Annotated in this window: 216 protein-coding genes, 2 tRNA genes, 1 rRNA gene and 1 pseudogene (1 of these 220 cut by a window edge); 91 read left to right on the forward strand and 129 right to left on the reverse strand. The window is 70.5% G+C overall.

What is annotated here, in order from left to right; all coding sequences use genetic code 11:
- Nucleotides 1–70, reverse strand: a 16S ribosomal RNA gene (locus tag MBA17_RS25250); the annotation flags it as partial.
- A gap of 567 nt (nt 71–637) precedes the next feature.
- Here MBA17_RS25250 and MBA17_RS25255 point away from each other — a divergent pair.
- Nucleotides 638–1,042 (forward strand): hypothetical protein, encoded by a 405-nt coding sequence (locus MBA17_RS25255; protein WP_238499056.1) that lies wholly within the window; start codon nt 638–640, stop codon nt 1,040–1,042.
- A gap of 185 nt (nt 1,043–1,227) precedes the next feature.
- Nucleotides 1,228–1,428, forward strand: coding sequence for a hypothetical protein (locus MBA17_RS25260; RefSeq protein WP_238499057.1), 201 nt, complete (start codon nt 1,228–1,230; stop codon nt 1,426–1,428).
- A 144-nt stretch (nt 1,429–1,572) separates the two neighbouring features.
- On the opposite strand, the gene MBA17_RS25265 is transcribed toward MBA17_RS25260, so the two are convergent.
- The 9 genes from MBA17_RS25265 to MBA17_RS25305 all read right to left on the reverse strand — a co-directional run bounded on the left by MBA17_RS25265 (nt 1,573) and on the right by MBA17_RS25305 (nt 10,121).
- The gene (locus tag MBA17_RS25265; protein ID WP_238499058.1) at nt 1,573–2,733 is read right to left on the reverse strand and encodes an ABC transporter permease; all 1,161 of its coding nucleotides are present in this window, start codon (nt 2,731–2,733) and stop codon (nt 1,573–1,575) included.
- Nucleotides 2,730–3,608 (reverse strand): ABC transporter ATP-binding protein, encoded by an 879-nt coding sequence (locus tag MBA17_RS25270; RefSeq protein ID WP_238499059.1) that lies wholly within the window; start codon nt 3,606–3,608, stop codon nt 2,730–2,732. The genes MBA17_RS25265 and MBA17_RS25270 overlap by 4 nt, the downstream gene beginning before the upstream one ends.
- Nucleotides 3,601–3,906, reverse strand: coding sequence for a winged helix-turn-helix domain-containing protein (locus tag MBA17_RS25275; RefSeq protein ID WP_238499060.1), 306 nt, complete (start codon nt 3,904–3,906; stop codon nt 3,601–3,603). The genes MBA17_RS25270 and MBA17_RS25275 overlap by 8 nt, the downstream gene beginning before the upstream one ends.
- Nucleotides 3,903–4,340: a hypothetical protein gene (locus tag MBA17_RS25280; protein WP_238499061.1), complete on the reverse strand. Its 438-nt coding sequence runs from the start codon at nt 4,338–4,340 to the stop codon at nt 3,903–3,905. The genes MBA17_RS25275 and MBA17_RS25280 overlap by 4 nt, the downstream gene beginning before the upstream one ends.
- Nucleotides 4,341–4,390: 50 nt before the next feature.
- The gene (locus MBA17_RS25285) at nt 4,391–5,107 is read right to left on the reverse strand and encodes a group II truncated hemoglobin (protein WP_238499062.1); all 717 of its coding nucleotides are present in this window, start codon (nt 5,105–5,107) and stop codon (nt 4,391–4,393) included.
- 30 nt (nt 5,108–5,137) lie between these two features.
- The gene (locus MBA17_RS25290) at nt 5,138–5,809 is read right to left on the reverse strand and encodes a response regulator (RefSeq protein WP_238499063.1); all 672 of its coding nucleotides are present in this window, start codon (nt 5,807–5,809) and stop codon (nt 5,138–5,140) included.
- A complete protein-coding gene (locus MBA17_RS25295; protein ID WP_238499064.1) occupies nt 5,806–8,334 on the reverse strand; it encodes a DUF4118 domain-containing protein in 2,529 nt (842 codons plus the stop codon). The genes MBA17_RS25290 and MBA17_RS25295 overlap by 4 nt, the downstream gene beginning before the upstream one ends.
- A gap of 187 nt (nt 8,335–8,521) precedes the next feature.
- Nucleotides 8,522–9,433: a threonine ammonia-lyase gene (locus MBA17_RS25300; RefSeq protein WP_238499065.1), complete on the reverse strand. Its 912-nt coding sequence runs from the start codon at nt 9,431–9,433 to the stop codon at nt 8,522–8,524.
- Between the two features lie 13 nt (nt 9,434–9,446).
- Nucleotides 9,447–10,121, reverse strand: coding sequence for a nitroreductase family protein (locus tag MBA17_RS25305; protein ID WP_238499066.1), 675 nt, complete (start codon nt 10,119–10,121; stop codon nt 9,447–9,449).
- 94 nt (nt 10,122–10,215) lie between these two features.
- On the opposite strand from MBA17_RS25305, the gene MBA17_RS25310 reads away from it, so the two are divergent.
- Nucleotides 10,216–10,698, forward strand: a complete 483-nt coding sequence (locus MBA17_RS25310) for an Lrp/AsnC family transcriptional regulator (RefSeq protein WP_238499067.1) — start codon at nt 10,216–10,218, stop codon at nt 10,696–10,698.
- 233 nt (nt 10,699–10,931) lie between these two features.
- Here MBA17_RS25310 and MBA17_RS25315 read toward each other — a convergent pair.
- From MBA17_RS25315 to MBA17_RS25330, 4 genes are all read right to left on the reverse strand, one after another.
- Nucleotides 10,932–11,008: transfer RNA gene (locus MBA17_RS25315), tRNA-Met, on the reverse strand.
- On the reverse strand, nt 10,999–11,682 hold the full coding sequence (locus MBA17_RS25320; protein ID WP_238499068.1) for an ArsR/SmtB family transcription factor: 684 nt from the start codon (nt 11,680–11,682) through the stop codon (nt 10,999–11,001). The genes MBA17_RS25315 and MBA17_RS25320 overlap by 10 nt, the downstream gene beginning before the upstream one ends.
- Nucleotides 11,683–11,686: 4 nt before the next feature.
- Nucleotides 11,687–12,499 (reverse strand): MBL fold metallo-hydrolase, encoded by an 813-nt coding sequence (locus MBA17_RS25325; RefSeq protein ID WP_238499069.1) that lies wholly within the window; start codon nt 12,497–12,499, stop codon nt 11,687–11,689.
- Nucleotides 12,500–12,536: 37 nt separating this feature from the next.
- Complete coding sequence (locus MBA17_RS25330) at nt 12,537–13,157, reverse strand: pentapeptide repeat-containing protein (RefSeq protein ID WP_238499070.1); 621 nt, start codon at nt 13,155–13,157, stop codon at nt 12,537–12,539.
- Nucleotides 13,158–13,276: 119 nt separating this feature from the next.
- Here MBA17_RS25330 and MBA17_RS25335 point away from each other — a divergent pair, with 119 nt between their 5' ends.
- On the forward strand, nt 13,277–13,996 hold the full coding sequence (locus MBA17_RS25335; RefSeq protein ID WP_238499071.1) for a hypothetical protein: 720 nt from the start codon (nt 13,277–13,279) through the stop codon (nt 13,994–13,996).
- A 92-nt stretch (nt 13,997–14,088) separates the two neighbouring features.
- Here the strand turns inward: MBA17_RS25335 and MBA17_RS25340 are convergent, their stop codons facing one another.
- The 14 genes from MBA17_RS25340 to MBA17_RS25405 form a co-directional block, all read right to left on the reverse strand.
- A complete protein-coding gene (locus MBA17_RS25340; protein ID WP_238499072.1) occupies nt 14,089–14,847 on the reverse strand; it encodes a phosphotransferase in 759 nt (252 codons plus the stop codon).
- A gap of 63 nt (nt 14,848–14,910) precedes the next feature.
- Nucleotides 14,911–15,555 (reverse strand): SRPBCC family protein, encoded by a 645-nt coding sequence (locus MBA17_RS25345; RefSeq protein ID WP_238499073.1) that lies wholly within the window; start codon nt 15,553–15,555, stop codon nt 14,911–14,913.
- Nucleotides 15,552–15,908: an ArsR/SmtB family transcription factor gene (locus MBA17_RS25350; RefSeq protein WP_238499074.1), complete on the reverse strand. Its 357-nt coding sequence runs from the start codon at nt 15,906–15,908 to the stop codon at nt 15,552–15,554. The genes MBA17_RS25345 and MBA17_RS25350 overlap by 4 nt, the downstream gene beginning before the upstream one ends.
- Nucleotides 15,909–16,104: 196 nt before the next feature.
- The gene (locus tag MBA17_RS25355) at nt 16,105–16,740 is read right to left on the reverse strand and encodes a DUF6875 domain-containing protein (RefSeq protein ID WP_238499075.1); all 636 of its coding nucleotides are present in this window, start codon (nt 16,738–16,740) and stop codon (nt 16,105–16,107) included.
- Nucleotides 16,730–17,329, reverse strand: coding sequence for a GNAT family N-acetyltransferase (locus tag MBA17_RS25360; protein ID WP_238499076.1), 600 nt, complete (start codon nt 17,327–17,329; stop codon nt 16,730–16,732). Before MBA17_RS25360 ends, MBA17_RS25355 begins: the two co-directional genes overlap by 11 nt.
- The gene (locus MBA17_RS25365) at nt 17,272–18,684 is read right to left on the reverse strand and encodes a pyridoxal phosphate-dependent decarboxylase family protein (protein ID WP_238499077.1); all 1,413 of its coding nucleotides are present in this window, start codon (nt 18,682–18,684) and stop codon (nt 17,272–17,274) included. The genes MBA17_RS25360 and MBA17_RS25365 overlap by 58 nt, the downstream gene beginning before the upstream one ends.
- Nucleotides 18,685–19,065: 381 nt before the next feature.
- Nucleotides 19,066–19,362 carry a winged helix-turn-helix domain-containing protein gene (locus tag MBA17_RS25370; protein ID WP_238499078.1) on the reverse strand — a complete coding sequence of 99 codons (297 nt, stop codon included), beginning with the start codon at nt 19,360–19,362 and terminating at the stop codon, nt 19,066–19,068.
- Nucleotides 19,359–19,799 (reverse strand): hypothetical protein, encoded by a 441-nt coding sequence (locus MBA17_RS25375; RefSeq protein WP_238499079.1) that lies wholly within the window; start codon nt 19,797–19,799, stop codon nt 19,359–19,361. Before MBA17_RS25375 ends, MBA17_RS25370 begins: the two co-directional genes overlap by 4 nt.
- Before the next feature lie 206 nt (nt 19,800–20,005).
- On the reverse strand, nt 20,006–20,944 hold the full coding sequence (locus MBA17_RS25380) for an alpha/beta hydrolase (RefSeq protein WP_238499080.1): 939 nt from the start codon (nt 20,942–20,944) through the stop codon (nt 20,006–20,008).
- 314 nt (nt 20,945–21,258) lie between these two features.
- Nucleotides 21,259–21,335 (reverse strand) — tRNA-Met (locus tag MBA17_RS25385).
- A gap of 54 nt (nt 21,336–21,389) precedes the next feature.
- Nucleotides 21,390–24,329: a UPF0182 family membrane protein gene (locus tag MBA17_RS25390; protein ID WP_455432862.1), complete on the reverse strand. Its 2,940-nt coding sequence runs from the start codon at nt 24,327–24,329 to the stop codon at nt 21,390–21,392.
- A gap of 181 nt (nt 24,330–24,510) precedes the next feature.
- Nucleotides 24,511–25,557 carry a YlbL family protein gene (locus tag MBA17_RS25395; RefSeq protein WP_238499082.1) on the reverse strand — a complete coding sequence of 349 codons (1,047 nt, stop codon included), beginning with the start codon at nt 25,555–25,557 and terminating at the stop codon, nt 24,511–24,513.
- 29 nt (nt 25,558–25,586) lie between these two features.
- On the reverse strand, nt 25,587–26,012 hold the full coding sequence (locus MBA17_RS25400) for a molybdenum cofactor biosynthesis protein MoaE (RefSeq protein WP_238499083.1): 426 nt from the start codon (nt 26,010–26,012) through the stop codon (nt 25,587–25,589).
- A gap of 9 nt (nt 26,013–26,021) precedes the next feature.
- The gene (locus tag MBA17_RS25405; protein ID WP_238499391.1) at nt 26,022–27,095 is read right to left on the reverse strand and encodes an NAD-dependent epimerase/dehydratase family protein; all 1,074 of its coding nucleotides are present in this window, start codon (nt 27,093–27,095) and stop codon (nt 26,022–26,024) included.
- Nucleotides 27,096–27,225: 130 nt separating this feature from the next.
- Here MBA17_RS25405 and MBA17_RS25410 point away from each other — a divergent pair, with 130 nt between their 5' ends.
- The 3 genes from MBA17_RS25410 to MBA17_RS25420 are packed head-to-tail and all read left to right on the forward strand — an operon-like array spanning nt 27,226 to nt 30,072.
- Entirely contained in the window at nt 27,226–28,464 is a 1,239-nt protein-coding gene (locus MBA17_RS25410) for a zinc-dependent metalloprotease (protein ID WP_238499084.1), read from the forward strand.
- Nucleotides 28,461–29,003 carry an NUDIX hydrolase gene (locus tag MBA17_RS25415; protein ID WP_238499085.1) on the forward strand — a complete coding sequence of 181 codons (543 nt, stop codon included), beginning with the start codon at nt 28,461–28,463 and terminating at the stop codon, nt 29,001–29,003. Before MBA17_RS25410 ends, MBA17_RS25415 begins: the two co-directional genes overlap by 4 nt.
- Nucleotides 29,004–29,061: 58 nt before the next feature.
- Nucleotides 29,062–30,072 carry an endonuclease/exonuclease/phosphatase family protein gene (locus tag MBA17_RS25420; RefSeq protein WP_238499086.1) on the forward strand — a complete coding sequence of 337 codons (1,011 nt, stop codon included), beginning with the start codon at nt 29,062–29,064 and terminating at the stop codon, nt 30,070–30,072.
- Nucleotides 30,073–30,110: 38 nt separating this feature from the next.
- Here the strand turns inward: MBA17_RS25420 and MBA17_RS25425 are convergent, their stop codons facing one another.
- From MBA17_RS25425 to MBA17_RS25435, 3 genes are all read right to left on the reverse strand, one after another.
- Entirely contained in the window at nt 30,111–30,716 is a 606-nt protein-coding gene (locus tag MBA17_RS25425) for a hypothetical protein (protein WP_238499087.1), read from the reverse strand.
- 20 nt (nt 30,717–30,736) lie between these two features.
- Nucleotides 30,737–31,252 carry a M48 metallopeptidase family protein gene (locus tag MBA17_RS25430; RefSeq protein WP_238499088.1) on the reverse strand — a complete coding sequence of 172 codons (516 nt, stop codon included), beginning with the start codon at nt 31,250–31,252 and terminating at the stop codon, nt 30,737–30,739.
- A 142-nt stretch (nt 31,253–31,394) separates the two neighbouring features.
- Complete coding sequence (locus tag MBA17_RS25435; protein WP_238499089.1) at nt 31,395–32,180, reverse strand: enoyl-CoA hydratase/isomerase family protein; 786 nt, start codon at nt 32,178–32,180, stop codon at nt 31,395–31,397.
- 86 nt (nt 32,181–32,266) lie between these two features.
- Between MBA17_RS25435 and MBA17_RS25440 the strand changes: the two genes are divergently transcribed.
- Both MBA17_RS25440 and MBA17_RS25445 read left to right on the forward strand, forming a co-directional pair.
- The gene (locus tag MBA17_RS25440; RefSeq protein WP_238499090.1) at nt 32,267–33,373 is read left to right on the forward strand and encodes a ThiF family adenylyltransferase; all 1,107 of its coding nucleotides are present in this window, start codon (nt 32,267–32,269) and stop codon (nt 33,371–33,373) included.
- A 110-nt stretch (nt 33,374–33,483) separates the two neighbouring features.
- A complete protein-coding gene (locus MBA17_RS25445; protein WP_455432845.1) occupies nt 33,484–34,788 on the forward strand; it encodes an ABC1 kinase family protein in 1,305 nt (434 codons plus the stop codon).
- Nucleotides 34,789–35,442: 654 nt separating this feature from the next.
- Here MBA17_RS25445 and MBA17_RS25450 read toward each other — a convergent pair.
- The 5 genes from MBA17_RS25450 to MBA17_RS25470 form a co-directional block, all read right to left on the reverse strand.
- Nucleotides 35,443–35,637 (reverse strand): hypothetical protein, encoded by a 195-nt coding sequence (locus MBA17_RS25450; RefSeq protein ID WP_238499092.1) that lies wholly within the window; start codon nt 35,635–35,637, stop codon nt 35,443–35,445.
- A 38-nt stretch (nt 35,638–35,675) separates the two neighbouring features.
- The gene (locus MBA17_RS25455; protein ID WP_238499093.1) at nt 35,676–35,945 is read right to left on the reverse strand and encodes a WhiB family transcriptional regulator; all 270 of its coding nucleotides are present in this window, start codon (nt 35,943–35,945) and stop codon (nt 35,676–35,678) included.
- A gap of 129 nt (nt 35,946–36,074) precedes the next feature.
- Nucleotides 36,075–36,365, reverse strand: a complete 291-nt coding sequence (locus MBA17_RS25460; protein WP_238499094.1) for a hypothetical protein — start codon at nt 36,363–36,365, stop codon at nt 36,075–36,077.
- Between the two features lie 116 nt (nt 36,366–36,481).
- Entirely contained in the window at nt 36,482–37,354 is an 873-nt protein-coding gene (gene tesB / locus MBA17_RS25465) for an acyl-CoA thioesterase II (RefSeq protein WP_238499095.1), read from the reverse strand.
- Nucleotides 37,355–37,362: 8 nt separating this feature from the next.
- Nucleotides 37,363–39,417 carry an ATP-dependent DNA helicase UvrD2 gene (locus tag MBA17_RS25470; RefSeq protein WP_238499096.1) on the reverse strand — a complete coding sequence of 685 codons (2,055 nt, stop codon included), beginning with the start codon at nt 39,415–39,417 and terminating at the stop codon, nt 37,363–37,365.
- Between the two features lie 164 nt (nt 39,418–39,581).
- Between MBA17_RS25470 and MBA17_RS25475 the strand changes: the two genes are divergently transcribed.
- Together MBA17_RS25475 and MBA17_RS25480 are read left to right on the forward strand one after the other, a co-directional pair.
- Entirely contained in the window at nt 39,582–40,532 is a 951-nt protein-coding gene (locus MBA17_RS25475) for an alpha/beta hydrolase (protein WP_238499097.1), read from the forward strand.
- 87 nt (nt 40,533–40,619) lie between these two features.
- Nucleotides 40,620–40,859: a mycoredoxin gene (locus tag MBA17_RS25480; protein ID WP_238499098.1), complete on the forward strand. Its 240-nt coding sequence runs from the start codon at nt 40,620–40,622 to the stop codon at nt 40,857–40,859.
- A gap of 6 nt (nt 40,860–40,865) precedes the next feature.
- Here MBA17_RS25480 and nudC read toward each other — a convergent pair whose 3' ends face one another.
- The 5 genes from nudC to MBA17_RS25505 form a co-directional block, all read right to left on the reverse strand.
- A complete protein-coding gene (nudC, locus tag MBA17_RS25485; protein ID WP_238499099.1) occupies nt 40,866–41,840 on the reverse strand; it encodes an NAD(+) diphosphatase in 975 nt (324 codons plus the stop codon).
- Nucleotides 41,841–42,142: 302 nt separating this feature from the next.
- Entirely contained in the window at nt 42,143–42,652 is a 510-nt protein-coding gene (locus tag MBA17_RS25490; protein WP_238499100.1) for a class F sortase, read from the reverse strand.
- Between the two features lie 1,627 nt (nt 42,653–44,279).
- Nucleotides 44,280–44,939, reverse strand: coding sequence for a response regulator transcription factor (locus MBA17_RS25495; protein WP_238499101.1), 660 nt, complete (start codon nt 44,937–44,939; stop codon nt 44,280–44,282).
- Nucleotides 44,940–45,060: 121 nt separating this feature from the next.
- The gene (locus tag MBA17_RS25500) at nt 45,061–46,461 is read right to left on the reverse strand and encodes a sensor histidine kinase (protein WP_238499102.1); all 1,401 of its coding nucleotides are present in this window, start codon (nt 46,459–46,461) and stop codon (nt 45,061–45,063) included.
- Between the two features lie 3 nt (nt 46,462–46,464).
- Entirely contained in the window at nt 46,465–46,830 is a 366-nt protein-coding gene (locus tag MBA17_RS25505; protein ID WP_238499103.1) for a hypothetical protein, read from the reverse strand.
- Between the two features lie 152 nt (nt 46,831–46,982).
- Here MBA17_RS25505 and MBA17_RS25510 point away from each other — a divergent pair, with 152 nt between their 5' ends.
- Nucleotides 46,983–48,188 (forward strand): ATP-grasp domain-containing protein, encoded by a 1,206-nt coding sequence (locus tag MBA17_RS25510; RefSeq protein ID WP_238499104.1) that lies wholly within the window; start codon nt 46,983–46,985, stop codon nt 48,186–48,188.
- 26 nt (nt 48,189–48,214) lie between these two features.
- On the opposite strand, the gene MBA17_RS49670 is transcribed toward MBA17_RS25510, so the two are convergent.
- Complete coding sequence (locus MBA17_RS49670) at nt 48,215–48,337, reverse strand: hypothetical protein (protein WP_274385958.1); 123 nt, start codon at nt 48,335–48,337, stop codon at nt 48,215–48,217.
- Between the two features lie 65 nt (nt 48,338–48,402).
- Between MBA17_RS49670 and MBA17_RS25515 the strand changes: the two genes are divergently transcribed.
- The 3 genes from MBA17_RS25515 (at nt 48,403) to MBA17_RS25525 (ending at nt 52,901) form a co-directional block, all read left to right on the forward strand.
- Nucleotides 48,403–49,956 (forward strand): IucA/IucC family protein, encoded by a 1,554-nt coding sequence (locus MBA17_RS25515; protein ID WP_238499105.1) that lies wholly within the window; start codon nt 48,403–48,405, stop codon nt 49,954–49,956.
- A 309-nt stretch (nt 49,957–50,265) separates the two neighbouring features.
- Nucleotides 50,266–51,816 carry an IucA/IucC family protein gene (locus MBA17_RS25520; protein ID WP_238499106.1) on the forward strand — a complete coding sequence of 517 codons (1,551 nt, stop codon included), beginning with the start codon at nt 50,266–50,268 and terminating at the stop codon, nt 51,814–51,816.
- Nucleotides 51,813–52,901, forward strand: coding sequence for an alanine racemase (locus MBA17_RS25525; protein WP_238499107.1), 1,089 nt, complete (start codon nt 51,813–51,815; stop codon nt 52,899–52,901). Before MBA17_RS25520 ends, MBA17_RS25525 begins: the two co-directional genes overlap by 4 nt.
- Before the next feature lie 40 nt (nt 52,902–52,941).
- On the opposite strand, the gene MBA17_RS25530 is transcribed toward MBA17_RS25525, so the two are convergent.
- The 3 genes from MBA17_RS25530 to MBA17_RS25540 all read right to left on the reverse strand — a co-directional run bounded on the left by MBA17_RS25530 (nt 52,942) and on the right by MBA17_RS25540 (nt 61,903).
- On the reverse strand, nt 52,942–56,229 hold the full coding sequence (locus tag MBA17_RS25530) for an ATP-dependent helicase (protein ID WP_238499108.1): 3,288 nt from the start codon (nt 56,227–56,229) through the stop codon (nt 52,942–52,944).
- Nucleotides 56,223–59,867, reverse strand: a complete 3,645-nt coding sequence (locus tag MBA17_RS25535) for an ATP-dependent helicase (protein ID WP_238499392.1) — start codon at nt 59,865–59,867, stop codon at nt 56,223–56,225. Before MBA17_RS25535 ends, MBA17_RS25530 begins: the two co-directional genes overlap by 7 nt.
- A gap of 602 nt (nt 59,868–60,469) precedes the next feature.
- Nucleotides 60,470–61,903, reverse strand: a complete 1,434-nt coding sequence (locus MBA17_RS25540; protein ID WP_238499109.1) for a beta-N-acetylhexosaminidase — start codon at nt 61,901–61,903, stop codon at nt 60,470–60,472.
- Nucleotides 61,904–62,303: 400 nt separating this feature from the next.
- On the opposite strand from MBA17_RS25540, the gene MBA17_RS25545 reads away from it, so the two are divergent.
- Nucleotides 62,304–62,759, forward strand: coding sequence for a DUF488 domain-containing protein (locus tag MBA17_RS25545; RefSeq protein WP_238499110.1), 456 nt, complete (start codon nt 62,304–62,306; stop codon nt 62,757–62,759).
- Here the strand turns inward: MBA17_RS25545 and MBA17_RS25550 are convergent.
- Nucleotides 62,737–63,600, reverse strand: coding sequence for a hypothetical protein (locus tag MBA17_RS25550; RefSeq protein WP_238499111.1), 864 nt, complete (start codon nt 63,598–63,600; stop codon nt 62,737–62,739). The genes MBA17_RS25545 and MBA17_RS25550 overlap by 23 nt on opposite strands.
- 182 nt (nt 63,601–63,782) lie before the next feature.
- On the opposite strand from MBA17_RS25550, the gene MBA17_RS25555 reads away from it, so the two are divergent.
- Nucleotides 63,783–64,595 carry a maleylpyruvate isomerase family mycothiol-dependent enzyme gene (locus MBA17_RS25555; protein WP_238499393.1) on the forward strand — a complete coding sequence of 271 codons (813 nt, stop codon included), beginning with the start codon at nt 63,783–63,785 and terminating at the stop codon, nt 64,593–64,595.
- A gap of 319 nt (nt 64,596–64,914) precedes the next feature.
- On the opposite strand, the gene MBA17_RS25560 is transcribed toward MBA17_RS25555, so the two are convergent.
- Together MBA17_RS25560 and MBA17_RS25565 are read right to left on the reverse strand one after the other, a co-directional pair.
- Nucleotides 64,915–65,259, reverse strand: coding sequence for a hypothetical protein (locus MBA17_RS25560; protein ID WP_238499112.1), 345 nt, complete (start codon nt 65,257–65,259; stop codon nt 64,915–64,917).
- Nucleotides 65,260–65,343: 84 nt separating this feature from the next.
- A complete protein-coding gene (locus MBA17_RS25565; RefSeq protein WP_238499113.1) occupies nt 65,344–65,682 on the reverse strand; it encodes a DUF6355 family natural product biosynthesis protein in 339 nt (112 codons plus the stop codon).
- A gap of 247 nt (nt 65,683–65,929) precedes the next feature.
- Between MBA17_RS25565 and MBA17_RS25570 the strand changes: the two genes are divergently transcribed.
- Nucleotides 65,930–69,583: an nSTAND1 domain-containing NTPase gene (locus tag MBA17_RS25570; protein WP_238499114.1), complete on the forward strand. Its 3,654-nt coding sequence runs from the start codon at nt 65,930–65,932 to the stop codon at nt 69,581–69,583.
- 216 nt (nt 69,584–69,799) lie between these two features.
- Here the strand turns inward: MBA17_RS25570 and MBA17_RS25575 are convergent, their stop codons facing one another.
- From MBA17_RS25575 to ku, 10 genes are all read right to left on the reverse strand, one after another.
- Complete coding sequence (locus MBA17_RS25575) at nt 69,800–72,739, reverse strand: CDP-glycerol glycerophosphotransferase family protein (protein WP_238499115.1); 2,940 nt, start codon at nt 72,737–72,739, stop codon at nt 69,800–69,802.
- A 75-nt stretch (nt 72,740–72,814) separates the two neighbouring features.
- On the reverse strand, nt 72,815–73,123 hold the full coding sequence (locus MBA17_RS25580) for an MGMT family protein (RefSeq protein ID WP_455432846.1): 309 nt from the start codon (nt 73,121–73,123) through the stop codon (nt 72,815–72,817).
- Nucleotides 73,120–73,488 (reverse strand): hypothetical protein, encoded by a 369-nt coding sequence (locus MBA17_RS25585; RefSeq protein ID WP_238499117.1) that lies wholly within the window; start codon nt 73,486–73,488, stop codon nt 73,120–73,122. The genes MBA17_RS25580 and MBA17_RS25585 overlap by 4 nt, the downstream gene beginning before the upstream one ends.
- A gap of 122 nt (nt 73,489–73,610) precedes the next feature.
- Complete coding sequence (locus tag MBA17_RS25590; protein ID WP_238499118.1) at nt 73,611–74,819, reverse strand: S8 family peptidase; 1,209 nt, start codon at nt 74,817–74,819, stop codon at nt 73,611–73,613.
- Nucleotides 74,813–76,000 (reverse strand): YML083C domain-containing protein, encoded by a 1,188-nt coding sequence (locus MBA17_RS25595; protein WP_238499119.1) that lies wholly within the window; start codon nt 75,998–76,000, stop codon nt 74,813–74,815. Before MBA17_RS25595 ends, MBA17_RS25590 begins: the two co-directional genes overlap by 7 nt.
- A gap of 56 nt (nt 76,001–76,056) precedes the next feature.
- Complete coding sequence (locus MBA17_RS25600) at nt 76,057–77,292, reverse strand: S8 family serine peptidase (RefSeq protein ID WP_238499120.1); 1,236 nt, start codon at nt 77,290–77,292, stop codon at nt 76,057–76,059.
- On the reverse strand, nt 77,286–78,035 hold the full coding sequence (locus MBA17_RS25605) for a hypothetical protein (protein ID WP_238499121.1): 750 nt from the start codon (nt 78,033–78,035) through the stop codon (nt 77,286–77,288). Before MBA17_RS25605 ends, MBA17_RS25600 begins: the two co-directional genes overlap by 7 nt.
- Before the next feature lie 102 nt (nt 78,036–78,137).
- Nucleotides 78,138–79,319, reverse strand: coding sequence for an adenylyltransferase/sulfurtransferase MoeZ (moeZ, locus tag MBA17_RS25610; RefSeq protein WP_238499122.1), 1,182 nt, complete (start codon nt 79,317–79,319; stop codon nt 78,138–78,140).
- A 38-nt stretch (nt 79,320–79,357) separates the two neighbouring features.
- Nucleotides 79,358–80,293, reverse strand: coding sequence for an alpha/beta fold hydrolase (locus tag MBA17_RS25615; protein WP_238499123.1), 936 nt, complete (start codon nt 80,291–80,293; stop codon nt 79,358–79,360).
- Nucleotides 80,294–81,009: 716 nt separating this feature from the next.
- Nucleotides 81,010–81,870, reverse strand: coding sequence for a non-homologous end joining protein Ku (gene ku / locus MBA17_RS25620; protein ID WP_238499124.1), 861 nt, complete (start codon nt 81,868–81,870; stop codon nt 81,010–81,012).
- Between the two features lie 124 nt (nt 81,871–81,994).
- On the opposite strand from ku, the gene ligD (MBA17_RS25625) reads away from it, so the two are divergent.
- From ligD (MBA17_RS25625) to MBA17_RS25645, 5 genes are all read left to right on the forward strand, one after another.
- Complete coding sequence (gene ligD / locus MBA17_RS25625; RefSeq protein WP_274385999.1) at nt 81,995–82,900, forward strand: non-homologous end-joining DNA ligase; 906 nt, start codon at nt 81,995–81,997, stop codon at nt 82,898–82,900.
- Nucleotides 82,897–83,781, forward strand: coding sequence for a non-homologous end-joining DNA ligase (gene ligD / locus MBA17_RS25630; RefSeq protein ID WP_238499126.1), 885 nt, complete (start codon nt 82,897–82,899; stop codon nt 83,779–83,781). The genes ligD (MBA17_RS25625) and ligD (MBA17_RS25630) overlap by 4 nt, the downstream gene beginning before the upstream one ends.
- Before the next feature lie 62 nt (nt 83,782–83,843).
- Nucleotides 83,844–84,071, forward strand: a complete 228-nt coding sequence (locus MBA17_RS25635) for a hypothetical protein (RefSeq protein ID WP_238499127.1) — start codon at nt 83,844–83,846, stop codon at nt 84,069–84,071.
- Nucleotides 84,072–84,131: 60 nt separating this feature from the next.
- A complete protein-coding gene (locus tag MBA17_RS25640) occupies nt 84,132–84,752 on the forward strand; it encodes a TetR/AcrR family transcriptional regulator (RefSeq protein ID WP_238499128.1) in 621 nt (206 codons plus the stop codon).
- A gap of 88 nt (nt 84,753–84,840) precedes the next feature.
- Complete coding sequence (locus tag MBA17_RS25645) at nt 84,841–85,071, forward strand: DUF3107 domain-containing protein (protein WP_238499129.1); 231 nt, start codon at nt 84,841–84,843, stop codon at nt 85,069–85,071.
- Between the two features lie 617 nt (nt 85,072–85,688).
- Here the strand turns inward: MBA17_RS25645 and MBA17_RS25650 are convergent.
- Nucleotides 85,689–86,366, reverse strand: coding sequence for a ferritin-like fold-containing protein (locus MBA17_RS25650; protein WP_238499130.1), 678 nt, complete (start codon nt 86,364–86,366; stop codon nt 85,689–85,691).
- Between the two features lie 372 nt (nt 86,367–86,738).
- Between MBA17_RS25650 and MBA17_RS25655 the strand changes: the two genes are divergently transcribed.
- From MBA17_RS25655 to MBA17_RS25680, 6 genes are all read left to right on the forward strand, one after another.
- Nucleotides 86,739–88,463, forward strand: coding sequence for a DEAD/DEAH box helicase (locus MBA17_RS25655; RefSeq protein ID WP_238499131.1), 1,725 nt, complete (start codon nt 86,739–86,741; stop codon nt 88,461–88,463).
- Between the two features lie 481 nt (nt 88,464–88,944).
- Nucleotides 88,945–89,823 (forward strand): alpha/beta fold hydrolase, encoded by an 879-nt coding sequence (locus MBA17_RS25660; RefSeq protein WP_238499132.1) that lies wholly within the window; start codon nt 88,945–88,947, stop codon nt 89,821–89,823.
- 9 nt (nt 89,824–89,832) lie between these two features.
- Nucleotides 89,833–90,735 (forward strand): oxygenase MpaB family protein, encoded by a 903-nt coding sequence (locus MBA17_RS25665; RefSeq protein WP_238499133.1) that lies wholly within the window; start codon nt 89,833–89,835, stop codon nt 90,733–90,735.
- A 115-nt stretch (nt 90,736–90,850) separates the two neighbouring features.
- Entirely contained in the window at nt 90,851–91,147 is a 297-nt protein-coding gene (locus MBA17_RS25670) for a hypothetical protein (protein ID WP_238499134.1), read from the forward strand.
- A gap of 1 nt (nt 91,148) precedes the next feature.
- On the forward strand, nt 91,149–91,898 hold the full coding sequence (locus MBA17_RS25675; protein ID WP_238499135.1) for an SRPBCC family protein: 750 nt from the start codon (nt 91,149–91,151) through the stop codon (nt 91,896–91,898).
- 139 nt (nt 91,899–92,037) lie between these two features.
- Nucleotides 92,038–93,612, forward strand: coding sequence for an MFS transporter (locus tag MBA17_RS25680; RefSeq protein WP_238499136.1), 1,575 nt, complete (start codon nt 92,038–92,040; stop codon nt 93,610–93,612).
- A gap of 358 nt (nt 93,613–93,970) precedes the next feature.
- On the opposite strand, the gene MBA17_RS25685 is transcribed toward MBA17_RS25680, so the two are convergent.
- Together MBA17_RS25685 and MBA17_RS25690 are read right to left on the reverse strand one after the other, a co-directional pair.
- Nucleotides 93,971–94,795, reverse strand: coding sequence for a permease-like cell division protein FtsX (locus MBA17_RS25685; RefSeq protein WP_238499137.1), 825 nt, complete (start codon nt 94,793–94,795; stop codon nt 93,971–93,973).
- A gap of 803 nt (nt 94,796–95,598) precedes the next feature.
- Complete coding sequence (locus tag MBA17_RS25690; RefSeq protein ID WP_238499138.1) at nt 95,599–96,189, reverse strand: TetR/AcrR family transcriptional regulator; 591 nt, start codon at nt 96,187–96,189, stop codon at nt 95,599–95,601.
- Nucleotides 96,190–96,256: 67 nt separating this feature from the next.
- Here MBA17_RS25690 and MBA17_RS25695 point away from each other — a divergent pair, with 67 nt between their 5' ends.
- The 3 genes from MBA17_RS25695 to MBA17_RS49680 all read left to right on the forward strand — a co-directional run bounded on the left by MBA17_RS25695 (nt 96,257) and on the right by MBA17_RS49680 (nt 97,741).
- Nucleotides 96,257–96,991 carry an SDR family NAD(P)-dependent oxidoreductase gene (locus tag MBA17_RS25695; protein ID WP_238499139.1) on the forward strand — a complete coding sequence of 245 codons (735 nt, stop codon included), beginning with the start codon at nt 96,257–96,259 and terminating at the stop codon, nt 96,989–96,991.
- Between the two features lie 77 nt (nt 96,992–97,068).
- The gene (locus tag MBA17_RS50560; protein ID WP_455432847.1) at nt 97,069–97,176 is read left to right on the forward strand and encodes a hypothetical protein; all 108 of its coding nucleotides are present in this window, start codon (nt 97,069–97,071) and stop codon (nt 97,174–97,176) included.
- A gap of 40 nt (nt 97,177–97,216) precedes the next feature.
- Nucleotides 97,217–97,741 (forward strand): TetR/AcrR family transcriptional regulator, encoded by a 525-nt coding sequence (locus MBA17_RS49680; protein ID WP_455432863.1) that lies wholly within the window; start codon nt 97,217–97,219, stop codon nt 97,739–97,741.
- A gap of 29 nt (nt 97,742–97,770) precedes the next feature.
- Here the strand turns inward: MBA17_RS49680 and MBA17_RS25705 are convergent, their stop codons facing one another.
- From MBA17_RS25705 to MBA17_RS25715, 3 genes are all read right to left on the reverse strand, one after another.
- Nucleotides 97,771–98,718 carry a RecB family exonuclease gene (locus tag MBA17_RS25705; protein ID WP_238499141.1) on the reverse strand — a complete coding sequence of 316 codons (948 nt, stop codon included), beginning with the start codon at nt 98,716–98,718 and terminating at the stop codon, nt 97,771–97,773.
- Nucleotides 98,719–98,789: 71 nt separating this feature from the next.
- Nucleotides 98,790–99,509, reverse strand: a complete 720-nt coding sequence (locus MBA17_RS25710; protein ID WP_238499142.1) for an MBL fold metallo-hydrolase — start codon at nt 99,507–99,509, stop codon at nt 98,790–98,792.
- A 47-nt stretch (nt 99,510–99,556) separates the two neighbouring features.
- Nucleotides 99,557–100,195 (reverse strand): DUF6758 family protein, encoded by a 639-nt coding sequence (locus MBA17_RS25715; RefSeq protein ID WP_238499143.1) that lies wholly within the window; start codon nt 100,193–100,195, stop codon nt 99,557–99,559.
- Between the two features lie 74 nt (nt 100,196–100,269).
- Here MBA17_RS25715 and MBA17_RS25720 point away from each other — a divergent pair, with 74 nt between their 5' ends.
- A complete protein-coding gene (locus MBA17_RS25720) occupies nt 100,270–100,680 on the forward strand; it encodes an NUDIX hydrolase (protein WP_455432848.1) in 411 nt (136 codons plus the stop codon).
- 42 nt (nt 100,681–100,722) lie between these two features.
- Here MBA17_RS25720 and MBA17_RS25725 read toward each other — a convergent pair whose 3' ends face one another.
- Nucleotides 100,723–103,398 (reverse strand): hypothetical protein, encoded by a 2,676-nt coding sequence (locus MBA17_RS25725; protein WP_238499144.1) that lies wholly within the window; start codon nt 103,396–103,398, stop codon nt 100,723–100,725.
- Between the two features lie 1,445 nt (nt 103,399–104,843).
- The gene (locus tag MBA17_RS25730; protein ID WP_238499145.1) at nt 104,844–105,833 is read right to left on the reverse strand and encodes a CPBP family intramembrane glutamic endopeptidase; all 990 of its coding nucleotides are present in this window, start codon (nt 105,831–105,833) and stop codon (nt 104,844–104,846) included.
- 103 nt (nt 105,834–105,936) lie between these two features.
- Between MBA17_RS25730 and MBA17_RS25735 the strand changes: the two genes are divergently transcribed.
- Both MBA17_RS25735 and MBA17_RS25740 read left to right on the forward strand, forming a co-directional pair.
- Entirely contained in the window at nt 105,937–106,617 is a 681-nt protein-coding gene (locus tag MBA17_RS25735; RefSeq protein ID WP_238499146.1) for a hypothetical protein, read from the forward strand.
- Nucleotides 106,614–107,204, forward strand: a complete 591-nt coding sequence (locus tag MBA17_RS25740) for a DUF6529 family protein (RefSeq protein WP_238499147.1) — start codon at nt 106,614–106,616, stop codon at nt 107,202–107,204. Before MBA17_RS25735 ends, MBA17_RS25740 begins: the two co-directional genes overlap by 4 nt.
- Nucleotides 107,205–107,209: 5 nt before the next feature.
- Here MBA17_RS25740 and MBA17_RS25745 read toward each other — a convergent pair whose 3' ends face one another.
- Complete coding sequence (locus tag MBA17_RS25745) at nt 107,210–108,142, reverse strand: HpcH/HpaI aldolase/citrate lyase family protein (protein ID WP_238499148.1); 933 nt, start codon at nt 108,140–108,142, stop codon at nt 107,210–107,212.
- 140 nt (nt 108,143–108,282) lie between these two features.
- Here MBA17_RS25745 and MBA17_RS25750 point away from each other — a divergent pair, with 140 nt between their 5' ends.
- The 3 genes from MBA17_RS25750 (at nt 108,283) to MBA17_RS25760 (ending at nt 109,673) form a co-directional block, all read left to right on the forward strand.
- Nucleotides 108,283–108,849, forward strand: a complete 567-nt coding sequence (locus MBA17_RS25750; protein ID WP_238499149.1) for a biotin transporter BioY — start codon at nt 108,283–108,285, stop codon at nt 108,847–108,849.
- 99 nt (nt 108,850–108,948) lie between these two features.
- Entirely contained in the window at nt 108,949–109,305 is a 357-nt protein-coding gene (locus MBA17_RS25755; protein WP_238499150.1) for a response regulator transcription factor, read from the forward strand.
- Nucleotides 109,302–109,673: a hypothetical protein gene (locus MBA17_RS25760; RefSeq protein ID WP_238499151.1), complete on the forward strand. Its 372-nt coding sequence runs from the start codon at nt 109,302–109,304 to the stop codon at nt 109,671–109,673. The genes MBA17_RS25755 and MBA17_RS25760 overlap by 4 nt, the downstream gene beginning before the upstream one ends.
- A 189-nt stretch (nt 109,674–109,862) precedes the next feature.
- Here MBA17_RS25760 and MBA17_RS25765 read toward each other — a convergent pair whose 3' ends face one another.
- Together MBA17_RS25765 and MBA17_RS25770 are read right to left on the reverse strand one after the other, a co-directional pair.
- Complete coding sequence (locus MBA17_RS25765; protein ID WP_238499152.1) at nt 109,863–110,810, reverse strand: EamA family transporter; 948 nt, start codon at nt 110,808–110,810, stop codon at nt 109,863–109,865.
- A gap of 55 nt (nt 110,811–110,865) precedes the next feature.
- Nucleotides 110,866–111,732, reverse strand: a complete 867-nt coding sequence (locus MBA17_RS25770; protein WP_238499153.1) for an RNA polymerase sigma-70 factor — start codon at nt 111,730–111,732, stop codon at nt 110,866–110,868.
- A 324-nt stretch (nt 111,733–112,056) separates the two neighbouring features.
- On the opposite strand from MBA17_RS25770, the gene MBA17_RS25775 reads away from it, so the two are divergent.
- A complete protein-coding gene (locus tag MBA17_RS25775; protein ID WP_238499154.1) occupies nt 112,057–113,292 on the forward strand; it encodes a magnesium transporter MgtE N-terminal domain-containing protein in 1,236 nt (411 codons plus the stop codon).
- On the forward strand, nt 113,282–113,749 hold the full coding sequence (locus tag MBA17_RS25780) for a DUF1003 domain-containing protein (protein ID WP_238499155.1): 468 nt from the start codon (nt 113,282–113,284) through the stop codon (nt 113,747–113,749). The genes MBA17_RS25775 and MBA17_RS25780 overlap by 11 nt, the downstream gene beginning before the upstream one ends.
- Before the next feature lie 17 nt (nt 113,750–113,766).
- On the opposite strand, the gene MBA17_RS25785 is transcribed toward MBA17_RS25780, so the two are convergent.
- Nucleotides 113,767–114,240, reverse strand: coding sequence for a MarR family winged helix-turn-helix transcriptional regulator (locus MBA17_RS25785; protein WP_238499156.1), 474 nt, complete (start codon nt 114,238–114,240; stop codon nt 113,767–113,769).
- An 82-nt stretch (nt 114,241–114,322) separates the two neighbouring features.
- Between MBA17_RS25785 and MBA17_RS25790 the strand changes: the two genes are divergently transcribed.
- Nucleotides 114,323–115,462 carry an Mrp/NBP35 family ATP-binding protein gene (locus tag MBA17_RS25790; protein ID WP_238499157.1) on the forward strand — a complete coding sequence of 380 codons (1,140 nt, stop codon included), beginning with the start codon at nt 114,323–114,325 and terminating at the stop codon, nt 115,460–115,462.
- Between the two features lie 85 nt (nt 115,463–115,547).
- Here the strand turns inward: MBA17_RS25790 and MBA17_RS25795 are convergent, their stop codons facing one another.
- The 5 genes from MBA17_RS25795 to sigE form a co-directional block, all read right to left on the reverse strand.
- Nucleotides 115,548–115,898 carry a sec-independent translocase gene (locus MBA17_RS25795; RefSeq protein ID WP_238499158.1) on the reverse strand — a complete coding sequence of 117 codons (351 nt, stop codon included), beginning with the start codon at nt 115,896–115,898 and terminating at the stop codon, nt 115,548–115,550.
- Between the two features lie 88 nt (nt 115,899–115,986).
- Nucleotides 115,987–117,537 carry a S1C family serine protease gene (locus tag MBA17_RS25800; protein WP_238499159.1) on the reverse strand — a complete coding sequence of 517 codons (1,551 nt, stop codon included), beginning with the start codon at nt 117,535–117,537 and terminating at the stop codon, nt 115,987–115,989.
- 102 nt (nt 117,538–117,639) lie between these two features.
- On the reverse strand, nt 117,640–118,650 hold the full coding sequence (locus MBA17_RS25805; RefSeq protein WP_238499160.1) for a sigma-E factor regulatory protein RseB domain-containing protein: 1,011 nt from the start codon (nt 118,648–118,650) through the stop codon (nt 117,640–117,642).
- Complete coding sequence (locus MBA17_RS25810; protein WP_238499161.1) at nt 118,647–119,243, reverse strand: anti-sigma factor family protein; 597 nt, start codon at nt 119,241–119,243, stop codon at nt 118,647–118,649. Before MBA17_RS25810 ends, MBA17_RS25805 begins: the two co-directional genes overlap by 4 nt.
- Nucleotides 119,240–119,866, reverse strand: a complete 627-nt coding sequence (gene sigE, locus MBA17_RS25815; RefSeq protein ID WP_238499162.1) for an RNA polymerase sigma factor SigE — start codon at nt 119,864–119,866, stop codon at nt 119,240–119,242. The genes MBA17_RS25810 and sigE overlap by 4 nt, the downstream gene beginning before the upstream one ends.
- 171 nt (nt 119,867–120,037) lie before the next feature.
- On the opposite strand from sigE, the gene MBA17_RS25820 reads away from it, so the two are divergent.
- The gene (locus MBA17_RS25820; protein WP_238499163.1) at nt 120,038–120,688 is read left to right on the forward strand and encodes an O-methyltransferase; all 651 of its coding nucleotides are present in this window, start codon (nt 120,038–120,040) and stop codon (nt 120,686–120,688) included.
- Here the strand turns inward: MBA17_RS25820 and MBA17_RS25825 are convergent.
- Nucleotides 120,678–122,108, reverse strand: a complete 1,431-nt coding sequence (locus tag MBA17_RS25825; protein WP_238499164.1) for a leucyl aminopeptidase — start codon at nt 122,106–122,108, stop codon at nt 120,678–120,680. The genes MBA17_RS25820 and MBA17_RS25825 overlap by 11 nt on opposite strands.
- 108 nt (nt 122,109–122,216) lie before the next feature.
- A complete protein-coding gene (locus MBA17_RS25830) occupies nt 122,217–122,384 on the reverse strand; it encodes a DUF3117 domain-containing protein (protein ID WP_238499165.1) in 168 nt (55 codons plus the stop codon).
- Between the two features lie 180 nt (nt 122,385–122,564).
- Here MBA17_RS25830 and MBA17_RS25835 point away from each other — a divergent pair, with 180 nt between their 5' ends.
- Together MBA17_RS25835 and MBA17_RS25840 are read left to right on the forward strand one after the other, a co-directional pair.
- Complete coding sequence (locus tag MBA17_RS25835; protein ID WP_238499166.1) at nt 122,565–123,374, forward strand: PaaX family transcriptional regulator; 810 nt, start codon at nt 122,565–122,567, stop codon at nt 123,372–123,374.
- A gap of 82 nt (nt 123,375–123,456) precedes the next feature.
- The gene (locus tag MBA17_RS25840) at nt 123,457–124,236 is read left to right on the forward strand and encodes an enoyl-CoA hydratase-related protein (protein WP_455432849.1); all 780 of its coding nucleotides are present in this window, start codon (nt 123,457–123,459) and stop codon (nt 124,234–124,236) included.
- Nucleotides 124,237–124,246: 10 nt separating this feature from the next.
- Here the strand turns inward: MBA17_RS25840 and MBA17_RS25845 are convergent, their stop codons facing one another.
- Nucleotides 124,247–124,798, reverse strand: coding sequence for a DNA-3-methyladenine glycosylase I (locus MBA17_RS25845; RefSeq protein ID WP_238499167.1), 552 nt, complete (start codon nt 124,796–124,798; stop codon nt 124,247–124,249).
- Nucleotides 124,795–125,823, reverse strand: a complete 1,029-nt coding sequence (locus tag MBA17_RS25850; RefSeq protein WP_238499168.1) for a hypothetical protein — start codon at nt 125,821–125,823, stop codon at nt 124,795–124,797. The genes MBA17_RS25845 and MBA17_RS25850 overlap by 4 nt, the downstream gene beginning before the upstream one ends.
- A gap of 56 nt (nt 125,824–125,879) precedes the next feature.
- On the opposite strand from MBA17_RS25850, the gene MBA17_RS25855 reads away from it, so the two are divergent.
- Nucleotides 125,880–126,173, forward strand: coding sequence for a hypothetical protein (locus tag MBA17_RS25855; protein WP_238499169.1), 294 nt, complete (start codon nt 125,880–125,882; stop codon nt 126,171–126,173).
- Between the two features lie 45 nt (nt 126,174–126,218).
- On the opposite strand, the gene MBA17_RS25860 is transcribed toward MBA17_RS25855, so the two are convergent.
- The 4 genes from MBA17_RS25860 to MBA17_RS25875 form a co-directional block, all read right to left on the reverse strand.
- A complete protein-coding gene (locus tag MBA17_RS25860) occupies nt 126,219–126,806 on the reverse strand; it encodes an LOG family protein (RefSeq protein ID WP_238499170.1) in 588 nt (195 codons plus the stop codon).
- A gap of 9 nt (nt 126,807–126,815) precedes the next feature.
- A complete protein-coding gene (locus tag MBA17_RS25865) occupies nt 126,816–127,610 on the reverse strand; it encodes an LOG family protein (RefSeq protein ID WP_238499171.1) in 795 nt (264 codons plus the stop codon).
- A gap of 188 nt (nt 127,611–127,798) precedes the next feature.
- On the reverse strand, nt 127,799–128,854 hold the full coding sequence (dapE, locus tag MBA17_RS25870) for a succinyl-diaminopimelate desuccinylase (protein ID WP_238499172.1): 1,056 nt from the start codon (nt 128,852–128,854) through the stop codon (nt 127,799–127,801).
- A gap of 75 nt (nt 128,855–128,929) precedes the next feature.
- Nucleotides 128,930–129,766, reverse strand: coding sequence for a 2,3,4,5-tetrahydropyridine-2,6-dicarboxylate N-succinyltransferase (locus MBA17_RS25875; RefSeq protein ID WP_238499173.1), 837 nt, complete (start codon nt 129,764–129,766; stop codon nt 128,930–128,932).
- A 92-nt stretch (nt 129,767–129,858) separates the two neighbouring features.
- On the opposite strand from MBA17_RS25875, the gene MBA17_RS25880 reads away from it, so the two are divergent.
- A complete protein-coding gene (locus tag MBA17_RS25880) occupies nt 129,859–130,692 on the forward strand; it encodes a hypothetical protein (protein ID WP_238499174.1) in 834 nt (277 codons plus the stop codon).
- 110 nt (nt 130,693–130,802) lie between these two features.
- Here the strand turns inward: MBA17_RS25880 and MBA17_RS25885 are convergent, their stop codons facing one another.
- Genes MBA17_RS25885 through fdxA form a run of 3 tightly spaced genes read right to left on the reverse strand, consistent with a single transcriptional unit; the run spans nt 130,803 to nt 132,947 of the window.
- Nucleotides 130,803–131,435 (reverse strand): DUF4178 domain-containing protein, encoded by a 633-nt coding sequence (locus MBA17_RS25885; protein WP_238499175.1) that lies wholly within the window; start codon nt 131,433–131,435, stop codon nt 130,803–130,805.
- Nucleotides 131,436–131,482: 47 nt separating this feature from the next.
- Complete coding sequence (dapC, locus tag MBA17_RS25890; protein ID WP_238499176.1) at nt 131,483–132,562, reverse strand: succinyldiaminopimelate transaminase; 1,080 nt, start codon at nt 132,560–132,562, stop codon at nt 131,483–131,485.
- 58 nt (nt 132,563–132,620) lie between these two features.
- Nucleotides 132,621–132,947: a ferredoxin gene (gene fdxA, locus MBA17_RS25895; RefSeq protein ID WP_238499177.1), complete on the reverse strand. Its 327-nt coding sequence runs from the start codon at nt 132,945–132,947 to the stop codon at nt 132,621–132,623.
- Between the two features lie 159 nt (nt 132,948–133,106).
- Here fdxA and MBA17_RS50565 point away from each other — a divergent pair, with 159 nt between their 5' ends.
- The 7 genes from MBA17_RS50565 (at nt 133,107) to cysS (ending at nt 144,699) form a co-directional block, all read left to right on the forward strand.
- A complete protein-coding gene (locus tag MBA17_RS50565; protein WP_238499178.1) occupies nt 133,107–133,304 on the forward strand; it encodes a putative acetyltransferase in 198 nt (65 codons plus the stop codon).
- A 27-nt stretch (nt 133,305–133,331) separates the two neighbouring features.
- A complete protein-coding gene (locus MBA17_RS25905) occupies nt 133,332–134,405 on the forward strand; it encodes an ABC transporter substrate-binding protein (protein ID WP_238499179.1) in 1,074 nt (357 codons plus the stop codon).
- A gap of 415 nt (nt 134,406–134,820) precedes the next feature.
- Nucleotides 134,821–135,564: a class I SAM-dependent methyltransferase gene (locus tag MBA17_RS25910; protein ID WP_455432850.1), complete on the forward strand. Its 744-nt coding sequence runs from the start codon at nt 134,821–134,823 to the stop codon at nt 135,562–135,564.
- Between the two features lie 154 nt (nt 135,565–135,718).
- Nucleotides 135,719–139,111, forward strand: a complete 3,393-nt coding sequence (locus MBA17_RS25915) for a hypothetical protein (protein ID WP_238499181.1) — start codon at nt 135,719–135,721, stop codon at nt 139,109–139,111.
- A gap of 16 nt (nt 139,112–139,127) precedes the next feature.
- Nucleotides 139,128–141,197: a UvrD-helicase domain-containing protein gene (locus MBA17_RS25920; RefSeq protein WP_238499182.1), complete on the forward strand. Its 2,070-nt coding sequence runs from the start codon at nt 139,128–139,130 to the stop codon at nt 141,195–141,197.
- Between the two features lie 50 nt (nt 141,198–141,247).
- Nucleotides 141,248–143,098, forward strand: coding sequence for a sigma factor-like helix-turn-helix DNA-binding protein (locus MBA17_RS25925; RefSeq protein WP_238499183.1), 1,851 nt, complete (start codon nt 141,248–141,250; stop codon nt 143,096–143,098).
- Between the two features lie 203 nt (nt 143,099–143,301).
- Nucleotides 143,302–144,699: a cysteine--tRNA ligase gene (cysS, locus tag MBA17_RS25930; protein WP_238499184.1), complete on the forward strand. Its 1,398-nt coding sequence runs from the start codon at nt 143,302–143,304 to the stop codon at nt 144,697–144,699.
- Nucleotides 144,700–144,762: 63 nt separating this feature from the next.
- Here cysS and MBA17_RS25935 read toward each other — a convergent pair whose 3' ends face one another.
- On the reverse strand, nt 144,763–146,025 hold the full coding sequence (locus MBA17_RS25935) for an epoxide hydrolase family protein (RefSeq protein WP_238499185.1): 1,263 nt from the start codon (nt 146,023–146,025) through the stop codon (nt 144,763–144,765).
- A 63-nt stretch (nt 146,026–146,088) separates the two neighbouring features.
- Here MBA17_RS25935 and MBA17_RS49690 point away from each other — a divergent pair, with 63 nt between their 5' ends.
- The 4 genes from MBA17_RS49690 (at nt 146,089) to MBA17_RS25950 (ending at nt 148,994) form a co-directional block, all read left to right on the forward strand.
- Nucleotides 146,089–146,214, forward strand: coding sequence for a hypothetical protein (locus tag MBA17_RS49690; RefSeq protein WP_274385964.1), 126 nt, complete (start codon nt 146,089–146,091; stop codon nt 146,212–146,214).
- A gap of 202 nt (nt 146,215–146,416) precedes the next feature.
- Entirely contained in the window at nt 146,417–147,364 is a 948-nt protein-coding gene (locus MBA17_RS25940; RefSeq protein WP_238499186.1) for an ATP-binding cassette domain-containing protein, read from the forward strand.
- A complete protein-coding gene (locus MBA17_RS25945) occupies nt 147,361–148,155 on the forward strand; it encodes an ABC transporter permease (protein ID WP_238499187.1) in 795 nt (264 codons plus the stop codon). Before MBA17_RS25940 ends, MBA17_RS25945 begins: the two co-directional genes overlap by 4 nt.
- Before the next feature lie 26 nt (nt 148,156–148,181).
- The gene (locus MBA17_RS25950; RefSeq protein WP_238499188.1) at nt 148,182–148,994 is read left to right on the forward strand and encodes a MerR family transcriptional regulator; all 813 of its coding nucleotides are present in this window, start codon (nt 148,182–148,184) and stop codon (nt 148,992–148,994) included.
- A gap of 81 nt (nt 148,995–149,075) precedes the next feature.
- Here MBA17_RS25950 and MBA17_RS25955 read toward each other — a convergent pair whose 3' ends face one another.
- From MBA17_RS25955 to mshB, 5 genes are all read right to left on the reverse strand, one after another.
- Entirely contained in the window at nt 149,076–150,548 is a 1,473-nt protein-coding gene (locus MBA17_RS25955; RefSeq protein ID WP_238499189.1) for an MFS transporter, read from the reverse strand.
- A 236-nt stretch (nt 150,549–150,784) separates the two neighbouring features.
- Nucleotides 150,785–151,198: a (R)-mandelonitrile lyase gene (locus tag MBA17_RS25960; RefSeq protein WP_238499190.1), complete on the reverse strand. Its 414-nt coding sequence runs from the start codon at nt 151,196–151,198 to the stop codon at nt 150,785–150,787.
- A gap of 548 nt (nt 151,199–151,746) precedes the next feature.
- Complete coding sequence (locus MBA17_RS25965) at nt 151,747–152,163, reverse strand: hypothetical protein (RefSeq protein ID WP_238499191.1); 417 nt, start codon at nt 152,161–152,163, stop codon at nt 151,747–151,749.
- A 27-nt stretch (nt 152,164–152,190) separates the two neighbouring features.
- Complete coding sequence (locus MBA17_RS25970) at nt 152,191–152,613, reverse strand: DUF6113 family protein (RefSeq protein WP_238499192.1); 423 nt, start codon at nt 152,611–152,613, stop codon at nt 152,191–152,193.
- Nucleotides 152,614–152,624: 11 nt separating this feature from the next.
- Complete coding sequence (gene mshB / locus MBA17_RS25975; RefSeq protein ID WP_238499193.1) at nt 152,625–153,524, reverse strand: N-acetyl-1-D-myo-inositol-2-amino-2-deoxy-alpha-D-glucopyranoside deacetylase; 900 nt, start codon at nt 153,522–153,524, stop codon at nt 152,625–152,627.
- A 119-nt stretch (nt 153,525–153,643) separates the two neighbouring features.
- On the opposite strand from mshB, the pseudogene MBA17_RS25980 reads away from it, so the two are divergent.
- The 4 genes and pseudogenes from MBA17_RS25980 to MBA17_RS25995 form a co-directional block, all read left to right on the forward strand.
- Nucleotides 153,644–154,840: pseudogene (locus MBA17_RS25980) on the forward strand (RNA-guided endonuclease InsQ/TnpB family protein); the annotation flags it as partial.
- A 94-nt stretch (nt 154,841–154,934) separates the two neighbouring features.
- Nucleotides 154,935–157,163 carry a S9 family peptidase gene (locus MBA17_RS25985; RefSeq protein WP_238499194.1) on the forward strand — a complete coding sequence of 743 codons (2,229 nt, stop codon included), beginning with the start codon at nt 154,935–154,937 and terminating at the stop codon, nt 157,161–157,163.
- A 297-nt stretch (nt 157,164–157,460) separates the two neighbouring features.
- A complete protein-coding gene (locus tag MBA17_RS25990; protein ID WP_238499195.1) occupies nt 157,461–158,258 on the forward strand; it encodes a thymidylate synthase in 798 nt (265 codons plus the stop codon).
- Nucleotides 158,255–158,758, forward strand: a complete 504-nt coding sequence (locus MBA17_RS25995) for a dihydrofolate reductase (protein ID WP_238499196.1) — start codon at nt 158,255–158,257, stop codon at nt 158,756–158,758. The genes MBA17_RS25990 and MBA17_RS25995 overlap by 4 nt, the downstream gene beginning before the upstream one ends.
- Nucleotides 158,759–158,881: 123 nt before the next feature.
- On the opposite strand, the gene MBA17_RS26000 is transcribed toward MBA17_RS25995, so the two are convergent.
- A complete protein-coding gene (locus tag MBA17_RS26000; RefSeq protein ID WP_238499197.1) occupies nt 158,882–159,223 on the reverse strand; it encodes a VOC family protein in 342 nt (113 codons plus the stop codon).
- A gap of 332 nt (nt 159,224–159,555) precedes the next feature.
- Here MBA17_RS26000 and MBA17_RS26005 point away from each other — a divergent pair, with 332 nt between their 5' ends.
- Nucleotides 159,556–160,104 carry a hypothetical protein gene (locus MBA17_RS26005; RefSeq protein ID WP_238499198.1) on the forward strand — a complete coding sequence of 183 codons (549 nt, stop codon included), beginning with the start codon at nt 159,556–159,558 and terminating at the stop codon, nt 160,102–160,104.
- Between the two features lie 170 nt (nt 160,105–160,274).
- Here MBA17_RS26005 and MBA17_RS26010 read toward each other — a convergent pair whose 3' ends face one another.
- Both MBA17_RS26010 and MBA17_RS26015 read right to left on the reverse strand, forming a co-directional pair.
- Nucleotides 160,275–162,095 carry an ABC transporter ATP-binding protein gene (locus tag MBA17_RS26010; RefSeq protein ID WP_238499199.1) on the reverse strand — a complete coding sequence of 607 codons (1,821 nt, stop codon included), beginning with the start codon at nt 162,093–162,095 and terminating at the stop codon, nt 160,275–160,277.
- Nucleotides 162,095–163,783, reverse strand: a complete 1,689-nt coding sequence (locus MBA17_RS26015; RefSeq protein WP_238499200.1) for an ABC transporter ATP-binding protein — start codon at nt 163,781–163,783, stop codon at nt 162,095–162,097. The genes MBA17_RS26010 and MBA17_RS26015 overlap by 1 nt, the downstream gene beginning before the upstream one ends.
- Nucleotides 163,784–163,881: 98 nt before the next feature.
- On the opposite strand from MBA17_RS26015, the gene MBA17_RS26020 reads away from it, so the two are divergent.
- The 3 genes from MBA17_RS26020 (at nt 163,882) to MBA17_RS26030 (ending at nt 165,054) form a co-directional block, all read left to right on the forward strand.
- The gene (locus MBA17_RS26020) at nt 163,882–164,115 is read left to right on the forward strand and encodes an RNA polymerase subunit sigma-70 (RefSeq protein WP_238499201.1); all 234 of its coding nucleotides are present in this window, start codon (nt 163,882–163,884) and stop codon (nt 164,113–164,115) included.
- A 1-nt stretch (nt 164,116) separates the two neighbouring features.
- Entirely contained in the window at nt 164,117–164,662 is a 546-nt protein-coding gene (locus MBA17_RS26025) for a Clp protease N-terminal domain-containing protein (protein WP_238499202.1), read from the forward strand.
- 104 nt (nt 164,663–164,766) lie between these two features.
- Entirely contained in the window at nt 164,767–165,054 is a 288-nt protein-coding gene (locus MBA17_RS26030) for a hypothetical protein (RefSeq protein WP_238499203.1), read from the forward strand.
- Nucleotides 165,055–165,144: 90 nt separating this feature from the next.
- On the opposite strand, the gene MBA17_RS26035 is transcribed toward MBA17_RS26030, so the two are convergent.
- From MBA17_RS26035 to MBA17_RS26070, 8 genes are all read right to left on the reverse strand, one after another.
- Complete coding sequence (locus MBA17_RS26035) at nt 165,145–165,765, reverse strand: L-threonylcarbamoyladenylate synthase (protein ID WP_238499204.1); 621 nt, start codon at nt 165,763–165,765, stop codon at nt 165,145–165,147.
- A 154-nt stretch (nt 165,766–165,919) separates the two neighbouring features.
- Entirely contained in the window at nt 165,920–166,375 is a 456-nt protein-coding gene (locus MBA17_RS26040; protein ID WP_238499205.1) for a DUF4276 family protein, read from the reverse strand.
- A 71-nt stretch (nt 166,376–166,446) separates the two neighbouring features.
- Nucleotides 166,447–166,593, reverse strand: a complete 147-nt coding sequence (locus MBA17_RS26045; protein ID WP_238499206.1) for a hypothetical protein — start codon at nt 166,591–166,593, stop codon at nt 166,447–166,449.
- Nucleotides 166,590–167,741: an AAA family ATPase gene (locus MBA17_RS26050; protein WP_238499207.1), complete on the reverse strand. Its 1,152-nt coding sequence runs from the start codon at nt 167,739–167,741 to the stop codon at nt 166,590–166,592. The genes MBA17_RS26045 and MBA17_RS26050 overlap by 4 nt, the downstream gene beginning before the upstream one ends.
- A gap of 105 nt (nt 167,742–167,846) precedes the next feature.
- The gene (locus MBA17_RS26055; protein ID WP_238499208.1) at nt 167,847–168,044 is read right to left on the reverse strand and encodes a hypothetical protein; all 198 of its coding nucleotides are present in this window, start codon (nt 168,042–168,044) and stop codon (nt 167,847–167,849) included.
- A 208-nt stretch (nt 168,045–168,252) separates the two neighbouring features.
- Entirely contained in the window at nt 168,253–168,984 is a 732-nt protein-coding gene (locus tag MBA17_RS26060) for a succinate dehydrogenase/fumarate reductase iron-sulfur subunit (protein ID WP_238499209.1), read from the reverse strand.
- A gap of 75 nt (nt 168,985–169,059) precedes the next feature.
- Complete coding sequence (locus MBA17_RS26065; protein WP_238499210.1) at nt 169,060–170,985, reverse strand: fumarate reductase/succinate dehydrogenase flavoprotein subunit; 1,926 nt, start codon at nt 170,983–170,985, stop codon at nt 169,060–169,062.
- On the reverse strand, nt 170,982–171,749 hold the full coding sequence (locus tag MBA17_RS26070; protein ID WP_455432851.1) for a succinate dehydrogenase cytochrome b subunit: 768 nt from the start codon (nt 171,747–171,749) through the stop codon (nt 170,982–170,984). Before MBA17_RS26070 ends, MBA17_RS26065 begins: the two co-directional genes overlap by 4 nt.
- A gap of 187 nt (nt 171,750–171,936) precedes the next feature.
- Between MBA17_RS26070 and MBA17_RS26075 the strand changes: the two genes are divergently transcribed.
- From MBA17_RS26075 to MBA17_RS26105, 7 genes are all read left to right on the forward strand, one after another.
- A complete protein-coding gene (locus MBA17_RS26075; RefSeq protein WP_238499211.1) occupies nt 171,937–172,872 on the forward strand; it encodes a LysR family transcriptional regulator in 936 nt (311 codons plus the stop codon).
- A 52-nt stretch (nt 172,873–172,924) separates the two neighbouring features.
- A complete protein-coding gene (locus tag MBA17_RS26080; RefSeq protein WP_238499212.1) occupies nt 172,925–174,097 on the forward strand; it encodes a PP2C family protein-serine/threonine phosphatase in 1,173 nt (390 codons plus the stop codon).
- Nucleotides 174,094–175,692, forward strand: coding sequence for a sensor histidine kinase (locus tag MBA17_RS26085; RefSeq protein WP_238499213.1), 1,599 nt, complete (start codon nt 174,094–174,096; stop codon nt 175,690–175,692). The genes MBA17_RS26080 and MBA17_RS26085 overlap by 4 nt, the downstream gene beginning before the upstream one ends.
- A complete protein-coding gene (locus MBA17_RS26090; RefSeq protein WP_238499214.1) occupies nt 175,685–176,134 on the forward strand; it encodes a response regulator in 450 nt (149 codons plus the stop codon). The genes MBA17_RS26085 and MBA17_RS26090 overlap by 8 nt, the downstream gene beginning before the upstream one ends.
- A gap of 194 nt (nt 176,135–176,328) precedes the next feature.
- Nucleotides 176,329–177,132, forward strand: a complete 804-nt coding sequence (locus tag MBA17_RS26095) for a hypothetical protein (RefSeq protein ID WP_238499215.1) — start codon at nt 176,329–176,331, stop codon at nt 177,130–177,132.
- Between the two features lie 13 nt (nt 177,133–177,145).
- Complete coding sequence (locus MBA17_RS26100) at nt 177,146–179,044, forward strand: fumarate reductase/succinate dehydrogenase flavoprotein subunit (RefSeq protein WP_238499216.1); 1,899 nt, start codon at nt 177,146–177,148, stop codon at nt 179,042–179,044.
- Nucleotides 179,041–179,805, forward strand: coding sequence for a succinate dehydrogenase/fumarate reductase iron-sulfur subunit (locus MBA17_RS26105; RefSeq protein ID WP_238499217.1), 765 nt, complete (start codon nt 179,041–179,043; stop codon nt 179,803–179,805). Before MBA17_RS26100 ends, MBA17_RS26105 begins: the two co-directional genes overlap by 4 nt.
- A 420-nt stretch (nt 179,806–180,225) precedes the next feature.
- Here the strand turns inward: MBA17_RS26105 and MBA17_RS26110 are convergent, their stop codons facing one another.
- Together MBA17_RS26110 and MBA17_RS26115 are read right to left on the reverse strand one after the other, a co-directional pair.
- Entirely contained in the window at nt 180,226–180,939 is a 714-nt protein-coding gene (locus MBA17_RS26110) for a YqeB family protein (RefSeq protein WP_455432852.1), read from the reverse strand.
- Entirely contained in the window at nt 180,914–182,137 is a 1,224-nt protein-coding gene (locus MBA17_RS26115; protein WP_238499219.1) for an amidohydrolase family protein, read from the reverse strand. Before MBA17_RS26115 ends, MBA17_RS26110 begins: the two co-directional genes overlap by 26 nt.
- A 42-nt stretch (nt 182,138–182,179) precedes the next feature.
- Here MBA17_RS26115 and MBA17_RS26120 point away from each other — a divergent pair, with 42 nt between their 5' ends.
- Complete coding sequence (locus MBA17_RS26120; protein WP_238499220.1) at nt 182,180–182,827, forward strand: TetR/AcrR family transcriptional regulator; 648 nt, start codon at nt 182,180–182,182, stop codon at nt 182,825–182,827.
- Nucleotides 182,828–182,978: 151 nt separating this feature from the next.
- On the opposite strand, the gene MBA17_RS26125 is transcribed toward MBA17_RS26120, so the two are convergent.
- Nucleotides 182,979–183,830, reverse strand: a complete 852-nt coding sequence (locus tag MBA17_RS26125; RefSeq protein ID WP_238499221.1) for an SDR family NAD(P)-dependent oxidoreductase — start codon at nt 183,828–183,830, stop codon at nt 182,979–182,981.
- A 256-nt stretch (nt 183,831–184,086) separates the two neighbouring features.
- On the opposite strand from MBA17_RS26125, the gene MBA17_RS26130 reads away from it, so the two are divergent.
- The 5 genes from MBA17_RS26130 (at nt 184,087) to MBA17_RS26150 (ending at nt 188,379) form a co-directional block, all read left to right on the forward strand.
- Nucleotides 184,087–185,028: an RNA polymerase sigma-70 factor gene (locus MBA17_RS26130; protein WP_238499222.1), complete on the forward strand. Its 942-nt coding sequence runs from the start codon at nt 184,087–184,089 to the stop codon at nt 185,026–185,028.
- A 380-nt stretch (nt 185,029–185,408) separates the two neighbouring features.
- Entirely contained in the window at nt 185,409–186,620 is a 1,212-nt protein-coding gene (locus MBA17_RS26135; RefSeq protein WP_238499223.1) for a cytochrome P450, read from the forward strand.
- 10 nt (nt 186,621–186,630) lie between these two features.
- On the forward strand, nt 186,631–186,825 hold the full coding sequence (locus tag MBA17_RS26140; RefSeq protein WP_238499224.1) for a ferredoxin: 195 nt from the start codon (nt 186,631–186,633) through the stop codon (nt 186,823–186,825).
- Nucleotides 186,826–186,930: 105 nt separating this feature from the next.
- On the forward strand, nt 186,931–187,875 hold the full coding sequence (locus MBA17_RS26145) for an NAD-dependent epimerase/dehydratase family protein (RefSeq protein WP_238499225.1): 945 nt from the start codon (nt 186,931–186,933) through the stop codon (nt 187,873–187,875).
- Between the two features lie 309 nt (nt 187,876–188,184).
- Nucleotides 188,185–188,379: a sigma-70 family RNA polymerase sigma factor family protein gene (locus tag MBA17_RS26150; protein ID WP_238499226.1), complete on the forward strand. Its 195-nt coding sequence runs from the start codon at nt 188,185–188,187 to the stop codon at nt 188,377–188,379.
- Between the two features lie 141 nt (nt 188,380–188,520).
- Here MBA17_RS26150 and MBA17_RS26155 read toward each other — a convergent pair whose 3' ends face one another.
- The 12 genes from MBA17_RS26155 to MBA17_RS26210 all read right to left on the reverse strand — a co-directional run bounded on the left by MBA17_RS26155 (nt 188,521) and on the right by MBA17_RS26210 (nt 206,244).
- Complete coding sequence (locus MBA17_RS26155; RefSeq protein WP_238499227.1) at nt 188,521–189,474, reverse strand: sigma-70 family RNA polymerase sigma factor; 954 nt, start codon at nt 189,472–189,474, stop codon at nt 188,521–188,523.
- Between the two features lie 10 nt (nt 189,475–189,484).
- The gene (locus tag MBA17_RS26160) at nt 189,485–190,693 is read right to left on the reverse strand and encodes an NAD(P)/FAD-dependent oxidoreductase (protein WP_238499228.1); all 1,209 of its coding nucleotides are present in this window, start codon (nt 190,691–190,693) and stop codon (nt 189,485–189,487) included.
- Nucleotides 190,694–190,987: 294 nt separating this feature from the next.
- A complete protein-coding gene (locus MBA17_RS26165; protein WP_238499229.1) occupies nt 190,988–192,301 on the reverse strand; it encodes a chromosomal replication initiator protein DnaA in 1,314 nt (437 codons plus the stop codon).
- Nucleotides 192,302–192,588: 287 nt separating this feature from the next.
- Nucleotides 192,589–194,232, reverse strand: a complete 1,644-nt coding sequence (locus MBA17_RS26170; RefSeq protein ID WP_238499230.1) for a hypothetical protein — start codon at nt 194,230–194,232, stop codon at nt 192,589–192,591.
- A gap of 93 nt (nt 194,233–194,325) precedes the next feature.
- On the reverse strand, nt 194,326–194,715 hold the full coding sequence (locus tag MBA17_RS26175; protein WP_238499231.1) for a (deoxy)nucleoside triphosphate pyrophosphohydrolase: 390 nt from the start codon (nt 194,713–194,715) through the stop codon (nt 194,326–194,328).
- A gap of 6 nt (nt 194,716–194,721) precedes the next feature.
- Complete coding sequence (locus MBA17_RS26180) at nt 194,722–195,732, reverse strand: C40 family peptidase (protein WP_238499232.1); 1,011 nt, start codon at nt 195,730–195,732, stop codon at nt 194,722–194,724.
- A gap of 74 nt (nt 195,733–195,806) precedes the next feature.
- Nucleotides 195,807–196,457, reverse strand: a complete 651-nt coding sequence (locus MBA17_RS26185) for a hypothetical protein (RefSeq protein WP_238499233.1) — start codon at nt 196,455–196,457, stop codon at nt 195,807–195,809.
- Between the two features lie 2 nt (nt 196,458–196,459).
- Nucleotides 196,460–198,817, reverse strand: coding sequence for a type IV secretion system protein (locus MBA17_RS49695; RefSeq protein WP_274385965.1), 2,358 nt, complete (start codon nt 198,815–198,817; stop codon nt 196,460–196,462).
- On the reverse strand, nt 198,814–201,300 hold the full coding sequence (locus MBA17_RS26195; protein WP_238499234.1) for an ATP-binding protein: 2,487 nt from the start codon (nt 201,298–201,300) through the stop codon (nt 198,814–198,816). Before MBA17_RS26195 ends, MBA17_RS49695 begins: the two co-directional genes overlap by 4 nt.
- Before the next feature lie 31 nt (nt 201,301–201,331).
- Entirely contained in the window at nt 201,332–204,787 is a 3,456-nt protein-coding gene (locus tag MBA17_RS26200) for a TcpE family conjugal transfer membrane protein (protein ID WP_238499235.1), read from the reverse strand.
- 101 nt (nt 204,788–204,888) lie between these two features.
- Nucleotides 204,889–205,158 carry a hypothetical protein gene (locus tag MBA17_RS26205; protein WP_238499397.1) on the reverse strand — a complete coding sequence of 90 codons (270 nt, stop codon included), beginning with the start codon at nt 205,156–205,158 and terminating at the stop codon, nt 204,889–204,891.
- A 72-nt stretch (nt 205,159–205,230) separates the two neighbouring features.
- Nucleotides 205,231–206,244, reverse strand: a complete 1,014-nt coding sequence (locus MBA17_RS26210; RefSeq protein WP_238499236.1) for a conjugal transfer protein — start codon at nt 206,242–206,244, stop codon at nt 205,231–205,233.
- A 570-nt stretch (nt 206,245–206,814) separates the two neighbouring features.
- Between MBA17_RS26210 and MBA17_RS26215 the strand changes: the two genes are divergently transcribed.
- A complete protein-coding gene (locus tag MBA17_RS26215; protein ID WP_238499237.1) occupies nt 206,815–207,123 on the forward strand; it encodes a hypothetical protein in 309 nt (102 codons plus the stop codon).
- A 262-nt stretch (nt 207,124–207,385) separates the two neighbouring features.
- Here the strand turns inward: MBA17_RS26215 and ychF are convergent, their stop codons facing one another.
- A complete protein-coding gene (ychF, locus tag MBA17_RS26220) occupies nt 207,386–208,474 on the reverse strand; it encodes a redox-regulated ATPase YchF (protein ID WP_238499238.1) in 1,089 nt (362 codons plus the stop codon).
- A 78-nt stretch (nt 208,475–208,552) separates the two neighbouring features.
- On the opposite strand from ychF, the gene MBA17_RS26225 reads away from it, so the two are divergent.
- The 5 genes from MBA17_RS26225 to MBA17_RS26245 all read left to right on the forward strand — a co-directional run bounded on the left by MBA17_RS26225 (nt 208,553) and on the right by MBA17_RS26245 (nt 212,584).
- Nucleotides 208,553–209,875, forward strand: coding sequence for a DNA recombination protein RmuC (locus tag MBA17_RS26225; RefSeq protein WP_238499239.1), 1,323 nt, complete (start codon nt 208,553–208,555; stop codon nt 209,873–209,875).
- 56 nt (nt 209,876–209,931) lie between these two features.
- Complete coding sequence (locus MBA17_RS26230) at nt 209,932–210,480, forward strand: DUF6542 domain-containing protein (RefSeq protein WP_238499240.1); 549 nt, start codon at nt 209,932–209,934, stop codon at nt 210,478–210,480.
- 249 nt (nt 210,481–210,729) lie between these two features.
- Nucleotides 210,730–211,347, forward strand: a complete 618-nt coding sequence (locus MBA17_RS26235) for a bifunctional 4-hydroxy-2-oxoglutarate aldolase/2-dehydro-3-deoxy-phosphogluconate aldolase (RefSeq protein ID WP_238499241.1) — start codon at nt 210,730–210,732, stop codon at nt 211,345–211,347.
- The gene (locus tag MBA17_RS26240) at nt 211,344–211,649 is read left to right on the forward strand and encodes a ribonuclease E domain-containing protein (RefSeq protein ID WP_238499242.1); all 306 of its coding nucleotides are present in this window, start codon (nt 211,344–211,346) and stop codon (nt 211,647–211,649) included. The genes MBA17_RS26235 and MBA17_RS26240 overlap by 4 nt, the downstream gene beginning before the upstream one ends.
- Nucleotides 211,646–212,584: a sugar kinase gene (locus MBA17_RS26245; protein WP_238499243.1), complete on the forward strand. Its 939-nt coding sequence runs from the start codon at nt 211,646–211,648 to the stop codon at nt 212,582–212,584. The genes MBA17_RS26240 and MBA17_RS26245 overlap by 4 nt, the downstream gene beginning before the upstream one ends.
- On the opposite strand, the gene MBA17_RS26250 is transcribed toward MBA17_RS26245, so the two are convergent.
- Nucleotides 212,585–213,121 carry a hypothetical protein gene (locus MBA17_RS26250; RefSeq protein WP_238499244.1) on the reverse strand — a complete coding sequence of 179 codons (537 nt, stop codon included), beginning with the start codon at nt 213,119–213,121 and terminating at the stop codon, nt 212,585–212,587. It lies immediately after the preceding gene.
- Between the two features lie 208 nt (nt 213,122–213,329).
- Between MBA17_RS26250 and MBA17_RS26255 the strand changes: the two genes are divergently transcribed.
- Nucleotides 213,330–214,376, forward strand: a complete 1,047-nt coding sequence (locus MBA17_RS26255) for a LysR family transcriptional regulator (RefSeq protein WP_238499245.1) — start codon at nt 213,330–213,332, stop codon at nt 214,374–214,376.
- Between the two features lie 2 nt (nt 214,377–214,378).
- Here the strand turns inward: MBA17_RS26255 and MBA17_RS26260 are convergent, their stop codons facing one another.
- The gene (locus tag MBA17_RS26260) at nt 214,379–215,344 is read right to left on the reverse strand and encodes a 4-hydroxy-3-methylbut-2-enyl diphosphate reductase (RefSeq protein WP_238499246.1); all 966 of its coding nucleotides are present in this window, start codon (nt 215,342–215,344) and stop codon (nt 214,379–214,381) included.
- A 99-nt stretch (nt 215,345–215,443) separates the two neighbouring features.
- Between MBA17_RS26260 and MBA17_RS26265 the strand changes: the two genes are divergently transcribed.
- From MBA17_RS26265 to MBA17_RS26275, 3 genes are read left to right on the forward strand one after another with little or no spacing between them, the layout of a single operon-like run.
- Nucleotides 215,444–216,598, forward strand: a complete 1,155-nt coding sequence (locus tag MBA17_RS26265; RefSeq protein ID WP_238499247.1) for a hypothetical protein — start codon at nt 215,444–215,446, stop codon at nt 216,596–216,598.
- A gap of 42 nt (nt 216,599–216,640) precedes the next feature.
- Entirely contained in the window at nt 216,641–217,852 is a 1,212-nt protein-coding gene (gene xseA / locus MBA17_RS26270) for an exodeoxyribonuclease VII large subunit (protein WP_238499248.1), read from the forward strand.
- A 25-nt stretch (nt 217,853–217,877) separates the two neighbouring features.
- Nucleotides 217,878–218,108 carry an exodeoxyribonuclease VII small subunit gene (locus tag MBA17_RS26275; RefSeq protein WP_238499249.1) on the forward strand — a complete coding sequence of 77 codons (231 nt, stop codon included), beginning with the start codon at nt 217,878–217,880 and terminating at the stop codon, nt 218,106–218,108.
- A gap of 121 nt (nt 218,109–218,229) precedes the next feature.
- On the opposite strand, the gene MBA17_RS26280 is transcribed toward MBA17_RS26275, so the two are convergent.
- Together MBA17_RS26280 and MBA17_RS26285 are read right to left on the reverse strand one after the other, a co-directional pair.
- Nucleotides 218,230–218,781, reverse strand: coding sequence for a DUF4245 domain-containing protein (locus MBA17_RS26280; RefSeq protein ID WP_238499250.1), 552 nt, complete (start codon nt 218,779–218,781; stop codon nt 218,230–218,232).
- Between the two features lie 11 nt (nt 218,782–218,792).
- Nucleotides 218,793–219,422 (reverse strand): TetR/AcrR family transcriptional regulator, encoded by a 630-nt coding sequence (locus tag MBA17_RS26285; RefSeq protein WP_238499251.1) that lies wholly within the window; start codon nt 219,420–219,422, stop codon nt 218,793–218,795.
- Between the two features lie 129 nt (nt 219,423–219,551).
- On the opposite strand from MBA17_RS26285, the gene glpX reads away from it, so the two are divergent.
- The gene (glpX, locus tag MBA17_RS26290; RefSeq protein ID WP_238499252.1) at nt 219,552–220,598 is read left to right on the forward strand and encodes a class II fructose-bisphosphatase; all 1,047 of its coding nucleotides are present in this window, start codon (nt 219,552–219,554) and stop codon (nt 220,596–220,598) included.
- Nucleotides 220,599–220,604: 6 nt separating this feature from the next.
- Here the strand turns inward: glpX and MBA17_RS26295 are convergent, their stop codons facing one another.
- The 5 genes from MBA17_RS26295 to pdxR form a co-directional block, all read right to left on the reverse strand.
- A complete protein-coding gene (locus MBA17_RS26295) occupies nt 220,605–221,258 on the reverse strand; it encodes a DUF1707 SHOCT-like domain-containing protein (RefSeq protein WP_238499253.1) in 654 nt (217 codons plus the stop codon).
- Between the two features lie 102 nt (nt 221,259–221,360).
- Nucleotides 221,361–222,257 (reverse strand): Cgl0159 family (beta/alpha)8-fold protein, encoded by an 897-nt coding sequence (locus tag MBA17_RS26300; RefSeq protein WP_238499254.1) that lies wholly within the window; start codon nt 222,255–222,257, stop codon nt 221,361–221,363.
- Entirely contained in the window at nt 222,250–223,116 is an 867-nt protein-coding gene (locus tag MBA17_RS26305) for a TIM barrel protein (RefSeq protein ID WP_238499255.1), read from the reverse strand. Before MBA17_RS26305 ends, MBA17_RS26300 begins: the two co-directional genes overlap by 8 nt.
- Nucleotides 223,113–224,090, reverse strand: a complete 978-nt coding sequence (locus MBA17_RS26310) for a Gfo/Idh/MocA family protein (protein WP_238499256.1) — start codon at nt 224,088–224,090, stop codon at nt 223,113–223,115. The genes MBA17_RS26305 and MBA17_RS26310 overlap by 4 nt, the downstream gene beginning before the upstream one ends.
- A gap of 66 nt (nt 224,091–224,156) precedes the next feature.
- Nucleotides 224,157–225,545 carry a MocR-like pyridoxine biosynthesis transcription factor PdxR gene (gene pdxR / locus MBA17_RS26315; protein WP_238499257.1) on the reverse strand — a complete coding sequence of 463 codons (1,389 nt, stop codon included), beginning with the start codon at nt 225,543–225,545 and terminating at the stop codon, nt 224,157–224,159.
- A gap of 67 nt (nt 225,546–225,612) precedes the next feature.
- Between pdxR and MBA17_RS26320 the strand changes: the two genes are divergently transcribed.
- Both MBA17_RS26320 and MBA17_RS26325 read left to right on the forward strand, forming a co-directional pair.
- Nucleotides 225,613–226,527 carry a DMT family transporter gene (locus MBA17_RS26320; RefSeq protein ID WP_238499258.1) on the forward strand — a complete coding sequence of 305 codons (915 nt, stop codon included), beginning with the start codon at nt 225,613–225,615 and terminating at the stop codon, nt 226,525–226,527.
- Between the two features lie 45 nt (nt 226,528–226,572).
- Nucleotides 226,573–228,216: a fumarate hydratase gene (locus MBA17_RS26325; RefSeq protein ID WP_238499259.1), complete on the forward strand. Its 1,644-nt coding sequence runs from the start codon at nt 226,573–226,575 to the stop codon at nt 228,214–228,216.
- A gap of 170 nt (nt 228,217–228,386) precedes the next feature.
- On the opposite strand, the gene MBA17_RS26330 is transcribed toward MBA17_RS26325, so the two are convergent.
- A protein-coding gene (locus tag MBA17_RS26330) for an AAA family ATPase (RefSeq protein ID WP_238499260.1) crosses the window boundary here: on the reverse strand, nt 228,387–229,411 show its 3' portion. 445 nt of this gene lie beyond the right edge of the window; the window shows 1,025 of its 1,470 coding nt (coding positions 446–1,470); its start codon lies off the right edge, out of view; its stop codon occupies nt 228,387–228,389.

Genomic DNA, 229,411 nt, shown 5'->3' on the forward strand with positions numbered 1-229,411 from the left:
TCCGCTCGACTTGCATGTGTTAAGCACGCCGCCAGCGTTCGTCCTGAGCCAGGATCAAACTCTCCAAAAAATGCTTGGAAACTTCACCTGGCTGACATAAATGTCAACCAAAGGAATCCGTCACAATAAACGTGACGGGGTTGTGCATCATGCACTGGCTTTTGAACACACTGTTGAGTTCTCAAGAAACGGACGCGTACACCCTCAAACCAGTTCCGGAGAACCAGCCCTCAGGGGCGCTCATTTCCTTGTTTCGATGTCCTTATTCTATTTCCACTCGCTGTTTTCAGTCAAATCAGCGGGTGTTCTAGAATTCGAACCGCCCCGTTTCCGGGACAACCCCTCTAACTTACCAGCCCATCTGAGTGGACGCGCACGAGTGCGCGTGTCAGCCGGATGGTCCGGTGGGAGAGAGAGGTGCGGTGCGGCTTGCTGTCACCCAGAGGTGATCACCGCGCTGCGTTAAGAACTCTAGCAGCCCTCCAGGGGTGCCAAGAGCAACACAGGTAACTTCCAAACCATTCCCTCCTCCAGGGACGGCCAAACATGGACAGAAGCAAGCAGACATCAAGCCGCTCGCAATCGCTCCCCGGTACGAAGTAGGCACGAGCTCTCTCCGTCCGTGGAGGTGTCCAACATGGCCCGCTCGGAGTTCGACGACATCCGCGCTCATCTCGCCGCCGCCGAGGCGACACACGCCGGCGACCTGCTTCAGGTCGCCCGGACGCTGCTGGAGGACCTGGAGCATGCGCGCATGAGGGAGGCGACCTTGCGCGCTTACTACCTTCGGCTGCTCACCGCCGCCCGGGCCACGGTCGCCGCCGAGATCACCGGCGCCACCGAGCCGACGACCTTTCTCAAGGACGAGCTCGCCAAGCGAGGGCAGCTCCCCGCCGAGGGGGAGGAGGTCCACCGCATCCTCTCGGACGCGCGGACCGCCGCCGCCCTGGTCGCCGCGCTGGAGCAGAGTCCGATGCGGACCCTCTCCCCCGGTGGCCGTGTCCATCGCTGCGCCGGCGTCAGCCGCTCCACGCCTAACTGATCTCTGCGGACGTATGGACGGGCCGAATGCCTGACCGATCTCCGCGCACGCACACGACCGTCGAATGCCAAGCTGATCCGCGCATGCGGAGCGGGTCGAATGCCGGGCTGTTCTCCACCCATGCGGAACGGTCGAGTGGGTGGGCGTTGACCTGCGCTTGGAACGCGGTCTGTGAGACTTATCGCATGTGGCAGCGGGGGCTGAACTGGGCCGCGGTCGCCCTGGTGGGAGTGTTCGGGGTGTTGTGGATCGGGGTGGTCGTCTTCGCCGCCGTGTCCACACCCATGTGGGTCCGCGCGCTCCAGGTGGGGTTCGGCTGCTTTCTCACCGGCTGGGCGGGGCGCCGCGCCGCCTGGATGCTCCGCCGTACGGCCGGCGACGCCTGACGCCGCCGGCCGCGCACAGACCGCGCCACGCACAGACCGCACCACGCACAGACCGCACCACGCACAGACCGTGCAAGAACAGACCGTGCACGCACAGGGCGGGCAAGAACAGGGCCGTAGCCCGCGGGCAGGATGTGAGTCGGGTCAGCGCATGACGTCGCTCAGCCGTACTCTCGCCCCGGTCCGCAGTACGGCGCGCTGGTAGATGCGGGCGCCGGCGAGGAGCACCAGCACGACGGCGACGATCATCAGGCCCCCGGCCAGGGCGATCTCCCAGAGCTGGACCTCGCCCACGGCCATCCGCACGGGCATGACCATCGAGGAGAACGGCGGGATCAGGGACAGCGTCCTGGCGACCGAACCGCTGGGATCGGTCACGGCGTAGAAGGCCACCAGGTAGGTGGCCATCAGCAGGGTGGTCATGGGGGTCAGCACGCTGCTGACGTCCTCCTGCCGGGAGACGAGCGCGCCGAACGCGGCGGCCATCGCGGAGAAGAAGGCGTACCCGAGCAGGAACCAGATCACCGCGCTGATCGCGATTCCGGTGATGCCTGGCGGAAGGTCGGTGGCCAGGCCGGTGACCAGGGAGGCGCCGAGTCCCGCGACGATGACGACGAGCAGGTTGACCAGGCCGAGCGCGCCCAGCCCGATGATCTTCCCGCCGAGCAGCTGCCATGGGCGGATCGAGGTGAGCAGGAGCTCGACGATCCGGCTGCCCTTCTCCTCGACGACTCCCATCGCCACCGAGGTGACGGAGGAGATGAGGAGGAAGAACAGGACGAGCACGATCAGGGTGGCGATGCCGGCGCGGACGCCCGCGTCACCCGCGACGGTGCTCACGGAGACCTCGGTGAGCGGCGGAACCCGCATGGCCTCGGTGACCTTGCCGGGATCGAGGCCGGCGGCGCGCAGCCGTTCCTCGGTCTGGAGCGCGCGGTGGGCGCTCTGCAGGAACAGGCCGAGCTGCTGGGAGACCTCGCCGTCGGCCAGCAGTTTCGTGCCGTCCAGCACGGCGGCGTCGAGGTCGCCGTCGGCCAGCGCGGCGCGGGCGGCGGCCTCGTCGGGCAGCTTTCGGAAGGCGACCTCGGCCTGCTCGGCCTCGGCCAACGGCTTGACGGCGGTCTCGAAACCGGCCGAACCGGCGCCGACGACCCCGACCGTGTAGGAGTCGTTGCCGCCGAGGAGTTTGGGGATGAAGGCCAGCGCCACCACGAGCAGCGCGCTGACCAGGAGGCCGATCAGGAAGCCCTTGGTCCGCCCGCGCACGGCGATCTCCCGGCGCGCGACCAGCCAGACGTTGCTCATGCCACGGCCTCCCTGAAGATCTCGGTAAGGGTGGGCTGCTGCCAGCCGAAGTGCTCGACCGTTCCGGCCTGTACGGCGGCGCGCAGGATGGCCTGGTCGTCGCCGTCGGGGGCGAGCAGCACGTGCCTGCCGTTCTCGGTGCTGACCTCGCCGGGCAGGCCGTCGGCCCAGCCGGGCGTCGCGTCGCGGACCACGACTTTCAGGAGTCTGCGTCCCTCCCTGGCGCGCACCTCCTCGACGGGTCCGCCGGCGACCATCCGGCCGGCGGAGATGATGCCGACCGAGTCGCACAGCCGGTCGACGAGTTCGAGCTGGTGGCTGGAGAAGATGACGGGGACGCCCGCGGCGCACCGCTCGGCCAGCGCCTCGGCCAGCGCGTCGACCGCGATGGGGTCGAGGCCGGAGAAGGGCTCGTCGAGGATCAGCACCGTCGGCCGGTGGACGAGCGCCACCGCGAGTTGCACGCGCTGCTGGTTGCCCAGGGACAGCGAGTCGACCGTGTCGTCTCGCCGCTCGGTGAGGCCCAGGCGCTCGACCAGCTCGTCCGTGGCGGATTTCGCCGCCGGTCGGCTCATGCCGTGCAACCGCCCGAAGTAGTCGACCTGTTCGGCGACCTTCATCTTCTGGTAGAGGCCGCGTTCCTCGGGCATGTAGCCGAAGCCGCGTCTGGTCTCGTAGGTGAGCGGCTGCCCCTGCCAGCTCAGCTCGCCGGAGTCGGCCTCCAGCACCCCCATCACGATGCGCATGGTCGTGGTCTTGCCTGCTCCGTTGGCGCCCACGAATCCGAACATCTCGCCGGGCCGTACCGTCAGGCTGACGCCGCGGAGTGCCTCGGTGTCGCCGTAGCGTTTGTGCAGCGCCTGTGCCTCAAGCACCGGGTGCCCCCTCTGTTATCTGCCGTAGAACTTCGGTGTAGTCGCGAAAGGCTCTGCGTCCCTCGTCGGTGAGCGTCAGCCAGGTGCGGGCGCGTTTGCCCACGAAACCCTTCTCCACCCGCACGTAGCCGGCGGTTTCCAGGGTGATGATGTGTTTGGAGAGCAGGGAGTCGCTGACCTCGATCGTTTCCTTCAGGAACCGGAAGTCGGCCTTCTCCGCCGTGGCGAGCGCCGCCATGATCGACAGGCGGACGGGCGCGTGGATGATCTCGTCGAGCCCGTGGCGGGGGTGGGTCACCCCGTCACGTCCGCTGCGCGCAGCAGGCGCCAGGCCCCCCAGAGCAGCGGCGCGCTGGCCATGATCGCGACGGCCGCGGCGAGCGCCGCCCAACCCCCGCCCGGATCGCCGGGCAACACGAACATCGAGAAGAGCGTCGCCAACGTCACCGTGCCGAGATAGGCGGCCGCGACCGGCCACTGGAGTCGCATTGCCAGCCTGCTGTAGACGCCCTTGCGGAAGATGTACAGAAAGGAGCCTGCGACGAACGACCCCCAGCCCAGTATGGCGGCCGTCTGCACCGGGCCGGGCCCCAGGAGCATCGCCACCCAGTAGACGGTCGAGAGGAGCCCGGCGACGAGCATCCATCGCCCCACCCACCGGCTCGACCTGCGGACGTCGCCGCTTACCTGACTGATCCGCCGCAGGGCGTCGTCAGCGTTCAACCCGTTCACACTCAACAGGTTAACGAGTACTCAACTACCGTTCAAGTACTTGCAAAGCGCTACCCCAGGTACGGCGGCGCCACGCCCCAGCCCCAGCGGGGAACCGGCGCCTGCTGGAACGGCTTCGCGTCCGGCTGGGAGTTGGCGAAGGCCAACCGGGTGCCCCACTCGATGTAGCCGACGAAGGCGGCGCGGAACTCGGGATCGGCCGGCAGACCGACCTCGTCGGCCGCGTCGAGCAGCAGGGCGATCCAGCGGCGGCGCTGCCGTTCGGTGATCGCCTTGCCCACGTGCTGCCCGAGCATGTGGGCGTATCCGCCGCGTTCCCGGGTGTACCCGTCGGGCCCGCCGAAGACCTCGCCCAGCCACATGGCCACATATCGAGGGTGGGACGGGTCCATATGGGCGAAGATGGGTCCGATGACGTCGTCGTTCTTGACGTGGCCGTAGAAGACCTCGGTCAGCCGTTCCAGCGCCTCGGAGCCGCCCGCCCACTGGTAGATGGTCGGCACCGAGCCGCCCTGACCTCTGACGGGAGTGGGCCGGTGCCGGGATCGCTCCTCGACGAACTCGCCGGCCGGGTCCTCCGGCAGGTCGTCGGCAGTGGTCCAGCGGACGCGCAGGAGGAGGCGGGAGGGGTCGCCGGTGTCGCGGGTGAGCTCGAAGTCGACGCAGCGCGGCGACGCGGCCAGCTCCTTGGCGTGCCGCCGGTAGGCCTCCTCGAACTCCGCCATTCGCTCCGCCGGAACGTGATAGCGCACATAGTCGATGACCATCTGGCTCCCTAGTGTAATTATGTAATCGCACTATAGAGGAATGAAGCGATATCCCATGCCCGGTTCGGTGATGAGCTGGACGGGATGCGCGGGATCCGGCTCCAGCTTGCGCCGCAACTGGGCCATGTACTGCCGCAGGTAGTTGGTCTCCTTGAGATACGCGCTTCCCCACACGTCGGTGAGGAGCTGCCGCTGGCTGACCAGCTTGCCGGGATTGCGCACCAGGATCTGCAGCAGGTGCCACTCGGTGGGCGTCAGCCGTACGCCGCCCGAGACCGTCTTGCCCGCGAGGTCGACCACGTGCTCGCCGACCTGGACCTGGGACGGCTCCACCTCGTGCGGCGAGGTGCGGCGGGTGACGGCGCGGATGCGGGCCAGCAGTTCCTCGATGCCGAAGGGCTTCGTCACGTAGTCGTCGGCGCCCGCGTCGAGCGCCTCGACCTTGTCCTGACTGTCCGCGCGGCCCGACAGGACGAGGATGGGGACGGTGGTCCAGCCGCGCAGGCCGTGGATGACGTCCACCCCGTCGATGTCGGGCAGACCCAGGTCGAGCACGACCAGGTCGGGGTGCCAGTCGGCGGCCTGGCGCAGGGCGGCGCCGCCGTCACCGGCCACCGCCACCTCGTAGTGGCGGGCCACCAGGTTGATCCGAAGCGCCCGGAGGATCTGGGGCTCGTCGTCCACGACCAGGATCCTCGTCATGACGGCTCCGAGACGGGCAGGGTGATGATCATGGTGAGCCCTCCTCCTGGGGTCTCGTCGGGGACGAGCGTGCCGGCCATCGCCTCCACCAGACCGCGCGAGAGGGCCAGGCCGAGTCCGACGCCCGTGTGGGTGGTGCGGTCGCCGAGCCGCTGGAACGGCAGGAACACCTGCTCGTACACCTCCCGGGGGATACCCGGCCCCCGGTCCACCACCCGTACCTCCACCTGCCTGCCGTGCGTGCTGGCGGTGAGCAGGACCCTGCGTCCGGGCGGGGTGTAGCGGACCGCGTTCGACATCAGGTTGACCAGGACCCGTTCGAGCAGCGCCGGGTCGGCGACGACGTCGGGCAGGTCGGCGGGGATGTCGGTCTCGACCAGGCCGTCCACGTGGCCGAGGTCGTCGACGGCCCAGGGCACGACCTCCTCCAGCGAGGTCGGCAGCAGGTCCGCGCCGAGCACCCCCGCCTGCAGGCGGCTCATGTCGAGCAGGTTGGCGACCAGCCGGTCGAGCTTGACCAGCGACTCGTCGGCGGTGGCCAGCAGTTCCTCGACGTCCTCGGGCGACCACTCGATCTCGCTGCCGCGCAGGCTCTCCACCGCCGCCCTGGCCGAGGCGAGCGGGGTTCGCAGGTCGTGCGAGACGGCGGCCAGCAGCGCGGTGCGCATCCTGTCCGCCTCCGCCAGCGGGCGCACCCGGTCAGCCTCCACACGGAGCCGCTCCTGGCGCAGGGCCACCGCCGACTCCGCCGCGAACGCCTCCAGCACCCGCCGGTCCGACGCTTCGAGCAGCCGCCCCCGTACGGCGAGCGCCAGGTCGTCGTCCACCGCGACGTCCGTGTCCGCCGCTCCCGGACTGGTGCAGGGCGGGCCGCCCGCGCTGCCGACGATCCGCCACGCGTCGGGCTCGCCGTGATCGTCGGGGGCCGGCTCGGCCCGGCGTTCCAGCAGCGTGACCGAGACCAGGCCGAAGGTCTCGCGCAACCGCTCCAGCAGCGACGGCAGCGCCGACTCCCCCCGCAGCACGTGCCCAGCCAGCGTGGAGAGCACCTCGGCGTCCGCGGTCGCCCGCGCCGCCTCCCGGGTACGGCGGGCGGCGACGTCGACCACCGCGCTCACCATCATCGCCACCAGGATGTAGACGGACAGCGCCAGCAGGTTCTCCGGCTCGGCGATGGTCAGCGTGCGCACCGGCTGCGTGAAGAACCAGTTGAGCAGCCCGAACCCCCAGAACGCGGCGAACACCGCCGGCCGCATGCCGCCCGTGACGGCCGCGCCGACCACCGCCAGCAGGAAGAGCAGGATCTCCAGGTCCAGCCGGAGCGTGTCGTGGAAGGGCAGCAGCGCCGCCGCGAGCAGCGGCATCCCGGCCAGGGCCAGCACCCACCCGCTGATCCGCCGGGTCCGGGTGAGGGCGGCCCGCGAGGTGCCGAGCCGGGACCCCCTGCTCACCTGTTCGTGGGTGATCATGTGAACGTCGATCGGACCCGACCGGAGGGTGGTCGTCACGCCGACGCCCGGCGCGAAGATCTGCGCGAACCTGCCCCGCCGCGACGCGCCCAGCACGAGCTGGGTCGCGTTCACCCCCGCCGCGAAGTCGAGCAGCGCCCGCGGCACGTCGTCGCCGATCACCTGGTGGTAGCTGCCGCCCAGGTTCTCGACCAGGGCGCGGTGCCGTACCAGGCTCGCGGGGTCGGCGCCGGTGAGCCCGTCGGCCCGGGTGACGTGTACGGCGAGCAGATCGGCGCCCTTCGAGCGGGCGGCGATCCTGGCGGCCCGCCGTACCAGGGTGTCGCCCTCGGGGCCGCCGGTGAGGGCGACGACCACCCGCTCGCGGGCCTCCCAGGTGCGGGCGATGTCGTGGTCGGCGCGGTAGCGGTCGAGCTGCTCGTCGACCTTTCCGGCGAGCCAGAGCAGCGCCAGCTCGCGCAGCGCGGTGAGGTTGCCGACCCGGAAGTAGTTGTGCAGGGCGGCGTCGACCCGCTCCGGCAGGTAGACGTTGCCGTGGGCCATCCGGCGGCGCAGCGCCTCGGGGGCCATGTCGACCAGTTCGACCTGGTCGGCCCGCCGTACGACGCCGTCGGGGATCGTCTCGCGCTGGAGGACGCCGGTGATCTGCTGGACGACGTCGTTGACGGACTCCAGGTGCTGGATGTTGACGGTGGAGACGACGTCGATGCCGGCGTCGAGCAGCTCCTGGACGTCCTGCCAGCGCTTGGCGTTGCGGGAGCCGGGCACGTTGGTGTGCGCCAGCTCGTCGACGAGGGCCACCTCGGGCGCGCGGGCCAGGACGGCGTCGAGGTCCAGTTCGGTGAGCGTGATCTCCCGGTGGGTGTGCGTCCGCCGGGGGACCGTTTCGAGGCCGTCGAGCAGCTCCGCCGTACGGGGACGGTCGTGGGTCTCGACGAAGCCCACCACGACGTCGGTGCCCCGCTCCAGGCGGCGGCGGCCCTCGCTCAGCATCGCGAAGGTCTTGCCGACGCCGGGAGCCGCGCCCAGGTAGACGCGGAGCCGCCCGCGTGGCATCTACGATCACTCCTTGTCACGGGCGATGTCGAGCTCCAGTACGTCGACGCCGGGCTCGCCCATGTGACCAAGGCTACGACCGGTGGCGTTCTCCTCGACCGGCCGCCTGACCTGGTCCACCGGCGGCCGCCCGGATGCGCCTGCCGGTCGACGCCGATCACTGAGCCGGGCCCGGTGTCCGGGGCGCTCAGATGACCTCGCGCAGCAGGGCGGGATCGGCGTTGCCGCCCGAGACGACCGCCACCGTCGTGCCCGCCGGGGTCCGGCCCGAGAGGAAGGCGGCGGCGGCGACGGCTCCGCTCGGCTCCGCGACCAGACGGGCGGACCTGGCCATGCGGCCCATCGCGGCACGGATCTCCTCCTCACCGACCGTGACGATGCCGTCGAGCCGGTCGCGCAGATGGGCGAAGGTCAACTCGGAAAGGCCGCCGCGCAGGCCGTCGGCGACACTGCGGAAGGTCAGCTCGGGCGACCACGACACCAGGTGACCGGAGGCGAGGCTCTCCGCGGCGTCGGCGGCGAGCTCCGGTTCGACGCCGATGACGGTGACCCGGGGATCGAGGGCCTTGATCGCCGAGCTGACCCCCGAGGCCAGCCCGCCGCCGCCGATCGGCACCAGGACGACCTCGACGTCCGGCACGGCGTCCATGATCTCCAGCCCGATCGTCCCCTGCCCGGCGATCACCGCGAGATGGTCGTACGGCGGGATGAGGGTGAGCCCGCGCTCGACCGCCAGCGCCTCGCCCCGGGGGATCCGCTCGGCGGGCGGCACCAGCACCAACTCGGCCCCCCATCGCCGGATCCCCTCGGCCTTGACCTCGGGCATCCCCTCGGCGGCGAACACCACGCACGGCACGCCGTACTCCCTGGCGGCGTAGGCGAGGGCCTGGCCGTGGTTCCCCGAGGAGTAGGTGACCACGCCGGGCGGCCGGAGGGAGACGACGGCGTTGTAGGCGCCCCGGATCTTGAACGAGCCCACCTGCTGCAGGTTCTCCGCCTTCAGCAGGCAGCCTTCCCACGGCACCAGGGGGGTGGTCAGCGTCACCGGCGTGATTCGGTCGGCGGCCGTGCGGATGTCGTCGATCGTCACGAGTTCCATCAGGCCATTCTGCCTACGGAACCGAGATGAGCACGTCAGACAGCGGCTTTCTGGTCAGATCTGGCACTTCCGCGTGATCGGCGGCATATCCGACGGGGAACAGGATGTACGGCCGTTCGTTGCCCGGCCGCTCGCAGATCTCGCTCAGGAAGGCCATCGGGTTCGGCGTGTGGGTGAGCGTGGACAGCCCCATGGTGTGCAGGGCCGTGATGAACAGGCCGCAGGCGATCCCGACGCTCTCGTTGACGTAGTAGTTCTTCCGCCGGGAACCGTCGGGCAGCACGCCGTACTTCTCCGCGAAGCACACCACCAGCCAGGGCGCCACCTCCAGGTAGGACTTGTCGGAGGTCGTCTCCAGCGGGGCCAGCGCCTCCCGCCACTCGGGCGTCAGCCTGCCGCCCTCGTAGTTCTGCCGTTCCTCGGCCTCGGCGGCCTCTCTGATCCGCCGTCGGGTCGCCGGATCGCCGATGACGGCGAATCTCCACGGCTGCTGGTGCGCCCCCGAAGGCGCGGTGCCGGCCGCCATGACCGCCAGTTCGACGCATTCGCGGGGCACCGGATCGTCGCTGAAGAACCGGACGCTTCTTCGCCGGTCGAGCGACTCGAAGAACTCCCGGCCGCGCGCGATCATGTCAGCCTCGGGGTAGCGGGACTGGACGTAGGGGACGAAGGGATACGTGTGCTCCATGAGATCCGTATTGTCGGCAGCGCCATCGATCTCGACAACGGGGGCCCGTCAGTACTGTCAGATAGACAGTCTTCTCACTGATTGGGTGGCAGAAATGCCGGCACGTCGTATCGGCCTGGACGAACTCGACCTCCGGCTGCTCCGGATGGTCCGCGACCGCCCCCGCAGCGGACTGCTGGAGATCGCCCGCCTCCTCGGCGTGGCCCGCGGCACCGTCCAGGCCCGCCTCGACCGGATGACCGCCGACGGCGTGATCATCGACTACGGCCCGAACCTGTCCCCCGCCCGCCTCGGCTACCCGGTGCAGGCGTTCACCACGCTGGAGGTCGAACAGGCCTCCCGCGCGGACATCGCAGCCGCCCTGCACACCGTCCCCGAACTGATCGAGGCCTACATCGTCACCGGGCCCGGCGACGTCTGGTGCCGCGTCGCCGGCCGCGACCACGAGCACATCCAGCAGGTCGTCGACCGGATGCTGACCATCCCCGGCGTACGGCGCAGCACCACCGTGATCACCCTCTCGAACGTGGTCCCGCACCGGGTCCAGCCCCTGGCCGAGGCCCCGCCCACCGGTTGACCGCCGGGCGGGACGGCCAGTCGTCTGCCGGAACCGGCCGCTATTTCCGGCCATTTCCGCTTTTCGCCTGTGTGCCGCGCTTGGCGACCGACATCGCGCCCGCACATCCGAGCGAAAACTCTTAGCCAGCTCGGGATAAAAGCGAGAAAAGCGACCCCTCCGGCATTTCGCCCCGATAACGACCAAAGGCCCGGCCCCGTTTCCGGAGGCCGAGCCTTTGACGTGAAATTCTTTGGTAGCGGGGGCAGGATTTGAACCTGCGACCTCTGGGTTATGAGCCCAACGAGCTACCGAACTGCTCTACCCCGCGTCGTTGTTATGTCTTAAGACTACACCCTCCACAGGGTGCCCCGTACGGTTCCACCGCGTCATGCCGCCGGCGAGTGGCCTGGCACGGTAGCCCCGGTGGCGCAGCAGCTCGACGGCGCGCGGTGAGACCACGCAGTAGGGCCCCTGGCAGTAGGCGATGATCTCGACGTGAACAGGCAGTTTGCCGAGTTCCTCGCGGAGCCGGCTCTCCGGCAGCGACACCGCGCCGGGCAGATGGCCGGCGGCGTACTCGGCGCTCGAACGGACGTCGAGAATCATGGTCTCCGGATCGTCGAGCCGGGCTCGCAGCTCCTCGGCCGTCACCGGCTCCAGGATCGCGGGGTCGCCGAGATGTTCGGCCACCGCGCCGCGAAGGTCGGCCAGCCGCTCCTCCGCGAAGTCCTGCAACCGGCCGAGGAACTCCGACACCTGGCGATCGGCCAGCCGGTAACGGACCCGGGTGCCCTCCTTCGTGGCGGTCACCAGGTGCGCGGCTCGGAGCTGCTGGAGCTGGGCGGAGGTGTTCTTCAACGGCACACCCGAAGCCTCCGCCAGCTCCTCGACGGTGTGCTCCCGCTGGTCGAGCAGGTCGAGCAGACGGAGACGCACAGGACTGGCCAGGACCTTGCCGATCCTGGCCAGCTCGGCGTAGATCGATTCCTCGGCGAAAGGCACCGGGTCACACCTCCCCGCGCAGGTGCTGGATGTATCGCTCTGCGGAGCTGTGCACCACGCTCTCGGCGTCGTGCCGCAGGATGGGGGTCCACCAGCCACCGTAGATGCGGTCGAACCGGTACGGCCGGACGGCGGCGACGACTCCGCGCACGTCGCGCTCGGGGAGGGGCAGCCGGTTGGGCGCGCTCCACACGAACGTGATCCGATCCTCGCCGGGGGTCACGAAGATGGTGTCGCCGCTCAACAGCACCCCCTTGCCCTGCGCCCCCTGTGACCAGTGCACGACCGCGCTGCCGGGGAAGTGGCCGCCGCACTGGATCAGCGTCACGCCGGGAAGCACCTGGAGGGTGCCCGACCAGGTCTTGACGGCCGGGTCGGGGCGGGTGAGCCAGGACGCGTCGGCCTCCGGCAGCAGGATCTCGGCGTCGAAGGCCCGGCTCCACTCGACGATGGACCCGTAGAAGTGCGGGTGACTGGCGCTCACCGCGCGCAGCCCGCCCAGTTCAGCGACCTGCTCGATGGCGCGCTCGTCGACGAAGCCCGACGGATCCCACAGCAGGTTCCCCTCGGGCGTGCGGATCAGCAGGGCACGCTGGCCGATGGCCACCTGCGGGGCCGCCCCGATCCCGATCAGATCCGGCTCGACCTCCCGCACGTCGCTGCGGTGCCCGGCCGCCGCGAGCTCCGCCAGCGTGGTCCACCGTGGGCCGCCGGGCGGCACCCACTGCCGCTCGTCGGCGCAGATGACACAGGACTCGGGTGGCGACTCCGACTCTGGGTAGTGGTTGGCGCACGTCGCGCAGATCCAGGCCGGCATGTTCATCACCTTTTCTATGGATCTTTAGAATAACAGTTCACTCGGAGCGCACGTCAAGACCCATCGCGGTGGCGATCACCACGGCCTGGAGGGGGTCGACGATGGCTCCGCGCAACTCCACAGCGTGGGGGTCGAGCGCGTCGAGGTTGCTCCCGCGCAGGTCACAGCGGGTGAAGTCGACCTTGGTGAGTGAGGCCGCCGACAGGTCGACCCGCTTGAGGGTGGCTTCCTGGAAGCGTGCGCCGGCGAGATCGGCCTCGCGCATCCTGACGTCGACGAAGGACGCGCCGTTCAGGTTGGCCCTCGGCAGCCCGACGAAGGACCAGTCGCCGCCCTCGACCTTCAGCAGGTCGAAGGTGCAGCCGTCGAATCTGCTGCCGACGAGCTTGCAGCCGGTGAAGGCCGCGTCGAAGAAGTCGCACCTGGTGAAGACGCAGTTCTCGAATGCGGCGTCGACGTGCGCGGACACGTTGAACCGGACGTGCCGGAAGACGCACTCATGGAACCGCGCCCCCCGGTTCGTCACCTCCGTCATGTCCACGTTCACGAAGGCGACCCGGTCGTGACTCTGGCCCGACAGGTCGTCGCCGCCCCAGTCCTCGGAGTCGACGGTCGACCGGGGCTCGGGGTCGGGCACGCCGTACTTGCGATCAGCCATTCGTCGCACCTTCGGGTCAGGGGCCGGGAGGACTGCCACGCTAACCGTTCCCCAAGGTCTTACCTTCATACGGTGATGGACCCGTAATCGAATGACTCCCCTGCGTCACAATCGGTCGCGTGTGCAAACCAATACGTCGATCCGTCGCCCCGCTCATCGGACTGTTCGGCCTGCTGGCCTCCGGTTGCGGCGCAGGCGGCGCGGCGGCGGTCGGATCCGGGGAGAAGTCGCAGTCCTCGGGTTCGGCCGCCGCCGCAACGAAGTGGACCCCAGAGAAGGTCAGCGCTCTCTTCCTCGATGCGGCCGGGGCCGGGCTGACGGGAGGCAAGAGCCATACCGTCCCGCAGGGCACCATCGACAAGATCATCTTGTGCGTGCCGTTGAACCCCCTGAAGATGCCGACCGTGCCGGTCGAAAAGACTCATTCCACGACGGGCCAGGAGAGCGGCGTCGCCGGCAAGGGCAGGATCGTGCAGGAGGGCTGGGTGCTTCCGGACGAGGCCAAGGCGACCGAGCTGTCGAGACAGATCGACAGCAAGATGTCCGAATGCCGCTATTCGGGGTCGACCCAGGCCCTGTTCGACAAGGACGTCCGCGTCGACAGCTCCTCGACCACCCATGCCTACCCGCGTGACGAGTTCGGCTGGCAGGGTCACCGCATCGAGCAGACCATGGCGCTCGACCGCAAGCGCAACTCGGTCAGCACCGAGCTGCTCGTCCGGCGGGGACCGGTCATCCTCAGGCTCCACTACATCAACTACACGCCCAAGACCGCCGAGCCCGAGCTGCGCTCACAGAACCTGTCCGTCCTTCGCAAGGTTCTCGCCCACCCGGCGTGAACGAACCCCTCGCCCCGGTCTCCGGACCTCCGCTGGCCGGGGCATGTCTCACCGAAGGCTCGTTCGGCGAACGTCCTGCTGCCCCGAGCCGGTCAGACCCGGAAATCGGCCAGATCGACGAGCGCCTGATCGAGCCTGGCGGCGACGCCCTGCTGGAGGAGCCGGCCGAAGATCGGGTCATCCGCACGCTCCCGGATGCCCTCGGCGTGGGCCTTCACCCGTCCCCGGACCACGTCCAGCAGTTCCGCCGGTCGTCCCGCCCAGCCGTACGCGTCCAGGAGCCTGCGGAACCGGAGCGGCCGGGCGGCGAAGTCCGTGAACCCCTCGGCGACCACCACCGACCGGGCGTGCAGCGGCACCCAGCTGAAGGCCACGAACGCCAGATCCCATTCCGGGGTCACCGGCCCGGCGAAGTCCCAGTCGAAGAACCCGGCCAGCCGGCCGTCCCGGCGCACCGCGTTGTACGGCGCGGCGTCGTTGTGACCGATGATCAGCCCGGGAGCCCATCGGCCACCCTGCCGCCACACCGCCTCCGGCGAGGGGACGAAGTCCGCGACCGCGTCATGGTAGGCGCGCAGCCAGCGGGCCACCTCGTCCAGCGTGCCGGCCGCGTGTACCCAGGCAGGCCACGGCTTGGCGCTGCCCACCGTCTCCCCCTCCAGGTAGGACAGCACCTCGCGTCCCTCCCCGTCGAACCCCAGCGGCCGCGGGGCCCCCGGGAAGCCCTTGGACTCCAGATGGGCGAGAAGGTCGTGCACGGCCGGGGTCCACTCTCCGGTGACGCGGCGGACCGTGTCCCCCACCCGCACCGCTCCATGGGTGTTGCCACCGTCCAGCCGCTCTTCATCCATCAGAGAAGGGTGACATAGACCGATATCCAGCCACGATCCGTTTTTGGCGGATCGTCTGCCGCGTCAGGACTCGGCGGGAGGCGTGGCGGTGTACGCGGCCGTGGTGCGGGCCTCGGCTTCCCGGGCCTCGGCCTCGGGGGAGCCGGCGGCGATGCTCGCGTCGCCCCAGTGCCGGCTGCTGAGCGTCATGAACTGCCTGCCCTCGTCCGAGGCGGCCCAGGCGGCGATCTCCTGCGGGTCCACGGCCTCGGCTCCGGACAGGTGGATGGCCAGGCCCATGAGACCCATGTCCCAGCCGACGCCCACCGCGCCGGGGCCGAACTCGGTCCATCGCTCGTCGTCGACATGGGCGACGTGCTCGAGCTCGAACCGGGTCCCGCCCTCCGGGTCGGCGGACAGGCGGACCTCGATCCAGCTCACCTCGCCGCCGTACTCCCAGGTGGCGGCGAAGCTCTTGGGCGGATCGCAGCGCTCGATCGTCCCCTCGGCGTTGCCCTCGAACCGATAGCGGCCGTGTAGCTGCAGATCGCCCGAGATCGGGAGGAACCAGCGGGGGATGCGCTCGGGATTGGTACAGGCGTCCCAGACGTCGTCGACGGTGGTGTCGTAGGTCTGGCTGATGGTCAGGACACGTGCCTCGCCCGCTTCAAGGACGCGGTTGCCGATCTGCCGTCGAACGGCGTTGATCTGCCCGGATACGTCGATCACGGAGTTCTCCTCTGGTCTGGTTCGTTGAGGCGGCGCGCTCGCTTGCCCCTGGCCAGCTCGGTGCCCAGCGCGTCCAGGTGTGGTGTCCAGAAGCGGCGGAAATGATCGAGCCAGGCGTCGATCTCACGCAACGGGTCGGCGTTCACCATGTAGAGCCGCCTGGTTCCTTCAGGCCGCACGCTGGCGAAGCCGCTGTCGCGCAGCACCTTGAGATGCTGCGAAACGGCCGGCTGGGTAATGCCGAACTCCTGCTGGATGACGGCGCACACCGCCCCGGAGGTCATCTCACCGCCGGCCAGCAGTTCGAGAATCCTGCGTCGCACGGGATCGCCGAGCACATCGAACGCATGCACGACGCGACAGTATCAACCATCGCTTATATAAGCAAAGCCGATCATTGACCCTGTGGGCAGCGCGGCGGCGGGTCGCGGGTCACCCGCGGGAGCCCCAGGACAGCCCGGGACAGGTCGGGACAGCCCCCGGACAGCAGGACGCCGCCGCACGACACCCGCCGCGCGAGGCGACGGAGTACGGCGGCGGCGTCCCAGCTCACATGGCGCCGACCATCCGGTCGATGAGCTGAGAACGGATCCGGCCCGGCACCTGCGGAGCAAACCGTTCGAGATAGGAGTCGAGATGGCCGGTGTGATCCCAGAGGAACGGGAGATCGAAGGGGAGCATCGCGCGAATCGCCAGCAACGGAATCGGGGAGCGTAACGGCCGGAACTTCTCGTTCCAGAGACCGGGCTCGGCACAGGTGGGATGGAACTGCCCGATCATCAGCCCGTCGGCGACATAGGCCTCCTTCATACCCCTCTGCAGATCGTCCAGCTCCGTGGAATCACCGTGGTCGAGTCCGGGGAGCACCACGATGAAGGTCAGCAGTTCCCGGCTGGAGTCGGGCAGTTCGGCGGCCATCTCGTGAAAGCGCACCCGGAACGCGGACAGCACCTCACCGATCCGCCCGATGTCCGCCACATCGTCCTGGACCGCCAGATAGAACAGGTCACGCCGTAACGAGGGGGCGCTGAACGGGCAGACGGGCCCGTTACGGCCCAGATCTGGATGGCTCGTGGTGAGAAACCGGCGGCTCCAGTCCAGGATCTCCCGCAGTTCCGGCAGACGAGGATGGTCGAAGCCCATGGTCACCTCGGCGGCGGACCACAGACGCGGTTCAGAAGTCATTCGGATCCCGCCACATCGGCCGCAGTCGGGGACCACCGGGAATCACGATCTCGGGCCCATGAGGCTCGAACCCGAACTGACGCGACACCGCCTCCCCACCGGGAGAGCTGGCCTCCAGGTAGGCCGGAACGCCGTCACGGTCGCAGCCCGCCAGCACCTCTCGCATCGCCATCGACGCGAGGCCGGTGCGTTGCCGATGCGGGGCCACGGCGGCGAAGCCGAGGTAGAGGTGCCGGGGCGCGGCCGGATGGTGGGCCTCCTGAAGCCGGATGATGGTCATCAGCGCGTCGGCGTACTCCCCAGCCGCCGCGCGCAGCCGTACGGTGAAGTCCGCGCCGGGGTCCTTCGCGCCGGGCGGGGTCGACAGCACGACGATTTCCTGGTCGTCCGTGGTGAGCGCGCCGCCCTGAGCCAGCGCGAGATCGAGGAACACGCGGAAGAAACCGGGAAGGATCTGCCGTCGCCGATGGGGATCGGGGAAGGCCCAGACGGTTAACGCGTCGTCGTAGAACGACTCCGCGAGGAGCGCGGTCAAAGGGCCGGCATCGGCACGGGTCGCCTGTCTGAGGGTGATGACGGAACTGGACAAGGTTTACTCCTTCCGCCGGCAAGCTCCTCAAGACGGTTGTGGAGGGGCTCGAGATAATTGCCGGACTCGGGTTTGATCAGGACACTGCGAAGAATGCGAGCGGATCTGGCGTCTCCCATCAGCCGCGGATGACGCCCGAGGAACGCGCGGTCGTCCACTCGCAACGCGCTGACGTACACGGGGTCGGCACTGGTCATGCCCTCGTTCAGCACTCGGGCGGTCGCGGCGTCGATACCGGTCAACGACGGCTCGGACGGGAAGTAGGTGACGATGTCGAGTTCCGGCGGCTGGAACAGCGTCAGGTGGCGGGAGGTCCGCAGCAACACGGCCCAGCGGCGCGCCGCCTGCAGACCGGGCAGCAGGACGCTGCCGAGCCCGTCCGGCGTCGCCGGAAGCATTCGGAGGGTGAGCCAGAGCGCCGCCGCCGCCGCCCCGGAACGTGAGCACTCCAGGCTGATCTCACCGAGGTGCAGATCGCTGGCGGTGAAGTAGGTGTACGGCGAGTCGTGCAGGTAGTGCCGGGCCACCCCCGGATCGGGGAACAACACCGCGCCGCAGCCGTACGGCTGGAGCCCGTGCTTGTGGGGATCGACCACGACCGAATCGCAGGACGCGATCGCCTTCCACGGGCGCGGATCGAAGAGACCGTGGTCGGCCAGCAGGGTGAAGAATCCGCCGTAGGCGGCGTCGACGTGCAGGCGCACGCCGTACCGTTCCTTCAGCGCCAGGGCTTCGTGGATCGGATCGACCGCGCCCGTCCCCGTCGTGCCCGCGGTGAGCACGACGGTGCCGATGCGCTCGGTGCGGAGCAGGGTCTCCAGCGCGTCGAGGTCCATCCTGCCCTGCAGGTCGACCGGCACGCTGTGCCCCTGCACGCCGAGCACGCGGCACATTCGGGCGTGGGTGAAATGGCTGTCCGCGCTGTAGGCGATTCCCGCGCCCGGATGGCTTTCACGGGCCACGAACAGGGCCTCCAGATTGCCCATCGTCCCGCTGGTCGTGAGATGTCCGAGGTGGTCGGGGAAACCGAACATGCCCGCGAGTTGGGCGATCACCTCCCGTTCCATGTCGGTCGTCGCCGGGCCGCCCTCGCGGGCGTGGTTGTTGGGGTTCACGAGCATCGCGGCGAGATAGCCGACGACCGCCACCGGGTGCGGCGGTTTCACCATCTGCCCCACATAGCGCGGGTGGAAGAACGGATAGTTGTCCTGGAGTCGCCTGGTGAAATCGGCGAAGGCCACGCCGAACCGCTCGTCGTCGACGTGATTGACCGGATGAGAGGTGAACGGGCCGAATCCGTCGCGCCATTCGTCCACCGCCTCGACCGCACGGCCCAGCCAGTACTGGAGATCCATCGCTGTACAGCCCCTTTTCAGCCCGCGCGTTCGAAAGCCGGCTTCATCGGCGTGGCAGAGTCGAGAATGGTGAATCGGCAGGCTTGCCGCTCTTGACGATGGCGGCGTGACGCCTCCTCGATTCTCAGGCCATCGGAGATTCTTCCCGGTGCATGCGCACGACAAGTTCGATCGAAATCCAGACTGCCATTGTCCGGGCATTTTGACACCGAGGAGATAGCCGAAGTCATTCATCCGCCCGCGGGAATGAGCAGGGCCCTGGGCACCGGCTTTCCGGTGATCAGGGCCCTGGTGGCGGCGCTGTTCGGCCTGCTGTTCGGCAGCGTGTGCGAGGGAGGTGGAGGGCGACGCGCCCGACCCCGGCGACCGGAGCCACCTCTGTCACAGACCTCCGGCGATCTCCCTCAGCGCGGCGAGATGCCGCTCCAGCACCGTCCGGCCGGTCTTGGTCAGGGACAGATAGGTGCGCGGACGGTTCCCCACGAAGGTTTTGCGCATCTTCACGTAGTCGGCGTCCACCAGGATCGCGAGCTGCTTCGACAACGCCGAGTCGGTGATCTCGATCGCGTCGCGGAGCACCTTGAACTCCGCCTCGTCGACTCCGGACAGCGCGGCGACTATGGAGAACCGGATCGGCATGTGGATGACATTGTCCAGCGACTTGCGTGGATGGGTCATGGCTTGCTCTTACGGCTGTTCCGCACTTTCAGGTTCAGATAACCCACGAGGAAGAACGGCAACGCACAGAGGAACGCCCCCGGCAGCCACCACCACAGCTCGCCGGGAAAGACGACCCTGCCGACCACCACGACCACCGAATAGGCCGCCCCGCCGAGCGGCGTGATGATCGAGTAAAGAATGCGATTTCCCCGCGGCACCACAGACTGCATGGCCGTGAAAATGATCAGAAACAGCAGCGGCACAAGAAGTATGACGAATGCCGGGCTCGGTCCCGACTGAGTGGCCATCAATCCGTAGGTCATCGTCATGACGAGCATCACGAGGCCGAGCCCGAATATCGCCGCCACATGCCATTGCTTCGTGGCGCCGTCGCGCATCCGCGCGTTCAGTGAGTCGGCGGCATCGAGTGCCTCCTGGGCTGCCAGCTTGTCCATCGCAGCACTTCCCTTCGTTGCCTGCCAGGCTAACAAGTACTTTCCGATGCGGCAAGTACTTGCCTAGCCGTCCTCTGGCCCCGTGACGGGTGGAATGGCTGGCTGAACCCGGGCCTCAGTGTTCGCGGGAGGGACGTAGCACGGCCTTGCCTAGCCGTCCTCCTCTGGTCCCTGTGACGTGCGGACTGGCTGGCTGAACCGGGGGCTCAGTGTTCGCGGGAGGGGCGTAGCACGGCGCGGAGGGCCTCCGTCTGCTGCCGCCAGAATTCGCGGGAGACGCCGGCTTTGTGAAACACGCGGTCGAAAGCGTGGAACGCGCCCGGGACGACGTGCAGGGCACAGGGGACTCCGCTGTCGTTCAACCGCCGGGCGTAGGCGACGTCCTCGTCGTGGAAGAGGTCCAGCGTGCCGACACCGATCCAGGCGGGGGGCAGGCCGTTCAGCTCCTCGCGTCGCGCGGGCGCGGCATAGGGGGAGACGTCGGCGCCGCCGGGTGCTCTGCCCAGGTACGCCGACCACCCGAACCTGTTGTTCCGCGGGCGCCACAAGCGCGTGTTCCGGGTCTCCATATCGGTCCGCAGCACCGTGCGGTCGTCGAGCATGGGGTACAACAACAGCTGGAAGACAGGGGCGACCTCGCCGCGATCGTGCGCGAGCAACGCGAGCGCGGCAGCGAGTCCTCCCCCTGCGCTGGCACCGCCGATCGCGATGAGTTCCCGGGCGATCCCGCGGGATTCGGCGTTCGCGAACAGCCAGCGAAGACCGGCGTACACGTCCTCCGTGGCGGCCGGAGCCGGATGGTCGGGCGCGAGCCTGTAGCCCACCGCGGCGACCGTGATGCCGAGTTCGCGGGCCATGGCGATACTCCGGCTTTCGTCCTGCTGTGGGCTGCCCAGGATGAATCCGCCGCCGTGGATCCAGAACAGGGCCGGCGCTCCCCCTTCCACCGCTTTGGGCCGGTAGAGACGAAGGAGCACGGGTGGTTGACCAGGCGGTCCGGGGACCATCACGTTCTCGATCAGCATGTCGTCGGGGGCGGGCTTCGGCCGTACCTTCGCACGCTGCAACATGCGGGTGACGCGCCGCCCGACGGGCGGCGCCGGCAGGAACCTGGCCAGGCGCAGCTCAGGGTGAAACGCCGACACGACCACTCCTCGCTGTCGCTGGAATTCGGACTTGTATCAGCGCTGGCAGGGCAACCGCAAGCCACGACGGGGCCGGCGGCAGCTGACTATCCGCCGGTCTGGGACAGCGTGAGGTACGCGGTCGTCAGGTCTCCAGGATCTCCTGGCCACGAGCGTACTTCTCGGTCGGCAGAAAGCCGACCTCCTCCAGCACCACCGGCCGCTGAGTCCCGCTCACCGAAATCGGCTGCGGAGTGACACACGGCCTTGCGGTCATAATCTGGACAAACTAAAAGGGCCCTGATCTCCGGTTTCCCGGTGATCAGGGCCCTCCTTGGTAGCGGGGGCAGGATTTGAACCTGCGACCTCTGGGTTATGAGCCCAGCGAGCTACCGAACTGCTCCACCCCGCGTCGGTGTGTGTTTAAAGACTATCGGGGGTACGGGGTGGGCGCAAATTGAATGGACTAGGAGCTCGGGACCGGCGTGGGCGTGGCCGAGCCGGTCGGGGCGGGTGAGCCCGTCGGCGTGGCCGAGGGCGTCGGTGTGGTGGTCGGGGCCGGGGTGGGCACCGCGGCGGGCTTGGACTCCTGGAGCTTGTTGAGGGCGTCCTGGAGGCGCGCCTGGGCCTTGCCGTACTCGACCCAGTTCGGCGGGTCGGCGGTCAGGGCCTTCTGGGCGTCCTCGTACGCCTTCTTCGCCTCGTCGATGGCGCTGGTCAGCGCGGCTCCGGTGTTGGTCTCCGCCGGGGTGTTCGGTTTCTGCTCGGTCTCGGTCTCGGTGTCGGCGGGAGCGTTGCCGAAGACCTGCTTCAGCGCGCCCTCGAGAGTGTCGTGCGAGCCGACCTTGTTGCCGTACGACACCAGGACGCGGCGCAGGATGGGATACGGCTCCTGGCCGGAGGCGGCGGCGGTCTGGACGTAGACGGGCTCGATGTAGACCAGGCCGTTGGCGAAGGGCAGCGTGAGCAGGTTGCCGTAGCGGATCTGCGCGTTGCCCAGGCCGAGCAGGTTGAGCTCACCGGAGAACTTGTTGGTGAAGTTGTTCTGCACCTGTCCGGGGCCCGGGATGGTGGTGTTGGACGGCATGCGCAGGATGCGCAACTTGCCGTAATCCGGGCCGGGGGTCGCGTTGACCGACATGAAGGCCGCGAGGTTCGGCCCCTGGCGGGGGACGAACGTCGTGGTCAGCGAGAAGGACGGCTGCGACGCGCCGGGCATCTTGACCGACAGGTAGTACGGCGGCTGCTTGACGTCGCCGTCGCGCAGGGACGGGTCGTTGGGGACGTTCCAGAAGTCCTGGCCGCTGTAGAAGGCGTTGGCGTCCTGGATGTGATACTGCGAGAGCAGGTCGCGCTGGACCTTGAAGAGGTCTTCCGGGTAGCGCAGGTGCGAGCTCAGGTCCGGGGACATCGCGGACTTCGGCTTGACGATGTTCGGGAAGGCGCTCCGCCAGGTCTTCAGGACCGGGTCGGTGTCGTCCCAGGCGTAGAGGTTCACGGTGCCGTCGTGCGCGTCGACCGTCGCCTTCACCGAGTTGCGCATGTAGTTGATCTCGTCACGGGGCTGCTGGGCGATGGCCCGGGTGTCCGTGGCGGTGTCGCGGACCATGTCGCCGAGGCTCTTGCTCTGCGAGTAGGGGTACTCGTTCGACATGGTGTAGCCGTCGACGATCCAGACCACCCGGCCGTCGACGATCGCCGGGTAGGGGTTGGCGTCCATCTGCAGGAACGGCGCCACCTTGGCGATCCGCTCACGCGGGTTCCGCACGTAGAGGATCTTCGAACCGGCGTTGACGTCGCCCGACAGCAGCATGTTGATCTCGCTGTACTTCGCGGCGTAGAGCAGCCGGTTGAAGAAGGAGCCAATGGGAACGCCACCCTTGCCCTGATAGGTGGTGTTCTGCTGGCCGGTGCCGCCGCTCTCCGGATAGTCGAGCTCCTGCGGCCGCTGCGGGTCGCCGCCGCCGGCGATGACGTATTCCGTCGAGGAGCTTTCGCCGTAGTAGATCCGGGATTCCTTCAGGCCGGTTCGCTCGACCAGGCTGCCGGTGACCGGCATGTCCTTGGCGTCGAAGTCGGGCAGGCCCTCGGAGTCGACCTCGTTGCCCGGTGCGGCGACGATGCCGTAGCCGTGGGTGTAGACGAGGTGCCGGTTGATCCAGTTGTCCTGCTCAGAAGGCGGCCCGGTGAGCTGGCGGACTCCCACGACGGTGTCGCGCATCTGACCGTTCGGGTCAGGGTAGCGGTCGACGTCGAGCTGGTCGGGGAAGTCGTAGTAACCGCGGATCCGCTGCTTCTGCTGGTAGGTCTTGGAGACCAGGCTCGGGTCGAGGAGGCGCACACCGGAGATCGAGCTGTCGGTGCTCACGTCGACCTTGTTCGGATCGCCCTGAGCGTTGTAGTCGATGACCTCGCTCTTGTCGATGCCGAAGGCTTTCCTGGTGGCCTCGATGTTGCGGGTGATGTAGGAGGCTTCCCTGGCCTGCTGGTTGGGCTTGACCTGGAACTGCTCGACCAGCGCCGGATAGACGCCGCCGATCAGCACGGCCGAGAGCACGAGCAGGCCGAAGGCGACACCGGGGAGCATGCCGCCGCGCCGTACGACGCCGGCGAAGAACAGCGCGGCGCAGATGAGGGCGATGATCGCCAGAATGGTCTTGGCCGGGAGCACCGCGCTGACGTCCGTGTAGGACGCGCCGTGCCGGAACCCACGGTCGGAGAAGACCAGACCGTAGCGGTCGACCCAGTAGGCGATGGCCTTGAGCAGCACGAAGACGCCCACCAGGACCGACAGGTGGGCGCGGGCCGCGCGGGAGGCGTGCACGCCGGGTGACTGCAGGCGGAAACCGCCGTACAGATAGTGGACGATCGCCGACATGACGGCCGATATCACCACGGCCGTGAACAGGAACGTCAGCACCATCCGCAGGAACGGATAGGTGAACATGAAGAACGACTTGTCCATGTCGAACAAAGGGTCGGTCTCGTTGAAGGACGTTCCGTTCACGTACTGCAGCCAGGTCCGCCACTGCCCCGCGAGCGGTGAGCCCGAGAACAGCGCCAGCACGCCCATGCCGACCAGGAAGATCATCTTCCGGTGCGGGTCGATGGCCATGCGATAGCGGTCGGCGCCGCTTGACCCGCCGAACATGGCAGGGCCGAACATGGGCCGCGTCCGGAAGGCCAGCACCATGTTGCCGCCGACGATCGCGACCATCAGGATCGCGCCCACCAGGAACAGCAGCACCTGGGTCAGCAGCACAGTGGAGAAGACCGACGAGTAGTTCACCGCGTCAAACCAGAGATAGTCGGTGAACACGCCGGAGAACATGAAGAAGAGCGCCACGAGGGCCACGATCGCGATCACGACGGGCAGCAGGAGGCGCGGCCGGCGGGGCAAGCGCATCGCCCTGCCGGATCCGGGGGTCCGGAAGCTCAAGGCCAACCCCTTGTCTTAAGAGCAACGGTCCGTGTCTGGCAACCTACACCGGTGGGAACCCGGTCGCGGCTGTACCCACCGGCACAGTCCGGCCACAAAGGCCCCCACATCTGGACACAACGTACGGCACGCTTCGAGAGTGCCCCGATCAGCTCCCGGAGCAGGACGGAGTCGGTCCCGAACCCGCCCGGATCGTGTCGATCGCCTGCACGGCGGTGTGCAGATCACCGACCTTGACCAGCCGAAGCCCGTCGGGCACGGCCTTGAGCGCCTCTTCGCAGTTGTCGGCGGGCGTCAGGAAGGTGGTCGCGCCGGCCCTGCGCGCACCGACCATCTTCTGCTGGATGCCGCCGATCGGGCCGACCCGCCCGTCGGGCGTGATCGTGCCGGTGCCCGCGATGGACTTCCCGCCGGTCAGGGCGCCGGGTGTCAGCTTGTCGAGGATGCCGAGGGAGAACATCAGGCCCGCGCTCGGCCCGCCGACGTCACCCACGCTGATCGCGACCTCGAAGGGAAACTTGAACTTGGCCTGCATGACCACCCCGACCATGGGCTTGCCGTCCTCGCCCGGCACGGTCGTGAGGGGCACGGTCAGCTTCTCCTTGCCCCTGACGACGCTGAAGGCGACGTCCTCGCCCGCCTTGTGGGCGCGCACGGTCTGGGCGACCTTCTCCACGTCGCCGGCCGGCGCGTCGTCGACCAGGGTGATCTCGTCGCCCGGCTTCAGCTTTCCGTCCGCGGGCTTGCCCTTCTCCGTGGAGACCACGGTGACCACGGAGGTAAAGGGGATCTTGAGCTCGGAGAGGGCGGCGGCCGTCGCGTCGTCCTGGGAGTTGGTCATCTCCTGGGTGTTCTGCTGGTCGACCTGCTCCGCCGTGGTCGTGCGCGGGAAGATCGTCTCCTCCGGCACCACCGCGACACTCGGGTCGACCCAGCCGCGCAACGCGGTGAGCAGGTCGATCCGGGTGCCGGGACCGCCCTGGTAGGCGACCGTGACGAGGCTGAGCTCGCCGTCGGTGGGGTACGTCTGGCGTCCCTCGATCGTGATCACCGGCTTGCCCTTGACCTGGCCGATGGTGTTCTCGGTCGGCCCGGGACTCAGCACGACGTACGGCACCGGCAGCAGGGCGCCCGCTACAGCGAGCAGGAGAGTCAGCAGTGTCGCCACCATCAGCGTCAGCGCTCGTCGGGACATGAAAGCAGCCTATGCGCTGTAACGGCGGGTTATTCGCAGGCACCGACCCACTCGGTCGCGCCGTCGGCGAAGAGCTGCTTCTTCCAGATCGGGACCTCGCCCTTGAGATCGTCGATGAGCCGCCGAGACGCCTGGAACGCCTCGCCGCGATGCGGGCAGGCCACGGCCACGATGACCGCGATGTCACCGAGCGCGAGGTCGCCCACCCGGTGCACGGCGGCCAGCGCGGTGACCGGGAAGTCGGCGGCGACCTTCTCCGCGACCCGCCGCAGCTCCGCCTCGGCTCCGGGGTGCGCGGAGTAGGACAACGTGACCACGGGTTTTCCGTGATCCTGGTCACGGACCGTGCCGACGAAGAGGGTTGTGCCTCCCGCGCCGTGGTCTCCGACGGCGGTCAGCACCTCGTCGACCGACAGCGTGGTGTCGCGGATTCCGAGCAGGCGTATGACGTCCACGACCCGAGCCTACAACCGCCGCTTGCGCCTGGCCCTGCGCACGATTGCCGCGGTTCCGATCACCGCCACGGTCGCGCCGGCCGCGGTGATCGTCGCCTCCTTGCCGGACAGCCGCCGGCCGACGACGGCGTGCTTGCCCTCGCGCAGTTCGAGCAACTGCTCAAGGGCCGCCTCGTTGGTCCAGGCGGGTTTCCAGCCGGCCTCGCGCAGTGAGCCGCAGTCGGCGACCCACGGGTAGACGACGTAGTGCAGATCCGTCGCGGGAGCCGGGGTGATGCCCAGCCGGTGCAGCCGCTGCGCCGTGCCGAAGGTGAGCCCGGCGGGCAGTTCGAACCTGCGCAGGCCGGAGATCTCCTCCACCTGGTCCTGCTCCAGCCATCCGTCGGAGCCGACGGCCACGATCCCGGTGACGGTGCCGAGCGCGGCCAGCTCCAGGGCGGTGACCAGGTCGTCGATGTGGCAGAACTGCCAGCGCGGCTCGCAGCCCTTCACCGTGAGCAGCCGGGGCGCCTCGAAGTGCCGGGTGACCACGGTGTCGATGCCCTGCCCCACCACCGCGGCGGGCCGCATGACGGTGACCTCGAGTCCCGGATGGCTGCGCAGGGATCGGCGGACCAGAGCCTCGATCTCCAGGTAGTCGCCGACGACGCCGGTGTCGGGCTCGGCGGCGACCGCTGAGTCCTCAGGCAGGGGGACGGGGTTGTCGGCCGCCGCGCCGTACACCATCGCGCTGGTCACCAGCACGACGCGGCGAACCCGGGCGGCGGCGCTGGCGGTCAGCACGGTCTGGGCGGCGCGCAGGTTATAGGCGCGCCGTTCGCCGGGGGCGGCGTCCAGGGCGTAGTCGGCCGAGAGGTGGACGAGGACGTCGATGTCGGAGAGCCGGTTCGCCAAGAGCGGATCTCGCACGTCGATCACGCGCCAGGTGACGTCGGACACATCGCCGCGCTGCTCGTCGATGGCCACGACCCTGCGAAAATCCGCAGACGAGGCGACATGGGCGAGGAACGCACGGCCGAGGCCGGAGGCCGCGCCGGTGACGGCGACGACTGGTGGCCGGTGGCGTTTCGAGGTAGGCACCAGGTCCTCACTTTGCACTGATCCGCCCCACGACGGATAACGTGGCGGATGTGGACTCCTCCATCCTGCACGAGGTAGACCGGTGACTGACCTGCCAGGTCGTGAAAACGACCCAAACGACAATCCGTTCGCCATGTTCGGTGACCCTGAGCAGATCGCGGCAGCGATGCGCCAGTTCGCCGACATGTTGTCCGCCCCGCAGAGCGCGGGGCCGGTCAACTGGGACATGGCCAAGAACATCGCCCGCCACGCCGTGGTCGCGGAAGGCGACCCCAGCGTCATGGAGGGTGAACGCCGTCAGGTGGTCGAGGCGCTCAGCCTCGCCGACCTGTGGCTCAACGAGGCGACCACGTTGCCGAGCGGGGTCTCCGCGCCACAGGCGTGGAGCCGTTCGGAGTGGATAGAGAAGACCGTCCCTGTTTGGCAAAAACTCTGTGACCCGATCGCGGCGCGCATGGTCGAGACCATGGGCGGCACGCTCGGCTCCGCCGGGTTGCCCGCGGAGGCCCAGGCGATGGCCGGGCCGCTGATGGGCATGCTCAAGCAGATGGGCGGCATGATGGTGGGCAGCCAGATCGGCCAGGCCCTCGGCACCCTCGCCCGCGAGGTGGTGGGTTCGACCGACATCGGCCTGCCGCTGTCCGACACCGCCGCGCTGCTGCCGGGCGGGATCGCCGCCTTCAGCGACGGTCTCGAACTGCCCGCCGACGAGATCCGGCTCTATCTGGCGCTCCGCGAGGCCGCGCACCACCGGCTGTTCCAGCACGTCCCGTGGCTGCGGTCGCACCTGCTGGGCGCGGTCGAGGAGTACGCCAGGGGGATCACGGTCGACGTCTCCGCCCTGGAGGAACAACTCCGCGGGCTCGACATGAGCAACCCCGAGGAGCTCCAGCGGGCGCTGAGCGGCGGCGCGCTGCTCAAGCCCGAGGAGACGGATCGGCAGAAGGCCGCGCTGGCCCGGCTGGAGACCATGCTCGCCCTCGTCGAGGGCTGGGTCGGCACCGTGGTCGACGCCGCCGCCAGCGGGAAACTGCCCTCCTCGGCGGCTCTGGCGGAGACCGTACGGCGCCGCCGCGCGACCGGGGGTCCGGCCGAACGCACCTTCGGCACCCTCGTCGGTCTGGAGCTCCGCCCGCGCCGGCTGCGTGAGGCCGCCGCGCTCTGGCAGGCGCTCGAAGCCGGCCGCGGGGTCGACGGCCGGGACGCCCTCTGGGGCCACCCCGACCTGATGCCGACGGCCGAGGACCTCGACGACCCCGAGGGGTTCGTCACCGGTGGCGTCCCGCTCGACCTGTCCACGCTCGACTCCCCATCCGAATCCACGCCCGACGACGCGTCCGACAAGCCCGACAAGCCCGACGAGGAGCGGTGACCCTCCACGCCGACGCCGACGCGGTGCTGAGCGGCTGGACCGCGCCCACCGACGAGGAGGAGTTGCTCCGCAAGGAGTTCCTGGAGCATCTTCACACCCACGATGACGCGATGTGGCGCGGCTGCGTCCCCGGCCATCTGACCGCCACCACGGCCGTGATCTCGCACGACGGCGCGTCCGTGCTGCTCACCCTGCATCCCAAGGCGGGCCTGTGGCTGCCGATGGGCGGTCACTGCGAGGAGACCGACGACTCGCTGGAGGCGGCCGCGCTGCGCGAGGCGACCGAGGAGTCCGGCATCGCGGGGCTGCGGCTGCTCCCCGGCCCGCTCGCGCTCGACCGGCACGAGGTGTGGTGCCACCCGCCGCGCAGCTGGCATCTCGACGTGGAGTACGGCGCGGTGGCCCCGCCCGGGGTCGAGCCGGTGATCAGCGACGAGTCGCTCGACCTGCGTTGGTTCCCGGTGGCGGAGGTTCCCGAGCTGAGTGACGAGGCCACCAGGCGACTCGCCAGGCGGGCTCAGAAGGTCGTGCGCGGCTGACCGCCTGGCCCATTATCGTCCATGGCTGACAGGGTCGACGGCGGAGGCAGTGCACACGGTGGACAGAACGGCCGACGAGACCGAGCAGCCGGTGGGCGGCGTGATCGTGACACCGGCCAGGCGCCGGTGGCGGGTGTCCGCGATCCTGGCCTGGGTGGTCGTGACGCCGTTCGCGGCCTGGGCGGTGACCCGGGTGGGCGGGCTCGAACGGGGATCGTTCGCCACGCCGATCATGACCGCCACGCCGTACGCGGCGGCCGGGTCTCTGCTGCCCGTGCTGATCGCGGCGCTGTCGCGCAGCCGCTGGGCCATCGCGGTCGCGCTGGTGACCACGGTGGCGCTGGGGTTCAGCGTGCTGCCGCGGGCCGTCGGCTCGTCCGATACGGCAGGCGGCCGGCCGCTCAAGGTGCTGACGATCAACATGCTGTACGGCCGGGCGGACACGGAGGCCGTGATCGACCTGGTCAAACGCCTCGATCCGGACGTGGTCAGCGCCCAGGAACTGACCACGGGCATGGTCGAGGACCTCGACGCGGCCGGATTCGAGCAGCTGATGCCGTATCGGCACCTGCAGGACGAGTGGAACGCGAGTGGCAGCGGGACCTACGCCAAATACCCGCTGACCCCGGTCACCGACCTGTTCCAGCCGATCGGGCACAACATGCCGGTGGCGAAGCTGGCGCTGCCCGGCGGCCCGTCCGTCGAGATCGTCAACGTGCACCCCGTCCCGCCGATCGGCCGGCAGACGAGCCAGTGGGCGGCGGCGTTCGACGCCTTCCCCGCCCCGTCGAAGGAGATCGTGCGGGTCCTGGCGGGCGACTTCAACGCCAGCCTCGACCATGCCGCGCTGCGTCGCCTGCTCGGCCGCGGCTACCTGGACGCCGCCGACCAGGTGGGCGAAGGGCTGACGCCGACCTGGCCGGCCAACGGGTCGATGCCGCCGATCATCACCATCGACCACGTGCTGGTCGATCGGCGGGCGAGCGTCCGCACGGTGAGCGTGCACACCGTGCCCGGCACCGATCACCGGGCCGTCTTCGCCGAGCTGGGCCTGCCGGTCGCTCCGTGACCGCACGCCCGTGGTCCCGGCTGCCGGACCCGGTCAGCTCACCCTGACAGCAGGCTTCTGGTGTTCTCCCAGCCCTCCAGGCCGGGGTCGAGCAGGCCCAGGTCGCCCGCCTCGCGCAGGCGGTGCCAGCCGGGGCCGGTGGCCACCATGCGGCGCCCGGGGGCCGCCGCGCGCAGGTCGGCGACGATGTGCGGGGCGTCCATGCCGCTGCGGGCCCACTCCGGGTACGGCAGGTGCGCGGCGATGGCCACGGCGCCGCCGCCTGCCGAGGGGCACACCGAGATTCGCGCCCGGCCCAGCTCACGGAACAGCTTGCCGATCAGCAGCGGCGGCAGGTCGGGCGCGTCGGCGCTGATCAGGACCGCCTGTTCCGCCGCGGGGACGGCCGCGGCGATGCCCTCGAACGCCGCCGTGACCAGGGCCTCGCCCGTCAGCTCCGGCAGCGGGACCACGGGCGTGCCCGGCCAGATGATCTTCTCCATCCCCGGGACGGTGGTCACCAGGACCGGCGTGACCAGGTCGAGCCCGGCGGCGATCTCGTAGGTGTCCTCCGCGAGGGCCGTGTGGAACTCGTCGGGATCCACCCCCGGCGGCACGGCATGACCGCTCTCCACGGTGACGAGCACGGCCGCGATTCGTTCCACGCCTGGCACTTTACGGCAGATCAGTATTCCTCGGCCGTGCCGTGGGACGCCACGGAGAAGCCCTCAAGGAAGCCGCGGGCCCGTTCCGCCTTGGGATACTGCTCCACGAGGGCCCAGAACCGCGGGCCGTGGTTCGGCACCAGCAGATGCGCCAGCTCGTGCATGATCACGTAGTCGACGACCCACGCCGGCATGCCCCGGAGCCGCATGGAGATCCTTATGGTGCCGTGGTCGGGCGTGCACGAGCCCCAGCGGTGCTGCTGGTTCTCGACCCAGCGCACGCTCACCGGGTCGGCCCTGCCGCCGAGGTAGCGAGCCGACAGATCTCTCGCCCGTTCCAGCAACTCCGCGTCCGACGGGCGCCGTCGCTGCTCTTTGGCCGCCAACCGGTCGAGCATCCGGCGAACCCATTGTTCCTCATCGGTACGGCTCAGCCCGGCGGGCAGCAAAACGATCGTCTTGTCGCCGTCACGGTATGCGGAAACAGTCCGCCGGCGACGAGAACTTCGACGGACCTCGACAGTCTCGGGGGGCACATATGCACGGTAGCCGAGACTTGGGAAATTCCAACAGGGGGTGAGTCTTGTTTTCCCTGGTCAGTCACCGTTCGCGTAATGTTCAGCCAGACCCGACGGTTATGGATGGATCATTTCCGAATTCACAGTGTTAACAGTGGTCTCATGAGCCGCTGAAACGTGGCGGACGCCGTTCACGTTGCGCCTTGATCCCTTCCGCCATATCGGCCGACGCCATGGTCACGGGCTGCGCGAGTGATTCCCAGCGCAGTGCGGCTTCCATATCGGGGTGACCGCCTCCGTTGAGTGCGACTTTGGTCAGCCTGGTGGCGACCGGGGCCTTCGCGGCCACCTGACGGGCGATCTTCAGCGCCTCCGGCAGGAGGGTCTCGCCGGGAAACGATCTGGTGACCAACCCCACTCTGGCCGCCTCCGCGCCGAGCATCGCACGCCCGGTCAGCAGCATCTCCCTGGCCACTCCCACCCCGGCGACCCTCGGCAGCAGGTAGGTGGCCGCCATGCCCGGATGCAGTCCCAGGGCGGTGAAGGGCGCCAGCAGCTTGGCGTCGTCGGCGGCGTAGACGAGGTCGCAGGCGAGCGCGACGCACAGCCCCGCACCCACCGCCGGGCCGTTGACCACCGCGATGGTGGGCATCTCCAGGTCGGCGATCGCCAGCCAGGTGCGGTAGAAGGCGAGCATGCGGTCACGCAACGCGGGGACGTCCTCCGCCCCCAGATCCGCCAGCCACGACAGGTCGCCTCCCGCGCTGAACGCGCTGCCCGAGCCGGTCACCACGACGCACCGTGCGGCGGGGTCCGCCGCGAGCCCGGCCATCGCCTGCCGCCACTCCTCCGTCATGCCGTCGGTCATCGCGTTGCGCCGGTCGGGGAGATTGAAGGTCAGGACCACGACGCCGTCGTCATGCCGGTCGATCAGAAGCTCGCTCATGCCGGGAGCGTACCGAGTCATCCACAGGGCTTGGAGTTATCCACAGGGCGTCTCCGGACTTCCGGCGGCCGTGTCACGCTTCCGCCATGACCTCTCCGCTGCGGCCCAGATTGAAGCCGGCGCTCCGACGCTTCCCCCGTGACCAGCGCACACTCCAGTTCGGCGTGCACCCCCGGCGTGCGGTCGTGCTCCATGACCTGGAGCCGGGTGTGCGGGGCGTGATCGAAGGGCTCGACGGCACCCGCGACCTCGCCCAGGTCGTGGCCGACGCCACGGCCGCCGGGCTCGACCCCGACCAGGCGCGCGCCCTGCTCCATCTGCTGGCCCGCCGGGGAGTGCTCGACGACGCGGCGGCCCGGCCGGTGCCGCTGCGCGCGCTGGGGCAGGCCGAGCGCGACCGGCTGCAGCCCGACCTCGACGCGCTGTCGTTGCATCCGGGCACGACCGACTCGGGTTACGGCGCGCTTGAGCGGCGGCGCGGCGCCCACATCAGGATCTACGGCGCGGGCCGGGTGGGCGCCCAGGTCGCGGCGTTGCTGGCCGCGTCGGGCGTGGGCCATCTGTGCGTGGTGGATCCGGCCATCGCCCAACCGCGCGACGTGGTGCCCGGCGGGCTGGGCTGGGCCGAGGTGGGCGCGCCGCGGCACGACGGCGCGGTGGCGGCGGCCCGGCGGCTCGCCCCCGGGGTCAACGCCTGGACCGCGGCCGCAGCCTCCCGCCCCGGCGACGCGGCCCGTCCGCCCGACCTGGCGATCCTGGCCCCGGCCGAGCCGCTCGACGAGGTCCTGGTGGCCGAGTTGATGGCCGCCGGCATCCCGCACCTGCTGGTCACCGCGTTCGAGGGATTCGGCTCGATCGGCCCGCTGGTGCTGCCGGGCCGTACGGCCTGCCTGCGGTGCGTGGAGTTGGCCAGGCGTGATCGCGACCCCGCCTGGCCAATCGTGAGCGCACGGCTGGGTGGCTTTCCGGCCGGGGAGATCGCATGTGACACGGTGCTGTCCACGCTGGTGGCGGCGGCAGCCTCCGGTCATGCGCTTGCTTCTATCGACGGAATCGAGCACGTTGTGACAAACGGCACACTCGACGTCTTGCCTGATTGGGGGTGGCGAAGGCGGTCTTGGGCGCGTCATCCGAAATGTCGTTGCTTCCGAAACGAGTTCGGTTCGCTGACAATGGTCACGGCGGCACTCTGAGGGGTGCCGCCGCGATCACGCCGGAGAACGAAGGGAGGGAGCGGTGCCCCCGTCGATTCGTCTTCGTGGCCGCGCCGCGGAGCAGGGTGAGTGACCTTCCGCGTCGCGCAGTGACACGTTCGGCCAAACTGGCCACCCTTCCGCTGGGGTTCGCGGGCCGCACGGCCCTCGGCATCGGCAAACGTCTCGGCGGCAAGCCGGCGGAGATGGTCGCCCAGGAGATCCAGCAACGCACCGCGGAGCAGGTCTTCAAGGTCCTCGGGGAGCTCAAGGGCGGGGCGATGAAGCTCGGTCAGGCCCTGTCGATCTTCGAGGCCGCGCTGCCCCCGGAGATCGTCGGCCCCTACCGCGCCACCCTGACCAAGTTGCAGGACTCCGCGCCACCGCTGCCCACCTCGACGGTTCACCGGGTGCTCCGCGAGCAACTCGGCGACGACTGGCGGGAGAACTTCGTCTCCTTCGACGACGCGCCGACCGCCGCCGCCTCCATCGGCCAGGTGCACCGGGCCGTCTGGCACGACGGTCGCACGGTCGCGGTCAAGATCCAGTATCCGGGCGCGGGCAAGGCTCTGCTGTCCGACTTCAACCAGCTCTCCCGGCTCGGCACCCTCTTCGGGGTGCTCCTGCCGGGGCTCGACATCAAGGCGGTCCTCGACGAGCTGCGCGAGCGCATCGCCGAGGAACTCGACTACTTCAAGGAGGCGGAGGCCCAGCACGCCTTCGCCATGGAGTTCAAGGACGATCCCGACTTCTGCGTCCCCGACGTGATCGCCGCCAACGAGCAACTCCTCATCACCGAATGGATGGACGGCACTCCCCTGTCCCGCATCATCACCGGCGGGACCCGCGAGCAGCGCGACCAGGCGGGGCTGCTGCTGGTGCGCTTCCTGTTCTCCTCCCCCGCCAGGGTCGGCATGCTCCACGCCGACCCGCATCCGGGCAACTTCCGCGTCACTCCCGACGGGCGCCTCGGCGTGCTCGACTTCGGCGCCGTCAACCACCTGCCCGACGGTTATCCCTCGGTGTTCGGCGCGTTGACCAGGATCTTCAACCAGGGCGACATGGAGACGGTGGTCCAGGGACTGCGCGACACCGGGTTCATCCGCCCGCACATCGCCGTAGACGTCGACGCCCTGCGCGGGTTCCTCGCGCCCTACATCGAGCCCACCCGGGTGGAGGAGTTCACCTTCAGCCGCGAGTGGCTCCAGCGGCAGGCCGCGACGGCTGCCGACATGCGCTCCAACAACGTCGTCCGGTTGCTCAACCTGCCTCCCTCCTACGTGCTCATCCACCGGGTGCACGCGGCGGGCATCGGCGTCCTGTGCCAGCTCGGCACCACCGCCCGCTTTCGCGACGAGGTGATCCGCTGGGTCCCCGGCTTCGCCGACGACTCCGAGCCGCTCCCCACCGGCTGACAGGCTCCCGACACGACGAGGCCGGGTGCGGAATCACCCCCACCCGGCCTCAATCCATCTACCGCCCAGCTCCTACGAGGCATTCCCCGCCTCGCAGACAAGCCGGCCCTCAGCCCAACCGGGGCAAAGCGCCCCAGACGGGCCGACCCTCAGCCCAACCGAAGCAACGCGCGCCCCGACGCGACGCATACCCCAAACGGGCCGACCCTCAGCCCAACCGGGGCAACACACGCCCCAGACGGGCCGATCCTCAGCCCAACCGAAGCAACGCGCGCCCCGACGCGACGCATACCCCAAACGGGCCGACCCTCAGCCCAACCGGGGCAACACACGCCCCAGATGCGCCGATCCTCAGCTCAACCGAAGCAACGCGCGCCCCGACGCGACGCATACCCCAAACGGGCCGACCCTCAGCCCAACCGGGGCAACACACGCCCCAGATGCGCCGATCCTCAGCTCAACCGAAGCAACGCGCGCCCCGACGCGACGCATACCCCAAACGGGCCGACCCTCAGCCCAACCGGGGCAACACACGCCCCAGATGCGCCGATCCTCAGCTCAACCGAAGCAACGCGCGCCCCGACGCGACGCGTACCCCAAACGGGCCGACCCTCAGCTCATCTGGGGCAACGCGCGCCGCGAGCGGGCCTAGCCTCAGTTCATCCGGAGCAACGCGCGTCGTAGACGGGCCGACGCCCGTTCCGCGCCACGCCGGGCGCGCCGTACGCGCAGGATCTGGGTGACCAGGCGTTGCTCCTCGGCCTCGCGGTGGAGGGTTTGTATTCGGTCCTGCACCACGTTTTCAAACATGGAGGGGATCTCGTTGCTCCTACCGACGAAGGTGCTCATTGCTTTGGTCCTTTCGAAGTGAGTCATGTGTTAGACGGTCAGGCTGCGACCGGGGTCTTACGGGGACGGCCACGAGGCCGCTTGCGGGGAACCACGGTCCCCCTCAGGATGAGTTCGCCGCCCCAGACACCCCATGGCTCCTCGCGCTCCAGCGCTCGGGCCAGGCAGTTCTCCCTGATGGGGCAGCCTCCGCAGAGCGCCTTGGCGAACTCCACGTCCTCCGGAGACTCGGCGAACCACAGGTCTGGGTCGGTACGACAGGGGATGTCGGCTTCGTCGATCAGGTCCATGATCGTCTTGGCCCCCATCTGCGTCACCTCTCTGATGTTTGGTTGAGCTGTCGGCTTTACCTCATGGGTGGGGGTCAGGAAGGGCGGACAAAACAAGAAGGCCGCGGATCCTGTTTGCGGATCCGCGGCCTGGAGGCTTTCAACCGGTCAGGTTATGACCGGTTGACTCCAGGGATGCGGACCTCGCAACCCACCACTGCTGGCGTGCTTGGTCTCATTACGCTTGGCCGCGATGGCCGGGGTGCTCGTGCCGGGGACATAGCCGCCGAGGACGGCCACGCCGAGCAGAGCGAACTTCTGGGTGCGGGCAGCCGCGTGCGGCCGCAGTCTGTCTTGGCCGCCGACGGTCAGGAACACGGTCGGCACGCCGGCTTCAACGGCGGTACCAGAGCATGCGGAGGCGCCCCACGGCTTGGAAGCCATCTCGAAAATCTTCACCGGGTGCTCACCTCGCTTCTCTGTATGAGATCGTTCGGACAGGACCGTCCGACTCGCTTGACCATGACCCTAAACCCGGAGCCCAGGAGTGGGCAACATATTTTCCACCTGCAGATTTACCCGTCCGCGACGCGGATCATGCACTCCTGCACCACCGATACCACGAGGTCTCCCGACGCCGTGAACATCTGTCCCCGGGCGAGCCCGCGCGCCGAACCCGACCACGGCGACTCCTGCGCGTAGAGCAGCCAGTCGTCCACCCGGAAGGGACGGTGGAACCACATCGCGTGGTCGAGAGAGGCTCCCACGACGTTGTTCGCCCCCCAGGCGAGACCGTGGGCGAGCAGCACCGTGTCGACCAGCGTGTAGTCGGAGGCGTAGGCCGCGAGCACGACGTGCAGCAGCGGATCGTCCGGCAGCTCGTCGTCGACGCGGAGCCAGACCTGCGTCTCGGAACTGATCAGCGACGGGTCGCGCTGCGCCTCCCAGGTCAGGGGCGTCACGTAGCGCGTGTCCACCGGGCGCGGCATCGCCATGAGGTCACGCCAGGCCGGATCGTCGGCGAACAGCTCGCGCATCCGGTCCAGGGAGTTGGGCAGGGACTCGGGCGGCGGCACCACGGGCATGGTCGCCGCCTGATGATGGACACCGGGCTCGTCGATGTGGAACGACGCCGACATCGTGAAGATCGCCTTGCCGTGCTGGATGGCGACGATCCTGCGCGTGCTGAACGAACGGCCGTCACGCTGCCGCTCCACGTTGTAGATGATCGGGATCGTGGGGTCGCCCGGCCTGATGAAGTAGGCGTGCAACGAGTGCACCAGACGATCGTCGGGAACCGTACGGCCCGCCGCCACCAGCGCCTGAGCGGCCACCTGACCGCCGAACACCCGCTGGATGCGCTCCTCGGGGCTGCGCCCGCGGAAGATGTCCAGCTCGATCTGCTCCAGGTCGAGTAGATCGAGTAACTCCTTGAGCGCCTGCTCCACGCGTCCTCCTATGCACTCGCGGCACGGCAGAGTGCGAGGACCGCCTCGCCGTACCGGTCCAGTTTGACGCGTCCTATGCCGGGGATCGCCAGCAGGTCACCCTCAACCGCCGGGACCCGTTCCGCGATGGCCTGGAGGGTGACGTCGGTGAAGATCACATATGGCGGGATCTTGGCCTCCTTGGCCGCGACGGCACGCCAGGACTTCAGCCGCTCCAGCAGCCCCTCGTCGAGGTCGGCCGGGCAACCGGCGCAGCGGCCGAGTTTCTGCTCGGCGCCGGTGATGAGGGTCTTGGCGCAGACCCGGCAGCTCAGCGGCGCGGCCACCTGGCGGCGTTCCCTGGGCGGCGCGGCGGCGGCGCGGGGCGAGGCCACCGGACGGCCCGCGAGACCGTCGAGGAAGCGTGAGGGCCGCCGGGACCTGCGCCCGCCGGCCGAGCGGGCCAGCGCCCAGGACAGGCGCAGGTGGGCACGGGCACGGGTGACTCCGACGTAGAGGAGGCGGCGCTCCTCCTCGATCTGGTCGGGCGTCTCGGCGTAGATGATCGGCAGCATCCCGTCGGTGACCCCGACGAGGAACACCGCGTCCCACTCCAGGCCCTTCGCCGCGTGCAGCGAGGCCAGCGTGACGCCCTCGATCGGCGGGGCGTGCTGCTCGCTGGCCCGGCGTTCCAGCTCGGCCACGAACGCCGGGAGGTCGGCCCCCTTGGTCGCGAGGTCCTCGGCCAGCTCGGCCAGCGCGTTGAGGGACTCCCAGCGCTCGCGTGCCGTACCGCCGCCGGGTGGCTCGGGGGTGAGGCCGATCCCGGCCAGGATGTGGTGGACGGTCGGGGCCAGGTCGTCCTCCGCGGCCGCCGAACGGGCCGCGCCGCGCAGCAGCACGACCGCCTGCCGTACCTCCGGGCGTTCGAAGAAGCGCTCGGCGCCGCGCAGGAGGTAGGACACCCCGGCCGACTTGAACGCCTGCTCGTAGACCTCCGACTGGGCGTTGACCCGGAACAGCACGGCGATCTCGCTGGCCGGGGTGCCCGTGTCCATCAGCTTGCGCACGGCGCGGGCGACGCCCTCGCCCTCGGCCGCCTCGTCGTCGAACTCGGTGAAGACCGGGTCGGGACCGTCGGGACGCTGGGCGATCAGCTCCAGCCGGTGCGGGGTCCTGGCCTTGGCGAGGATCCGGTTGGCCAGGCCGACCACCTGGGGTGTGGACCGGTAGTCGCGGACCAGCTTGATCACGGCGGCGTCGGGGTGCTCGACGGCGAACCCGGTCAGGTAGCGGGGAGTGGCGCCGGTGAAGGAGTAGATGGTCTGGTTGGGGTCGCCGACGACGCAGACGTCGTCGCGACCGCCGAGCCAGGTGTCGAGCAGGAGCTTCTGCAGCGGGTTGACGTCCTGGTACTCGTCCACGACGAAGTAGCGGTACTGCTGCCGGATCTGGGCGGCGACCTCCCGGTGCTCGGTCATCACCGCCGCGGTGAGCTCCAGGATGGTCTCGAAGTCGAGGAGGTGCCGCTCGCGCCGGAGCCGCTCGTAGGCCTCGTAGAGGCGGGCGACCTCCTCCACGGGGACCGGGGAGGCACGGCCGGCCTTGGCCGCGCCCGCCGCGTAGTCGTCGGGGGCGAGCTGGGTGACCTTGGCCCACTCGATCTCACTGGCGATATCCCTCAGCTCCGACTTATCCGGATTTTTCCGGATAAGTCGGCAAGCGTCGATCAGCAACGGCAGCTTCGACTGGATGATCGACGGCGGATCGCCCCCGATCACCTTCGGCCAGAAGTAGGTCAGCTGCCGCAGCGCCGCCGCATGGAACGTGCGCGCCTGCACCCCCGGCGCGCCGAGCATCCGCAGCCGCTGCCGCAACTCCCCCGCGGCGCGCGTGGTGAACGTCACAGCGAGCACGCCCTGCGGGTCGACCACCCCGGTGCGGACCGCGTGCGCGATGCGATGGGTGATCGCCCGGGTCTTGCCGGTTCCCGCCCCCGCGAGGACGCACACCGGACCCCGGACGGCCTCGGCGACCTGCCGTTGTTCGGGGTCCAATCCCGCCAGAACGTCATCGGGCTCCACGCGGACTCCTTACGGGCGCTGAACAAGTCTGCCGCCATCATCTTCCCAGCAGCCGACCCGCTGCCGCTCCGGTCTGTTGACAACCAACCTGACCATGAAGATGCGAAAACCACGGGCCGTACCCCAGAATGGGGGCGACCATGCCTTGGGGGAAGGAATTACCCGTGCGGATTGCGGTGACTGTGGGTGCGCTCGGCCTGGCGTTAGCCGTGCCGGCCCCCACTTCGGCGCTGGCCCTCAGTTCGGCCCCGGTGCCCGGCTCGGCGGTCTCAGAGGCGCGTTCCGGGCCGAAGGGCGACCCCCTCCCGGAGCCGGCCCCCACGCCCGACTACCTGCTCCCCGACGTCAGCGTCGAGACCGTCGCCTACGGGCAGCACACCCGTCAGAACATGGACGTCTGGTGGCAGGACGACGGGACCAGGCACCCCGCCGTGTTCCTGATTCACGGCGGCTGGTGGTCCAGCGGCGACAAGAAGCAGATGAGCACCATCAGCCGGAGTTACGCCGAGCAGGGCTACACGGTCTTCAACATCAACTACCGGCTCTCCAGCGAGGCGATCTGGCCGGCCCAGCGCGTCGACGCGTTCGACGCGATCATGACCGCCCGGCGGCACGCGGCCCGCTGGTCCTTCGACCCCGGCAAGTACGTCGTGGTCGGCTTCTCCGCGGGCGGACACCTCGCGACCGCGGTCGGCACCTACAAGGACGGCGTCCCCGGGCTCAAGGGCGTCGTCGGGATATCGCCGGTGGTCTCCCCGCTGACGGCCTACAACGACGGACGCGGCACCCTCGACCTCAACAAGCGCAAGCTCCGGACCGCGGCGATCAAGCTGGCCGGTGGATGCGGGCCGAAGACCAAGGGGTGCGCCAGGATGTGGGCCAGCATGGAGGTCCCCAACCACGCGAGCCGCGGTGACGCGCCCACGCTGACCGTGCACTCGGAGGACGAGTTCGTCGCACCCGCGCAGAGCGAGCTGCTCAAGGCCCGGCTCCGCGCGGCGGGCGTCGCCATGACGATCCGTACGGTGCCGGGCATCAACCACAGCTCGCCGCTGTATCGCCTCCTCGGCGTGGCGGAGGGTGTCCACGCGTGGATCGCGGAGAAGCTGCGGTGACTTACCTCACCCAGGGAAGATGAAAGCCGTTCGCCTTGTTTCACTGAGCGCTTGACGTCAATCCCGCCCACGAAGGGAAAACCGGACATGGCGCTCACGGTCTACACCACCAGCTGGTGCGGTCCCTGCCGACGGCTCAAGAGCCAGCTCACCCGCGAGGGGATCGACTACCAGGAGGTCGACATCGAGCGTGACCCCGCCGCCGCCGAGTTCGTGATGAGCGTCAACAAGGGCAACCAGACGGTGCCGACCGTCCTGTTCCCCGACGGCACCGCCGTGACCAACCCTTCGGTGATCGAGATCAAGTCGCGCCTCGCGGCGGTCTGATCCAGGTCACCAGTCGCCGGTGAGCGGCCCGCCGTACCAGGTCTCGATCAGGCGGCGCGCGATCGAGACCTCGGGCGGCAGCCGGATCTCCCCGGACGCGAGCGCCTCGGACAGCTCCGCCCTGGTGTACCACCTCGCCTCGGCGATCTCCTCGCGGTCACACGTGATCTCAGTGGTGGTCGCCTGGGCGAAGAATCCCAGCATGAGACTGCGCGGGAACGGCCAGGGCTGGCTCCCCAGATAGTGCGGGGCGCGAACCACCACGCCGACCTCCTCGGCGACCTCCCGGATCACGGCGTGCTCCAGCGACTCACCCGGCTCCACGAACCCGGCCAGCACCGAGAACCGCCCCGGAGGCCACTGCGGCCCCCGCGCGAGCAGACATCGGTCGTCGGCGTCGTGGACAAGCATGATCACCGCTGGATCGACCCGGGGGAAGTGCTGGCTCGCGTCGTCCGGGCAGCTACGCACGTGCCCGCCCGCCTTGACCTCGGTACGGCTTCCGCAGCGCGGGCAGAACTCGTGCGTGGTGTGCCATGCCTCCAACGCCACCGCGTAGACCATCAGCCCCGCGTCCCGATCGCCGAGCAGCACGCCCACCTGCCGTAATCCCGCCGGCACGGCCTCACCTTCGGGCAGTTCGCCCGGCCCCATCGGGGGCGCCGCCCGCTGGGAGCCGTTCCGCTCCGACTGGGGCAACGACGCCGCGACCGCGAAGTAGGCGATCCCCTCGGCGTCGACGCCCAGCAGGTAGCGCTCCCCCTCGGGCGCCTCGGCCGGCGAGAAGTACACGATCGAGGTGTCCTCCCCGACCCGCCGCACGAGACTGCGCCCCTGGTCGACGACCATCACCTGCGTCGTCGTATCGTTCCAAGCCCGCTTCAGCCACTCCTCGTCGACACGGAGGTGTGCCGACCGGTCGATGGCGCTTCGCGCGAGCAGCAGTGGTCCCAGAAGTTGGTCTTCCGCCACGATTTCCAAACCCGCCCACCCCTTAAACCGCGGCCCATCCTATGCGTCCCCCGAATCACCCCTCGCTTTCTTCCCCGGCGGACCCCATCCTCACCTCCCTAAAACCACCACTCTCAAAAATCTTGCCCCACACCGCCACCTCCCCCCGAAGCCCCGCTCATCCCGCGCTCCGGTGACACGCGATCGCGTCCCAAGACGTACGGCAAGCCCAGTGAGCGCCACGCGCCGCCTGACGAACGCGCGGCGGGGAGCCGCTACTCGGGCGCGGCGGCTGAGCGCCGTCACGCCGCACCCGAGTAGCGGCCCGGCGGTCAACGTCCGACCCGTGCCCGGTCCGCGAAGACCACCACGTTGTCCCGGTAGCTCCCGCGCCCACGGTCGAAGACGCCGCCGCAGGTGATGAGCCGGAGCTGGGCGTCCCTGGTCGCGCCGTACACGACCTTGTCGGGGATGCGGTTCTTGGGATAGCGGGCGACCCGGCGCACGGTGAAGGCCACCACACTGCCGTCGGCCCGCTCCACCCGGATCGTCGCGCCCGCCTTGACCTGGCGCAGGCGGTAGAAGACGGCCGGCCCGGTGCGCGAGTCGACATGTCCGGCGATGACCGCCGCCCCGGCCTCCCCGGGCTCCGGCCCGGCCACGTTCCATCCGACCCGGTCGAACGCCCGGGGAGCGACCAACCGCCCCGACGCGTCGAGCCGTAACCCGATCACTTTCGTGGAGACCCCGATCGAGTCCACCCGAAGCCGCACCGGGTCGGCGGCCTCCGCACCCTTCGAGGCGTCACCCGCCGCGCCTTGCACCGCGGCTCGTTGGTCCACACCTCGTTGGTCCGCACCTCGTTGGTCCGCGCCTCGTTGCGCCGCGCCGTCGTTCGGTTCCGCGCCCGGGTCTCCGTCCGTCGATCGATCGGCCCCACGAGCGGGCTCTCCTCCGGTGCCATCCATCGACCGGCCGTCAGCGCCGTCCTGGTCGGCGCCGCTCACCGATCGTGCCTCGACACCCTCCGCCAACGATCCGTCCGCGACCCCCGCCGACGCCGTGGTGCCCATCGAGCACCCTCCGGCGGCGAGGACCGCGGCGACCGCGAGGGCCAGGCCCCCACGACCGCCACCGCTCCTGACGAGCATGCCCATGATCAGCTCTCCGATCCGAGCCTGCGCCGCAGCCACATGCCGCCACCGGCCAGCACCCCGATCCCGCCGAGCCCGGCCAGCCCGGCCATCACCATCCCAGCGGGCACACCCTCGTCCTCGGACCCCGCCAGCCCACCGGCCCCAGCATCGACGCCCCCTCGAGGCGCCCCACCATCGTCGTCCAGGGACACGCCGCCCTTGCCCGTGTCGACCCCACCCCGCGGAGCCCCACCGTCATCGTCATCGTCGTCATCCCGGGACACGCCGCCCTTACCCGTGTCCACCCCACCCCGCGGAGCCCCACCATCATCGTCATCGTCGTCATCCCGAGAGACGCCGCCCTTACCCGTGTCCACCCCACCCCGCGGAGCCCCACCATCGTCGTCATCGTCGTCATCCCGGGACACGCCGCCCTTACCCGTGTCCACCCCACCCCGCGGAGCCCCACCATCGTCGTCATCGTCGTCATCCCGGGACACGCCGCCCTTACCCGTGTCCACCCCACCCCGCGGAGCCCCACCATCATCGTCATCGTCGTCATCCACGGTGGTGACGGCCGTGAGAGGTGCGGCGGCGGCGATGCCTGGGGAGGAGAGCACGACGCCCGCCGTGCTCATGCCGAGGGTGATGGAGATGGCGAGAAGTGCCCGCCGCATTGCCAGAGTCATGAGACCCTCCATGTCGCATTCCGCGGCCTTTCCGCGGATAACTCCAGCTTTGGACTCAGTCGTGAGGCATCCGTGAGCCCGACATGAGAGCCTCTTCATCCACGTACCACCCCCGAACGCGCCAAAGTCGAACGGACTGACCACAGCACGCAAAGGGAACAGGGAAGCAGCCCGGCACGAGCAGCGAACATCGCCCGCCAAGCACCCGAAGCCCGCCTCCGAAGGGCACCCAACCTCAAGATCAGGACCACGCCCAGAACCACGGCCAAGGGCCAGGCCCCAAGGCCTAGGGCATGTGGTTGACGGCACCGAAACCGGGCACACCCGAGACACCCGTCCGGAGATGAGACGCGGAAGCGGTCACCGCGGAGCATGCCGACCCTGGCAGAGAGAAGAAGCGGAAGTTGTCCGGACGCGGGTCGCCGCGGAGCATGCCGACCCTGACAGGGAAAGAGAAGCCAGCCCTGGCCTTGGGGAGGAGACCCGACTTCAGCGCGCCCACGGCATCGGGGCGGTATCCCCGCTCGCTGGCCGCGCGGTGCCCGCGATCGGGCCGGGCAGGGGGAGGAGAACAAGAAGCGCACCAGCAGCCCTACCCGGTCGGGCTGCTCGGGCTGCTCGTCGGTCCCGTCGGGGAGGCCCGCTCAGGGGCGCAGACGGTACCCCGTGCCGCGGATGGTCTGGATCCGATCGGGACCGATCTTCCGGCGTAGATACCGGACATAGACGTCAACCACATTGGAGCCGGGGTCGAAGTCGAACCCCCACACGTGGCTGAGCAGTTGCTCGCGGGTGAGGACCTGGTCGGGATGGCGGCAGAAGACCTCCGCCAGCGCGAACTCCCTCGTGGACAGGTCGACTGCCTGCCCGCCCACGTTGACCCGCCGGGCCCGGAGGTCGAGGGAGAGGTCCCCGACCCGCAGCACGGTCACCTCGGGAACCCGGTCCGCCCGGAGCCGGAGCCGGACTCGGGCCAGCAGCTCCTCGAAGGCGAACGGCTTGGCGATGTAGTCGTCGGCCCCGCCCTCCAGACCGGCGACCGTGTCGGCGACGCTGTCGCGGGCGGTCAGGATGATGACCGGGATGGCGATCCTCGCGTCCCTGAGCCGGCGCAGCACGCTGAACCCGTCGCGCAACGGCAGGCCGATGTCCAGGATCAGCAGGTCGAAGTCGCCACCGGCGGCGTAGTCGTAGGCGCGCACGCCGTCTTCCACGACGGTGGTCGCGAAGCCGTTCCCGCGCAGCCCCTTCTCCAGGAAGGACGCGATCCGGTGCTCGTCCTCGGCGATCAGAATCCGGTTCATCGGGAACTCCTTCGCTGGAGACCCCGGGCCTGAGCCCTGGGGAGGAAAGCGAACGTGCCGCGTAGCGGCGCAACGGGCGTCAGCCCTCGTGGACAGGGCCGGGCACGGCCGTGGTGGGAAGTCACGCGATCGGGGTCAGCACCGCGGTGTCGAAGCCGAGCGCGGCGGATCGCAGGGGAATGGTGATGGTGAACAGCGCGCCTCCGCCCTCGGCATCGCCGACGGAAACGTCGCCCCCATGGGCCTCGGCGATGGACCGCACGATGGCCAGCCCGAGCCCGGCCCCCTCGTGCGTACGGCTGCCGCCCCGGACGAAACGGGCGAAGATCCGCTCCCGATCCTGAACACGCACGCCCGGCCCGACGTCCCGGACCCACAGGACCACGTCGGGACCTCGTACGGCGGAGCCGACCGCGACCAGGTCGCCCGATGCGGTGTGGCGGACGGCGTTGGCCAGCAGTTGCATGAGGGCCTGGGTCAGGCGCTGGCGGTCGGCGCTGATGGTGGCGTCGGCCACCTCCTCGATCCGCCAGTTGCGGTCGCCGAGGCCGCGCGCCTTGGCGAGGACGCTCACCGTGAGGTCGGCGAGTTCGACGTCGTCGAGAGCGAGGAAGCCGGGCTGCTCGGACTTGGCGAGGGTGAGGAGGTCGTCGACGATCCGGTTCATCCGGATCAGCTCGTCGGTGACCAGGGCGATGGTCTCGGCGCGTTCGCCGGGGTCGTCGCCCATGAGTTCGAGGTGGCCGCGGATGACGGTGATGGGGGTGCGGAGTTCGTGGCCGGCGTCGTCGACGAACTCGCGCTGGACCGCGAAGGCACGTTCCAAACGGTCGAGCATGTGGTTGAAGGTGCCGGCCAGGGCGGCCACGTCGTCGTTGCCGGGCACGATGAGGCGGCGGGTCAGGTCGGAGGAGTCGCTGATCCGTTCGGCCGTCTGGCGGACCAGCCGTACCGGGGCGAGGACGCGGCCCGCCACAAACCACCCGGCGGTGCCCGCGAGGCCGAGGGCCAGCAGGGCGGTCAGGCTGAGTGCCCTGATCGCGTCGTCGACCTCCTCCCGGTGCTTGTCGTAGAAGACCGCGATCACGAAGGCGCCCGTATGGCCGCCTCCCTTGATCGGTTTGACCGCGTAGCGGACCTCTCCGGCGGCGCTCTCGGTCCGGTCGTGCGTGGGCGTGGTGGCGGCCACCAGTTTGGCGACCAGGGCGCGGTCGGTGTGCAGCGCGGTGGGCGGTTTGACGAACGTCAGGCTGTCCACCTCGCCGTCGAGGATGGTGAAGAAGGTCTCGTGCCGGTCCGGGGCGTTCACGGTCAGGTGGCCTTCGAGCAGGGCGGCGACGTCGCGGCCGGGCGGTGCCTGCTCGACGTACCAGTCGAACTTGCGCGCCTCGTTGCTGAGTTCGGCGTTCACCCGGTCGTCGAGCTTGGCCAGCATGTAGGACCAGGTCGCGAAGATCGACACCACCAGGGCGAGCATGACGACGAGCAACATCCAGCCCACGATCCGGGCTCTCGCACTCACCGCTCAGTCATCTCCGCCGTCGTCGTCATCACCGTCATCGCCATCATCATCGCCGTCGCCTCTCGGCGGTGGCGGCGGGTTCACCGGCTTCGCCGGCCGCTTCTCGTCCTCCGAGGACCTCGACGACGACTCAGACGATGGTTTGGGCGACGGCTTGGGCGATGGCTCGGGCGATTTGGATGGTTTGGGGGACGGGCCGGAGGTGGCTGTCGCGTCGGGAGCCGTCGGCTTCGGCGGCGCGTCGGACACGACCACGGTCTTTCCCAGGTTAGGCGGGTCGCTGGTGAACGCCTGCACCATCCCCACCATGGCGAGCACCGCGACGATCGTCCCGACGAGGACGGCAATGATGGAAGTACGGCGGCTCATGCTCCAACGGTAGGTGCCGTGCAGGAAGACAACGGTGAGACGAAGATGAGAACCCTCTCATACAGCGACATTCTTCACTCGGTACACGACATGATCCCCGCCCGGCTAGGATGCATTAGTTAGGTTAGCCTTACCTGATCCGGAGGCACTGCGTGCGGCTGTATGTCACCGCGCTCAAACCGACCGACTCGGTCACCCACGGTTTCCTGCCTGCCGCCCGCGCACTGGGCTGCGAGGTGACCATTCTCACCGACCGGCCGGATCGGCACGCCGAGGTCCTCGATGGGGCCCACAACAGGACCCACGACGGGGCGCTCGATGGGACCGAGATCGTCCCCTGCGACGTGCGCGACCCGCGAGCCGTGATCGACACGATCGCCCACCATCACCCGCCCGGCGCGATCTTCTCCAACTCCGACCACCTCCAGGCCGAGACCGCGTTGGCCGCCGCCTACTTCGGCCTGCCGGGCAAGGACTGGCGGGCCTGCGTGTCCACCAAGAACAAGGCGCTCACCAGGCGCCGGCTGGCCGAGGCCGGCGTGGAGCGGGTTACCTCGGCACGGCTGGCGCCGGGCGACCCCGTGCCCGCCGTACCGTTGCCCGCCGTGGTCAAGCCGCGCGAAGGGGTGGCTAGCGAGGACGTGGTGCTGGTGCGGACGGCGGACGAGCTGACCAGGGCCGTCGCGGACATCCGGGCCAGGCGTCCGGGCGAGGCCCTGGTCGTCGAGGAGTACCTCCAGGGCCCGCTGCACACGCTGGAGACGCTCGGCGACGGCCGTACGACCCGGGTTCTCGGCGGGTTCGCCACCACCCTCGGCCCGCTGCCCCACTTCGTGGAGGAACGGCTCGACTGGGCGCCGGAGAACGCGGCGCACCGGCACGTGCTGAAGGCCCTGGCCGCGCTGGGGGCGGGGTTCGGGGCCTGCCACACCGAGTACGCGATCACCGAGCGCGGGCCGCGGATCATCGAGGTCAACTACCGGGTGATCGGCGACCACTGCGACTTCCTGCTGGCGGATCTGCTGGGCGTGCCGCTCTTCGAATGGATTCTCGCGGTCCACCTCGGCGAGCCCCTCCCCGGCCCACCGGCGGCCTTCGCCGGACACGGGACCGCGGTCAGCCTCGTCGCCCAGACCTCGGGCACGATCAGCTCGGCCCCGCCCGCCATCACCCCGCGCGACAGCGACGCGGTACGGCTGTGGCACCGCCCGCTCCGCGCCGTCGGCGACCGGGTGGACGTCGGCAACACCAACCGCGACTACCTGGGCCTCGTCCGCGCGATCGGACACGACAGGGAGAGCGTGGACACCGCCATCGCCGCCTTCGCCGCCGCCCACCCCTGGACGGTGACCCCATGACCGGCCAGCACCGCCATCGCCGCCGCTCACCCCTGGATGGTGAGCCCGTGACCGGCCAGCACCCGCCCATCGCCGGACCACGTCCCCGCGACCGGCCACCACAGGGACACCATCGCCCATCCCTGGACGGTGACCTCACGACCCGACACCACCGCCCATCCATGGACAGCGCCCCCATGACCGCCACCACCGCCCACCCCTGGACGGTGACCCCGTGATCCCCGATACGCGTGAGACCGAGCGTTACCTCGCGGCGAGGGTCCTGAACGCGTTGCTGCGCGAGGACTTCGGCGGGCTCGCCTCGCGGGTGACCCGGACGCCCAGGGGCGGGGTCGCGATCGAGCTCGCGGGCGGTCACGCCGTACGGCTGGCGCCCGGTTCGCTGTTCCAGGATTTCGTGGTGGCCGCCGGGGAGGCGATCGGCCTGGACGATGTGCTCGCCACGGCGCGGGAGGTGGCCGATCCGGCGGACGCGGCCGGGGTCGAGGCGTTCGCGGTGGAGTGCGGGGAGGCGTTGCGCGCGCTGGAGTTGCACGACGCGCACCGGGCGGAGGTGCTGGCCAGGATCGAGCCCGGCGACCACGAGACCCTCGCCGCGTTCGTCGATCATCCGGTCTACCCGACGGCGCGGGCGCGGCACGGGCTGCCCGCGGAGGCGCTGCTCGCCTACGCTCCGGAGTTCGCGCCGTCGTTCGAGCTGCGCTGGGCGGCGGTCCCCCGGGAGCGGGCGCGGGGCGGGGAGGTGCCGTGGCGGCCGGAGTTCGCGTCGGTGGGGCTGCCCGACCTCGGGGAGACGCACGTGCTGTTCCCGGTGCATCCGCTGACCGTGGCGACGGTCGGGGACCTGCCCGGAGTGATCGTCGCGAGCCGGCCGTACCTCCGGGTCAGGCCGACCCTGTCCATGCGCACGGTGATGGTGGGCCCGCGAACCCACCTCAAGCTGCCCCTCCCCACCAGCACCCTCGGCCTGCGCAACCGCCGCTCGATCAAACCGGGGGTGCTGGCCGACGGCGCGCGGGCCGAACTGCTGCTCAGGGAGGTGCTCGCCCGCGAGCCCGACCTCGGGAACGTGCAGATCGCCGACGAGCAGACGTACGGGCATGCCGGGCACGAGTACCTCGGATGGATGATTCGGGAGTATCCGGAAGGCGACCTCGTCCCGGTGGCCGCCCTGGCCGCGCCGGCCCTCCGGGGCGGCGCCGTGATCGAGGAGGTCTCCGGCGGTGACGTGGCCGGGCTCCTGCACGACTACCTGACGGTGCTGCTGCGCTGGAACGTGTGCCTGTTCGTGAAGTACGGCATAGCGGTCGAATCCCATCAGCAGAACCTCTCCCTGGTCCTCGGCGACTCCCCCGGCCTGCTGCTCAAGGACAACGACGGGCTGCTCGTCTCGCCCGGTCCACTGGCCGCCGCCGGGCTCGCCGTACCCGCCTTCGAGGACGGTCGGATGCTCACCCACGACCCGCACGCCCTCGCCGACGTGTTCGTCACGATCACCCTGCACCTCGCCGCGGCGGCCGTGGCCTTCCACACGCTGCCCGCCGAACAGGCCCGCAGGCTGGTCAGGGACGCACTCGGCGCGGCCATCGGGGAGTACGGCGAGCACCCGATGGCCCGCCTGCTCCGCGCCCGGACCCTGGACGCCGACCGCCTGGTCGGCAAATCGATGATCACCGCCGGCACCCTGGTGGACAAATCGCGCACCGGGGCGCTGGATGTGAACAAGTTCTACGGCACCAGCGGACCCAACTACCTGCGACGCCCCTGACCCGCACCCCCACGAACCGCCACACCACGGACCCGCACCCACGAACCCGCCGCGTCATCGCAGCACACCCCAGCACGGTTCACACCATCGAAACCGCCCCACCGCACACCATCCGGCTCAGAGCCTCCCGGACGCACCACCGCAACGCCACACCACCGCATCGCCGCACCACACGCACTGCCGCACCACCGCACCGCCGCACCACCGCTCCGCCGCACCACCGCTCTGCCGCACCACACGCACTGCCGCACCACACGCACTGCCGACCCGCCGCACGACAAGATCGACTCGTAAGGGGTATCTCCGCCTGTGGACAGCCTTGTGCTCGACATCCCCGCCGTCGCCGTCGCCGAGGACGCCTCGCTGGCGGCCCTGCTGCGTTGCTGTGTGAGGGAGGTGGCGGGGCCGCGCGGCCAGGTGTGGGAGGCCAGGCCGTACCTCCTGCTCAGGCTGGCGGAGACGTTGATCCGGGTGCGCGCGGGCGGCGGGATCGCGCTGCGGCTGGAGGACGCGGAACGGCTGGACCACGGGGTCTGGCGCCCGCTCACCCTCGATCTGCTCGTCGAACTGGTGGAGAGCGAACTCGGCGGGCAGAACCAGGAGTTCGCCGCCCAGGTCTCCGCGAGCCGCGAGGCGATGGCGATCATGCTCAAGGCCCGCGCCGACGCCGACCCGCCCGAGAGTCCCTGGCTCGCCTCCGAGCAGTCGCTCGTCTTCGGCCACCCGTTCCATCCCTCGCCCAAGGCCCGGGGCGGCGCCGGCTGGCTCGCCTACGCCCCCGAGGCCCACGCCAGCTTCCCGCTCCGGCTGCTCGCCGTACGCGAGGATCTGCTCGCCGCGCGGGGGGACACGGCCGCGCTCGACCGGCTGGGGACGGCCCCGCCCGGGTACGCCCTGCTGCCCGCGCATCCCTGGCAACTCGACCTTCTCGGTCCCGCCCTCGACGGTCCGCTCGGCGACGGCCGCCTCGTCGACCTCGGTCCGGGGACGCGCCCGGTGGTGCCGACCTCCTCGGTGCGCACCGTCTACGAGCCGGAGACCGGGACCTGCCTGAAGTTCAGCCTGGACATCCGGATCACCAACTGCGTGCGGAAGAACTCCTGGTACGAGTTGGAGGGCGCGGTGGCGCTCACCGGGCTGCTGGCCCCGGTCTTCGAGGACCTGTCGGCCCGCTTCCCCGGCACCCGATGGCTGCCCGAACCCGGCTACCGGTCCGCCGCCCTCGGCTCCCGCCTGCTGGAGGGCCTGGGCGTGATCGTCCGTACCGCCCCGGGCCCCGCCGCCCTGCTGGCCGCCTCCCTCACCACCCACCGGGTCCGCGACGCCGCCCGCTGGTGGCGCGCCTACGTCGAGCACGTGGCCCGCCCCGTGCTCGACGCCTATTTCACGCACGGCGTCGTCCTGGAACCCCACCTCCAGAACGTGCTCATCGGCCTCGACCCCGACGGCATCCCCGCCGAGGCCGTCTTCCGCGACCTGGAAGGCACCAAACTCCTCCCCGCGCGGCATCCCGCCCTCCCCGCCGAGCTGGCCGGCACCCTGACCTACACCCCCGACCAGGGCTGGAACCGCGTCGTCTACTGCCTGTTCGTCAACCATCTGTCCGAGATCGCCGCCACCCTCGCGGACGACGAGGACACCCTGCGCGAACTGTGGACCATCGCGGGTGAGGTGCTCGCCGCGTACGCGGAGACGGTCGGCCGGCCGGCGAAGCTGATGGACCTGCTGGCCGGGGCCCCGCTCCCGGCGAAGGCGAACCTCACCGTGCGCTGGGCCCGCTCGGCCGACCGCACGGCCGGCTACGTCCCCGTCGCCAACCCGTTCGCCGCCAACCCGCCCGCCTGCGAGGTGACCCGTTGATCGTCCCCCCGCCCGCCGTACAGGCGCTCGCCGAGCATGCCCCCGCCTACGTCTACGACCTCGCCGACCTGCACACCCACGCCCGGTCCGTACGGCAGGCGGTACACGGCGCCGAGCTCTACTACGCGGTCAAGGCCAATCCCGACCCCGAGATCCTCCGGGTCCTCGCTCCCCATCTGGACGGCTTCGAGGTCTCCTCGGCGGGCGAACTGGCCCACGTCCGCGCCACGGTCCCCGGCGCCAGGATCGCCCTGGGCGGCCCCGGCAAGACGGCCGGGGAACTCACCGCCCCCGTCGACCGCCTGCACGTCGAGAGCCCCGGCGAACTGCGCCGCCTGCTGGCCACCGGGATCACGGCCGACATCCTGCTCAGGCTCAACCTGGACATCCCCATCGGCGGCGCGGCACTCACCATGGGCGGCGGCGCCACCCCCTTCGGCATGGACCCCGCAGGCGCGCAGGAGTGCGCGGACCTCCTGAAACCCCAGCACCGCGTACGGCTGCGCGGCATCCACGCCCACCTGGCCAGCGGCCTGGACGCCGCCGACCTCGCCGGCCTGGCGCGCGCCGTACTGGATCACGCCGGAGACCACGACGAGGTCAATCTCGGCGGCGGCATGAACGTGTCCTACACCGACCCGGGCGCGAGGTTCGACTGGACCTCCTACGGCACCGCCCTGAGGGCCCTGGGACGGCCGGGCCGGACGCTGCGGATCGAGCCGGGCCGTGCCCTGACGGCGTACTGCGGCTGGTATCTCACCCGGGTGATCGACCTGAAGCGGGTCCACGGCGCGCTGTTCGCCGTGGTCACCGGCGGCACCCACCACCTGCGCACCCCGGTCGCCAAGTCACACGACCAGCCCTTCGCCGTACTCCCCACCGGCCACGGCCCCGCCATCACCGACGAACCGGTCACGATCGTCGGCCAGCTCTGCACCCCCAAGGACGTCTTCGCCCGCCAAATCCCCATAAATCACCTTCAAACAGGGGACACCATCGCCTTCGCCCTGGCCGGCGCCTACGCCTGGAACATCTCCCACCACGACTTCCTCATGCACCCCAAACCAACCTTCCACTACGTCTGACCCACGAAATTCGATCTCTCCCTTGACACCATGGCGATCTTCAGCTGACCGCTGGGACGGATTCGACGAGGGCGGCCAGGCCGGGGGCGTCGAGGAGGTCCACCGGGCGGATGGTCTCGTTCGAACGCACGTAGTGGAAGGCGGCCCGGACCTGCTCGATGGGCGCGCCGGCGAGCTCGGCCCAGGCCAGGCGGTAGGCGGCGAGCTGGATCGCGGCGGTCTCCGCGGCCCTGCCCCGGGGGCGTTCGCCGGTCTTCCAGTCGACGACCTCGTAACCGCCGTCGGGAGCGCGGAAGACCGCGTCCATCCGGCCGCGCACCAGCCGATCAGCGATCATGGTCTCGAACGGCACCTCAAGATCGAGCGGCTCCCGCGAAGCCCACTCGCTCTCCTCGAACCTGTCCTGGAGCTCCGAAAGCCGCACATCGGTCTCGGGGACGTCGCCCGCGGTCCCCGGCAGCTCGAAGTCGTCGATCAGCCGCTGCTGTCCCCACCGTGACTCCAGCCAGTGGTGGAAGGCGGTGCCCCGGCGGGCGAGCGGCGCCGGGCGTACGGGGACGGGACGGCGGATGCGTCTGGCCAGTTCCCTCGGGTCGTCGGCGAGGGTGACGAGCGAGGAGACGGTCAGCCGGGACGGCAGCTCGACCCGGGTGGCTGGGCGTCGCCGTACGTGCTCGCGTTCGCGCAGCAGCAGCTCGGTGTCACGTTCCCAGGAGCTCATCCGGTCACGGTCGAAGACCCGGACCTGGTCGGGCTCGTCGTCGGCGAGCGAGCCGTCCAGCGCCGCCTCGACCAGGCGGGCGCCGTCGAGCACCGCCTCGTAGCGCAGGCCCTCGGGGGTGACCGGCCACGGAGCCTCGGCGGGCACCGCGAGCAGCGGGTTCTCCGCGCCGTCCGCGATGGGCTCGGCCCAGTGGGCCACCCGGCCGCAGGTCTCGCTGACCTCCCGCAGGAAGTCGGAGGGTTCGAGCGGTTTGGTGGCGCTGCCCCAGCGGTAGCCGGAGGCGATCAGCAGGTAGTGGGCGCGGGTGACCGCCACATACGCCAGCCTGCGCTCCTCCATCAGGTCGCGCTCGCGGCAGTGCTCGTCGAAGTCGCCGAGCTCCTCCTTCGTCAGGCCGGCGAGTCTGGGCAGGTCGGCCGCGTCGCCGCGGAGCGGGTAGGGCAGCTTGCGTGGGTTCTCCGTCCACCTCGGGGTGGTGACGGGCCGGGCCGGGAAGATGGTCCCGCTCGCCAGGGCGCCGGTCTTGGAACGGAGCTGCGACATGCCGGGCACCACCACGACCGGCCACTCCAGGCCCTTGGAGGCGTGGATGGTCATCAGCTTGACGCTGTTGCTCTCGCCGACCCGGCCGGCGTCGAGGCCGTTCTCCTCCTCGTCGGCGGCCTTCAGATAGGCCAGGAACGCGCCGAGCGTGGGATCTTCGGCGTCGCCGGCGAACCTGGACGCGGCGTCCTGGAACGCGTCCAGGTCGGCACGGGCGGCGAACGCGCTCGCCGTGGCCGCCTGCGCGGCCACCTCCACCTCCAGCCCGGTCCTGCGCTCGATCTCGGTGATCAGGTCGGGCAGCGGCTGCCCGGCGTGCGCCCGCAGCAACCGCAGCTCTCCCGCCATCGCGATCAGCCGGATCCTGGCCAGCGGCGAGAACCGGGACAGCCACTCGGCCCGGTCGGGCAGCTCGTCCAGCGCGTCGACCAGGCTGCCGCGCTCCTCCGCCAGATCCGCGACGACCTGGTCGAGCGGGTCCTCCTGCCGGCCGCCGCCGTCGCGCGTCTCGCGGTTCAGCTCGCGGGCGCAGTCGCCGAGCACCTTCAGGTCGGCGGGCCCGATCCGCCACCTCGGCCCGGCGAGCAGCCGCACCAGCGCGTCGCCGGCCGTCGGGTCGTAGAGCACCCGCAGCGTCGCCACGATGTCGGACACCTCGGGCACCGTGAGCAGGCCGCCCAGCCCGACCACCTCGACCGGCACCCCCCGCTCGGCAAGGGCCCGCCGCAACGCGGGAAACTGCGAACGCCGCCGCGCGAGGATCGCCACATCCGACGGCTGTACGGCAAGCGGCCCGCCCCAGGAGCTCGGCTTGGCCTTCTCGCGCTCCCCCTCGCCCCACGGCAGCCCGTCGGGCGCGGTCTCCTCACCCAGCAGGCGGACCACCCCGTCGGCGACCCACCGGGCCTCGTCCTCGGCGGTCTCGTGGAACGCGCACAGCACCCGGCCACGGTCCACCCGGTTCTTGCCGGGCACCAGCACAGGCACCTCCCGCGCCTCCATCCGGAGCGGGAGCTGCACCCTGGCGGCGACGTCGAGCACCCGGTCGCCGTTGCGGAAGCTCACCGACAGCCGGCGTACCGGGGCCTCGTCGCCGCTGGCCGTACGGAAGTCGGTGGCGAAGCGGGTGAGGTTGCCCGCCGAGGCGCCGCGCCAGCCGTAGATGGACTGGCAGGGGTCGCCGACGGCGGTCACCGGATGCCCGGTGGCGAACAGCGCGCGCAGCAGCACCAGCTGGGCGTGGCTGGTGTCCTGGTACTCGTCGAGGAGGACCACCGAGAACCTGCCCCGCTCGATCTCGCCCACCTCCTGGTGCCCGGCGGCGATCCTGGCGGCCAGGGCCATCTGGTCGCCGTAGTCGATGACCTCCCTGGACCTCTTCAGCCTGCCGTACTCCTCGACCAGCGGCAGGAGTTGCTCCCTGGCGGCCTGGACGGCGACGGGCTTGCGCTGCGCGATCGTGGTCCGGCCGGGCAGTTCGGCGAGCCGGTCGGCCAGCCACGCGCCCGCCCGCCGTACATCACCGGCGTCGCGGAGGTGCTCGGCCATCTCGCCGGACAGCTCCAGCACGGCACGTGTGACCGTCGCGGGGCCCCACTCGATCTCCTCCATCGGCCCGTCGTAGAGGCTGACGATCCGGCTCGCCAGCTGCCAGGAGACGGCGGGCGGCACCAGGCGCATGGTGGGTTCGAGCGCCTCGCGGAGGGCGTGGTCGGTCACCAGCCGCGCGGCGTACGCGTGGTAGGTGGAGACGGTCGGCTCCTCCTCCAGCACCTCCGCGTCGACCAGCTTGGCCTCGGCGAGCCCGGCCAGCCGCTTGCGGACCCGGGCGGCCAGCTCGGTGGCGGCCTTGCGGGTGAAGGTGAGCCCCAGCACGCGTTCGGGCCTGGCCAGCCCGTTGGCGACCAGCCAGACCACCCGGCCCGCCATGGTCTCGCTCTTGCCCGAGCCCGCGCCCGCCATCACGACCGTGGGCTCCAGCGGAGCCTCGATCACGGCGGCCTGCTCGGGGGTCGGCGGCAGGATGCCGAGCCTGTCGGCCAGCTCGACCGCGCTCAGCACACCTGGCCCCCGTCGTCGTTGACCGGGCAGCTCGACCTGGCCGCGCAGGTACGGCAGCCGTCGTTGACCTGTGCCTGGAAGAACGGGCCCGACATGCCGGTGGCCACGGTGTCGACCAGCTTCTCCGCCCACTTCGGATCGTCGTCGTCGCCGAGTGCCCGCTGGCCCTGTTCCTTGGCGTCCTTGCCGGCCGCCTTGCCGACCTGCACCAGCGCCGCGCCGCCCGGCTCGGTGAGCCCGTGCCGCCGGAACGCGCCGAGCAGCGTGGCGAGCTGGTAGACGCCGAGCTGCGGGTGGCGGTCGAGATCGGCGTCCGAGGGCTTGGAACTGCCGGTCTTCAGGTCGATGATCACCGCTCGGCCCTCGCCGTCACGCTCGACCCGGTCGACCCTGCCCTTGATCTGCACGCCCTCGGAGACCATCGCGGTGAACGCCTCCTCGGGGGCGACCAGCTCCCTGGGGTTCTCCTGATGCCAGCGGACGAACTTGCCGATCATCTGCTCGGCGACCTTGCGCTGCTTGCGGTTGAACCATTTGCCGCCGAAGTCGAGCTCGTCCCAGATCCCGTCGAGGCGCTTGCCCAGCGTCTCCTCGGTGGGCAGGCCGGTCGCGGCGAGCGCGGCGAGCGCGTGCACGACCGTGCCGAGCCCCTGCGCCGCGCTGGTGCCGCTCGCGCCCACCGAGGTCTCCAGCAGCCACCGCAGGCCGCACTTGGTGAAGCTCTCCACGGCCGAGGGCGAGATCCGGACGATGTCGTCGGGCCAGCCGAGCGGGCGGTCGTCGGAGATCGGGGTCAGGCCGTACCAGTCGTCGGGGTGCGCGCCCTGCACGCCCGCCTCCGCCAGCCTGGCCAGATGACTCGCCGCCGCCTGGCGCAGGCGTTCCGGCCTGGTCGGGTCGCACACCGCCTGCCGCAGGTCGGCCACCAGGGCGGACATGCTCAGCCAGCGCGCCCGGTCGGTCGCGCCCGCCTCCTCCACGCTGCCGGGCAGCAGCTCCGACAGGAACCGCGAGGGCCGCTCGTCGGTGTCCTCGCCGCCGACCGCCGTGACCACGAGCTTCTTCCGCGCCCTGGTCGCGGCCACGTAGAACAGACGGCGTTCCTCGGCGAGCAGTTTGGAGGCCAGCGCGGCGGAGGCGGCGTCCGTGCCGCCCGGCGCCGACCCCCTGGACAGCTCGACCATGTCCTCCACGCCCAGCATCGAACCGCGCAGCCGCAGGTCGGGCCAGACCCCCTCCTGCACCCCCGCGACCACCACGACGTCCCACTCCAGGCCCTTGGCGCGGTGCGCGGTCAGGATGCGTACGGCGTCGCCTTCCGGGGCGTGCTCGGCCAGGGTGTCACCGGCGATCTCCTGCGACGCCAGATCGTCGAGGAACACCTCGGGCCCCGCCTTCGGCAACCGGTCCACGAACCGCGCCGCGTGGTCGAACAGCGCCATCACCGCGTCGAGATCCCGGTCGGCCGCCGCGCCCCTCGCCCCGCCGCCCAGGCTCACCTCGGTCCAGGTCTGCGCGAGGCCGCTGGCCTGCCACACCGCCCACAGCACGTCCTCCGCCGTACCGCTCTGCCGTACGGCCTCGCCCGCGGTGACGAGCAGCTTGGCCAGCCGCTCGGCCGGCGCCGCGATGTGCGGCTCCACCCGCACCAGCTCCCGCGCGTCCCGCACCGCCGCCACCAGCAGTTCCCCCGCCGTCCGCAGACCCCCCTCCCGCTCCGCCACCCGGACGGCCCCGTCCTCTGCGACACCCTCACGCACGGCAGGAGCCAGCGGGACAGACTCCCCGCCGTCACCCTCACGCACGGCGGAAGCCTGCGGGGCAGAGTCCCCACCGGCACCCACACGTACAGCGGGAGCCAGAAGGACGGACTCCCCATCGGCACCCTCACGCACGGCGGAAGCCTGCGGGGCAGAGTCCCCACCGACACCCACCACACCACCCTCACGTACAGCGGGAACCTGCGGGACGGACTCCCCATCGGCACCCACCTCACCGGCGAGCCGCCGCGCGGCCGAATCCAGCACGCCCCTCTCGGAGACGGCATCGTCCTGCACGGTGCCAACCTGGTCGACGGGATCCTGCACGTCGTCCTCGTCGGCGGGATCCTGCACACCGTCCTCGTCGGCGGGATCCTGCACACCGTCCTCGTGGGCGGCTTCGGCGGCCTCGGCGGCCTCGGCGGCGTGTTCGGCGATGCGGAGGGCGCGACGGAGGCGGCGGACGCCGATCATGTCGGTGCCGCCCAGCGGGCCGGTGAGCAGTTCCTCGACGACGGCCTCGTCCAGGGTCTCGGGGTGCATCGCCACCCGCAGCAGGGTGATCATCGGCCGGACCCCGGGCTCCGCGGCCACCGGCAGCTCGTCGCTCGCGACCGTGACCGGCACCCCGGCCGTCACCAGGGCCCTGCGCAGCAACGGCACCTGCCGTGCCGCCGACCGCACCAGCACCGCCATCCGCGACCACGCCACCCCGTCGAGCAGGTGTGCCCGGCGCAGCGTGTCGGCCACCACGGCGGCCTCCTGGCTCGCGCCGTCGGTGAGCAGCGCCCGCACCTCGCCCGGCTCGGCGTCCTGGCTCGGGAGCAGGTCGCGGTGCCCCCGGCCGGCGGCGCCGGACGGCGGGCCGACGGCGCTGGACGGCGGGGCGGCGGCGCTGGACGGCGGGGCGGCGGCGCTGGACGGCGGGGCGGCGGGGAGGCGGGCGGTCACCCGGCGGGAGGCGGTCAGCAGGCCGGGCGCCATCCGGCGGCAGACGCGCAGGGCGACCACGGGGGCGTCGTGGCCGTCGCGGGTGGGGAACCGTTCGGGGAAGCGGAGGATGCCGCCGACTTCGGCCCCGCGGAAGCCGTAGATGGACTGGTCGGGGTCGCCGACCGCGATCAGGTCGCGCCCGTCGCCGGCGAGCTGCCTGAGCAGGAACTCCTGCGCGGGATCGGTGTCCTGGTACTCGTCCACGTAGACGACGTCGTAGGCGGCCCGCTCACGTTCGCGGACCTCGCCGTCGGCGAGCAGCCCCGCGGCGGCGCGGATCAGCTCGGCGTAGTCGAGCGAGGGCACCGGGTCCAGGTCGAAACGGGCCTGGTAGCGGTCGGCGAACCGGCCGGCCGCCGCCCAGTCGGCGCGGCCGTGCGTCCGGCCCAGCGCGACGAGGTCCGCACCGTCGAGGCCGCGCTCCGCGGCCCTGGACATGAAGTCGCGCAGTTCCTCGGCGAACCCGCGGGTCTTCAGCGCCTCCCTGAGCTTCTCCGGCCACTCGGGCGCGCCGCCCTGCAGCTCGCCGTGCAGCAGGCGGCGGACCTCCAGGAGCTGCTCGGGGCCGGTCAGCAGGCGCGGCGGCGGCTCCCCGGCGAGGACGGCGTCCCGACGGAGCAGCGTGTAGGCGTAGCTGTGGAAGGTGAGGGCCAGCGGCGTGCGGGTGGTGCGCCGCATCCGGCCGGTGATGCGCTCGCGCAGTTCGCCAGCCGCCTTGCGGCTGAAGGTGAGCACCAGGATCCGCTCGGGATCGATCCCGCGGCGCTCGACCCGGTCGACGACGCTCTCCACGATGGTGGTGGTCTTACCGGTGCCCGGCCCCGCGAGCACGAGCAGCGGACCGCCCCGATGCTCGACCACGGCACGCTGGTACTCGTCGAGCACAGGGGCCTCGGCACGCCCCGTGGCCCCATCCCGCACCAGTCGCCAGCTCTGAGCACTCACAACTCAGCATTCCACCAGACCCCGGGGACAGATCGTGCCGACTTGACCCGTCTCCCCGGCTATCCGGGACAGATCGGCCCCCAAATTCGGCAGAACACGCTATCCACCGACATGTCGCCGCACACCGCGACACGCCGCCGGTTGAACGAAGGATCGTCCACGTTCGCCCCGAAAGCGGCCCTGGTCCACCGCGCCGTTCGTCCCCCGGAGGCAACCTGCGCTCCCAGAGCTGGCGAAGGCCACCAGCCTTCCAGCCCCACCGCCCTCCACCACGAACCCGGCCCAGCCGTCGCCGAACCCCACCAGCCCGACACCACGCAACGCCCCAGCCCACGTAAGTCCAAACCCACACTGAGCACATCGTCGCGCCGGATGCCGATGACCTTCATGCCGACCATCTGGCCGTTCCCGAAGGCGTGCGACAGCCGGTAGTGAAGGAAGACGGCCGGCGCGGAGACGCCGAACCGCTAGTCCGCCCACGGGATCTGGGCCCTCCGTACAGCCGGTGGCTCGGTGGCCTGGCGCAGGGAGACGCCGAACCGCTAGTCCGCCCACGGGATCTGGGGAGACCGGTGGTAGGTGACGTCCCACCGTTTCCAGAGGGCGGCGTGCGAGGCGAGGCGGGCGGCGAACCGGTCGAAGGACCGGGCCCGTTGCGGCGACCAGGCGACCTCGGCCACCGCGGGGAGCCGTGGAAAGGCGAGATACTCCACGTCGGCGATCGTCTCCACCGTCTCCGTCCACAACGGCGTCTCCACGCCCAGCACGTCCTGCTCGCCGACGCCCTGGACCACCGTGGCCGGATCCCACTCGTAGGCGTCGCGCACCTCGACGAACCCGGCCCAGTCGAGACCGATCCTGGTGTCCGCGTCGTACTTCATGTCGAGATAGACCCGGGAGGCCGGCGACATGACGAGCTTGCCGCCCTGCCGTACGGCCTGCTGGACCTCGTCCGGAGGGTCGTTGGTCTGCCAGAACTGGGTGATCGAGTCGGCGGCGAGCTTCGCCTTGCCGATCTCCTGCCAGCCGACCATGCGCTTGCCCGTCGCGCGGACCAGCTCCTGGGCGCGCTCGACGAACGCGGCGTACTCCTGCGCGCTCAGCGTCTGCACCTCGTCACCGCCGATGTGGAGGTACGGCCCCGGGGTCAGCCGGGCGACGGCCGCGACCACGTCGGAGACGAACCTGTCGGTGGCCGGCGAGCCCACGCACAGCGCGCTGAACCCGACCTTCATCCCGGTGTACGGCTCGCGCCTGCGGCCGTCGCAGTTGAGCTCGGCATAGGAGGCGAGGGCGGCGTTGGTGTGGCCCGGCAGGTCGATCTCGGGCACGATCTCGACGAACCTGTCACGGGCGTAGGCGACGATCTCCCGGTAGTCGTCCGCGTCGTAGAAGCCGCCGGGCCCGCCGCCGATCTCGGTCGAGCCGCCCACGGCGGTGAGGTCGGGCCATCCGTCGATCGCCAGCCGCCAGCCCTGGTCGTCGCTGAGGTGCAGGTGGAGCACGTTGAGCTTGTAGGCAGAGATCAGGTCGATGTAGCGCTTGACGTCGGCCACGGCGAAGAAGTGCCGCGCGACGTCCAGCATCGCGCCCCGCCACGCGAACCGCGGCCGGTCGGAGACACGGATCCCGTCGATCTGCCGCCCGGGTCCGGTGGGCAGCAGTTGCCTGAGGGTCTGCACCCCCCAGAAGAGCCCCGCCGGGGTGGCCGCGCTCAGCCGTACGCCATCGGGGTCGACGACCAGGTCATACCCCTCCGCGCCGGCCTGCGGCGCGTCCAGGCTCAGCCGCACCGCCCCCGCCGCCCCCAGCTCCGGCCGCCTCCCGGTCGCATCGAGTACGGCCCGCACCAGGTGACCGGCCACGGCGGCGGCCTCGGGCGGCGCGCTGATCACCATGGGCTCGTCGAGGGCGAACCCGGCGGGCAGGATCTCGACCTCCGAGGGCAGCGGAACCAGGTTCACCTCGTCAGCCACGCCGCCACCCACCGCACACGCCGCCAGCGCCACACCCACCAGGACACCGGCCGCCATCCGCGCCAACCACGATTCCCCCATTGGATCACCGACCCCATCACTCTCCGCGGCTTTATCGGAAAGCTTGTTAACCATTCTAGGACCAGCACCCACGAGACGACATACTCCGGACCCCGGACGACCCGGCCGTGGCAGTCGGCTGACCCCGCGTCACACCGCCCGCCCTGGCCGGTGACACGGTAGGGTCATGCCGTCACAGAGTGCGACGGCGTGACGCCGAGCGCCGAGAAGAGGCCCCCGCCTCGGCGATCCGGCGGGTTGTCAGCACTCGCCACGGGAAGGTTGCAGGTGTCTCGGGATCTGTGAGACGGCTACGACCAGGCGTGAAAGAGTGCAGATCATGCTTACGATCGAACAGCATGTGCGGTTGACCGGAGTCGGGTACGAGGGCTGCGACCTCGACGAGTTCATCCGGCGCCTTCGCCACGAAGACGTGGGACTGCTGGTCGACGTGCGGCTGAATCCGATCTCCCGCAAGCGGGGTTTCAGCAAGACCGCGCTGGGCGACGCGCTTGCCGATGCGGGGATCGCCTACGAGCACATGCGCGAACTCGGCAATCCCAAATCGAACAGAGCCGGGTTCGGCGGCAACCAGGTCGAACTGAGGACCGCCCGCGGTATCTACGCGGGGCTGCTCACGGCTGTCGGCGCGCGTGAATGCCTGGACCGGATCTCCGAGGCCGCTCGGCGGCAGAGGGTGTCGCTCATGTGCTTCGAAGCCGACGAGCACCGCTGTCATCGCGATCTCGTTCTGGAGGCCGTCCGCGAACGCCTCAGCTCCGCGGTACGGGTTTGAGCCGGCGAGGATAGAGCACGCCCAGAATGATGAAGCTCTGCGGATGGGCTTGCTGGTTGCCCACGTAGAAGACGGTGTCGCGGTCCGGTGCGCACATCTGGTCCCAGAATTTTTCGCGAATGGCCTGCTTCACCCCTTCGTCGTCACGGGCGCCCACGGTGCGCTGCAGGGCGGACAGCTCCCAGTCGTAGATCCCCTGACGGTGTGTATTGCAGCCGGAGGAGTGACATCGGTAGCGGTACCACGCCTTGAAGCGAGGGGCCTGGAGCACGGCGCGTGGCGCTGAGTCGAAGAGATCGAACTGTTGGACATACCTGTCAATCTTGTTCTGCTCGGCAGGCGTCCAACCGGGGTGAGACTCGATGTCAAGCGCAAGAATTCTTGCCGGCCGGACTGCCGCCAGCGACCGAGCCGAAGGACGGTTACGGACAGCGGTGATGAGGCCGCACATGGACTCCTCGATGTAATCGTCGAGAAAGGCCATTCGTTTCGGCCAGCCGTCGAGATGCTTTACCACGACGAAGCTGTCGGCTCGTGGCCTCCAGCTCTCCGCCCGTGGATCGTTCGCGCTGGGTTTGGCTTCCAGCGCAACGACGTCGTACTTCCTGAACTGACGGTCGCTGTCCAACTCGCGAAAGTTGATCGGGTAGAGCCTTATCCAGCCCGGTTGGTCCAAGTCGAGCCGCAGCGCGGCCACGCATACGGTCTCTCCGTAGGTCTCTGAGGGATTGGGGGCGGCCTTGACGGTGATCAACACCTTCATCCGCTGGAATCGGGTATCCGATGGCTTGGTGTGGATCGTTCCCAAATCTGGACCGAAGAGAGAAGGCTGCTCTGCCATGGAATCCTCCGCACTGACCGCCCCACCTATATCCAGAGATTAGCTTTACTGATTCGTCAACCGTCTTGAGCGAAGCAAGTTGACCACAACTGGACAATCAACCTGCCATCAGGCGCCGCCGAGATCGTTGCCGGTAGCGAGATGGCGTGTCTGCTGTATTTCGGGTTCGGGCATTGGAAGATGTGCTGGTGGACTACGTCGGGCATTTTCGCCGCGAGGTCGCCGGGTTCGAGGACGCGGTTCGTGTCGCGGCGGCCGCCGAGATCGCCCCCCAGGTGCCGTCTTGTCCCGGTTGGGTGATGACGGATCTGGTGCTGCATCTCGGGACCGTGCATCGGGCCGTGACCACCGTCATCGTCGAGCGGATGACCGGGCCGCCCGTGGCACCCGGGGCGTCATCGGACTTGCTGGAGATGCTCGTGAGGTGGCTGCCACCGGGGCAGGCGCCACCGGGTCAGACACCTCCGGCACTACCTCTGCCGCCTGACCTCATCGGCTGGTTCAGCGAGGGGGCGCGGCTACTGGAGCAGCAGTTCCGCGCTGTGCCGCCACAGGAACCGGTGTGGACCTGGTGGCACGACCACAGTGTCGGCTTCTGGCACCGCGTGCAGGCGATCGAGGCCGCCGTCCACCGCTGGGACGCCGAGAACGCCATCGGCATCCCCCGCCCGGTGCCGCCCGACCTGGCCTCCGACACCGTCTCGCAGACCTTCGAAGTCATGGCCCCGGCCCGCCGGGCGAGGGTCGACGCGCCTCCGGGCCGGGGCGAACGCTACAGGTTCCAGCGCTCCGACGGGCCCGGGGCCTGGACGCTACGGTTCGGCGCCGACGGGGTCGGCACTCTCGACCCGTCCGAGCCTGCCGACGTGACGGTCACCGCGACGGCCTCCGACCTGGCCCTCTTCCTGTGGCAACGGATCCCGGCCGACCGTCTGCACGTCGAAGGCGACCCGGCCCTGTTGACCCGCTACTTCGAACTGGTCCCGCCCATGTGAGCGAGGCCGTCACCGAGACGTCTCCCCGGTCGACCGCGCACGTCTCCCCGGCCGACCGTGCAGGTCGAAGGCGACTCCGCCCGCCGGGCCACCGCTTCGACGCTGATCCTTTGCCGGGGACGCACCCCGCGCGGGGGCAGAGCGGAGTTCGATGCTCTCCGCGGCACCCTTCCCAACGCCACCCTCGAATCCCTGGACGGCCTGCACCATTTCGGGGGCCGGAAAGGACGTCTGCCCCGGTCGCAGCCGAGCGGGCCCTGGCGTTCCTCCTCGAAGGCTGATTGCCCGTTCCGGGGTCGCGCCGACCCGAGCGGAGGGCCTAGTAGCGTGCGCCCAGTTTGTGCCAGGAGGTGTTTGACTGCCCGTAGTTGTTGAGCACGTAGTTGTCGGCGGGAAGGCCATGGCACAGCCATGACTGGGCCGGCGCCTTGAGATCGTAGGCTACTTCACATTTCCGCCAGGCCCCGTGCTGGAACAGAATCCAGCGGCCGTTGCCGGTGCCGTTCGCGTCGAAGTCGATCGCGATCGTCCCGCCGGGGAAGTTCGGGATCGACAGGCTGCATCCCAGGATTATCGGCGCCTTGCAGGTTTTCCGCGGATTGGCGAGTGCTCCGCTGCCGTCTGCCATCGCTGCCGAATTCATCGCCAGCAAGCCGACAGCCATTCCCAGAACAGCAAAGGTCCGATGTAGGGACATTTTCCCTCCAGTTCCGGCCACGTCAATGGCCGTTGGTCAGAGACGAGTTGTTCACCCGGCCGAGCACAGCCTGCCGGTGTACTTCGCGTACCAGACCGCGGGGTATCTCCCGAGCTTGGTCACGCCGGGTTTTACGCACATGTCGTAGTTGCCGTCGTCCCCGCCCCAGCCGAGCTCGACGTTGATGATGATGTCGGTCCGAGGTGGCGCGTCGCAGTGCCCGTAAAGGGCGTTGAGGCTGCCGTCCACATGGAAGCCGCATTTGAACTGCGCGGCGGGCCCCGGCTCGGCGGTTGCCGTGGCCGACGCGGGTAGTGCGGCCAATGCCACGGCAGCGGCTGAAAGGGCTGCGACCGCCGATCTCGCGGCGACGGATGTTCCGATTCGCATGATTCCTCCTGATGGAAGGAGAGGACGACCTCGGCCGAATGGCAGTCGATCCGACGGCGGCGCCGGACCTGCTTCATCCCGGCTCGCAGTCTCCGGTAATCGCACACCGGTCCCTCTCGGTGGAGCGGTCGGCGTCTGTCTATCGCATGCGCGCTTGTTCGCTGTCGGGGTGCGGCGGTGAACAAACAGATGACGAACAAGCATTCCCGATACAAAATGACTTGACCGGCCTACGGGGGTGGGGACGTTGTCACGTAGGGAACTGCCGCTGCCTCCCAGCGACGACCCGTTGACCAGATTCGCCGCGGACCTGCGCAAGCTGCGGCGGCGCGCGGGCGGCCCGACATATCGGGAGATGGCGAAACGCGCGCACTACGCGCTGGCGACCCTGTCCGGGGCTGCGAGCGGGCAGAAGTTGCCGAGCCTCGCGGTGACCCTGGCGTACGTGAAGGTGTGCGGCGGCGACACCGCGGGGTGGGAGAAGCGCTGGCACGCCGTCGCGGCCGAGCTGGCCGCCGACGACGACCCCGAGCCGGAGCCACGGGCGCCGTATGTCGGCCTGCCGGCGTTCCAGCGAGAGGACGCCGATCTGTTCTTCGGCCGGGAACGGCTCGTCGGCGAGTTGCTCGAACGGCTGAGGACCGACCGGCTCGTCGCCGTCTTCGGCGCGTCGGGTGCGGGCAAGTCGTCACTGCTGCGCGCCGGCCTGCTCGCCCGCTGGCCGCACCGGTCGGTGATTCTCACACCCGGCGCGCACCCGCTGGAGGAGTGCGGCGTTCAGCTCGCCCGCCTGACCGGCACGCCACCGGGGCGCGTCCGCGCCGAGCTGGCCGCCGACCCGCGCGCCCTGCACCTGTTCGCGCGCCAGGTGACCGTGGACTCGCCGGGCGACCTGCTGGTCGTGGTGGACCAGTTCGAGGAGGTCTTCACGCTGTGCCGCGACGACGCCGCGCGCACCCGGTTCATCGAGGCCCTGGTCACCGCGGCGCGGGAGCCGAACTCCCGGTGCCAGGTGGTGCTGGGCGTCCGCTCGGACTTCCACGCCCACTGCACCAGCCATCTGACGCTGCGCGACGAGCTGACCGACCGGCTCGTCGTCGGCCCGATGACCACCGACGAGCTGCGACGCGCCATCAGCGCACCCGCCTCACACGCCGGCTGCGCGGTCGAGCAGGCGCTGCTGGCCGACCTCGTGGCCCACGCGAACGGCCGGGTCGGCGTACTGCCGCTGCTGTCGCACGCGCTGCTGGAGACGTGGCGGCGAAGACGTGGCAACACCCTCACGTTGACCGGCTTCCAGGCGGCGGGCGGGATCGACGGCGCGCTCGCCCACACCGCCGAACGCGTCCACACCACCCTCGATCCGGCGCAGCAGCGGCTGGCCAGGGACCTGTTCCAACGGCTCACCGCGCTCGGCGAGGGCACCGAGGACACCAAGCGCCGCATCTCCAACGCCGAGTTGGACACCACCGACCCCGACACCGAGGTCGTGCTCGAACGCCTCGCCGCTGAGCGGCTGCTCACCGTGGATGGCGACACCGTCGAACTCACCCACGAGGCGCTGATCCGCTCCTGGCCGCGCCTGAACGGGTGGCTGACCGAGGACCGCGACGCGCTGCGCACCCACCGCCGGCTCACCGAGGCCGCGCAGTCGTGGCAGGAGCTGGAACGGGACGACAGCGCCCTCTACCGCGGCGTACGGCTGGCGATGGCACGCGAGGTGACCGGCAGGCTGAGCGCGCTGGAACGGGAGTTCGTGGCCGCGGGTGAGGCCGCCGAAGCCGCGGAGGAGGCCGCCGCCAGGCGCGGCACCCGGCGGCTGCGCCGACTGGTCGTGCTGCTGAGCGTGCTGCTGGTCCTGGCGGTCACCGCGAGCGCCCTCGCGGTGACCGCCCAGCGCCAGGCGATCCGGGAGCGCAACTCCGCCACCGCGCAGCGCGTCGCGGACCGGGCGGACGCGTTGCGCGTCACCGACTCCGCGCTCGCCGCGCAGCTCAGCCTGGCCGCGTACCGGCTGTCCGCCAACGAGGTGACCCGCAGCAGTCTGCTCAGCGCGTACGGCACGCCGCATGCCACGCGCCTGACCGGCCACGGCGACGAGGTGGTCGCCACGGCGCTCAGCGGGGACGGACGGCTGGTCGCCACCGCGAGCGCGGACGGCACGATCAAGCTGACGGACGCCGCCGACCCGCACCACACGCGGGAGCTGGCGACGGTGACCGCGAACGCGCGCTCGGCGGCGTTGAGCCCGGACGGCCGCACGCTGGCGGTCGGTGAGAACGGGGCGGTGCTGCGGTGGGACGTGGCCGACCCCGCCCACCCCGCCCGGCTGCCGAACCTCACCGGGCACACGGGCGCGGTCGACGCGGTCGCCTTCAGCCGGGACGGCCGCACGCTGGCCAGCGGGGGCGCGGACCGCACGGTCCGGCTCTGGGACCTCGGCGGCGGTGGGTCGACCACGCTCACCGGACACACCGGCGGTGTGAAGTCGGTGGCGTTCAGCGCGGACGGGCGCACCCTGGCGTCCGCGAGCGCCGACCGCACCGCCAGATTATGGGACCGCACGAGCCGGACCCCGATGGTCCTGAAGGGGCACACCGGCGCGGTGAACGCGGTGGTGTTCGGCGGGCCGGTGCTCGCCACCGCGGGCGAGGACCGTACTGTGCGGCTCTGGGATCTGGCGGGCAGGCCGTTGTCGGTGGCCGAGGGCCACACCGACGCCGTGCGCGCGCTGACGTTCATGGGCGATGCGCTCGTCTCGGGCAGCGCCGACGCGTCGGTGCGCGTGTGGGACGTCGGCGACCCGCACGACCTCCGCGAACTGGCCGCGCTCGCCGGGCACACGGGCGCGATCACCTCCGCCGCGTTCGCCGGGCGCACTCTGGCCACGGCCGGCTCGGACCACACGACGCGGCTGTGGGACCTGCCGGGCGACACGCTCACCGGCCATCGCAGCTCCATCTACGGGGTGGCGTTCAGCCCGGACGGCCGTTCGCTGGCGACGTCCGGCTACGACCGGGTCATCCGGCTGTGGAAGGTGAAGGATCGCACCTCAGAAGTCCTGAGCGGGCACACCGGCCCGGTCAACGCCGTCGCCTTCAGCGCCGACGGCGCCACGCTGGCCAGTGCGAGCGCGGACGGTACGGCGCGGCTGTGGAACCTCCGGGACCGCACCTCGGCCATCCTCGCCGAGCACGGTGACGCGGTGGAGTCCGTGGCATTCAGCGGCGGCACCCTGGCCACCGCGAGCTCCGACAGGACCGCCGCGCTGTGGGACGTGGCGACCCGCACCAGGCTGGCCACGCTGAGCGGGCACACCGGGCCGATCAACGACGTGGTGATGACCGGCCGCGTCGTCGCCACGGCGAGCGCCGACCACACCGTGCGGCTGTGGGACGTCGGCGGTCGGCCGCTCGGGGTCGCCGAGGGCCACACCGACGCGGTGAAGACGGTGGCGTTCAGCCCCGGCGGCCGCCTGCTGGCCAGCGCGGGTTCCGACCGCACCGTCGTGCTGTGGGACGTCTCCGACCCCGGCGAGCCGACCCGCGTCGCGGTGTTCAACGGCTACACGGACGCGGTGAAGGCGGTGGCGTTCAGCCCGGACGGGCGCACCCTGGCCACCGCGAGCGCGGACAAGACCGCCGTGCTGTGGGACGTGGCGAGCCGGAACAGGCTGGCGACGTTGAGCGGCCACGGCAAGCCGGTCGACGCCGTCGCCTACGCCCCGGACGGTCACACGATAGCCACGGCGGGCGAGGACTGGGTGGCCAAGCTGTGGGAGACCGACCCGGAGCGGATGGCCGCCCGGATCTGCCGGATCGCCGGCCCGCCGATCACCGAGGACGAGTGGACCCGGCACTTTCCCGGGATGCCCGCCGAATCGGTGTGCCCTGGGGGTTGAGCGGCGTCTCGGCGGTGCCTCGTCCATGGCCGCTGGGCCGCCCGATCTCGGTGCCCGGGCCCGTCGTCACCTGGACGATCGGTGAGCGAAGGGCATGGTTCAGTGGCGAAGCGGTGCGGCGGTGCGCCCCGCGCGCCGGCGGGGCGCCGGTCGGCGGACACCGGCCGCGTACGGCGGGCGGCGCCGGCTGGGCCCGCCGTACGAGATCTGTGCGGGTCAGGCGAAGACCTTGTCGACGACGCGGAGGGTGGCCTTGCCGTCGTCGCGGGGGGCGTAGGTCTGGCGGAAGGCGTCGTAGCGGTCGGCGTAGGCCGGGGTGAGGGTGTCGATGTCGCGGATGGCCCGGACGACCTCTGCCGTGGTGGTGAGCAGAGGGCCGGGGGCTTCCTCGTGGAGATCGAAGTAGAGGCCGCGCTTGGTGGTGTAGCGGTCGAGGTCGTAGGCGTAGAAGATCATGGGACGGCCGGTGGCGGCGAAGTCGAACATGACGGCGGAGTAGTCGGTGACCAGGATGTCGGCGACCAGCAAGAGATCGGCCATATCCGGATAAGTCGTGACGTCGTGGGCGAAGCCGTCGTCCGGAATGATCGGCGCGGCCTGCATCGCGTGCGCCCTGACCAGCAGCTCGTGATCCTTGCCCAGGGCCTTCCTGGCCTGGGCGATGTTGAGCTTCACCGTGCTGTTCTTACGGTCGTAGTCGCGGTAGGTCGGCGCGTAGAGGACCACCGTGGAACCGGCGGCGAGCCCGAGACGGCGGCGGACCTTCGCGGCCAGCACCTCGCGCTCCGGGTCGCACAGGACGTCGTTGCGCGGATAACCGACTTCGAGCACCTCGCCCTGGTATCCGAGGGCCCGGCGCAGCACCGGGGTGGACCAGGGGCTCTGGGAGAGCAGCAGGTCCCAGCCGCGGACCTCGGCCGCCTGCCGGTGCCAGGCCGGCGGCCGGGGATCGCGCACCATGTGGGCCTGGTCGCTGCCGATCCGCTTGAGCGGGGTGCCGTGCCACGCCTGCACCACCGTCTGGTCGTCTCTGGCGCGGAACCACGGGGGCAGGAAGGAGTTGCTCACCACGTAGCGGGAACGAGCGAGCGCCGCGTAGTGCTCACGGCTGCCCGCGCGGACCACGGTGGGCCGGACCTCCGAGTCGAAGCCCAGCTCTGCCGGGCTCGGCGGCACGAAGGCGCCGTCCTTGACCACCCAGATGTGCTCACCGCCGTCGCCCCTGCGCGCCCGCTCCTCATAGATCGCGCGGACGTTGCCTTCGTACTGCCTGCCCTCGTAGGCCACGTAGACGGTCGCGTCGCGCAGCGGCTTGGCGCGCTCGGCGGGATAGAAGGTGCGCTGCAACGCGTGCAGGCCGCCCGGCCCCTTCTCGTCGTCGGGCAGCGCCTCGCCGACCATCAGCACCGGAACGTCGAATCTGGTGGCGAGGAGTTGGTACTCCCTGCCGTCGAGGACGTGGACGCCCTCGTCGAGCGAGGCCAGCAGCGAGTGCTCGAACCGCACGGGCACGGTCTCGCCCGCCGGATGCCGCATCGACACGCTCCACAAGCCGCTCGCCAGCGGGACGCGCTCACCGAACCGGGCCATCGCGCCCGGCGCCAGCCGTACGGTGAAGCGGTCGGCCGACCGCTCCATGGGCAGCTGGTAGATCAGCCCGCTGCGGTGGCGGAGCGAGAGCACGCGAGCATGGTCGCCGGGCTCGGGATAGCTGCCCTCGAACGTGAGGGAGCCATCGTCCGCCCAGCTCACAGAAGTGATCACCGGCCGGATCCGGTGGGCGGAGATCACCACACGGTCGCGCCTGTCGGCGAGCACGGTGACCTCCCTGTCGTCCTCGCGGGAGCGGAGCTCGGCCAGCCGGCCGAGCATCACGGTCGCCGCGGGGTCGCCCTTGGGCTCGACCCAGAGCCTGCGGCCGTCCTTCTCCTGCAACAGGGCGGAACTGGCCAGACCGATGACGACCTCGGTGCCGCCCTCGACGATGGTGAAGTCGGCGGCCATCCGGTGCCCACCGAGGCGGGCGTGACCCTTGGCGACCCCTCTGCCGGGGAGGAAGACCGTGAGCTCGACCCGATCGCCCTCGTGGCGCACCCGCGTCAGCTCGGCCCGCGTGGGCTGGAGCACGACCTGGAGGGCGCGGTCGGAGGTCCACACCGGGCGGACCCACACCCGGGGACGGACCTCCAGCCCACCGGGACGCTCGGTCCTGCCCAGGACGGGACCGCGGAGCAGCCCCACCGCACGCGCGCCACGGCTCCAGATCACGATCTCGGCACGCCAGGTCGTGGTGTCCCTGACGGTGGGACGGCGGCGCAGCAGGCGCTTGCCGCCACGGACCAGGGCACGTACTCCCGCCCGCCAGGTCAGCGCCAGCGGGCCCAGTTCGGCGGTGAAGCCCGACCAGTCGTAGTTGCAACCGGCCTCGCGCGCGCCGTACGTCGCCTCGGGGCGGTGCATCCGCCGGGTGCGCAGCCGGATCGGCGGCAGCCAGCGGGGACCGCGCAGCACCACCGTCGCCTTGTTGAACCGGCGACCGCGGACCGACAGGCCCGCGAGGTAGGCGTGGCCGGTGATCCGCAGCCGGCCGCCGGTCCAGGTGATGTCGTCGATCTGGGTGACCGGCACCAGGTCGGCCTTGCGCAGGCGGAAGAGCTCCTCGGGCAGTTCGTCGCGAAAGGGCAGGTCGGCGTGCCAGCGCAGGCCCTTGCGAATGCGCTTGGACGGCTCGGCCGCCGCCACCACGAGCTTCTGGAGCATGTCGGTCTCGACCAGCTCGGTGAGCGCGCGGGACTCGACCAGGTGGTAGGCGATGCGCCTGGCCACCGGGAGGTCGCGCTTGACCCCGGCGTCGACCCCGGCCAGGTAGGGGATCAGCTGAGAGAGGATCTCCCTGCGACGGGCCGGACCTCGTTTGACCGCGGCGTCGAACCGCATGCCCAGCGGGCCGCCCAGCACCGCGGCGTCGAACCGCCGCTGGTCGGCCGGGGGCAGCCCCGCCGATCTGACGAGCTCCATGACCCGGTCGAGCGGCTCCCCCCGATCGCACAGGTCCTGGACCGCTCGCAGGCGGTCATCGAGAAGGTCGCCGCTCGGGCGCTCGGGGGTCGCGCCGGTGGCCATGGGGAGGGCACCGCCTTCCGGACGGGTCGCCATCACTGTCCCTGGCAATGGTAATGGGCCCCACAGGCACCGGTCGCGCACCGCCACCTGAAGATCTCCTGAGAGCCGCTAGCCGGGACCGCCGTCCCACCGGGCCGCGCGCATGTCGACGCGGGCACCGCGCAACGGGGTGCGCTCCCGTCGCCACTCGACGAGACTGCGCTCCTCGTGACCGGGAGCCGCGGTGCCGTCGGCATGGACGACCCGCCACCACGTCACGCCACCGCCCCACAGGGACATGACCCTGCCGACCTGGCGCGGCCCGCCCTCACCGAGGTACTCGGCGATGTCTCCGTACGACATCACCTTGCCACGCGGAATCGTCTCGACCACGTCGAGGACGCGTTCGGCGAACGGGGGCGGCTCAGCGGGTGTCATCGGCTCCATTGTGTCGGCCCGGTGGAGAGGATCTCCGCCACCTTGCCGAACTCGTAGCTCGATCCGCCGTTGACCTGCTCCACGATGCCGTCGCGGATCGCGTAGACCTCGCCGTCCTCACCGACCAGGCGCGCGCCGGCCAGCTCGCACAGCCGAGCGAGCTGGGCGACCTGCCAGTCGGAACCGGGCTGACCGGACAGCCGTCCCTGCCAGCTCGCCACCACGTGCGCCGTCTCCCCGTGGCGCGCGAGGACCTCGGCCGCCTCGTGCGAACCCCGCAACTCGAAACCCGCCTTCGCGAGCACCGTCGTGAGTTCGGCGTAGGCGAGCGGCGACTCACGCTCCACCCGCAACTCGTACCCCATGACGGGGGACCATAGCGAAAACTTGACCAACCCCGTGCTCGGAAAGTCGGCAACATGGTCACCGCATCCGAACTGTGTACATTCGGTATCCGAAACGCGTTCGAATCGTCTCCAGCACGTGATCAACGACCTCGCCGCTGTTCCGCGCGACGGGTGAGGATCATCACCGAACCCCCGAAGACCACCAGTCCGACCAGCACCGCGCCCGTATAGGCCCACATGCGCAGCGGATCGGGCCCCGGCGGGGTCGGCGGCGCCGGCACCGGGCCCTGCCCGAAGTGCCGGTCGCCGGGCACCGGGACCGTCCGGTCGTCGGAGGCGAGCCGTGCCGCCTTCGCCAGGGCCTCCCCCGCGTCGACCATTCCGAATCCCACCTTGTCGTCGTATCCAGCTGATTTGCTACGGGCCGTGGTGGTCAACGCCCTGGCCACCTGCGCGGGCGACAGCTCAGGATGCTCGGCCTTGATCAGGGCGGCCACCCCGGACACCAGGGCGGCGGCGGGGCTGCTCCCCGCGGCGATGCCGCGCCGGCCGCCGGGCAACGCCACCGGCACGTTCACCCCCGGCGCGGAGACGAGCACCGAGAGGTTGTCGCTGCTGAACGGCGCGGGCAGCGCCTCCTCGTCCACGGCGGCGACCCCGATCACCCCCGAGTAGCCGGCCGGGAAACTCCAGAAGGAGGTGCCCGACTTCCGGGTCACCGCGTCCTCCCCGTCGTTGCCCACGGCCGCGACCATGACGACTCCCCTGCGCAACGCGTAGGCGATGGCCTCGCGCTCGGCGGGATGGGCCCCGTAGGCGCCGAGCGACATGCTGATGACGTCGGCCCCGTGGTTGGCCGCGTATCTGACCGCGCGGGACAGCGGATTGTTCCTGCCCGTCCCGCGATCCTCGTCGCGCTCGCTGCGCTGGCCCTCGATCGGTTCGTCGGCGAGCAGCGGCAGCGACAGCACGCGCGCCTCCGGCGCCACTCCCCGGATCCCGCCGTCGGCGCCCGACCCGGCGATCAGCGAGGCCATCGCCGTACCGTGCTTGCCGGGCTCGTCCGGCGCGCCCTGCTCGCCCTGCGTCTCGACCGCCGGGGTGCGCATGTCGGGGCCCTGGACGACCCGGCCGCGCAGTTCGGGAACCTCGTCGTCGATGCCGCTGTCGATGACGGCGACGGTGACCCCGTTCCCCTTGGTCGTCCGCCACGCCTGCTCCACGTTGAGCGCCTGGAGCACCCACCGTCCGTCCGGGAGGGGCTCGGCGGCGGCGGGCGCGACGACGGCCGCCAGCATCGCCATGACCAGGACGACGAGCGCGCCCCACCGTGCCCGGGGCCTCAGCACACGTTCCCCTGGGTGCAGCGCGGCACGGTCGGCGGCTCGCCGAGCGACCGCGCGATCCGGCCCGCCACCGACTGGGCGGTCGGCCACAACTCGCTGTGCAGGATCTCCTGCGACGCCACGGCCTCCCGGGTACGGCCGTCGGCGTAGCCGGCGGTGGAGAAGACGACGTACGGCCCGGCGCCGACCCAGCCGTTCCGCTGGCGCTGCGCCGCGCCGAACAACTCGGTCGCCGTGCCGGGGAAGGCGACGGGACGCACACCGACCCGATCGTCCACGGGCAGCTTGGCGGTGGCCCTCAACCGCTCCTCCTCGTCAGGGAACACGGCGACGCCCACCGTGATCACGAAGGTGGACGTCTGGTCGACGTAGGTGGCCCGCAGCAGGGTGCGGCAGCGGTGTTCCGCCAAGACGCCGGCGACCGGCGAGTCGACACCCGCGCCGCAGCCCGCCTCCGGGGCGATCCCGACGCGCCGGGCGTACTGCTGGATCCGGCCGAGCCCGGTGTACTCCAGTTCCTCGGGGAAGACGACGGCGGCCGGCCAGGCGTGCCAGCGTCGCGCGATGTCCTGCTGGGCGTAGTCGACGCGCTCGGCGACGGTGAGCGGGCGCGACCGGGTCTCGCGGAGCAGCCCCACCGTGCCGATGAGCACGTTCGTCGCGGCGACCGCCAGTACGGTGCCCACCAGCAGAAGGAAAAACGACCGGTAGCGAATGCCGCGCGCCAGTTCGGCCCGGTCGGCGGCGGCGCGCAGTTCGGCCGGGCGCACCCGTCCGCCGGTCGGCCACGACCGCACCCGCGCCCCTGATCGGCCCGCGCCGGGCAGACCTCGCGTCCCTGGTCCGCCGGCGTCCGGCAGGCCCCGGGTCGTGCCCGCTCTGGGCAGGCCCTCGGTCGTGGGCACCCGGCCGGGACGGGACGGACCCCGGTCTTTCGTACGTCTGCCGCCCGGCCACGCCTCGCCCGCTGAGCCGCCCCCGGCACCGCCGCCTCGCCGGGACGACCCGGCACCGCGCCGGAACGGCGGCTCGGCGACCCGCCGGGACGGTTCGCCCACGCGCCTGGACGGCGGCGAGCCCTCGGCAGGGGCCGGCGGCGAGCCCTCGCCCGCCGGGCCCGCCTGTGGCGCCGGAAGCATCTCCGGGCGCCCGTCGGGCTCCTCGAAGCGCCCAGGCTGCGACATACCCTCGATGCTACGTCGCGCGGGTTGGCCGTTGACCCGGTGGATCCCCGTTTCCGTCAGGTTCGGTCAAGATCCGTGCCCACGCGGCGGGTCCGGCCGACCATGACGGCGATCACGCCCACGCAGGTCAGCGCGCCGAGACCGGCCACCACGGCGATCCCGCCGTAGATCGTGATGGTCCGTTGATCGCGGTCGACCACCTGGAGCGGCGGCATCGGCCGTCCCGCGAAGGTCTGGGCCGGGTCGAGCGCCCCCTTGCCCTTGACGCTGAGGGTGTGCCGAGAGACCCGGGCGGCCTCGGCGAGCGCGCCCGCGGCGTTGACGATGCCGAACCCCATCCCGGTGTCGTAGCCGCCGGTGGGCTTCCGGCTGGCGCCCGCGGTCAGCGCCTGCACGACCAACGGCGGTGACATTTTCGGATATTTCGCTTTTATCAGTGCGGCAACCCCGGACACCAGCGCGCTCGCCTGCGATGTGCCCCGCCCCACCCAGTACTCGTCTCCCGGACCCGCCCCCAGGATGTCCACGCCGGGCGCCGCTACCAGCACCGAGGGGTTGAAGTTGGAGAACGTCGCCCGCCGCAACCCCCTGTCGGCCGCGCCCACGGAGACCACCCCGGGGAAGGCCGCCGGGTAGGAGTACGGCGCGAACCCGTCGGGGCCCGGTTCCGCCGCCCCCTCGTTCCCGGCGGCGGCGACCAGCACCACACCCTTGGAGATCGCGTAACGGACCGCGGCCCGCTCCTCCCGGGTGGCCAGTTCCTTGGAGATGGACATGTTGATGACGTCGGCCCCGTGGTCGACCGCGTAACGGATGCCGCGCGCCACCACGTTGTCGTACCGCTCGGCGGAGTTGAACTCGCGGAACCCCGGCTCCTCGTCCTCAAGGATCACCCGGACGGAGATGATCCGCGCCTTGGGCGCCACCCCGATGATCCCGTCGCCGCCGTCGATCCCATGCCCGTGCCCGGCGATGAGCGAGGCCATGTAGGTGCCGTGCAGTCGCCGTGGCAGCACTCCCGGCGGATTGGCCCCCTCGGTGAAGTCCTTGCCCACGGTGACGGACCCGACCAGGTCGCGGTGCCGCGGATCCACCCCGGAGTCGAGGACGGCCACGGTGACGCCCTCCCCCTTGCTGATCGTCCACGCCTTGGCGAGCCGCAGCGTGCGCAGCACGGGCTCCTGGTTGCCCCGCACCTCGTCGGCGACGGCGGGCGCGGCCGACGAGAGGGCTCCCACGGTCGGAACCGCGGCCAGGACGACGGCCAGGGCCCGGAGCGCGGACCTCAGCACTGCCACTCCGCCCCGGCGCAGTCCGGCTCGGCCGGGGTGGTCATGTCGGCGAGGATCTTCTCCTGCATGTCGGTGACGAAGGCGAACATCGCGGGCCGCTGTACACCGACCGCCCGCGCGGGCCGCCCGTCCACCTGTCCCGCCGTGGTCACCACGAGGTACGGCCCGGCCTGCCGTACCGAACCGATCTGCCTGCCCTCGGCGGTGAAGCGGTCGGTCACCGTGCCGGGGAAGGCCAGCGCGCGAAGGCCGGGAGAGGGGCGCTCGCCCTTGGGGAAGGCCGCCTTGGCCGCCAGCGCGCGCCGCTCGTCGGGGAAGGCGGCGACGCCGACGGTGACGACCACGCCCTGGAGCGCGTCGAGGTAGGTGGCCCGCAGGATCGCCCGGCACTGTGCGGCGCGAAGGTCGTCTCTGAGTTTGGCGTCCACCGCGACCCCGCACCGCGGATCGGCGGAGATGCCCACCCGTCTGGCCTTCTCCTCACCGCCCTGCTCGGCGGCGTAGGCCAGCGTCTCGGGGAAGATGCGGCCCGCGGGCCATGTCTGCCAGCGGCGGGCCATCTCCTGCCCGGTGGCCCGGTCGATCTCGTCGGCGCTCGGACCACGGGTCAGCTCGGCGCCCGCCGCGCTCGCCGACACTCCGGCGACGAGCGCGCAGACCAAGGTGAGCGCGGATGCGACGATCAGCACCGGCCAGGCGTGCACACGCCGGCCGGCGCCTTCGCCGGGATTGCTGTCGCTCACCCCGCCGACCTTAATGCGGACGGCGGCGGGCCATCGGCCGTTCCGTCCCGAAAGGGTGAGCGTCGCGCCTGGAAGAACACAACGATCACCCTGGGGACACCGTCAGTAGGTGGGCAGGCTCGGGTCGATCGTCTTGATCCAGCTGAGCACACCGCCGCCGACGTGGACCGCGTCGGAGAAGCCCGCGCTCTTGACGACCGCCAGCGCCTCGGCGCTGCGGGCGCCGGACTTGCAGTGCAGGATGATCTTCTTGTCCTGGGGCAGCCCTTCCAGCGCGGACCCGTTGAGGAACTCGCCCTTGGGGATCAGCTTGGCACCGGGGATGGAGACGATCTCGTACTCGTTCGGCTCGCGGACGTCGATCAGGAAGATGTCGTCGCCGCGATCCTGCATCTCCTTCAGCTCCCGCGCCGTGATCGTGGCGCCGCTGGCGGCTTCCTGAGCCTCTTCCGAGACCGTGCCGCAGAACGCCTCGTAGTCGTCGAGAAGCTGGGTGACCGTGGGGTTCTTACCGCACAGGACGCACTCGGGGTCCTTGCGGACCTTGACCGTCCGGTACTGCATCTCCAGGGCGTCGTAGATCATCAGACGGCCGACGAGCGGGTCGCCGATACCGGCGAGCACCTTGATGGCCTCGTTGACCTGGATCGAGCCGATCGAGGCGCACAGCACGCCCAGCACGCCGCCCTCGGCGCACGAGGGCACCATGCCGGGCGGCGGCGGCTCGGGGTAGAGGCAGCGGTAGCAGGGGCCGTGCTCGGCCCAGAACACGCTCGCCTGCCCGTCGAACCGGTAGATCGATCCCCAGACGTACGGCTTGCCGAGCAGGACGGCCGCGTCGTTCACCATGTAGCGGGTGGCGAAGTTGTCGGTGCCGTCCACGATCAGGTCGTACCCGGAGAAGATCTCCATGACGTTCTCGGTGGTCAGCGCCGTGTTGTGGACGACCACGTCGATCAGCGGGTTGATCTCGCGCACCGACGCGGCGGCGCTCTCGGCCTTCAGCCGGCCCACGTCGGACTGCCCGTGGATCACCTGGCGTTGCAGGTTCGACTCGTCGACGACGTCGAAGTCGACGACGCCCAGGGTGCCCACGCCCGCGGCGGCCAGGTAGAGCAGCGCGGGAGAGCCCAGCCCGCCCGCGCCCACACACAGCACCTTGGCGTTCTTCAGCCGCTTCTGCCCTGCCATCCCCACATCCGGGATGATCAGGTGGCGCGAGTAACGGCGCACCTCGTCTACGGTCAGCTCGGCTGCCGGCTCAACCAGCGGTGGCAACGACACAGTTCTACGCTCCCGTTTCAAGGGTTCTTCCCTGCTTCTCAACTCAGCCGCGCGGCGGGGAATTCCCCGGCGGGTTCCGTCCCGGCCGTCTCGGTGATCAGCAGCTGCGCCTCGCGGGCGACCGGTCCCGGATACTCCATCTGTGCGACATGCCCGGCCTGGGGCAGCAGAACCAGTCTCACCTCCCGGAACGTCCTGGCCGCCCGGCCGGCCATCTGGGGCCGGACCAGCCGGTCGTGCCGCCCGTGGATCACCAGGGTGGGCGCGGTCACCCTGGCGGCCAGCCGCCACAGGTTCTCCTCACCCCTGCGGAAGTACTCCGTGACGATGCCGCGCGCCGAACAGATGATCGCCGTCCCCGCGTACGGCAGGTCGTCCCGCCTGCGCAGTTCGTCGAGAGCGTCCTGGAAGCGCGCGGGGTGCACCCGTTCCACATCGGCGTAGCACATGCCGAGGCTCGCGCTGAGGCGGCGTTCGGCGGGCACCGCGCGCAGCAGCCGTTCGAAGGCCCATTCCCCGAGCCGGGGCAGGGCGGAGATGGCCACCCGGGCCGGGCCGTACCTCGGCAGCAGGTCGGGCAGGGCCGGTGAGACCAGCGTCAGTGAGCGCACCAGGTCGGGCCGGGTGGCCGCGACGCGCACGGAGACGGCTCCGCCGAGCGAGTTGCCGAACAGGTGGACCGGCCCGCCGCCGACGTGCTCGATCAGCGCGATCACCGCCCTCGCGTGGGCGGCCACCGAGTAGTCGCCGTCGGGCGGCGCCGGTGAGTAGCCGGAGCCGGGGAGGTCGATCGCGTAGCCCGTGACCACGTCCCTGAGCCGGTCCATGAGGTCGGTCCAGTTGGTGGCCGAGCCGGCGAGGCCGTGCACGAACACGGCGGTCTCGGAGGGGCCCGGGGGGGCGCTTCGCACGTGCACCGCGCGCCCGTCGAGGTCGATCAGCTCTCCAGGCCAGTGCGGGATCGGCTCTTCCACCACACGTCCCTTCTCCGGTTCAACTCCTCGGTTCGACGATAGCTCGCCGCCCGACCACGCCCCACTTCTGTAAGGCCCATTCCATTAACCAACGATTCGGACATTAGAGACAGATCATATCAAAACAAGCAATATTTGTTTAATTGTGGCAATAAAGTGATAATCGCTGGGCAAAGGTGTCAGATCGCCGTTTTGTCGACCATCGTGCCGGGAATAACGAGGATTCAGGATGACAGCAGATGGCACTATCAACGGCACTTGATCACGAACCAAGCAAATGCCGGAAATAGACTACTGATGTCGTCCAACGGGGATACGAAACGGCCGACGCCAAGAAGATCGCCGTTGCTCTCAGCACGGCACTCATCGGCGGCATGGTCGGCGCTGGGGGTCGCCGCCGACGCCGCCCAGGCCGGAGTCTCTCCGGACGCCGGACACCGGTGCGGCGGGGGCCGCCACGGGGACACTGGGCGAACCGGACCACTGTCAGGATCGACCACGTCACCGGCCACGGCCGGTTCCATTCGGAATAACGACCCAAGTCGTGGAAAGCGACCGAATCCACGACTGACCAAGACGCGAATTAATCTGTCCTGATATATCAGGATCAGATTAATTCGCCAGCGAGGGCCCGGAACAGCCACCGGGCCCTCGCTTCATTCCACCCGGTCCGCATTCACCCGGTCCACATTCCACTCAGGCGGGCGTCCGCACCGTCAGGCGGACTTGCGGGTCTTGCGCTTGGCGGCGGGCTTCTCCTCCTTGGCCTCTTTCTCCTCGGCCTTCGCGCCCGCGCTCTCGCGGCCCTTCTTGGCGGCGTCGACGCTGGCGCGGAGCGCGGCCATCAGGTCGACGGCCGGGCCCGCCTCGGCCGGTCCGCCCTCCGGCTGGACGACCTCCTTGCCCGCCACCTTTGCCTCGATGACCTGCTGCAACGCCTCCCGGTAGGCGTCGTGGTACTGGGTCGGGTCGAACTCCGACGCCATGGTCTCGATGAGCGACTCGGCCATCTTGAGCTCCTGCGCGCGGACGTCGATGTCCTCGTCGAGGAAGCCGAAGTCCGGAGTGCGGACCTCGTCGGGCCAGAGCATCGTCTCCAGCACGAAGACCCCGTCACGCACCCGCAGGGTGGCCAGCGACTCCCGCTGCCGCAGCGCCACCTTCACGACCGCGACCTGACCGGACCGTTCGAGCGCGTTCCGCAGCAGCACGTACGGCTTGGCGCCCTGGGCGTCGGGCTCAAGGTAGTAGGACTTGGCGAAGTAGATCGGGTCGATCTCCTCTGCCGGGCTGAACTGCAGGACGTCGATTCGGCGGGAGGTGGAGAGCGGGAGGTCCTCGAAGTCCTCGTCGGTGAGAACCACGATCTCCCCGGTCGCCAGCTCGTATCCTTTGGCGATGTCGGCGTAGGCGACCTCTTCGCCGTCGACCGTGCAGACCCGCTTGTACTTGATGCGGCCGCCGTCCTCGCGGTGCACCTGGTGGAAGGTCACGTCCCTCTGCTCGGTCGCGGAGTACAGTTTGACCGGAATCGTGACCAGCCCGAAGGAAATCGCGCCTTTCCAGATGCTGCGCATTCGTCTCTCCCAACAGCGAAGAACCTTCGCACGAATGTTCGAATCACGCGACATCCGGATCGAACCCTGACCATTGGGGGATGTACCCGCCATGGGGGATCCGATGCCATATCCCGTGGAACCGATGCTTGCCGTGCCCGGCATGCTTCCCAATGATGGTTCCCGCTACGCGCTTGAGGTGAAATGGGATGGAATTAGAGCAATTCTGCATAAAAGTTCGGAGGTACGGCTGACCGGACGAGGCGGGGTCGACTTCACCCCCCGCTACCCCGAGGTCTCATCGGTCGTGGCCGCGCTCTACGACCACCAGGCCGTCCTCGACGGCGAACTCGTCGCCTTCGACCCCGCCGGCCGTCCCAGTTTCGAACGGCTCCAGCGGCGGATGCACGTCGTCGACCCCGGCCCGCTCGCCGCCCTGGTCCCGGTGGTCTACCTCCCGTTCGATCTCCTCCATCTCAACGGCCACAACCTCTTCGACCTGCCGTACACCGACCGGCGGACCCTGCTGGAGAGCCTCGACCTGGGTGTGCCGCCGCGCTTTCCCTGCGACAAGGGCGAACTGCTGTCCGCCACCCGCGCGCAGGGACTCGAAGGCGTCATCGCCAAGAAGCTGGACGCGCCCTACCGCCCCGGGAGACGTACCGACTGGTGGATCAAGGTGAAGAACCAGGAGACGCGCGACGTGGTGGTCGGCGGCTGGCGGCCCGGCAAGGGACGCCGGTCCGGCGGCATCGGCTCGCTGCTCGTGGGCGCCTTCGGCGCGAACGGCCTGAGCTACCTCGGCCACGTCGGCACGGGCTTCACCGACGTCGTCCTCGACCAGCTGTACGGCATGCTCAGGCCACTGGAGATCGCCGGGAGCGCGTTCGCCGGCGAGTTGCCCAACGACATCACCAGAAACGCCCACTGGGTTCGGCCGGAGCTGGTGGGGGAAGTCGCCTTCACGATGTGGACCCTGGAAAAACGGCTGCGCAACCCGGCGTGGCGTGGACTGCGCCCAGACGTGATCCCCTCGGAGGTAGAACTGTGACGGCGAAGGTACTCGTGCAGGTCGCCGGCAAGGACCTGACGCTGACCAACCTGGACAAGGTGCTCTATCCCCAGGCGGGCTTCACCAAGGCCGAGATCATCGACTACTACTCGCGGATCGCCCCGGTCCTCCTCCCCCATCTGCGGGGACGGCCGCTGACCGTGAAGAGATACCCGAACGGCGTGGAGTCGAAGTTCTTCTTCGAGAAGAACGCCCCCGCCCACACCCCCGCGTGGGTCCGCAAGGTGAACGTGCCCACCCCGGGCAGCACCAAGGACCGCGACACCATCGACTTCGCCGTGATCGAGGACCTGCCCACGCTGGTCTACTACGCGAACCTGGCCGCCCTGGAGCTGCACGTGCCGATGTGGCGGGTGGACGACGCGGGCGGCGCGGTCGATCCCGACACGCTGGTCTTCGACCTCGACCCCGGCTCCCCCGCGACCATCGTGGAGTGCTGCCGGGTGGCCCGCCTGCTCCGCGACATCCTCGCCGACGACGGCCTGACCGCCTGCCCCAAGACCAGCGGCAACAAGGGAATGCAGCTCTACGCCCACTGGGACCGCGGCCCCGACCCCTCGGCGTACGCCAGGAAGATCGCGCAGCGGCTGGAGTCGGAGCACCCGGGCGAGATCGTCAGCGTGATGACCAGGAAGATCCGCACGGGCAAGGTCTTCATCGACTGGAGCCAGAACAACCCCTTCAAGACGACCATCGCCCCCTACTCGCTCCGCGCCCGTTCCTTCCCCACCGTGTCCACCCCGTTGACCTGGGATGAGGTCGAAGGCTGCACCAGCCAGGAGGAGCTCGTCTTCACCGCGGAGGACGTTCTGGCCCGGGTGGAGGAACACGGAGACCTGTTCGGACCGCTGGCCCCCTAGCACCCGCGCGCACGGGTCGTAGGGTGGGGTGTATCCCCGGTTTCGTCTAGGGAGGGAGTGGCATGTCTGAGATGGACGTGCGTGGAGACGGCCTGGCCGAGGACGCCCTCGACGAGCGGCCCCCGCGGGAGGTCGGCGTCGAGACGCCCGAGGCCGACGCGGCGGAACAGCGGCGCGCGGATCGCGAGACGGATCAGCGACGCGAGGACGACCTGCCGTTCGACGTCGATCCCGCCGACGACGCCGAGCAGAACAGGACCGTGGACCTCGATGACGACGACTATCGTTGACCTGGTTACCCGCGCGTAGGATGACGCGAAACGTTCGACCATCCCCGGTAGGAGATCGCCGTGACCGCTACCCCGGAAGCCAAACCCCGGGGCACCCGGCTGCCCCGGCTGGCCCGCCGCCGCCAACTGCTGAGCGCGGCGCAGGAAGTGTTCGTGGAGAACGGCTACCACGCGGCCGCGATGGACGAGATCGCCGAGCGCGCCGGCGTCAGCAAGCCGGTGCTCTACCAGCACTTCCCCGGCAAGCTGGAGCTCTACCTGGCCCTCCTCGACCTGCACGTCGAGGACATGGTCAACCGCTGCCGCGAGGCGCTGGCCTCCACCACCGACAACAAGCAGCGGGTCCAGGCGGCCATCGGCGCCTTCTTCGACTTCGTCTCCAGCCAGGGTGAGGCGTTCCGGCTGGTCTTCGAGTCCGACCTGCGCAATGTCGCGCCCGTCCGTCAGCGCGTGGAGCGGTCCCTCCAGGAGAGCGCCGACATGATCAGTGAGGTGATCCAGGAGGACACCGGCTGTTCGAGCGACGAGGCCCACCTGCTGGGCGTCGGACTGGTCGGCATGGCCGAGGTCAGCGCGCGCTACTGGCTGACCAGCCAGGGATCGATTCCCAAGGAGGCGGCCACCCAGTTGATGGCCCGCCTCGCGTGGCGCGGCATCAGCGGCTTTCCCCGCACGGGCTGACCCCCTCGTGTTCGCTTGACGCGATCAATTCACCCACGGGCGCTCCCGCAGGCGACGATGGGGACAACACCCGTCGAAAGGGAGCCAGATGGAAATCAAGATCGGCGTGCGCTCCGTGCACCGAGAGCTCGTGGTCGAGACCGACCTGTCGGCCGAGGAGATCGAGACTGAGCTCCGCAACGCCCTGGCCGCCGAGCGCGGCGTGTTCACCATCGCCGACACCAAGGGCCGCCGGATCATCGTCCCGGTCGCCGCCCTCGGCTTCGTCGAGATCGGCGAGGACGAGACCCGCCCCGTCGGCTTCGGCGGCACGCTCTAACCGGCCCTCCGCGCTTCAACGACCTCAAGGGACCTGCGGTCCCCAGGGCGCCGCGGCGGTTGGCCACCGCGCGGTGCTCTGGCGACGGCTTCCCTGGCTGTTGAGAACGGCCTGGCTCAGCCGCCGGGACACTCCCGACGCCGTCCGAGCCGGCAACCGTGCGGACGATGCGGCCGGCTCCTCTCGTGCCGTCTCAGCCCGACGGTCGGACAGCCCGCGCTCTCCCTTCGCAACACGGCGCGCGAGGTCCACCGATTCGGCCCACATCTGGTCAAGGAACTGCCGTAGCGGCGCGAGGCCCTCATATCCGGCACGTTACAGCCGCCCGGCGCCTTCGCGCCGCACGATTCGCCGGACCTCTCCCCGGGTTCCCGGCGGAACGGCCTCCACAAGGCCGCAGGATCCGGCGGAACGGCCTCCCACGACCTCCCAAGCTCCCGGGGAAACGATCTCCCACAAGTCGCCCGTCCTTCTCACAAGGCGGGCCGGCACCGCGCCGGAGCCGGGCCCGCCTGCCACGCGGCGCCGTCACCCGGGACCGGCGCCGCGTCGCGACGAGGTGACACCAGCGTGCTGCTCACCGGCGACGAGGCGACGAGGCGCAACGAGGCCGCCCGTCAGGCTCCGGGGGTGAGCCCCACGGCGGCCATCCGCTTGCCGTGCGCCTCGGTCAGTCTGGCGAACATCCGCCCCACCTCGGCGAGATCCTCGCCAGGACCGGCAGCGCCGTCCCCGACCAGCAGGATGGCGAGTTCGGGGCGGGCCGCGGCGACCCGCTGCCCCTGGCTCAGCGCCTCGCCCACCATCCGCCTGGCCCACAGCGCGAGCCTGCCCGCGGCTCTCGGGTCGGCGGCCAGCGCGGCGCGTACCCGATCGATCGCGAACTCCGAGCGGCCCTGGTCCGCGAGCACCTCCTCGACGAGGTCGGTGGTCGCGGAGTCCACGTGCCGGGCCGCCTCGCGGTAGAAGTCGAGCGCGATCCCCGTGCCCACGTATGCTTTGACCAGGGCCTCCAGCCAGTCGCTCGGTCTCGTCTGCACGTGCCAGTCGTCCAGCGCCGCCACGAAGGGCGCCATGGCCTCCTCCGGATCGGACCCGAGCTCGGTGAGCCGGTCGCGCAACAGGCGGAAGTGGCCGTACTCGGTCGCCGCCAGATCGCTGAGCGCGGCCAGGTCGGTCAGCGACGGGGCGAGGCGCGCGGCGTCCTCGGCGAGGCGCAGGAACGCGGTCAGCTCGGCGTAGGCGAGCACGCCCAGCAGGTCGGCCACTCCCGCGGCGGGAGGAGAATCACTCATGGATGCAGAGTACGAGGTGACGGCGGACTTCCCGGGACTGAAACATCGGGAACAAACGAAATCGGTTCTCTGTTGTGCTATCGAGTACACTGCTGTGTGAAAGTGCGACCGCGCTGTGTATATCCAGGAGGAAGCTCCCGGATGCCCCCATGTTCTTGGCTCTGCGGTCGCTGATGAATCGATGAGGGTTGGCCCTTCCGCGAGGACCCCGGCACGGGGGAAATCTTACGGCCCGTGGTCCACGCGTGGCCTGCCTTCGATGGAGACTTAGGCAGGCCCACGCTGACGACTTTCCGAGACCTCGGAGTCATTCCAGAGATCGCCGATGCCCTCGAGACCGAGGGCATCACGACGCCGTTTCCCGTACAGGAGATGGCACTTCCGCTCGCCGTGAGCGGCCAGGACGTTATCGGCCAGGCGCGCACCGGCACCGGAAAGACCTATGCGTTCGGCATCGCGATGCTGCAACGCATCGGCAAGCCCCGCAAGAACCGCAAGAAGCCGCGCGGCCTCGTGGTCGTGCCCACCCGCGAGCTGGCACTCCAGGTCACCGAGGACCTGGTCACCGCTGGTGGCAAGCTCGGCTCCCGCATCCTGTCCGTGTACGGCGGGCGCGCGTACGAGCCGCAGATCGAGGCCCTCAAGGCAGGTGTCGACGTGATCGTCGGCACCCCCGGACGGCTGCTCGACCTGGTCAAGCAGAAGCACCTCGATCTCAGTCAGATCGCGATGCTCGTCCTCGACGAGGCCGACCGCATGCTTGACCTCGGCTTCCTGCCCGACATCGAGCGCATCATCAAGCTGGTGCCCGCCGAGCGGCAGACGATGTTGTTCTCCGCCACCATGCCCGGCGAGATCGTCACCCTGTCCCGGCGCTACCTCAACCGGCCCACGCACGTGCGGGCCGAGAACAAGGACATCGACGACGAGGCGACGAAGACGACCCAGTTCGTCTATCGCGTCCATCGGATGGACAAGATCGAGATCGTCGGCCGGCTGCTCCAGTGCGAAGGCCACGGGCTCACCATCCTCTTCTGCGAGACCAAACGCGCCTGCGACATGGTCTCCGAGCAACTCCGCGAGCGTGGCTTCGCGGCGGCGGCCGTCCATGGAGACCTTGGCCAGGGCCAGCGTGAGCAGGCTCTGCGGGCCTTCCGCAGCGGCAAGATCGACGTGCTGGTCGCCACCGACGTGGCGGCTCGGGGCATCGACATCGACGACGTCACGCACGTCGTCAACTACGACTGCCCCCAGGACGACAAGGCGTACGTCCACCGCATCGGCCGCACCGGCCGGGCGGGGCGCACGGGCGTGGCGGTGACCTTCGTGGAGTGGGAGGACCTCACTCGCTGGAAGGTCATCAACAACACGCTCGGCCTTGACTTCGCCGAGCCTGCGGAGACCTACTCCACCTCGCCGCACATCTTCACCGATCTCCTCATCCCGGAGGGGACCCGCGCGGTCCTTCCGCAGGCCAATCGCTCGCGTGCCGGGCTGGCGGCCGAGGAGATCGAGGACCTGGGCGAGACGGGCCGCATCCGCACCCGTCCCACGACAGGGCGCCGGGAGGACCGGCGCGACGACCGGCGGGAGGCCGAGGAACGCCGCGAGCGTCCCGCGAAGACCCGCCAGCGCCGCCGCACCCGCGGCGGGCGCGGCGCCGAGGACGAGACGGTGACCACTCCGGAAAGCCAGCCCGAGACCCGCACCGCAGCCGAGCCCCGCAAGGCCCCGGCACCCGAGCCCCGTACGGCTCCCGCGCCCGAGCCCGAGCGTGCGGCACCGATCCAGGAGCAGGCACGCACGCGTAGGACCCGGTCCAAGTCCGCCGGGCTCAACCCGGACGTGACCCTCGCCGAGGTCCCGCAGACACCCACCACAGAACCGACGATCGAGGAGGTGAGCGGGCAGATGGAACACGCACCCGCGCCCGAACCCGAGCGCATCGTCCCTCCGAGCCCGTTCTCGGTGATCTTCAAGTCACCGGACCTGGCCCACGAAGACGACGACATCGCGCCCTCCGCGGCGACCGAGCGCATGCAGCAGCGCCGCCGTCCCGGCGGCAATCGCTCGAGCAACAGCCCGCGCCGCAGCTGAGCGAAGAGCACCCGAAGGGCCGCCCGGAACATCTCCGGGCGGCCCTTCGCCGTCTCCGGTCCTCCGCGAAACCGGCTACACCCGCGACGGCACCGCCAGATCATCACCACTGTTCCCGGCACAGAGGCCCGCCGCCCTCACATCCCGGTTCACCACCGATATCCGCCTGAGCAACCCACTGCGCCCACCCCGGTTCGCCACCCAAACCGCCCGCGCAACCCACCACGCCAACCACCGCGCCCACCCCGATTCACCACCCAAACCACCCGCGCAACCCACCGCGCCCACCCCCGGTTCACCACCCGAGTCCGCCCGCGCAACCCACCTTGGCAACCACCGCGCTCCACCCCGGTTCACCACCCGAGCCCGCCCGCGCAACCCACCATGGCAACCACCGCGCCCCGCCCCGATTCCGCCGTCGAAACCGGTATAGACGGCTAGACGGTGTCGAGGGCGTGACCGCTGGGTATTGTGGTCCCACGTGAGTACGCCGCGATTCCTGACCCTGCCTCCAGGCGTCCGCCCCCAGCAGATCGAGACCACGCTGGGCACCTTCGCCGCGCTGGAGGCGCTCCCCGTCAGCGGCTTTCCGGAACGTTGGCCGGCGCTCCTGGTCCCGGGGCTCACCGGGAGCAAGGAAGACTTCATCGCGATCCTGCAGACCCTCGCGCAGGCCGGCCGCCGGGTGATCGCCATCGACATGCGGGGCCAGTTCGAGACGCCGGGGCCCGACGACCCGTCCGCCTACAGCTGTGCGGCGCTGGGCAACGACATCGACGCGCTCGCCGAGGCCATCGCCGGTGAGGAGCCCCTGCACCTGCTCGGGCACTCCTTCGGCGGCCTCGTCACCCGTGAGGCGGTCATCGACGGGCGCACCAAGTTCGCCTCCTACACGTTGATGAGTTCTGGTCCCGGCGCCATCGTCGGCCCCCGCGAACGGGCCGGCCGTACGATGGTGCGGGAGTTGCCCGAGCACGGCGTCGACTACGTGTGGGCCAACCGGATGGAGCCGGAGGCGCTGGCCGCGGGCGTGCCCGACGAGATCATCTCGTTCCTGCGCAAGCGGCTGCTGGCCAACTCGGTGACCGGCCTGGCCACCATGGCCAACGAGGTTCTGACTGCCCCGGACCGCACCGACGACCTGGCCGAGATCGCGGTGCCCACCCTGGTCCTGTTCGGCGAGCACGACGACGGCTGGCCGCCGGCCTCGCAGGCCGAGATGGCCCACCGGCTCGCGGCCGACTGCGTGGTGCTGCCCGGCGCGGTCCACTCGCCCGCCGTGGAGGCGCCGGAGACCACGGCGGCGGCGCTGACCAGGTTCTGGAACGCCGCGGAGGCCAGCCTTCTCGGTGGCGTGTAGGTCGCTCCGATGGCGCGCATCGAGGACGTCGTCGTCCAGCCTCCGCACTCGGTGACCTGGCTGGTCCACGTCGACCGTGCCATGTGGGTGGGCGGTGTCCGGGGCCTCATGCTCCAGGCGTTGCATCCCCTCACGATGCGCGGCGTCTGGCAGAACTCCAACTTCCAGGAGGACCCGTTCGGCCGGCTCCGCCGTACCGCGGACTTCGTGGGCCGGGTCACCTATGGCAGCCCCGAGGAGGCCGACGCGGTCGGCAGGCGGGTCCGCGACATCCACCGGGGCCTGCGCGTCCGGGATCCCGGCACGGGCCGGGTCCACCGGGTGGACGACCCCGAGCTGCTGCTCTGGGTGCACTGCGCCGAGGTCTCGTCCTACCTGGAGGTGGCCAGGCGCGGCGGGTTGCGGCTCAGCGACCGCCAGGCCGACCGCTACGTCGCGGAGCAGCGCCGCAGCGCGACCTATGTCGGCCTGCACGCCGAGGACGTGCCCGGCTCGGTGGCCGACCTGAACGACTATCTGACCGGCATGCGCCCCCGGCTCGAAGTCACCCCCGAGGCCGCCGCCACCGTCCGCTTCCTGCTGTGGCCCCGGCTCCCGGCGAACCTGCGCCGTCTCAACCCCGTCAAGGGCCTCTACGTCCCGTTCGGCGCGCTCTGCTACTACACGCTCCCGCCCTGGGCCCGGCGGATGTACGGCGTGCTGCCCGAGGTCCCCGGCGGCGCCGTCACGGCCGCGCTGACGGCCTTCCGGCTGGCCATGAACTCGCTGCCCGATTCCGTCCACCAGCGGGCCTTCAGCGCCGCCACCCGCGAGATGCTCGCGGGCGCCCGCCGGCGACTCGGCGACGCCGGGTACGACACCGGCAACGGCCTGCGCGGCCTCACCGATCCCAACCGCTGGCCGAACCGGTAATCACCGCACGTCACAGGCGTGGGCCTGACTTGTGTGGCACCGACAACTTTTTTTGTCTTGACAATTTAGTTAGTCGGATGGCAGAGTTGCCTCATGCAGGAAAAGGCGGTGATCAATGACCTACTCGCTCTCGGCAGACTGGCTGGTCGCGCTGGCCACCCGGCTGGAGCGCGAGGTGAGCGATCTGATCGCCGGCTCGGCTACGGCCGGCAAGGACGTGGCGACGTTCGCGCTGGACGGCCGGGTGCGGTTCGCCTCGGCGGCCACCCGGGCGGCCTTCGCCGAAGAACTGACGAGTGCGCTCAGCACGCTCGTCAGCAAATATCACGATGAAGCGGCGGAGGGCGGGCGGGAGCACCGCCTGATCGTCGCCATCCATTCCCAACCGAAGAACAAGTTCCAGGAGACCTGAAATGGCGCACGAGTTCGCGATCAGCAAGGAAATCGAGATCGACGCGACCCCCGAGCAGGTGTGGGAGGCGATCTCTTCCGGGCCGGGCGTCGACTCCTGGTTCATGGGGCGCAACGAGATCGAGCCCGGCGTGGGCGGCACGGTGCGGTTCAGCTTCTTCGGCGACACCTCGAAGTCCACGGTGACCGCCTGGGAGCCGGGTAAGCGATTCGCCTACCAGGGCGACGAGGCCGAAGACGGCACGTTCATGGCCTTCGAATACCTCATCGAGGGCCGCGCCGGCGGCAGCACCGTGGTCAGGTTCGTGCACAGCGGCTTCCTCAGCGACGACTGGGAGACCGAGTACGACGCGCTCCAGAAGGGCGACGCGATGTACCTCCACAAGCTCGCCCAGTACGTCACCCACTTCTACGGCCGGATCTCCCGCCGCAACCTGTTCCTCCCCGGCCCCAAGGTGGGCGACGAGAAGCGGGCATGGGCCGCCTTCACGGCCGCCTTCGACGTCACCGGCACGGTCGCCGAGGGAGACAAGGCACGGCTCACCGTCCCCGGGCTACCGGCGGTCGACGGGGTCGTGGACTACGTCGACGCCCACACCTTCCTGGGGGTCCGCACCTCCGACGGGATCTACCGGCTGATCTACGGCCATGACGGCACGCTGGTCGTGGAGCACCACGACTACTCCACCACCGCCGACCAGCAGGACATCGAGCCGGCCTGGCAGAAGTGGCTCACCGGCCTGGCCGGCTAGCCCCCGTCCGCGCACGACCATCGGGTGCCGGTCACGCCGGACCGGCACCCGATGAAGGAACCCCAGCTCACAGCATGCACACCAGGTACGGCCCGCCGATCGGGACTGATTAGACCAGACCATTACGAAAGGCCTTGTTATGGACATCATCAAAGCCGGTAGAACCGGGCGGCGAGCGTGGATCGGGCTGGCCGTACTGGCGCTGCCGACCATGGTGCTGTCGCTGGACATCAGCGTGCTGTATCTGGCGCTTCCGTGGCTGAGCACCGACCTCGGGGCCGACACCACCGAGCAGTTGTGGATCATGGACATCTACACGTTCATGCTCGCCGGTTTCCTGGTCACGATGGGCACGCTCGGCGACCGCATCGGACGCAGGCGGCTGCTGCTGATCGGAGCGGGCGCGTTCGGGGTCGCCTCGGTGCTGGCCGCCTACTCGACCAGCCCGGAGATGCTCATCGCGACCAGGGCGCTGCTGGGGATCGCCGGGGCGACGCTGATGCCGTCGACCATGGCGCTGATCCGCAACCTGTTCCCCGACCCCAAGCAGATGGGGCTGGCGATCGGGGTGTGGTTCAGCTGCTTCATGGGCGGCATGGCGCTCGGCCCGCTCGTCGGCGGGATCCTGCTCCAGAGCTTCTGGTGGGGCTCGGCCTTCCTGCTCGGCGTGCCGTTCATGGCGCTGCTGCTCGTGGTCGGCCCGAAACTGCTCCCCGAGTATCGTGACCCCGCCGCCGGCCGCCTCGACCTGACCAGCGTGGCACTGTCCCTGGCCGCCATTCTGCCGGTCATCTACGGGATCAAGGAACTGGCGCGGAACGGCTGGCAGCCGCTGCCCGTCGTGGCCATCGCGGCCGGTGTGACCTTCGCCGTCCTCTTCACCCGGCGGCAGCGGAGGCTGGCCAACCCGCTGCTCGACCTGCGCCTGTTCGCCGACCGCACGTTCAGCACGGCGATGGGCACGGCGGTCTTCGCCGGGGTCGTCATGGCCGGGACCACCCTGCTGTCCACCCTCTTCCTGCAGTCGGTCGAAGGGCTCTCGCCGCTGAGCGCCGGGCTGTGGCTGCTCCCCCAGAACGTCGCGATGGTGGCCTGCTCCCTGCTCGCCCCCGTCCTGGCCCGGCGGATCCGCCCCGCCTACGTCATGGCCGCCGGCCTGACCATCGGCAGCGCGGGACTCCTCCTGCACACCCAGGTGGGCAGCACCGGTGGCCTCGTCCCGCTGGTCGTCGGCCTCGTCCTCGCCTCGGGCGGCATCGCCTTCCCGATGTCGCTGACGATGAACCTCATCCTCGGCTCCGCCCCGCCCGAGAAGGCGGGCTCGGCGGCCTCCATCTCCGAGACCAGCGGCGAGCTCGGCGTCGCTCTCGGCGTGGCCGTACTGGGCAGCCTCGGCACCCTCGTCTACCGCACCCAGCTCCCCGGCTCCCTGCCCGCCGACCTCCCCGCCGAAGCCGCGAGCAAGGCCACCGAGAGCATCACCTCCGCCGTGGCCACCGCCCAGCAGCTCCCGGCCGCGCTCGGCGCCGACCTCCTCGACGCCGCCCGCACCGCCTACACCAGCGGCCTGAACACGGTCGCCGCCATCGGCGCCGTCGTCTTCCTCACCCTGGCCGCCCTCACCATCGCCCTCCTCCGCAACACCGACCGCCCGACCGCCCCTGCCCCCGCCCCCGCCCGGGAACCGGCCCTCGCCGGAGCCGACTCCCGCTGAACCCTCAGAGGCGGTTCCCTTGGGTTTGAGTCATCTGCGAGAAGCCCCGACAGGCCACCATGGCCCGTCGGGGCTCTTCTTCGCTGAAAGCGTCCGGCACAGAATCGCGCATCGCCCCGTCCAGCGAGCCGATCCGAGTGCGTTGCTCTGGCGTGACCCACCACCACTCGCCCGACGGGTCCCGGCCCGGCTAGACCTTGGTCGCGGTGATCAGGTTCGTCCGGGTACGGCGCCAGCGCCCGGTTGATGAGTTCATTGGCGGAGCGCAGCCCATCGCCACCTGGGACGGCGCGGGCTCCAAGAGGAGTCGGCGCAATCACCGGAAGGGAAGGTGCAGGGGTCACGGCTCCTGCTGGACCTAGTGGGCGCTCGCCACACCTGGCATGCTCTCGAACCCGGCCTTGATCCTGCCGATCGCTCGCGCGTCGTCCACCTTGATGAGGTACGCCTCGTAGCCGGGGGGCTCGTCGGAGTCGCCGGTTCCGCCGTGCATGTGATCGATGAGCCGCCGCGAGTAGTCCTCGTCCGCGTAATAGATCCGCTTGATGCCGGTCATCGCGGAGAGTCGCTCTTCGACCGCCCGCTTCTGGTCCCACGTGACGCCGCCACGCCCCTCGCAGGCGTCGGCCAGCGTTGCCGGGCAGAGGCTGATGGCGACGTCCACCATCCCCGGCGGGAAGGTGGAGCGGAAGACGATGACGTTCGTCACTCCCAGCATGTCGCCGATCGCCGTGCGGAAGGCCGCGATCTGATCGGTGGACGCGAGCATGCCGCGGAATGATTCCTGCATTCCATCCACCGTTATCGCCGCGACGTACTTCGGCTCGTCTGGCATCATCGCGACCATCCGGTCATACGCGTCCTGGCGGGACACGAATTCCACGTCGGCGACCTCTGGCAGGCCATGGAGCCGCTCCTCAATCGCGCGTTTCTCCTCGGCGGTCGCCGACCCGGCACAGTTCTCCGACGCGTCATCGCAAAGGAAGACGCTGTACACACCGGTCATCGGCAAGGCCCAGTCGGGGGCCGGAAACAGCGAGCCGGGACGCGAGACGGCGGCGCCACCCGCCCCGAGCAGAATCAGCACGGCCGACCCCGTCACCATGACCGTGGTCACCAGCCGCCGCCTGATCTCTGGCCGGAGCCATCGCAGCAGCAGTCCGTGCACGGCATACCGGCGCACTGCTACCCGTCTGGTTAATCGGGATCCATCCCACAACTCTTCCGATTCCGGCGTCCGCATAGGATGATCTTTACCACAGAACGGTCATCACGTGCGGGTCGCGGTAGAACTCGCGAAGATTCGGGCGGATATCCCTCGACAGGCTCCTGAACTGGGATTTCGCCCGCCAGGACCGGGGAATGGCCGGCGGTGTGACGAGCCCTTCGCCGAACGTCTGGTCCAGCATTCGGCGCGCGACTTCGGCGGTGACGCCGACGATGATGATGGCGAGTCCTTCGGCGGGGTAGGGACCCGCACCGAGTTGTCACGGCGCGGATTGCCCAGGAGACGTCGAGTCGGCTTCCCCGGCGAACGCCCATCCATGAACGCGCGCCACCCCCGGGTCCAACCGAGATAGGGCCAGAATCGGCCACGAGTTGATCTTGAAGCCGTTGACCTGGGCGGATGGCAAGTCGCCGATACGGCTCAGCTTGGCCTTCACTTCCGAGATCAGCCAATCTCGGAAGTCGCTTCCAGGCTGGACTTCCGGGATTCCGCGTCCCTGGGCCTGGAGAGGCTCCCGTCCGCTTCCGAGATTACGAACATGATCGCTCATGGCCGTTTCTAGCTGTATCTCGGCCGGACCCGAGATCGAGACCCGAATTGGAGAGACCTTCCTGGAGGACATTCAGGGGCCGAGGTCGCCGAAGCCCTGCTGTGCGGGCCTGCTCGTGATCGCCGATGGCGCACCCGACAGCGGCCTCATCGGCGATGGCATCGAGGCTCGCGCGCGGTCTCGACTGGACCACGACGTAGCTTCGTGATCACGCTGGTGCGGGCCAGGCGCGCATCGCCAGCTCGGCGACCCGGCCGAGCTCCTGCTTTGAGGCGCCGTCCCGTGCCTGGGCGGACATGCCCTGGATCACCGAGGCGTAGAAGGTGGCCAGCGCTCTCGCGTCGGTATCGGCGGGCAAGAGCCCGGCTGCGATGTCGGCGTCGATCCTGGCCTTGAGCCCGGCCTTGGCCCGGTCCCTGAACGTGCGCAGCCAGGCGGCCACCTCGGCCGACTCCGGACCGTAGTTCACCCCGCCGGAGATGATCAGGCAGCCATGCGGGTGGCCGTCGTCGCTGTATTCGGTGGCGGCCTCCTCGAGGATCCGCTTGATAGCGCTCCTGCCGCTGGGCTCCTCGGCGAGCGCCCGTTCGGTGAACGCCCCGTAGGTCTGCTGGTAGTGGGCGACCGCCTCTTGGAACAGCTGTCTCTTGTCGCCGAAGGCGGCGTACAGGCTCGGCGGCCTGATGTCCATGGCGGTGGTGAGGGCCGCGATGGAGGTGGCCTCGTAACCGTGTTCCCAGAAGGTCACCAGCGCCCGTTCCAGGGCCAGGTTTCGGTCGAAGGTCCGTTGTCTCGCCATGGCTTGCATTCTATAGCGATCACTATGTTATGATTTTCTGTATCGATCGCTACAGAAAGGTTTTCCCATGAAGACCGCACTTGTCACCGCCGCGAGCAGGGGCATCGGCCGCGCAGTCGCCTCCCGCCTGGCCCGCGACGGCGTCCGCGTAGCCGTCAACTACGCCCGCGACGACGCCGCGGCCAAACAGGTCGTGCGGGCGATCGAGGAGGCGGGCGGCAGTGCCTTCGCGATCCAGGCCGAGCTTGGCACGCCGGGGTCCGTGGAGTCGCTGGTGGAGCGCTTCACCCAGGAGAGCGACCGGCTGGACATCCTGGTGAACAACGTCGGCATCGGCCTGCATCAGCCGTTCGGCGGGGTCACCGTGGACAGCTACGAGCGGATGTTCGCCGTCAACGTGCGCGACCCGTTCCTGCTCACCCAGCAGCTCGTGCCGCTGATCCCCGATCACGGCCGGATCGTCACCATCACCTCGGGCGCCGCCAGGATCGCTTTCCCCGAGGGGATGGTCTACGCGATGACCAAGGCCGCGCTGCAGGCGTTCACGCTCAGCCTGGCCAAGGAGCTCGGCCCGCGCGGCATCACGGTCAATAACGTGGCCCCCGGCATCATCGACACCGACGCCAACGCCGCCTGGCTGCGCGGCGACCCGGACGCCACCGCCTACGCCGCGGCCCGCCACGCGGTCAACCGCATCGGCACCCCCGAGGAGATCGCCGCCGCGGTGGCCTTCGCCGCCTCCTCCGAGGCGAGCTTCATCACCGGTTCCACGATCGACGCCACCGGCGGCGCCAACCTCTAGCGCTGGATCGTGTACGGCAGGCGCGGCCGCTCAGCGGACTGGGGCAGCGAGCGGCGCTGATCCGCCCCGACGGATACGTGGCCTGGGCCGGAGACGATGAGGGCATCCGATCAGCGCTGGTGAAATGGTGTGGCCCGGCAGACCACACCGACCTGGGAGCCCTCCGAGACCGTGCCACCACCTAACCCACAGCGCCGCGACCACCTCGCCGACGCCGCCATCACGGTGCTCGCCGAACAGGGATCCCGTGGACTGACCCATCGGGCCGTCGACGCCACCGCCGACGTCCCCGCCGGCACAACCTCACGGTACTTCCGCACCCGTGACGCCTTGCTGAACGGGATCATCGAGCGGTTGACCCGACGCCTCGACGAACGGGTCGACGCCCACGTGGTGCGCCCACTTGACCGCGCCCATCTCAAAGGGGCCCTGGCAACCGTCTTGAACATGATGGTGGCCGACGTACCCAACGAGTCGCTGGCGCTGTTCGAGCTGCACCTGGAGGCCAACCGCAACCCCAACTTGCGGCGCATGCTGACCGGCGCCCTTCGCGGCAGGCGCGATCTCATCGTCCGCCAATGCCGCGCAGCCGGTATCGCCATCACCGAACAGGACGCCATGTTGTTGGAGATGAGCGTGCTGGGCATCCTGTTCACCGCGCTGACCACCGGCGCGCCGGACGATCCGGGCACGTCGATCCACACGGTCATACAGGCTGTCCTAGACCAGTATGCGCAAACCGGCCGGTGACGCCTGCGCGCCAATCACCCGGCCACGGGTCACGGGTCGGCGAGGCCGTCCCAGGGCTGGCGGGCCGTGCCGGCGGTCTGGCCCTCGGGGCAGTGGCGGCGGAAGTCGCACCAGGAGCAGACCGGGCCGGGGCTGGGCGGGAAGGCCTGGTCCAGCTCGGGCGGGAGCACCGGAGGCGTACGGCCGGCGGGGCGCTGGCCCGGTGAGGCGGCGCTCCCGGCTTCCCTCGCGGGAGCCGTTCCCCGGTCGGGAGTCTTCTTGGCCGAGGCGGTGGACCAGGCGCGGTAGCGGGTGTCGGCCTCGGCGGCCTCCTCGGCGACCTCTTCGGCGCGGTGGAGGTGGCGGGCCAGAGACTCGTCGGTGTGCTCCCAGGTGACGATGGAGGCGGTCGGCAGGTGGTGCAGCTCGACCTGGTGGCAGCGGCGGCGCATCATCCGGGAGGCGGCGATGGCGTAGACCGCCAGCGCGAGGGAGGAGCGGGCGTCGTCGGTGGTGAGGGGGCGGCGGCCGGTCTTGTAGTCGACGACGACCAGCTCGTCGCCACGCCGGTCGAGGCGGTCGACGCGTCCGGACAGGGCGAGCACGGAGGTGCGGGTGGCCACGGTCCGCTCGACGCCGATCGGCTCGTCGGACGGGTCAAGCGTCGTGACATATCCGGACACCATCTCGCGGGCTCGGTCGCGCCACGTGGTGGACTGCTCCTGGTCGCGGAAACCCTCGGTGATCCAGCCGCCGGTGAGCAGCACTCCGGCCATCGGCACGGTGCGCCGGTCGTAGGGCTCCCGCCACCACCCGGCCAGCGCGTTGTGCACGCTCGCGCCGACGCTGTTGTGCGCCCACGGCGGACCCTTCTGCGGCGCCGGCCGGTCGAGATAGGTGAACCGGTAACGCCTGCGGCAGTCAAGCCACGCGTTCAGCCGCGAAGGCGTGCACGAGTAGAGCCGCCGCGGCATTCCCTCCAGCCCGAGTTGCTCCACTGCCGACTCCCACACCTCGCCCAGCCCGCAACGTTACGCCGCCCCACCGACAGAATCGGCGAGAGCGGCGGTCAGTTGTCGCTGGGGTTGATCCGGATGCCGGCGGCACGGGTGCCGTCGGTCAGCGGGGCCTCGGGAGCGGCCTCGCCCGGGGGACGGGTGAGCGACCCGGAGATCCAGTCGTCGAAGTGACGCTCCAGATCGCCGATGGTGGTCTCCTCGCCGTGCGTGGGCAGCACCCGGGTGTCGTGCGGCAACGTGAACAGTCGCTCGCCGATGGCCGTGAGCTGGTCGGCGAGGGCCGGGTATTCGCCGCCGAGCTTGCCGGGGCCGTCGGCCTGCAGGGTCTTTCCGGTGAAGACCACGCCCAGCGCCTCGCAGTAGAGGGAGACTCCGCCCTGGCTGATGCCCGGCGTGCTGATCACCTCAAGCTGGACGTCGGCGACGCCGAACAGCCCCTCGTCTTCCATCTCGATGTCGGGCCAGGTCTCCGACCACGTCTCGCGCCAGATCCTGCGGTCCTTGGGGTGCAGGGCGACGACGGCCTCGTCACGGGCGGCCACCTCGATGGCCGCGCCCACGTGGTCGGCGAACCCGTGGGTGCACACCACAGCGAGCACCTCCCGGTCGTCGCCGACCTTCGCGAGGATCCCCTCCGCGTCGCGCGCGGGGTCGACGACGATGGCCTCCTCGTCGTCACCGATGATCCACGTGTTGTTCTCGACCTTGTGCTCGACGCCGTCGACGTCGAGCACACCTTCGGTCACCACTCGCTCGATACGCGCTGTCACGCTGCAGACCCTATCCCGTCTTGGTAGTGATGCGAATCGTCTCGCCGTCAGGCGTCGTCGGGGAGTCGCGGGGAGAACGCGCCGTAGGGAAGGTCGAAGTCCTGGTCGTTGTCGCGGAGGTCGCGCAGGGAGAGCCGGTCGAGGGCGATCAGGCATCCGGTCTCGGCGGGCCAGGCGATGGCCCACAGCCAGTTGCCGAGCGCCTCGCCCGCGTACACCGCGCGGTCCGCGCCGCCGTCCACGCACCACAGCGAGGTCGGATGGCCGAACACGTCGATCTTCGCGTGCGGGGGCCCGTCGCCGAAGCCCTCCCCCGGATCGGGCCCCGGCAGCCCGGCGAAGCCCGCCCCGAGCCCCACTCCCGGCTCCTCCGCGACGATGACCAGGTCGGCGGGGCCGTGCGTGACCGAGGGGCCGCCCAACGCCGTCACGCTGGCCCGGGTGCCACTGCGCTGGTCGCCCGCCTCGGCGAACCCGGTGACCAGCCAGCCGGACGGCAACGGCCACGGCAGCCAGACGGGCACCCTCGCGATCCGGCGAACGGCCTCCAGCCCCGCCCGGGACGGCTGCCACGGAGGCTGGAGCGGCAGAACGTCACCGTGCGCGCCACAGCGCCAAGCGCTGGACCACGCGCTCGGTGCCCGGACCTGACCGAAACACCGCGGACAAATCGGCGCGGCTCTCACGACTATTCACGGTTCCTCCTGACAACCCCGTTCGTCAAGAGCACAGCTCGTTACCGCACCGTAATATTGTCCAAGTGCGCGTAAATTGTGTGGGAGCCATCGTCTTCGACCCCGCCGACCGGCTCCTGCTCGTACGGCGAGGCCGTCCGCCCGGCCAGGGCCTGTGGTCGGTGCCCGGCGGCCGGGTCGAGCCGGGCGAGAGCGACCATCAGGCGCTGCGCAGAGAACTGCTGGAGGAGACCGGCCTGCGCGTCTCGGTCGGCCGCCTCGCGGGGACGGTCGAACGGCCCGGCGGGCCCGGCGTCGTCTACGTGATCCGCGACTATCTCGCCACGGTCACCGGCGGCGCCCTCCTCCCGGGCGACGACGCGGCCGACGCCCGATGGTTCGCCCGGGGCGAGCTTCCCGTGGCGCTGACCGACGGCCTCCTCGACGCGCTGACCGGGTGGGGCGTCATCGACGCGACTTGGTCCGCCGCAAGCTGAGACACCCGACACCCGCCCCGAATCCTTGACCGGCCTCGGGCGTCACCGGTGGAAATTGGTCCGCCACAAAGTGAGATGGTCGGCGCTGTAGGTGGTGGACCTGCCCACGGCCACGACGTCGCCGCCCGAGATGGCGACCGCGCGGAGCCACTGTGCGCCCAGCCCGGCCAGCCCGGCCTGGTTGAGGCCCTGCCGTTGCCAGTCCACGCCGTTCTCCGAGGTCCAGGTGGCGCTGTCGCCCTCGCCGCCGCCGCCGTGCCAGCCGACCGCGACGATCCCGTCCGCCGACGCCGCGAGATCCTCTACGGCCGCCGCCTGCTCGGCCGGGAGCCAGCCGTACTCCCAGGTGACCCCGTTGTCGGCGGACACGGCGGCGAACGGTCTCCGGCCGCCGTCCAGCCGTGCGTCGCCGACCGCGAAGATCTTGTCTTCCACGGCCACCACGTGCCTCAGCCCGGCGGACGTGGCGTCGGGAGGCGTCACGCGCTTGCGGGGAGTCCAGTTGACGCCGTCCTCGGACACCCAGACGACGCCGCTCTCGTGCTCCGCCGTACCCGCGCCGCCCACCGCGACGTAGCCGCCCGCGGTGGCCGACACGTCGTGGATGCGCACGCCCGCGCCGCCGGCGGGCAGCTTGGCCGAGCGGTTGTATCTCTTCGTGTCGGGGGTGAACCAGAGGGCGGGCACGGTGCCGGACGGGGAACGGCGTTCTCCGGCGATGACGTAGCCGGACTCGCCGGCCGCGACCGCGTGCGGCACCAGGAAGTAGTCGTCCCCGGCGGGGGAGAGCTGGTCCGTCGCCGGCACCCGCCGCCACGAGGCGCCGTCTTCGGAGGTGACCAGCATCGGCTCGGTGGCGGAGGCGTTGCTCATGGTGCCGCCCACCGCGAGCCACCCCTTCCTGCCGTGGACCACGTCGCCCAGCGACTGCTGGCGTGGCCCGCCGAGCATCGAGGCCGGTCCCGCCGCCGTCCAGGACTGACCGTCGCGGCTGGTCCAGATCCCGGCCTCGCCCGCGGCCGCGCCCACCGCGACGTACGTGCCCTTGGACGCGGCCAGCCGGCTGGTCTCGCGGGCGATGCGGGTCAGGCCCTCGATCTCGCCGAGCGGGACGGGCCGGGCGGCGCTGCCCTTGGGCGCGGTCATCAGCACCAGCTCGTTGTCCACCTCGGCGGCGCGCTTGTCACCGCCGACCACGAGGGTGCCCGCGTCGGAGATGGTCAGCGCGCGCAGCGTGCCGGACACCGCGCCCAGGTCGGCGCTCCTGCCCCACTTCCTGCCGTTCTCGCTGGTGTAGACGGCGTACTTCTCCCAGCCCGTCTCGACGACGGCCGCCACGCCTGCCGCCGACGAGGCCAGGCCGCTGACGCCGGTGCTGGCGCGCGGCAGCCCCTTGATCGAACCGCACCTGGCCCATTCGCCGCCCTCGGGCGAGCAGTAGACGAGCACGTCACCCGCGTTCGAACGCTGACGGGTCGGCACCAGCACGAACCCGTCGGCCGCCACCGCCAGCGCACCCGGCCTCGGCGCCACGTCGGGGAGCGCGGCCCCGGTGCGGAGCCAGTCGCGCCCGCCGTCGGGAGACCGCAGGATGACCGAGGTGGACGCGCCCTCCGACGGATCGGCCAGCGCCACCACCGCGTCGCCCCTGGCCACCACGGTCTTGATCGCGCGTACTTTGTCGGGGGTGCCGATGTCACGGCTCTCCACCCGGGTCCAGGACCGCCCGTCGGGCGACACCCAGGCGATCGGCCCGGCCGACCCGTCGCCCAGGACGGTGGACCCGACGGCGACGAAGCCCGACTTGGTCCGGGCGATGTCCATGATCCGATCGCCGCCGCGGAACGCGGCCAGGCTGCGCGCCGGAGCGGCGGCCCAGCTGAACCCGTCAGGGCTGGTCCACAGGCCACGGGGAGCGCCGCCGGTCGTGTCGCCCACCGCGAGCCAGCGCCCGTCGCCGCCCGCCACCCGGCCCACCGTGCTCGGACCCGACTCGTAGCCGCCCTGGCCGGTGACGTTTCCCAGCTGCCAGGTCTCGCCGTTGTTCTTCGACATCAGGAAGAGCGGACGGGGCACCGGGCTGGTGGTGTCGCTGCCGACCGCCACGATGGTGTCGCCCGCCGAGTGCACCGCGTTCAGGACCTGGCTCGAACCCGCGCCGCCCCCCGGCACCGCGAACGCGTTGTCGCCCGACTCGCCGGCCCCGTCGGCCAGCATGAGACCGGTGGTCACCGGGCCGGCCACCCACTGCCAGACGAGCACGCCCGCGCCCACCGTGGCCACCAGCACGACGACCACCAGCAACGGCGTCGCCAGCCCGCGTCCGCTCCTGCGTCTGCGGGTCGGGCTGGAGCGCCGCATCGCCGAAGGCGGATCGGAGCCGCGTTCGTACCGGCCGCCCTGGGCGGGTTCGCGCGCCGGACCCTGCGCCACGAGCCGGTCGGGCCGCGTCGGTCGGCCGCCCGGCGGTCGTCCCACCCGGTGTACCGGTTCGTCCGGCGCCGGCTCACGCTCCGGCCCGTACAGGTCACCCCATCGCGGCTCGGGCTCGGGCGGCTCCTCCCGCGGCATCGCGGACCGCAGGTCCACCCAGGTCAGCTTCAGCTCCTCGGACTCCTCGCCGGACTCCTCCCCGGCAGCCCCCGCCCGCTCAGCCCGGTGCCCGGCCTCCCCCTCCGGCTCCCACTCCCCCGCCGCGGCAGGCCTGCGCTCCCACACCGGCTCCAACCGGCCCCACGTCGGCTCCGAACCTGACTCCGACTCCCACGCCGCCTCAGGCTCCTGCCGAGGCTCCCACGGCGACTCCGGACCTGACTCCGACTCTCGCCGACGCTCCCACGTCAGCTCCGAACCCGGCTCCCACGCCGCTTCGGACTCCTGCCGGCGCTCCCACGTGGACTCCGGACCCGGTTCCGGCTCTCGCCGGCGCTCCCACGTCGGCTCCGGTTCCGATCCTGGCTCCGGCCGGTGTTCCGGCTCCCAGGCCCGCTCCGGCTCAGGATGCTCCTGAGGTCGTGCCGGTGGCTCCTGCCAGGGGCCCGGGGGCGGGGCGTGTTCCGGTGCGGCGGTGACCTCGTCACCGGTTCTGGCGGCGGCGGTCTCCGCCGGTGATGAGTACGGCCGACGGCCGTGGCCGGTGCGGCCCGGCGCGGGCGACTTGCCCGGCGCGGGCGGCTCGCTCGGGGTGCGTGGTTCGTTCGGGGTGCGTGGTTCGTTCGATGCGATTGGTTCGTTGGATCCGCGTTGTTCGCCCGGTGCAGGCGACACATCCGGTACAGGCAGTTCGCCTGGTGCAGGCGGCACGTTGGATACAGGCGGTTCGCCTGGTGCAGGCGGTTCGCTCGATGTGCGTGGCCGGCTCGGGGTGCGGGGCGGGCCGATGGCGACGAGTTTGTCGGGACGCTCAGGACGCCCTCTAGGCGGCTCCTGGCCGCCCTCCTGGCCTTCCGGGGGCCTCGCCTCCTCCGGAGTGGCCCCGTGGCGTGGCGGGCCGTACGGCGGGGCGTAGGGGCGGCGGCGGGGGGCGGGGGCGGGCTCCTCGGCGGTCGGCGCGGAGAAGGGAGGCAGGACCCAGGGCGACGCCGGCGGCCCGCCCGTGCCCGGGTCTCCGGACGGTCCGGGCGGGGAGTGCTTGAGTGCCGGAGGGGATGTGGGTGGCTCCTGTGGCGGGGAGCCGGGTGTCACCTCGTCGCGGGTGCCGTCGTCGTCCGGCGGTCCCTGTCGTGAGCGCGGGTCGTGGGGGCCCGTGGCCACGCTCAGCACCTCCTCATCGGGAGTCTTCCATCGGGCGTGAATCACGGTGAAGCGGTCGTGCCGGCGGGTCCGGGCGGTCGCCGAACCCTCCCAGGCTCGGAGTATCACACACGGACCGTTTCAGGTGCCTCCCTTCGCATTCGCCTGTGCACAAGGGGAACCCGATGTCCGGATCCAGAGACGATCACCTCCCGCCGTCAGCGAATTCGTACCCCCTCCAGGGCAACACAACAGACGCCCTGTGGCGAGATCTCTAGTCATATTTCTCAATCGACGACTCGACGGCTCGACGCCGGCCGTACGAGCCTCGCCGGGGACCTGCGCAATCGGACGAACGGCTCCTCCGGCGGCCAACCCGGGCATTCGGCTCCGCCCTACCGTCCCGACCGGGAAGCGCGGTCAGCGGTCCGCTACATGTTCACCGGCAACGCCGGCGGCCGCCACGCCTCGGGGGAGGTCGTGCGGACGGACTTCTTACGCGCGTACACGAGCACTAGGACCGCGAAGACGGTCAACTGCACGACTGTGCCCGCCATCGACTGCCAGGCCACGGCGCCCTGCCGCAGGGTGTCCTCGATCGTGCCGGCCGCCGCGCTGATGCCGAACCCGAGCATGTTGTTGACCACGTGCAGGGCGATGGGCGCCTCCAGCCCGCCGGTGCGGACCGCCAGCCAGCCCATCAGCGCGCCGAAGGCGAACACGTCGATGATCCCCCAGTCGGTGTAGCCGTGCAGCGCGGTGAACGCGGCCGCGCCGAGCAGGATCGCGGGCCACGGGGTACGCAGGTAGGCGCCGAACGCCTGGAGCAGCCAGCCCCTGAAGACGTACTCCTCGCTCGCCGCCTGGAAGGGCACCAGCAGCAACGCGATGACCAGACCGGGCAGGAACCTCTCCCAGCCCGCCCAGCCGAACAGGCCGGACACCGGCTCGCCGGTCAGCGCGTACGCCACGGCTATCGCCGCCTGCCCGAGCACCCCGGCCAGCAACGCGAGCAGGACGCAGAACAGCATCCAGCTCCACCGCAGCCGCCCGACCACGGAGGAGAGCGTGCCCGGCGGGCGGCGCTGGACGAGCCAGGTCACGCCGTACACGATCGGGAGTCCCAGCGCGAGCGACAGCAGCGTCACGCCCATGCCCATGAGCGGCTGGGTGAAGGTCACGCCGTCGCTCCGCAGCAGCGGCGTGCCCAGCAGCAGGGACACGAAGAAACCGCCGAACAGGACCGCGAGGGACACCAGCAGGAAGCCCGCGACGATCAGCAGCGTGCCCAGCAGGGGACGCCACCATCGGTGCGCCGTCGTACGGGCCAAGTGGTCGTATCTCGTCCCGGGCTCGGCGCGCCTGATCCACGGCTGCGGCGGTGGCGGCTGCGGCGGCCCGTACGGGTGGTAGTCGGCCATGCCTCCCATTGTTCCCAACTTGTGCAGTGCGCATTTGTTCATAGACGGCGGCGCGGATCGGGCCGACTCTGAGGACGGAGAAGACGACCCAGGGAGAAGAGCCATGGCAAGGCTGGGACCTTTACTGACGCTCGCGGCGGGAGGATCTCTCGCCGTCGCGCTGGGCGTGCTCAGCGTCACCGCGACACCCGGCACGGAACCGACGGCCGCCGGCGCCCTCGCGCCGGCCGCGAGCGCACCGGGGAACACCCCGGTGGACACCAATGCGAACCCATCCCCGAAAGCGGCCAAAACCGCCAAGCCCACCCCGATACGCGCTGACTTCGCCGGCCGGGTCAAGGGGAACCAGGGGCTGATCGCCGTCTCCGTCCGCAACGGGAAGGCGATCGCCTACTTCTGCGACGGCAAGATCGAGGCGTGGTTCAAGGGCAAGGCCAAGGATGGGGCGGTCGAGCTCGACGGCTTCGGCGACTCCTCGGTGACCGCCCGGCTGAAGGACGGCAGGGCCTCCGGTGAGATCGAGCTGGGCAGGCAGCGCTGGGACTTCTCCGCGTCCACCGCGCGCAAGCCGTCCGGGCTCTACCGGGCGAGCGCGATCATCCGCGGCGCACGGCTCAAGTCCGGCTGGATCGTGCTGGCGGACGGCACGCAGACCGGCTTCACCTCACTCGGCGAGAAGCAGGTCCCCACTCCGACGCTGACCCCCGGCGCGGATCCCACGATCGACGGCGAGCGCGTCGAGGCCAAGGACGTGGACGGGTTCATCGAGGAGATGACGTCATGACCATCCCCCAGCCCAGCCCTTTCCAGGGCCCTCCCGCTCTCGCACCGGGCGCTCCCCGGCGGAGCCTGGTCACGCTGCTCCTCCCCCTGCTGGCCGGCGGCGTGGTCGCGGTCGCCCTCGGCGTCTACGGCGGCCTGCACACCCCGACCGGCTTCGCCGTCGGCCCCGCCGGCTTCTCCGGGCCGCTCGCCATGAAGTCGTGGCTGACCACGGGCGCCTTCCTGGGCGCCGTCGTCCAGATGACGTCCGCCCTGATCATGTACGGCAGGCTGAAGGTCGCCGCGCCGGCCTGGATCGGCACGCTGCACCGCTGGTCGGGCCGGATCGCCTTCGTGCTGACGATCCCGGTGGCCTTCCACTGCCTCTACGCGCTGGGGGCGCGGTACGACGAGCCACGGGTGATGATCCACTCACTGCTCGGCTGCTTCTTCTACGGGGTGTTCACGGCCAAGATGCTCGCGCTCCCCAAACGCGGGCTGCCCGGCTGGGGCCTGCCCGCGCTCGGCGGCCTGGCGTTCACCGCCCTGGTCGGACTCTGGCTCACCTCGTCGCTGTGGTTCTTCACCACGATCGGGGTGACCCTCTGACTGCGTCAGGGGGTGAAGGACGAGGTGCGCGTCATCCCGGCGGCACGGCCCTTGGCGGCGATGACCAGGGCCATCTTGCGGGACGCCTCGTCGATCATCTCGTCGCCGAGCATGACCGCGCCGCGCCGTTCGACCGTCGTGGCGTGCTCGTAGGCGTCGAGGATGAGTTCGGCGTGGTCGTAGTCGTCCTGGCCGGGTGAGAACACCTCGTTGGCCGCCTCCACCTGGGAGGGGTGCAGCACCCACTTGCCGTCGAAGCCGAGCGCGGCGGCCCGGCCGGCCACCCTGCGGTAGCCGTCGAGGTCCTTGATCTGGAGGTACGGGCCGTCGATGGCCTGCAGGTCGTGGGTCCTGGCGGCCATCAGGATGCGCATCAGGATGTAGTGGTACGCGTCGCCCTCGGTGTAGCCGGGCGGCTGCTCCCCCACCACCAGGGTGCGCATGTTGATCGACGCCATGAAGTCGGCGGGCCCGAAGACCAGCGTCTCCAGCCGCGGCGAGGAACCGGCGATGGCGTCGACGGCGACCAGCCCGCGGGCGTTCTCGATCTGGGCCTCGATGCCGATCCGGCCGACCTCGAAGCCCATGGTCCGCTCGATCTGGGTGAGCAGCGTGTCGAGCCAGACCACCTGGCCGGGATCCTGCACCTTGGGGAGCATCAGGCAGTCGAGGAACTCCCCCGCGCCCTCCACGACCTCGATCACGTCGCGGTAGGTCCACTGGGTGGTCAGGTCGTTCACCCGCACCACGCGCACCTTGCCGCCCCAGTCGCCCTCGCGCAGCGCTGCCACGATGTTGCGGCGGGCCTCCGGTTTGGCGAGCGGCGCGACCGAGTCCTCCAGATCGAGGAACACCTCGTCGGCGGGCAGTCCCCGCGCCTTCTCCAGGAACCGCGGGTTGCTGCCGGGCACCGCCAGGCAGGAGCGACGTGAGCGCATGGGCACACGCTAGCGGGGCGGGCGGGGCCGGTCTGTGGCGGGCCACCACAAAGGCGGGTGGCCGTTCTTGGCGTGGATGGAGTTCCCTTGCGCGGCGTATGTCCGAAGAATGGTGGCAACCAACGTAAGGGAGCAACAACATGGCGAACGTCTCCGCGGTGGATCGCCGCGCCGTACTGAGTGACCTCCTGCCGGGGGCGTGGGTCCGTGACGCGACCCTGGTCGTCGGCGCGGCGGGGCTCACCGGGCTCGCGGCCCAGATCAGCTTCCCGGTTCCCGGCACGGTCGTGCCGGTGACGCTGCAGACCTTCGCCGTCCTGCTGGCGGGCGCCTCGCTCGGGCCGGTGCGCGCCTTCCTGGGGATGGCGCTCTACGTGGCTCTCGGTCAGATCGGCCTGCCCTGGTTCGCCCCCGACGGCGGCAACGCCACTCTCGGGTACGTCGTCGGGTTCGTCCTCGCCGCCACCGTCGTGGGGGCCCTGGCGAAGCGCGGCGGCGACCGTACGCCGCTGCGCACGCTCGCCACGATCGGCCTGGGCACGCTGCTGATCTACGCGATCGGGGTGCCCTGGCTGATGGTGGCCAACGGCTTGGACCTGTCCGGGGCCGTGGCCGGCGGCGTGCTGCCGTTCCTGCTGGGCGACGCTCTGAAGGTGCTGGTCGCGGCGGGGCTGCTGCCGGTGGCCTGGCGGTTGACGCGCCGCTGAGCGGGGCGCCCCTCAAATCCGCCTTATATTGACCTTAACGGGCTACGTGCGAGATTTGAGGGGCGGGCGTCGCCCGCTTTCACCCAGGGGGGTAACAGCGTGCGCGTCCTCATCGTCGAAGACGAACCCACGCTCGCCGACATCGTTGCCGAAGGTCTGCGAGACGAGGGCATCACCGCCGATGTCGCCTATGACGGTGACATCGGCAAATTACTTGTCACCGCCCACGAGTACGACGTGATCATCATCGACCGTGACGCCCCGGCGATGTCCCACGTGGAGATGCGCCGCCTCCTGACCGACTCGCCGGCGCGCATCCTGCTCATCGCCGCCGCCGGCACCGCCGTACCGCCGCTCGGCACCGACTCCTATCTGCCCAAGCCGTTCACCTATCCGGAACTCGTGGCCCGAGTGCGCGCCCTCGGCGCGGAAGGTGGTCATAGAGTCGTCCTGTGAGCCTGCCGCTGATCGAAGAAGGCGCCAAGAAGTCGAGCGTCCTGTGGATCTCGCTGGACCGGCCGAGACTGGCCTGGCACGCGTGGCACGACGGCGCGATCTATCTGGTGACGGGCGGGGACGAACAGCACCTCCCCGGCCTCGCCGAGGCGACGCGGGTGCGGGTCACCTTGCGCAGCAAGGACAAGGGCGGTGAACTGGTCGCCTTCGACGCCGCCGTGGAGGTGATCGACCAGGCGGTGGCCGCCGAGGCGGTGGCCGTGCTGGCGAAGGAGCGCCTCAACGCGCCCGACGGAGCCGGCATGACGGTCCGCTGGGCCCGCGACTCCCACGTCGTGCGGCTCACCCCACAGCCTCAGGCTTCCTGAGCCCGGCCCACCTCAAAGCCTCCGGCCGTACGGCTCACGCCACACCCCCGACCTGCGACCGTACGGCTCACCCCGAGCTCCGACCCGTACGGCTCGCCCCACACGCCCCGACCTGCGGCCCGTACGGCCCATCCCAAGCTCCGACCCGTACGGCTCGCCCCACACGCCCCGACCTGCGGCCCGTACGGCTCACGCCACGCCGACGGGCTCCGACTCCCTGACGACGCCGGGTGCCGGGGGCGCCAGGGCGGTCGCACGCTGGGCCAGGATCGCGCCGGTGATGACGATCAGCCCGCCGACGATCTGGAACGGGCCGAGCGCCTCGCCGAGCAGCACCCAGGCGATGACGGCGCCCGCGATGACCTCCAGCGAGGCGACCGTGGCGCCCACCGCCGCCGACAGCCGGCGAACCGCGTTCACGCCGGTGATGTAGGCGAGGACCGTCGCCACCACGATCAGCCAGAGGAACGCGCCCAGGACGGGAAGCGTGTTGCCGCCGAGCGTGGCGGTCCCGGCGAGGGCGGACCAGTCGATGGTCCACGGCCGCGCCAGCGGCGCCAGTGCGACCGCGGCGCCGGCCAGGCCCCAGGCGATCAGGCCGAGGGGATCGACCTCAGGCCCGAAACTATCGCTGAGCAGGAAATATCCGGCACAGCACGCGGCCGCCCCCGCCGCCAGCAGCAGCCCGATCCCGTCCAGCCTCATCCCCTGCCACGCCTCGACCACGATGCCCAGCCCGACCACCGCGACCACCGCCCCGATGAAGGCCGACCGCGGCAGCCGTACCCCGCGCACGAACCTGACCCACACCACGACCAGCACCGGCGCGGTGAACTCGATCAGCAGCGCCACCCCGACCGGCAACCGCGTGATGGCCTGGAAGAACAGCGCCTGCACCCCCGCGACCGCCACGACGGCGTACGCGGCCGTGAACGGCAACCGCTTCTTCGGGATGCGCAACGCCCTCGGCTTGAAGATCGCCAGTACGGCGAGCAGCAGCACGGCGGCGCCGGCCATCCGCAACCACACGGCCTCCAGCGGAGGAAGTCCCCCCGCCGCGAGGAATTTGGCCATGGGGCCGGAGAACCCGAAACAGGCCGCGGAGACCACCGCGATGGCCAGTGCCGCTCTCTTCATGACACACCCAACCTGTGTAACTACCGTTAGATGTGTTTGATGCTGTCACATCGACTCAGGGTGGTGCAATACCACCGAGTTTGTCCGGATTACGGACCAGCCAGATCGCGCTGATCTTGCCATCGACCAACTCGAAGCTGCTGACCGAGTCGACCCCGTCGTCGGTGGTGAACACCATCCCCGGCCGGCCGTTGACGGTCGTGGCGTGCGCCTCCAGCCCGGACGGCGCGTTCCTGGTCAGCACGCCCAGGAGCCAGCGGGCGACCTTGTCCGCGCCGTGCAACGGGCGTCGTGCCGCCGAGATCTTGCCGCCGCCGTCGGTCCACGCGGTCACCTCGGGCGCCAGCATCTCCATCACCCTGTTGATGTCACCGCCCAGGCACGCGTCCAGGAACTCCGCCGTGACCCGCCGGTTCGTCTCGTCCGACGTGTCGAAGCGCGGCTGCCTGGCCTGGACGTGCGACTTGGCGCGATGGCCGACCTGGCGCACCGCCGACTCGCTGCGGTCCAGCGCCCTGCCGATCTCCCCGTAGGAGAAGCCGAACACCTCCTTGAGCACGAACACCGCCCGCTCCAGCGGCGACAGGCTCTCCAGCACCACCATCATCGCCATCGAAATCGACTCGGCCATCTCGACATCCTCCGTGGCGTCCGGCGCCGTGACCAACGGTTCGGGCAGCCACGGACCGACGTACGACTCCCGTTGCACGGCGGCGGAACGGAGCCGGGTGATCGACAGATTGGTGACCGTCCTGGCGAGATAGGCACGCGGACTCTCGACCGGGCCCGTGACGCCGTGCCAGCGCAGCCACGCGTCCTGGACGATGTCCTCGGCGTCGGCCACGCTGCCGAGCATCCGGTACGCGATGCCGAACAGCAGCGACCGATGCTCCTCGAAGGTCTCCGTCATTCCACCCGTCATTCCACAGACGCTACGGCACACCACACCACCGGACCGGACCCGCACATCCCCGGGGCCCTCGACTCGACCCATGCTCGTGACCTCCTTGGCTCTTCACCACTCAGGACCTCCCAGCCGCCCGAAACGTGACATGCGACGAGAAACCCAGCCGGCCGGAGAGCGAACGCGCCGGCGGTTCGACGGGCCCGGGGGCGATCCTCCCGACGTCGTGGCCCTCGGTGAGGCACCCGCCGAGCCGTACGCCGCCCGGCGCGGCGGCAGGGTTGGCCGAGGTTTTAACCGGAGGGCGGGAGAACGGCGGACGCGGCCTCTTACGCTGCCAGAGTGAGGATCTTCGTCGCGCGACTGGCGGGGACCCCGGTCTTCGATCCGGCCGGGGACCAGATCGGGCGCGTGCGTGACTTGGTGGTGGGGCTCAGGGGCACGGCCCCGCCTCGGGTGCACGGGATGGTGATCGAGATGCAGCCGCGCCGCCGGGTGTTCCTGCCCATCACGCGGGTGCGGAGCATCGAGGCCGGATCGGTGATCTTCACAGGCAAGATCAATATGCGCCGGTTCGAGCAGCGCGGGGCGGAGACGCTGGTGATCGGCGAGTTGCTCGACCTGGCCGTGGTGGTGGGCGGGGAGCGGGTCACGGTGCTCGACGTGGCCATGGAGGAACCCCACCCGTCCGAATGGATGATCACCAAGGTGGCCGTGCTCAAGCCGTCCCCCCGGCTCGGGCTGCGCAGGCGCGGCGAGACCCGCGTCGTCGACTGGGAGGACGTCCACGGATTCGACTCCGTGCAGCGGGACCAGGGCGCGGCGAGCCTGCTGGCCGCCTTCGCGTCGCTGCGGGCGGCCGACCTCGCCAACGCGCTGCACGACCTGCCGGACAAGCGGCGCGCCGAGGTCGCCGCCGCGCTGGACGACGACCGGCTCGCCGACGTGCTGGAGGAACTGCCGGAGGGCGACCAGATCGACATCCTGGGCAAGCTCGACGAGGAACGGGCCGCTGACGTCCTGGAGGCGATGAACCCGGACGACGCCGCCGACCTCCTCCAGGATCTCCCGGCCGACCAGGCCGAGGCGTTGCTGACGCTGATGGAGCCGCAGGAGGCGGCGCCGGTGCGCCGGTTGCTGACCTACGACGAGTACACCGCCGGCGGCATGATGACCAGCGAGCCGATCATCCTGCTGCCGACCGCCACGATCGCGGAGGCGCTCGCGCAGGTCCGCCAGCAGGACCTCACCCCCGCCGTGGCCGCCCAGGTCTATGTCGCGAGGGCCCCGACGGAGACGCCGACCGGGCGATATCTGGGGGTGACCCATTTCCAGCGGCTGCTCCGCGATCCGCCTTCCACGCTGCTCGGCGCGGTGCTCGACGGCACCATCGATCCGATCAAGCCGGAGCTGTCGTTGCCGGCGGTGACCTCCTACCTGGCCACCTACAACCTGTTGGCGGCTCCCGTGGTCGACGAGCTGGGCCGCCTGGTGGGCGCGGTCACGGTGGACGACGTGCTCGACCACCTGCTGCCCGGCGACTGGCGTGAGCGGGACGAGGTCGGCGATGGCGACTGACCGTCTGGACCAGCCGCGCGAGCTCCGCCGTACGCTCAGGCCGCACTACGATCCCGAGGCCTTCGGCCGGCTGTCGGAGCAAATCGCAAGATTTCTCGGTACGGCACGCTTCCTCGTCTACATGACCGTGTTCATCGCGGTCTGGGTGGTGTGGAACGTCCTGGCCCCGGGCAGCCTGCAGTTCGATCCCTACCCGTTCATCTTCCTGACGCTGATCCTGTCGCTCCAGGCGTCCTACGCCGCCCCCCTGATCCTGCTGGCCCAGAACCGCCAGGACGACAGGGACCGCGTGACCTACGAGCAGGACCGCATCACCGCCGACCGAAACCAGGCCGACACCGAGTACCTCGCCCGCGAACTGGCCGGCCTCCGCATCGCCCTGGCCGACGTGACCACCCGCGACTACCTCCGCACCGAGCTCCAACGCCTGGCGGAAGAACTCGAATCCCGGTCCTAACCCCGTGTTCGCGGTGGTCAGGGCGGCGGGGGGAGCAGTTTGGTGAGCGTGGTGGCGCACTGGCGGAGCTCGTCGTCGTCGAGCACGCCGAGGAACCGCGCCCTGAGGCTTCTCAGGTAGGTCGGCGTGGCCTCGGCCAGCCGGGTACGGCCGGCGGCGGTGAGCACGGCGTAGAGCCCTCTGGCGTCGCTCGTGCACGCCTCCCGCTCGACCAGGCCGTCGCGCTGGAGACGGTCGATCAGGCGGGTGAGGCCGCTGCGGGAGAGCAGGGCCTGGTCGGCCAGGTCGTTCATCCGCAGCCGGCCATCAGGGGTCTCGGCGAGCCGGGTGAGCACGTCGTAGGAGGCCAGGGCCAGATCGTGGGCGGTCAGGAGGTCGGCTTCGAGCAGCCGCGCGGCGCGCACCTGGACCCGCTGGAGCATCCGCCAGACCGCCGGCTCCTCCGAGCGCGGGGTCCGCCGCGGGCTCCCGCCCTCCGACGTCAGCGTCACATGCGGATTCTAAACCGGTGCGCGTGCATCCAAACAGGGTCTGCCGTTCCGAATACGGTCCCCGGGTTCATACCATGGGGGCATGGCACCTACCCCGGAACAGGTGACGACGGCGCTGGCGACGGTCAACGACCCAGAGATCCGCCGGCCGATCACCGAGCTCGACATGGTCAAGAGCGTCGACATCTCACCGGACGGAGTGGTGCGCGTCGGCGTGTTCCTCACGGTCAGTGGTTGTCCGATGAAGGACACCATCACCCGTGACATCACCGCCGCGGTCTCCAAACTCGACGGCGTGCAAGGCGTCAAGGTCGAGATGGACGTCATGAGCGCCGAACAACGCAAGAACCTGCAGACCAAGCTGCGCGGCGACCGCAGCCCGGAGAAGGAGATCCCCTTCGCCCAGCCGGGCTCGCTGACCCGCGTCTTCGCGGTCGCCAGCGGCAAGGGCGGCGTCGGGAAGTCCTCCGTCACCGTCAACCTGGCCGCCGCGATGGCCGCGAGCGGGTTGAAGGTCGGCGTGGTCGACGCCGACATCTACGGCCACTCGGTGCCGCGGATGCTCGGCGTGAGCGACCGGCCCACCAAGGTCGAAGACATGATCATGCCGCCGATGGCGCACGACATCAAGGTCATCTCGGTCGGGATGTTCAAGCCGCCGGGCAACACGCCCGTCGTGTGGCGTGGCCCGATGCTCGACCGGGCGCTGCACCAGTTCCTCGCCGACGTCTACTGGGGCGACCTCGACATCCTGCTGATGGACCTGCCGCCCGGCACCGGCGACATCGCGATCTCGGTGGCGCAGCGCATGCCGTCCGCCGAGATCCTCGTGGTGACCACCCCGCAGCAGGCCGCGGCGGAGGTGGCGGAGCGAGCCGGTTCCATCGCGACCCAGACGCACCAGCAGATCGCCGGTGTCATCGAGAACATGGCCTGGCTGCCGTGCCCGCACTGCGACGAGCGGATCGCGGTCTTCGGCGAGGGCGGCGGGCAGTCCGTCGCCGACGGGCTGACCCGCGCGCTGGGCGCCCGGGTGCCGCTGCTCGGCCAGGTGCCCATCGACCTGCGGCTGCGCGAAGGCGGCGACGAGGGCAAGCCGCTGGTGATCACCGATCCCGACTCCCCGGCCGGCGCGGAGCTCATCCGCATCGCGGGCGGGCTCAGCAAGAAGTCGAGCAGCATCAAGGGCCTCCAGCTCGGCCTTTCACCGGCCGGCCGCTGACCCCGGTCACGGCGAAGCGCCCCCGCCCAGGCTCCTCCCTTCCAGGGAGGGCGGGCGGGGGCGCTTCGCCATGTGTGGTGCGTTCCTACGTGGCTTCGTGGTCGTAGGGCGGGATCTCGCCGTACGAGAGCTCGGAGACCGGCTCGATCACCGGCACCGCCGGTTCCTGGTGGTTCGCCGGACGGTCCCAGTCGTCGTCGTCGCTGAGCAGATGCTTCTTGACGAAGTTTCTGGGGTTGAGGTCGGCCGGGTCGAAGTCCTGGAACTCCGGGCCGAGCCCCGACCGAAGGTCCTCCTTGGCGTTGTTGGCCATCCGGCGCAGATTGCGCAGCGTACGGCCCGCCTGAGAGGCCGCCTGGGGCAGCTTCTCCGGGCCGAACACCAAAAGCGCGATCACGACAAGAGCCACGACCTCAAACCAGCCGAGTCCGAACACCGTGATCTCCTACCGCGAACAATCGAGCAGCTCGAAACCACAGACTACTTCCCCCTGCCCGTGCGCCATCCGCCAGGAGGGGCGAACCTCAGGAAGGCTGCGGTGTGGGGACCGCGCCGGCGGCGATGACGACCGTGGTCGACTTCTCCTGGCCGCCTCGCTGGAACTTCACGCTCAGCTTGTCGCCCGGCGCCATGCTGCGGATCTGCACCATCAACTCCTGGCTGTTCTGCACGGGCGTGCCGTTCAACTCCGTGATCACGTCACCGGGCTTGAGGCCCGCCTTGTCGGCCGGACCGCCGGACTCCACGGGCGCGACGCCCCGTTCGGGATCGGAGGCGATGCGCACGCCCTGGCCCTGGTAGCCGGGATCGATGCTGATCCCGATCCGCGAGGTCTTGGCGCTGCCGGTGGACACCAGGTCCTCGGCGACGCGGCGCGCGTGGTTCACCGGGATCGAGAAGCCGAGCCCGATGCTGCCGCCCTGGGCGGCGGCGGAGCGGCCGACCGTGGCGATCGCCGAGTTGACCCCGATGACCTGGCCGCTGGTGTTGACCAGCGGGCCGCCGGAGTTGCCGGGGTTGATCGCCGCGTCGGTCTGGATCGCGTTGATGTAGCTGGTGTCCGTCAGGCCGCCGCTCTCGCCGCCCGCGATGACCGGCCGGTTGAGCGAGCTCACGATGCCGGTGGTGACGGTGCCCGACAGCCCGAGCGGCGAGCCGATGGCGATCACCGGGTCGCCGACCACGACGCTGGCGGAGTCGCCGAGCGCGATCTCCGGCATGCCGAAGACCTCGTCCGGCTTGACCACGGCGAGGTCGGACGACGGGTCGCGGCCGACGATGCGGCCCATGGTGGTCTTGCGGTTGTTGAACGCGATCCTGATCTCGCCGCCCTTGGCGGCGGGGGCGACCACGTGGTTGTTGGTGACGATGTAGCCGCCCTTGATCAGGAAGCCGGAGCCGCCGGTGCCGCCCTCCCCGCCGCCCTCGACCTCAAGGGAGACCACGCTGGGCAGCACCTTGGAGGCCACGCCCGCGATGGAGTCGGGCGCGCGCTCCAGGCTGCCCGTCGGCGCGGTGCCCAGGCTGAACGACGGGTCGGTGCCCTGACTGGAGTCTCTGGTCAGCAGATAGGTGCCCACCGAGCCCGCCCCGGCGGCGACCAGCGCGATGACCACCGCGAGCGCCACGAGCACGCCGAGACCGGGCCCGCCGCGCCTGACCGGCTTGCCCGGGGCCATGCCGCCCTGTCCCCCGGGCGGCCCCGGCGGCGGCGGTGCCCATCCCGGCCCCATGCCGAAGGCCCTCGAAGGCGGTGGCGGCGGCGGAGGCGGCGTGGGCCCGGTCATCGGCGCGATGTTCGGATAGGCCGCCGTGTCGCCGGTCGGGCCGCCCGGCGGGTCGCCCCAGCCGGAGACCTCGTGCCGGGTTCTTCCCGAAGGATCGCCCCAGCCGCCGTCCGAGCCGGCCTGCGTCATGTGTGCCGTACGCCCCTCGTCTTCGCGGAAGGGCGGCACCTCGTCCGCGGGCAGGAAATCCGGCCGCTGGCGTTCGGGCTCCGGAGTGGGCTCCTGGAAGTCCGACGGTGTGCGACCTTCACCCTCCCAGGCGTCTCGGGTCCGCGTCTCGTCGGTCATCGCTGTCTCACTGCTCCTCGCCTCGTGTCCCGCCGTCCGTGGCGGTCGTCTCGACAGGTCGATTGTCTCCACGGCGGCATACGAGAGATGTAAAGGGGTGGCTTACCCGAACGGGTTGATCCAGGAGAGGAGCCGACCGGCCCCCCTGCCCATGCGCGCCCAGAAACCGGGGTCGCTCTCGTGCGGCAGCGCGGCGACGGCGGCATCGACCATGTCCGCCGGCGCGTCGGCCACGACGGTGTAGACATGTCCTCCGCTCGCCCAGATCGTTTCCTGTTCCGCAGAGTCACGGATCCAGATCGTATGCCCGCTCCGGGCCGTTGCATGCCACCCGGCGAGCCGCGCCTCGTCGAGACTTCCCCGCTGGACGAACACCGACACCACGGACAACCCGTCGGAGTAGCCGAGATGCAGATAGCCGCCCGTCTCCTCGGCGGTGAACAACTCCAGGCGTCCGGGCAGGGCTCTGGGGAACGTCCAGCCGCGATCACGCAGGCCGGCCAGTCCGTCGACGTCGAGGCGGGACTGCTGGCCGGGCTCCGGTGTCCGGGTCAGGCGGCGCGGCGGAGGCAGCCGGATGTCGATGAAGGCGCCCGCGTGGGTGACCCTTCCCCGGCCGTCGAGGACCTCCCTGCGCAGCACCAGCCTGCTGGCCTCGTCGATCCAGAAGCGAGCGGCCGTGCTGCCGTCCGGGCGCAGGGCGTGCACCACGAGGGTGTCGCGCCCGCAGACGCTGCCCCTGCCGGCCGTGACGATCCGGAAGTTGCGGGCCAGCACCTCCAGCATCTCCTCGGGCGGCGCCGACATGCCGCCCGCGAGTGAGCCGGGATCCGCCGTGCCCGGCTCGGGGTGGATCGTCAGGCCCGAGCCCGGGGTGTTGCTGACGTCGACCAGCGAGGAGGACACGCCCGAACGGCCCCAGGTCGTGAGGGTCTGCACCCCGGTGTACTCCTGGGTACGGCCGGCGAGCGCCGCCTCCCGCAGCAGGGGGAGGCCGGTGTCCTCGCTCTCCTGCTCTTCGGGCGGGACGACGGCCGCCCAGCTCGGACTGCCCATCACCAGGCCCAGCAGCACGACGGCCGCCACGATCATGGCAGTGGGCAGGCGTCTCACTGCCGGGGCCGCGGCGTGAGCGTCGCGGGAGTGGGGGTGGGCGTGCCCTGCCGCGACGGCGTCACCGACGGGGACGGGGTCACGGCCGGCGAGCCGTACGGTGCGGTTTGCTTGTGCTGGTTGGCGAACTTCTCCATCTGCGGGACCACCGGCGGGCCGGTCTCGATGCCGCCGGCGACGAACATGGTGCCGAACGCGACGGCCGCCGAGGCCATGCCGACGGCGACATAACCGGCGCGACGCGCCCGGCCGCGACGTCCCGACGCTCTGCCACCGGGGCGGTTGTCGGGTGGCGCGATGCTGTGCATGCTCGGGATCGGCACCCCGCCGAACGTGTGCGACGCGTCGGGGAAGGGGCGCACCCGCGGCGGGAGCGGCCCGCCCGGCTCCGACATCCGGAGCAGGGACATGCTCAGGTCCGCGGGCATGGCCGGGCCCTCCAGGGACCGCAGCCGGTTCTTCAGCGCGCGTACGGAGTCGACCTCGGCTCGGCAGTCGGCGCAGAAGGTCAGATGGGCGAGCGCGCGTTCGCGCTCCCCGTGGTTCAGCTCGCCGTCGACCAGTGCCGAGACGCGCTCTCCCAGATGGCTCATGCCAAATCCTCCCCAGAGGTCGTGGTCGGGGGGACTTGTTCGCGACGGGGCGCGCGATGCTCCAGCGCCTCCCGAAGCTGCGAGCGCCCGCGATGGATCCTGCTGCGCACGGTGCCCAGTTTCACACCGAGCGTGGCCGCGATCTCCTCGTAGGACAGCCCCTCGATGTCACAGAGGACGACGGCGGCCCGGAACTCCGGAGCCAGCGCGTCGAGTGCCGCCTGGATGTCCGGCTCCAGATGGGTGTCGTCGTAGACCTGGGCCGGCGAGGGCTCACGCCCGCGCAGCCGTTCCGCCGCGTCGTCGCCCAGTCCCTCGAACCGGATGCGCTGCCTGCGCCGCGCCATGTCGAGGAACAGGTTCGTCGTGATCCGGTGCAACCACCCCTCGAACGTGCCAGGCGTGTAGCTCGACAGCGACCGGAACACCCTGACGAAGACCTCCTGTGTGAGGTCTTCGGCGTCGTGCACGTTTCCGGTCAGTCTGTAGGCGAGTCGATACACCCTCGCTGAGTGTGTACGGACGACCTCCTCCCAAGTGGGAGGCGTCCATTCGGACACGGGAGCTTCGGCCTGGTGGTCATCCACCAGCACTCCTCTCCTCGGGACCACCGCTATCGCCATAGTGCCTGGTTTCGTCCCTCCGTGCGTACGGACTGCCCTGCGAACCGGCAAAGGCCTCTTAAACCGTGCAACGCACCGGGGGTCGCATGAGTTCCCGTTCGGGCTTCACTCCCCTAGGCTGCGACCAGCGACCAAATGAGTGCGTACGGCGAAAGCGGGGAGGAGAGGCCAATGGGCTCGACGCCGACAAGTCCGGTGGAGGCCACTCTGGCCTATGCCGAGGAGTTCCACGTCGAGGACGAGATCCTGCGCGCCGCGCGCCGGCAGGGCGCGGAGGTCGGCGCTCCCCCGATCCTGCCCGGCGGAGGTGCCGCGCTCTGCTTCCTGGCCACGGCGATCAACGCCAGGGCCGTCGTCGAGATCGGCACCGGCTGCGGAGTGTCCGGCCTGTGGTTGCTCCGGGGCATGCGCTCCGACGGCACGCTCACCAGCGTGGACGTCGAGCCCGAGCATCAGCGCCTGGCGCGTGAGACGTTCTCCCAGGCGGGCTTCTCCAGCGGCCGGATGCGGCTGATCACCGGCCGGGCGCTCGACGTCCTGCCGCGGCTCGCCGACGGCGGCTACGACCTGGTCTTCGCCGGCGGCGCCAAACTGGAGTACGCCGACTATCTGGCCGAGGCGGTCCGCCTGCTGCGGGTGGGCGGGATCGTGGCCTTCGACAACGCCCTGTGCGACCACCAGGTGGCCGACCCCGCCCAGCGCGACCCCGACACGGTCGCGGTCCGCGAACTGGGCAAGCTGGTCCGCGGCGACGACCGGCTGCGCCCGCTGCTGATCCCGCTCGGCGACGGCCTGCTCGCCGCCGTCAAGATCAGCGACTGAGCCAGCTGAGCAGCAGCCGCACGCCGTACCCGGTCGCGCCCTTGGTGAAGATACCCTCATCGACGGTGCTGCGGCCGACCCCGGCGATGTCGAGATGCGCCCACGGCCGCTTCCCCGCGAACTCCCGCAGGAACAACGCGGCCGTGATGGACCCCGCGCCGTAGGTCGATCCCTGCTCGACGTTGGCCAGGTCGGCCACGCTGGACTCCAGGGCGGGCGTGTAGTCCTCGATCAACGGCATCCGCCACAGCGGGTCGCCGGTCTCGCCGCCCGCCGCCACCAGGTCACCGGCCAGGTCGTCGTCCGAGGCGTAGACCGCGCCGACGCCGCGGCCGAGCGCGACCGTGATGGCGCCGGTCAACGTGGCGATGTCCACCACGGCGTCGGGCTCCAGCTCGGCGTCCGCGTACGCCAGGGCGTCGGCGAGGACCAACCGGCCCTCCGCGTCGGTGTTGAGCACCTCCACGGTGCGCCCGCCGTAGTGGGTGATGACGTCGCTGGGGCGCTGCGCCGTACCGGAGATCATGTTCTCCGCCGCGGCGACCAGGCCCGTCACCCTGGTCCGGACGCCGAGTTCGCGCAGCGCGCCCAGCACCGCGATGACCACCGCGCCGCCCGCCATGTCGGTCTTCTGCGTCTTCATGTTCTCGGTGGGCTTGAGGGACAGGCCGCCGCTGTCGAACGTGATGCCCTTGCCGACGAGGACCACGTGCCGCCCGTCGGGGTCGGCGGGCTCATAGGAGAGCTGGATCAGCCGGGGCGGGTGCACCGAGCCCTGGCCGACCGCGACGATGCCGCCGAAACCTTCGGCGCGCAGCTCCTCCTCGTCCCACACGCGGACCGGGACGCCGTGCTCCCCCGCGTGCTCCCCCGCGCGCTCCGCCAGCCAGATCGGGGTTTTCACCGAGGCGGGCATGTTGGCGAGGTCACGGGCCAGGGCCACCGCCCGCGCGAGCACCTCGCCCCGCCGTACCTGCTCCTCGACGCCGGCGCCCGCGAACTCGACCTCCGCCACCGCCGTCGTGCGGTTCTCGCCGATCCGGAAGGTGTAGGCGCCGAGCAGGACCCCCTCGACGAAGGCGGCCACCTCGCCGGCGGGAAGCACCACGCTGAGCGACTCGCGGCCCTTCGCCCGCCGTACCACCGCCGCGCCGGCCTTCCGCAGCGCGGCCGGGTCGCCGTCGCCCACGCCGTACAGCAGGACCCGGCCGACGTCCTCGCCCCGCGCGACGGGGACTTCGATGATCTCACCCGCCGCACCCTTCGCCTTGTACTCGGCGAACAGGCCGGCCACCGGAAACGGCAGGTCGGCGATGCCGGGGGCGAGGTCGGGGGCGAGGTCCCGGTCATAGGGGACGGCCACCAGCAGGGCGTCCGTCGCGGGCCAGGCGGCGATCCTGATCGACGTTTCGATGGGCACGTGCTGGCTCCTCTGCTTGGGGGCAACAGGGACGACCCCGGCGCGGACCTCCCAGATCAAGGGATCCTGCTGCCAGGGCCGTCGGACAAGACCAAGGGCGGCGGCTCGTCAGCCGACGACGTTCTTCAGCGCGTCACCGAGGGCGCTGGCCTCATCGGGCGAGAGCTCCACGACCAGCCGGCCGCCACCCTCCAGGGGGACCCGCATGACAATGCCCCGTCCTTCCTTGGTGACCTCCAGCGGACCGTCGCCGGTCCGCGGCTTCATCGCCGCCATGCGTTGCATCCCTTCCTGCCTTGAGCTCCGCGTTTGCGAAATCCGGCCCTCCGAAACGGGTGGCCGACGCATTCACGTCTTCTGTGATGTCCTATTATCCCGCCTCTCGGTGGCTACCGGGTAACGATCTCCTCCCAGAATGCGTTGTCGGGCCCCCTCCGGACGGCCAAACTGGACCTCGTGAACGCCCGCGCCGCGTTATTCGATCTGTACGGGGACCATCTGCGTTCCCGAGGTGGCCGCGCGTCCGTGGCCGCCCTGGTACGCCTGCTCGCGCCGCTTGAGATCGCAGCTCCGGCCGTACGGACGGCGATCTCTCGGATGGTCAGGCAGGGCTGGCTCGCGCCCCTGAGGCTGCCCCAGGGGCCCGGCTACGCGGTGACCCCCAAATGTGTGCGCCGCTTGGACGAGACCGCGCTGAGAATTTACCGGGCAGGCGCGATCACCTGGTCGCAGCGATGGCACGTGGTGGTGGTCGAGCAGGTCAGGGAGCGTCCCAAACGTGAGCGACTGCGCGCCGACCTCGCGTTTCTGGGCTACGCGCCGCTGTCGGAGACCACCTGGATCGGCCCCCGGCCCTCGCCCGAACTGAGCACCCTGCTCGCCGCCGAACAGGTCCACGCCGACCGGTTCGACTCGGCGCTCGACGGCGACCCACGCGAACTGGTCGCCCGCGCCTGGGACCTGACGAGCATCGGCGCCGCCTACGAGAACTGGCTCTCCCAGGCCGTCGAGCTGGTCGGCGGGCTCGCCGGGGACGCCCCCGACCACCAGGTGTTCGCGGCCAGGAGCAAACTTGTCCATGGGTGGCGGAACTTCCTGTTCCGCGACCCGGGGCTGCCCGCCGAGCTGCTGCCCGCCGGGTGGCCGGGCGAGAAGGCGCGGGTCTACTTCGAGCAGGAGGCGGACCGGTTGCTGCCCGCCTCGGCCGGCTTCGTCGACCGCAGCCTCGCCGACCAGCTCGTCGACCACCACCAGGGAAGCCCGTGACCACCCGCGACGGCCGCGCCGACCCCACGGGCCGCAGCCGCCCCGACGACCTCGACGACCTCGACGATCAGCAGGAGGGCCAGTGACCGTTCGCTACGACCTCGACGACCACGTCGCCACCGTCACCCTCGACCGCCCGGAGGCGATGAACTCCCTGACCGCTCCGATGAAGACGGAGTTGCTGGCGGCCCTGCGGCGCGCCGGGGACGACGAGCAGGTGCGCGCCGTACTGCTCACCGGCTCCGGACGCGGCTTCTGCGCGGGCCAGGACCTGCACGAGCACGCCGACAACCTGGCCGCGGGCAACGGGCTGGCCGACACCGTCCGCGACCATTACAACCCCATCGTGCGCACGATCGCCGAGATGCCCAAGCCGGTCGTCGCCGCCGTCAACGGGGTCGCCGCCGGCGCGGGCGCGTCCCTCGCCTTCGCCTGCGACCTGCGGGTCGCCGCGGAGAACGCCAAGTTCGCGATGGCCTTCGCCGGCATCGGCCTGGCCCCCGACTCGGGCGCCTCGTGGACCCTGCAGCGGCTCGCCGGCCCCGCGGTGGCAGCCGAACTGCTGATGCTGGGCGACGTCGTGCCCGCCGTACGGGCGCTGGAACTCGGCCTGGTCTCCCGCGTGGTCCCCGCCGACCAGCTCACCAAGACCGCCCACGAGCTGGCCGTACGGCTGGCGCAGGGCCCCACCCGGGCCTACGCGGCGATCAAGCGGGCGCTGGCCTTCGGCTCTTCGCACAGCCTCGCCCAGAGCCTCGACCTGGAGGCCGACCTTCAGGACGAGTGCGCCGCCACCGACGATCACCTCGCCGCCACCCGGTCGTTCCTCAACAAGGAACAGCCGGTCTTCAAGGGCCGCTGACCCGGCGCGCTCAGCGCACCCAGCAGTCCTGGAGATGGTCGTTGACCAGGCCGATCGCCTGCATCAGGGAGTAGGCGGTGGTGGGGCCGACGAATTTGAAGCCGCGCGACTTCAGCTCCTTGGCGAGGGCCTTGGAGCCGGCGGTGTACGGGGGCACGTCGGCGACGGTCTTCGGCACGGGCGAACCAGGGTCGGCATGGCGCCAGACGAGCGCCGAGAGCCCTTCGGGGATCTGCAGGGCGGCCCTGGCGTTGGAGACCGCCGTCAGGATCTTGGCCCGGTTGCGGACGATTCCGGCGTCGCCGAGCAGACGTTCGACGTCGGCCTCGGTGAACGCGGCCACGGCCGGGATGGAGAAACCGGCGAACGCCTCGCGGAAGTTCTCCCTCTTGCGCAGGATCAGCAGCCACGACAGGCCCGACTGGAACGCCTCCAGGGTCATCCGCTCGAAGACCTGGTCATCGCCCCTGACCTCGCGCCCCCACTCCTCGTCGTGGTAGGCGATGTAGTCGGGCGCGGAGTTGCCCCACGGGCACCGGAACCGGCCGTCCGGTCCGATCATCGTTTCTCCTCGGCCCCGGTGCGGTCCTCCGGCGCGGCCGGGCCCTCGGCAGCCCCGAGCACTCCGCCCTGGGCCCGCCCGGTCGCCCCGCCCGTCTCCTTCGCGTCGAACAGACCGCCCTGGGCCAGCCCGTCCGGCTGTCCCGCGTCGTCGTCATCAGCCTCGAACAGGCCACGCCGCGACCCGCCACCGGCCTGATCCACATCAGCATCCTCAGCCTCGAACGGACCACGCGAAGACCCGCCACCGGCCTGATCCACATCAGCGCCCTCAGCCTCGAACGGACCACGCGAGGACCCGCCACCGGCTTCGAACAGCCCCCTGCGGGGCTGCCCATCCGGTTGTTCCCCGCCGGTCTCCTCCGCCTCGAACGGGCCGCGCTGGGAACGCCCGCCCGCCTGGTCCACGTCGCTCTCCTCAGCCTCGAACGGGCCACGGGGAGGGCGTCCGCCCGCTTGGCCGCCGGCCTCGAACAGGCCGTCGCCAGGGGTCACTTCGTCCTGTTCCTGCTCCGCGGGCTCGGCGCCCCGGGCACCGCCGTCCACCGGCTCGGACGTATCCCGGTGGCGGCCGCCCAGGTCGGCGGGCTGCTCGCGAGGGAGGCCGGCCGCGGCGATGCCGGACTCCGGGAGGGAGGGGAACTGGTCGGGGCCGCCGGGCCGGTGCTCGGAGCTCGACCGCCGGACGGGGAGCGGGGGTCCGGCCTGGGCTTCCTGACGGGCGTACAGCCTGCCGGCCAGCAGCTCGGTCACCCGCTGCTCCAGCACCGCGATCTTGGTGTCCCGCGCGCTGATCGCCCCCGCCACCCGGTGCAACGTCTCGTCGACGCTCTGCGTGTGATAGCCCACCAGGCTCACCGGGAGCTGCAGCGACACGAAGTCGACGGCGCTGAGCTGCCCGGCGTCGGGCAGGTTCAAGGGCGGCACGTCGGGTGGGAACTCTTTCAGCTCACCACCGCGTCCCATGGAAACCACCACCACGCCGGCCAGGATGGCGAGCGCGGCCAGGGCGAGTACGACCAGCACATACGAATCGTGCCACATCTGACAGGCCCAGAACCGCCGGGCGTACGATCGACGTCATGCAGCCCTTGGTTATCGGCCTCTCCGATCCCGGTGATCCGGACTGGGTGGAGGCGGGCTCGGTCGCCGAGATCGAGAGGCACGTCCTGGCCGGCCGTACGATCGTGGTCGTTCCCGCGCGGCTCGGCGGGAGCGACGAGGCGGCCGAGATGGCCGCCGCCTGCGTGTGCGCCTGGCTCGGCGCGCGGGTCTTCCGCACCTCCAGGCCCGAGCAGGTGGGGCAGGCGCTCGCGATGACGGAGAGCCTCGCGGGCCGCCGCCCCCCTGCCCTCACCCGCCGGGGTCTCGCCTGACGGGTCTCGCCTGACGTCCGGGCACACGTGCCGACGTACGGCGGGCTAATCCTCGACCGCTTCGGCGAGCTCCTCCGGGCTGGGGGTGAGCCGGCCGGTCGGGCTCTCCAGGGCGTCGAACGCCTCCGCGATCGTCGTGGTCCACGCGATGGCGTCGAAGACGTGGGCACGGGTGAAACCCTGGTCGTACATGCCCGTGACGAGGTCGCGCAGCGGGTCGTAGAGGCCCCACGGATCGAGCAGCACCAGGGGCCGCTCGTGCAGGCCGAGTATCCGGGTGGTCCAGATCTCGAACAGCTCCTCCAGCGTGCCGATCCCCCCGGGCAGCACGAGGAAGGCGTCGGAGCGGGCGTCCATGATGCCCTTCCGCTCCCGCATGTCGGCCGTGACGATCAACTCGTCGGAGTCGTCGTCGGCGACCTCGATGTCCACCAGCGCCTGCGGGATGACACCGACCGTCCGCCCGCCGGCCGCGCGGCAGGCACGGGTGACCGCCCCCATGCAGGAAACCGTCGCTCCCCCGCTGACCAGCGTGTGGCCGCGCCTGGCGAGCTCACCCCCCACCTCGGCGGCCAGGTCCACATATTTCCGGTCGATCTTCTGACTTGACGCGCAGTACACACAGACGAACACGGCAGCACCCTATTGGGCGTCACCGACCGTGCGGGCCACGGCTTCCTGTTCCTCCCGCAGCCGGCCGGACCGCAGGGTGTCGGCCTCGGTGATGGCCCGCACGGCCGTGTCCACGTCGTCGGTCACCTGGATGAGGTCCAGGTCCTTCGCCGAGATCTTGCCGCTGGCCACCAGCGTGCCCTTGATCCAGTCGAGCAGCCCGCCCCAGAACTCCGTGCCCATCAGGACCACGGGGAAGGAGGTCACCTTCTTCGTCTGCACCAGGGTCAGCGCCTCGAACAGCTCGTCCAGGGTGCCGAACCCGCCGGGGAGCGCCACGAATCCGCAGGCGTACTTGACGAACATGGTCTTGCGGACGAAGAAGTAGCGGAACTCGATGCCGAGATCGACGTAGTCGTTCAGCCGCTGTTCGAAGGGCAGCTCGATGCCCAGCCCCACCGACACGCCGCCACCCTCCTGCGCGCCCCGGTTGCCCGCCTCCATGCAGCCGGGACCGCCGCCGGTGATGACCGCGTATCCGGCCTCGGCCAGCGCCCGCCCCAGCTCGACGCCCATGTGGTACTCGGGAGAGTCGGCCGACGTACGCGCGGAGCCGAACACGGTCACCGCCGGCGGCAGCTCGGCGAGCTGGCCGAAGCCCTCGACGAACTCCGCCTGGATGCGCATGACCCGCCACGGGTCCATGTGCAGCCACTCGGCCGGACCCTGCCGATCGAGCAGCCGCTGGTCGTGGGTGGAGTCGGGGACGAAGGCGCCGCGGACGAGGGAGGGACCCTGCCGGCGCTCTGGTCGCGTCTGCTTCATATGAGCACGCTAGCGGGAGGCCCGATCGCGGTTCCGGAAGAATCTTGAAAATCTCGCTGAACTCACGGAACCGAATTTCAACGAGGGTGCGTCTAAGAAGCGAGGGTGCTGCTCGGGACTGAAAGTGGCTTTCCCCGCCAAATGGCCGGCGAGGAAAGCCACTTTCATTTGTACGGGTGCCCGCGAGGTCAGGAGAGCCAGGTCAGCATGGCCCGCTCGGAGGCCGCAATCTTCTCCAACGAGACGAACTCCCCACGCTGATGGGCCAGGTTCGGGTCACCGGGACCGAAGTTGACCGCCGGAATTCCGAGCCGGGAGAAGAGCGAGACATCGGTCCAGCCGAGCTTCGCGCGGGGTGTTCCGCCCACCGCGCCGGTAAAGGCCGCCGCCACCGGATGGGTCAGGCCGGGCCGGGCGCCGGGGGCCCCGTCGGTGAGCCGTACCTCGAAGCCTGCGAACACCTCGCGCACGTGCTGTTCCGCCTGCTGAAGGTCGAGGTCGGGGGCGAAACGGTAGTTGACCGTCACCACGCACTCGTCGGGGATCACATTTCCGGCGACCCCGCCGCGCACACCCACCGCGTTGAGCCCTTCGTGGTACTCCAGCCCGTCGACCACCGGCTGCCGCGCCTGGTAGGCGGTGAGCGTGGCCAGGATCGGCTGGATGCCGTGGACGGCGTTGACACCGAGCCAGGATCTGGCGCTGTGCGCCCTGGTGCCCCTGGCGACGATCTCCGCGCGCAGCGTGCCCTGACAGCCGCCCTCGATCAGCCCGTCGGTCGGCTCCATCAGCACGGCGAAGTCGCCGGCCAGCCAGTCGGGGTGGTTCAGGCTCAGGCGGCGCAGGCCGTTGCGCTCGGCCTCGATCTCCTCGCAGTCGTAGAAGATGTAGGTGACGTCGCGGTTGGGCTCGGTCAGACCGGCCGCGAGCCGTAGCATCACCGCCACCGAGCTCTTCATGTCGGAGGTGCCGCAGCCGTACAGCAGGTCGCCCTCGACCCGGCTCGGCAGGTTGCCCGCGACGGGGACGGTGTCGATGTGGCCCGCGATCACGACCCGCTCGGACCGGCCCAGGTCGGTCCTGGCCACCACCGCGTCGCCGTCGCGGAACACCTTCAGGTGCCCGTGCGGCAGCAACGCCTCCTCGACGGCGTCGGCGAGCGCGCGCTCGTCTCCGCTCACCGACTCGATGTCCACGATCCGCGCCGTCAGCGCGCCGACGTCCTGAGAAAGATCCAGCTGCATGACCTGGGAGTCTATCGCTGCGGCCGGTTCGGGCACGGCTCGCCCACACGAACCGCCCCGGAGGTCGAGCTTCGATCAGGCGTTCACGCCGTGCTGGCGCAGCACGTCGTTGAGCACCGCCTTGTCGTGGCGCTGTCCCTCTTCCAGGCGCTTGAGCACGAGGACGCAGGGCAGGCCGAAGGTGCCGCCGGGGAACTCCTTGGCCCGGGTGCCGCCCACGGCCACGCACCAGTCGGGGATGCGGCCGCGGCTGATCTCCTCGCCGGTCTGCACGTCGATCACCGGCATGGAGGCCGACAGGATGGTGCCCGCGCCCACGACGGCGCCCTTGCCCACCCGGGCGCCTTCGACGATCATCGAGCGGCTGCCGATCAGCGCGTCGTCCTCGACGACCACCGGCACCGCGTTCGGCGGTTCGAGCACGCCGCCGATGCCCACGCCACCGGACAGGTGCACGTTCCTGCCGATCTGGGCGCACGAGCCGACCGTGGCCCAGGTGTCGACCATGGTGCCCGAGTCGACGTAGGCGCCGATGTTCGTGTACGACGGCATCAGGACCACGCCTGAGGCCAGGTGCGCCCCCCACCGCGCGATGGCGCCGGGCACCACCCGGACGCCCGCCAGCGTGGTCTTCAGCGGGATGCGGTCGTTGTGCTGGAAGTCGCCGACCTGCGACCTCGCCATGCCGAGCACGCGGAAGCTGAGCAGGATCGCGCGCTTGGCGCGCTCGTCCACGATGACCTCGTCGGTCGCCTCGTCGACGAAGGCGACCCTGGCCTTGCCGGTGTCGAGCAGGTCGACGGCGCCGACGACGAGGCCACGGGCCTCCGCGTCATCGGGACCGAGCTCCGCGCGGCGCTCCCACAGCTCGTCGATCGCGGACGGCAGCGGGCTGGAAAAGCTCTGGCTCATGAGATGCGAGCTTAGTGGCTGGGGTCAGCTGGGAGTTCACGTGGGCTCCGGCGCGGCTCCGGCGCGGCTCCGGGCCGGGTAGGTTCTTCTGCGTGCGGCGGGGAATCTCCATAGGGGTCATCACAATCGCGGTCATCGTCATCGTCTTGGCGGTGGCCATCACCGCGGCTGTCTACTGGGTGCTCAACCGTACGGAACCGTTCGTGCTGGTGGAGCGTTGTCATGTGACCACCCCGGGAGGCCGGCTCGACCTGGAGATCGAGCAGGCGGAGATCGCCTCGACGATCGCGGCCGTGGCCGAGCGCCGCAAGCTCTCCCAGCGTGCGGTCGTCATCGCCTACGCGACGGCGCTCCAGGAGTCGAAGCTGGTGAACATCCCGTTCGGCGACCGCGACTCGGTCGGCATCTTCCAGCAGCGCCCCTCACAGGGCTGGGGCACGGCCGAACAACTCCTCGACCCGGTCTACGCGACGAACAAGTTCTTCGCCGCCCTGGTCAAGGTCAAGGGCTACCGCAAGCTGCCGTTGCACGAGGCCGCCCAGGAGGTGCAGCGCTCCGCCGACGGCACCGCCTACGCCCAGCACGAGGAAGACGCCAAGATCCTCGCCGCCGCCTTCACCGGGCGGGTTCCCAAGGCCGTCAACTGCTGGTTCCCGCCCCCGTCGGCGACCCCCAAGCCCGCGAAGCCGGGCGCCGCCCGCAAGGAGCTGGTGCGCGCCCTCGGCGCGACGGCCACCACCGGCACCGTGATCAGCGCCCCGTCCACCCGCCGGGGGTGGCTGATCGCCGCCTGGTCCGTCTCCCACGCCCAGGAGTACGGCTTGCGCCGGATCCGCTTCAACGGTCTCACCTGGACCGCGAACGGCGGCCAGGACGGCTGGCGTGACGACAAGGAGGCCGCGCAGCGGCAGGTGGAACTCACCTGACGGCCGCGCCACACCCGGGCCCGCGGTCCGATGCGGTCACGACTCAAGCGCACCGGCATCCGAGACCGGCCACGGCTCACCCGAGCCATGAACCCCGAGACGGCCACCGCTCAGGCGGGCTGGCGTTCGATCTCGATCGAGCCGGGGGGCAGCGGGCTGGCGTAGGCCGCCGACCAGGACTGCCCCTGGACCCGCTCGAAGGAGAGCAGTCGCCCGTCGTCGGCCCGGTACTCGGCGAAGTCGACGAGTCCCCGGTCGGGGTAGCCGGTGGAGCCCTCCGAACGGAACGCCGCCGTGCCGCGCTCGATCGGGAAGAACTCGACGCCCTCCATGATCAGCATGGACTTGGCCGGGACCATGCCCTGGGTCGGCACCGAGGTCCACAGCTGGACCTCCAGGTGCGACGGGGTACCGGCCGCCTGACCGTGCCGCTCCACGACGGAGAGCCACTGGTAGCGGCGGGTGCCGTCGTCGAGGAGGTACTTGGTCCACTGCTTGCCCTGACAGGACAGGTGCAACGCGCCGAGCACCCTGGCGCGCGTCCCCTGGCAGTCGACCCGGTCGCCGACCTTGATGGTCCGCGGATCGGCGTAGTCGCCGCTGACACGGCCGGCGACGGGCGCCGAAACGGGTATCACCGGGACGTCGGTGGGCGGGGGCGGCTCGGGTGGCGGCGTGGCGGGGCGTGCTTTCCTGTCCTGCCTGGTCGTCGCGATGTACGCGCCCAGCAGGAGGATAAGCATGGCTACGCTCAGTCCGAGTACGACCATAGAGGTCATGCCGCGGGATCTTACTGGAGGCGGCTCACTGCCGCACTGATACGTTCGTCACTGGCTGTCACAGCGATTCTGACATGTCGGGCTCCGGCGCTTCCGTAGAACTCGCCCGGCGCCACCAGAATCCCCTTCGCGGCCAGGTCACGCACCTGATCCCAGCATCCGTCGCCGTTCGACGCCCACAGATAGAGCCCGGCGGTCGAGTGCTCGATCCGCCATCCGGCCGCTTCCAGCGCGGGACGCAGTATCGCCCGCCGTCCGGCGTAGCGCTCACGCTGCTCCTCGGCGTGCGCGTCGTCGTCGAGCGCCGCCGCCATCGCCGCCTGCACCGGGGCCGGCATGATCATGCCGGCGTGCTTGCGGACCTCCAGCAACCGCTTGACGATCGTGGAGTCGCCCGTGACGAAGGCCGCGCGGTAGCCGGCGAGGTTGGACCGCTTCGACAGCGAGTGCACCGCGAGCAGCCCTTCGTGCGAGCCGCCGCACACGTCGGGATGCAGGATCGAGATCGGCTGCTCCTCCCACCCCAGCCCGATGTAGCACTCGTCGGAGGCGATCAGGGCCCCCCGCTCGCGCGCCCAGGAGACGACCTTGCGCAGATGCTCGGCGGGCAGCACCTTGCCCGTCGGGTTGGACGGGGAGTTGACCCAGACCAGCGGCACCCGCTCGGGCCCGATCGAGAGCAGCCCGTCGGTCGCGTACGGCACGGCGCCGGCGAGGCGGGCGCCGACGTCGTAGGTCGGGTAGGCCAGCTCGGGGAAGACCACACGCGCACCCGGCCGGACGCCGAGCAGGGTCGGCAGCCAGGCGACCAGTTCCTTCGAGCCCATCGTCGGCAGCACGTCAGCCGGGTCGACGACGACCTCGTGCTGCCGTCGCAGCCAGCCGGCGGCGGCCGCGCGGAGCCGCGGGGTGCCGTGGGTCAGCGGGTAGCCGGGGCTGTCGGAGGCCCCGGCGAGCGCCTGCCGTACGACCTCGGGGACGGGATCGACGGGCGTGCCGACCGACAGGTCGGCGATGCCGTCGGGGTGTGCCGCCGCCTGCTTCTTGTAGGGCGCCAGGCGGTCCCACGGAAAATCGGGCAGCGCGTTCACAACTCTTCCCCCGGGTTGACGTCCCCCTGCCCGCACGCGGGCAGGGGGAAATACGGCTCTACTCGGCTTCGGCCTGCGGCGGCAGGGCCGCCACGACCGGGTGATCCTTTGCGATCTTGCCGACCTTCGACGCGCCACCGGGCGAGCCGAGGTCGTCGAAGAACTCCACGTTGGCCTTGTAGAAGTCCTTCCACTGCTCAGGTGTGTCGTCTTCGTAGAAGATCGCCTCTACGGGGCAGACGGGCTCGCAAGCTCCGCAGTCCACGCATTCGTCGGGGTGGATATAGAGCATGCGCTCGCCCTCGTAGATGCAATCGACGGGGCACTCCTCGATGCACGCCTTGTCCAGGACATCCACGCAAGGCTGCGCGATGACGTATGTCACCTCGGGCTCCTTCTTCTTCCGCACCTAGGCGCGAACTTCGACCGCGGGTTGCTAAGCCCTAGTATTGCCGTGCCGGACGATTCCCCGAAACGGAGGGGGGCAAAGTCAGTGACCTCACGTTTCGGCGCGCGGCTCGCAGTCGCCATCAGTCCAGCTGACGTGGGCAGACGCGTGACCGTGCGGCGGCGGGTGCCCGAGGGCTTTCGCGACGCGGTCGGCGAGCTGATGTCATGGAGCGACGGCGTGCTCGCCGTACGCAAGCGTAACGGCGACCTCGTCGAGATCGCCGAGGACACGCTCGTGGCGGCCAAAGTGGTGCCGACCTCGCAAGACACCGGCCGCGCCTCCTCGACCTGAGGCAGTATAGCGGTAAGTATTCATCTTGTGACTGTACGTAGTAGCACCGCCGCATCCCTGCTCCTCGCCACCGCGATCGCCGGATGCGGCGCCCCGGCGGGCGACGACAAGAAGTATCCGCCGGTGAACGTCCAGGCGGAGTCTCTCCGGGAGGGTTTCTCCACCCCGGACCGCCTCGCCGAGGCCGCCAGGAAAGAAGGCACGCTCACCGTGATCGGGCTGCCGCACGACTGGGTCAACTATGGCGAGATCCTCGACGCGTTCGCCGCCAAGTACGACATCAAGGTCGAGCAACTCGAACCCGCCGCCAGCAGCCAGCGCGAGATCCAGGCCGCCACCCACCCGAAGCCCGGCGCCCAGGTGCCCGACGTCTTCGACCTCAGCCTCGACGTGGCCGTGGCCAACGCCGCCCTGTTCGCCCCCTACCGGGTGCAGGCCTGGCAGGACATCCCCGACGACCTCAAGGACCACGAAGGCGCCTGGTACGCGGGCTACGGCGGCTACATGTCGATCGGCTACGACCCGCGCAAGGTCGGCGCCCCCGCCTCCTACTCCGACCTCCTCAAGCCCGGCTACTCCGTGGCGTTGCCCGGCAGCCCGCTGCAGACCTCCGCCGCCTTCAACGGCGTCATGGCCGCCTCCCTGACCGCGGGGCAGGCCCTCGCCGAGCGCGGCGTCCGCCTCTTCGCCCGGCTCAAGCGGGCCGGCAACCTGGTGGCCACCGGGAAGACCCCGACCGCCATCGTCGACTGGGACTTCCTCAACGCCCAGCGCGCCTCGCACGGCGACTGGAAGGTGACCATCCCGCGCGACGCCACCCTGGGGTCGTACTACGTGCAGGCGATCAACAAGAAGGCCCGGCACCCCGCGGCCGCGCGGTTGTGGCAGGAGTTCCTCTACTCCGACGAAGGGCAGAACCTCTTCTTGAAGGGATACGCCCGGCCGGCCCGGCTGGAGGCCCTGCGGATGAGGGGCACGATCGACAAGGAGGCCGCCGGCCGTCTCCCGGCCGCTCCGGGGAAGCCCGTCTTCCTCACGATCCCCCAGGCCGACGCCGCCAAGACGTATCTCCAGCGCCACTGGCCCAAGTCCATCCGATAGGCCGGTTCGCCGCGGCCGGATCCGCTCGAGTCGCTCGAGTCGCTCGAGTCGCTCGAGTCGTTCGATCGGGAGGGCCGCGGAAAGGTCACCGGATCGTCGGGGCGCACACGTGGAGCCTCGCCGAATCCCCCCGCCCTCCCCCGCTCATCGTCTTCGGCCGCCGCCCGCCCCAGGCGCCCTCCGTATCTCGATCGAGCCGCCGGACCCGTTGCTCACGGTCCCGCCCCAGGTCACTCCCCGTCTCCGCCCTTCAGTGTGAGCAGAGAGAAAAGCGTGACCCTTGTGACTGATATGTCCCAAGGGCGCAGAGGCTCTAAAGTGGCTTCCCCGAAGGCCTCAGAGCCGCTGTCCAGAATGTGAGCTGATCGTCTTGCGATACGATACGCCGAGCACGATGCGGTGGAACGCTCGCGGCGTGACCAGCGCTTACGACAGCTCCTTCGGCTACGTCTCCGCCCAGGGCGCGCCCCTGGTGGAGCTGCTGGATCCCCGTCCGGGCGAACGGGTGCTCGACCTGGGATGCGGCACCGGGGTCCTGACCGCGGAGGTCGCCGCCCGCGGAGCCCGGGTGCTGGGCATCGACGGGTCGCCGGGCATGATCGAGAAGGCGCTGGCGCAGTATCCGGGGCTCGATTTCATCATCGGCGACGGCCATGATTTCAGCGTCGCCCAGCCGTACGACGCGGTCCTGTCCAACGCGGCGCTGCACTGGATGAGCCGCGACCCCGACCTGGTCATCGGCAACGTGCGCGACGCGTTGCAGCCCGGCGGGCGGTTCGTGGCCGAGCTGGGCGGTTCGGGGAACTGCGCGGCGCTGATCGCCGCGGTCTCGACGGCCTGGCGTGAGTACGGCCTGCGAGAGCCCGAGCTTCCCTGGTTCTTCCCGTCTCCCGCCGAGTACGCCTCAAGGCTGGAGAAGGGGGGATTCGCGGTGCGACTGCTGGAATACTTCGACAGGCCGACTTCGCTCGACGAGTGCCCCGACGGTGCCGCCGACTGGGTGCGTCTCTTCGGTGCGCCCCTGCTCGAAGGTCTCCCCGGGGATATCGTCGAGCCCTTGCTCCGACGGGTCAACGAGCTGGCCGCACCTGCCTTGCGGAGGGAGACCGGCTGGATGGCCGACTACGTCCGGCTCAGGTTCGCGGCCGTTCGGCGCTGACAGACCCATGCGCGCGGGCGATTTGCCAGACTATGGTCTTGTTCCGATGGTCTCGTCCGTGGCCGCGCGGCGATCTAGACGAGTACGGCGGAGCGCGATCGATGCGGCGCCTGAGGGGGCTGGTGAACGGTGAGACAGCCGGAGAGGGAACGGGATGAACTTCTGTCTGAGTGACCTCGTGCCGCCGCTGCGCTGGAGCGACGCGGCGGCCATGCCGGGCCTCCGCGATCAGCCCGGCCTGCCGGACGCGTGGTGGCGTGGCCTGCCGATGGCAAGGGTGCTCGCCGTCCTGTCGCCGGAGGCGCTGGGCGAGTTGCTGACCGAGATGGCGCTCGCGCAGTGGCCGGCGGCGGCCGTGGGCGACGTCCTGCCCGCCCTGCACGTGCTCGATCCCGACGAGGCCGACGATCCCCACACGGCCATCGCCCTGGACCGCGCGGGCTCCTGGTCCGCCCTGCTCGCCCTGACCTCCCGCGAGCTCCACGACCAGCCTTTCATCCAGGCCCGTCCCGTCCTCACCACCCTCTTCACCGCCGTCATCGCCCGTCTCGCCACTCCGGACACGGGCCGGGAGCGGGACGCCGAGCCCACCCGGGGCGCCGCCCACCCGGCCTCCGCCCGCGACGGCCGTCCCCACGGTCAACCCGTAGACGTGCTGGACCTCCCTCGCCCATCCGAGGCGGAGCGGCCGACGGGATCCGCACCCACCGGAGCGTCAGCGCCCGACGAGGGCGGGCCCGCACGGCCGCCGAGCGTCACCGGCGGCCGCAGGAGGGCACGCCTGGAGAGCGCCGAGAAGGGTACGGCTCAGGCCGACGCGGCCCCCGGCGACACACCGGCCGAGAACGACACGCACGCCGTACGCCCATCGGCCGCGAAGGCGGGCCTGGGCGACGACGAGCCCGCGCAGCCGGCCCCCAAAGCCGACGCCGCAGACGGCGAGCCCGGACGAACCGCCCCGAAGACCAGCCCCAGAACCGGCAAACCCGTACAGGCGGCCCCGAAGCCCGGCTCCAAGCCCGGCGAGGCATCACAGAGCACCCAAACCAGCACCGAGCCCCGCGAGACCGCACAGAGCGCCCTGAGGGCCGAAGCCACGCCCGACGAGGCCGCGCAAGCCGGCCCCAAGCCTGGCGAAAGCTCACAGAACGGCCCAAAGCCTCGCGAAAGCGCACTGACCAGCCCCGAATCTCGCGAAAACGCGCTGACCGCGCTGCGGGCGGAAGCCGGATCCGGCGAGGCCGCGCAGAGCGCCCAGACCGGCTCCGCGTCCCGCGAAAGCGCGCTGACCGCCCTGCGGGCCGAGCCCGCTGCCGGCGAGACCGCGCAAGCCGCCTCGGCAACCGCGGCTGTGGACGGCGAGCCCGCCCAGGCGGCCCTGAAGGCCGAATCCAAGGGTGACGAGCCCGCGGGTGCCGTTCAAAAGGCCGAGCCCGCACCCGGCGACGCCGTACAAGCCGCCCCAACGGCCGAGCCTGCGGACGGCGAGGCCGCGCAGACCGCCCTGAAGACCAACGAGCCCACCCGAACCGCCCCGGAGCGCGAAGCCCTTGAGGGTGACTCCGGACGAGATGCCCTTGAGGGTGACTCCGAGCGGCCCGCGGCTGCCGAGGGCGCTGCCGGCGACGCGGGACCGGCGCGAGCCGACGCGGCGAAGTCCGGTGCACCGGACGCGACGCCCGCCGAGGCCGTACGGCCTGACGCCGTGGAGCCGAAGGCTCAGGACGTGGCCTCCCAGCCGGCCGCGGCAGGCGCGAAGCCCGAAGACGACGGGCCACGGCGGGTGAACGGAATGCCGGTACGGCCGGGCAGGCCCCGGCAGCCGGGCGGCGGCCCGGTGCCGCCGTTCGGGCCGGGCGGCCCGGAGGACCTCGGCGCCGCGAACGCGGAGTCGGCGAACCAGGCGACCAGCGGCTTCGAAAGCCAGGGTGCGGGCCAGCAGTTCGCGAGTCCGGGGATGCCGGATTTCGGAGCGATACCCGGGCTCGCCGGGCTGGATCTGCCGGCCCTGCCGGTGCTGCCCCTGGGTCCCGCTCCGGCGGCGGGGTCGGGGCGGCGGTCGCTGTTCGAGCCGGTGGCGGCGCAGGACGAGGTCGATCTGCACGCGTTGATCGAGACCTCGTTCGCCGGGCTCGACGACACCACGTGGGCGGTGGCGCAGAACCGTTTGTTCACCGACTCCCCGGGGGCGGTGGACGAGCTGGCGAAGCTGTTCGCCGTGTCGGCCGCCGAGATCGAGGAGGTCGAGGCCGATCTCCGGGTACGCCTGAAGAAGTGGCTGGTGAGCGATGACGCCCGGCCGTACCGGTCGCATCTGGGGCATCTGCAGAAGACGCTCGGGAAGGCCGCGCCGAAGAGCCGGCTGATCGGGGCCGCGGAGTGGCACGCGCGGGAGATACGGGCGCTGGAGGTGCCCGCGTGGCAGTTCGTGATCGCTTCGCTGCCGGGCTACCGGCTGGTGGACGACTGGGTGGTCGATGGAGACCTCGCCGAGTTGCAGGACAAGACCAGGCACCTGATCATCGGCGCGGAGCGGCCGCCCACCGTGGGCCGGGCGCTTGAGCTGGTCTCCAGCCTCGGCATCCATCCCGAGGTCGCCAAGGAGTGGCTGGAGAACGTCCCCCAGCTCAGAATCCTCAGCCAGCGTGAGGGCAAGGGCGGCAGCGGCGGCAGCGCCCGCCGGTCCGACCCGGAGGACGGCTCCGAGCCGGCCTCTGACCCAGGCCCCGCACCGGAGGCCCGCTTCGGCGACCCCGGCGGTTCGGCGACCGGCGAGGCGGGCGCGGAGGGCAGGTCCAGCACCACCACCGACCCCAACGGGAGTCGTCCGTCCGGCATGCCCGCCGATCCCCGGGGAGCTTGGGGAGGCGACGCGGCGGCCAACGGCGGCCCCGGCCCGGCCGAGAACGCGCCCGTGCAGACCGTGAACGCGCCCGTGCAGACCATGAACGGCCTGACGCAGTCCGTGGACCTGGCCGGGCAGCCGGGGGCCGAGGCCGGCGCCGCCGGTGAGGAGCCGGCGAAGCAGTTCCGGCCGTTGAAGGACGTGTCGCACACGCGGCGGTGCTTCCGGCAGCCGGACGGGCGATGGTGGCTGCGGGTGGACATCACGGAAGATCACCTTCAGGGTGCGGAGTGTGCCCTGCCCAGCGGTTTCGCGGCGTACCTCGGCCTGGCGCCGGGGCAGAGCCGTACGGTTCGGAGTGCGGCGGGGGAGCTCACGATGACATGGCAGAGCAGGCCGGTGGTGGAGTCGTTGAGGCAGTTGCTCGACGACGTCAACGCCCAGGAGGGCGGGCACCTGTTCCTCACCCTGTCGGAGGAGGGCGTGCTGCGGGCGCGGCACCTGCCGGCGGCGGGGCCGGGGGTGGATCCGATCGTGCGGGCGCTCAGGCTCGTGGGATACACCGCGCCGGGCGGGACCGCGGAACAGGCGGCCCGCGTCATCGCGACCAGGATCGGGATGCCCGGTCCCGTGAGCCAACCTGACCTGCTGGTACGGCTGCGCGAACGTGGCGACCGTGATCTGCTGTCCCTACTGGCCTAGCCGGAGACGACGTCCATTGCCACGGCTCGCGATCTCTCCTGAGTTCCCCCGGGGACTGAGCGCACTGGCCGAGCCCGTGCGCCGGGACGTCGTGGTCGCGGTGCGCCGGTTCCTGCACCAGGTGGCCGCCGCGCCGCATCCCGAGCGGGTGCGCAACGCGCGTGATCCCCGGGTGGCGACGCTGCGGCTGGCCGACCGGCACCGCGGCGTGGTGCTGCGGCAACGGGACGTCTACTGGCTGCTCACGGTGTTGCCCGACGGCGACGCGTGGGGATACGCGCGGCGGTTCGAGTTCGGGGTGAACTCCGAGATCGGCGTCATCGAGATGTGGGACGCCGGGTCGCTGGACCAGGTGGCCCCCGCGCTGCGGCGTTCGGCGGAGTCGACGGAGAGCCGGCTGTTCGAGCAGGTCTGCGACAACGACCTGGCGTCGGTGGGGATCGCCGCCCGGGTCCTGCCGTACGTCAGGCTGATCACGAACGAGGCGGCGTTGCAGGCGCTGGAGCCGCTGCTGCCCGCGACGCAGTACGCTCCGCTGGCGGAGCTGGCCGGGCACGGCTCGCTGGCCTCGGCGTGGCGGGTGCTCGACGCGTGCCGTACGGCCGTGCGGGGGCCCGAGCCCGTCGATCCGGAGGATGTCGCGGCGGCGCTGCTGAGGAGCCCGGACCGGGCCGTGTTCGTGGCCGACAAGGACGAGCTGGACCGGGTGCTCGACGCGCCGCACTGGTGCGTCTTCCTGCACCCGCCGCAGCACCGCCTGGCCCGTACCCCGCACCACGACCGGCCGGTGCTGGTCACCGGCGGGGCGGGGACGGGCAAGACCCTGCTGGCGCTGCACCGGGCGGCCCACCTGGCGGCGAACGGACGCGGCGGCGTGCTGCTGGTCACCTTCTCCCAGGTGCTGAGCAGTCAGCTCGCCGCCAGGCTCGACGTGCTCATCCCGGACGCCGAGCTGCGCAAGCGGGTCGAGGTGGGCAACGTGGACCGGCTGGCGCACCGCATCGTGACCGAGGCGGAGGGCCGCCAGCCGACGCTGGTCGGCGCCGCGGAACTGGCCGAGCTCTGGCGGGACGCGGTGGAGGTGGACCGGCACGGCCCGGCGTTCCTGCTGCGCGAGTGGGAGCAGGTCGTGCTGGCGCAGAACCTCACGACCCTGGACGAGTACCTCACCGCCGAACGGCCGGGCCGGAGCGTGGACCTCGACGACGAGGAGCGCACCGTGGTCTGGCGGACGATCGGCCGGGTGGTGGAGCGGCTGCGCGAGAGCGGGCGCAGGACGCTGCTGCAACTCGCCGCCGAGGCCTCGACCCTGCTCGGCCGGACGACGGGCGATCTGCTGGACGATGTGGGCCCGGCCTGCGAGCCGTACCGGCACATCGTGGTCGACGAGGCGCAGGATCTGCATCCGGCGCAGTGGCGGCTGCTGCGGGCGGCGGTGCCGCACGCGCGCGATGACCTGTTCATCGTCGGCGACCCGCACCAGCGGATCTTCGACACCCGGGTGGCGCTCGGCTCGGTGGGGATCGACGCCACGCACCGGCGGCTGGACACCTCCTACCGGCTGCCGAGTGAGATCCTGACCTGGGCGGTACGGCTGCGCGGCGGCGGACCGGCGGACGGGCTGGTCGAGGGCGTGCAGGAGCTGGTCGGGTTCCGGTCGGCGGAACACGGGGCGCGACCGATCGTGCGCGCCTACGAGTCGCCGGAGGCGGAGCTGGCCGGGCTGGTCGCCCGGATCGGTGAATGGCTGGCCGACGGGGTGCCCCCGGCGCGGATCGGGGTCGCGGCACGCACCGCTGACCTGGTCCGCGAGGCTCGGGCGGCGTTGCGCGAGGAAGGGTACGGCGTGCGGGTGGCGACGCTGCATGGGATGAAAGGGCTGGAGTTCCAGCGGGTCGCCGTGATAGGCGTGACCGATGGGATCGTCCCCTCACCCGAGGCTCTCACCCCGGCCGACGAAGATCCGGCGGCCAGGGCGCACGACCTCCAGAGGGAGCGCGGTCTCCTCTACGTGGCCTGCACCCGGCCCGGCGAGATGTTGTATGTGTCCCATTCGGGCAGAGCGAGCCCTTTTCTGCCGCCCTAATCCCATAATCTCTGAACTGCGGATATCTACCATTTGCCGGTTGGACCTCAATGAACCTCAGTCTGAGCGACATCGTGCCACCCCTGCGCTGGACCTCCCCAGGGCAGATCGCGCCGATCGCGGATGACCCTCGCCTTCCGGGCGTGTGGTGGCAGGCGATTCCCCTGGAACGCGCCTGCGCCACCCTCGGGACGCCACAGGTCGCCGCGCGGCTCGCCGACCTTGCCGCGACCTGCTGGGGGCACCTGATGGTGGGCGACATCATGCCGCTCATCAGGTTCGCCGATCCGGTGGAAGCGGCGCGGACACCCGAGATCGTCGGCAGGGACATCGTCCACAAGCTGTTCACCGCGGCGCTCGAACGGCTGCTCGACCCCGCGGGCGCACCCGTGGCCCCGCCCGTGCCGGTCCGTCCCGACCGGCCGCTGCCCGAGATCGTCAACGAGGTGTTCGCCGGGCTGGACGACCGCCAGCGGGCCATCGCCAGAGATCGGCTCTACGCGGCACAGCGGGCCACCCTCGACGAGCTGGCCCAGCGGTTCTCCGTGACCCGGGAACGCATCCGGCAGATCGAGCGTGACCTGCGCGACCACATCGAGGCGTGGCTCGCGGGACCGGAGACCGCCCCGCTCGTCGCGCACGTGTCATGGCTGCGCGGACGGCTGGGCTCCGCCGTGCCCGCCGACGACCTGGCGACCGCGGTGCCCTGGCACCGCACCGACCTGCCGGCGCTGGAGATCCCGGTGTGGCGTTTCGTGCGCACCCTGCTCACCGGCTACGACCTGGTCGACGGATGGCTGGTCGCGGGCGGCGCCGACGAGCTGCGGGAGAAGACCAGGCAGTTGTTCGGCGACGGCCCGCACCCGCTGCCCGAGGCGGTCTCGCTGGTCAGCCAGCTCGGCGTGCGCGAGGACGTGGCGGAGCGGTGGATCATGGCGGTCCCGCACCTGCGGGTGCTCGACGGGCACGTGGTGGCCTGGCCGCGCAGCGTCAACGAGAAGGCGGAGGCGGTGCTGGCCATCGCGGCCAAGGCGCTCACGCCCGAGGAGATCCAGGAACGGATCGGCGAAGATTACAGCCTGGTCGGGATCCGCAACCAGCTCACCGCCGACGACCGCTTCCTCCGCGTGGACAGGAACAAGTACGGCCTGACCCGCTGGGGCGGCGAGCAGTACCTCGGGATCAGGGAGATGATCGCCAGGGAGATCGAGCGGGCGGGCGGCGAGGTGTCGGTCAACACCGTCGTCACCAGCCTGACCGGCCGCTACGACGTGAGTGAGAGCTCGGTGCGCGCCTACGCCGGCGGCCCCGGGTTCGAACGGACCCAGCGGGGCTGGATCAGGGTGGCGGGACAGGAGGCGGCCGAGCCGTACTCCCCGCGCAGGGACGTCTCGGAGACGCGGCGCTGCTTCCGCAGCCGCGACGGGCGCTGGTGGCACCGGGTCGACGTGAACGCCGAGCACCTGCGCGGCTCCGGCTCGCCGCTGCCCACCGGCTTCGCCGCCCACCTGGGGATGGCCCCGGGCAGCGCGCTCACCGCCTCCGCGCCGTCCGGCGACGTGGTGATCAGCTGGCACAACCAGCCCACGATGGGTTCGATCAGACCGGTGCTGGTGGAGTTCGGCGCGCAGGAGGGCGACCACATCTTCATGACCGTCTCCGACAGCGGGGAACTGCTCACCAGGTTCCTCCAATCGGCCGCGCCGAGCCTGCCGCCGCTGAACCGGGCGCTGCACCTGATCGGTTACACCGCGCCCGTCGCCTCCGACGCCGAGGGGGTGCGCCTGATCGGCGCCCGGATCGGCCTGCCCGAGGGCCTGGCCCGCGACGACGTGCTCGGCCGCCTGCGCGAACGGGGCGACCGCGACATCCTTGCCTTCCTCGACCCGGGGATCCCGTAGGCCTCCACAGCCCTCACGACACGCCGGGCCGGTCCCGTCATCGCCATCCCCGCCCTGCCCATTGAGGGACGGCCGGCCATCCTGGCGTCCCGCCGTACGTCACCTGGCAGGGCCGCCGCGCGGTGGTGGTCCCGGCGTCGCCAGGTCTTCGTGGGGCAGGGGCGGCATGGCGGCAGGGGCGGGGAACGCCTAGGCTCGGGTGCATGCTGCGGTTGTATGACACGCGAAGCAGGCAGGTCGAGGCGATCGTCCCGGAAGGGAGCCGCGGGCTGCGGATGTACACCTGCGGCCCGACCGTCTACCGCTACTCGCACGTCGGCAACCTGCGTTCCTACCTGCTGTCCGACCTGATCCGCCGGGTCAGCGAGCGGAACGGGCTACGGGTCGCCGTGTGCCAGAACATCACCGACGTCGGGCACCTCGTGGACGACGCGGAGATCGACTCCTCCGGCGAGGACAAGATCCTGGCGCAGGCCCGCAAGGAGGAGCGCTCGGCGCTGGAGATCGCCCGCTTCTACGAGGACGCGTTCCGGGCCGACACCGGCGCGCTGAACATGCGCCCGCCCGAGTACACCCCGCGCGCCGCCGAGACGATCGACCTGATGATCGAGCTGATCGCCAAGCTGATCGAGAAGGGGCACGCGTACGCCGTGCCCGACGGCTCCGTCTTCTTCGACGCCACCTCCTTCCCCACGTACGGCGAAATCTCCGGCAATCGGCTCGACCAGCTCAAACCCGGCCACCGGATAGAAGGCGTAGACGCGCGCAAGCGCTTCCACGCCGACTGGGCCCTGTGGAAGCACGCGGACCGCGAGATGACCTGGGACACCCCCTGGGGCCGTGGTTTCCCCGGCTGGCACCTCGAATGCTCCGCCATGTCCCTGCGCTTCCTCGGCGAGCACATCGACGTGCACACCGGCGGCATCGACCTGCGCTTCCCGCACCACGAGGACGAGCGCGCCCAGTCCAACTCCGCCGCCGGCCACGACGTGGTCCGCCACTGGGTGCACGGCGAGCACCTGCTCTTCGACGGGCGCAAGATGGCCAAGTCGACCGGCAACGTGGTGCTGCTCTCCGACGTCACCGACGCCGGCCTCGACCCGCTGGCGGTACGGTTGGCGCTGCTCGAACACCGCTACCGCCAGCAGATGAACCTCACCTGGGAGACCCTGCGCGCGGCCGACCGCACACTCCGGCGCTGGCGCACACGGGTGGCGGAGTGGGCCGAGGCCCCGAGCCGCCCGATGAGCGCCGACCACGTGGCCAGGGCTCAGGCCGCCCTCGACGACGATCTCGACACCCCGCTCGCGCTGCGGATCATCCGCGAGCTCGAACGCGACGAGTCGCAGCCGCCGGGAGCCCGGCTGGAGGCGTTCCTGCACCTGGACCAGATGCTGGCGCTCGACCTGTCGAGGGAGATCGGGCGAGCGCCAGCCGCCGCTTCCCTGCCCGGCGGTGCGGCGGAGCTGCTCCAGGAGCGGGCGCGGGCCCGCGAGGCGAGCGACTGGGCCACCGCCGACCGGCTGCGCGACGAGCTGGCGGCGCTCGGCGTGAAGGTGGCCGACACGCCGGAGGGTCAGGTCGCCACCCGCGAGGGCTGACCGGCCACGCGCGCGCGGACCCGCCGGTTGTCAGCGCACCTTCCGGTTCTCATCTTCTGGTTCTCAGCGCACCTTGAGGAAGAAGTCGCGGACGTCGTCGACCAGCACGTCCGGCGCCTCCATCGCCAGGAAGTGCCCGCCCTTGCTCAGCTCGGTCCATCGCACGACATGGTGGTCGCGCTCGGCCCAGCGGCGGATGGTCACGTCATTGGTGGAGACCAGCACGCCGGTCGGCACCGTCCCGCGCTGGGGTCCGGCCCACTCCTCCGCTCCTTCGCTCCCCGCTCCCTCGCCCTCGCCGTGGCCCCAGTCGGCAGCGGCTTCGGTGCTGTCACCGGAGTCGGCGCTCCAGTCGCCGGCGGCCTCGGCGCTCCAGGCGTTCGCGGAGATCTCCTCGTAGTAGATCTGCGCCGCCGATCCGGCCGTACCGGTCAGCCAGTACAAGGAGACGTCGGTCAGGATGCGGTCGCGATCGACGCTGTCCTCGGGCAGCCCGTCCTCGGGGTCGGTGAGTTCCTTGAACTTCTCCACGATCCAGGCGAGCTGGCCGACGGGTGAATCGTGCAGGCCGTAGGTCACCGTCTGCGGCCGCTTGGAGTTGCACTGCAGATAGCCGTCGTTGAAGTTCTGCATCGCCTGCCAGCGCCGCTGCTCGACCTCGGACAGGCCGTCCATCTCGCCTTCCGCCCCGATGGGGAAGGTGATCAGGGCGTTGACGTGGATGCCGGCGACTCGGTCCGGGTCCTGCTTGCCCATCTCGGGGGCGACCCACGAGCCCGTGTCATAGCCGTGCACGCCGTACCGCTCGTACCCGAGCCGGGACATCAGCTGCACGAGGACCCCGGCCATCCGGGCCGCGCTCATGCCCGGCCCGGCCAGCGGCGTGGAGAACCCGAACCCCGGCAACGACGGGATCACCAGGTGGAAGGCGGCGGCCGGGTCGCCGCCGTGTGCGCGGGGATCGGACAGCGGGCCGATGACGTCGAGGAAGTCGGTGACCCCGCCCGGCCAGCCGTGCAGCAGCAGCAAGGGCGTGGCGTCGGGCTCGGGTGAGAGCACGTGCAGGAAATGGATGTTCTGCTCATCGATGGTGGTGAGGTACTGCGGGTGCTCGTTGAGCGCCGCCTCGTGCGCCCGCCAGTCGTAGCCGGTGCGCCAGTACTCGGCGAGATCCTTCAAGTAGCCCAGCGGCACCCCCCGGCTCCAGCCCACCCCCGGCAACTCCTCGGGCCAGCGGGTGTTGGCCAGTCGTGCGCCCAGGTCGTCGAGCTGGGCCTGCGGGATATCGATACGGAAAGGGCGGACGCCCTGCTGTGTGTTCGTCACGCCCACGACGCTAGGACGCTCTCAGGTCAGGTCCTGTCCTAAGAATCTGACAGTCTTGGCGACATGTTGGAGACCTCCGCACGGCTGCTGTCGCTCTTGCAGACCCACCGGAACTGGTCCGGCGCCGAACTCACCGACGCGCTCCGCGCCCAGGCCGCCCGCTGCCTACGCGCCGTACAAGCGACCTAAGCCCCGAGGGTCGCCGGTCAGGCGGACGCGGGGTGAGAGGTAGGCGTACGCGGCGCCACCAGGGCCCTGCGTCGCTGGTAGCCGCCCTCATCCAGGTCGGCCACGCGAAGAGGTTTCACGACCCGTGGCGGCCGCGGGTGTGCGGAGTCAGGTCACCACGACGGTTGACACTGACGCAGGGTCAACCTCACAGCATGGCGGCATGACTACGAGAACCAGTGCGATCGAGGTCGCCGGACTGCGCAAGTCGTACGGCGACCATGAGGTGATCGCCGGAGTCGACCTGACCGTCCCCGAAGGCACCGTCTACGCCCTGCTCGGGCCCAACGGGGCCGGCAAGACCACTGCAGTCCGGATCCTGTCCACGTTGCTCCCCGCGGACGCCGGTGAGGCTCGGGTCGCCGGGTACGACGTACGCCGCGAGGCCGACCAGGTGCGCGCGTCGATCGGAGTGACCGGACAGTTCTCCGCCGTGGACGAGTTGCTGACCGGGCGGGAGAATCTGCGGCTGATGGCCGACCTCGGCCACCTCCACCGGCGCCGCGCGACGACCGTGGTCGAGCGACTGCTGGAGCGGTTCGACCTGGTCGACGCCGCCGACCGGCGCGCGGCGACGTACTCCGGCGGCATGAAGCGGCGGCTGGACCTGGCGATGACCCTGGTGGCCGGGCCGCGGCTGATCTTCCTCGACGAGCCGACCACCGGCCTCGACCCGCGCAGCCGCCGTGAGCTGTGGGGGATCGTGCGGGAGCTGGTGGCCGACGGGGTCACCGTCTTCCTCACCACCCAGTACCTTGAGGAGGCCGACCAGCTCGCCGACCGGATCGGCGTGCTCGACGGGGGCCGGCTGGTCGCCGAGGGCACCGCGGCCGAGCTGAAGCGGCTGGTCCCCGGCGGTCACATCGAGCTCCAGGTCGCCGACAGCGAACGGGTGGCCGAGCTTGCGCGCCAGTTGCCCGAAGCGATCCCGAACGCCGAGGCACTCACCGTGACCCTGCCGCACGACGGCAGCCTCACCGCGCTGCGACGGCTGCTGGACGGGATCGACGACGACGGCGCGGTCACCGGGCTCGCCGTGCACACCCCGGACCTGGATGACGTGTTCCTGGCCCTCACCGGCCACCCCACCACCGACGAGGTGCCGTCATGAGCACCACGACGTACGCCGTCCGCGACTCGGCGACCATGCTGCGTCGCAACCTGAAGCACATGGCCCGGTACCCGTCGCAGACGCTGATGCTGATCGGCCTGCCGCTGCTGTTCCTGCTGCTGTTCGTCTACGTGTTCGGCGGCACCATGGGCGCCGGTCTGCCGGGAGCCCCGGCGGAAGACCGCGGCGGCTACCTGACGTTCATCACTCCCGGGATCTTGATGATGACGGTGGCGAGCGTGTCCATCGGCACCGCGGTCTCGGTCGCCACCGACATGACCAACGGGATCATCGACCGGTTCCGGACCATGGCCATCGCCAAGGTCTCGGTGCTCACCGGCCACGTACTCGGCGCGATGATCCAGACCGCGCTCGCGCTCGCGGTGGTCTTCGGGGTGGCGTTCCTGCTCGGTCTGGAGACCGCAGCCTCGGCGACGCAGTGGTTGAGCCTGGTCGGTCTGCTCGCGCTGCTGTCGTTCGCGATGACCTGGTTCACCGTGGGGCTGGGGCTGGCCAGCCCGAACCCGGAGACCGCGAGCAACTGGCCGATGATCTTCGTGCTGCTGCCGTTCGCAGGCAGCGGGTTCGTGCCGGTCGAGTCGATGCCCACCGGGCTCCGGTGGTTCGCCGAGCACCAGCCGTTCACGCCGATCATGGACGCCTTCCGCGGCCTGCTCGCCGGATCGCCGGGGGGTTCGGAGGTGCTCTGGGCCATCGGCTGGTGTGTGGTGATCGGACTGGTCGGCTACCTCTGGTCGCGGCGCCTCTACCGGACCCGCGCCGCGAACTAGGAGACGCGAACTAGGAGACTGGTCTGATGCTGACCATCGGTGAGCTGGCGTCGTACGCCGGAGTGACGGTGCGCGCGGTGCGGCACTATCACGCCAAGGGGCTGCTGCCGGAGCCGGAGCGGGACCACTCCGGCTACCGGAGGTACGGCGCCGGCACCGTGGTCGAGCTGATCAAGATCCGGACCCTCGCCGAGGCCGGGGTCCCGCTGGCGCGGGTGCGGGAGCTGCTACAGGCTGACGAGGAGGAGTTCGCCGCGGCGGTCGCGGACATCGACAAGCGGCTGCGGGCGGAGATCCGGCAGCGGCAGCGGCACCGGGAGCGGATCGCCCGGCTCGCCGCCGGAGACAACCTGGCGCTGCCCCCGGAGGTGGTCGAGTTTCTCGACCGGCTGCGGGCGCTCGGGGTCGACGAGCGGATCGTCGAGGTCGAGCGCGACGGCTGGATCCCGCTGGCCGCGCACTCACCCGAGCGAGTCCCGGAGTGGATGGCACGCAAGCGGGAGCAGCTCGCCGACCCGCAGCTCATCGACTTCTATCTCACCCTGGGCCAGGCTCTCGACCGGACCGCCGACGACCCACGGCTGGTCGAGCTGGCCGACCAGCTGGCCGCCTACATCACCCGGATGGCCGACGAGCAGGGTGAGGACTACGTCGACGATGCCGACATCGAGCCACCGTTCGTCAAGCTGATGGACGCACTGGCGTTCGACACCGCGCCGCCCGCCCGCCGACTGATCGAGCTGCTGAAGAAGCGAGGCTGGACCGGCTGGACCAAGCTCGAGCGCGTGGACCCGACACGGCCGCGCCAGGAAGACACCGCGGCGCGGCGTTATCGGTGACGGCAGGCGGAGTCCTGCTGGACGAGGGCAGCGGGCGATCAGTCATCGCACCGCCGGTCCGGCGGTGTGCGTCGGTGGTGCTCACGCTGTCTCCTCCTCACGGGCGGTGTCGCTGACGGGGTTGACGGGCACGGTCGATGGGGTCCGCCTGGCCGGGACGATGACGAGCACGACGACGAGCAGCGCCATCGCGAGCAGGACGGTGGAGCCGGTGAGCGCGGCGCTCACGTGCGCGGTGACCGCGGCCGCCCCGGCCAGGGCACTGTCGAGTGGCCCGGTGTGCGCCGCGACGGCGACGAGAACCCCCAGCCCGAGGGCCATGCCCAACTGGTGCGCGGTGTTGACCAGGCCGGAGGCGGCGCCTGCGTCGGAGGCCGGGACGCGGGCGATCCCCGCGCTGGTCATCGGGGCGAACACGAGTCCCTGACCGGCACCGATGAACAGCATCGGCAGCGCGACCGCCCCGAGATAGGTGTCGCCGGGGTCCAGCCGGCTCAGCCAGGCCATCCCGGCGGCGGTGGCCGCGACCCCGGCCGTCAGCAGCACCGCGCCGGGCAGCCGGTCGGCCAGCCGCGGGATGGCCATCGCGACAGCGAAGTTGACCACGGTCATCGGCAGAAAGCCCAGACCGGCCTGCAGGGGGTTGAAGCCGAGCGCGTCCTGCAGGTACTGGGTGGTGAAGTAGAAGAACCCGATCATCGCGCCCATGTAGAGAACGCGCATGGCGTAGGCGCCGCTGCGCTCGCGGCTGCGGAACAGCCGCAGCGGCATGATCGGCTGGTCGGCCCGCGACTCGTGGACGACCAGGGCCACGAGCAGCACCACGCCTGCCACGAGCCCGGTCAGTACGGCCGGAGCCGCCCACCCGTACTCCGCGGCGGAGATGATCCCGAAGACGAGGGCGCCCATGCCGAGGGTCGCGTACAGGGCGCCGAGGGCGTCGAACCGGCCCGGGCGTCGCCCGGTCTCGGCAAGGACGCGCCGGGCGGCCACGATCATGGCGACGGCGATCGGGACGTTGACGAGGAAGGCGGCCCGCCAGGAGATCCAGGCGGCCAGGGCGCCGCCGACCAGCAGGCCGAGGCTGATGCCGATGCCGGCGGTGGCGCCGTACCAGGCGACCGCGCGGGCGCGCTCGCGGCCTTCGAAGTGCGCGGTGATCAGGGCCAGCGAGGTCGGGGCGACGATGGCGGCGCCGATGCCCTGCAGGGCGCGGGCGGCCACCAGCCACGCGCCGGTGGGCGCGAGCCCGATCAGCAGCGAGGCGGCGCCGAAGATCGCCAGCCCGGCGACGAACAGCCGTCGCCGGCCGAGGAGGTCACCGGCGCGGGCGCCGAGCAGCAGCAGACCGCCGAAGACGAGGGTGTAGGCGTCCTGCACCCAGGACAGGGTGCCTGGGCTCAGGTCCAGATCGGTGCGGATGCTCGGCAGCCCGGTGAAGATGACCGAGTTGTCGAGCAGGATCATGAAGTAGCCGATCAGGATGATCGCCAGGATCGCGGACGGGCGTGCCGCAGGCCGCTCCGCGGTGCCGCCGGCGCGGGTGGATCGCATGCTGCCCCTCGTGTGCGGAGTGAATGCTGCAGGTCAACGACGATCCCGGCGGCTGAGGGAGTGACGCTCGTTCGGGGTACCGGCGTCACCTCCTTGCCTGCCGTCACCTCGCCCGGCCTGGGGGTGTGGACCAGATCGACCACCCTGGTGAGGGCAGAGGTCAGGGGACGGTGAGAACGACTTCGTGGCGTCCGGTGCACTCGTGGACGGTGTGGGTGGCACCGTGTCCATGAGGGTCAGCCGGCGCGCCGGCGGGAGCCGTTGTACTGCTCGTCGGTGACCTGTTCCAGCCAGGTCGTCTCGGGCCGGTCGTCGCTCGGGCCCTCCCACAGCGCGAGGTGCTGCATGAAGCGGTCCGGCGTGGCGCCGTGCCAGTGCTCCTCGCCGGGCGGGCAGGTGACGGTCTGGCCGGGGTGAGCCTCGAAGATCGTGCCGTCGCGGGTGCCGACCAGGGCGATGCCGGCGATGACGTGCAGGGTCTGCCCGACGGCGTGGTGGTGCCAGGCGGTGCGGGCGCCCGGCGAGAAGCGCACCATGTTGGCCCGCAGCCGTGACGGCTCCTGCCCGGCGTGGATCCGGTCGAACCAGACGTCTCCGGTGAACCAGTCGGCCGGCCCCTTGCCGGTGGGCTGTGGTTTGACGAATTCCACGGTGTGCTCCTCGTGTAGTGCATCGGTCTCCACCCAGCGGTGTGGGCGGAGCCGACGGTTGGTGAGGTCCTGCCGGACGGCCCTGCCTGGGAGCTACCCACCTTCCGGTGGTCGCGGCAGGCAGCACTGGTGGTGTGAAGCGCCCTAGGCCAAATCCTTGCCGTCATCACGCCGGAACCCGCTCTGACATCGGGTGGCAGGGGTTTGCGGGCGGTCGGCAGCCACGCTCTGGGCCATGGCGGTCGAGAGCGTGGACGAGAGGGTAGCCCGCCAGGAGACGGTCAGGGCGCCGCCGGCCGCGCCCTGTACGCGCCCGTTCTGGCTGACCCGCGCCGACCGCCGAGGCGCAGCAGGCGGCCCCGGACCAGAACTGACCCACGCCTCCTGCCGCCCGGTCTGTGCGGCAGCGCGCTGTAACGGACCTGGCCCAGGCAGGCCGATCGATCGGTCACGGCACCGTCCGCGACACCGGCGAAGTCGCCGACCTCAAGGCACACCCGCAGACGTTCCGGGACCCGGCGAGGACCCGCGTTCGCGCCGGCGAGCGGTCAGGCGCGGCGCCACCAGGGTCTGCGTCGCTGGTAGCCGCCCTCATCCAGGTCGGCCAGCCACTCGAAGAGGTTCCACGACCCGTGGTGGCCGCAGATCACGAAGGAGATCACGACGGCGACGACGTAGAGCGGCAGCATCAGCACACCCACGCAGCAGGCGTACTGGGTGGCGTGCCTGGACTCGTGTCTGAGCAGGTCACCGGTGAGGAACCCGTCGTCGTATCGGGTCAGCACCACGTTCCCGAGGGTGAAGGCGCGCGCCACCGGGAACGGGATGCGGTAGCCGTACGCGAACAGCAGTCCCTCGGGGCCTCTGCTCACCCGGGCCCGCCCGAGCACCGCGACCAGGAGGCCGAGCGGTGTGGCGAGGTTGACGTAGTTGACCACCTGGCGGGTCCGTTGCCACCGCTTCATAATCGCGATTGTGGCCGCTGGCCGGCCCTACCGATAGGTGAACAGCCACGGCGGGCTGCGGAACAGCAGAATCAGCACCGCGACCAGCACCGCGACAAAACCGCCGTACAGGTAGACGTAGCCGGCCAGGTTCCCGGCGATCACGAGGTCGCCCTCGCCGCGCTGCCCGGAGAACACCATGGAGACGAGCATCCAGGTCACCGCGGGGACCAGCCCGCCGAGCACGCCGCGCATCAACCGGCCGAGGCCGTAGACGACGGCGAACAGCAGCACCAGCCACGCGATCGCGGCGGCCGGCACCTCGGTGCCGAGGTAGGCGGCGTGCTGGAAGCCGCCGACCACGCCCAGCACGACGCCGAGCACGACGAGCACGCCGTACGCCGCCCCGGTCAGCGCACGCGCGCCGCGTGGCGCGGGCGGCAGTTCGGTGACGGGAACCGTCTCCCCCATGACGTGCAAGGTTACTGGACCCCCGTGAACAGGTCGGTCTCCAGGTCGTGCGGCTCGCCGAGACCGCCCGCCTCGTAGGCCACTCCGGGACCGGCGGGACCGGGCGCTCCGGACCGCAGGATGAAGTGTTCCACGCCCAGGACCTCCTGCCCGACGTTGTTGGACAGCGCGAACCAGGGGGCGTGAACGGTGATCTGGGTGACGTGCGCCCGCATGGCGGCGATCTTGCTCGGCAGCTGCGGACGGGCGTCGATCTCCGTGGTGACGACCTTGTCGGGGCAGCCGAAGGACAGGTCGTCCGCCGCGAGAAAGCCGGTGCCGGCGTCACGCATCGCCTCGGCCGCGCGCTCCATCGCCGACCTGGGCGTCGCGGTGAAGTAGAACTTGGCGACCCGCCACGGCTCGCCGTCGCCGAAGCCGGGGTCGGCGGCCAGTTCGCAGGCCCGCCACGACACGCGGTACGCCTGGATGTGGTCGGGGTGCCCGTAGAACCCGTTCTCGTCATAGGTCACCAGGACCTGGGGCCGTACCTCGCGGATCACCTTGACCAGTTCGCCGGCCGCCTCGTCGAGGTCGGCCCGCCAGAACGCCCTCGGATGGTCGTTGGCGGCGACCCCCATCATCCCCGAGTCGCGCCAGCGCCCCGCGCCACCAAGGAAACGGTGGTCGGCGACGCCCAGGGCCGCGCACGCCGCGTCGAGCTCGCCGATCCGCCACCGCCCGAGCGCGTCGTCACGATCGGCGGCCAGGTGCGCCAGCTCCGGAGGGATGATCTCGCCCTCCTCGCCGAGCGTGCACGTCACCAGCGTGACCTGGGCCCCCTCGGCCGCGTATCTCGCCATGGCCGCCCCCGTGCCGATCGACTCGTCGTCGGGGTGGGCGTGCACCAGCAGCATGCGCCGATCATTCATCGTTTCTCCTTGAGCGTGGATACCTCCGCCTTCAGGCGGGGGAGGATACGCGGCACGGAGCCGTGGTGGATGCGAACAAACAAGCGACTCCGGGCTGATCGTCTCGGTAGCATCGGGGTGTGGCGCAGATCGTGAAGCGGGCCTACCGGTACCGCTTCTATCCGACCCCCGAGCAGGCTTCGCAGCTGGTGCGGACGTTCGGCTGCGTCCGCCTGGTCTACAACAAGGCGCTGGAGGAACGGACCCGCGCCCACACCCAGGAGAGCAAGGGGGTCTCCTACGCGGAGTCTTCGGCCGCGTTGACCGGTTGGAAGCGGAGCGAGGAGTTCGGTTTCCTGCGGGAGGTGTCGTGTGTCCCGTTGCAGCAGGCGTTGCGGCACTTGCAGACGGCGTTCGGCAACTTCTTCGCGAAACGGGCCAAATACCCGGTGTTCAAGTCGCGTCGCCGGTCGCGGTCCTCGGCGGAGTACACCCGCTCGGCGTTCACCTACCGCGACGGGCAGCTCACCCTGGCGAAGATGGACGCGCCGCTGAGCGTCGTGTGGTCGCGGCCGTTGCCGGTGGGGGCGGAGCCGTCCACGGTGACCGTGTCGAAGGACGCGGCCGGCCGCTGGTTCGTGTCCCTCCTGGTCCAGGAGGCCGTAGCGCCACTGCCCCCGGCGCAGGGCGCGGTGGGGGTGGACGCCGGGATCAGCGCGCTGGTCACGCTGTCCACCGGGGAGAAGGTTCCCAATCCGGGGTTTGAGCGTGCCGATCGGCGCAGGCTGGCCCGGGCGCAGCGGGCGCTGGCCCGTAAGGCGAAAGGGTCGGCGAACCGGGGGAAGGCCAGGCTGGTGGTGGCCCGGGTGCATGCGCGGATCGCCGATCGTCGTCGGGATCATCTGCACAAGGTGAGTACTCGTCTCGTCCGTGAGAACCAAACGGTCGTGATCGAGGATCTGGCGGTGCGGAACATGGTGAAGAACCACCAGCTGGCTCGCGCGATCTCGGATGCGGGCTGGCGGGAGTTGCGGTCGATGCTGGAGTACAAGGCGTCGTGGTACGGGCGGGAGTTGAAGGTCCTCGACCGCTGGTTCCCGTCCTCCAAGCTGTGCGGTGTGTGTGGTGTCATCCGGGAGTCGCTGCCGTTGCATGTCCGGGTCTGGGAGTGCGGCTGCGGCGCCTCCCATGATCGGGATGTGAACGCGGCGAAGAACATCCTCGCCGCTGGGCTGGCGGAGAGGTGAAACGCCTGTGGAGCCGACGTAAGACCTCAAGGAGCGGGTTCCCTCTCTGGCGGGCGGTTGGCGGTGAAGCAGGAAACCCCACGGGCGACCGTGGGAATCCCCCTCGTTCACCGTTCACGAGGGGGAGGATGTCAAGTTTCAGAGACTATTACCCGCCGCCGATCGGCTGGCAGGATGGAGGTTCATGAGCGAGAGTTTCCCACGACTGCACGCCAGGACCCGACGCTTCTCCCTGGGGGTGCCGCGCGGCTTCACCATCGCCCCCGACGGCGACCGGATCGTCTTCCTCCGTTCCAGGAGCGGCACCGACGCGGTGACCTGCCTGTGGGAGCTCGACGTGGCGGCCGGGGCCGAACGTCTGGTTCTCGACCCGGCCACGCTCGGCGCCGGCGAGGAGAACCTGCCGCCCGAGGAGCGGGCCAGGCGGGAGCGCGGGCGCGAGCATGCGGGCGGCGTCGTCGCCTACACCACCGACAGGGCGGTCACCGTCGCGGCCTTCGCACTGTCGGGCGCCCTCCACCTGACCGACCTGGCAGCGGGAACCACCCGGCTGGTCGTCACCCCCGGCTCGGTCATCGACCCCCGCCTCTCCCCCGACGGCCGGCACGTCGCCTACGTCAGCGGCGGCGCCCTGCACGTCCTCCCAACCGGAACCACGACCACGACCACGACAGGCGCCTCTACCGGCACCGCGACTGGCCCGTCTTCAGGCACCGCGACCGCGACCTCCGGCACCGCGACCGAGAGCGCCACCGGCACCGCGGGCCAGGCCGCCACGACGGGCCCGGCGGCCGGAGCCGGCCTGCCGGCCCCGGCCGGTGACGGGCTGGTGCTCGCCTCGCCCGAGTCGGAGACGGTGACGTACGGCCTGGCCGAGTTCATCGCCGCCGAGGAGATGGACCGGATGCGCGGCTTCTGGTGGTCGCCGTCGGGCGACTCGCTGCTCGTCGCCCGGGTGGACGAGGCGCCGGTCCAGACCTGGCACATCGCCGACCCCGCCAACCCCGACCGTCCCGCCGCCGAGCAGCGTTATCCCGCGGCAGGCACCGCCAACGCGGACGTCGAGCTCTTCGTCATCGGCCTCGACGGGACGAAGGTCCCGGTGCCCTTCGAGCAGGAGTATCTCGTCACCGCCGCCTGGGACGAGCACGGCCTCTCCATCGTCACGCTCTCCCGCGACCAGCGGTCGATGCGGCTGTTCTCCGTCGATCCCGCCACCGGCGCGTCCGGCCTCGTCCGCGAGGACACCGACCCGGCCTGGGTCGACGTCGTCTCCGGGGTGCCCGCCCACCTGTCCGACGGCACGCTGGTGTGGGTGGCCGACTCGGACGGCGGCAAGCGCCTGGTGATCGGCGACCAGCCGGTCACCCCGCCCTCGCTCCAGGTGCGCGGAGTCACCTGCGTCGACGGCGACACCGTGCTGTTCCGGGCGAGCGGCGAGCCGAGCGAGATCGCGGTCTGGGCCTACCACGACGGCACCCTCACCCTGGTCAGCCCGCGGGAGAGCGGTGTCTACAACGGCCAGGCCAGGGGCGGCACGCTGGTGCTCACCGGCCAGACCCTCGACAGCGACGGCCAGGTGACCCGGATCTACCAGCACGGCGCGCCGCGCGGCCACATCACCTCGAACGCCGAACGTCCCGGCCTCGACCTGCGGGTCTCCCTGATCCGCACCGGCGAACGCGCCCTGTCCACGGCCGTCCTGCTCCCGTCCTGGCACCAGCCCGGCGCGGCTCCCCTCCCCGTCCTGATGGACCCGTACGGCGGGCCGCACGCCCAGCGGGTGCTGGCGGCCGGCGGGCCGTACCTGACCAGCCAGTGGTTCGCCGAGCAGGGCTTCGCGGTGGTCGTCGCCGACGGCCGCGGCACCCCCGGCCGGGGCCCCGGGTTCGAGCGGGAGGTGCTGCACGACCTGGCGGCTCCGGTGCTGGAGGACCAGGTGGACGCGCTGCTGGGCGCGGCCGCGCAGTATCCGGACGATCTCGACCTGTCCCGGGTGGGCATCCGCGGCTGGTCCTTCGGCGGCTACCTCGCCGCGCTCGCCGTACTCCGCAGGCCCGACGTGTTCCACGCGGCGGTGGCGGGGGCGCCGGTGACCGACTGGCTGCTCTACGACACCTGCTACACCGAGCGCTACCTGGGTCACCCGGAGACCGACGCCGGGCCGTACGACCGGTCGGGGCTGTTCGCCGACGCGGGCAAGCTGGACCGGCCGCTGCTGCTGATCCACGGCCTGGCCGACGACAACGTGGTCGCCGCGCACACGCTCAGGCTCTCCTCGGCCCTGCTGGCCGCCGGCCGCCCGCACAGCGTGCTGCCGCTGTCCGGCGTCACCCACATGACCCCCCAGGAGACCGTCGCGGAGAACCTGCTGCTCCTCCAGGTGGAGTTCCTCAAGAAGTCCCTCGGCTAGCCGCTGTTGAGAAGCCCCCTGGAAAGCGCGCGGGGGACGCGCCTCCAGGGGGCGGCCTCCCGTGACGGGGGATCACGGGACGGCCCGCCGACCCGCACGGACGGGGGACCATGCGGGGCGACGCCCTCCCCTGCGGATCACGCGGGGAGCCCTTCCCCTGAGCCAAGGCCCGGGGACCTGAGGGCGAGAAGCCGGGCCGGCCGCCGAGATGGGCCCGGCGGCAACTGATCGACGGCATACGGTGGCGGACCCGGACTGGGACGCCGTGAGTTCGGGTGGCCCGTAGACTCGACGGCTGTGGCGGACACCCAGTACGAAGACCTGTTGCGACTGGCACTCGCCTCCGGGACGGCCAAAGCCGATCGGACGGGCACTGGCACCCGAAGTATCTTCGGGCACCAACTGCGCTACGACCTCTCGCAGGGGTTCCCGCTGGTCACCACCAAAAAGGTGCACCTCAGGTCCATCGTGTACGAGCTGCTGTGGTTCCTGCGCGGCGACTCGAACATCGGCTGGTTGCAGGAACACGGTGTCACCATCTGGGACGAGTGGGCCGACGCGAACGGCGAACTCGGCCCGGTGTACGGCGTCCAGTGGCGCTCCTGGCCCACCCCGGACGGCAGGCACATCGACCAGATCAGCGAGGTCCTCGCCACTTTGCGCAGTGAGCCGGACTCCCGCCGGATGGTGGTATCCGCCTGGAACGTCGCCGAGCTGGCCGAGATGGCGCTCGCGCCCTGTCACGCCTTCTTCCAGTTCTACGTCGCCGACGGCGAACTCTCCTGCCAGCTGTACCAGCGCAGCGCGGACCTGTTCCTCGGTGTCCCGTTCAACATCGCCGGCTACGCCCTCCTCACGCACTTGGTGGCGCAGCAGGTCGGCCTCAAGCCGGGCAGCTTCATCTGGACCGGCGGCGACTGCCACATCTACGACAACCACGTCGAGCAGGTGACCGAGCAGCTGTCACGTATTCCGTTCGATTTCCCCGAACTGCATCTGCGCAAAGCCGACTCTCTTTTCGACTACGCCTACTCCGACGTGGAAGTGCTCGGATACCGGCACCACCCAGCCATCAAAGCCCCGGTCGCGGTGTGAACGTCGGGCTGATCTGGGCGCAGACCCTCGATGGCGTGATCGGCGCGGACAACGCGATTCCGTGGCGAGTGCCTGAGGACCTGGCTCATTTCAAGGCGACCACCCTCGGCCATCCCGTGGTGATGGGGCGCAAAACTTGGGATTCGCTGCCTCCGAGATTCCGTCCGCTATCCGGCAGGCGCAACATCGTGGTGACTCGCGACCCACAGTGGGTGGCCGAAGGTGCGGAGCGCGCCGGGTCCATCGTCAAGGCGCTGGAACTCGCAGCCGAGCCACTGGAGCCGGCCGCCCCTGCCATGGCATGGGTGATCGGCGGCGGTGAGATTTACCGTGCCGCTCTGGGATACGCCACGACGCTCTCGGTGACTGAAGTCGACGCAACGGTGAACGGCGACATCTACGCCCCGATCCCGGGACCGATGTGGAAAGTCGCCGAGGACAACGGCTGGCAGTCCTCGACGTCCGGGCTGCGCTACCGCATCCGCAGATACAGCCGTTGATTGCCAACCCACAGCTCTGATCCGCTTCCGAAACAGGCCCTCGGCGCGGGCCTTCAGCGGCGTATCGGAATCCGGCGGCACGGTGAATCACCACCGGAGGAGGGCGATGATTTCACCTGCCGGTCAGAGGGGAGCGCCGCCGAAGCTGATCTCGTTCCCGTCAGGATCGTGGTACGTGGCCTTGCGCACGCCGTTCGAGTAGGTCTCCTGTTTCGCCGGTGTCAGTCCCCGATCGGCGATCTGCGCCACACGCGTGTCGAAGTCGGCAACGAAGATCGTGTTCATGGCGTGGCCGGCACGCTCGGGCAGCAGCTCGATGTACACGTACCGATGCTCCGCGAGCTCCCACACGGCCTCCGTGTCGTTCGGAAAGAACGTCGGCGGACCCCCCAGCAGCTGGTCGTACCACTTCAGCGCTGCCACGTAGTCGGTGACCGGGATTCCTGCGAACAAGTCGAGAGCCATGCCGCAATCATATGGACATCCTGGGCCTCCCACGCCGTCGCATACACCCGGATCAGCCATCGAATAACAGCTGCCGCACCAGCCGCTCGCCGAGATTCCTTTGGTTGGCCACTGGAATTTCATGGCCATAATTTCTCCGCACAAAATGGTGTTGCGGATGACCAATGCCTTTCGATCGCGTGCATTACCTGGGCATCAGCGACATTCATCCGTCCATCGATGGACAGTAGTCGGTTTCGTGCTCACACTTCGAGATGGCTGCGAGGTGATCCCCTTCACCACGATCCGGAGGACTCATGAACGGACTGATCCGTAGATCGAGACTGGCCAGAGTGTTGGTTTCGCTGCTCTCCATCACCGTCATTTCGGTGGGAGCCGTGACGACCACGGCCACCGAGGCACAGGCGGGCATCGTCGAACGCGTCGACAGCCTCGAGGGCAGTACGCCTTGGACCAGATGGGAGGGCGGCGGCGACGGCGACGGGATCGCCGGCTACGACATCAACGGCACCGGAGCGCGGTCGGGGGTGAACAACGGCTGGCTCCACGTCGGCAACGGCTGGGCCGCCAACCGGCTTCGGATCACCTTGGACGGCGGCCTGGTCAACCGCTACAACTGCAACGTGGGCGTGTGGTTCAACGTCCTTAATTCCGGCGCGGCCGTCGGCCTGCAAGTGTGGAATCCGAATGGATGGCACATCATCGCCGAGACCTACCCGTGGGTGGCCGGGGGCGGCTACCGGCAGGTGTCCATCAGCGGGTTGAACCTGCAAAGTTACTCCGGTGACATCTACCTCCAGGTCATCTACGGCAACAGCAACGGCATCAAGACATGGGTGCGTTTCGACGACATGGCAATTCAGTGCCGGACACCCAACTAAACTGCGCCGATTTGTGGATGCCATGGCATCTCCCACCTCGGCGAGCTTGCTCCAGCTGGTTTTCGAGCGCATGCCCTGAATTCTGGTGACCCGCGAAACGACCACTGTCGCCGTCTGCTCGGGCGTCATTCCCGTGCCGTCGACGGCGACAGCCGTTTGGCCGGCGACGATCACAGGGCCGGCAGCGTCGATCCTGGAATGCCAGGATCGACGTTCGAAGATCCGGAAAGCCGGCCCTGCTTTCGGGTGTGGTCGACGCCGTGCCAGGAGTCCCAGAGGGCGGCGTAGGAGCCGCCTTCGGCGACGAGCTCGTCGTGGGAGCCCAGTTCGCTGATCCGGCCGTCCTCGACGACGGCCACGCGGTCGGCGTCGTGGGCGGTGTAGAGACGGTGCGCGATGGCGATCACGGTGCGGCCCTGGAGGACGGCCGCCAGCGAGCGTTCCAGGTGCCTGGCGGCTCTGGGGTCGATCAGCGAGGTCGCCTCGTCGAGGACCAGCGTGTGCGGGTCGGCCAGCACCAGCCTGGCCAGCGCGAGCTGCTGGGCCTGCGCGGGCGAGACGGCCAGGCCGCCGGAGCCCACCATGGTGGCGAGCCCGTCGGGCAGCGCGGCGATCCACTCCGAGGCGTCCACCGCGTCGAGGGCGTCGCGGACCTGGGCGTCGCCGGAGTCGGGCCTGGCGATCAGCACGTTGTCGCGGATGGTGCCGCGGAAGACGTGGTGCTCCTGGGTGACCAGCGCCACCTGGCCGCGCAGTTCGTCCAGCGGCAGCTCCACGAGCGGCACGCCGCCGACCGTCACCGAGCCGGTCCGCGGGCCGTGGATGCCGGCCAGCAGCCTGCCGAGGGTGGACTTGCCCGCGCCCGAGGGGCCGACCATCGCCAGGCGCTCGCCCGGCGCGACGGTCAGCGACACCCCGTGCAGCACGTCGTGCCCCTCCCGGTAGGCGTAGCGCACGTCGTCGGCGGCCAGCTCGTCGCCGCCCGGCCTGGCGTTCAGCGCGGCCCGGTCGTCGGGCACGTTGGCCACACCGAGCAGCCTGGACATCGCCGCCCCGCCGACCTGGAGCTCGTCGATCCAGCTCAGCAGCCGGTCGAGGGGGTCGATGAGCTGCTGCACGTAGAGCGTGGCCGCGGTCACCTGAGCCAGCGAGACCCAGTCCTCCAGGTAGAACAGGCCGCCGATGAGCACCGTCGAGACGACGGGGATCACGTAGCCGAGCTCCACCGAGGGGAACCACACCGTGCGCAGCCCCAGCGTGTATCTCTCGGCGTGCCACGAGGTGGTGATGTCCTTGTCGGTCCGCGCGTGCCGCCTGGCCTGCAGGCCCAGCGCCTCGATGGTCCGCGCACCCTCCACGGTCTCGGCCAGGCCCTCGGTCATGTCGGCGTACGCCGCGTTCTCCCGCAGGTAGCCGTCGCGCGCCCGCTTGAGGTACCACCGGGTGGAGATCCACAGCAGCGGGACCGCGACCAGCGCGGGCAGCGCGAGCAGCGGCCCCACCAGGATCACCGCCCCGACCACGAACACGGCGGTGACCGTCGCGATGAGCGTCTCGGGTACGGCGTGCCGTACGGTCCGCGACAGCGCGTCCACGTCGCGGGACGTCCGGGTGATCAGGTCGCCGGAGCCGGCCCGCTCCACGGTGGAGAGCGGCAGGGCGAGCACCTGGTCGACGAAGTCCTCCCGCAGCTCGGCGAGGACCTTCTCGCCGAGCGCCGAGGAGGCGTAGACGGCGAACCTGATCAGTACGGCCTGCACGGCCAGGAAACCGCCGATCGCCAGCGACAGCCTGGCGATGTCGACCGGGTCGCCCGCCTGCACGCCCTCGACCAGTTCGCCGAGGAGTCTCGGCGCGGCCAGCCCGGCCACCGCGGCGAGCCCGTGCAGCCCCAGGGCAAGGCTCAGCTGCCGCGGATACTTCAACGTCAGCCGCCGGGCGTAGGCACGCACCTGCGCCCGGTCGGCGACGGGCAGGATCTGCCGTGTCATCAGTCTTCCCCCCGGGTGACGGTCGCCCGGTAGCCGGGCTCGGCGGCGAGCAGTTCCCGGTGCGCGCCCTCCGCCCGGACCGTGCCGTCCGCCACGTAGATCACGTGTTCGGTCCGGTCGAGCACCAGCGGGCTGGTGGTCACGACCAGCGTCGTACGGCCGGCCCGCGCCTTGGACAGCCGGTCGGCGATGCGCGCCTCGCTGTGCGCGTCGACGGCACTGGTCGGCTCGATCAGGATCAGCACCTCCGCGTCGGTGAGCAACGCCCTGGCCAGGCGGAGCCGCTGCTGCTGGCCGCCGGAGAACTCCCGGCCCGACTCGGCGACCTCTCCGTCGAGGCGGTCGGGGAGCGCTTCGACGATGTCCTCGGCGCACGCGTCGTGCAGCGCCTGCCGTACCTGCTCGTCCGTCGCCCGGCCGGTGACGTCCAGCTCCTCGCGGAGGCGGCCGGCGAACAGCTTGGCCGCGTTGTCGGCTACCACGATGCGGCGGCGCACCTCGGCGATCGGCAGTTCGGCCAGGAGCGTGTCTCCGAAGGTCACCGCGCCGTCGGTGTAGCGGCCGAGCCGGTCGGCGATCGCGATGCCGTCGTCGGGCGTGCCCGCCGCGATCGCGGTGAAGACGCCCGGCCGTACGGTCACCCCGGAGATCGGGTCCACGAGCGGGCCGCCCGCGGCGGTCGCGGCGCCGCCGGTCACCTCGGGCTCAAGGGTCAGGATGCGCACGACCCGGCGGGCGGCGACGTGGCCCTTGGTCAGCTTGTCGGCCATCTCGGTCAGCGTGCGGAGCGGGGCGATCAGGAAGACCGCGTAGCCGTAGAAGGCGACGAGTTCGCCGGCGGTGATCGTGCCCTGGGTGTAGAACGTCGCGCCGAGCCAGGTCACGCCCGCGATCAGCAGGCCGGGCAGCAGGATCTGGGCGCCTTCGAGCATCGACTCGACCGACGCGACCCGGACGCCCGCGTGCCGTACCCTCTGCGACTCCTCGCGGTAACGGTCGGCGAAGACCTCCTCGCCGCCGATGCCGCGGAGCACCCGCAGGCCGGAGACGATGTCGGCGGCCCGGGTCGCGAGGTCGCCCTGCAGGTCACGCTGGGCGTGCTGGCGGCGGTGCATCGGCCGGAGCAGCGGGCTGACGGCGACCACCATCACGGGCACGCCGATCAGCACCATCAGGCCGAGCGGGAGCGACGTGCTGAGCAGGATGACGGTGACCGTGCCGATCGCGACGAGCGCGCCGATGCCGCGGAGCAGGATGTCCATCGAGTTGCCGATGTGCGCGATGTCGGAGTTGCCGATGCTGATCACTTCGCCGGTGGACATCCGCTTGGGCAGGGTCGCGCCGAGCCGGGTGGCCTGCCGCGCGGTCACCTGGACGGTGCGGTAGGCGGCGGCCAGCCAGTTGAAGACCGCGAACCGGTGCCGCATGATCCCGCCGAACGCCTGCAGGATGCCCAGCCCGAGCAGCGCCGCCGCCCAGGTGACGAGGTCGGCCGCGGATCTGGCGGTGAGCGAGTCGATGGCCCGCCCGACGACGGCAGGTACCAGTGCCTGCCCGAGCCACCACAGGGTGGCGAAGGCGACACCCCCGGCCAGTGGCACCGCCTGGTTGCGGGCCACCCACAGCAGATAGCGGACGGGCCCACGGGCGTCGGGAGTGCCGGGGTCGGCGACTGGTAAGGATCTCATGGCCGTCCAAGCCTGACAAGATCCCGCTGACCAGGCAAACCATTTTCTGCGTCAACCAGAGTTGACACGAGCCATGGTGTCAACCTACATTGACGGCTATGAGCGATACGGCGCAACTGGCCTCCGACGCCGGCAGCCGGGACCCAGCCGTCGGCCTGCGGGCCGTACGAGCGCTCCGGGTCCTGGTGGAGCGGCTGGAGACGCTGCAGGTGGGCAACGCCCGCGAGCAAGGCTGGACCTGGCAGGACATCGCGGTTCAGCTCGGCGTCACCAGGCAGGCCGTCCACAAGAAGTACGCGACCGGCCGTGGGCTGCTACGGAGGAAGGACTGACATGTTCGAACGATTCACCCACGCGGCCCGCCAGGTGGTCACCCAGGCGCAGGCGGAGGCCAGGCTCCTGAACCACCGGCACATCGGCACCGAGCACCTGCTGCTCGCCCTGCTCAGCGAGGCGGACCAGCCCCCCGCCCGGCTCCTCAACGAGCACGGCCTCACCCACGAAGGGGCGACCGCCTGCGTCAAGCGCTACGTCGGCACCGACGAACTCGACGCCGACGCCCTCGACTCGATCGGCATCGACCTGGCCGCCGTCCGCGAGAAGATCGAGCAGACCTTCGGCACGGGCGCCCTGGACGGCCCGCGCGGCCCCAAATCCGTCACCGGCCACATCCCCTTCGACCCACGGGCCAAGAAGGCCCTCGAACTCTCCCTCCGCGAAGCCCTCGCCCTCAAGCACAAGCACATCGCCGACGGCCACATCCTGCTCGGCCTCCTCCGCGAGGGCCAAGGGCTGGCCTCCAAGATCCTCAGCGAGTCCGGCATCGACCCCGCCGACCTCCGCACCCGCCTCAAGCCGCACCTCGCCGACCGCGGGTAGTGCCTGCTTTCTCCCGATTGATCCAAAGGGCGCCCTGCTCGTCTAGCATCGATGACTTCGGTCATCAACGGCAGCGTTACTCGCTCCAAGGAGTTCACCCGACTATGTCCGCCACAGAAAACCGCCCCTCGGACGAGCAGGACCCCAACCACGCGGCACCCTGGTGGACGGGAACGAGCGTGAAGGGCGGCATCGTCCTCGCCGTCCTCGGCCTGGCCGCGACCGCCTGGCTCTTCCTCGACCTGCCCGGCACCCCCGACAATCTCACAAGCAGCTACGCCGGAGCCGCCAAAGTGGTCGCGATGGGCCTGATCGTGGGAGGCACCCTCCTGGTCGCCCGCCACCGTGCCAGGAAGACCACCCCACCTGACAAAACCGACGACCTCGGCTGACCTCCCCGCGAGCGACCAGCGACAGCGGGGCATGCAGGCGTGTCGCCCCTTGGGTAATGTTTCGCCGCTTGTCCTCTACGAGGCGATCGGCTACTCGAAGAGGGACGTGTCCCCGGCGCCTCTGCGGAGGATCTCGGGTTCGTCCTGGGAGAAGTCGATGACCGTCGTGGGTACGTCGCCGCACTCGCCGACGTCGATCACGGCGTCCAGCACGTAGTCGAGTCTTTCCTTGATCTCCCAGCCCTGGGTCAGGGGTTCGTCCTCGTCGGGCAGGAGCAGGGTGCTCGACAGCAACGGTTCACCGAGTTCGGTCAGCAACGCCTGCACGACGGCGTGATCGGGGATCCGAACACCGACGGTCTTCTTCTTGGGGTGCAGCAGCCGGCGCGGCACCTCCTTCGTCGCCGGCAGGATGAAGGTGTAGCTGCCGGGAGTCGCCGCCTTGATCGAGCGGAACAGCGCATTGCTGACGTGGACGAACTGGCCGAGCTGCGCGAAATCTTTGCACACCAGAGTGAAGTGGTGGCCGGCGTCGAGACGGCGGATCTCCCTGATCCGGTCGATGCCCTTCTGATTGCCCAGCTGGCACCCCAGTGCGAAACACGAGTCCGTCGGGTACGCGATCAGGCCGTCCGCACGTATGAGGTCCACCACCTGGCTGATGGCACGGGGTTGCGGGTCGTTCGGATGCACGTCGAAGTACTTAGCCATGCATGCGAGCTTAGAAGCGGACGGGAGTCGCCTGCGCAATGTTCCGTCGCCGTTACGGCGCGTGTGGTGCGCGCCCGAGGAGCGCGCGGCCCCGGGGGGCGCGGCCCACGGCGGCGGGTTCTGCCCACTGGGCGACAGCCGTACCGGTTATGACCTACTCGTCAGGCTGATCGGGCCGAGCCATGTACCCGTCGACTTCTGCCTCCTCCGGTTCCGCGTTCCCAAACCGCGCGGCTCCGCCTTGTGTCAGTCGTTCGATGTCACGCCAGAACTTGTCGAAGGAGGGCGCGACCTTGCGTGCACGTTCCATGTCGAACGTGCCGGCCAGCGCCGCCTGGTCCACGGTCGGCTTGTACGGCGTGCCGTCGGTCTTCCGGGCCGTCAGCCATTCCTTCGCGCCACGAATGCCTTCCGGGTGAGGAGGGGGTTCCAGCGGATCGTGGAGGCCGCGACACCCGGCAATCGAAGCCGCCGCCGCCAGGAACCACGCCTCGAACTCCCGATGGGCGAGCACCACGGAGATCTCCTTGTCACTGCGCCCAAGGCGGGCCCGTTCCAGAAGGTCGGGTCCGAGACTCGCGGGGCAATCGTCGTCGGAGTCGATCAACAACAGGACTCCGCCTGCCCCGGTCACCTGGTACGAAGCCTGGAGGATGGCGCTCTCAACCCCTCCACATGCGATCAGTTGGTGCGTGGGACACGGCGAGGCGGGGGAATTCGCACGTTCCACACCTGTAGCTCTGTGGTGATCCGGCGCAGCAGCACGGGAAGCGCCGACACCTCGCCGTCTCCCTCCACGATGGAGGCGATGGTGATCGGGCTGGTCATTCGCCCGCCTCCGGCCGGAGTTGTCCGCTGCGCATCAACTCGCCGAGCGTGGTCCGCTTGTCCTTCACCAGGCGACGACTGACCTCGTCGATGCCACCGATCACCGTGACCCCGCCGGTCATCGTCACCACCCGCACGGAATCCGGGTCGAACTCGTCCCGATCGAGCAGGTCGGCGCTCTGCGTGGTGACCACGACCTGGACGCGTTCGCTCGCCTCGGTCAGCGCGTCGAACAGCGCTCCAGCAGCCGCGGGGTGCAGGGCGGTCTCCGGCTCCTCGATCGCGAGCAGCGTCGCCCCGTTGTCCAGCGTCGCTGGTTGGAACAGCGCCGCCAGCACACCCGCCGCGTGGAGTGTCCCCTCCGAAATGGCCTCCGGCCCGAACGGCCGTCCTGCTTCTCGGGTGCGCAGCTCAACCGTCGAGTAGGCATCGATCACACGCTGGTCCACACCCAGCGCATCCGGGACGATCGCTTTGAGGTAGTCGTCGAGCCGCGCCTTGTACGAGGGATGGTCACTTGCCAGCATGCCCAGCACCGAGCCCAGGCGCTCTCCCGCGTAGCCGAGCCGCTCGGCTCGTTGGTTGGGCTCGATCTGCCGCATCCGGTCCGTGTCCAGATGATGGAAGAGCATGGCCGTCAAACCGCGCCACGCTCCGCTGAACTCCCCTTGTGTCGCGGCCAGCGGCAGATAGAGCCGATCCCGCTCTATCCCTCCGCCGCCGACGACCAACCCGGTCTCCACGTCGAACCCAGCCGACCCGGGTTCATCTCCACCGAGGTGAAAGTGCTCTCTTTTGACGACCAGCGGCAGACGTCCCGTGCCGTCCCGTCCGATCGTGAAGCCGTACTCGACCAGCGTCGGTTCACCGTCTCGCTGGGCCGTGAATTCCACCTCGATACCGAACTCGTCAACAGCCTCCGGCACCCGCCTGAGCACCTCGTCCAAGCCACCCCGCTTGGCCACGGCGTCCGCAGGCGTCGACGAGAGCGCGTCCTGGACGAAGTTCAAGGCATCGACGAAGTTGCTCTTCCCCGCCCCGTTGGGCCCCAGCAGGACCGACAGCGGAGCGAAGGTGACCTCGCAAGAGGCGATGCTCCTGTAGTTGGTCACCCGCGCCCGCCGCACGAACGGCACCGCCTGCCCCATCACGCCCTCCGCGCCGTCGTCACATCGATCTGCCCGGTAACCACCGCCGTGATCAGGGCCTGCTTCCAGAGGAGGCCCGCCAACTGCCTGTGGGTGGTTTCCACGTCACTCGCCTTCCGGAAGGGGGTCGAACAGTCCGGTCGTCAAACCGTCGTGCGCAAGCCGTACGACATCATCGCCGAGCGCCGCGGCGCGGTGCAGCAAGTCGGAGAACTCGGCCAGTCGGCGGAACTCGGCACCGTAGCGTCGTTGCTTCGACGCGCCGGAGGGGCCGAAGGTCCTCGACAGCGGTACGGGCGGCATGACGTCAAGGGTCGCCGTTACGGCGCGTGTGGTGCGCGCCCGAGGAGCGTGCGGCCCCGGGGGGCGCGGCCCACGGCGGTGGGTTCTGCCCACTGGGCGACAGCCGTACGAACACGAACCCCGCACGCGCCCCCCGCAGCGGCCCTCCGGGGCGCGCTCGCCCATGGGGCCGTGCGAGGTGGTCGTGCGGGGATGCGTGGTGGGCGGGTCAGGCCTTGAGGTAGTCGCGGTTCATCTGGGCGATGGTGTCGAGCGGGATGCCCTTGGGGCAGACGGCGGTGCACTCGCCGGTGTTGGTGCAGCCGCCGAAGCCTTCGAGGTCCATCTGGTCGACCATGGCCTTGGCGCGGGAGTCGCGTTCGGGCTGGCCCTGGGGAAGCAGGCCCAGGTGGGTGATCTTGGCGGCGGTGAAGAGGGAGGCGGAGCCGTTGGGGCAGGCCGCGACGCAGGCGCCGCAGCCGATGCAGGTGGCGGCGTCGAAGGCGGCGTCCGCGTCGTCCTTCTTGACGGGTACGGCGTGCGCGTCGGGAGCGGAGCCGGCGGGGACCGAGACGAAGCCGCCGGCCTGGATGATCCGGTCGAACGCCGACCGGTCCACCACCAGGTCCTTGACCACGGGGAAGGGGGCGGCACGCCAGGGCTCGATGGTGACGGTGGCGCCGTCCTCGAAGTGACGCATGTGGAGCTGGCAGGTGGTGGTGGCTCGCTGCTCGCCGTGCGCCACGCCGTTGATGACCATGCCGCACATGCCGCAGATGCCCTCGCGGCAGTCGTGGTCGAAGGCGATCGGGTCGTCGCCTTCGAGGATCAGCCGCTCGTTGAGGACGTCGAGCATCTCCAGGAACGACATGTCCGGCGAGACATCTTGGACCAGATATTTCACCATCCGCCCCTTGTCGTCGGGGGTCTTCTGGCGCCACACCTTCAGTGTCAGGTTCATCGTTCGCTCACCGCTCCTCATTCGCACCGCGGAGAGTCCGGCGGTCTCCACTCAGCTCACTGCGTCGGGGTTCGCTCACTTGTAGCTCCGCTGGCTCATCTTGACGTAGTCGTAGTCGAGCTTCTCCTTGTGCAGCACCGGACCGCCCTCCGGCTGGAACTGCCAGGCCGCGACGTAGGCGAAGTTCTCGTCGTCACGCAGCGCCTCGCCGTCCGCGTCCTGCGACTCGGCGCGGAAGTGGCCGCCGCAGGACTCGGTGCGGTGCAGCGCGTCCAGGCACATCAGCTCGGCCAGGTCGAAGAAGTCGGCCACCCGGCCGGCCCGTTCGAGCGCCTGGTTGAGCTCGTCGGCCTCACCGGAGACCTTCACGTTCTGCCAGAACTCGGCGCGCAGCTCGGGGATCCGCTCCAGGGCCTTGCGCAGCGACTCCTCGGTGCGCTCCATCCCGCAGTAGTCCCACATGAGCTTGCCCAGCTCGCGGTGGTAGGAGTCGGCGGTCCGGGTGCCGTTGACGGACAGCAGCCGCGCGATCCGGCCGCGGACCGCGATCTCGGCCTCCGCCACGGCTCCCTCGTCCACCTCGCCGTAGGGTCCGTCGGCCAGGTAGTCGCCGATCGTGGTGGGCAGCACGAAGTAGCCGTCGGCCAGGCCCTGCATCAGCGCGGAGGCGCCGAGGCGGTTGGCGCCGTGGTCGGAGAAGTTGGCCTCGCCGATCACGAACAGGCCGGGGATCGTGGACTGCAGGTCATAGTCGACCCACAGGCCGCCCATCGTGTAGTGGACCGCCGGGTAGATGCGCATCGGCTGGCTGTAGGGGTCCTCGCCGGTGATGCGCTCGTACATCTCGAAGAGGTTGCCGTACTTCTGCTCCACGGCGTCGCGCCCGAGGCGGCCGATGGCGTCGCGGAAGTCGAGATAGACGCCCAGCCCGCCGGGGCCGACGCCGCGGCCCTCGTCGCAGACGTTCTTGGCGGCGCGGGAGGCGATGTCCCGAGGCACAAGGTTCCCGAAAGCCGGATAAATCCGCTCAAGGTAGTAATCGCGCTCATCGTCTGGGATGTCGCCGGCCGGGCGGTCGTCGCCCTTGCGCAGCGGCACCCACACCCGCCCGTCGTTGCGCAACGACTCCGACATCAGCGTCAGCTTCGACTGGTACTCCCCGCTGACCGGGATGCACGTCGGGTGGATCTGGGTGTAGCACGGGTTGGCGAACATCGCGCCGCGCCGGTGCGCCCGCCAGATCGCCGTGGTGTTGCACCCCTTGGCGTTCGTGGACAGGAAGAACACGTTCCCGTAGCCACCGGAGGCGAGCACCACCGCGTCGGCCAGATGCCGCTCGATCTCCCCCGTGACCATGTCACGGACGATCACGCCGCGCGCCCGTCCGTCCGCCACGATCAGGTCGAGCATCTCGTGCCGGGTGTGCATGGCCACCGTGCCGGCCGCGATCTGCCGCTCCAGCGCCTGGTAGGCCCCGAGGAGGAGTTGCTGGCCCGTCTGACCGCGCGCGTAGAAGGTCCGGGAGACCTGGGCGCCGCCGAAGGAACGGGTGTCGAGCAGCCCGCCGTACTCCCGGGCGAACGGCACGCCCTGTGCCACCGCCTGGTCGATGATGTTCGCGCTGACCTGGGCGAGCCGGTAGACGTTCGACTCGCGGGCGCGGAAGTCGCCGCCCTTGACCGTGTCGTAGAAGAGCCGGTGGACGCTGTCGCCGTCGCCCCGGTAGTTCTTCGCGGCGTTGATGCCGCCCTGTGCGGCGATGGAGTGCGCGCGCCGCGGCGTGTCCTGGTAGCAGAAGGACGTGACGTTGTAGCCCAGTTCGCCGAGCGTCGCCGCAGCCGAGCCGCCCGCCAGGCCGGTGCCGATCACGATGACGTTGAGCTTGCGCTTGTTGGCCGGGTTGACCAGCTTGGCCGCGAATCGACGCTTGTCCCAGCGGTCCTCGATCGGTCCCTCGGGCGCCTTGGTGTCGATGAGCGGTTCGCCGACGGTGAAGTTCACTTGATCACTCCGATCGCGATCGCCACGGGCACCGAGAGGAACCCGAGCACCAGCACCAGCGACAGCCCCACTGCGACGATCTTGAGGGGCCGGTAGCTGCGCCCGTTCGCCAGCCCGAGCGTCTGGAACGCGCTCCACACGCCATGCCGCAGATGCAGCCCGAGCATCACCAGCGCGACCACGTAGAACAGCGTGACCGGCCACCGCTCCGGCGCGAACCCCTGCACCAGCCGGTCGTACGGCAGGCCCGCGGGCCCGGCGGGGTTCACGGTCGCGAAGGTCAGGTCGAGGAGGTGCCAGATGATGAACAGCAGGATCACGACCCCGCCGTACCGCATGGTGTGCACGGCGTAACCGGACGCCTGCGTCTTCCGCCTGGCCGCGTACTTCACCGGCCGCGCCTTCGACGCCCGCCTGGTCAGCGTGACCGCCGACCACATGTGCAGGATCACGCTCACCGCGAGCACGACCTCCACCAGCGTGAGCACCGTACGGGCGGGCACGGCGGGCTCGCCCACGTGCCGCAGCCAGTGCGCGTAGTCGTTGAACGCCTCGGCGCCGTAGAAGATCTTCAGGTTGCCCACGACGTGCGCGACCAGGTAGAGCACCAGGACGGCGCCCGTGACCGCCATGACGGCCTTCCTGCCGTTCGAGGATCGCAGGAACCCGCCGGCCTTTCCGGGCGTTGCACTCTTCGCTGGGGTCTCCCCCGCCGCGGGCCTGACCGGTTCGGTCGCCGATCCCCGTTCAATCGTCGCAGTCACGTCACCGACGGTACGAACGCCGCCCGCCCGCCGTCCAAGTCATCACGAGCCTGGTTTCCATAGACCAGAGCTATGACCTCTGCCCCAGCATGGGCATCCGGCGCTTCCGCGACCGGCCGATGCGACCAATCTCACATGCCCAGGGTGCCGTGGGACGAGAAAAGTGATAGCCGTAGGCTATCGAGATGTGCAGTTGCAGCAGCTCGCCTACTTCGTGGCCGTCGCCGAGGCCCGGCACTTCACCCAGGCGGCTGAGCGGATGCGCGTCGCCCAGCCGTCGCTGAGCAAGCAGATCAAGGCGCTGGAGACCGAGCTGGGCGCGCCGTTGCTCAGCAGGGCGCGCGGGAACGTCACGCTGACCGCCGCCGGTGAGGCGCTGCTGCCGCTGGCACGGCGGATGCTCGCCGACGCGGACACCGCGCGCAGGGAGGTCGGCGAGCTGGCGGGCCTGCGCCGGGGCCGGGTACGGCTGGGCGCGACGCCGTCGCTCTGCGCCGGGCTGCTGGCCGACGCCCTGGCGAGGTACCACAGGGACTATCCCGGGGTGGAGCTGCTGGTGGAGGAGGGCGGCTCGCGCGACCTGGTCAGGGACCTGGCTCGCGGGCAACTCGACCTGGCCTTGATCATCCTGCCGCTGCACAGCAGCGATCCCTCCCTGGTCACCGAGGAGATCCTCAACGAGAGCCTGGTGGTGGTGTCCCCCTCGAACGCTCCGGCCCGCAAGCCGTACCTCCGGATCGAGGAGTTGCGCGGGCGGCCGATGGTGATGTTCCGGCGCGGCTACGACCTGCGGGAGGCGACGCTCGCGGCGTGCCGCCAGGCGGGGTTCGAGCCGCGTTTCGCGGTGGAGGGCGGTGAGATGGACGCCGTGCTGCGCTTCGTGGAGGCGGGGCTGGGCGTCGCGGTCGTGCCCTCGATGGTGCTCGACGGCCGGCCAGGACTGACGGGTACGCCACTGGCTCCGCCGGGGCTGCGCCGTACCATCGCGCTCGCACACCGTAAGGACGTCGAGCCCACGCGGGCCGCGCACGCCTTCCGCGCCACCCTGCTCTTCTTCCTGGCCGAGGCGGCCCACGAGGGAAGCCTCCCCCAAGGTGTCGAACTGGCTGGCCAATCCGGATAATCTTCGGCTGACTCGTGCAGACATCCCTCCTACGCGCCCTCCCGAGGTGGCCGTGACCGCCCTGTCCCCCGGCACTCCGGCAGCTCTGCCGGAGACGCTCACGCTGGTGCTCATCGAGGACGATCCCGGTGACGCCTTCCTGGTCGAGGAGTTACTCGGCGAGGCCGAGGATCCACCGAAGATCACGTGGGTGCGAAGCCTGGAGGAGAGCAGATCCAAGCTGTCGCCCGAGGTGCACTGCGTGATAGTCGATCTCTCGCTGCCCGACGCGACCGGGCTGGAGGCGCTCGAACAGGTGCTGACGATGGCGCCGCACTCCGCCGTGCTGGTGCTCACCGGGCTCGACGACGCCCACGTGGGGATCGCCGCCGTGGCCGCAGGCGCGCAGGACTACCTGGTCAAGCAGAATGTCGACGCCCGGCTGCTCGGCCGGGCCATCCGCTACTCCCTGGAGCGCAAGCGCGCCGACCTCACCCAGCGCCGCCTCATGGAAGCCGAGTTGCTCGCCAAGGAGAACGCCCGGCTGGAGCGTGGGCTGCTGCCCGTGCCGCTGTTGCGCACCGACGCCCTGGAGCACCACACCTGTTACCTGCCCGGCAGGGAGAGCGCGCTGCTCGCCGGCGACTTCTTCGACACGGTCCAGAGCGCCGACGGCTCGATCCACGTCGTCATCGGCGACGTCTGCGGTCACGGCCCCGACGAGGCCGCGCTGGGCGTGGCACTGCGGATCGCCTGGCGCACGCTGGTGCTCGCCGGGCACGAGGGCAACGACCTGCTCCACGTCCTGGACGCGGTGCTGCGCCACGAGCGCAAGTCACCCGAGATCTTCACCACCCTCTGCACCGCCGCCATCGCCCCGGATCTCAGCCGCGTGACCATGCACGTGGTGGGGCACCCGGCACCGCTGATCATGCAGGCGGACGGCACCGAGATCGTCCAGGGCGCGCCCTCCGGCCCGCCGCTGGGCATCTTTCCCGACGCCGACTGGACCGCCATCGAAGTCCCCCTCGACGAGGCGTGGGCCCTGCTGCTCTACACCGACGGCCTGATCGAGGCGACCGTGGGCGACGGCCCCCAGCTGCTCGGCACCGAGGGGTTGCTGAACCTGGTGCGCGAGCACGGCGACATCGACCTCGACCGGCTCGTCCGGGCCGTCACGGAGCTGAACCAGGGCCCCGTCAGCGACGATCTGGCGGCCGTCCTGATCCGGCGGGCGGCGCGATGAGCGCACGCAGGGAGTTCGGGCTCCGGCCGCTGCCCTCGCCCGAGCCTCCGGAGGGGTTCGGCAGGCTGTCGCTCGGCCGATGGTTCACCGTCACCGGGGCGATCATCGCGGTGCTGCTGCTGGCCGGCCTGGCCTGGACCGCGACCACGCTGGGCGATGCGCACACCGCCCGCGACACCGTGATCGAGGTGATCGACCCGGCCGCTCTGAAGGCGGCCGAGGTGGCGACCGCGCTCAGCGCCCAGGAGGGCGCGGTCCGCAGCTACGCCCTGACGCAGGACGACGGATATCTGACCGGCTACCGCGACGCGATCAACGGCGAGCGGGCGGCCCTGTCGCAGCTGTCGGGCCTGCTCCGCAGGCTGACCGGCGTGAGTTCGCTCCAGGTCAAGCTCGACGTGCTGCAGACCGCCGCGGGGGCGTGGCGCCGCGAGTACGCGGATCCGATCCTGGCGGACGTGCCCGCCAAGGGCGCCGACGCGCTGACCCGTGAGCGCGTGTCGGTGAACCAGCGCCGCTTCGGCGAGGTGCGCGATTCGCTCGCCGACATCCAACGGCAGCTCGAACGGCTGCACCAGGTCGGCGCGGATGCGGCCAGGGAGGGCGCGAACGCCTTCTATCTCGCCCTGGCCGGCCTGGTCGCGGCGATGCTCCTCACCCTGGTCATCCTCGCCTTCATCGTCAGATACATCGTGCTGCGCCCGGTCGCCGAGCTGGCCGGCCAGGTCCGGGCGGTGGCGGCCGGCGACTTCGACCACCGGCTCCAGGTCGAGCGGCCCGCCGAGCTGGCCGAGCTGTCCAGCCACGTCGACGCGATGCGCGGGCGGATGCTCAGCGAGTGGCAGAGCGCCACCGACGCGCGCAACAGGCTGGAGGACCAGACCGCCGAGCTGCGCCGCTCCAACGGCGAGCTGGAGCAGTTCGCCTACGTGGCCAGCCATGACCTGCAGGAGCCGCTGCGCAAGGTGGCCAGCTTCACCCAGATGCTGGAGCAGCGCTACGGCGACCAGCTCGACGACCGGGCCAAGCAGTACATCGCGTTCGCGGTCGACGGCGCCAAGCGCATGCAGTTGCTGATCAACGATCTGCTCGACTTCTCCCGGGTCGGCCGGGTGGGCGGCGAGCGCAGGCTGACCGACTCCGGCGACGCCGTACGGGCCGCCCTGCGGAATCTGACGGCGACGCTGGAGGACGCGGAGGCCACCGTCGAGCACCACGACCTGCCGCAGGTGTACGGCAACCCGTTGCTGCTCACCCAGCTCTTCCAGAACCTCATCGGCAACGCGGTGAAGTTCCGGGCCGCCGAGCCGCCGGTCATCGAGATCGGGGCCCGCCAGGTCGGGGACATGTGGGAGTTCCACTGCACCGACAACGGGATCGGCGTGGAGGCGAAGTACACCGACCGGATCTTCCTGATCTTCCAGCGGCTGCACCCGCGGGACGTGTATCCGGGGACCGGGATCGGGCTGGCCCTGTGCAGGAAGATCGTCGAGTATCACGGTGGCACAATCTGGGTAGACAACGATCCAAAGTTGGACAAACCGGGCACTACGTTCCGGTGGACCCTGCCGGCTTCAGGAGAGACGGATGGCTGACATGCGCCCGATCGAGGTGCTCCTGGTCGAGGACGACCCGGGCGACGTGCTCCTGACGCGGGAGGCGTTCGAGCTCAACAAGGTCAGCAACCGGCTGAACGTCGTCAACGACGGCGAGCAGGCGATGGCGTTCCTGCGCCGTGAGGACGGCTACCACGACGCCCCGCGGCCCGACCTGATCCTGCTCGACCTCAATCTGCCGCGCAAGGACGGCCGCGAGGTGCTGGCCGACGTCAAGGCCGACGTGACGCTGCGCAGCATCCCGGTGGTCGTGCTCACCACCTCCGAGGCGGAGGAGGACATCCTGCGCAGCTACCATCTGCACGCCAACGCATATGTATCTAAGCCGGTAGATTTCAACCAGTTCATCCGGGTAGTCCGGCAAATCGATGAATTCTTCGTGACAGTGGTCAAACTCCCCAGCTCGGGAGACCAATACTGACCACACGTGACAGGAATCACACCTGGTCAGCGAAAAAGTGAGTGACCCGCCTCACATGAGTGGATGCGGTAGTCGTAACGTATCTGCCACCAATACGCATGTCCGTGTGATCGGCGCGACCACGAGCCGGCGCGCACGAGCGAACGAACCCGGACCCCAGGCAAGCGGGTCCGCGGGAGGTGGAGAGGTCCCCGATGACCCAGACAACGGCCGAGAGCCCGACCAGGAGACAACGTGCGCAGCTCAAGGTCCGCACCTTGCGCACGGATCGATGGTGGCTGTCCCCGGCCCTTACCTTTGCGGCGCTTGCCTCATTCCTCGTCTACGGAGTTTGGGCGATCTTTGATACAAGCTACTTCGTGGAGCCGTACCTCGCGCCCTTCTCCGCCCCCTGTCTCGCGACGTCGTGTCCCGAAGGCGCGCGGCTGTTCGGTTTCGCACCCTTCGGCGACTGGTTCACGCTCCCACCGGGCATCCTGATCCTCGGCCTGCCCGGCGGCTTCAGGCTGACCTGCTACTACTACCGGAAGTCCTACTACCGGTCGTTCTGGCTGTCGCCGCCCGCGTGCGGCGTGGGCGAGCCCCACAAGAAGTACACCGGTGAGACGCGCCTGCCGCTGATCATGCAGAACGTGCACCGCTACTTCTTCTACGGCGCCGTCCTGCTCGGGGCCATCCTGAGCTACGACGCGATCCTCGGCTTCCGCAACAGCGAGGGCGAATGGGGTCACATGGGCCTCGGCACGCTGCTCCTGGTGATCAACGCGGTGCTGATCGTCGCCTACACGCTCTCGTGCCACTCCTGCAGGCACATCACGGCGGGACGCCTCAACCACTTCTCCCGGCACCCGCTGAGGTACCGGATGTGGGGGTTCATCTCCAAGCTCAACGCCAAGCACATGCTGCTGGCCTGGGTCTCGATGTACTCCATCATGATCGCCGACTTCTACGTCCGCATGGTGGCCAAGGGCGTCATCACTGACATCACGTTCTTCTAAGGAAGCCCTGATCATGGAAATCGAACGTCACCAGTACGACGTCGTCGTCATCGGCGCCGGCGGGGCAGGGCTCAGGGCGGCCATCGAGGCACGCCAGCAGGGCAAGAAGACCGCCATCGTCTGCAAGTCGCTGTTCGGCAAGGCGCACACGGTCATGGCCGAGGGCGGAGCCGCCGCGGCCATGGGCAACGTGAACCCGGGCGACAGCTGGAAGGTCCACTTCCGCGACACCATGCGCGGCGGCAAGTTCCTCAACAACTGGCGGATGGCCGAGCTGCACGCCCAGGAGGCCCCCGACCGGGTCTGGGAGCTGGAAGCCTGGGGTGCGCTGTTCGACCGCACCAAGGACGGCAAGATCAGCCAGCGTAACTTCGGCGGCCACGAGTACCCCCGGCTGGCCCACGTCGGCGACCGTACCGGCCTGGAGATGATCCGCACCCTCCAGCAGCGCGTCGTCGCCCTCCAGCAGGAGGACTTCGCGGTCCACGGCGACTACGAGGCGTACATCAAGGTCTTCGCCGAGTGCACGATCACCCGGCTGCTCAAGGACGGCGACGCCATCGCCGGCGCCTTCGGCTACCGTCGCGAGACCGGCCAGCTGCTCGCCTTCGACACGCCCGCGGTGGTGCTCGCCACCGGCGGCATCGGCAAGTCCTACGTCGTGACCTCCAACTCCTGGGAGTACACCGGCGACGGCCACGCCCTGGCGCTGCTGGCCGGGGCGAAGCTGATCAACATGGAGTTCATCCAGTTCCACCCCACCGGGATGGTCTGGCCGCCCTCGGTGCGCGGCATCCTGGTCACCGAGTCGGTCCGTGGCGACGGCGGCGTGCTGCGGAACGCCGAGGGCAAGCGGTTCATGTTCGACTACATCCCCGAGGTGTTCAAGCACCAGTACGCCACCACCGAGGAGGAGGGCGACCGCTGGTACACCGACCAGGCCAACAACCGCCGCCCGCCCGAGTTGCTCCCTCGTGACGAGGTGGCCAGGGCGATCAACTCCGAGGTGAAGGCCGGCCGGGGCTCGCCCCAGGGCGGCGTCTTCCTCGACGTCTCCACCCGGCTCCCCGCCGAGGAGATCCGCAGGCGGCTGCCCTCGATGCACCACCAGTTCAAGGAACTGGCCGACGTCGACATCACCGCCGAGCCGATGCAGGTCGGCCCGACCTGCCACTACATCATGGGCGGCGTCGAGGTCGAGGCCGACACCGGCGCGGCCTCCGTGCCCGGTCTGTTCGCGGCCGGCGAGGTGTCCGGCGGCATGCACGGGTCCAACCGTCTCGGCGGCAACTCCCTGTCCGACCTGCTCGTCTTCGGCCGGCGCGCGGGAGCCGGCGCGGCCGGGTACATCGACTCGCTCGACCGGCGTCCCACCGCCTCCGCGGAGTCCGTGGCCGAGGCCAAGGCGGAGGCGCTCGCCCCGCTCCAGCGGGCCGGTGAGAACCCCTACGAGGTCCACCACGAGCTGCAGCGGACGATGAACGAGCTGGTCGGCATCATCCGCAAGGCCGACGAGATCACCGAGGCCCTGGAGGCCGTGCAGAAGCTCAAGGAGCGGGCGGCGGGCGTCGGCGCGGCGGGCAGCCGGATCTACAACCCCGGCTGGCACCTGTCCCTCGACCTGCGTAACATGCTGCTCGTCAGCGAGTGCGTCGCCCGCGCCGCGCTGACCAGGCAGGAGAGCCGCGGCGGTCACACCCGCGACGACTATCCCGCCATGTCACCCGCGTGGCGGCGCAAGCTGCTGGTCTGCGGCGCGTCCCCGGACGGCTCGGCCGTGACGGTCGAAGAGAAGGCCCAGCCGTCCATGCGCGGCGACCTCATCTCGCTGTTCGAGCGCACGGAGCTGAGCAAGTACCTCACCGAGGAAGAGCTGACCGAGTACGACAAAGCGGTCGAGGAGTCACGATGACCTACAAGGCGAAGTTCCGCGTCTGGCGGGGCGAGGGCGGCGAGGGCAAGCTGGAGGACTTCACCGTCGAGGTGAACGAGGGCGAGGTCGTCCTCGACATCATCCACAGGCTCCAGGCCACCCAGGCCCCCGACCTGGCCGTGCGGTGGAACTGCAAGGCGGGCAAGTGCGGCTCCTGCTCCGTGGAGATCAACGGCAGGCCACGCCTGGGCTGTATGACCCGGATGTCCACCTTCACCGAGGACGAGGTCATCACCGTGACCCCGATGCGCACCTTCCCGGTGATCAAGGACCTGGTCTGCGACGTGTCCTACAACTACGAGAAGGCCAGGGAGATCCCGTCCTTCACCCCGCCCGCCGACGTGAAACCCGGCGAGTACCGCATGAAGCAGATCGACGTCGAGCGGTCCCAGGAGTTCCGCAAGTGCATCGAATGCTTCATGTGCAACAACGTCTGCCACGTGATCCGTGACCACGAGGAGAACAAGCCCGCCTTCGCCGGCCCGCGCTTCCTCATGCGGATCGCCGAGCTCGACATGCACCCGTACGACGTGGCCGATCGCCAGGACTCCGCCCAGGACGACCACGGCCTCGGCTACTGCAACATCACCAAGTGCTGCACCGAGGTCTGCCCGGAACACATCAAGATCACTGACAACGCGCTGATCCCGATGAAGGAACGCGTCGTCGACCGCCGCTACGACCCGCTGGTCTGGCTGGGCAACAAGATCTTCAAGCGCTCGGACTCCAAGACCACCTGACCACCCCCGCAAGCCGTACGCCCCGCCGTACAGGATCGGGCACGACCTGCTCGATCCTGTACGGGCCCGACCTGCTCGATCCTGTACGGGCCCGACCTGCTCGATCCTGTACGGGCCCGACCTGCTCGATCCTGTACGGCAAGCCACCCCGGCGCCACGCGCCGCCGTGGGCAGGCGTCCGTGGACCCACGCCACTCCAGCGCGCAGCCCCGCGCCGCCACGACGCCAACGCCGGCCATGTCCTTCGCTGTAAACCCGCACCGCGCGCCCGCATGAATTCTTCGCCCCGCCCGGGGCGCATCGATGCCGTCCGCTGCTGCGCGTCCCTCGTCAGGGGGTCGCGTTGTCCGTGCGAAGCTGCTGACGGGCCGCGGGAGAAGATGTCTGTCTCGCCCGGTACGGTCGGCGCCGTTCCCGGGCTCACTCAGCGGGCTTGATCGCCGAACGCCAGTACTGACGGGATTCGACGTCCCGTACGACTATGCCGAGCTTGGCGAGTTCGGTGCGAAGCTCGGCGACGTCGGCGGAGTCCCCGGCCTTGAGCGCGGTCTGGCGGGCGCGCAGGAAAGCCTGGGCGTGGTCGTCGAGTCCGGGCATCCCGTCGACCCACCGCAGGAAATCGTCCTGGTGCGGATCGTGGTCGAGCCAGGGGTAGCCCTGCTCGTGGAAGGCCGCGCGGAGCCTGCCGGGGGCATGGTCGGTCTTCTCGCGGGCCAGTTCCTCGGTTCGCGCGCCGAGCAGGACGAGGTGCTTGCCCTCCACATAGACGGTGTGAATCAGCTCGCGGGCGAACGTCTTGGCCTTGCTTGACCGGGTGATGGTCACGGTGGCGGGGCCGATCTCGACGGTGACGACGTCGTCATAGGCCAGCAGGGTGATGAACCCGCCGGCGATGACTCCGACCGCGATGACGACCGCCATCGCCACAGGGCTGTCCAGGAGGCGAGCGAGGAACTCGATCTTCTCCATCGGCGGGATCGCGGGAATGCTCGTGATCCAGCCGGGAAGCCGGGTCAGCAGCCAGCCGACCGCCGCTCCGAGAAGGGGGAAGGCCGTCCACAAGAAGACATGCATCGAAGCGCCGTGCCGTACGACCGACGGACGGCCATCAGTTCCGCTGTAGGTCATGCGCATTCTGCCTTTTCTGGGTTCGATCAACGACTACGCGACCATCACGCAGGACCATCGTCACGGCGCGCAGCGCGTCCACGTGGGCGAGCGGGTCACCGTCCACGACGAGGAGATCCGCGGCGCGCCCGGGCGCGAGCACGCCGGTGTGAGAGACGCCCATGGTTCGGGCGGCGGCCGTCGTGGCGGCGGCGATGGCATCGCGTGCGGTGAGGCCGGCTTCGGCGAGCAGCTCGATGTCGCGGATCAGGCCGCTGCCGGCGTGCACCGAGGGCATGCCCGCGTCGCTGGCCGCGATGAGTGTGCCGCCGGCCTCGTGGAACTCGGCGGCCCGCCGGCGCAGCAGAGCCGCGGTTTCGCCGTCGAGCACGACATGGGTGACGGCCAGCGTCGGCGCGAGGGCGACGCCACCGCGCACCATGACGTCGAGCAGGCGCGGCGGCCAGCCCTCCAGGGGTCCGCGGGGTTCGAGGTGATGGAGCGTGTCCACGCCGCAGGCGAGGAGTTCTTCCAGATCGTCCAGCGTGCCCCAGTGGGCGGCGACCTTCGTGCCGTGGCGGTGGGCCTGGTCGATGATCGCGTTCAGGATCGCCTCGTCGAGGGGTTCGAGGGACCTGCGCCGGGGATCGCCGCGGTCGTGGACGACCTTGATGACGTCGACGGGATCAACGCCGGAGGCGAGTTCCGCCACCTGATCACGAGCCTCGTCCGGGCTGCGCGGGACGCGTACCCAGTCCGCGTCGAGCTTGGCGCCGACCGTGACCACCGGGTGCCCGCCGGGGGAGGTGAAGATCGGTCCGGCGATGAGCAGGCGCGGTCCCGCCAATTCGGCCGCCGCGGCCTTGCGGCGGAAGTCGTGAACCCATCGGTTGTCGTCGCCCAGGCTGCACACCGTGGTCACACCGTGGCTCAGGAACGCGCGCCGCTTACCCGGCTGGTAGCGCATCCAGTCGATGACCGCCTTGCCCCGGGTCAGGACGCCCGGCCGGACTCCCCTGGTCGACTCCGGCGGTCCGAGGTGGACGTGGGAGTCGATCAGTCCGGGCAGCACCGTACGGCCGGGCAGGTCGACGACCCTGGCGGTGGGCGGGATCACCACATTCGGGCCGAGCGCCACGATCTGACCATCCTCGATGAGGACGGTCGCGTTCTCACACGGCGAGAGGGCGTCACCGGCGAGCGCCGTCACACTGGTCAACGCCATAGGCCTGAACACGCGACTATTTGACCATATAGAATTCTGTACATGCAACTAGGGAACGACGGTGGCGGTGGCGGATCGTTCATCGAGGCGGCCCGCCGGGAGCAGATCGTGGCCGCCGCGATCACGGCCATCGCGGCGGAAGGCTTCGCGGGGGCGTCGTTCGTGCGCATCGCCAAGCGCGCGTCGATCAGCCCCGGCCTGATCACCTACCACTTCAAGACCAAGGACGCCCTCATCAGGGCGGTGCTCGACCGGATCGGCTCTCGGCTCGACACCGCGATGGAAGGCGGCCCCGAGCCGGTGAGCAGCTACCCGGACGCGTTGCGCCGCATCCTCACCGGCCACACCCTGCACTGCGTGCATCACCCCGACGACATGGCCGCCCGCAGCGAGATCATCATGGCCGCCACCTCCCCGGCCATCCGCCGCGAGATCGCCGAACGGGGCGAGGAGGGCCGGGCCGAGCTGGTGGCATTCCTGGCGGAAGGGCAACGCGAAGGCGAGTTCCGCGCCTTCGATCCGCACGTCTTCGCCGGCGCACTGCTCGCCGCGATGCAGGCCGTACCGAAGGAACTGAGTTTGCGGCCCGCCGACGCGGGCGAGGATTACACGCGCGAACTGGCCGACCTCTTCGTGACCGCGGCGACCGGCGGTGCGGTCACCGCAGTCCGCACCGAGGACGACGCCTGAGACCGGGGCGTGCGGCGCGCACCGACTGCGCGACAGACACGGGGCTGAGGAACCGGCGGACAGCCGTCATCGCTGAGAACGATCACGGCGCGCGAGAAGATCAGACGGGGGAAACCCTGGTGATGTCGAAGCGGGCGGCCCTGGCGGAGAGTTACCGAGCTTCTTGATCGAGGTTGCCGTGAGCCTCCGCTGAAAGGTCCTGCCAGTCGGCCCAGGTCTTGAGCCGGTCGGCGTAGACCTGCTGGAGCATCGGGTAGAAGCCCTGGCCGAAGAGCACCCGCAGGGGCGGGTTGTCGGAGTCGACGATCTTGAGGAGTGCCTCGGCCGCGGCGGCCGGGTCGCCGGCGGGCTGCTTTCCCGCGAACCCGGCGAGGCGCCGGCGGAGGCCGTCGTAGAGCGGGTTGGCCTCGGCCATGTGGCCGTTGGCGAGTGGATCCGGGTTCTTTCCGGACCTGGTGGCGAAGCCGCCGGGCTCGACCACGGTCACCCTGATGCCGAAGTCGGCGACCTCCTGGGCGAGGGATTCATTCAGGGCTTCCAGGGCCCATTTGGAGATATGGTACGCGCCGCCGAGCGGCATCGCCAGGAGTCCGGCAGCCGAGGACAGCTGGATGATGTGCCCTGCGCCCTGCTCACGCAGGTAGGGCAGCGCGGCCTGGATCACCCACACCGCGCCGAACAGGTTGGTCTCCAGCTGGTCGCGCAGGTGCTGCTCGGTCAGCTCCTCGATCGCGCCCATCTGGGCATAGCCGGCGTTGTTCACGATGACGTCGAGACGGCCGAAGTGCTCCTTGGCCCGCTTCACGCCCTCGAAGACGGCGGCCTTGTCGGTCACGTCCAGCTCCAGCGGAAGCACCGCCTCGCCATAGGTGGCGACCAACTCGTCAAGGCTTTCGGTGGTCCGGGCGGTCGCGGCCACCTTGTCACCGCGCGACAGGGCGGCCTTGACGAAGTTGCGGCCGAGGCCGCGGGACGAACCGGTGACGAACCAGACCTTGCTCATGATGTCTTTCCATTCTTTCTGCGGTGGCGTTCGCGCGATGGTCACCCCGTGACGGGGCCAAGGCGATCACTCGTGGAGTTTGTGTGCCGCGCGGATCGTTCGCGCTGCGTCCTGACGAACATGAGGCGCCGGCGACCCGGACTTTGTGACAGTGCGGTGATGTGACGTGCGCCACCGATCACGGGTGTCACACAGCGGTGCGGGCCGGCGTCTTGTGTACAGAGCACAGTTGAGAGCGAACAGGCAGGAGCCCGCCATGAACGAGCGCAGCGAGCCAACGACGGGCACCGCCGAACCGCTCGCCGGTGGCGGCCGGATGGACTCCGCCACCGAGGCGTTCGTCGCCCACCGCAACCTGCTCTTCACCGTCACCTACGAGATGCTCGGATCGGCTGCCGACGCCGAAGACGTCCTGCAGGAAACCTGGCTGCGGTGGATGAAGGTCGACCTGGGCCAGGTACGCGACCAGCGCGCCTACCTGGTCCGGATCACGACCCGGCGGTCGCTCGACCGGCTGCGCACCATGAATCGCCGCAAGGAGGACTACGTCGGCCCCTGGCTGCCCGAGCCGCTGCTCACCGCGCCGGACGTGGCCGAGAACGTCGAGCTGGCCGAGAGCGTGTCGATGGCGCTCATGATCGTCCTGGAGACGCTCTCACCGACCGAACGCGCCGTCTTCGTGCTGCGCGAGGCCTTCGGTATCAGTTACGACGAGATCGCGGCCGCCGTCGGCAAGAACCCTGCCGCCGTCCGCCAGATCGCGCACCGCGCCCGAGAGCACGTCGATGCCCGCCGCCCTCGTGAGGAGGTCGCCCCGAACCAGGCCCGGGCGGTGTTGGAGTCGTTGCAGCACGCGTTTGAAACCAGGGACCTGCAGGGCCTCCTCGACGTGCTCTCCCCGGAGGTCGTCCTGATCAGCGACGGCGGCGGCGTCAAGCAGGCCGCGCCGCGGCCGATCACCGGCGCCGACAAGGTGGCCCGCTTCATCGTCGGCGGCCTCGGCAAGGCCCAAGTCGCACTCACCAGTATCCACACGGTGGTCAACGGCAACCCGGCAATCGTCCTACGCGTGAACGGCGAGATCGACGGCGTCATAGCAGTCCGTGTCGAGGACGCCCGCATCACCGGCCTCTACTACGTCCGCAACCCGCAGAAGCTGACCCGCGTTGAATCCGAGACCCCACTCACGCTGACGTAATCCTTCAGCCGCCGCGCCATGGTCACGATATCGCGACCGTGCGGAGCACCCCGAGCGAAGACATCTGCTCATCGTCAGAAGCGCGTACCGGCCCGGTCCCGTCACCACGTAAAGCACGCAAACGTTCTCTTCGAGGAGCAGACATGGCCGCTCAGGCTCCCCTGGCAGCCGACACACCGCCATCACCCTGCGATCAACGCGGTGACGAGCCGGCCTGCCGCCTCGGAGCGACTTGGACCTGACGGTGGCACAAGAGGCTCTCGTCCTGCGCACGACGGTCCGGCAGGTCGAGAGCCCGATGGTGGCGGTGTCGATCACGCTGCCGAGGTCGCCGGCAAGCAGAACAAATCTCGGCCAGATTCATTACTAGGAGGTTATTCATGACGAAGAACGTCGCCGGCCTGGAACTGCCGGTCGAGCGGGACTGCCCGTTCTCCCCACCCGCCGCCTACGAGCTGCTGCGCGGGCAAGCGCCGATCAGCAACGTCCGCCTGACCAGCGGCGGCGAGGCGTGGTGGGTGTCCGGGCATGAGGAGGCCCGTGCCGTCCTCGCCGACGGCCGCTTCTCCTCCGACAAGCGCAAGAACGGCTTCCCGCTCTTCACTCTCGATGCGGCGACCCTGCAGCAGCTCCGCAGCCAGCCGCCGTTGATGCTCGGCATGGACGGCCCGGAACACTCCGCGGCCCGCCGTTCGGTGATCGGCGAGTTCACCGTGAAGCGGCTGGCCGCGCTGCGCCCGCGGATCCAGGACATCGTCGACCACTTCATCGACGACATGCTCGCCGCCGACCAGCGACCGGTCGACCTGGTGCAGGCGCTGTCCTTGCCGGTGCCCTCCCTGGTGATCTGCGAACTGCTCGGCGTCCCCTACACCGACCACGACTTCTTCCAAAGCCGCACCACCATGATGGTGCGCCGGACCTCGCTGGAAGACCGCCAGCGAGCCTTCGCCGAATTGCGCGCCTACATCGACGACCTGATCACCCGCAAGGAGTCCGAATCCGGCGACGACCTGTTCGGCCGACAGATCGCCCGGCAACGCCAGGAGGGCGCCCTCGACCACGCGGGCCTGGTGAGCCTGGCCTTCCTGCTGCTGACCGCCGGACACGAGACCACAGCGAACATGATCTCGCTCGGCGTGGTCGGGCTGCTCTCCCATCCGGAGCAACTGGCCTTGGTCAAGGCCGACCCGGGCAGGACGCCCATGGCCGTGGAGGAACTGCTGCGCTACTTCACCATCGCCGACGGGGTCACCTCCCGGCTGGCCACCGAAGACGTGGAAATCGGCGGGGTGAGCATCAAGGCCGGCGAGGGCGTCATCGTCTCGATGCTGTCGGCCAACTGGGACCCGGCGGCGTTCAAGGATCCGGCCGAACTGGATGTCGAGCGCGGGGCCCGCCACCACGTCGCCTTCGGGTTCGGCCCGCACCAGTGCCTGGGCCAGAACCTGGCCCGGATGGAGCTGCAGATCGTCTTCGACACGCTGTTCCGCCGTATCCCCACCCTGCGGCTCGCCGCACCGGCCGAGGGCCTGCCGTTCAAGTCCGACGCCGTCATCTACGGCGTTCACGAACTCCCGGTCACCTGGTGAGGAGGAGATGATGCGGATCAAAGCGGACACCGGGGCCTGCGTCGGCTCCGGCCAGTGCGTCCTGACCGAGCCGGCCGTCTTCGACCAAGACGACGACGGCCTCGTGGCCCTGCTGACCGACCACCCCGACGACCAGAGTGCGGCACAGGCACGCCACGCCGTCACCCTGTGCCCATCCCGAGCCCTATCCATCCTGCAGGAGTAAGCAAAGGGGGGGCTACGAACGCTCCGCTCTGTGAATGGATCACAGTCGGTCATGGAGGGTCGGGGCGTCTCGTCTTGGTATGTGAGCACGACGAACGGAGACGTCATGAAGATCTTCCTTGCCGGAGCGTCCGGTGCCATCGGCAGCCAGATTGTTGTACAACTCGTGGCGCGCGGCCATGAGGTCGTCGGCACGACCCGCTCGGCCACCAAGGCCGGTGCGCTGCGCGTACTCGGCGCCGAGCCGGTTGTCGTCGACGCGCTCAACCCCGAGTCGGTAGCCGACGCGGTGGCCAAGGCGGAACCGGAGGTGATCGTGCACCAGCTCACCGCGCTGAGCGGACCGATGAACTTCCGCCAGTACAAGCTGATGGCGGCCGCGACCAACCGGCTGCGCACCGAGGGCACCGACCACCTGCTGGCCGCTGCGCGCGACGTCGGTGTCCGCAGGTTCGTGGCGCAGAGCAACGCTCAGTGGATGGAACGCACCGGCGGGCCGGTTGCCGACGAGACCGGTCGGATCGAGCCGAACCCCCCTGCCGACGCGGCGGAGGTGGTGGCCGCACTGCGCTACCTGGAGGACTCGGTGACCGGCATCACCTGGGCTGAGGGCATCGCGCTTCGCTACGGCGGTTTCTACGGCCCGGGGACCAGTATCAGCGCCGCGCCAGACGCCGTGATGGCGGGGGAGCTCCGCAAGCGGAAGTCCCCGGTCGTCGGCGGCGGTGGCGGGGTGTTGTCGCTGGTGCACATCACCGACGCCGCGTCGGCCACGGTCGCGGCCGTCGAACGCGGCCGGGCCGGGATCTACCACGTCGCCGACGACGAGCCGGCACCCGTGCGCGACTGGCTGCCGGACCTGGCCCGCGCACTCGGCGCCAAGCCGCCGCGCCGCGTACCGGCCTGGCTCGTGCGCGCGTTGGCCGGTACGGCCGCGGTGGACATGATGACGCGCGCCCGCGGGATCTCCAGCGAGAAGACCAAGCGCGAACTGGGCTGGACGCTGCAGTATCCGAGCTGGCGCACGGGCTTCGCCAAGGGATTGCAATAGCCGACATGTCCGTCTGGGACCTGTACGGCGAGCTGCACCCGCGGGCGTTCGCCATCGCCTGCCAGATGCTCGGCAGCGAAGCCGAGGACGTGGTGCAGGAGGCGTTCCTGCGGATGCACCAGACCCCTGCGACGCGGCGAGCCGATCGCCTCGCCGCGAGCGTACATCGCCACCCTGGCCACCCGGCTGGCCGTCGACCAGCTCCGCTCGGCACGGGTGCGGCGGGAGAGAGTTACATCGGTGAGTGGCTGCCGGAACCGCTGGTCACCGGCCCGACGCCGGCCGAGCACGCCGAGAGGGCCGACTCGCTTGTCACTGGCGTTCCCGGTACTGCTGGAGAACCTCTCGCCGCACCAGCGGGCCGCCTTCCTCCTGCGCGCCGACGATGGTCGGATCCAGACCATCCACTCCACCGTCAACCCCGACAAGCTCCGGCACCTCGACCAAGTCAGCGACCTCGGCGCCCGGCTGCGCGCACAACGCCGATCCGGCGGCAACCCCTGACCGGCGGTCGCGCCCGCGACGCGACCGGCGCGTGACGGCAGCGAGCCGCTGCACGCTGTCCGCATGCGGCTGGTGGCGTCCGAAGCCCGGAAGCGGTTCATCGCGGCGCGGGTGCTGCGCCTGGCCGCGGTCGGCGTCGGGTCACCACTGGGTGATGAGCGGCGTGTCCGGTTCGTGCTGCCGCCAGGCTTCGGCGAGGCGGGCGAGGCGGGTGGGGGCGGCGATGCCGCGCACAGTTGCGATCTTGCCGTTGGTGATGTCGAACGCCACGACGCCGACGACCTGGTCGCCGACCACGAAGAGGATGGCGGGGGCGCCGTTGACGAGCGCGTAGTGGATGGCGGGCGTGCCGCCGGCAAATCGCCGTTTCGCGGGTGTGGGTTTGAAGCCGGCCCGTACGACGGCGGCGATGCGCTGCGGAGTGTCGTACCGCAGCAGCCTCTCGGTCAGGCCGGCGCCGTCGGAGATCGCGGTCGCGTCGTCGGTCAGCAGCGCCGCCAGCCGTTCGGTGCGGCCCGAGGAGGCAGCGGCGAGGAATTCCTCGACGATCCTGCGGGCGGATGCCGGGGCGACTTCGCCGCCGCGGCGGCGCGCGGCGGTGATACGGCGCCGGGCCCGGTGGAGGTGCTGCTGGCTTGCGGACTCGGTGATGTCGAGGATCTCGGCGATCTCGGCGTGGCTGTAGGAGAACGCTTCGCGCAGGAGGTAGACGGCCCGCTCGAGGGGTGACAGGCGCTCCATGAGAGTCAGCACGGCCAGGGAGAGCGATTCGCGCTGCTCGAAAGTGTCGGCCGGGCCGAGCATCGGGTCGCCGTCGAGGAGCGGTTCGGGCAGCCAGGCGCCGACGGTGCGTTCGCGGCGGGCTTGTGCCGAGCGGAGCCGGTCGAGGCACAAGTTGGTGACGACCTTGGTCAGCCATGCTTCCGGCACCTTGATCCGCTGCCGGTCGGCGGCCTGCCAGTGCAGGAACGCATCCTGCACGGCGTCTTCGGCGTCGGCGGCGGAGCCCAGCAGCCGGTACGCCAGCGAGGCCAGCCGGTTCCGGCTGGCCTCGAACCGACCGGTGTCGAAGCGATCAGTGGCGGTGCTGTCCACGCGGACCACCCTAGGTGGCTACGCGACCGCCCTTTTCGGCGTACGCATCAGGCGCGGCGGCCAGGCGGCGCTTGCGCTTGGGCACGCCGAAGGTCGGGTGCGAGTTGGCCCACAGCGACATCTTGAGGATGCCCGCCTTGACCCGCGCGGCCTTCCGGCCGCCCACATACTTCGGCTTTGCCTGCCCTTCGTCGTCGACCGGCTGCAGGATCCCGTCCCGCCGCCCGAGGCTGATGTGGTTGTACGAGTAGACCAGCTTGGTCGTCGCAATCTCGCGGCCGGTCAGGCGTCCCACGATCGCGTGGATCGCCTGCCCACCGGTGTAGCCGGCCGAAGCGCAGGACATCGGCAGCGGCCGGCCGTTGTCGCCGATGGCGTAGGCGCTGTCGCCGGCGGCGTAGACGTTCGGGTGCGAGACCGATCGCATGGTGCGATCGACGACGATCTGACCGTTCTCGGTGACCTCCAGCCCGCTGGCGGCGGCGATGGGGTTGACCGCGAACCCGGCCGTCCACACGGTTGCGGCGGACGCCAGGGCGGTGCCGTCGGCGCACAGCACCCGCGTCGCTTCGACGGCTTCGACGCTGGTGTGCTCCAGGACGGTGATGCCCAGCCGGTCGCAGGCCTGGCGCAGGTGGCTGCGGGCTCCGGCGGAGAGCCGGGCCCCCAGCTCGCCACGGGCGACCAGCGCCACCGACAGGCCGGGCCGCGATTCGGCGAGCTCGGTGGCGGTCTCGATGCCGGTCAACCCGTCGCCGACGACCAGTACACTCCCGCCTTCGCCCCGCCTGCCCAGGCTGTCCAGGCGCTCGCGCAGGCGCAGCGCCGAAGGCCGGCCGGCGACGTCGAAGGCGTGCTCGGCCACGCCGGGGACACCTTCGACGTCACCGTGGCTGCCGAGCGCGTAGAGAAGCGTGTCGTAGCCGCGCTCGCCGCCGCCGTCGGCGTCGGCCACGGCGACGACCTGCCGCTCAGGGTCGACGGCGGTGACACGGGCCAGGCGCAGCCGTACCCCCGTCCCCGCGAAGACGTCGGCGAGCTGTTGAGCCTCGATCTCCCGGCCGGCCGCCAACTGGTGCAGCCGCAGCCGCTCGACGAAGTCCGGCACAGCGTTGACCACGGTGATCTCAGTGTCCGCCGGGGACAGCCGGCGGGCCAGGTTCCCGGCCACGTAGACCCCGGCATAGCCGGCGCCGAGGACGAGAATGCGATGCTTCATGTGTTGCTCCTGTCGGTTCGCTTGCTCCCGGTGAGTTGAGCGGAACAGCGCCCCGATTGCTGACAGGAACTGCATGTGACATGGGTCACAGAGCGGCAGGAGGGCCGCCCAACGATGCTCGCGACGCCGAGGCGGCGCAGATGCAGGCCAAGCTGAACGAGGCCGCCCCGGTCCGGCAGTCTCGCGGATGCTTCGCGCATGCAGGCGCTTCTCGTGGACCCTGCCCACATGGGGTCGAACTGGTCGATGGCGGCGGAATCGACCAGCTCGGCCAGGTCGCCGACCCTCCCGCGACTACTTGGGCTTGCGCTTGAACAGCCCTCGTTTGGCGGGCTTGGCGGGCTCGGACGGGTCCTCGGGCACGGCCGGTAGGGGGAACACAGCGGTGCCGTCGGGGCCTGCCGCCGGAACTCCCGGGCGCGTCGCCCCCTCGAGACCTTCAGGCAGGTAGTCCGCCAAGGTGAGCGACGGGCCCTCCGGCACGTCGGGCCCGTCCAGCCGGTACGGCGGCGCGAGCCCGATGCCCTCAGACCCGTGCGGCTCGCCCGCCTTTTCGGACGGTGCGCCCTCGTCTCCCGGCAGCCCGGCCACGAACGGATCCGACGGCCTCTCCCCTTCGAAGGGCACAGGTCCGTGCGGACCCTCGGCAGGCACGAACAGCCCTCCGGGCTCGGACGGCCCGGGCTTCTCCGGCTCTTCGGAGACCGTCGTCTCAGCGGGACCGGTGGGCTCGAACCAGGAGGAAGCACCCTCCTCGGTCGGCTTGCCGGAGGTGTCGAACGCAGCGAGGTCGTGCGGTCCTTCGAGGAACGACTCGGGCGGCAGACCCTGGCGCCCGCCCGGAGGATCGGCGGCGTCGGGCACGGTGGGCGACGGCTCGGCATACGAGGCGTCCGTCGAATAGCCCGGGTAGCCGTAGTCGCCTCCGGGCTGGTGCGTGCCGTACTGCTGCGGATATCCCTGCTGGGGGTACGTCGGGTAGGTCTGCACGGGGACGAAGCTGATGATCGGGGCGTATGCCGTGCCGCCGGGGTAATTGGTCTGGGTGTAGCCGGCGACGTAACCCGGTCCGGCCGGGTAACCCGCGTAGTCGCCGCCGTCGCGATGCCGTCCGGGCGGGCGGGGGCCCGCCTTGCGAACGGCCGCCGCGTGGGCCATGCGGCGCAGCCGGCCCTCGAAGAACAGCACAGCGAAGAGGGCGAGCAGGACGAGGACCAGGGCGGGGATGCCGAGCGTCCGGCTGATCGTCACCTCGTTGAACTCGGGTGCCGCCTCACGGAGCTCGACCGGCTGCGAGTCGATCGTGTTCTCGGTCTCCACCACCGGCGGAGGGGTCGGGGTGGGCTCCTCCGCGACCGTGGGAAGCGAGACCGACTCCTCCGGCGTGGGCGTGGCGCTCGGCTCGGTCGACGGCGGGACCACGATCTCCTGCGACGGCAGCGGCACCTGCGGCTGGCTGGTGACGGGCGCCGGCGGGGTCGGCGGCGCGGGCGGCGGGGTCGATGGCTTGGGGGTGGACTTCTTGGACGGCTTCACGGTGACGGTGGTCGTGACCTCTGTCGGCTCCGGCTCCTCCGGGGGAGGCGTCGTGGTGACCGTTACCGTCACGACGGGATCTTCGGGTTCGGGCCATTGCTCGCCGACGTTGTCAGAAGGTTCAAACTGCGAGGGTTCCGCGATGACCGCCGCGCTCACTCCGTCGGCTGCCGCGCTGGCGTTCGCCCCGATCAAGGGCGCGGCGACGAGCACTCCCGCGCCACACAGCCCGAATGTTACGACCATCGCGGACACGGCCTTCGCACGCCCGTGTCGCGCCACCGGTGTCCTCCGTGAGTTCCCGAACTAGGCCAGTCAAGGAAAATCCTAGTCGGGCAAAAGTAACAGTAAACCCGGTTTCACAACACCGATCGAGATACGCGGGCGGATCGTCGCCGCCGAATGGTTACCTGTGCCCACAGCAATCCCACCAGCAACGTAACCGCGGCTCCCACCAGGAGCAGCCCTCGCACGCCGGTGACCAGCCTTTTCTGCTCGGCCGGCGCGCTCTCCGCACCCGCCCTGACGCTCGCCGTACCCAGTTGCCGGGGCAACGGCGGCGCCGTCAGTCCGGGCGCGGCCGCCCCGGGCGTCACCTGTGCCGCCGCCCCCGCCGCCATCGACGCCGCCGCATCGGGCAACCGAATCCCCGGCGTGGCCATGCCCGCTCCTGGTTGAACCCCGCCCATCGCGGGCGGCGCCACCGGCACTCCCGGCGGGACCGCGGTCACCCCCGCCCCTTGAGCTCCAAGCCCCTGAGTGCCCAGCCCTTGAGCGCCCAGCCCGGCCAGGCCGCTCAGGTCACCGCGTGCCTCAGGCTGTGCCGCACCGGCCGGCTCGTCCGCCTTTCCCCGAGCGCCGCCCTCACCCCGGTGTCCGCCGGCCCGCCCCTCATCGGCGACAGCCGCGTCAGGACGCCACGACTTGCGCCGCATCTTCCCCCGAGGCGATACGACGGGCTCCCAGTAATCGGCCTTCTCACCAGAAACCACCCCCTCGCCCTCCGGCGCGCGGCGCACCTTTCCCCCCGGCTCGGCCCGCCAGCGCAGCCGCACCCCGTCGCTCCCCCGCACCGACCTGGCCGGCCTCCACGCGGCCACGTCACCCCGTCCGGGAAGAGCCTCCACCGAACCGAGTCCCGACAGGCCCCCGGGCACACCCTCCACCGAACCGCGTTCCGTCGCCTCGCCCTCACCGCTCCTGGACCCCACCCTGCCCTCGACCTCCCGCAACACAGCGTTGCCCTTGACTTCCCCTGACACGCCACCGTCCTGAGCACCCTCGGACCCGGCCCCGTCCTTGACTCCCCGGGAGGCCGCTCCGCCCGTCGACCCGGACTGATCCTGAGCACCCTCGGACACCGCCTGGTCCTCGACTCCCCGGGACACCGCTCCACCCCTCGACCCGGACTGATCCTGAACACCCTCGGACACCGCCTGGCCCTCGACGTCCCCGGACACCGCCCGGTCCGCACCCGGCAGCCCTCTCGGCCGGCCCTCGTCGGCCTCGGGCACAGCCTCCGGCCCGTTCTCCGGGGAAGCGGGCGTCCTCCGCGGCGGGACGGTCTCCCTGGTCCCGCCATTCACCACCACGGCCCGTGCCGTGCGGCGGACACGGGCGCCGTCGGGGCCTCGCACGTGCGCGACCGCGGTCAGGACGATCTCCGGGGTCTCGGCCGGCGCGTCGACCCGTACCTCCACCCACCGCCCGCCCGCCATCTCGCCGAACAGGCACCCTCCCGCCACGCGGCCGGCCGTACCGCAGTCGAGCGCCGGCACGGCCGACGCGGGGTCGGCCGAGACCACCAGCCGCGCGTCCCGCGCGACGCCGGCCAGTTCCAGCCGGAACACGAACGTCTCCCCGCCACGCACCCATCTGGTTGCCCGCTCGGCCACCCGCAGCGGCGAGCACGCACGATCTCCCGCGCCGCAGCGTTCCTCGCCGCCGGGTCCGGAGTACGCCGAGGCGGGCGCGAGAGAGGCACCGACCAGGAGAAAGGTCACCACAGCAAGCTGGGCATGTCGCCGACGATGGAACACCGAGCCCCCCGAACTACGAATACACTCCGTAGTCGTTATGTCACGACAGGGGCGGGCTCAACCCTCGCCGAGCAGAACCTCCACCGCTCTGACGACGGGCAGATCGGCCTCCAGCCACGGAACGTCGTAGAAGGCGGCCGGGGAAAGCCAGCGGAGTTCGAGGTGCTCCTTGGCCACGGGCACACCTTCGACGACCTCGGCCAGCCACACCCGCAGCACGTAGTCGTTCCGCAGGGCCCATTCGCCCCCCACCTGGCCACCGATCGCGATCTTGACCCCGAGCTCCTCGTCGCACTCGCGGATCAGCGCGTCGTGGTCGCTCTCCCCCGGCTCGACCTTGCCGCCGGGAAACTCCCAACCGCCGGCGAGCTCGGGCGGTTCCGCCCGTTGCGCGGCGAGTAACCGCCCGTCGGCCACGATCGCGGCTCCCACAACGACCTTCTTCATCAGGTGTCAGCCCTTTTCCAGTCGCTTGAGTTGTTCGAGCACGGTCGCGTTCTGCAGCGGGCGGGTGAACCCCATGATGCCGGACCGATCCTTGTAGGTCGTGACCTTGATCGGCCCGCACAGCCGGCAGCGAGCCTCCACCATCTTGCCCTTGGACACGACCATCCCGACGTGACCGGGCCGGTTGGGCCCCGTTCCAGGGCCGGAGTTGAAGAACACGAGATCGCCCGGCTCCTCGTCACCCGCCTCGACCTTCACCCCGAACGGCCACTGTCCGAAGGTCACCCGCGGGATGGAGAGGCCGGCCTCGCGGTAGGCCATGTAGATGATCCCCGAGCAGTCGAAGGCGTCCGGTCCCGTCCCTCCCCAACGGTACGGCTTGCCGCGCTGGGCCAGGGCGTAATCAAGGATCTCGCGGACCACCTCGTTGGGCGCGGCGTCCACGATGGGCTCGTCGCAGGCGGGGTCGGCCTCGGGCGGAACGGTGACCTCGCCGGTCTTGGCGTATCTCTTCGCGATCTCCACGACCTGGTCGACGTACCACCAGGCACGGTTGTAGACGAACAGCGCCTGCCGTACGTTCTCCGGGGCGCCGTTGCGCTTGAGCATGGTGGCCGCGCCGAGGATGGCGTCGGCCGGGTTGTAGACGTCGGCCCAGCCGTCGCCGTCGCCGTCGGCCGCGTAGCCGTTGAACTTGGACGGGATCTTGATCTTGGCCTTGCCGCCCCAGGTGCCGATGAGGAACTGCATCGGCCCCGCCGCGCCCGCGTGGTTGGTGCCGCTCTGCACGCCGGGAAGCCGGGAGCGGCCGTGGTTGGTCTCCCGCTTGCCGACGGCCGCCAGCACGTTCCACTGCACGCCGATCTTCTCGCCGTGCTTCTTGTACAGCTTGAGGTAGTCGCCGGGGATGTCGGAGGCCGCCGTCTGCGACTGCGCCTCGTCGCCGCCGGGCTCGGTCTGCTCGCAGTCGGCCTGGTTGCCGCCGCCCAGCAAGGAGGGGAAGGTACTCATCAACATGGGGGCCGCCACCAACGTCATGAGAACCAGCCCCGCGACGCCCACAATGAGTGCGATACGGACACGGGAGTTACTCATCTCACCCCTTCGATCCCCGTGGGGGGGTCTCCCTCCTGGCCGGCATCGGCGGGCTGGAGGTCGTGGACCCGCCAGTCGGAGCCGATCTGGGTGAGCGTCACGGCGTACTCCTCCGACCTTTCGGTGGGGCCGCTCTTCGCCGTGACGCGCTGGGTGCCGGTCACCACGAAGATCACCGAGCTCCGGTCGACCTCGCGGATCTCCTTGACCTGCGCGGAGCCCTCGGAGACCAGTGCGTCAGCGGTGTTCTGCTCCACGGTGCCGGGTGAGGCCACCGCGCGGCCGAGCGCGGCCGCCAGATCGGCCGTCGTGAACACGCTCAGCCGGTCGGTGTACACGGCCGGGTCCTCGTCGAACCGGTAGGTGCCGTACGACGTGATGAACCGCTGGGCGACGTCCGCCGCCGCCGCCAGTTCCTCCTTCGACATCGGCAGGAAGGAGTAGATGTCGAAGGCGGCGTTGCTGGCCGTCGCCACCGGCGTCTGCGGCGCCGCCGGCTCCGCCGTACGGTCAGCGCTCACCTGTTCGGTGCCCTGCTGCGGCCCGCCGGGGTCCGGTCCCAGCGTGAGGTAGACGCCGACCACCGCGAGCAGGACCACCACGCCCGCGAAGACCTGGCCACGCCGGTCACCGAGTCCTAGCGCCATCGTCAATCCTTGCCGGGGCCGGGCCTGAGCCAGAAGGGCACGGGAGGCTCGTCGTCGGCACGTCCGTTGTTACGGGAGGGCAGCCAGAGCGGCGGCGCCTCGGAACGGCGATCAGAACCGGAGTCGCGCGAGCCTCCGTCGGCGCGCCGGGTGGAGCCGCCGCCGAAGATGCTGCCGCCCCCCGAACCGCCTGAACCACGCGACCCGCCCGACCCACCAGACCCACCAGACCCACCTGACCGGCCGCCGGTTGAGTTACCGGAACGCCCGCCTGAGCGTCCGCCGAAGATGCCGCCACCGCCGGAGCCGCCCGACCTGGGCGCCGATCCGCCCGACCTTGGTGCCGATCCACCCGAACCGCCTGGCCTGGGTGCCGATCCACCCGACCGGGGTGTGCCGGAAGAGCCGCCACGCGGCGCCCAGCCACCGCCCGACCGTCCGCTGAACCAGCCGCCCGCCGACCCGCCCGACGTGCTCCCACCGGCACGACCGCCACGGACGGGGGCGCCCGGAGTGCCGGACAGGTTGAGCGGCGGCGCGGAGCCGGTACGGGTGACGGCGTTCTGCGCCGTGGGCGTCTTACGGCGGGCGCCCGCCACGGTGTCGGTGTCCAGCGGCGCGGGATGCGCGCCTACGGGCACCCTGGCCCCCGACGGCGTGCCGGCGGCTCCCTCCTCGCCCCTGACCCTGCCCTGGGCCACCGACGACGCCGACGCGGCGACGGCGGAGCCGCCGGCGATCGCGGCGGCCTGGATGAGCGGCTCGGCCTTGCGCATGCCCCAGCGCCCGGCGCGGTAGCCGGCGACGGGTGGCAGCGCGTTCGCCGCCCGGGAGAGCGTGGGGGCGGTCGCCGCCTCGCCGAGCATCCGGGTGGTGATCGTGTGCCCGTCCATGGAGGCGAACAGGTGCTGGAACGGCCGCCGGTAGAAGAACACCGCGATCGTCATCAACGCCATGAAGAGCACCTGCATGCCCCAGGGCATCGCGGTAGAGATGATCAAGGCGTAGCCGTACACGAGCACGCCGAGGACCAGGGCCAGCACCGCCTGTCTCAGCAGGGTGCCCACCAGCATCTCCAGCCAGCGCATCGCGATGATCCGCCCGGTGCCCGGATGGACGCCGATCAGCAGGAACACCGGCGCCATGATCAGCAAGAACAGGAAGCCGACCTTGAGCACCAGTAGCGAGACCGCCACCAGGAAGATCAGTAAGCCGGAGACCACGGCCGCTATCAGCGCGCCGATCGCGATGCCCAGCCGGCTGGTCCAGTCTTTGCCCTGGAAGAGGGAGTAGATCGGGGTGCTCTCCAGTTTGCGGGCGACCTCCTCCTGGTAACGCGCCTGGTGCGCGTTGGTCGCCGGCATCTGTTTGGCCTGTTGTTCCTGCTGGTCGATCGCCTGGATATCGAGCATCCTGGCGCCGAAGTCACGCACCACGGGGGCCTCTGGATCGGCCGTGCCGAACACGCCCATCAGCCACGGCTTGCAGACCAGCGTCGACCACAGGGCGTCGGCGTTCTGGTCGACGCCCGGCGTGCCGGTCTGGCCGTACCCGCCGGGGGTGGCCTTCGCGTCGCCGTCGCCCTTCGGCGGCAGGCAGGAGGTCCCCTCGTTGCCGGGCAGCCCGGCGAACGCCGAGTTGACGATCTCGCCGGTCTTGTCGGTGACGACCTTGCCGATCCCGGTGAAGTCGGCCGGGCGGCTGAAGAACCAGACCGCCACGGTGACCGCGAGCACCATCCAGATGACGCCCTCGGCCGTGGTGGTCGCGCGTTTGCGGATCAGGCCGTACCACGCCAGCCAGATCGCGCCGAGGATCACGATCGGCCGTAGATACGGCCAGTACATGGCGTCGGCGAGCTTGGTGATGATGTCGTCGACCACGTCTTTGATCGACTGCAGCGGGCCCTCGGTGGCCGCCGCCTGGTAGGTGGTGATGGTCAGGCGGTCGACTGCCTTGGCTCCGGCGAAGATCGAGTTGGCCCACGCGTTGCCGAGCACCGCGCCCACGTCGTCGCAGCCCAGATCGTTGGTGTGCCAGAACTGGCCGGACGTGCCGTACCTGGCGTAGTTGGTCTCCGCGGCGGCCGGCAGCTTCTCGGTGGGCGCCTGGGCGGCCCCCACCTGCGCGCCGACCGTCGTCCCCGCCGACCCGTCGGGCGGCGGCGGTTTGAGCAGCCCGTCGAGTCCGCCGCCGACGACCTCGGGAGACAGGTCGGGCGAGAAATCGCAGAGCGCCGCCGCCGCCATGCCCGAGGGCAGGGCCAGCGGCAGCGCGAGGAGACCTAGGAACAGAATCAGCCCTGCCGCGAGCCGCCTGCGTAGTCGCCCGCGCCGGCGCCCCTTGGGGGGGACCTTCATGACCGCACCTCCTGCGCCGTCGCCCCCGACCTGCCGATGCCCCCCGGAGGATCATTCCCGTCGTCACCGGGCTTGTCGTGCGTCGGGTTGGTGTCAAGCCAGCGCAGGAGGTCTTCTGAGATCAGGTCCACCCCGATACGGCCCGCCCGGCCGTCCAGATCCCGGAAGACGCACTCGCCGTTGCCCAGCGAGCGCAGCACCGCCTTGTGCTCCTCTGAAGGCTCCACCCCGAGCAACGACATGACGTGTTCGACCTCGACCCGCTCGGTCGACCTGAAGGCGAAGACCGAGGACAGGCAGTTGGTCACCTGCTCGTTCAGCAGGTCACCCGCGTTCTGCGAGACCAGCACGAGCGCGGTGTTGCGCGAGCGGCCCATCCGGCTGACCTCGGGCACCAGCTTGGCGCCCTCGGGCGTGGAGGTGATCGCCCATGCCTCGTCCAGGAAGATCGCCTTCGGCGCGCGGCGGTCGAGGCCGTTCATCAGCCGCCTGGCGAACTGCGAGACGAGGTACAGCAGTGCGACGGAGAGCCGCTGCTCGTAGGAGTAGTCGTCGCGGGCCGTCGTGACGTCGGGCAGGGTGAGCCCGCCCAGCGTGAAGACCGTGGTCCAGCCCTCGGTGTCGACCTGGTCGCCGCCGGAGGGATCGAAACACAGCCGGGCGAGGTGCATATCCGACATCGAGCGGAGCACCGCCCCCAGGTTCTTCGACGCGGGGTCCTCCGCCTGCTCCAGATAGTCGACGACCCTGCCCAGCGAGGGATCGGCGGCGTTCGACACCGCGGCGACCGCCTGGATCATCGCCGACTCGCGCTCCTCCGACATCCTCGGCAGCAGCAGCCGCAACGTCTCGGTGGCCATCGTCTTCTTGGCCGCGATGTCGTCGCCGAAGGAGAAGGGGTCGAGCAGCCCCGGAGCGGCCGAGCCGAGCGGGATGATCCGCGCCCGCCTGCCCCTCTTCCGCAGCAGCTCCACCAGGGACTCCGCGTCGCCCTTCGGATCGATCACCGCGATGGTGACCCCTCGCAGGGCCATCTGATAGATCATCAGCAGCGCCAGCGTGGTCTTCCCGCCGCCGGGCTCGCCGGTGATCGCGATCGCCGTGGGCCGGTTACGCGCCGCCGCCACCAGCGGATCGAAGTGCACGATGCTGCGCGCCCGCCCCACGGTCTCCCCGACGTACGGCCCCGCCCAGCCGGCCTTGCCCTCGTCGAGCCGGTCACCGAGATCCACCGTGGCCGTCGTCATCCCGCCGGCGATGGTGCGGAGCGGCTGCCGCTGGGCGTAGGCGTTGACCCGCACCCGCTCGCCCGGCAACGCCTCGCAGAACAACGAGAACTGGTCACCGGTGGAGTTGACGATGTCGATGCCCAGGTCACGGTAGTGCTCGACGACCGCTTCGACCCGCTGCACACAAATCTCCTCCGTCGGGGCCGCGACGATCAGCCGGTGCCAGCCGTACACGAAGGGCAGGCGCTCCTTGGTGATGCCGTGCTCCAGCATGCGCGCCGCGTCGATCTGCTCGGCCAGCGCGATCGGCGCCTCCGCCCCGGCCTCACGGATGTGGATGTCCATGTCGCGGGCGTGGGCCAGCTTGCGGGCCACATCCTTGCTCGCCTTGACCGGAGTGATCAACCGCATCCTGCTGGAGATCTCCACCGGGAACGGGAGCTGGTCGGCGAAGTGCCCCCACGGCTCCCCGTCGGGGAAGGGCATCAGGTCGGGGAACCTGGCGAAGGACAGGTGCGCGACATAGGAGTCACCCGACGGCTGCTCGATGCGCAGCAGCGAACGGCCGTTGTGGATCTGCCCCTCGACCAGCGCCTCGATCTCGCCCTTGCCCCAGCGCCGCTTGGGGCTGGCCGAGGTGGGCGGGTCACCGAGCGAGCCGGTCGCGGCGTGCTGGAACAGCCAGGCGATCTCGGTGGAGGTGGCGTGCCGCGCGTAGAGCGCGCTGGAGGCCAGGGCCCGGCCGAGCCGCTCCGCCTGGTCGGTCCACCGGTTGATCTCACTGTCCGGGACGTGGTCGTCGTCGAGGCCGAGCGCCTTCTCGCCGCGCTGGTAGAAGCCGAAGAGCTGGGAGAGCACCCCCGTGCCGAGCTGGGCGCCGCGCGGGCCCAGCCGTACGCCCAGGTAGACCTCCTTGGTCCAGAAGTCCTTCGCCCAGACGTGGCGGTACATCTCCTCCAGATAGTCGCGCCAGCCCGGTCCCTCGTCGGAGGTGGCGTTGAGGGCCATCGCCCAGTCGGCCGCCGGGTAGGTGCGGTGCGCGACACGCAGGTGCACCTCGGCGTCCGGCATCCTGATCGCGGCCAGCGCGATCGTGATGTTCGTGGCCAGCGCCTCGCGCTCCTCGGGGGTGACGAACTCGTAGCTGACCGTCGGCAGCCGGAAGTACGCCCAGGCCGCCGACTCGCTCAGCAGGACCCGATCGTCGAAATACCGGACGGCCAAGCGGTTGCGTGCCCGTGACGACCGGCTCATCCGCCGCTCCCCCTACCCTCGCGCCTGCGGGTCACTGGGCCACTTCCTCCTCGTCGCGCCTGGCCGTGTGCGGTGTGGTGAAGCCGGCGACCACCACGCCGGCGAGAGCCAGGTAGGCCCTGCGCCCGGCGGCACGCAACTGGGCCGGCTCGATCGGGCCGGGGCTTCCCGGAGCCAGATCGTCCTCCCACGGCACCCGTACGATCGCCCGGCATCGTCCCCTCGCCACCGCCTCCGCCTGCTCCACATCACTCATGCTGCGCCGGCTCACACCGTTGACCACCATGATCGCGCGTCGGCGAAGCTCCGCGCAGCCGTGTCCGTCAAGCCATTCATAAGTCATGGCAACGGCATCGGGACCGTCCTCGCTCGCCGGGACCACCAGCACCAGCTGATCCGCGTACGGCAGGACCCGGGCGGCCAGCGCCGCCGCCGGATCGACCACGACCAGCTTGTAGTGCCGGTCGAGCAGATCCATGGTCTGGCCGAGACGCCGGTCGGAGAACAGCGTGCGGTCGGCCAGCCGTTGCTCCGCGCCCGCGTCGGTGTCGGACCCGATCACCTCCAGGCCCGAAGCCGAGCGGGTCGTGTAGGACCGCATGCTCAGATATCCGCTGACGTGGTCGATCCCCGCCAGCAGCGAGCTGAGGGTCTCCGGCGAGTCGGCCTGGATCCTGCTGGTCAGCGTGTTGTCGCCGGTGTTGCCGTCCACCGCGAGCACCCGGTCGTCGCGGTACTCCGCGAAGGTGTGGCCGAGCATCAGCGCCGTCGTCGTCTGCCCCGCGCCGCCCGTGCAGCCCAGCACGACGACCCGCCGGCTCCCGCCGAACACCGCCCGCGCCCGCGCCTCGTCGATCTCCGACCCGTCGGTACGGCTCCCGCCGGACCCGATGACCACCTGGGCCAGCCGCCGCCAGCCGCCCGAGGTGTCCCGGCCCACGACCGACTCCACCCGGCGTACCTTTCCGCCTCTCGCCGGCGGGTCGGCCACCGGCACCACCGGCCCGGCCGCGCCGCGCGGCACCGCCCGGATCGACACCCGCGTCCCCGGCTCCTCGGCCACCTCACGGCCGGCTCCGGCCGGCGGCTCCGCGGATTCGGCCGCCGCACGCCTCGGATCCACGGCCTCACGCAGTCCTGCCGCCTCTGCCGCCTCCGCCGCCGGACGCCTCGGATCCACGGACTCACGCAGTCCTGCGGCGTCCGCCGCCGGACGCCTCGAACCTGCCTCGCCCGGACCATCGGCTTCCGCCGCCGCACGCCTCGGACGCGCGGGCCCGGCCGTCTCGCCCCACGGCCCCGACCTCACCGAGGACTCCGACGCACCCTCCGAACCGGTCATCGCCGGGAGGGCCGGAGCCTCCGCCCGCCGGGCGCCCGTGACACGCGCTCCGCGCTCGGTCCGCGCCGCCGGAGCGACGGGACGTGTGGGGATGTCCTGTTCCCGGGGCGGACCCGCGGCCCCCGGCACCGGCGTCGCGCCCGGTCGTCCGGCACCTGGCACCTGGCCGGCCTGAGCCGCCGGGGCGACGGGACGCCCGAGGACATCCGGCAGCCGCGCCGGACGAGCACGATCTGGATTCGGCGAACCCACCGGCCGCCCACCGCCCGGCCCCCGGCCCCCGGGCTGAGCCGCCGGAGCGACAGGACGCCCAGCGGCATCCGGCACCTGACCCGCACCGGCATCCTCCGGCGAGGTCTCCGACCGCCGAACCACCGGCACCTGAGCCCCTGGAACGACAGACCGCCCGGGAACATCCGGCACCTGAGCGGCACCGGCATCCTCCGGAGCACCTTCCACCGGGGAAGCCTCCGGCTCCGGACTCGTCTTGACCGCAGGGGCGACAGAACGCCCGAAGGCATCCGGCACCTGAACACCGGCATCCCCCGGGACACCTTCCACCGGCGAGGCCTCCGGCCGCCGAACTTCCGGCTGCGGGCTCGTCTGGGCCGCGGGAGCGACCGGATGTCCGGGAGCGCCGGTCGCCCGGGTCTCCGGGTCCTCCTGATTCGGGCTCCGCGTGGCCGCGGCCTGGCGCGAAGGCTCAGGCGCGTGATCCGCGCCCTCGGCGGAGTCTGGCGGCCATACGCGCTGGGCGTCGGGCACGCGTGAAACCGGCTGGGGCGGCCGGCCACGCCGGTGGTGCTCCTGCGCGTCGTCCGCGTGGCCCTCGGGGACGGCGTCGCCGGTCTCCACGGAAGCCGCCAGCCTGCGCAGGCGCCGCAGCGCCTCCGCCCCGATCGGCGCCGCGGGGACGGCAGAAGCAGCGGCGGAAGCGGCGGGAGCCGGAGCGGCGACCCCGGGGCCCTCCTGAGCGTGCATCTCATGACGATCGGACGCCGAGGGGTCCGCAGCCCGCCCCTCGGACCTCGCCCGCACCGGATCGGCGTGGAGGGCTCGCGCCGCCGGCGTCGTGTCGGCGGCGGCCGTCCCCTCGGGTGCCTCGGACCGGACCGGCTCGTGCACCTGCCCCCGTACGGCCTGCTCACTCGCGACCGGCTCTCGTGCGCCGGGCTCGCCGGCGACGGGCACATATCCGACCGCCTCGAACGCGACCGGCTTCTCCCCGGCGGGCACATGACCGACCGGCTCGAAAGCAACCGGCTCGAACGCGACCGGCTCGAACGCGACCGGCTCGGGTACGGCCGGCTCGCTCGGCGGCGGGTCGACCGACAACGGGAAGGATCGTGACGGCAAGCCGGTCGAGGAGGCCGTCGAGGCGAGCGGCCCGGCGATGGCCGGCGAATTGGTGGCCGGCGAAGCGGAGGCCGCGCTCACCGGAGAGTGGGCGGCGGCAGTGGCCGGCGACGACGCCGCGGAGGCTGCGACCGGACGGGCGACCAGGCCCTGCCGGGAGCGCGGAACGGCGGGGTCGGCGGCGGAGACGGGATTGAGGGCGGGAGCGGTGCCTCGCCGGGGTGCGCGGGCCGTACCCCAGGCCATGCGTTGCTGGGTCGGGAGGGTGCTCTGCGCGGCGGCGGGGCTTGCCGTGACGGCGGCCGCGGCGGCGGCGACCACGGGGCGGACCTGACGGGGACCGGCGGGGGTCACGCGCTCGGTGCGGCGGGTCGTGGCCGCGTGGCGGGCCTTACGGCTGGCCTTGGCCCGGGCGGGCTCGGCGGTGGAGCGCCAGACACGGCCGACGAAGGCGACCTCGGCGGGCTCGGCGTCGGGGGCCATGCGGCACCAGGTACGCGGCTCCCCCAGGTAGCGGACCTGTGACTCGAGAAGCTCGTTGAGCCTCTTGCTCTCGATGACCGGACGGGTGGAGAGCCACGTCACGATGCCGGGCGGGACCAGGTAGACCACGTGCCAGGGGGCCGCGAAGGGCACCCCCACGAGCCAGAGCAGGAACGACCACGGCGCGAGGACGCCCACGAAGACACCGATCCAGACAATCGGGAGCGGCATGGGGAGCCGGAGGTCATAAAGCTTGTAAAGCCGCTTCTCAATTCGCCAGATGTTGGTATACGTGGGCAGATCCACGCAGTCCTCCTCTCTGCCCCTCGGGCCTGTGGTCACCGGCCGAGCCCCGTACGCTCGCGGCACCCGTACCTTCAATCACCGCGCGGACCGGGTCCCAACCCTCATTGGATGCCCAGAGCCCCCGCGATCGCCTTCGCCGTCACCTCGATGATGTTGGGCACGTAGAAGATCACTCCGATGGCGATCGCGAGAACGATGAACTGAACGAACCTCGTGATCTCGCGCGTGAAGAGGAAGAAAAGCGCGACGACCGACACGATCACCAGGAACAACGGGGCGAAGAAGCCCCGAAGAGCCTCGGCGAGGCCTGCGGTGTCCGGACCTTCGGGAGGGGCTGAGGGCGTGGCGAGTTCTAACGCGCTCAGCACCATGGTGGTCAGGGTCAATTTCCATCCTCCCGGGGGAATCGATCGGCCGCCGACGGGCCTGGATCCGTCATCGGCTCACCCCGCGGACCGGCTGGCGCCGCGGATGTCCTTGACGAACCACTTGTCACCCTGCTTTTCCACGGTGAGACGGTATTCCTGTTCGAGCTTGCCGCCCACCGCGCTGGGGTCCGGTGAGGGCTCGGGAGACGCGGTGCTCCCGGTCGGCACCTCCCACAGGACCACTGCGGTGACCTCTCGCGTGGTGCCACCAGGTGGCACCACGACGTCCTTGAGCTGGGCGAAGTTGAAGGCCCCGCCGAAGCTGTCGAGTGTCTCGCCGACCGCCACGTAACGCTGCAGCTGGACGGTGTCGCCCTCCGCGTACGCCTTGAAGAACCCGTCGAGCTGGATGCGCAGCTCGTCCTCCGTGGCGTCGTCGCGGTCGGGCTCCGCCGGCTGCGGCAGGCCCGCCTTTCCCGGCGCGGGGAGGATGCCCGGCCTGCCGGAGACGACGAAGTCGCCGTCGGAGAAGTGGATCGGCACCGACAGCAGCATGCGCCGGTTGCCCGCCTGGAAGACGAGCGACACCACGGCGTTACGCGCGTCGATCACCTCCACACCGTACGGCTGGATGGCGCCGGCGGACATCTGGCCGAAGCCGTCCCACCCGAACTGCGCCTCCGCGCCGTCGGGAAGAAATGGCGCCAGCCTCCCGGCCCTTTCCTCGGGACGGCTTCCGTTGAAATTCAGATAAGCGGCGGCGAATTGGTTCGCGAATGAGGATGCGCGGTCGGCGGGAAATCCGGAATCCGTGGGCGAGGCCCCCGGGCCGCCCGTCGTGTTGGCTTGGGTGAAACGCTCGAATGGCGCGCGGACTCCATTGACCACGATGACGATGATCAGCGCCCAGAGCACGGCCCGGCCGGTCCACACCAGCCATCGCCCGCCACCGCCGGACCAGCGGCCACGACGGGGCGCGGCACGCCCTCGCCCCGAAACGCCTTCGGCGCCGCCGGACTCGGGGTATGCCGACAGCTCAGGGTCGCCAGGGATCCGAGGATCCTGCTGGACGATCGACCTTCGAGCCATCACGCCTCCGCTCGCGCCGATCCCCCCGGCATGGCGCGGTGTCGTCTTACTCTCGATCCCGTTATCGGTGGTGAAGCATTCACCCTAGCGGCCCCGCCAATTCTTCCAGGAAAGCCACGCCCATGCTGCAGTCATCACCCTAACCGAGCAAACCGGGTCTTCCTCGTCTGCAGCGCCGTAGACCTGCTCATCAGACCGAAAAAGCAGGTTACGCCCAGGCCAGAGGGGCCTTCGATTACCTAACGGTCAGGACTTCCTGTCCCCACCGCTGTCGCACTGTCGCGACCTGCACTGATGCACCTAAGCGATCACAAAGAGTCACCACGCCCGCCCTCCAGCCCACCCCGCCGAGCGTACGGCCCGCCGGGAGGGGCATCCATGATCGCCCACTGGCACAGAGTACCCGCCGCGGACCGCTCCACACACACCTTTGATTACTCTGAGTTTAACATCCGTGACACTGAGCATATGATCGCATGGTGGAAGCGTGGTGCGCCCGCCCTCCGGGGTGGCGATCACGTCTTCCGCGGCAGCCCTGCACGACACCGTCAGTTTCGGGAAGGTTCATCCATGCGCCGGATCGCCCTCACCACCGTCGTCCTCGCGTGCGCGGCTCTGCTCGCCGCTCCGGCCCAGGCCGCCGCGCCTCCCACCTACACCTGCGACCTCCTGGGCGGCGACCCGGCCACGACGCGCATCAGCGGCAACTGCACGGCGTCCCCCGGAGCCGTGACCAACGGCGGGTTCAGGGGAGAGTCGATCCTCGCCTCCCGCGTGCAACCCCTGCGCATCAGGTGCACACAGGGCGGGCACGCCAGCGTGCCCACGGCGGTCGTCGGATACGACTGCACGCTGCTCCCCCTGGCCACCGGTCGCTGAACAAGCGCCGCGCTGCCGGCGCACCCTATCGATCATCGAGGAGTACATCGAGAACCAGAAACGCTTCTCGGCTCCGCGGCCATCCAGGGCCGCATGCCGGCCTCGCCTCCCAGACGGGATCCGGCGTCCACGATCACGACCGTGGCCGGGAGCCGCGCGGGCAGCGACGGCAGGGGCAGCTCACGGCAGAACACGGTCGGCACCGGGCGGCCGGGATCATCGGTTCCGGCACCCGTGCCGCCTCAGGCGCGGGCACACGGTCTCAGACGTTGAAGCGGAACTCCACCACGTCGCCGTCGCGCATGACGTACTCCTTGCCCTCGATGCGGGCCTTTCCGGCGGAGCGGGCGGCGGCCATCGAGCCGGCCTCCACGAGCTCGTCGAAGGAGACGATCTCGGCCTTGATGAAGCCGCGCTGGAAGTCGGTGTGGATGACCCCGGCGGCCTCGGGGGCGGTGGCGTCCTTGCGGATGGTCCAGGCCCTGGCCTCCTTGGGGCCGGCCGTCAGGTAGGTCTGCAGGCCGAGGGTCTCGAAGCCGATCCTGGCGAGCTGCGACAGGCCGGACTCCTCCTGACCCACCGACTGGAGCAGTTCCAGGGCCTCCTCGTCGCCCAGCTCGACGAGCTCCGACTCGATCTTGGCGTCGAGGAAGACGGCCTCGGCGGGAGCCACCATGGCCGACAGACGGTCACGCAGCTCGGCGTCGATCAGCTCGTCGGCGTCGAGGTTGAAGGCGTAGAGGAACGGCTTGGCGGTGAGCAGGTGCAGTTCGCGCAGGTCGGCGGGGTCGATCCCGGCGGGCTTGGCCCCGGCGTACAGGGTGGTGCCCGTGTCGAGGAGCTTGACCGCGGCCTCGGCGGCCTCGACCATCGCCTTGCGGTCCTTGTTGAACTTGGCCTCCTTGGCGAGGCGCGGCAACGCCTTCTCCAGGGTCTGGAGGTCGGCCAGGATCAGCTCGGTGTTGATCGTCTCGATGTCGCGGGCGGGTGACACATCGCCGTCGACATGGGTCACGTCGGGGTCGTTGAAGACCCGGATGACCTGGCAGATCGCATCGGTCTGACGGATGTTGGCGAGGAACTGGTTACCCCGCCCCTGCCCCTCGGACGCGCCGCGCACCAGGCCGGCGATGTCGAGGAACTCGACCTTCGCGGGCAGGATCTTCGCGGAGCCGAAGATCTCGGCCAGCTTCCCCAGCCGCGGATCCGGCACGCCCACCACGCCCACGTTGGGCTCGATGGTGGCGAAGGGATAGTTGGCCGCCAAGGCGTTGCCGCTCTTGGTCAGCGCGTTGAAAAGCGTTGATTTGCCGACGTTGGGCAGGCCGACGATGCCGATGCTCAGGCTCACGTCCGCTGAGTTTACGGGGCATGGCCGACTGCTGCGGACAGGCGTGTCGGTGAGCCTCATGGCGCACAGGCTGGGATCATGCCTAGCGTGGACGTCACGGTGCTTGCCCTCCAACTCGCCGTAGGACTCGCCGCCGGTTTCGCGATCGGCTTCGCCTTCGCCCGGGCCAAGGCGGCTACGGCCGCCGCGGACGCCTCCTCCCGGGTCGCCACCGCCGAGGCCCGCGCCCACGCGGCGGAGGAGAAGGTCGTCTACATGGAGGGGCAGCTCACCGAGCGGTTCCAGGCCCTGTCGACCCGCGCGCTCGACGTCAACAATCTGCGCTTCCTCGAACTGGCCGAGACCCGCTTCGCGACCACGCGGGCGGAGGCGGCCGGGGAGATGGAACAGCGCAAGCAGGCGGTCGAGCTGATGATCGGCCCGCTCAAGGAGACCCTCGCCAGGGTCGAGTCGCAACTGCGGGACAGCGAGCTGGGGCAGCGCACCGCCCAGGCCGAGCTGACCAAACAGATCGAGTTCGTACGGCAGAGCTCCGATCAGCTGCGCACGCAGACGGGCGCGCTGGTCAGGGCGCTGCAACGGCCGGAGGCCAGGGGACGCTGGGGCGAGTTGCAGCTCCGCAGGGTGGCGGAGATCGCCGGCATGTCGCGCTTCTGCGACTTCGACGAGCAGGCGAGCGCGACGACGGCCGACGGGGTGATCCGCCCCGACATGGTGATCAGGCTGAGCGGCGGCAAGAACATCATCGTCGACTCCAAGGTGTCGCTGGCCGCCTACCTGGAGGCCGCGGAGGCCACCGACCCCGGCGTGCAGACCGCGCGGCTCGACGCGCACGCCAGGCACGTGCGCGACCACGTCGACCGGCTCTCGGCGAAGAACTACTGGCAGTCTTTCAGCCCCACCCCCGAGTTCGTGGTGCTGTTCATCCCGGGCGAGGCGTTCCTCGCCCCGGCGCTGGAGCGCGATCCCGCCCTGCTCGAACACGCGATGAACAAGCGCGTGCACATCGCGACCCCGACCACGCTGATCACGATCCTGCGCACCGCGCACTACGCCTGGCAGCAGGCGGCGCTCACCGAGAACGCGCGGGCGGTGTTCGAACTGGGCAAGGAGCTTTACGAGCGGCTGGGTTCGATGGGCCGCAACGTCGACACACTGGGCCGGACGCTGAGCCGCGCCGTCGAGGCTTACAACAAGACGGTCGGGTCGCTGGAGAGCCGTGTCATGGTCACCGCCAGAAAGCTGAACGACCTGGGCGTAGTGGACGGGGAGCTGGAGCAGCCGCAGATGATCGAGGACCTTCCGCGCACCCTGGCGACCCCTGAGCTGGTGGAAGGAGACGGCGGAACCTCGCCTCCCCTCCCGCGTCTGAACGGTAAGTTGGCCAATGACCTGTCCTGATGCCCGGTCTGGTCGCACACTGGATGGGCGAACGGTTGGCTTCGAGGGGGGCGGCCATGAAGCTCGTTTTCAAACTCACTGCCCGTGGCGCCATCGCGGTCATCCTGGTCGTCGCGCTGCTGGGCAACGCGATCGGCGGCCTCACCGGTTCGCCGGTCGCCGCGGGCGCCACGTTCGTGGCGGGCTGCCTGGCCGGGGTTCTCCTGGTCAACCCGCGTGACCTGCTGTCGCTGGTGGTCACACCGCCGCTGATCTACTTCGTCGCGACGCTGATCGGGGTGACGGTCCGCGCGCTGGGCGCCGACTCGATGGTGCAGACGTTCGGGCTGGGCATGTTCACCGAGCTCTCGACCGGCGCTCCGTGGCTCTTCGGCGGCTCCGCCCTGGTCCTCGCCGTCGCCCTGCGACGCGGCCTGCCCGCCAACGTCCGCGACCTCCGCGACGACCTGCGCTCCGCCCGCCCCGGCGCCGAGGTGCCACGCCCCCGCATCAGCGACGACGAGGCCTTCGCCCCCGAGCCCGAGGGCTACTTCGAGCCCACGGTGTACGGCACGCCGCGCGACGCCACCGACCGCCAGTCCTCCGGCGACGGACACCCACGATGACCGCCTGACCGACGGCCCACGGCGGACAGCCCCCGGCGGACGGTTCACGGCGGCAGTGCACGAAGGCCGTGCACGACGGACAACCGTGACGGATCGCTTCAACGAACGGCCGAGGTCCGCAGCTCCCGACGGACCGCCGCTTGAGAAGACGACGCATGCCGGGCAACCCCCGACGGAACACTTCCGACGAAACGCTTCTGATGGAGCCCCGTGTGTCAGCACGCAAGGGGTGCTTGGCAGAGTGTGGCCATGGACCTTCTCGACATTCTGCGTGACAGACGGCTGGTCGCGATCATCAGAGGACGCGACGCCGAGGCGTCGTTCCAGGCTGGGTTGGCGCTCGTGGAGGAGGGGATCGACGTCCTGGAGGTCTCTCTGACCGGGGCCGACGCGCTGCAGGTGATCGGCAGGCTGGCGAACGCCGTGGGTGACCGGGTCGCGCTGGGCGCGGGCACGGTGATGACCGTCACCGACGCGGACGCCGCCGTGGCCGCCGGAGCGACGTTCGCCGTCACACCGGCGCTCGGGCCGGGCGCCCTGCGCTGCGTGGAGCTGGGCGTGCCCGTGCTGGCGGGCGCGCTGACCCCGACCGAGGTGTGGCACGCGGCGGCGGCCGGGGCGACCGCCGTGAAAATCTTCCCGGCCTCGCTGGGCGGTCCCGCGCACCTCGCGGCACTGCGCGATCCCTTCCCCGACATCCCCTTGGTGCCCGTCGGCGGCGTCCGTGCCGACCAGGTCCGGCCGTACCTCGACGCGGGTGCGCTCGCCGTGGGCGTCGGTTCGCCCCTCGTCGGCGACGCGCCGCACGGCGGCGACCTGAAGGCGCTGCGCGAGCGCGCCCGTTCCTTCATGGAGGTGGTCGCGTGACCGCGCACCCCGCCCCGGGCGATCACCCGAACCCCCGGGCCGCCACCACCGCTCACCCGGCCGCCCCGTTCGTCGCCACTGCTCACCCGGCCGTCCCGGTGGTCACCACTGCTCACACGACCGCCCCACTGACCGCTGGCGCTCACCCGGCCGCCCCGGTAATCGCCGCTGCTCACACGACCGCCCCGCTGATCGCTGGTGCTCACCCGGCCGCCCCGCTGATCGTCGCTGCTCACGCGACCGCCCCCGCGAATATCGGTGGCCGCGTGACCGCCCCTGAGGACGACCGGGTGATCGCGTGACCGCCCCTGAGGACGACCGGGTGGTCGAGGTCACCACGATCGGCGAGTCGATGGCCTCGCTGCACGGACAGGGTCCGTTGCGGCTGGGCGGCTCGCTCTCGCTGACCGTGGCGGGCGCGGAGTCCAACGTGGCGATCGGGCTCGCCAGGCTGGGGCACTCGGTGCGCTGGGCCGGTGTGCTCGGCGACGACGAGTTCGGCCTGCTCGTGGCACGCACGCTGCGGGCGGAGAGCGTGGACGTCGGCACCGTCCGCGTGGACGCCACCCGGCCGACCGGCCTGCTCGTCCAGGAGAGCCGGATCGCCGACATCACCCGCGTGCACTACTACCGCGCGCACTCCGCCGGCTCCACCCTCTCTCCCGCCGACGCCGACGCCGCCCTCGCCGATCCGCCCCGGGTGCTGCACCTCACCGGGATCACCCCCGCGCTCGGCCCGGGCCCGCTCGCCACCGTCGAGCACGCCGTACGGCTGGCCAAGGCGTCGGGCGCCATGGTGAGCCTCGATGTCAACCACCGGTCCCGGCTGTGGGACGTCGAGACCGCCGCGGCGGCGCTCGGCCGGCTGCTGCCGTACGTCGACCTGTTGATCGCCTCGGAGGACGAGTTGCCCGTCGTGGGGGGCCGGGCGGGAGTCTCGGAGATTCCGGAGGTCGTCGTCAAGCACGGTCCCGGTGGTGCCGAGGCGTGGACCGACGGTGAGCCGGTCAAGGTGCCCGCTCGGCGGGTGCCGGTGGCGAGCACGGTGGGGGCGGGAGACGCCTTCGTCGCCGGTTATCTGTCCGGGGTGCTCGACGGGCTGCCCCTCCCCGGACGCCTCGACCGGGCCGTCACCCTCGGCGCGTTCGCGGTGGCCTCACACGGCGACTGGCACGGGCTGCCGACCCGCGCGGAGCTCGGCCTCCTCAGCCTGGCGGAAGGCGAGACGGTCCGCTGATCAGCGGGCCTCCTTCCGGGCCCTGACCGCCCGGTTGGAGGGACCGAGCCAGATCAGCACGATGGCGACCAGCGTGGCGACCAGGGCGACGCCGTCGAGCGCCTTCAGGATGCCGGGGCCGTCGTCGGCCAGGTCGAGCAGCCAGAGTCCGAGGCCGATGAGGCTGAAGATGGAGAAGGTGATCCTGGCCCAGTTCCTGCGGCCCCAGATGAAGGCGGCCAGGAGCAGGAAGATGACGCCGACGAAGGTGAAGATGTAGCCGCGGGCGGCGAGCGTGCCGTACGCGTCGGCGAGTGCGGCCTCGACCAGCGCGCCGCCGAGGTCTCCGGCCCCCACGCCGGTGCCGGCCAGCTCACGCTTGAGGATCTCGTCGAGCACCGGGCGCAGCATCTCCTTGCCGCCGCTGAGGATGACGACGAGGGCGCCGATGCCCGACAGGGCGGCCACGACGATGAGGATGACGCCTGATTTCAGCGTCCCGGGTGTTCGGGGGTCCGCGACGGGGTGCGGCGGTGCGGATAGCTGGTGTGCGTTCACGGTGAAACTCCTTCAGTGACTCGAATCGAGCTGAATCGAGCCGAATTGCGTGGAACCTCCTGAGGACGAAGGAGAGTGTTCTACCGTCCTGCAAGGGCTGTCAGCCAAACCGGAGAACATCTCCGGATAATTTCACCGTGAAATGCGATCAGTTCCCGCTGAGCTGTCCCGACGAACATCGACGCCCGACGAACACCAGGGAGCCACCATGTCCCCCCGCCCCCCAACACTGGTGCCGACCGGCGACCCGCTAGCCGAACTCCTGCGGTGCCCGCCCGCGCTGCTCGACACCACGCTCGACCAGCTCCGCACCCTGATCGTCGTCCGCGAGAGCGGCTCCGCCCTGCACGCCGCGCGGACCCTGGGCAGGGAGCAGTCGAGCGTCCAGAAGCAGGTCGACACGCTCAACCGCAACTTCCAGCGGCTCTGCGGCGAGATGCTGGTGACCAAACAGGGCAGGGGCAAGGACTTCCTGTTCACCCCGACCGGCGAGATGGTGGTCGAGGCCGCCCGCCGTACCCTCGGGGAGTGGCTGGAGGAGATCCACGCCTCGCGCCGCCGTACGGGCAGGACCCTCACGGTCGGCACGACCGAGCACACCCTGTGGATCCTCGCGCGGGCCTGGGAGCGGCTCTCGGCGGAGTTCCTCAGCCGCGAGATCGAATTCCGGCTCACGCACGTGCGCACCAAGGACTTCTGGCCACGGCTGGAGGCGGGGCAGGTGGACCTGCTGTGCGGCAGCGTCGTGTCGCCGGTCGGGGACAGCACGCGGCACGACAAGTACGACGTCATGGAGTGGCGGCGCGGCAGCCCCGTGCTGCTGACCAACCTGTCCGCCGTCGAACTGCCCACGGCGGGCGTGCCGGTGAGCAGGCTGGCGGACTTGCCGCTGATCGTGCCGGCCAGCGGGCTGATCGCCGACTTCCTGAACCAGTGGTACGGGCCCGACTTCCGCCGGCAGCTGCACATCGTGGCGGACATCGACGACGTGCAGTACGGCATGGCGTTGATGCGCTCACAGCTGGCCCGCGGCTGCATGATCGTCACGCGCACGCTGGGACGGCGGGCGGTCGAGGACTCCGATCTCCGGATCATCGAACTGGCCCACGACACCGAGCCCAAGCTGGAGATGGTCTCGGCCGTCTTCGCCCGCAAGGGGGAGCGCGACCGTTACGAGCCGGACCACCCGCTCAACCTACTCTGGGACGCCCTGCGCCGGGAGGTGGCCGAGACCGGCCACACCCCGGACGCCTGAGGTCAGCCCGCCCGCAGGTCGCGCCTGAGCTCGTGGGGCAGGGCGAACTGGACGCTCTCGGGCACCGACTCGACCTCCTCCACGGCGTCGTACCCGGACCCGGCCAGCCGGGCGAGCACCGCGGCGACCAGTTCCTCGGGAACCGACGCGCCGCTCGTGACGCCCACCGTCGTGACGCCGTCGAGCCAGCCGTCCTCGACGAAGGAGGCGTCGTCGACCAGGTAGGACGCCTTCGCGCCCGCGTCGAGGGCGACCTCGACCAGGCGCTTGGAGTTGGAGGAGTTGGTGGAACCGACCACGATCACCAGCTCCGACTGCGCGGCGATCTCCTTCACCGCCACCTGGCGGTTCTGCGTCGCGTAGCAGATGTCGTCGCTCGGCGGATCGATCAGGTTGGGGAAGCGCTCGCGCAGGCGGGTCACCGTCTCGTTGGTCTCGTCGACCGACAGGGTCGTCTGCGACAACCACACCACCCGCTTCGGATCACGGACGCCGACCTGCTGGACACCGTCGAGACCGTCGACGAGCTGGATGTGATCGGGCGCCTCACCCGCCGTGCCCTCGACCTCCTCGTGACCCTCGTGGCCGATCAACAGGATGTCGTAGTCCTTGGCGGCGAAGCGCTTGGCCTCGTTGTGCACCTTGGTGACCAGCGGGCAGGTCGCGTCGATCGTGCGCAGGCTTCGCTGCGCGGCCTCCTCGTGGACGGCCGGGGCGACGCCGTGCGCCGAGAAGACGACGATCGCGCCCTCGGGCACCTCTTCGGTCTCCTCCACGAAGATGGCGCCCCGCTCCTCAAGGGTTCTGACGACATGGGTGTTGTGCACGATCTGCTTGCGTACGTAGATCGGCGCGCCGTACTGGTCGAGCGCCTTCTCAACCGCCTGGACAGCACGATCAACCCCAGCGCAGTAACCACGAGGCTTGGCCACGAGTACGCGTCGGGTCGCGGGGGTCTGTGTCGTCATGGTTCCATGCTACGTGGAGTGCACGCTGACCTTCGTGCGCGTGCCTGATGGGCCAGTCTTTGCCAGACTGGCCGTTCACAGACCTCCCAAGGAGTCGGCATGTCTCTACCTGACGTAGTCCGCAACGTTGCCAAGAGCGTGAAAGATACGTTCTCCGATCGCGACGGGCTCAAGGAGAAGGCCAAGGACCTGCCGCTTCACATGCTGCAGACCGCCCTCAGCGGAGTCGGCCAGGTGCTTTTGCTTGGCGACCGCTTCCGCAACAAGATCAAGGGGAAGGGTTCGCAGGACGAGAAGGACGAGGCCGCGAAGCCGTCCGCGGTCGAGCAGCTTCCCCAGACGACCGAGGACGAGCCGAAGGCCGAGCGCCGCGCGCCGGTCATCTTCGCGCCCCGGCCGGCGAAGGACGACGAGCCCGCCGCGCCCAACGGGACCGGCGACCGCGTCGAGCCCGTGATCCTCCAGCCGGAGCCGTCCGCGACCGTGACGCCCGTCACCGACACCCCCGCCGAACCCGCCGCAGGCCCGGCCACCCCGGAACCCACCCCGGCCACCGAGCCCGCCGCCAACCCGGCCACCGAGCAGGCCGCCACCCTGACCACCACGCCCGCCACCGAGCCCGCTGCCAGCCCGGCCACCGCGCCCGCCGCCGACTCGGCCACCGAACAAGCCGCCGGCTCGGCCACCGAGCAGGCCGTCAAACCCGCCGCCAAGCCCGCCGCCAAGCGGGCCACCAAGGCTCCGGCCAAGCCCCGGACCAAGGCCGCCGCCAAGCCGGCCACCACCGAGGCCGCTCCTGAGCCGGCCGCCGCGGAACCCGTCGCAGCGGAACCGGCCACCCCGGAACCCGCCACCGCCGCGCCCTCCCTGGCCACCGTCGTGGACCCCGAGCCCACCACCCCGGAACCCGCCGCCGCCAAGCCCTCCCTGGTCACCGTCGTGGACCCGGAGCCCGCCGTCGCACCCGAGCCCGTCAAGGCCCCCGAGCCGGTCAAGGCCGCCAAGCCGGTCAAGGCGCCCGAGCCGACGAAGGCCGCCGAGCCGGTGAAGCCCGTCGAGGACGCCGAGCCCGCCAAGGCCGAGCCGATGCCCGGGTACGCCGACCTCAGCATGGCTTCGCTGCGTGCCAGGCTCAGGGGGAAGACGGCCGAGGAGATCCACGAGCTGCTCGCGTACGAGAAGGCCACCACGGACCGGCCCAACATCATCAAGATGTACGAGAACAGGCTCGTCAAGATCGCCGAAACGCCGTAACCGGCACCCGAATGGTCGGCCGGGCCACGTAGGCTGCCCGGCATGGCGCAGAAGACCTCACCCGAGCAGCCGCTGCCGATCAGGACCGTCCTGCAGATGGTCGCGGGCTGGATCGGCAAGCTCGGCACGATCTGGGTCGAAGGCCAGATCACCGAGCTGACCGCGCGCGGCGGCACGGTCTTCATGACGCTGCGCGACCCGGTGGCCAACGTCTCGGGCAGGGTCACCTGCCCGCGCGGCGTCTACGAGGCGACCGTGCCCCGGCCGGCCGACGGGGCGCGTGTCGTCGTGCACGTCAAGCCGGATTTCTGGATCAACAAGGGCTCCTTCGCCTTCACCGCGCTGGAGATCCGGCCCGTCGGCGTCGGCGAGCTGCTGGCCAGGCTGGAGCGGCTGCGCCAGGTGCTCGCCGCCGAGGGGGTGTTCGGCGCCGACCGCAAGCGGCGGCTGCCGTTCCTGCCGGGCACGATCGGGCTCATCTGCGGGCGCGACTCCGCCGCGGAGCGCGACGTGCTGGAGAACTCCAGACGCCGGTGGCCGGCCGTCCGCTTCAAGGTGGAGGCGGTCGCCGTCCAGGGGCCGTACGCCGTGACCGAGGTCACCGAGGCCCTGAACAAGCTCGACGCCGACCGCGACGTCGATGTGATCGTCGTGGCCAGGGGCGGCGGCTCGCTGGAAGACCTGCTGCCCTTCTCCGACGAGTCGCTGGTCAGAGCCGTGGCCGCCTGCCGTACGCCGGTGGTGTCCGCCATCGGCCACGAGCAGGACACCCCGCTCCTCGATCTGGTCGCCGACGTTCGCGCCTCCACCCCGACCGACGCCGCCAAGAAGGTGGTGCCCGACGTCGGTGAGCAGCTCACCCTGGTCCGCCAGCTCCGTGACCGGGGCCGCCGGACGGTCCGCGGCTGGCTCGACCGCGAACTCGCCTGGGTCGCCGCGACCCGCTCCCGCCCCTCCCTCGCCGACCCGGTCCGCGAGATCGAGCGCCGGGCCGAGCAGGTCGACCAGTTCAGGGAACGCGCCCGCCGCTGCCTGGGCGGTTCGCTCGACCGCGCCGAGGACTCCCTCGAACACCTCCGCGCCCGCCTCGTCTCCCTCTCCCCCGCCGCCACCCTGGAACGCGGCTACGCCATCGTCCAGCACCCCCAGGGCGACGTCGTACGGCAGGCCGCGGCCGTCTCCCCCGGTGACGAGCTCACCATCCGTTTCGCCGACGACCGGATCACCGTCCACGCGGCCACGGCCGGGAAGTGACGGTGACCCCCACTAGGGTGGGGGTGTGGCTGATGAGAAGACGCCCTCGTATGAGCAGGCGCGCGAGGAGCTGACCGAGGTGGTGCGCCGGCTGGAGGCGGGCGGGCTCACCCTGGAGCAGTCGATCGAGCTGTGGGAGCGCGGCGAGAAGCTGTCCGCGGTGTGCGAGGAGTGGCTGCAGGGAGCCCGGGTCAAGCTCGCCGCCGCCATGGCCCATCGCAGAGACCCCGACCCGTCGGGCGACGCCCCGTTCTAGAGGGTCCGAGTTCTAGAGGGTCCGACGACCACCGCGCCGCACCCCGTTCCCGACCTTGCCCGGCCACCGGCTGACCGCCTGGGGCGTACTGCAACGGCCGTTCCAGGTCTGGGCAGCCAGGTCAGGAAGTGGGGGCCGGTGTGGGCGAGGGCGCGGCGGGGGCGGGCTTCAGGGCGGCGGCGAGGGTGGCGAGTTCCGGCCAGTCGGCCTGGCCGGTGATGACCACGGTGGCCTCGGGCGTGACCCGGACCAGGGTGCGCTGGTTCTTGTCCTCGCGGAAGCGCCGCTCCCAGGTGACGCCGCCGATCTGCTCGGTGCCCGCGGCCTTCTCGGTGTTGGCCATCCGGTTCGCGAACTCGCCGGCGGGCTGCTCGTCGCTCTGGGCCAGCATCGCGTGCGAACGGGCGGCGGTGGCGAAGCCGAGGCGCCAGGTGACCGTGCCCTTGTCGTTGACCAGGCGGGAACTGGTCGGGATCCAGTCCTTCGGCGGGACGGGCGGGGCCAGCACGTCGTACGACGCGGTGCGGGCGGCGTTCTTCAGGTCGATGGTGTAGTCGATCCTGGGGACGTGTGGTTCGCCCGTCGGCGTGACGAAGAGGAACAGCCCGATGGCGGCCAGGCAGATCGCCAAGGCGACCGCGTAGCCGAGGAATCCCTGCGTGAAGCGCTGCACGACTGGCGAGACTATCTCGCCTGGGTGCCGGTGCCACCGGCACGGTCGATCTGACCGATGATCGCCAGCACGTCTTCGGTGAGCCTGCGCGAGGCGGCCACGTCGTCGGACAGCGAGACCTCCGAGGCCGCGGCGGCCAGGGCGCCGGTGAGCACCACGGCGAGTGCGCCCTCGTCGCCCTCGAACAGGGTGGCGTTGCGTTTGGCCCACTGGCGCAGCCGGTCACGCATGATCACTTCGAACCCGGGCGGGCCGTCGCCCCGCAGGAAGAGGGCGGACAGCTCGCGTTCGGTGAGGCATCCCTCCAGGTAGGCGCGGGCGCCGGCGATGAACAGCCGCATCGGGTCGCCCTCGCCCTGCGCGCGAGCCGCCTGGACGGACTGTTTGGTGCGGTGCGCCTGTCGGCCCTGGAACTCCTCGAACAGGGTGAGATAGAGATCGGCCTTGCCGGAGAAGTGGTGGTAGAGACTGCCGACGCTGGCGCCCGCCCTGGACACGACGTCGGTGACCCCCGCGTCCGCGAAGCCCTTGGTGACGAAGATCTCTCTGGCGGCTTCGAGGAGCGCCACACGGGTAGCGGCACCCCGTTCCGAGGTGCGTACAGTCACGCCTGTCACCGGCCGTTCCGCATCGCTACTCATGGTGGGGAACATTATCCACCGCAGGCCGCCGGGAAGGGGACAACTACGATCGATGCAGTCGTCGGTATTGGAAGACCGCCCGCTCGCGGTGCCAGCGCGCAGATCGTTCTCAAAGAGAGGCTTTCCACAATGTCCGATCAGACATCAGGTCAGACCGCCGTGCCGGCCGAACTCGCCACCGGAGAACGCGCGCCGGATCGCAACCTCGCCCTCGAACTCGTCCGCGTGACCGAGGCCGCGGCGATGGCGGCGGCCCGCTGGGTGGGCCGGGGCGACAAGAACGGCGCGGACGGCGCGGCCGTGCACGCGATGCGGCAGTTGATCAACACGGTGTCGATGGACGGCGTGGTGGTGATCGGTGAGGGCGAGAAGGACAACGCGCCCATGCTGTTCAACGGCGAGCGGGTCGGCGACGGCCACGGCGCGGAGTGCGACGTGGCCGTGGATCCCATCGACGGCACCCGGCTGACCGCGCTCGGCATGTCCAACGCGATCTCGGTGATCGCCGTCAGCCCGCGTGGCTCGATGTACGACCCGTCGGCCGTGTTCTACATGGAGAAGCTGGCCACCGGCCCGGAGGCGGCCTCGGCGGTCGACATCAACGCTCCGGTGGCGGTCAACATCGCGGCGGTGGCGCGGGCGAAGGGTGCCTCCGCCTCCGATGTCACCGTCGTCATCCTGGACCGTCCCCGGCACGAGCGGATCGTCAAGGAGATCAGGGAGACCGGCGCGCGGATCAAGTTCATCACCGACGGCGACGTGGCGGGCGCGATCATGGCGGCCCGGGCGGGCACCGGCATCGATCTGATGCTCGGCATCGGCGGCACCCCGGAGGGGATCATCGCCGCGTGCGCGCTGAAGTGCCTCGGCGGCGTCATCCAGGGCAGGCTGTGGCCGCAGGACGACGCGGAGCGCCGCCGCGCGCTGGACGCCGGGCTCGAACTGGACACCGTGCTCACCACCGACGACCTGGTCCGGTCCGACGACGTGTTCTTCGCGGCCTCGGGGATCACCGACGGCGAGCTGATGGCCGGCGTGCGCTACCGGGGCGGCGCGGCCGTCACCCACTCGCTGGTGATGCGCGGCCGTTCCGGCACGATCCGCAAGGTGGAGAGCGAGCACCAGCTCTGGAAGCTGCGCGCCTACAGCGCCATCAACTTCGACACGGCGGGCTGAGCCGGCTCACCACTTGCGGCGCCGCTTGGGGGGTTCCTTGACCTTCACCTCGCCCAGGAAGTTGCTGGTCCTGACTTCGATGAGGGGCGAGCCCGGCTCGGTGGGCCGGCGGGTGAGGCGGACCGTCTTCTCCTTGGAGACGCGGATCACCTCGACGCCCTCCGGCACGTGGATCTCCAGGCCGCCGAAGACCAGCGTGGCGTTGATCACCACGTGGCGGCTCTGCATGATCGCGTCGCGCAGGTCGAGCGTCGTGGTGCCGAACATCGCGGTCACCGGGAGCTCCGAGGGGACCACCCAGCGGCCGTCGCGGTGCTCCTTCTTGAAGATCGCCGACACCTGGCCGCCGTCGAGCCGCAGCGGCTGCTGGTCGGGCGGCAGCAGGTCGGCGGTGATGTTCGCCAGGTCGCCCAGCGTGCGTGCCTGGTAGACGACCGTGAGCCGGTCTTCGAACTCCTCCATGCCGAGCCGTCCGTCGGCCACGGCCTCGCGCAGGACCTCGGCGATGCGTTCCCGATCGGCGTCGGAGGCACGCATGTCACGCGGCCCCGGCCCGGCGGGCGTGCCACTCCTGGCTTTTCGTGCGGCGTGCCATTCCTCGGCCAGCCGTTCGCCGACCTCCGACAGGCGTGGGAGCCACGCTCCCTGGCGTTCATTCACACCTTTGACAATAAACGGGTTGGGTAACGGTCAGTCGTGATCACGGTCCGCTGTGTGCGGGTCGATCCCGGTTCGGGAGGGTCTCCTACTGGAGACCCGGGCTCACGGGCGGGCGGCGCCACCCGTGACGTTCAGCATGGAGACGGCGGTGTCGACGGCCGCGGCCACGTCGTCGTCTGCCGGGTAGAGCAGGGCGCGGCCCACGACCAGGCCACGGACTCCGGGGAGCAGCAGCGCCTTGCGCCAGGAGGTGTACGCCTGGTCGGGGGTGTCGCCGGGGTCGCCGCCGAGGAGCAGCGTCGGCAGCGTGGTGGCGCGCATGACCCGTTCCATGTCGTCGACCACCGGGATCTTCAGCCAGGTGTAGGCCGAGGTCGCGCCGAGCGCCTGGCCGACGCTGACGGCGTGGATGACCCCGTCGGGCGAGAGGTCGTGCCGGACCACGCCGCCCTCCGCGCGCGACCAGAACGGCTCGACCATCGCGACCAGCCCGTACCCGGCCAACTCGGTGACGGCCGAGGCGCACGCCGTCAGCGTGCGGGCCGTAGCCGGGTCGCCGAGGCCGATCCGGCACAGCATCTTGCCGCCGTCGAGCCGCATCCGCACGATCGCGTCGGTGTCGTAGGCGGTGAACCTGTCGTCGAACTCGAACGCCGAGCCGTGCACCCCACCCCGGTTCATCGACCCGATGACGATCTTGTCCTCCAGCACGCCGAGCAGCAGCAGGTCCTCCACGACGTCGGGCGTGGCGAGCAGCCCGTCGACGCCCGGCCTGGCCAGTGCCGTACACAGGCGGTCGAGCAGCTCGACCCGGCTGCCCATGGCCAGTGGGCGCCCGCCGACGCCGAGCGAGCCGCGCGCGGGGTGGTCGGCCGCGATGATCAGTAACTGGCCTTCGCCGGACAACGACCGGCGACGCCGTACGGCTGCCGCGTCGGCGATCCGTTCGGGGAAGCGGGCCCGGATCTCCAGCAGCCGGCGGTGGTCCTCATCACGCATTCGCGAGCCCCGCCAGGTGCGCCAGACCGGCCCGGACGGCCTCGGCCGGCCCCTCGCCGGGCGGCGGCTCCGCCGAGAGGACCACATCCTGCTCCATGACGTACCACCCGTCGTAGCCGGCCGCCGACAGGGCGGAGACGATCGCGGCGACGTCCACGTCGCCCTGGCCGAGCGGGCGGTAGAGCCCGGCCTTGACCGCCTCGGTGTAGGTGAGGTTGCCGGCGTGGACCTGTCCGGCCAGGTCGGTGTCGACGTCCTTCAGGTGGACGTGCGCGATCCGGTCCGCCGCCTTGGCGGCCAGCGCGGCCGGGTCGGACCCGCCCACCAGCAGGTGACCGGTGTCCAGGCAGAGCGGCACGGACGAGCCGTCGAGGACGCGATCGACCTCTTCCGGTGTCTCCACCATGGTGCCGACGTGGGGGTGCAGGGTGACGAGCCGGCCGTACTGCTTCGCCTCGCGTTTGATCTTCGACAGGTTGGCCAGCAGGGTCTTCCAGCCGTCGGCGTCGAGGTCGGGGCGCACGTCGTAGCCCGCCACGCCGGTGGCCGCCGCGAGGACCACGACCTCCACTCCGCCGTCCCTGAACCCGCGCATCGTGGCTCGCAGGATGGGCAGGGGGTCGTGCCCGGGGTCGTGCAGCACCACGGGGGCGAATCCGCCGATGCCGGTCAGGCCGTGCTCCCGCAGCAGTGCCGCGCGGCGGACCGGCGACGGCGGGAGGAAGCCGGGCGGGCCCAGCTCCGTCGCCGTCAGGCCCAGCTCGGCCATCTCCGACAGCACCCGGACTCGGTCGAGCTGGTAGCCCCAGCCCGGTACCTCGCAGACCCCCCACGAGATGGGAGCTCCCGCGATCTTCATCTGAACACCTCCGCGACGCGGACCCGGCGCCCCTCACGGCGGGACAGCTCGGCGGCCTCCGCGATGAGAAGGGCGGCGAGCGCGTCCTCGATCGTGCACGGACTCTCAGCGTCCCCTTGGGCCGCCAGCAGAAACGCGTCCAGCTCGGCGACGTAGGCGGGGCGGAACCGGGTGACGAAGTCGGGCCATGGCTCCCCGGGCGGCTGCAGCCCTTCCGAACTGGTCAGCGGGACCCGCTCGTCGAGGCCGACCGCGCGGGTCTGCAGGGTGCCGGCGAGCTCCATCCTGACGTCGTGGCCCGCGCCGTTGTAGCGGGAGCCCTGCAGGGTGACCAGCGTGCCGTCGGTGAGGGTGAGCAGCGCGGCGCTGGTGTCGACGTCGCCGGCCTCGGCGAAGAACGCGGCCCCGCGGTTGGCGCCGGTGGCGTAGACGGTCTCCACCTCGCGTCCGGTGACCCAGCGCAGGATGTCGAAGTCGTGGATGTGGCAGTCGCGGAAGATGCCGCCCGAGGCCGGGATGTAGCCGGGGTGCGGGGGCGCGGGGTCGGCGCTGATCAGGTGCACGCGGTGCAGTTCGCCCAGTTCGCCGGCCCGCAGCGCCGCCCTGGCCGCCGCGTAGCCCGCGTCGAAGCGGCGCTGGAAGCCGACGTGCACCAGGACGCCGCTCTGCTTGGCGGCCTCCAGCACCCGCACGGTCTCCTCGACGCCGCCGGCGACCGGTTTCTCGCAGAACGCCGGGACACCCGCCGCGCACGCCCTGGTCAGCAGCTCGGCGTGGGTGGCGGTCGGGGTGGCGATCACCACCGCGTCGGCTTCGAAGGGCTCGCCCGTCCGGGCTCCGTGCCTGCGCACCGCCTCCCGCTCACGTTCGGGGTCGGCGTCGGCCACGATGAGTTCGTCCACCCTCGGGTTTCCGGCCAGGGTCGCGGCGTGGAACGCCCCGATCCTGCCGAGACCCAGCAGGCCCACACGCATGATGCCTCCGGAGGTGGTTTTGTGCCGGACTTCCAGTTCTAGGCGACCACCGGAGCGCCGTCAAGATTATGTCCTGACATAAGGACGAAGCGTCCTGGACGCCCCACCCGCCAGCGCAGCCGCCAGCGCCCCGACGACGGACTCGGCGCGGTGCCCGGGAAGACGGGAGAAACCGACGACCATGGCGGGCGGCCCGGGTGCGACGCGCATCGGCGCCACCGGCTCGGCCGCGATCCCGGCCGTCCTCGCCGCCTCGACGGCCGTCCGCTCGTCCCACCCGTCGGGCAGCTCCAGGTAGACGTGCAACCCGGCGGACACGCCGAGCACTGTGACCTCGGGCAGGTGCCCGGCCAACGCGCCGACGAACGCGTCCCTGCGCCGCCGGTACTCCCTGCGCATCCGGCGCAGGTGCCTGTCGTAGCCGCCGGTCCTGATCACGTGGGCCAGCGCGTACTGCTCGATGACCGGGGAGCCGAGGTCCAGCTCGGCCCGTGCCAGCCGTACCAGCTCGGCGATCTTCGGTGGGGCCACCACCCAGCCCAGCCGGAGTCCCGGCGCGAGCGGCTTGCTGACCGAGCCCGACAGCACCACCCGGTCGGGGGCCAGCCCCTGGAGGCAGCCGACGGGGTCGCGGTCGAAGCGGAACTCGGCGTCGTAGTCGTCCTCCAGCACGATCGAACCTGTCTCGGCCGCCCACGCCGTCAGCTCCGCCCGCCGCCCCGGCGACAGCACCACGCCGGTGGGGAACTGGTGCGCGGGCGTCAGCAGCACGGCCCGCGCGCCGCTCCTCGCGAGCGCGGCCACGTCGACGCCCTCGCCGTCCACCGGCACCGACACCAGCTCGACCCCTGCCGCCCTCAGCAACGGCAACTGCCGCATGCTGGTCGGATCCTCCACCGCCAGCAGGGGCGACCCGAGCGCCCGCAGAGTCAGGCTGAGTCCCTGGGCGACGCCGCCGACGACCACCACGTTGCCGGGCGTCACGTCGGCCGCGCGCACCCGGCGAAGGTAGGCGGCGAGTTCCTGCCGAAGCTCGGCGACCCCGCCGGGATCGCCGTAGTCGAGGGCGTCGCTCGGCATCGTGGCGAGGACGTGGCGCAGGGCGGAGAGCCAGCGTTCCCTGGGGAAGGCGCCGAGGTCGGGCGAGGTGGCCCGGTGCCCGTGGAAGGAGTCGCCCGGCGCGGCCTCGGTCACCGGCGAGCGAATGGCGGCGGCGGGCGCGACCATGGTCCCCGCGCCGACCCTGGAGAGCAGGAAGCCCTCCGCGACCAGCTGTTCGTACGCCTCGACGACCACCCCGCGGGAGACCCCCAGGTCCCTGGCCAGTTCGCGGCTCGCGGGGAGCCGCACCTCCGACGCCAGCCGTCCCTGCCGGATGGCCGTCCGCAGCTGCCCGGAGATCTGGGCGGCCATCCCGCCCGCCGCGCGGTCGAGCGATACGTGAAGGTCACCCAATTGGTCCTCGATTCGGCTGTCTGATTGGACTCATCGAGTGTGCCATTTACTTCCTAGCATCTCGCGTATGAGCACAGAGCACAATCAGACCGGCAATGTGGCCAAAGCGGCCACGGCCATGTTCCTGGTCGGCACCCTCGCGGGCGTCTCCGGCCTGATCCAGGATTACCCGGTCTACGGCGGGCAGGCGATCCGTTACGCGGTCGGGACGGTCATCCTGCTGGCCGCCGCCCGGCTGCTCCGCCTCGGCTTCGTACGGCTCACGCCACGCGAGACGCTGCTGGTCACCGCGCTCTCACTGCTGGGCCTCGTCGTCTTCAACGTCTGCGTGATCGAGGCGACCAGGCACGCGGGCCCGGCGCTGGTCGGCACGGTCCTCGGCACGGTCCCGCTGGCGCTGGCCCTGCTGGGCGGCCGCCGCCCCGCCGCGCACGTGGTGACGGGGGCGGCCGTGGTCGTGGCGGGGGCGACGCTCGCGACCGGTCTCGGCAGCGGCAACCTGCCCGCCCTGCTGTGGTCGCTCGGGGCGCTGGCCTGCGAGGTGGCCTTCTCGCTGCTGGCCATCCCGCTGCTGCCCAAGCTCGGCGCCATCCGCGTCTCGGTCTACTCCACCGCGATCGCCGTACCGTTCCTGCTGGTGACGGGCGTGGTGGCGGAGGGCGCGGGCATGTTCCGGGTGCCCACGGCGGCCGAGGCGCTCGGTCTGGCCTACCTGTCCGTCGTGGTCACCACCGTCGCGTTCTTCCTCTGGTACAGCGCGCTCCCCCGCCTGGGCCCCGCCGTCGCCGGGCTGTTCGCCGGGCTCATCCCGGTCGGCGCGATCATCGCGGGCGTCGTGCTGGGCGTGGCCACCCCCTCGTCCGCCGACCTGCTCGGCGCCGGCCTGGTCATCGCGGGCATCGTCATCGGCCTGTACGGCAGGCGCCGGCGAGCCCCGGTCCCCGCCGTGCCGGTCCCCGCGACGTCCACGGCGGGGCGCTGAGGGGGTGCCGTACGCTCTAGGAAAATCGAGGAGGACCGAGGAACGATGCCCGAGTTCGACTACACCGACCTGCTGCCACTGGGTGCCGATGAGACCGAGTACCGGCTGATCACCACGGAGGGGGTGCGGACGGTCGAGGCGGCGGGGCGCACGTTCCTTGAGGTCGACCCCGAGGCGCTGCGACTGCTCACCGAGACCGCCGTGCACGACATTTCCCATTATCTCCGGTCATCCCATCTCGCCCAGCTCCGCAAGATCATCGATGACCCCGAGGCCAGCGGAAACGACCGCTTCGTCGCGCTCGACCTGCTGAAGAACGCGTCGATCTCGGCCGGCGGAGTGCTCCCCATGTGCCAGGACACCGGCACCGCGATCGTGATGGGCAAGCGCGGGCGGCACGTCCTCACCGACGGCAGGGACGCCGAGCACATCTCGCGCGGCGTCTACGACGCGTACACCCTGCTCAACCTCCGCTACTCCCAGATGGCCCCGTTGACCATGTGGGACGAGACCAACACCGGCAACAACCTGCCCGCCCAGATCGAGCTGTACGCCGAGGGCGACGACACCTACAAGCTGCTGTTCATGGCCAAGGGCGGCGGCAGCGCCAACAAGTCCTTCCTCTACCAGGAGACCAAGGCGGTCCTCAACGAGAAGCGCATGCTGGCCTTCCTGGAGGAGAAGATCCGGTCACTGGGCACCGCCGCCTGCCCGCCGTACCATCTGGCGGTCGTGGTCGGCGGGACCAGCGCCGAGTTCGCGTTGAAGACGGCCAAGTACGCCTCGGCCCGTTACCTGGACACCATCCCCACCGAGGGCTCCCCCGCCGGGCACGGGTTCCGCGACCTGGAGCTGGAGAAGAAGGTCTTCGAGCTGACCCAGAAGCTCGGCATCGGCGCGCAGTTCGGCGGCAAGTACTTCTGCCACGACGTGCGGGTGATCCGGCTGCCCAGGCACGGCGCGTCGTGCCCGGTCGCCATCGCCGTGTCGTGCAGCGCCGACCGGCAGGCGCTCGCGAAGATCACACCGGAGGGCGTCTTCCTGGAGCAGCTGGAGACCGACCCGGCCCGTTTCCTCCCCGAGACCACCGACGAACACCTGTCGGACGACGTCGTCCAGATCAACCTCAACCGCCCGATGCCCGAAATTTTGGCCGAGCTTACGAAATATCCGGTCAAGACGCGGCTCTCGCTCACCGGTCCCCTGGTCGTCGCCCGCGACATCGCGCACGCCAAGATCGCCGAACTGCTCGACGCCGGCGAGGAGATGCCCGCCTACCTCAAGGACCACGCCGTCTACTACGCCGGTCCCGCCAAGACCCCCACCGGCTACGCCTCCGGCTCCTTCGGCCCCACCACCGCCGGCCGGATGGACTCCTACGTCGAACGGTTCCAGGCCGCCGGCGGCTCCCTCGTCATGCTCGCCAAGGGCAACCGCTCCAAGCAGGTCACCGACGCCTGCGCGACCCACGGCGGCTTCTACCTCGGCTCCATCGGCGGCCCCGCCGCCCGCCTCGCCCAGGACTGCATCAAGAAGGTCGAGGTCCTGGAGTACGAGGAGCTCGGCATGGAGGCCATCTGGAAGATCGAGGTCGAGGACTTCCCCGCCTTCATCGTCGTCGACGACAAGGGCGACGACTTCTTCACCGACGACACGGGCCCAGTCCTCTCCATCCGCCGCCGCACCTGACCCGGCCACCCCGACGCCCAGGCGACACAGCGGTCCACATGGTGAACGCCGGCAAGACCGGCCCCACCATCGCGGACCGCCACCGCCCGTACGGCGAGCCTCCGCGCGAACCACTACCCGGCCGCCCAGGCCCTTGTCACGGCACGACGGGTTGGGGGTGGTGGCCCGCGTCAGCTGCCGGTGTACATGCGGGCCAGATCGACGAGCTCGACGTCGGAGCGTTTGAGTGCCAGGAGGGCCAGGTCACGGGTGAACCCGGAGCGGCTGAAGAGCAGCAGTCTGGGCGACTCGCCGACCTTGGCACTGGGCAGCAGGCCGCGCAGGTGCTCCAGGCGCTGAAGCTGCGCCGTGCCCATGGGGGCCAGTGTGGCCTTGGCCTCACCGATCGCGGTGATCCGGTCGGTCGCGAAGGAGGCCCTCTCGGTCACGACGATGTCGAGTTCGTGGCCGCCCCGGTGGTCACGGCACGGGATCTCGGTGGGACGAACGGTGCTGGCCGTCCCGCCGAGCGTCTCGGCGTCGGCGTGGTCGAAGCACCACTGGCGCGCGAGATCCTCGAAGTGCGGGCCGTAGATCTTCCCGGCGACCGTGTCCGCGTTGGCCTCCCAGACACGACCGGCCCGCCCTGCGACCAGTTCCGGTTCGTGCCGCTGGGTGACCAGTTGGTGCAGGCGGACGACGGGTTCGGCGATGTGGAACACGCTGCGCTTCTCACGCAGGGCGTCGTCGACCTGTTCGATCAGGCCGATGTCCTGGAGCCCGGCCAGCAGGTGGGCCATCGCCCCGCTGGGCCTGCCGAGCGCCGCCGCGATCTCCGACCTCCTGCGCTTGCCCGTGCTGAGCGCCGCCAACGTGGCCGCGTACGAGGTCGGGTCGGTGATGGACGGCTCCTCCCGCAGCAACAGCCCGCCCTCGCGGAACATGGCCGATGCGGGATTGAGCAGCCTGCGCGCCACCCAGCGGTCGAACGCGCCGACGTCAGCGGGCCCCGTTCCGCCGCACATCTCCAGGTAGGCAGGCGTTCCGCCGACCAGGGCGTGCAGCCTGAAGGCGAGTTCGGGATCATGGTCCACCTTCCAGAAGGCGGCCGCCTCCCGGAACCTGAACGGCCTGACGACGAGTTCCATCGAGGCCCGGCCACGCAGCGGCGCACCGCCGCCGAGCAACTGGGCCATCGTGCTGAGGGCGCTGCCGC

The sequence above is a fragment of the Dolomitihabitans soli genome (assembly GCF_022213955.1).
Taxonomy (GTDB): Bacteria; Actinomycetota; Actinomycetes; order Streptosporangiales; family Streptosporangiaceae; genus Streptosporangium_A; species Streptosporangium_A soli.

Bases quoted from the DNA above. Each gene is read 5' to 3' on its own strand.
- MBA17_RS25495 (WP_238499101.1), bottom strand. From the start codon at position 44,939: ATGAACCGGATTCTGATCGCCGAGGACGAGCACCGGATCGCGTCCTTC.
- MBA17_RS26050 (WP_238499207.1), bottom strand. From the start codon at position 167,741: ATGGGGCAGGCGGTGCCGTTCGTGCGGCGGGCGCGGGTGACCAACTAC.
- MBA17_RS25985 (WP_238499194.1), top strand. From the start codon at position 154,935: ATGAGCGAGAGTTTCCCACGACTGCACGCCAGGACCCGACGCTTCTCC.
- MBA17_RS25735 (WP_238499146.1), top strand. From the start codon at position 105,937: ATGGCAAGGCTGGGACCTTTACTGACGCTCGCGGCGGGAGGATCTCTC.
- MBA17_RS25635 (WP_238499127.1), top strand. From the start codon at position 83,844: ATGTCTGAGATGGACGTGCGTGGAGACGGCCTGGCCGAGGACGCCCTC.
- MBA17_RS25325 (WP_238499069.1), bottom strand. From the start codon at position 12,499: ATGCCGGCCTGGATCTGCGCGACGTGCGCCAACCACTACCCAGAGTCG.
- MBA17_RS26095 (WP_238499215.1), top strand. From the start codon at position 176,329: ATGACCCAGACAACGGCCGAGAGCCCGACCAGGAGACAACGTGCGCAG.
- MBA17_RS25370 (WP_238499078.1), bottom strand. From the start codon at position 19,362: ATGACCCATCCACGCAAGTCGCTGGACAATGTCATCCACATGCCGATC.
- MBA17_RS26235 (WP_238499241.1), top strand. From the start codon at position 210,730: ATGGACCTTCTCGACATTCTGCGTGACAGACGGCTGGTCGCGATCATC.
- MBA17_RS25435 (WP_238499089.1), bottom strand. From the start codon at position 32,180: ATGAGCGAGCTTCTGATCGACCGGCATGACGACGGCGTCGTGGTCCTG.
- MBA17_RS25950 (WP_238499188.1), top strand. From the start codon at position 148,182: ATGCTGACCATCGGTGAGCTGGCGTCGTACGCCGGAGTGACGGTGCGC.
- MBA17_RS25265 (WP_238499058.1), bottom strand. From the start codon at position 2,733: ATGAGCAACGTCTGGCTGGTCGCGCGCCGGGAGATCGCCGTGCGCGGG.
- MBA17_RS26305 (WP_238499255.1), bottom strand. From the start codon at position 223,116: ATGAAGATCGCGGGAGCTCCCATCTCGTGGGGGGTCTGCGAGGTACCG.
- xseA (WP_238499248.1), top strand. From the start codon at position 216,641: ATGGCGCAGAAGACCTCACCCGAGCAGCCGCTGCCGATCAGGACCGTC.
- MBA17_RS26020 (WP_238499201.1), top strand. From the start codon at position 163,882: ATGAGCGATACGGCGCAACTGGCCTCCGACGCCGGCAGCCGGGACCCA.
- MBA17_RS26085 (WP_238499213.1), top strand. From the start codon at position 174,094: ATGAGCGCACGCAGGGAGTTCGGGCTCCGGCCGCTGCCCTCGCCCGAG.
- MBA17_RS25680 (WP_238499136.1), top strand. From the start codon at position 92,038: ATGGACATCATCAAAGCCGGTAGAACCGGGCGGCGAGCGTGGATCGGG.
- MBA17_RS25940 (WP_238499186.1), top strand. From the start codon at position 146,417: ATGACTACGAGAACCAGTGCGATCGAGGTCGCCGGACTGCGCAAGTCG.
- MBA17_RS25655 (WP_238499131.1), top strand. From the start codon at position 86,739: ATGGCACTTCCGCTCGCCGTGAGCGGCCAGGACGTTATCGGCCAGGCG.
- ligD (WP_274385999.1), top strand. From the start codon at position 81,995: ATGCTTGCCGTGCCCGGCATGCTTCCCAATGATGGTTCCCGCTACGCG.
- MBA17_RS26205 (WP_238499397.1), bottom strand. From the start codon at position 205,158: ATGGTGCTGAGCGCGTTAGAACTCGCCACGCCCTCAGCCCCTCCCGAA.
- MBA17_RS26325 (WP_238499259.1), top strand. From the start codon at position 226,573: ATGCCCGAGTTCGACTACACCGACCTGCTGCCACTGGGTGCCGATGAG.
- MBA17_RS26035 (WP_238499204.1), bottom strand. From the start codon at position 165,765: ATGGCTAAGTACTTCGACGTGCATCCGAACGACCCGCAACCCCGTGCC.
- MBA17_RS25300 (WP_238499065.1), bottom strand. From the start codon at position 9,433: ATGGAACTCGTGACGATCGACGACATCCGCACGGCCGCCGACCGAATC.
- MBA17_RS25565 (WP_238499113.1), bottom strand. From the start codon at position 65,682: ATGCGAATCGGAACATCCGTCGCCGCGAGATCGGCGGTCGCAGCCCTT.
- MBA17_RS25450 (WP_238499092.1), bottom strand. From the start codon at position 35,637: ATGAGCACCTTCGTCGGTAGGAGCAACGAGATCCCCTCCATGTTTGAA.
- MBA17_RS26015 (WP_238499200.1), bottom strand. From the start codon at position 163,783: ATGAGATCCTTACCAGTCGCCGACCCCGGCACTCCCGACGCCCGTGGG.
- MBA17_RS25790 (WP_238499157.1), top strand. From the start codon at position 114,323: ATGGCACCTACCCCGGAACAGGTGACGACGGCGCTGGCGACGGTCAAC.
- MBA17_RS25970 (WP_238499192.1), bottom strand. From the start codon at position 152,613: ATGGGGGAGACGGTTCCCGTCACCGAACTGCCGCCCGCGCCACGCGGC.
- MBA17_RS26225 (WP_238499239.1), top strand. From the start codon at position 208,553: ATGCCTAGCGTGGACGTCACGGTGCTTGCCCTCCAACTCGCCGTAGGA.
- MBA17_RS25410 (WP_238499084.1), top strand. From the start codon at position 27,226: ATGTTCGGTGACCCTGAGCAGATCGCGGCAGCGATGCGCCAGTTCGCC.
- MBA17_RS26115 (WP_238499219.1), bottom strand. From the start codon at position 182,137: ATGGCGTTGACCAGTGTGACGGCGCTCGCCGGTGACGCCCTCTCGCCG.
- MBA17_RS25505 (WP_238499103.1), bottom strand. From the start codon at position 46,830: ATGAGCCGCCGTACTTCCATCATTGCCGTCCTCGTCGGGACGATCGTC.
- MBA17_RS26135 (WP_238499223.1), top strand. From the start codon at position 185,409: ATGACGAAGAACGTCGCCGGCCTGGAACTGCCGGTCGAGCGGGACTGC.
- ku (WP_238499124.1), bottom strand. From the start codon at position 81,870: ATGCGCAGCATCTGGAAAGGCGCGATTTCCTTCGGGCTGGTCACGATT.
- MBA17_RS25545 (WP_238499110.1), top strand. From the start codon at position 62,304: ATGCTTACGATCGAACAGCATGTGCGGTTGACCGGAGTCGGGTACGAG.
- MBA17_RS25585 (WP_238499117.1), bottom strand. From the start codon at position 73,488: ATGGGGTACGAGTTGCGGGTGGAGCGTGAGTCGCCGCTCGCCTACGCC.
- MBA17_RS26230 (WP_238499240.1), top strand. From the start codon at position 209,932: ATGAAGCTCGTTTTCAAACTCACTGCCCGTGGCGCCATCGCGGTCATC.
- MBA17_RS25595 (WP_238499119.1), bottom strand. From the start codon at position 76,000: ATGTCGCAGCCTGGGCGCTTCGAGGAGCCCGACGGGCGCCCGGAGATG.
- MBA17_RS26060 (WP_238499209.1), bottom strand. From the start codon at position 168,984: ATGAACCTGACACTGAAGGTGTGGCGCCAGAAGACCCCCGACGACAAG.
- MBA17_RS25260 (WP_238499057.1), top strand. From the start codon at position 1,228: ATGTGGCAGCGGGGGCTGAACTGGGCCGCGGTCGCCCTGGTGGGAGTG.
- MBA17_RS26030 (WP_238499203.1), top strand. From the start codon at position 164,767: ATGTCCGCCACAGAAAACCGCCCCTCGGACGAGCAGGACCCCAACCAC.
- MBA17_RS25290 (WP_238499063.1), bottom strand. From the start codon at position 5,809: ATGACGAGGATCCTGGTCGTGGACGACGAGCCCCAGATCCTCCGGGCG.
- MBA17_RS26025 (WP_238499202.1), top strand. From the start codon at position 164,117: ATGTTCGAACGATTCACCCACGCGGCCCGCCAGGTGGTCACCCAGGCG.
- MBA17_RS26175 (WP_238499231.1), bottom strand. From the start codon at position 194,715: ATGAAGAAGGTCGTTGTGGGAGCCGCGATCGTGGCCGACGGGCGGTTA.
- MBA17_RS26125 (WP_238499221.1), bottom strand. From the start codon at position 183,830: ATGAGCAAGGTCTGGTTCGTCACCGGTTCGTCCCGCGGCCTCGGCCGC.
- MBA17_RS25845 (WP_238499167.1), bottom strand. From the start codon at position 124,798: ATGATCGGACCGGACGGCCGGTTCCGGTGCCCGTGGGGCAACTCCGCG.
- MBA17_RS26210 (WP_238499236.1), bottom strand. From the start codon at position 206,244: ATGGCTCGAAGGTCGATCGTCCAGCAGGATCCTCGGATCCCTGGCGAC.
- MBA17_RS25390 (WP_455432862.1), bottom strand. From the start codon at position 24,329: ATGCGCTTGCCCCGCCGGCCGCGCCTCCTGCTGCCCGTCGTGATCGCG.
- MBA17_RS25305 (WP_238499066.1), bottom strand. From the start codon at position 10,121: ATGGAGCACACGTATCCCTTCGTCCCCTACGTCCAGTCCCGCTACCCC.
- glpX (WP_238499252.1), top strand. From the start codon at position 219,552: ATGTCCGATCAGACATCAGGTCAGACCGCCGTGCCGGCCGAACTCGCC.
- MBA17_RS26265 (WP_238499247.1), top strand. From the start codon at position 215,444: ATGTCTCTACCTGACGTAGTCCGCAACGTTGCCAAGAGCGTGAAAGAT.
- MBA17_RS26260 (WP_238499246.1), bottom strand. From the start codon at position 215,344: ATGACGACACAGACCCCCGCGACCCGACGCGTACTCGTGGCCAAGCCT.
- MBA17_RS25580 (WP_455432846.1), bottom strand. From the start codon at position 73,123: ATGACACCCGCTGAGCCGCCCCCGTTCGCCGAACGCGTCCTCGACGTG.
- sigE (WP_238499162.1), bottom strand. From the start codon at position 119,866: ATGGCGATAGCGGTGGTCCCGAGGAGAGGAGTGCTGGTGGATGACCAC.
- MBA17_RS26310 (WP_238499256.1), bottom strand. From the start codon at position 224,090: ATGCGTGTGGGCCTGCTGGGTCTCGGCAGGATCGGGGCGTTCCACGCC.
- MBA17_RS26090 (WP_238499214.1), top strand. From the start codon at position 175,685: ATGGCTGACATGCGCCCGATCGAGGTGCTCCTGGTCGAGGACGACCCG.
- MBA17_RS25550 (WP_238499111.1), bottom strand. From the start codon at position 63,600: ATGGCAGAGCAGCCTTCTCTCTTCGGTCCAGATTTGGGAACGATCCAC.
- MBA17_RS25670 (WP_238499134.1), top strand. From the start codon at position 90,851: ATGACCTACTCGCTCTCGGCAGACTGGCTGGTCGCGCTGGCCACCCGG.
- MBA17_RS25830 (WP_238499165.1), bottom strand. From the start codon at position 122,384: ATGGCGGCGATGAAGCCGCGGACCGGCGACGGTCCGCTGGAGGTCACC.
- MBA17_RS25740 (WP_238499147.1), top strand. From the start codon at position 106,614: ATGACCATCCCCCAGCCCAGCCCTTTCCAGGGCCCTCCCGCTCTCGCA.
- MBA17_RS25865 (WP_238499171.1), bottom strand. From the start codon at position 127,610: ATGAAGCAGACGCGACCAGAGCGCCGGCAGGGTCCCTCCCTCGTCCGC.
- cysS (WP_238499184.1), top strand. From the start codon at position 143,302: ATGCTGCGGTTGTATGACACGCGAAGCAGGCAGGTCGAGGCGATCGTC.
- MBA17_RS25765 (WP_238499152.1), bottom strand. From the start codon at position 110,810: ATGAAGAGAGCGGCACTGGCCATCGCGGTGGTCTCCGCGGCCTGTTTC.
- MBA17_RS26215 (WP_238499237.1), top strand. From the start codon at position 206,815: ATGCGCCGGATCGCCCTCACCACCGTCGTCCTCGCGTGCGCGGCTCTG.
- MBA17_RS26045 (WP_238499206.1), bottom strand. From the start codon at position 166,593: ATGACCAGCCCGATCACCATCGCCTCCATCGTGGAGGGAGACGGCGAG.
- MBA17_RS26105 (WP_238499217.1), top strand. From the start codon at position 179,041: ATGACCTACAAGGCGAAGTTCCGCGTCTGGCGGGGCGAGGGCGGCGAG.
- MBA17_RS25675 (WP_238499135.1), top strand. From the start codon at position 91,149: ATGGCGCACGAGTTCGCGATCAGCAAGGAAATCGAGATCGACGCGACC.
- MBA17_RS26180 (WP_238499232.1), bottom strand. From the start codon at position 195,732: ATGTTGATGAGTACCTTCCCCTCCTTGCTGGGCGGCGGCAACCAGGCC.
- MBA17_RS25690 (WP_238499138.1), bottom strand. From the start codon at position 96,189: ATGGCGAGACAACGGACCTTCGACCGAAACCTGGCCCTGGAACGGGCG.
- MBA17_RS25575 (WP_238499115.1), bottom strand. From the start codon at position 72,739: ATGGCGACCCGTCCGGAAGGCGGTGCCCTCCCCATGGCCACCGGCGCG.
- MBA17_RS25745 (WP_238499148.1), bottom strand. From the start codon at position 108,142: ATGCGCTCACGTCGCTCCTGCCTGGCGGTGCCCGGCAGCAACCCGCGG.
- MBA17_RS25375 (WP_238499079.1), bottom strand. From the start codon at position 19,799: ATGGACAAGCTGGCAGCCCAGGAGGCACTCGATGCCGCCGACTCACTG.
- MBA17_RS25330 (WP_238499070.1), bottom strand. From the start codon at position 13,157: ATGGCTGATCGCAAGTACGGCGTGCCCGACCCCGAGCCCCGGTCGACC.
- MBA17_RS25925 (WP_238499183.1), top strand. From the start codon at position 141,248: ATGAACCTCAGTCTGAGCGACATCGTGCCACCCCTGCGCTGGACCTCC.
- MBA17_RS26300 (WP_238499254.1), bottom strand. From the start codon at position 222,257: ATGCGTGATGAGGACCACCGCCGGCTGCTGGAGATCCGGGCCCGCTTC.
- MBA17_RS25650 (WP_238499130.1), bottom strand. From the start codon at position 86,366: ATGAGTGATTCTCCTCCCGCCGCGGGAGTGGCCGACCTGCTGGGCGTG.
- MBA17_RS26145 (WP_238499225.1), top strand. From the start codon at position 186,931: ATGAAGATCTTCCTTGCCGGAGCGTCCGGTGCCATCGGCAGCCAGATT.
- MBA17_RS26285 (WP_238499251.1), bottom strand. From the start codon at position 219,422: ATGAGTAGCGATGCGGAACGGCCGGTGACAGGCGTGACTGTACGCACC.
- MBA17_RS25310 (WP_238499067.1), top strand. From the start codon at position 10,216: ATGCCGGCACGTCGTATCGGCCTGGACGAACTCGACCTCCGGCTGCTC.
- MBA17_RS25770 (WP_238499153.1), bottom strand. From the start codon at position 111,732: ATGACGGGTGGAATGACGGAGACCTTCGAGGAGCATCGGTCGCTGCTG.
- MBA17_RS25820 (WP_238499163.1), top strand. From the start codon at position 120,038: ATGGGCTCGACGCCGACAAGTCCGGTGGAGGCCACTCTGGCCTATGCC.
- MBA17_RS25365 (WP_238499077.1), bottom strand. From the start codon at position 18,684: ATGGATCTCCAGTACTGGCTGGGCCGTGCGGTCGAGGCGGTGGACGAA.
- MBA17_RS25915 (WP_238499181.1), top strand. From the start codon at position 135,719: ATGAACTTCTGTCTGAGTGACCTCGTGCCGCCGCTGCGCTGGAGCGAC.
- MBA17_RS25855 (WP_238499169.1), top strand. From the start codon at position 125,880: ATGCAGCCCTTGGTTATCGGCCTCTCCGATCCCGGTGATCCGGACTGG.
- MBA17_RS25455 (WP_238499093.1), bottom strand. From the start codon at position 35,945: ATGGGGGCCAAGACGATCATGGACCTGATCGACGAAGCCGACATCCCC.
- MBA17_RS25800 (WP_238499159.1), bottom strand. From the start codon at position 117,537: ATGACCGACGAGACGCGGACCCGAGACGCCTGGGAGGGTGAAGGTCGC.
- MBA17_RS49695 (WP_274385965.1), bottom strand. From the start codon at position 198,817: ATGAAGGTCCCCCCCAAGGGGCGCCGGCGCGGGCGACTACGCAGGCGG.
- MBA17_RS25395 (WP_238499082.1), bottom strand. From the start codon at position 25,557: ATGTCCCGACGAGCGCTGACGCTGATGGTGGCGACACTGCTGACTCTC.
- MBA17_RS26100 (WP_238499216.1), top strand. From the start codon at position 177,146: ATGGAAATCGAACGTCACCAGTACGACGTCGTCGTCATCGGCGCCGGC.
- MBA17_RS26000 (WP_238499197.1), bottom strand. From the start codon at position 159,223: ATGGCTCTCGACTTGTTCGCAGGAATCCCGGTCACCGACTACGTGGCA.
- MBA17_RS25340 (WP_238499072.1), bottom strand. From the start codon at position 14,847: ATGGATGAAGAGCGGCTGGACGGTGGCAACACCCATGGAGCGGTGCGG.
- MBA17_RS25965 (WP_238499191.1), bottom strand. From the start codon at position 152,163: ATGAAGCGGTGGCAACGGACCCGCCAGGTGGTCAACTACGTCAACCTC.
- MBA17_RS25665 (WP_238499133.1), top strand. From the start codon at position 89,833: ATGGCGCGCATCGAGGACGTCGTCGTCCAGCCTCCGCACTCGGTGACC.
- MBA17_RS25560 (WP_238499112.1), bottom strand. From the start codon at position 65,259: ATGGCTGTCGGCTTGCTGGCGATGAATTCGGCAGCGATGGCAGACGGC.
- MBA17_RS25875 (WP_238499173.1), bottom strand. From the start codon at position 129,766: ATGAGCCAGAGCTTTTCCAGCCCGCTGCCGTCCGCGATCGACGAGCTG.
- MBA17_RS25955 (WP_238499189.1), bottom strand. From the start codon at position 150,548: ATGCGATCCACCCGCGCCGGCGGCACCGCGGAGCGGCCTGCGGCACGC.
- MBA17_RS25285 (WP_238499062.1), bottom strand. From the start codon at position 5,107: ATGGTCATCGACTATGTGCGCTATCACGTTCCGGCGGAGCGAATGGCG.
- MBA17_RS26160 (WP_238499228.1), bottom strand. From the start codon at position 190,693: ATGAAGCATCGCATTCTCGTCCTCGGCGCCGGCTATGCCGGGGTCTAC.
- MBA17_RS26195 (WP_238499234.1), bottom strand. From the start codon at position 201,300: ATGAGCCGGTCGTCACGGGCACGCAACCGCTTGGCCGTCCGGTATTTC.
- MBA17_RS26255 (WP_238499245.1), top strand. From the start codon at position 213,330: ATGTCCCCCCGCCCCCCAACACTGGTGCCGACCGGCGACCCGCTAGCC.
- MBA17_RS25695 (WP_238499139.1), top strand. From the start codon at position 96,257: ATGAAGACCGCACTTGTCACCGCCGCGAGCAGGGGCATCGGCCGCGCA.
- MBA17_RS49690 (WP_274385964.1), top strand. From the start codon at position 146,089: ATGTTGGAGACCTCCGCACGGCTGCTGTCGCTCTTGCAGACCCACCGG.
- MBA17_RS25255 (WP_238499056.1), top strand. From the start codon at position 638: ATGGCCCGCTCGGAGTTCGACGACATCCGCGCTCATCTCGCCGCCGCC.
- MBA17_RS25355 (WP_238499075.1), bottom strand. From the start codon at position 16,740: ATGACTTCTGAACCGCGTCTGTGGTCCGCCGCCGAGGTGACCATGGGC.
- MBA17_RS26010 (WP_238499199.1), bottom strand. From the start codon at position 162,095: ATGACACGGCAGATCCTGCCCGTCGCCGACCGGGCGCAGGTGCGTGCC.
- MBA17_RS26110 (WP_455432852.1), bottom strand. From the start codon at position 180,939: ATGCGCATGACCTACAGCGGAACTGATGGCCGTCCGTCGGTCGTACGG.
- MBA17_RS26140 (WP_238499224.1), top strand. From the start codon at position 186,631: ATGCGGATCAAAGCGGACACCGGGGCCTGCGTCGGCTCCGGCCAGTGC.
- dapE (WP_238499172.1), bottom strand. From the start codon at position 128,854: ATGCAGCTGGATCTTTCTCAGGACGTCGGCGCGCTGACGGCGCGGATC.
- MBA17_RS25730 (WP_238499145.1), bottom strand. From the start codon at position 105,833: ATGGCCGACTACCACCCGTACGGGCCGCCGCAGCCGCCACCGCCGCAG.
- MBA17_RS26120 (WP_238499220.1), top strand. From the start codon at position 182,180: ATGCAACTAGGGAACGACGGTGGCGGTGGCGGATCGTTCATCGAGGCG.
- MBA17_RS25295 (WP_238499064.1), bottom strand. From the start codon at position 8,334: ATGCCACGCGGGCGGCTCCGCGTCTACCTGGGCGCGGCTCCCGGCGTC.
- MBA17_RS25810 (WP_238499161.1), bottom strand. From the start codon at position 119,243: ATGAGCCATCTGGGAGAGCGCGTCTCGGCACTGGTCGACGGCGAGCTG.
- MBA17_RS25440 (WP_238499090.1), top strand. From the start codon at position 32,267: ATGACCTCTCCGCTGCGGCCCAGATTGAAGCCGGCGCTCCGACGCTTC.
- MBA17_RS26320 (WP_238499258.1), top strand. From the start codon at position 225,613: ATGAGCACAGAGCACAATCAGACCGGCAATGTGGCCAAAGCGGCCACG.
- MBA17_RS25750 (WP_238499149.1), top strand. From the start codon at position 108,283: ATGGCGAACGTCTCCGCGGTGGATCGCCGCGCCGTACTGAGTGACCTC.
- MBA17_RS25480 (WP_238499098.1), top strand. From the start codon at position 40,620: ATGGCGCTCACGGTCTACACCACCAGCTGGTGCGGTCCCTGCCGACGG.
- MBA17_RS25945 (WP_238499187.1), top strand. From the start codon at position 147,361: ATGAGCACCACGACGTACGCCGTCCGCGACTCGGCGACCATGCTGCGT.
- MBA17_RS26055 (WP_238499208.1), bottom strand. From the start codon at position 168,044: ATGCCGCCCGTACCGCTGTCGAGGACCTTCGGCCCCTCCGGCGCGTCG.
- MBA17_RS25780 (WP_238499155.1), top strand. From the start codon at position 113,282: ATGGCGACTGACCGTCTGGACCAGCCGCGCGAGCTCCGCCGTACGCTC.
- mshB (WP_238499193.1), bottom strand. From the start codon at position 153,524: ATGAATGATCGGCGCATGCTGCTGGTGCACGCCCACCCCGACGACGAG.
- MBA17_RS25885 (WP_238499175.1), bottom strand. From the start codon at position 131,435: ATGCTTATCCTCCTGCTGGGCGCGTACATCGCGACGACCAGGCAGGAC.
- MBA17_RS26130 (WP_238499222.1), top strand. From the start codon at position 184,087: ATGAACGAGCGCAGCGAGCCAACGACGGGCACCGCCGAACCGCTCGCC.
- MBA17_RS25645 (WP_238499129.1), top strand. From the start codon at position 84,841: ATGGAAATCAAGATCGGCGTGCGCTCCGTGCACCGAGAGCTCGTGGTC.
- MBA17_RS26185 (WP_238499233.1), bottom strand. From the start codon at position 196,457: ATGGCGCTAGGACTCGGTGACCGGCGTGGCCAGGTCTTCGCGGGCGTG.